The 230,686-nt window shown below is 44.5% G+C and carries 210 protein-coding genes, 10 tRNA genes, 3 rRNA genes, 2 pseudogenes and 1 riboswitch (2 of these 226 only partly in view); of the genes and pseudogenes, 138 read left to right on the forward strand and 87 right to left on the reverse strand.

Annotated elements, in window-relative coordinates; all coding sequences use genetic code 11:
- Together DUN60_RS14220 and DUN60_RS14225 are read left to right on the forward strand one after the other, a co-directional pair.
- Positions 1 to 1,013 (forward strand): annotated as a pseudogene (locus tag DUN60_RS14220) (alpha-amylase) (it extends 1,074 nt beyond the left edge of the window).
- Between the two features lie 255 nt (positions 1,014 to 1,268).
- Positions 1,269 to 2,519, forward strand: a complete 1,251-nt coding sequence (locus DUN60_RS14225; RefSeq protein ID WP_114634136.1) for a valine--pyruvate transaminase — start codon at positions 1,269 to 1,271, stop codon at positions 2,517 to 2,519.
- 219 nt (positions 2,520 to 2,738) lie between these two features.
- Here DUN60_RS14225 and DUN60_RS14230 read toward each other — a convergent pair whose 3' ends face one another.
- The 5 genes from DUN60_RS14230 to dnaA form a co-directional block, all read right to left on the reverse strand.
- The gene (locus DUN60_RS14230) at positions 2,739 to 3,173 is read right to left on the reverse strand and encodes an Hsp20 family protein (protein WP_114634137.1); all 435 of its coding nucleotides are present in this window, start codon (positions 3,171 to 3,173) and stop codon (positions 2,739 to 2,741) included.
- 504 nt (positions 3,174 to 3,677) lie between these two features.
- The gene (gene gyrB / locus DUN60_RS14235; RefSeq protein ID WP_114634138.1) at positions 3,678 to 6,095 is read right to left on the reverse strand and encodes a DNA topoisomerase (ATP-hydrolyzing) subunit B; all 2,418 of its coding nucleotides are present in this window, start codon (positions 6,093 to 6,095) and stop codon (positions 3,678 to 3,680) included.
- A 17-nt stretch (positions 6,096 to 6,112) separates the two neighbouring features.
- Complete coding sequence (gene recF, locus DUN60_RS14240; protein WP_114634139.1) at positions 6,113 to 7,192, reverse strand: DNA replication/repair protein RecF; 1,080 nt, start codon at positions 7,190 to 7,192, stop codon at positions 6,113 to 6,115.
- A gap of 81 nt (positions 7,193 to 7,273) precedes the next feature.
- Positions 7,274 to 8,374 carry a DNA polymerase III subunit beta gene (dnaN, locus tag DUN60_RS14245; RefSeq protein ID WP_017073815.1) on the reverse strand — a complete coding sequence of 367 codons (1,101 nt, stop codon included), beginning with the start codon at positions 8,372 to 8,374 and terminating at the stop codon, positions 7,274 to 7,276.
- An 81-nt stretch (positions 8,375 to 8,455) separates the two neighbouring features.
- Positions 8,456 to 9,877: a chromosomal replication initiator protein DnaA gene (gene dnaA / locus DUN60_RS14250; RefSeq protein ID WP_017081729.1), complete on the reverse strand. Its 1,422-nt coding sequence runs from the start codon at positions 9,875 to 9,877 to the stop codon at positions 8,456 to 8,458.
- A gap of 309 nt (positions 9,878 to 10,186) precedes the next feature.
- Between dnaA and DUN60_RS14255 the strand changes: the two genes are divergently transcribed.
- The 23 genes from DUN60_RS14255 (at position 10,187) to glmU (ending at position 30,403) form a co-directional block, all read left to right on the forward strand.
- Entirely contained in the window at positions 10,187 to 10,936 is a 750-nt protein-coding gene (locus DUN60_RS14255; protein WP_054548324.1) for an amino acid ABC transporter substrate-binding protein, read from the forward strand.
- 129 nt (positions 10,937 to 11,065) lie between these two features.
- Positions 11,066 to 11,737, forward strand: a complete 672-nt coding sequence (locus tag DUN60_RS14260) for an amino acid ABC transporter permease (RefSeq protein ID WP_004735796.1) — start codon at positions 11,066 to 11,068, stop codon at positions 11,735 to 11,737.
- Positions 11,734 to 12,471 carry an amino acid ABC transporter ATP-binding protein gene (locus DUN60_RS14265; protein ID WP_004735798.1) on the forward strand — a complete coding sequence of 246 codons (738 nt, stop codon included), beginning with the start codon at positions 11,734 to 11,736 and terminating at the stop codon, positions 12,469 to 12,471. Before DUN60_RS14260 ends, DUN60_RS14265 begins: the two co-directional genes overlap by 4 nt.
- 206 nt (positions 12,472 to 12,677) lie before the next feature.
- The gene (gene rpmH, locus DUN60_RS14270) at positions 12,678 to 12,812 is read left to right on the forward strand and encodes a 50S ribosomal protein L34 (RefSeq protein ID WP_004735800.1); all 135 of its coding nucleotides are present in this window, start codon (positions 12,678 to 12,680) and stop codon (positions 12,810 to 12,812) included.
- Positions 12,813 to 12,857: 45 nt separating this feature from the next.
- Positions 12,858 to 13,181: a ribonuclease P protein component gene (gene rnpA / locus DUN60_RS14275; protein ID WP_017055478.1), complete on the forward strand. Its 324-nt coding sequence runs from the start codon at positions 12,858 to 12,860 to the stop codon at positions 13,179 to 13,181.
- Positions 13,148 to 13,405 (forward strand): membrane protein insertion efficiency factor YidD, encoded by a 258-nt coding sequence (gene yidD, locus DUN60_RS14280; protein WP_004735802.1) that lies wholly within the window; start codon positions 13,148 to 13,150, stop codon positions 13,403 to 13,405. The genes rnpA and yidD overlap by 34 nt, the downstream gene beginning before the upstream one ends.
- A gap of 2 nt (positions 13,406 to 13,407) precedes the next feature.
- On the forward strand, positions 13,408 to 15,030 hold the full coding sequence (yidC, locus tag DUN60_RS14285) for a membrane protein insertase YidC (protein ID WP_054548323.1): 1,623 nt from the start codon (positions 13,408 to 13,410) through the stop codon (positions 15,028 to 15,030).
- Between the two features lie 130 nt (positions 15,031 to 15,160).
- A complete protein-coding gene (gene mnmE / locus DUN60_RS14290; protein WP_004735804.1) occupies positions 15,161 to 16,522 on the forward strand; it encodes a tRNA uridine-5-carboxymethylaminomethyl(34) synthesis GTPase MnmE in 1,362 nt (453 codons plus the stop codon).
- Positions 16,523 to 16,570: 48 nt separating this feature from the next.
- Positions 16,571 to 17,005 (forward strand): FMN-binding protein MioC, encoded by a 435-nt coding sequence (gene mioC, locus DUN60_RS14295; RefSeq protein WP_114634140.1) that lies wholly within the window; start codon positions 16,571 to 16,573, stop codon positions 17,003 to 17,005.
- 482 nt (positions 17,006 to 17,487) lie between these two features.
- Positions 17,488 to 19,383 (forward strand): tRNA uridine-5-carboxymethylaminomethyl(34) synthesis enzyme MnmG, encoded by a 1,896-nt coding sequence (gene mnmG / locus DUN60_RS14310; protein ID WP_114634143.1) that lies wholly within the window; start codon positions 17,488 to 17,490, stop codon positions 19,381 to 19,383.
- Complete coding sequence (gene rsmG / locus DUN60_RS14315; protein ID WP_017058801.1) at positions 19,383 to 20,015, forward strand: 16S rRNA (guanine(527)-N(7))-methyltransferase RsmG; 633 nt, start codon at positions 19,383 to 19,385, stop codon at positions 20,013 to 20,015. The genes mnmG and rsmG overlap by 1 nt, the downstream gene beginning before the upstream one ends.
- Before the next feature lie 14 nt (positions 20,016 to 20,029).
- Positions 20,030 to 20,803 (forward strand): ParA family protein, encoded by a 774-nt coding sequence (locus DUN60_RS14320; RefSeq protein WP_017077301.1) that lies wholly within the window; start codon positions 20,030 to 20,032, stop codon positions 20,801 to 20,803.
- Between the two features lie 23 nt (positions 20,804 to 20,826).
- Positions 20,827 to 21,708 (forward strand): ParB/RepB/Spo0J family partition protein, encoded by an 882-nt coding sequence (locus DUN60_RS14325; protein ID WP_017081731.1) that lies wholly within the window; start codon positions 20,827 to 20,829, stop codon positions 21,706 to 21,708.
- 191 nt (positions 21,709 to 21,899) lie between these two features.
- Positions 21,900 to 22,289, forward strand: coding sequence for a F0F1 ATP synthase subunit I (locus tag DUN60_RS14330; RefSeq protein ID WP_004735732.1), 390 nt, complete (start codon positions 21,900 to 21,902; stop codon positions 22,287 to 22,289).
- An 8-nt stretch (positions 22,290 to 22,297) separates the two neighbouring features.
- Positions 22,298 to 23,095 (forward strand): F0F1 ATP synthase subunit A, encoded by a 798-nt coding sequence (gene atpB, locus DUN60_RS14335; protein ID WP_004735733.1) that lies wholly within the window; start codon positions 22,298 to 22,300, stop codon positions 23,093 to 23,095.
- A gap of 50 nt (positions 23,096 to 23,145) precedes the next feature.
- Positions 23,146 to 23,403: a F0F1 ATP synthase subunit C gene (gene atpE, locus DUN60_RS14340; RefSeq protein ID WP_004735734.1), complete on the forward strand. Its 258-nt coding sequence runs from the start codon at positions 23,146 to 23,148 to the stop codon at positions 23,401 to 23,403.
- Between the two features lie 58 nt (positions 23,404 to 23,461).
- Complete coding sequence (gene atpF, locus DUN60_RS14345) at positions 23,462 to 23,932, forward strand: F0F1 ATP synthase subunit B (RefSeq protein WP_017077303.1); 471 nt, start codon at positions 23,462 to 23,464, stop codon at positions 23,930 to 23,932.
- Between the two features lie 15 nt (positions 23,933 to 23,947).
- A complete protein-coding gene (atpH, locus tag DUN60_RS14350) occupies positions 23,948 to 24,481 on the forward strand; it encodes a F0F1 ATP synthase subunit delta (RefSeq protein ID WP_004735736.1) in 534 nt (177 codons plus the stop codon).
- Between the two features lie 13 nt (positions 24,482 to 24,494).
- Complete coding sequence (atpA, locus tag DUN60_RS14355) at positions 24,495 to 26,036, forward strand: F0F1 ATP synthase subunit alpha (protein ID WP_004735737.1); 1,542 nt, start codon at positions 24,495 to 24,497, stop codon at positions 26,034 to 26,036.
- 48 nt (positions 26,037 to 26,084) lie between these two features.
- A complete protein-coding gene (atpG, locus tag DUN60_RS14360; protein WP_004735739.1) occupies positions 26,085 to 26,951 on the forward strand; it encodes a F0F1 ATP synthase subunit gamma in 867 nt (288 codons plus the stop codon).
- A 34-nt stretch (positions 26,952 to 26,985) separates the two neighbouring features.
- Positions 26,986 to 28,389, forward strand: a complete 1,404-nt coding sequence (atpD, locus tag DUN60_RS14365; RefSeq protein ID WP_017077305.1) for a F0F1 ATP synthase subunit beta — start codon at positions 26,986 to 26,988, stop codon at positions 28,387 to 28,389.
- Positions 28,390 to 28,407: 18 nt separating this feature from the next.
- A complete protein-coding gene (locus tag DUN60_RS14370) occupies positions 28,408 to 28,830 on the forward strand; it encodes a F0F1 ATP synthase subunit epsilon (RefSeq protein ID WP_004735742.1) in 423 nt (140 codons plus the stop codon).
- A gap of 214 nt (positions 28,831 to 29,044) precedes the next feature.
- Positions 29,045 to 30,403: a bifunctional UDP-N-acetylglucosamine diphosphorylase/glucosamine-1-phosphate N-acetyltransferase GlmU gene (gene glmU / locus DUN60_RS14375; protein ID WP_114634144.1), complete on the forward strand. Its 1,359-nt coding sequence runs from the start codon at positions 29,045 to 29,047 to the stop codon at positions 30,401 to 30,403.
- Positions 30,404 to 30,529: 126 nt separating this feature from the next.
- Here the strand turns inward: glmU and punC are convergent, their stop codons facing one another.
- Positions 30,530 to 31,741 carry a purine nucleoside transporter PunC gene (punC, locus tag DUN60_RS14380; protein WP_114634145.1) on the reverse strand — a complete coding sequence of 404 codons (1,212 nt, stop codon included), beginning with the start codon at positions 31,739 to 31,741 and terminating at the stop codon, positions 30,530 to 30,532.
- Between the two features lie 163 nt (positions 31,742 to 31,904).
- Here punC and punR point away from each other — a divergent pair, with 163 nt between their 5' ends.
- Positions 31,905 to 32,819, forward strand: coding sequence for a DNA-binding transcriptional activator PunR (gene punR / locus DUN60_RS14385; RefSeq protein ID WP_004735746.1), 915 nt, complete (start codon positions 31,905 to 31,907; stop codon positions 32,817 to 32,819).
- Positions 32,820 to 32,916: 97 nt separating this feature from the next.
- On the opposite strand, the gene ilvA is transcribed toward punR, so the two are convergent.
- Genes ilvA through ilvG form a run of 5 tightly spaced genes read right to left on the reverse strand, consistent with a single transcriptional unit; the run spans position 32,917 to position 39,252 of the window.
- Positions 32,917 to 34,461, reverse strand: coding sequence for a threonine ammonia-lyase, biosynthetic (ilvA, locus tag DUN60_RS14390; RefSeq protein WP_114634146.1), 1,545 nt, complete (start codon positions 34,459 to 34,461; stop codon positions 32,917 to 32,919).
- A 2-nt stretch (positions 34,462 to 34,463) separates the two neighbouring features.
- Positions 34,464 to 36,305 (reverse strand): dihydroxy-acid dehydratase, encoded by a 1,842-nt coding sequence (gene ilvD / locus DUN60_RS14395; RefSeq protein ID WP_054548317.1) that lies wholly within the window; start codon positions 36,303 to 36,305, stop codon positions 34,464 to 34,466.
- Between the two features lie 33 nt (positions 36,306 to 36,338).
- On the reverse strand, positions 36,339 to 37,307 hold the full coding sequence (locus tag DUN60_RS14400; protein ID WP_017095708.1) for a branched-chain amino acid transaminase: 969 nt from the start codon (positions 37,305 to 37,307) through the stop codon (positions 36,339 to 36,341).
- A gap of 12 nt (positions 37,308 to 37,319) precedes the next feature.
- On the reverse strand, positions 37,320 to 37,604 hold the full coding sequence (gene ilvM, locus DUN60_RS14405; protein WP_017077311.1) for an acetolactate synthase 2 small subunit: 285 nt from the start codon (positions 37,602 to 37,604) through the stop codon (positions 37,320 to 37,322).
- A 1-nt stretch (position 37,605) separates the two neighbouring features.
- Positions 37,606 to 39,252 carry an acetolactate synthase 2 catalytic subunit gene (ilvG, locus tag DUN60_RS14410; RefSeq protein ID WP_004735752.1) on the reverse strand — a complete coding sequence of 549 codons (1,647 nt, stop codon included), beginning with the start codon at positions 39,250 to 39,252 and terminating at the stop codon, positions 37,606 to 37,608.
- A gap of 472 nt (positions 39,253 to 39,724) precedes the next feature.
- On the opposite strand from ilvG, the gene DUN60_RS14415 reads away from it, so the two are divergent.
- Positions 39,725 to 41,248: a YifB family Mg chelatase-like AAA ATPase gene (locus tag DUN60_RS14415; protein WP_114634147.1), complete on the forward strand. Its 1,524-nt coding sequence runs from the start codon at positions 39,725 to 39,727 to the stop codon at positions 41,246 to 41,248.
- A gap of 127 nt (positions 41,249 to 41,375) precedes the next feature.
- On the opposite strand, the gene DUN60_RS14420 is transcribed toward DUN60_RS14415, so the two are convergent.
- The 6 genes from DUN60_RS14420 to DUN60_RS24570 all read right to left on the reverse strand — a co-directional run bounded on the left by DUN60_RS14420 (position 41,376) and on the right by DUN60_RS24570 (position 46,491).
- Positions 41,376 to 42,329 (reverse strand): DUF2860 domain-containing protein, encoded by a 954-nt coding sequence (locus DUN60_RS14420; protein ID WP_114634148.1) that lies wholly within the window; start codon positions 42,327 to 42,329, stop codon positions 41,376 to 41,378.
- 139 nt (positions 42,330 to 42,468) lie between these two features.
- A complete protein-coding gene (locus DUN60_RS14425) occupies positions 42,469 to 43,068 on the reverse strand; it encodes a thiol:disulfide interchange protein DsbA/DsbL (protein WP_054548312.1) in 600 nt (199 codons plus the stop codon).
- 55 nt (positions 43,069 to 43,123) lie between these two features.
- Entirely contained in the window at positions 43,124 to 44,110 is a 987-nt protein-coding gene (locus DUN60_RS14430) for a serine/threonine protein kinase (protein WP_114634149.1), read from the reverse strand.
- A gap of 74 nt (positions 44,111 to 44,184) precedes the next feature.
- Positions 44,185 to 45,603 carry a cytochrome c oxidase accessory protein CcoG gene (gene ccoG / locus DUN60_RS14435; RefSeq protein WP_114634150.1) on the reverse strand — a complete coding sequence of 473 codons (1,419 nt, stop codon included), beginning with the start codon at positions 45,601 to 45,603 and terminating at the stop codon, positions 44,185 to 44,187.
- A 326-nt stretch (positions 45,604 to 45,929) separates the two neighbouring features.
- Positions 45,930 to 46,193, reverse strand: a complete 264-nt coding sequence (locus DUN60_RS14440) for a YihD family protein (protein ID WP_004735759.1) — start codon at positions 46,191 to 46,193, stop codon at positions 45,930 to 45,932.
- Between the two features lie 130 nt (positions 46,194 to 46,323).
- On the reverse strand, positions 46,324 to 46,491 hold the full coding sequence (locus DUN60_RS24570) for a hypothetical protein (RefSeq protein WP_004735761.1): 168 nt from the start codon (positions 46,489 to 46,491) through the stop codon (positions 46,324 to 46,326).
- Positions 46,492 to 46,774: 283 nt separating this feature from the next.
- Here DUN60_RS24570 and DUN60_RS14445 point away from each other — a divergent pair, with 283 nt between their 5' ends.
- Together DUN60_RS14445 and trhA are read left to right on the forward strand one after the other, a co-directional pair.
- Positions 46,775 to 47,566: a sporulation protein gene (locus tag DUN60_RS14445; RefSeq protein WP_114634151.1), complete on the forward strand. Its 792-nt coding sequence runs from the start codon at positions 46,775 to 46,777 to the stop codon at positions 47,564 to 47,566.
- A 108-nt stretch (positions 47,567 to 47,674) separates the two neighbouring features.
- Entirely contained in the window at positions 47,675 to 48,328 is a 654-nt protein-coding gene (trhA, locus tag DUN60_RS14450) for a PAQR family membrane homeostasis protein TrhA (RefSeq protein WP_004735763.1), read from the forward strand.
- On the opposite strand, the gene DUN60_RS14455 is transcribed toward trhA, so the two are convergent.
- The 6 genes from DUN60_RS14455 to def form a co-directional block, all read right to left on the reverse strand.
- Positions 48,325 to 48,891 (reverse strand): DUF3157 family protein, encoded by a 567-nt coding sequence (locus DUN60_RS14455; RefSeq protein ID WP_054548308.1) that lies wholly within the window; start codon positions 48,889 to 48,891, stop codon positions 48,325 to 48,327. The two genes, trhA and DUN60_RS14455, sit on opposite strands and share 4 nt — an antisense overlap.
- Positions 48,892 to 48,917: 26 nt before the next feature.
- Positions 48,918 to 50,363: a TrkH family potassium uptake protein gene (locus DUN60_RS14460; protein WP_114634152.1), complete on the reverse strand. Its 1,446-nt coding sequence runs from the start codon at positions 50,361 to 50,363 to the stop codon at positions 48,918 to 48,920.
- A gap of 96 nt (positions 50,364 to 50,459) precedes the next feature.
- Complete coding sequence (trkA, locus tag DUN60_RS14465; protein ID WP_004735766.1) at positions 50,460 to 51,836, reverse strand: Trk system potassium transporter TrkA; 1,377 nt, start codon at positions 51,834 to 51,836, stop codon at positions 50,460 to 50,462.
- 110 nt (positions 51,837 to 51,946) lie between these two features.
- Entirely contained in the window at positions 51,947 to 53,227 is a 1,281-nt protein-coding gene (rsmB, locus tag DUN60_RS14470; RefSeq protein WP_017077320.1) for a 16S rRNA (cytosine(967)-C(5))-methyltransferase RsmB, read from the reverse strand.
- 119 nt (positions 53,228 to 53,346) lie between these two features.
- Positions 53,347 to 54,312, reverse strand: coding sequence for a methionyl-tRNA formyltransferase (gene fmt, locus DUN60_RS14475; protein ID WP_102539914.1), 966 nt, complete (start codon positions 54,310 to 54,312; stop codon positions 53,347 to 53,349).
- Between the two features lie 38 nt (positions 54,313 to 54,350).
- Entirely contained in the window at positions 54,351 to 54,863 is a 513-nt protein-coding gene (gene def / locus DUN60_RS14480; RefSeq protein ID WP_004735769.1) for a peptide deformylase, read from the reverse strand.
- A gap of 140 nt (positions 54,864 to 55,003) precedes the next feature.
- Here def and DUN60_RS14485 point away from each other — a divergent pair, with 140 nt between their 5' ends.
- The 4 genes from DUN60_RS14485 to DUN60_RS14500 are packed head-to-tail and all read left to right on the forward strand — an operon-like array spanning position 55,004 to position 58,266.
- Positions 55,004 to 56,095: a LysM peptidoglycan-binding domain-containing protein gene (locus tag DUN60_RS14485; RefSeq protein WP_114634153.1), complete on the forward strand. Its 1,092-nt coding sequence runs from the start codon at positions 55,004 to 55,006 to the stop codon at positions 56,093 to 56,095.
- On the forward strand, positions 56,092 to 57,204 hold the full coding sequence (gene dprA / locus DUN60_RS14490) for a DNA-processing protein DprA (protein ID WP_114634154.1): 1,113 nt from the start codon (positions 56,092 to 56,094) through the stop codon (positions 57,202 to 57,204). The genes DUN60_RS14485 and dprA overlap by 4 nt, the downstream gene beginning before the upstream one ends.
- A 3-nt stretch (positions 57,205 to 57,207) precedes the next feature.
- Positions 57,208 to 57,684, forward strand: a complete 477-nt coding sequence (locus DUN60_RS14495) for a DUF494 family protein (RefSeq protein ID WP_004735774.1) — start codon at positions 57,208 to 57,210, stop codon at positions 57,682 to 57,684.
- A 12-nt stretch (positions 57,685 to 57,696) separates the two neighbouring features.
- Entirely contained in the window at positions 57,697 to 58,266 is a 570-nt protein-coding gene (locus tag DUN60_RS14500) for a DNA topoisomerase family protein (protein ID WP_114634155.1), read from the forward strand.
- Between the two features lie 101 nt (positions 58,267 to 58,367).
- On the opposite strand, the gene DUN60_RS14505 is transcribed toward DUN60_RS14500, so the two are convergent.
- Positions 58,368 to 59,498 (reverse strand): 5-(carboxyamino)imidazole ribonucleotide synthase, encoded by a 1,131-nt coding sequence (locus DUN60_RS14505; RefSeq protein WP_114634156.1) that lies wholly within the window; start codon positions 59,496 to 59,498, stop codon positions 58,368 to 58,370.
- Between the two features lie 5 nt (positions 59,499 to 59,503).
- A complete protein-coding gene (gene purE / locus DUN60_RS14510) occupies positions 59,504 to 59,989 on the reverse strand; it encodes a 5-(carboxyamino)imidazole ribonucleotide mutase (protein WP_004735777.1) in 486 nt (161 codons plus the stop codon).
- 195 nt (positions 59,990 to 60,184) lie between these two features.
- Between purE and tsaC the strand changes: the two genes are divergently transcribed.
- The 4 genes from tsaC (at position 60,185) to DUN60_RS14530 (ending at position 62,872) form a co-directional block, all read left to right on the forward strand.
- Positions 60,185 to 60,742: an L-threonylcarbamoyladenylate synthase type 1 TsaC gene (tsaC, locus tag DUN60_RS14515; RefSeq protein WP_029223376.1), complete on the forward strand. Its 558-nt coding sequence runs from the start codon at positions 60,185 to 60,187 to the stop codon at positions 60,740 to 60,742.
- A 19-nt stretch (positions 60,743 to 60,761) separates the two neighbouring features.
- On the forward strand, positions 60,762 to 61,679 hold the full coding sequence (gene hemF, locus DUN60_RS14520) for an oxygen-dependent coproporphyrinogen oxidase (protein ID WP_050649827.1): 918 nt from the start codon (positions 60,762 to 60,764) through the stop codon (positions 61,677 to 61,679).
- A 75-nt stretch (positions 61,680 to 61,754) separates the two neighbouring features.
- Positions 61,755 to 62,585, forward strand: coding sequence for a shikimate dehydrogenase (aroE, locus tag DUN60_RS14525; protein WP_114634157.1), 831 nt, complete (start codon positions 61,755 to 61,757; stop codon positions 62,583 to 62,585).
- Positions 62,586 to 62,602: 17 nt separating this feature from the next.
- Positions 62,603 to 62,872, forward strand: a complete 270-nt coding sequence (locus DUN60_RS14530; protein ID WP_114634158.1) for a DUF1488 family protein — start codon at positions 62,603 to 62,605, stop codon at positions 62,870 to 62,872.
- On the opposite strand, the gene DUN60_RS14535 is transcribed toward DUN60_RS14530, so the two are convergent.
- Entirely contained in the window at positions 62,869 to 63,414 is a 546-nt protein-coding gene (locus DUN60_RS14535) for a gamma carbonic anhydrase family protein (RefSeq protein WP_114634159.1), read from the reverse strand. The two genes, DUN60_RS14530 and DUN60_RS14535, sit on opposite strands and share 4 nt — an antisense overlap.
- Positions 63,415 to 63,986: 572 nt before the next feature.
- Between DUN60_RS14535 and DUN60_RS14540 the strand changes: the two genes are divergently transcribed.
- The 8 genes from DUN60_RS14540 to DUN60_RS14575 all read left to right on the forward strand — a co-directional run bounded on the left by DUN60_RS14540 (position 63,987) and on the right by DUN60_RS14575 (position 69,654).
- Positions 63,987 to 65,541: ribosomal RNA gene (locus tag DUN60_RS14540) — 16S ribosomal RNA — on the forward strand.
- A gap of 122 nt (positions 65,542 to 65,663) precedes the next feature.
- Positions 65,664 to 65,739, forward strand: a tRNA-Glu gene (locus DUN60_RS14545).
- Between the two features lie 2 nt (positions 65,740 to 65,741).
- A tRNA-Lys gene (locus tag DUN60_RS14550) sits at positions 65,742 to 65,817 on the forward strand.
- Between the two features lie 25 nt (positions 65,818 to 65,842).
- Positions 65,843 to 65,918 (forward strand) — tRNA-Ala (locus tag DUN60_RS14555).
- A gap of 29 nt (positions 65,919 to 65,947) precedes the next feature.
- A tRNA-Val gene (locus DUN60_RS14560) sits at positions 65,948 to 66,023 on the forward strand.
- A 344-nt stretch (positions 66,024 to 66,367) separates the two neighbouring features.
- A 23S ribosomal RNA gene (locus DUN60_RS14565) occupies positions 66,368 to 69,261 on the forward strand.
- A 115-nt stretch (positions 69,262 to 69,376) separates the two neighbouring features.
- A 5S ribosomal RNA gene (gene rrf, locus DUN60_RS14570) occupies positions 69,377 to 69,492 on the forward strand.
- The 16S, 23S and 5S rRNA genes sit together here with 5 tRNA genes alongside, the layout of an rRNA operon.
- Before the next feature lie 71 nt (positions 69,493 to 69,563).
- Positions 69,564 to 69,654: transfer RNA gene (locus DUN60_RS14575), tRNA-Ser, on the forward strand.
- Between the two features lie 125 nt (positions 69,655 to 69,779).
- On the opposite strand, the gene ilvY is transcribed toward DUN60_RS14575, so the two are convergent.
- The gene (ilvY, locus tag DUN60_RS14580) at positions 69,780 to 70,670 is read right to left on the reverse strand and encodes an HTH-type transcriptional activator IlvY (RefSeq protein ID WP_114634160.1); all 891 of its coding nucleotides are present in this window, start codon (positions 70,668 to 70,670) and stop codon (positions 69,780 to 69,782) included.
- A gap of 146 nt (positions 70,671 to 70,816) precedes the next feature.
- Here ilvY and ilvC point away from each other — a divergent pair, with 146 nt between their 5' ends.
- Positions 70,817 to 72,301 carry a ketol-acid reductoisomerase gene (gene ilvC, locus DUN60_RS14585; protein ID WP_102463260.1) on the forward strand — a complete coding sequence of 495 codons (1,485 nt, stop codon included), beginning with the start codon at positions 70,817 to 70,819 and terminating at the stop codon, positions 72,299 to 72,301.
- 282 nt (positions 72,302 to 72,583) lie between these two features.
- Here the strand turns inward: ilvC and ubiK are convergent, their stop codons facing one another.
- The 4 genes from ubiK to DUN60_RS14605 form a co-directional block, all read right to left on the reverse strand.
- Positions 72,584 to 72,835, reverse strand: a complete 252-nt coding sequence (gene ubiK / locus DUN60_RS14590) for a ubiquinone biosynthesis accessory factor UbiK (protein WP_004735787.1) — start codon at positions 72,833 to 72,835, stop codon at positions 72,584 to 72,586.
- A 119-nt stretch (positions 72,836 to 72,954) separates the two neighbouring features.
- Entirely contained in the window at positions 72,955 to 76,077 is a 3,123-nt protein-coding gene (locus DUN60_RS14595) for a multidrug efflux RND transporter permease subunit (RefSeq protein ID WP_054548022.1), read from the reverse strand.
- Positions 76,078 to 76,088: 11 nt separating this feature from the next.
- Positions 76,089 to 77,195, reverse strand: a complete 1,107-nt coding sequence (locus DUN60_RS14600; protein WP_065207387.1) for an efflux RND transporter periplasmic adaptor subunit — start codon at positions 77,193 to 77,195, stop codon at positions 76,089 to 76,091.
- Positions 77,196 to 77,213: 18 nt separating this feature from the next.
- Positions 77,214 to 77,795, reverse strand: a complete 582-nt coding sequence (locus DUN60_RS14605) for a TetR/AcrR family transcriptional regulator (RefSeq protein ID WP_198137852.1) — start codon at positions 77,793 to 77,795, stop codon at positions 77,214 to 77,216.
- 180 nt (positions 77,796 to 77,975) lie between these two features.
- On the opposite strand from DUN60_RS14605, the gene rep reads away from it, so the two are divergent.
- The gene (rep, locus tag DUN60_RS14610) at positions 77,976 to 79,994 is read left to right on the forward strand and encodes a DNA helicase Rep (RefSeq protein ID WP_114634161.1); all 2,019 of its coding nucleotides are present in this window, start codon (positions 77,976 to 77,978) and stop codon (positions 79,992 to 79,994) included.
- A 95-nt stretch (positions 79,995 to 80,089) separates the two neighbouring features.
- Here the strand turns inward: rep and DUN60_RS14615 are convergent, their stop codons facing one another.
- Positions 80,090 to 80,503 (reverse strand): c-type cytochrome, encoded by a 414-nt coding sequence (locus tag DUN60_RS14615; protein WP_054548019.1) that lies wholly within the window; start codon positions 80,501 to 80,503, stop codon positions 80,090 to 80,092.
- A gap of 296 nt (positions 80,504 to 80,799) precedes the next feature.
- Between DUN60_RS14615 and DUN60_RS14620 the strand changes: the two genes are divergently transcribed.
- The 11 genes from DUN60_RS14620 to DUN60_RS14675 all read left to right on the forward strand — a co-directional run bounded on the left by DUN60_RS14620 (position 80,800) and on the right by DUN60_RS14675 (position 90,809).
- Positions 80,800 to 80,876 (forward strand) — tRNA-Arg (locus DUN60_RS14620).
- A 49-nt stretch (positions 80,877 to 80,925) separates the two neighbouring features.
- A tRNA-His gene (locus DUN60_RS14625) sits at positions 80,926 to 81,001 on the forward strand.
- 77 nt (positions 81,002 to 81,078) lie between these two features.
- Positions 81,079 to 81,155 (forward strand) — tRNA-Pro (locus DUN60_RS14630).
- 44 nt (positions 81,156 to 81,199) lie between these two features.
- Positions 81,200 to 81,275, forward strand: a tRNA-His gene (locus DUN60_RS14635).
- A 55-nt stretch (positions 81,276 to 81,330) separates the two neighbouring features.
- Positions 81,331 to 81,407 (forward strand) — tRNA-Pro (locus DUN60_RS14640).
- A 1,343-nt stretch (positions 81,408 to 82,750) separates the two neighbouring features.
- The gene (locus DUN60_RS14645; RefSeq protein WP_004735537.1) at positions 82,751 to 84,478 is read left to right on the forward strand and encodes a dipeptide ABC transporter ATP-binding protein; all 1,728 of its coding nucleotides are present in this window, start codon (positions 82,751 to 82,753) and stop codon (positions 84,476 to 84,478) included.
- A 94-nt stretch (positions 84,479 to 84,572) separates the two neighbouring features.
- The gene (locus DUN60_RS14650) at positions 84,573 to 86,126 is read left to right on the forward strand and encodes an ABC transporter substrate-binding protein (protein WP_054548018.1); all 1,554 of its coding nucleotides are present in this window, start codon (positions 84,573 to 84,575) and stop codon (positions 86,124 to 86,126) included.
- Between the two features lie 180 nt (positions 86,127 to 86,306).
- Entirely contained in the window at positions 86,307 to 87,284 is a 978-nt protein-coding gene (locus DUN60_RS14655; protein ID WP_004735540.1) for an ABC transporter permease, read from the forward strand.
- Between the two features lie 2 nt (positions 87,285 to 87,286).
- Positions 87,287 to 88,225 (forward strand): ABC transporter permease, encoded by a 939-nt coding sequence (locus DUN60_RS14660; RefSeq protein ID WP_004735541.1) that lies wholly within the window; start codon positions 87,287 to 87,289, stop codon positions 88,223 to 88,225.
- Between the two features lie 187 nt (positions 88,226 to 88,412).
- A complete protein-coding gene (locus tag DUN60_RS14665) occupies positions 88,413 to 89,369 on the forward strand; it encodes an SPOR domain-containing protein (protein ID WP_114634162.1) in 957 nt (318 codons plus the stop codon).
- Between the two features lie 198 nt (positions 89,370 to 89,567).
- A complete protein-coding gene (locus DUN60_RS14675; RefSeq protein ID WP_114634163.1) occupies positions 89,568 to 90,809 on the forward strand; it encodes an NADH:ubiquinone reductase (Na(+)-transporting) subunit B in 1,242 nt (413 codons plus the stop codon).
- Between the two features lie 92 nt (positions 90,810 to 90,901).
- Here DUN60_RS14675 and DUN60_RS14680 read toward each other — a convergent pair whose 3' ends face one another.
- From DUN60_RS14680 to DUN60_RS14695, 4 genes are all read right to left on the reverse strand, one after another.
- Complete coding sequence (locus DUN60_RS14680; protein ID WP_017091425.1) at positions 90,902 to 91,153, reverse strand: DUF6482 family protein; 252 nt, start codon at positions 91,151 to 91,153, stop codon at positions 90,902 to 90,904.
- A gap of 142 nt (positions 91,154 to 91,295) precedes the next feature.
- Positions 91,296 to 93,023, reverse strand: coding sequence for a hypothetical protein (locus DUN60_RS14685; protein WP_114634164.1), 1,728 nt, complete (start codon positions 93,021 to 93,023; stop codon positions 91,296 to 91,298).
- Between the two features lie 201 nt (positions 93,024 to 93,224).
- Entirely contained in the window at positions 93,225 to 94,580 is a 1,356-nt protein-coding gene (gorA, locus tag DUN60_RS14690) for a glutathione-disulfide reductase (protein WP_114634165.1), read from the reverse strand.
- A 188-nt stretch (positions 94,581 to 94,768) separates the two neighbouring features.
- Complete coding sequence (locus tag DUN60_RS14695) at positions 94,769 to 95,608, reverse strand: 23S rRNA (adenine(2030)-N(6))-methyltransferase RlmJ (protein ID WP_029224298.1); 840 nt, start codon at positions 95,606 to 95,608, stop codon at positions 94,769 to 94,771.
- A gap of 278 nt (positions 95,609 to 95,886) precedes the next feature.
- Between DUN60_RS14695 and prlC the strand changes: the two genes are divergently transcribed.
- Positions 95,887 to 97,929 (forward strand): oligopeptidase A, encoded by a 2,043-nt coding sequence (gene prlC / locus DUN60_RS14700; protein ID WP_114634166.1) that lies wholly within the window; start codon positions 95,887 to 95,889, stop codon positions 97,927 to 97,929.
- 117 nt (positions 97,930 to 98,046) lie between these two features.
- Here the strand turns inward: prlC and asnC are convergent, their stop codons facing one another.
- On the reverse strand, positions 98,047 to 98,511 hold the full coding sequence (gene asnC, locus DUN60_RS14705) for a transcriptional regulator AsnC (RefSeq protein ID WP_065207378.1): 465 nt from the start codon (positions 98,509 to 98,511) through the stop codon (positions 98,047 to 98,049).
- 125 nt (positions 98,512 to 98,636) lie between these two features.
- Between asnC and DUN60_RS14710 the strand changes: the two genes are divergently transcribed.
- The 3 genes from DUN60_RS14710 (at position 98,637) to DUN60_RS14720 (ending at position 103,368) form a co-directional block, all read left to right on the forward strand.
- Positions 98,637 to 101,759: an EAL domain-containing protein gene (locus DUN60_RS14710; protein WP_114634167.1), complete on the forward strand. Its 3,123-nt coding sequence runs from the start codon at positions 98,637 to 98,639 to the stop codon at positions 101,757 to 101,759.
- Positions 101,760 to 101,871: 112 nt separating this feature from the next.
- Positions 101,872 to 102,651, forward strand: coding sequence for a class I SAM-dependent methyltransferase (locus DUN60_RS14715; protein ID WP_114634168.1), 780 nt, complete (start codon positions 101,872 to 101,874; stop codon positions 102,649 to 102,651).
- Positions 102,652 to 102,792: 141 nt separating this feature from the next.
- Positions 102,793 to 103,368 (forward strand): hypothetical protein, encoded by a 576-nt coding sequence (locus DUN60_RS14720; RefSeq protein WP_054548008.1) that lies wholly within the window; start codon positions 102,793 to 102,795, stop codon positions 103,366 to 103,368.
- A gap of 129 nt (positions 103,369 to 103,497) precedes the next feature.
- Here DUN60_RS14720 and DUN60_RS14725 read toward each other — a convergent pair whose 3' ends face one another.
- Together DUN60_RS14725 and uspA are read right to left on the reverse strand one after the other, a co-directional pair.
- Positions 103,498 to 104,376 carry a carboxylate/amino acid/amine transporter gene (locus DUN60_RS14725; protein ID WP_114634169.1) on the reverse strand — a complete coding sequence of 293 codons (879 nt, stop codon included), beginning with the start codon at positions 104,374 to 104,376 and terminating at the stop codon, positions 103,498 to 103,500.
- Between the two features lie 52 nt (positions 104,377 to 104,428).
- Positions 104,429 to 104,863, reverse strand: coding sequence for a universal stress protein UspA (uspA, locus tag DUN60_RS14730; RefSeq protein ID WP_004735555.1), 435 nt, complete (start codon positions 104,861 to 104,863; stop codon positions 104,429 to 104,431).
- Positions 104,864 to 105,052: 189 nt separating this feature from the next.
- Here uspA and ftnA point away from each other — a divergent pair, with 189 nt between their 5' ends.
- From ftnA to DUN60_RS14745, 3 genes are all read left to right on the forward strand, one after another.
- Entirely contained in the window at positions 105,053 to 105,580 is a 528-nt protein-coding gene (ftnA, locus tag DUN60_RS14735) for a non-heme ferritin (protein ID WP_004735556.1), read from the forward strand.
- A gap of 68 nt (positions 105,581 to 105,648) precedes the next feature.
- Entirely contained in the window at positions 105,649 to 105,972 is a 324-nt protein-coding gene (gene uspB, locus DUN60_RS14740; RefSeq protein ID WP_004735557.1) for a universal stress protein UspB, read from the forward strand.
- Positions 105,973 to 106,222: 250 nt separating this feature from the next.
- On the forward strand, positions 106,223 to 107,416 hold the full coding sequence (locus DUN60_RS14745; RefSeq protein WP_114634170.1) for a BaiN/RdsA family NAD(P)/FAD-dependent oxidoreductase: 1,194 nt from the start codon (positions 106,223 to 106,225) through the stop codon (positions 107,414 to 107,416).
- 184 nt (positions 107,417 to 107,600) lie between these two features.
- On the opposite strand, the gene DUN60_RS14750 is transcribed toward DUN60_RS14745, so the two are convergent.
- Positions 107,601 to 108,494, reverse strand: coding sequence for a DMT family transporter (locus tag DUN60_RS14750; protein ID WP_004735560.1), 894 nt, complete (start codon positions 108,492 to 108,494; stop codon positions 107,601 to 107,603).
- A 138-nt stretch (positions 108,495 to 108,632) separates the two neighbouring features.
- Here DUN60_RS14750 and rmuC point away from each other — a divergent pair, with 138 nt between their 5' ends.
- From rmuC to tatC, 7 genes are all read left to right on the forward strand, one after another.
- Complete coding sequence (gene rmuC / locus DUN60_RS14755; RefSeq protein ID WP_114634324.1) at positions 108,633 to 110,165, forward strand: DNA recombination protein RmuC; 1,533 nt, start codon at positions 108,633 to 108,635, stop codon at positions 110,163 to 110,165.
- A 65-nt stretch (positions 110,166 to 110,230) separates the two neighbouring features.
- A complete protein-coding gene (gene ubiE, locus DUN60_RS14760; protein WP_026012235.1) occupies positions 110,231 to 111,010 on the forward strand; it encodes a bifunctional demethylmenaquinone methyltransferase/2-methoxy-6-polyprenyl-1,4-benzoquinol methylase UbiE in 780 nt (259 codons plus the stop codon).
- Between the two features lie 97 nt (positions 111,011 to 111,107).
- Complete coding sequence (locus DUN60_RS14765; RefSeq protein WP_102332587.1) at positions 111,108 to 111,713, forward strand: ubiquinone biosynthesis accessory factor UbiJ; 606 nt, start codon at positions 111,108 to 111,110, stop codon at positions 111,711 to 111,713.
- A complete protein-coding gene (gene ubiB / locus DUN60_RS14770) occupies positions 111,710 to 113,344 on the forward strand; it encodes a ubiquinone biosynthesis regulatory protein kinase UbiB (protein ID WP_114634171.1) in 1,635 nt (544 codons plus the stop codon). The genes DUN60_RS14765 and ubiB overlap by 4 nt, the downstream gene beginning before the upstream one ends.
- A gap of 54 nt (positions 113,345 to 113,398) precedes the next feature.
- Positions 113,399 to 113,653 carry a Sec-independent protein translocase subunit TatA gene (gene tatA / locus DUN60_RS14775; protein WP_004735565.1) on the forward strand — a complete coding sequence of 85 codons (255 nt, stop codon included), beginning with the start codon at positions 113,399 to 113,401 and terminating at the stop codon, positions 113,651 to 113,653.
- Positions 113,654 to 113,656: 3 nt separating this feature from the next.
- Complete coding sequence (tatB, locus tag DUN60_RS14780) at positions 113,657 to 114,064, forward strand: Sec-independent protein translocase protein TatB (protein WP_004735566.1); 408 nt, start codon at positions 113,657 to 113,659, stop codon at positions 114,062 to 114,064.
- Between the two features lie 148 nt (positions 114,065 to 114,212).
- Complete coding sequence (tatC, locus tag DUN60_RS14785; RefSeq protein WP_004735567.1) at positions 114,213 to 114,968, forward strand: twin-arginine translocase subunit TatC; 756 nt, start codon at positions 114,213 to 114,215, stop codon at positions 114,966 to 114,968.
- A 361-nt stretch (positions 114,969 to 115,329) separates the two neighbouring features.
- Here the strand turns inward: tatC and DUN60_RS14790 are convergent, their stop codons facing one another.
- Entirely contained in the window at positions 115,330 to 116,091 is a 762-nt protein-coding gene (locus DUN60_RS14790) for a TatD family hydrolase (protein WP_065207368.1), read from the reverse strand.
- A 208-nt stretch (positions 116,092 to 116,299) separates the two neighbouring features.
- On the opposite strand from DUN60_RS14790, the gene hemB reads away from it, so the two are divergent.
- From hemB to spfP, 4 genes are all read left to right on the forward strand, one after another.
- On the forward strand, positions 116,300 to 117,343 hold the full coding sequence (hemB, locus tag DUN60_RS14795) for a porphobilinogen synthase (protein ID WP_004735569.1): 1,044 nt from the start codon (positions 116,300 to 116,302) through the stop codon (positions 117,341 to 117,343).
- Positions 117,344 to 117,421: 78 nt separating this feature from the next.
- A complete protein-coding gene (locus DUN60_RS14800) occupies positions 117,422 to 117,856 on the forward strand; it encodes a GNAT family N-acetyltransferase (RefSeq protein WP_114634172.1) in 435 nt (144 codons plus the stop codon).
- 678 nt (positions 117,857 to 118,534) lie between these two features.
- Positions 118,535 to 121,348: a DNA polymerase I gene (gene polA, locus DUN60_RS14805; protein ID WP_065207366.1), complete on the forward strand. Its 2,814-nt coding sequence runs from the start codon at positions 118,535 to 118,537 to the stop codon at positions 121,346 to 121,348.
- A gap of 193 nt (positions 121,349 to 121,541) precedes the next feature.
- On the forward strand, positions 121,542 to 121,589 hold the full coding sequence (gene spfP / locus DUN60_RS25060; protein WP_438356636.1) for a small protein SpfP: 48 nt from the start codon (positions 121,542 to 121,544) through the stop codon (positions 121,587 to 121,589).
- 266 nt (positions 121,590 to 121,855) lie between these two features.
- Here spfP and DUN60_RS14810 read toward each other — a convergent pair.
- Positions 121,856 to 122,460 (reverse strand): annotated as a pseudogene (locus DUN60_RS14810) (GTP-binding protein).
- A 230-nt stretch (positions 122,461 to 122,690) separates the two neighbouring features.
- Positions 122,691 to 123,350: a ribosome biogenesis GTP-binding protein YihA/YsxC gene (gene yihA, locus DUN60_RS14815; RefSeq protein ID WP_054547998.1), complete on the reverse strand. Its 660-nt coding sequence runs from the start codon at positions 123,348 to 123,350 to the stop codon at positions 122,691 to 122,693.
- Positions 123,351 to 123,498: 148 nt separating this feature from the next.
- Here yihA and DUN60_RS14820 point away from each other — a divergent pair, with 148 nt between their 5' ends.
- From DUN60_RS14820 to hemN, 5 genes are all read left to right on the forward strand, one after another.
- The gene (locus DUN60_RS14820; protein ID WP_004735574.1) at positions 123,499 to 124,116 is read left to right on the forward strand and encodes a c-type cytochrome; all 618 of its coding nucleotides are present in this window, start codon (positions 123,499 to 123,501) and stop codon (positions 124,114 to 124,116) included.
- Positions 124,117 to 124,673: 557 nt separating this feature from the next.
- Positions 124,674 to 125,312 (forward strand): class I SAM-dependent methyltransferase, encoded by a 639-nt coding sequence (locus tag DUN60_RS14825; RefSeq protein WP_004735576.1) that lies wholly within the window; start codon positions 124,674 to 124,676, stop codon positions 125,310 to 125,312.
- Positions 125,312 to 125,869, forward strand: a complete 558-nt coding sequence (gene yihI, locus DUN60_RS14830) for a Der GTPase-activating protein YihI (protein ID WP_004735577.1) — start codon at positions 125,312 to 125,314, stop codon at positions 125,867 to 125,869. Before DUN60_RS14825 ends, yihI begins: the two co-directional genes overlap by 1 nt.
- 6 nt (positions 125,870 to 125,875) lie before the next feature.
- On the forward strand, positions 125,876 to 126,364 hold the full coding sequence (locus tag DUN60_RS14835) for a DUF2489 domain-containing protein (RefSeq protein WP_017079341.1): 489 nt from the start codon (positions 125,876 to 125,878) through the stop codon (positions 126,362 to 126,364).
- A gap of 345 nt (positions 126,365 to 126,709) precedes the next feature.
- Entirely contained in the window at positions 126,710 to 128,101 is a 1,392-nt protein-coding gene (hemN, locus tag DUN60_RS14840) for an oxygen-independent coproporphyrinogen III oxidase (RefSeq protein ID WP_017095620.1), read from the forward strand.
- Between the two features lie 86 nt (positions 128,102 to 128,187).
- Here hemN and gepA read toward each other — a convergent pair whose 3' ends face one another.
- The 5 genes from gepA to glnA all read right to left on the reverse strand — a co-directional run bounded on the left by gepA (position 128,188) and on the right by glnA (position 135,836).
- On the reverse strand, positions 128,188 to 130,752 hold the full coding sequence (gene gepA / locus DUN60_RS14845; RefSeq protein ID WP_114634173.1) for a phosphodiesterase GepA: 2,565 nt from the start codon (positions 130,750 to 130,752) through the stop codon (positions 128,188 to 128,190).
- A 107-nt stretch (positions 130,753 to 130,859) separates the two neighbouring features.
- Complete coding sequence (glnG, locus tag DUN60_RS14850; RefSeq protein WP_114634174.1) at positions 130,860 to 132,263, reverse strand: nitrogen regulation protein NR(I); 1,404 nt, start codon at positions 132,261 to 132,263, stop codon at positions 130,860 to 130,862.
- A gap of 122 nt (positions 132,264 to 132,385) precedes the next feature.
- The gene (gene glnL, locus DUN60_RS14855; protein ID WP_017079339.1) at positions 132,386 to 133,462 is read right to left on the reverse strand and encodes a nitrogen regulation protein NR(II); all 1,077 of its coding nucleotides are present in this window, start codon (positions 133,460 to 133,462) and stop codon (positions 132,386 to 132,388) included.
- A gap of 168 nt (positions 133,463 to 133,630) precedes the next feature.
- Positions 133,631 to 134,200 carry a DUF4124 domain-containing protein gene (locus DUN60_RS14860; RefSeq protein WP_114634175.1) on the reverse strand — a complete coding sequence of 190 codons (570 nt, stop codon included), beginning with the start codon at positions 134,198 to 134,200 and terminating at the stop codon, positions 133,631 to 133,633.
- A 226-nt stretch (positions 134,201 to 134,426) separates the two neighbouring features.
- A complete protein-coding gene (gene glnA, locus DUN60_RS14865) occupies positions 134,427 to 135,836 on the reverse strand; it encodes a glutamate--ammonia ligase (RefSeq protein ID WP_004735585.1) in 1,410 nt (469 codons plus the stop codon).
- A 564-nt stretch (positions 135,837 to 136,400) separates the two neighbouring features.
- Between glnA and typA the strand changes: the two genes are divergently transcribed.
- Positions 136,401 to 138,233, forward strand: a complete 1,833-nt coding sequence (gene typA / locus DUN60_RS14875; RefSeq protein ID WP_004735586.1) for a translational GTPase TypA — start codon at positions 136,401 to 136,403, stop codon at positions 138,231 to 138,233.
- Positions 138,234 to 138,424: 191 nt separating this feature from the next.
- On the opposite strand, the gene DUN60_RS14880 is transcribed toward typA, so the two are convergent.
- Positions 138,425 to 138,955: an AAA family ATPase gene (locus DUN60_RS14880; protein ID WP_114634176.1), complete on the reverse strand. Its 531-nt coding sequence runs from the start codon at positions 138,953 to 138,955 to the stop codon at positions 138,425 to 138,427.
- Positions 138,956 to 138,975: 20 nt separating this feature from the next.
- Positions 138,976 to 139,617, reverse strand: coding sequence for a DUF2959 domain-containing protein (locus DUN60_RS14885; RefSeq protein WP_017079335.1), 642 nt, complete (start codon positions 139,615 to 139,617; stop codon positions 138,976 to 138,978).
- Positions 139,618 to 139,659: 42 nt separating this feature from the next.
- On the opposite strand from DUN60_RS14885, the gene DUN60_RS14890 reads away from it, so the two are divergent.
- The 3 genes from DUN60_RS14890 to DUN60_RS14900 are packed head-to-tail and all read left to right on the forward strand — an operon-like array spanning position 139,660 to position 141,959.
- A complete protein-coding gene (locus DUN60_RS14890) occupies positions 139,660 to 140,601 on the forward strand; it encodes a virulence factor BrkB family protein (protein ID WP_054542072.1) in 942 nt (313 codons plus the stop codon).
- On the forward strand, positions 140,573 to 141,007 hold the full coding sequence (gene dtd, locus DUN60_RS14895; RefSeq protein ID WP_004735590.1) for a D-aminoacyl-tRNA deacylase: 435 nt from the start codon (positions 140,573 to 140,575) through the stop codon (positions 141,005 to 141,007). Before DUN60_RS14890 ends, dtd begins: the two co-directional genes overlap by 29 nt.
- A 16-nt stretch (positions 141,008 to 141,023) precedes the next feature.
- Positions 141,024 to 141,959, forward strand: a complete 936-nt coding sequence (locus DUN60_RS14900) for a bifunctional GNAT family N-acetyltransferase/hotdog fold thioesterase (protein ID WP_114634177.1) — start codon at positions 141,024 to 141,026, stop codon at positions 141,957 to 141,959.
- Between the two features lie 45 nt (positions 141,960 to 142,004).
- On the opposite strand, the gene DUN60_RS14905 is transcribed toward DUN60_RS14900, so the two are convergent.
- The 4 genes from DUN60_RS14905 to hslR all read right to left on the reverse strand — a co-directional run bounded on the left by DUN60_RS14905 (position 142,005) and on the right by hslR (position 147,390).
- Positions 142,005 to 143,975, reverse strand: coding sequence for an AsmA family protein (locus tag DUN60_RS14905; protein WP_114634178.1), 1,971 nt, complete (start codon positions 143,973 to 143,975; stop codon positions 142,005 to 142,007).
- 153 nt (positions 143,976 to 144,128) lie between these two features.
- Complete coding sequence (gene pckA, locus DUN60_RS14910) at positions 144,129 to 145,754, reverse strand: phosphoenolpyruvate carboxykinase (ATP) (protein WP_017091441.1); 1,626 nt, start codon at positions 145,752 to 145,754, stop codon at positions 144,129 to 144,131.
- Positions 145,755 to 146,091: 337 nt separating this feature from the next.
- Positions 146,092 to 146,985 (reverse strand): Hsp33 family molecular chaperone HslO, encoded by an 894-nt coding sequence (gene hslO / locus DUN60_RS14915; protein ID WP_108194016.1) that lies wholly within the window; start codon positions 146,983 to 146,985, stop codon positions 146,092 to 146,094.
- A gap of 18 nt (positions 146,986 to 147,003) precedes the next feature.
- On the reverse strand, positions 147,004 to 147,390 hold the full coding sequence (gene hslR / locus DUN60_RS14920; protein ID WP_004735595.1) for a ribosome-associated heat shock protein Hsp15: 387 nt from the start codon (positions 147,388 to 147,390) through the stop codon (positions 147,004 to 147,006).
- Positions 147,391 to 147,706: 316 nt separating this feature from the next.
- Here hslR and gspC point away from each other — a divergent pair, with 316 nt between their 5' ends.
- The 12 genes from gspC to DUN60_RS14980 all read left to right on the forward strand — a co-directional run bounded on the left by gspC (position 147,707) and on the right by DUN60_RS14980 (position 159,257).
- Entirely contained in the window at positions 147,707 to 148,603 is an 897-nt protein-coding gene (gene gspC / locus DUN60_RS14925; RefSeq protein WP_065207360.1) for a type II secretion system protein GspC, read from the forward strand.
- Between the two features lie 41 nt (positions 148,604 to 148,644).
- Positions 148,645 to 150,669: a type II secretion system secretin GspD gene (gene gspD / locus DUN60_RS14930; protein WP_114634179.1), complete on the forward strand. Its 2,025-nt coding sequence runs from the start codon at positions 148,645 to 148,647 to the stop codon at positions 150,667 to 150,669.
- Entirely contained in the window at positions 150,669 to 152,171 is a 1,503-nt protein-coding gene (gene gspE, locus DUN60_RS14935; RefSeq protein ID WP_054547992.1) for a type II secretion system ATPase GspE, read from the forward strand. The genes gspD and gspE overlap by 1 nt, the downstream gene beginning before the upstream one ends.
- Before the next feature lies 1 nt (position 152,172).
- The gene (gene gspF, locus DUN60_RS14940; protein WP_102449565.1) at positions 152,173 to 153,393 is read left to right on the forward strand and encodes a type II secretion system inner membrane protein GspF; all 1,221 of its coding nucleotides are present in this window, start codon (positions 152,173 to 152,175) and stop codon (positions 153,391 to 153,393) included.
- A gap of 88 nt (positions 153,394 to 153,481) precedes the next feature.
- Complete coding sequence (gspG, locus tag DUN60_RS14945; protein WP_009848023.1) at positions 153,482 to 153,925, forward strand: type II secretion system major pseudopilin GspG; 444 nt, start codon at positions 153,482 to 153,484, stop codon at positions 153,923 to 153,925.
- Between the two features lie 99 nt (positions 153,926 to 154,024).
- On the forward strand, positions 154,025 to 154,618 hold the full coding sequence (gspH, locus tag DUN60_RS14950) for a type II secretion system minor pseudopilin GspH (RefSeq protein WP_017079328.1): 594 nt from the start codon (positions 154,025 to 154,027) through the stop codon (positions 154,616 to 154,618).
- A complete protein-coding gene (gene gspI, locus DUN60_RS14955) occupies positions 154,605 to 155,000 on the forward strand; it encodes a type II secretion system minor pseudopilin GspI (protein WP_114634180.1) in 396 nt (131 codons plus the stop codon). The genes gspH and gspI overlap by 14 nt, the downstream gene beginning before the upstream one ends.
- On the forward strand, positions 154,987 to 155,718 hold the full coding sequence (gspJ, locus tag DUN60_RS14960) for a type II secretion system minor pseudopilin GspJ (protein ID WP_114634181.1): 732 nt from the start codon (positions 154,987 to 154,989) through the stop codon (positions 155,716 to 155,718). The genes gspI and gspJ overlap by 14 nt, the downstream gene beginning before the upstream one ends.
- Complete coding sequence (gene gspK / locus DUN60_RS14965; protein ID WP_054547989.1) at positions 155,702 to 156,751, forward strand: type II secretion system minor pseudopilin GspK; 1,050 nt, start codon at positions 155,702 to 155,704, stop codon at positions 156,749 to 156,751. Before gspJ ends, gspK begins: the two co-directional genes overlap by 17 nt.
- The gene (gene gspL / locus DUN60_RS14970) at positions 156,720 to 157,967 is read left to right on the forward strand and encodes a type II secretion system protein GspL (protein WP_114634182.1); all 1,248 of its coding nucleotides are present in this window, start codon (positions 156,720 to 156,722) and stop codon (positions 157,965 to 157,967) included. The genes gspK and gspL overlap by 32 nt, the downstream gene beginning before the upstream one ends.
- Before the next feature lie 20 nt (positions 157,968 to 157,987).
- Positions 157,988 to 158,476 carry a type II secretion system protein M gene (locus tag DUN60_RS14975; RefSeq protein WP_017086954.1) on the forward strand — a complete coding sequence of 163 codons (489 nt, stop codon included), beginning with the start codon at positions 157,988 to 157,990 and terminating at the stop codon, positions 158,474 to 158,476.
- A 1-nt stretch (position 158,477) separates the two neighbouring features.
- A complete protein-coding gene (locus tag DUN60_RS14980) occupies positions 158,478 to 159,257 on the forward strand; it encodes a type II secretion system protein N (protein ID WP_114634183.1) in 780 nt (259 codons plus the stop codon).
- A gap of 149 nt (positions 159,258 to 159,406) precedes the next feature.
- Here DUN60_RS14980 and cysQ read toward each other — a convergent pair whose 3' ends face one another.
- The 4 genes from cysQ to DUN60_RS24980 all read right to left on the reverse strand — a co-directional run bounded on the left by cysQ (position 159,407) and on the right by DUN60_RS24980 (position 162,559).
- Positions 159,407 to 160,234: a 3'(2'),5'-bisphosphate nucleotidase CysQ gene (gene cysQ / locus DUN60_RS14985; protein ID WP_114634184.1), complete on the reverse strand. Its 828-nt coding sequence runs from the start codon at positions 160,232 to 160,234 to the stop codon at positions 159,407 to 159,409.
- A 36-nt stretch (positions 160,235 to 160,270) separates the two neighbouring features.
- Positions 160,271 to 160,822, reverse strand: a complete 552-nt coding sequence (gene nudE / locus DUN60_RS14990; protein ID WP_017094150.1) for an ADP compounds hydrolase NudE — start codon at positions 160,820 to 160,822, stop codon at positions 160,271 to 160,273.
- A gap of 329 nt (positions 160,823 to 161,151) precedes the next feature.
- The gene (nfuA, locus tag DUN60_RS14995; RefSeq protein WP_004735612.1) at positions 161,152 to 161,736 is read right to left on the reverse strand and encodes a Fe-S biogenesis protein NfuA; all 585 of its coding nucleotides are present in this window, start codon (positions 161,734 to 161,736) and stop codon (positions 161,152 to 161,154) included.
- 109 nt (positions 161,737 to 161,845) lie between these two features.
- Positions 161,846 to 162,559, reverse strand: coding sequence for a phosphoribosyltransferase family protein (locus tag DUN60_RS24980; protein WP_167409365.1), 714 nt, complete (start codon positions 162,557 to 162,559; stop codon positions 161,846 to 161,848).
- A gap of 93 nt (positions 162,560 to 162,652) precedes the next feature.
- On the opposite strand from DUN60_RS24980, the gene bioH reads away from it, so the two are divergent.
- Together bioH and DUN60_RS15010 are read left to right on the forward strand one after the other, a co-directional pair.
- Positions 162,653 to 163,429, forward strand: a complete 777-nt coding sequence (bioH, locus tag DUN60_RS15005) for a pimeloyl-ACP methyl ester esterase BioH (protein ID WP_114634185.1) — start codon at positions 162,653 to 162,655, stop codon at positions 163,427 to 163,429.
- 174 nt (positions 163,430 to 163,603) lie between these two features.
- Positions 163,604 to 164,077 (forward strand): hypothetical protein, encoded by a 474-nt coding sequence (locus tag DUN60_RS15010; RefSeq protein ID WP_004735616.1) that lies wholly within the window; start codon positions 163,604 to 163,606, stop codon positions 164,075 to 164,077.
- A 138-nt stretch (positions 164,078 to 164,215) separates the two neighbouring features.
- Here DUN60_RS15010 and DUN60_RS15015 read toward each other — a convergent pair whose 3' ends face one another.
- Positions 164,216 to 166,546 carry a Tex family protein gene (locus DUN60_RS15015; protein WP_114634186.1) on the reverse strand — a complete coding sequence of 777 codons (2,331 nt, stop codon included), beginning with the start codon at positions 166,544 to 166,546 and terminating at the stop codon, positions 164,216 to 164,218.
- 730 nt (positions 166,547 to 167,276) lie between these two features.
- Positions 167,277 to 167,759, reverse strand: a complete 483-nt coding sequence (gene greB / locus DUN60_RS15020) for a transcription elongation factor GreB (RefSeq protein ID WP_114634187.1) — start codon at positions 167,757 to 167,759, stop codon at positions 167,277 to 167,279.
- 178 nt (positions 167,760 to 167,937) lie between these two features.
- Here greB and ompR point away from each other — a divergent pair, with 178 nt between their 5' ends.
- Together ompR and envZ are read left to right on the forward strand one after the other, a co-directional pair.
- Complete coding sequence (gene ompR / locus DUN60_RS15025; RefSeq protein WP_009848007.1) at positions 167,938 to 168,657, forward strand: osmolarity response regulator transcription factor OmpR; 720 nt, start codon at positions 167,938 to 167,940, stop codon at positions 168,655 to 168,657.
- Positions 168,658 to 168,823: 166 nt separating this feature from the next.
- Complete coding sequence (gene envZ / locus DUN60_RS15030; RefSeq protein WP_114634188.1) at positions 168,824 to 170,125, forward strand: two-component system sensor histidine kinase EnvZ; 1,302 nt, start codon at positions 168,824 to 168,826, stop codon at positions 170,123 to 170,125.
- Positions 170,126 to 170,385: 260 nt separating this feature from the next.
- On the opposite strand, the gene recG is transcribed toward envZ, so the two are convergent.
- The 4 genes from recG to gmk form a co-directional block, all read right to left on the reverse strand.
- A complete protein-coding gene (gene recG / locus DUN60_RS15035) occupies positions 170,386 to 172,464 on the reverse strand; it encodes an ATP-dependent DNA helicase RecG (protein WP_114634189.1) in 2,079 nt (692 codons plus the stop codon).
- A 363-nt stretch (positions 172,465 to 172,827) separates the two neighbouring features.
- The gene (gene spoT, locus DUN60_RS15040) at positions 172,828 to 174,954 is read right to left on the reverse strand and encodes a bifunctional GTP diphosphokinase/guanosine-3',5'-bis pyrophosphate 3'-pyrophosphohydrolase (protein ID WP_004735646.1); all 2,127 of its coding nucleotides are present in this window, start codon (positions 174,952 to 174,954) and stop codon (positions 172,828 to 172,830) included.
- A gap of 45 nt (positions 174,955 to 174,999) precedes the next feature.
- Positions 175,000 to 175,272 (reverse strand): DNA-directed RNA polymerase subunit omega, encoded by a 273-nt coding sequence (gene rpoZ / locus DUN60_RS15045; RefSeq protein ID WP_004735648.1) that lies wholly within the window; start codon positions 175,270 to 175,272, stop codon positions 175,000 to 175,002.
- 279 nt (positions 175,273 to 175,551) lie between these two features.
- On the reverse strand, positions 175,552 to 176,175 hold the full coding sequence (gene gmk, locus DUN60_RS15050) for a guanylate kinase (protein ID WP_017109197.1): 624 nt from the start codon (positions 176,173 to 176,175) through the stop codon (positions 175,552 to 175,554).
- 348 nt (positions 176,176 to 176,523) lie between these two features.
- A riboswitch (purine riboswitch) is annotated at positions 176,524 to 176,623 on the forward strand.
- Positions 176,624 to 176,681: 58 nt separating this feature from the next.
- Between gmk and DUN60_RS15055 the strand changes: the two genes are divergently transcribed.
- The gene (locus DUN60_RS15055) at positions 176,682 to 178,052 is read left to right on the forward strand and encodes an NCS2 family permease (protein WP_065207346.1); all 1,371 of its coding nucleotides are present in this window, start codon (positions 176,682 to 176,684) and stop codon (positions 178,050 to 178,052) included.
- Between the two features lie 269 nt (positions 178,053 to 178,321).
- Here the strand turns inward: DUN60_RS15055 and DUN60_RS15060 are convergent, their stop codons facing one another.
- A complete protein-coding gene (locus DUN60_RS15060) occupies positions 178,322 to 178,891 on the reverse strand; it encodes an outer membrane protein (protein WP_114634190.1) in 570 nt (189 codons plus the stop codon).
- 309 nt (positions 178,892 to 179,200) lie between these two features.
- Here DUN60_RS15060 and DUN60_RS15065 point away from each other — a divergent pair, with 309 nt between their 5' ends.
- From DUN60_RS15065 to cspE, 5 genes are all read left to right on the forward strand, one after another.
- Positions 179,201 to 180,025 (forward strand): winged helix-turn-helix domain-containing protein, encoded by an 825-nt coding sequence (locus tag DUN60_RS15065; RefSeq protein ID WP_114634191.1) that lies wholly within the window; start codon positions 179,201 to 179,203, stop codon positions 180,023 to 180,025.
- Positions 180,016 to 180,510 carry a hypothetical protein gene (locus DUN60_RS15070; RefSeq protein ID WP_114634192.1) on the forward strand — a complete coding sequence of 165 codons (495 nt, stop codon included), beginning with the start codon at positions 180,016 to 180,018 and terminating at the stop codon, positions 180,508 to 180,510. The genes DUN60_RS15065 and DUN60_RS15070 overlap by 10 nt, the downstream gene beginning before the upstream one ends.
- 393 nt (positions 180,511 to 180,903) lie before the next feature.
- Positions 180,904 to 181,329 carry a phosphate-starvation-inducible protein PsiE gene (locus DUN60_RS15075; protein ID WP_017079068.1) on the forward strand — a complete coding sequence of 142 codons (426 nt, stop codon included), beginning with the start codon at positions 180,904 to 180,906 and terminating at the stop codon, positions 181,327 to 181,329.
- A gap of 212 nt (positions 181,330 to 181,541) precedes the next feature.
- Entirely contained in the window at positions 181,542 to 182,174 is a 633-nt protein-coding gene (locus DUN60_RS15080) for an alternative oxidase (RefSeq protein ID WP_114634193.1), read from the forward strand.
- Positions 182,175 to 182,644: 470 nt separating this feature from the next.
- The gene (cspE, locus tag DUN60_RS15085) at positions 182,645 to 182,857 is read left to right on the forward strand and encodes a transcription antiterminator/RNA stability regulator CspE (RefSeq protein ID WP_004735656.1); all 213 of its coding nucleotides are present in this window, start codon (positions 182,645 to 182,647) and stop codon (positions 182,855 to 182,857) included.
- A gap of 465 nt (positions 182,858 to 183,322) precedes the next feature.
- Here the strand turns inward: cspE and DUN60_RS15090 are convergent, their stop codons facing one another.
- On the reverse strand, positions 183,323 to 183,988 hold the full coding sequence (locus tag DUN60_RS15090) for a GGDEF domain-containing protein (RefSeq protein ID WP_114634194.1): 666 nt from the start codon (positions 183,986 to 183,988) through the stop codon (positions 183,323 to 183,325).
- Between the two features lie 435 nt (positions 183,989 to 184,423).
- Here DUN60_RS15090 and DUN60_RS15095 point away from each other — a divergent pair, with 435 nt between their 5' ends.
- From DUN60_RS15095 to DUN60_RS25035, 6 genes are all read left to right on the forward strand, one after another.
- Positions 184,424 to 184,753 (forward strand): hypothetical protein, encoded by a 330-nt coding sequence (locus DUN60_RS15095; protein WP_016788402.1) that lies wholly within the window; start codon positions 184,424 to 184,426, stop codon positions 184,751 to 184,753.
- 330 nt (positions 184,754 to 185,083) lie between these two features.
- Positions 185,084 to 186,070 carry a helix-turn-helix transcriptional regulator gene (locus DUN60_RS15100; RefSeq protein ID WP_016788401.1) on the forward strand — a complete coding sequence of 329 codons (987 nt, stop codon included), beginning with the start codon at positions 185,084 to 185,086 and terminating at the stop codon, positions 186,068 to 186,070.
- A complete protein-coding gene (locus DUN60_RS15105) occupies positions 186,051 to 186,443 on the forward strand; it encodes a tellurite resistance TerB family protein (RefSeq protein WP_016788400.1) in 393 nt (130 codons plus the stop codon). The genes DUN60_RS15100 and DUN60_RS15105 overlap by 20 nt, the downstream gene beginning before the upstream one ends.
- Positions 186,444 to 186,445: 2 nt before the next feature.
- The gene (locus DUN60_RS15110; protein WP_048663072.1) at positions 186,446 to 187,510 is read left to right on the forward strand and encodes a hypothetical protein; all 1,065 of its coding nucleotides are present in this window, start codon (positions 186,446 to 186,448) and stop codon (positions 187,508 to 187,510) included.
- Positions 187,511 to 187,575: 65 nt separating this feature from the next.
- Positions 187,576 to 189,282, forward strand: coding sequence for an ATPase (locus DUN60_RS15115; protein ID WP_114634326.1), 1,707 nt, complete (start codon positions 187,576 to 187,578; stop codon positions 189,280 to 189,282).
- Positions 189,279 to 189,557 carry a YkgJ family cysteine cluster protein gene (locus DUN60_RS25035; RefSeq protein WP_080967388.1) on the forward strand — a complete coding sequence of 93 codons (279 nt, stop codon included), beginning with the start codon at positions 189,279 to 189,281 and terminating at the stop codon, positions 189,555 to 189,557. Before DUN60_RS15115 ends, DUN60_RS25035 begins: the two co-directional genes overlap by 4 nt.
- 339 nt (positions 189,558 to 189,896) lie before the next feature.
- Here the strand turns inward: DUN60_RS25035 and DUN60_RS15125 are convergent, their stop codons facing one another.
- On the reverse strand, positions 189,897 to 190,481 hold the full coding sequence (locus tag DUN60_RS15125; protein WP_114634195.1) for a hypothetical protein: 585 nt from the start codon (positions 190,479 to 190,481) through the stop codon (positions 189,897 to 189,899).
- A 76-nt stretch (positions 190,482 to 190,557) separates the two neighbouring features.
- Between DUN60_RS15125 and DUN60_RS15130 the strand changes: the two genes are divergently transcribed.
- Together DUN60_RS15130 and DUN60_RS15135 are read left to right on the forward strand one after the other, a co-directional pair.
- On the forward strand, positions 190,558 to 191,685 hold the full coding sequence (locus tag DUN60_RS15130; protein ID WP_241910914.1) for a hypothetical protein: 1,128 nt from the start codon (positions 190,558 to 190,560) through the stop codon (positions 191,683 to 191,685).
- A 327-nt stretch (positions 191,686 to 192,012) separates the two neighbouring features.
- The gene (locus tag DUN60_RS15135) at positions 192,013 to 192,675 is read left to right on the forward strand and encodes an inovirus Gp2 family protein (protein WP_016788395.1); all 663 of its coding nucleotides are present in this window, start codon (positions 192,013 to 192,015) and stop codon (positions 192,673 to 192,675) included.
- Positions 192,676 to 192,729: 54 nt separating this feature from the next.
- Here DUN60_RS15135 and DUN60_RS15140 read toward each other — a convergent pair whose 3' ends face one another.
- From DUN60_RS15140 to radC (DUN60_RS15160), 5 genes are all read right to left on the reverse strand, one after another.
- Positions 192,730 to 193,230, reverse strand: coding sequence for a lecithin retinol acyltransferase family protein (locus DUN60_RS15140; protein WP_016793314.1), 501 nt, complete (start codon positions 193,228 to 193,230; stop codon positions 192,730 to 192,732).
- A gap of 101 nt (positions 193,231 to 193,331) precedes the next feature.
- On the reverse strand, positions 193,332 to 193,892 hold the full coding sequence (locus DUN60_RS15145; protein ID WP_016793315.1) for a tyrosine-type recombinase/integrase: 561 nt from the start codon (positions 193,890 to 193,892) through the stop codon (positions 193,332 to 193,334).
- 211 nt (positions 193,893 to 194,103) lie between these two features.
- Positions 194,104 to 194,532: a DUF2787 family protein gene (locus DUN60_RS15150; RefSeq protein ID WP_016793316.1), complete on the reverse strand. Its 429-nt coding sequence runs from the start codon at positions 194,530 to 194,532 to the stop codon at positions 194,104 to 194,106.
- Positions 194,533 to 194,558: 26 nt separating this feature from the next.
- The gene (locus DUN60_RS15155; RefSeq protein WP_114634196.1) at positions 194,559 to 194,984 is read right to left on the reverse strand and encodes a DUF2787 family protein; all 426 of its coding nucleotides are present in this window, start codon (positions 194,982 to 194,984) and stop codon (positions 194,559 to 194,561) included.
- A complete protein-coding gene (radC, locus tag DUN60_RS15160) occupies positions 194,981 to 195,457 on the reverse strand; it encodes a RadC family protein (RefSeq protein ID WP_029222026.1) in 477 nt (158 codons plus the stop codon). Before radC (DUN60_RS15160) ends, DUN60_RS15155 begins: the two co-directional genes overlap by 4 nt.
- Before the next feature lie 219 nt (positions 195,458 to 195,676).
- On the opposite strand from radC (DUN60_RS15160), the gene DUN60_RS15165 reads away from it, so the two are divergent.
- The 8 genes from DUN60_RS15165 to DUN60_RS15200 all read left to right on the forward strand — a co-directional run bounded on the left by DUN60_RS15165 (position 195,677) and on the right by DUN60_RS15200 (position 202,238).
- On the forward strand, positions 195,677 to 196,114 hold the full coding sequence (locus tag DUN60_RS15165; protein ID WP_017085975.1) for an RNase H family protein: 438 nt from the start codon (positions 195,677 to 195,679) through the stop codon (positions 196,112 to 196,114).
- 159 nt (positions 196,115 to 196,273) lie between these two features.
- Entirely contained in the window at positions 196,274 to 196,456 is a 183-nt protein-coding gene (locus DUN60_RS15170) for an AlpA family phage regulatory protein (RefSeq protein ID WP_016792872.1), read from the forward strand.
- Between the two features lie 203 nt (positions 196,457 to 196,659).
- The gene (locus DUN60_RS15175; protein ID WP_016792873.1) at positions 196,660 to 197,793 is read left to right on the forward strand and encodes a hypothetical protein; all 1,134 of its coding nucleotides are present in this window, start codon (positions 196,660 to 196,662) and stop codon (positions 197,791 to 197,793) included.
- Positions 197,790 to 198,242, forward strand: coding sequence for a three component ABC system middle component (locus DUN60_RS15180; RefSeq protein ID WP_016792874.1), 453 nt, complete (start codon positions 197,790 to 197,792; stop codon positions 198,240 to 198,242). Before DUN60_RS15175 ends, DUN60_RS15180 begins: the two co-directional genes overlap by 4 nt.
- Positions 198,239 to 200,266 (forward strand): DUF3732 domain-containing protein, encoded by a 2,028-nt coding sequence (locus tag DUN60_RS15185; protein WP_016792875.1) that lies wholly within the window; start codon positions 198,239 to 198,241, stop codon positions 200,264 to 200,266. The genes DUN60_RS15180 and DUN60_RS15185 overlap by 4 nt, the downstream gene beginning before the upstream one ends.
- 74 nt (positions 200,267 to 200,340) lie before the next feature.
- Positions 200,341 to 201,315, forward strand: a complete 975-nt coding sequence (locus DUN60_RS15190) for a hypothetical protein (protein ID WP_114634197.1) — start codon at positions 200,341 to 200,343, stop codon at positions 201,313 to 201,315.
- A 9-nt stretch (positions 201,316 to 201,324) separates the two neighbouring features.
- Entirely contained in the window at positions 201,325 to 201,660 is a 336-nt protein-coding gene (locus tag DUN60_RS15195) for an STAS-like domain-containing protein (RefSeq protein ID WP_016792877.1), read from the forward strand.
- Between the two features lie 5 nt (positions 201,661 to 201,665).
- Positions 201,666 to 202,238 (forward strand): type II toxin-antitoxin system VapC family toxin, encoded by a 573-nt coding sequence (locus DUN60_RS15200; protein ID WP_016792878.1) that lies wholly within the window; start codon positions 201,666 to 201,668, stop codon positions 202,236 to 202,238.
- Positions 202,239 to 202,240: 2 nt separating this feature from the next.
- Here DUN60_RS15200 and DUN60_RS15205 read toward each other — a convergent pair whose 3' ends face one another.
- Both DUN60_RS15205 and DUN60_RS15210 read right to left on the reverse strand, forming a co-directional pair.
- Positions 202,241 to 203,464 carry a tyrosine-type recombinase/integrase gene (locus DUN60_RS15205; RefSeq protein WP_016792879.1) on the reverse strand — a complete coding sequence of 408 codons (1,224 nt, stop codon included), beginning with the start codon at positions 203,462 to 203,464 and terminating at the stop codon, positions 202,241 to 202,243.
- Positions 203,465 to 203,665: 201 nt separating this feature from the next.
- Positions 203,666 to 204,532 (reverse strand): YicC/YloC family endoribonuclease, encoded by an 867-nt coding sequence (locus DUN60_RS15210; RefSeq protein WP_114634198.1) that lies wholly within the window; start codon positions 204,530 to 204,532, stop codon positions 203,666 to 203,668.
- Between the two features lie 283 nt (positions 204,533 to 204,815).
- Between DUN60_RS15210 and rph the strand changes: the two genes are divergently transcribed.
- Together rph and pyrE are read left to right on the forward strand one after the other, a co-directional pair.
- Complete coding sequence (gene rph, locus DUN60_RS15215) at positions 204,816 to 205,532, forward strand: ribonuclease PH (protein WP_004735726.1); 717 nt, start codon at positions 204,816 to 204,818, stop codon at positions 205,530 to 205,532.
- 215 nt (positions 205,533 to 205,747) lie between these two features.
- Positions 205,748 to 206,389: an orotate phosphoribosyltransferase gene (pyrE, locus tag DUN60_RS15220; protein ID WP_004735727.1), complete on the forward strand. Its 642-nt coding sequence runs from the start codon at positions 205,748 to 205,750 to the stop codon at positions 206,387 to 206,389.
- Between the two features lie 166 nt (positions 206,390 to 206,555).
- On the opposite strand, the gene lpxL is transcribed toward pyrE, so the two are convergent.
- The 3 genes from lpxL to coaBC form a co-directional block, all read right to left on the reverse strand.
- Positions 206,556 to 207,536 carry an LpxL/LpxP family Kdo(2)-lipid IV(A) lauroyl/palmitoleoyl acyltransferase gene (gene lpxL, locus DUN60_RS15225; RefSeq protein ID WP_114634199.1) on the reverse strand — a complete coding sequence of 327 codons (981 nt, stop codon included), beginning with the start codon at positions 207,534 to 207,536 and terminating at the stop codon, positions 206,556 to 206,558.
- 39 nt (positions 207,537 to 207,575) lie between these two features.
- Positions 207,576 to 208,166, reverse strand: a complete 591-nt coding sequence (slmA, locus tag DUN60_RS15230) for a nucleoid occlusion factor SlmA (RefSeq protein WP_016768952.1) — start codon at positions 208,164 to 208,166, stop codon at positions 207,576 to 207,578.
- A gap of 139 nt (positions 208,167 to 208,305) precedes the next feature.
- Positions 208,306 to 209,547, reverse strand: coding sequence for a bifunctional phosphopantothenoylcysteine decarboxylase/phosphopantothenate--cysteine ligase CoaBC (gene coaBC, locus DUN60_RS15235; RefSeq protein WP_114634200.1), 1,242 nt, complete (start codon positions 209,545 to 209,547; stop codon positions 208,306 to 208,308).
- 223 nt (positions 209,548 to 209,770) lie between these two features.
- Between coaBC and radC (DUN60_RS15240) the strand changes: the two genes are divergently transcribed.
- The 5 genes from radC (DUN60_RS15240) (at position 209,771) to mutM (ending at position 212,863) form a co-directional block, all read left to right on the forward strand.
- Positions 209,771 to 210,445 carry a RadC family protein gene (radC, locus tag DUN60_RS15240; RefSeq protein ID WP_026012282.1) on the forward strand — a complete coding sequence of 225 codons (675 nt, stop codon included), beginning with the start codon at positions 209,771 to 209,773 and terminating at the stop codon, positions 210,443 to 210,445.
- Between the two features lie 292 nt (positions 210,446 to 210,737).
- Positions 210,738 to 210,974: a 50S ribosomal protein L28 gene (gene rpmB / locus DUN60_RS15245; protein WP_004728407.1), complete on the forward strand. Its 237-nt coding sequence runs from the start codon at positions 210,738 to 210,740 to the stop codon at positions 210,972 to 210,974.
- A gap of 13 nt (positions 210,975 to 210,987) precedes the next feature.
- Positions 210,988 to 211,155, forward strand: a complete 168-nt coding sequence (gene rpmG / locus DUN60_RS15250; protein ID WP_002535344.1) for a 50S ribosomal protein L33 — start codon at positions 210,988 to 210,990, stop codon at positions 211,153 to 211,155.
- 311 nt (positions 211,156 to 211,466) lie between these two features.
- Positions 211,467 to 212,051 (forward strand): hypothetical protein, encoded by a 585-nt coding sequence (locus tag DUN60_RS15255; RefSeq protein ID WP_081280019.1) that lies wholly within the window; start codon positions 211,467 to 211,469, stop codon positions 212,049 to 212,051.
- Positions 212,052 to 212,053: 2 nt separating this feature from the next.
- On the forward strand, positions 212,054 to 212,863 hold the full coding sequence (gene mutM, locus DUN60_RS15260; protein ID WP_114634201.1) for a bifunctional DNA-formamidopyrimidine glycosylase/DNA-(apurinic or apyrimidinic site) lyase: 810 nt from the start codon (positions 212,054 to 212,056) through the stop codon (positions 212,861 to 212,863).
- Positions 212,864 to 212,886: 23 nt separating this feature from the next.
- Here mutM and DUN60_RS15265 read toward each other — a convergent pair whose 3' ends face one another.
- The 5 genes from DUN60_RS15265 to DUN60_RS15285 all read right to left on the reverse strand — a co-directional run bounded on the left by DUN60_RS15265 (position 212,887) and on the right by DUN60_RS15285 (position 216,999).
- Entirely contained in the window at positions 212,887 to 213,816 is a 930-nt protein-coding gene (locus tag DUN60_RS15265; protein ID WP_114634202.1) for a glycosyl transferase family 90, read from the reverse strand.
- Positions 213,813 to 214,295 (reverse strand): pantetheine-phosphate adenylyltransferase, encoded by a 483-nt coding sequence (gene coaD, locus DUN60_RS15270; RefSeq protein ID WP_114634203.1) that lies wholly within the window; start codon positions 214,293 to 214,295, stop codon positions 213,813 to 213,815. Before coaD ends, DUN60_RS15265 begins: the two co-directional genes overlap by 4 nt.
- Complete coding sequence (locus DUN60_RS15275; protein ID WP_114634204.1) at positions 214,288 to 215,088, reverse strand: glycosyltransferase family 2 protein; 801 nt, start codon at positions 215,086 to 215,088, stop codon at positions 214,288 to 214,290. Before DUN60_RS15275 ends, coaD begins: the two co-directional genes overlap by 8 nt.
- Positions 215,078 to 215,854 (reverse strand): glycosyltransferase family 2 protein, encoded by a 777-nt coding sequence (locus DUN60_RS15280; RefSeq protein ID WP_114634205.1) that lies wholly within the window; start codon positions 215,852 to 215,854, stop codon positions 215,078 to 215,080. Before DUN60_RS15280 ends, DUN60_RS15275 begins: the two co-directional genes overlap by 11 nt.
- A gap of 92 nt (positions 215,855 to 215,946) precedes the next feature.
- On the reverse strand, positions 215,947 to 216,999 hold the full coding sequence (locus DUN60_RS15285) for a glycosyltransferase family 9 protein (RefSeq protein ID WP_114634206.1): 1,053 nt from the start codon (positions 216,997 to 216,999) through the stop codon (positions 215,947 to 215,949).
- A gap of 92 nt (positions 217,000 to 217,091) precedes the next feature.
- Here DUN60_RS15285 and DUN60_RS15290 point away from each other — a divergent pair, with 92 nt between their 5' ends.
- From DUN60_RS15290 to DUN60_RS15325, 8 genes are read left to right on the forward strand one after another with little or no spacing between them, the layout of a single operon-like run.
- Positions 217,092 to 217,805: a 3-deoxy-D-manno-octulosonic acid kinase gene (locus tag DUN60_RS15290; protein ID WP_114634207.1), complete on the forward strand. Its 714-nt coding sequence runs from the start codon at positions 217,092 to 217,094 to the stop codon at positions 217,803 to 217,805.
- A gap of 58 nt (positions 217,806 to 217,863) precedes the next feature.
- Positions 217,864 to 219,054 carry a UDP-N-acetylglucosamine 4,6-dehydratase gene (locus tag DUN60_RS15295; protein WP_114634208.1) on the forward strand — a complete coding sequence of 397 codons (1,191 nt, stop codon included), beginning with the start codon at positions 217,864 to 217,866 and terminating at the stop codon, positions 219,052 to 219,054.
- Positions 219,055 to 219,066: 12 nt separating this feature from the next.
- A complete protein-coding gene (locus DUN60_RS15300; protein ID WP_114634209.1) occupies positions 219,067 to 220,218 on the forward strand; it encodes a LegC family aminotransferase in 1,152 nt (383 codons plus the stop codon).
- Entirely contained in the window at positions 220,218 to 221,210 is a 993-nt protein-coding gene (locus tag DUN60_RS15305) for a GNAT family N-acetyltransferase (RefSeq protein ID WP_114634210.1), read from the forward strand. The genes DUN60_RS15300 and DUN60_RS15305 overlap by 1 nt, the downstream gene beginning before the upstream one ends.
- A gap of 8 nt (positions 221,211 to 221,218) precedes the next feature.
- A complete protein-coding gene (gene neuB, locus DUN60_RS15310) occupies positions 221,219 to 222,220 on the forward strand; it encodes an N-acetylneuraminate synthase (protein WP_114634211.1) in 1,002 nt (333 codons plus the stop codon).
- A complete protein-coding gene (neuC, locus tag DUN60_RS15315; RefSeq protein ID WP_102449575.1) occupies positions 222,220 to 223,383 on the forward strand; it encodes a UDP-N-acetylglucosamine 2-epimerase in 1,164 nt (387 codons plus the stop codon). Before neuB ends, neuC begins: the two co-directional genes overlap by 1 nt.
- 27 nt (positions 223,384 to 223,410) lie before the next feature.
- Positions 223,411 to 224,469: a nucleotidyltransferase family protein gene (locus tag DUN60_RS15320; protein WP_102449543.1), complete on the forward strand. Its 1,059-nt coding sequence runs from the start codon at positions 223,411 to 223,413 to the stop codon at positions 224,467 to 224,469.
- 2 nt (positions 224,470 to 224,471) lie between these two features.
- Positions 224,472 to 225,170, forward strand: a complete 699-nt coding sequence (locus DUN60_RS15325; RefSeq protein WP_114634212.1) for an acylneuraminate cytidylyltransferase family protein — start codon at positions 224,472 to 224,474, stop codon at positions 225,168 to 225,170.
- Here DUN60_RS15325 and DUN60_RS15330 read toward each other — a convergent pair.
- The 5 genes in view from DUN60_RS15330 to lpxM are tightly spaced (at most 14 nt apart) and all read right to left on the reverse strand, a layout consistent with a single transcriptional unit that may run on beyond the window.
- Positions 225,157 to 226,143, reverse strand: a complete 987-nt coding sequence (locus DUN60_RS15330) for a glycosyltransferase 52 family protein (protein WP_114634213.1) — start codon at positions 226,141 to 226,143, stop codon at positions 225,157 to 225,159. The two genes, DUN60_RS15325 and DUN60_RS15330, sit on opposite strands and share 14 nt — an antisense overlap.
- A gap of 1 nt (position 226,144) precedes the next feature.
- Positions 226,145 to 227,410 (reverse strand): lipid IV(A) 3-deoxy-D-manno-octulosonic acid transferase, encoded by a 1,266-nt coding sequence (gene waaA / locus DUN60_RS15335; RefSeq protein WP_114634214.1) that lies wholly within the window; start codon positions 227,408 to 227,410, stop codon positions 226,145 to 226,147.
- Positions 227,404 to 228,459, reverse strand: a complete 1,056-nt coding sequence (waaF, locus tag DUN60_RS15340; protein WP_162808223.1) for a lipopolysaccharide heptosyltransferase II — start codon at positions 228,457 to 228,459, stop codon at positions 227,404 to 227,406. Before waaF ends, waaA begins: the two co-directional genes overlap by 7 nt.
- Positions 228,456 to 229,691 carry an O-antigen ligase family protein gene (locus DUN60_RS15345; RefSeq protein WP_114634216.1) on the reverse strand — a complete coding sequence of 412 codons (1,236 nt, stop codon included), beginning with the start codon at positions 229,689 to 229,691 and terminating at the stop codon, positions 228,456 to 228,458. Before DUN60_RS15345 ends, waaF begins: the two co-directional genes overlap by 4 nt.
- Before the next feature lie 14 nt (positions 229,692 to 229,705).
- On the reverse strand, positions 229,706 to 230,686 hold the 3' portion of the coding sequence (gene lpxM / locus DUN60_RS15350) for a lauroyl-Kdo(2)-lipid IV(A) myristoyltransferase (RefSeq protein ID WP_114634217.1). It continues 33 nt past the right edge of the window; the window shows 981 of its 1,014 coding nt (coding positions 34–1,014); its start codon lies off the right edge, out of view; its stop codon occupies positions 229,706 to 229,708.

Here is a 230,686-nt window from a genome sequence, read left to right on the forward strand (position 1 = left end):
GACTGGCAACCAAAGGCAGGTCAAAACTGGCACTACTTCAATAACTTCATATCCTACAGCGACCAAGACGCTTGGGAAAAGTGGTGGGGTAAAGCGTGGTTGCGCAGTGATATCGGCGCTTATGACTCTCCGGGTTACAACAACCTCACCATGTCTCTGGCGCACCTACCCGACTTTAAAACTGAATCAACAGAGACCACTGGGCTGCCTAATTTCTATCGCAACAAGTCCACCAGCGCCACGGATGAACTCCAAACCCCTCGTGAACATCTCATCACTTGGTTGTCTGACTGGGTACGTGAATATGGCGTTGATGGTTTTAGAGTCGATACCGCCAAGCACGTTGAGTTAGATGCGTGGGCAAAGCTTAAAGAGAGCACGAACCAAGCGCTTGCAGAATGGAAGCAAAACAACCCAGACAAAGCGTTGGATGACCTACCATTCTGGATGACGGGTGAAGTATGGGCACACAGCGTGGTGAAATCAGACTATTTCGCTAACGGGTTTGATTCGATCATCAACTTTGAATTCCAGAGTGATATCGCACCCAAAGCACTTAAGTGTCTATCCGATCTCGATGCTGACTACCTTCGCTACGCAGACAAGATCAACAGTGACAGCGAGTTCAACGTGTTGAGTTACCTCTCGTCTCACGACACCTCGTTATTCTGGACACAACACGGCAGTGACTTTGCAAAACAGACCAAAGCTGCAAACGCGTTGATGCTGGCTCCCGGTGCAGTGCAGATCTATTACGGTGATGAGATTGCACGAGATTTTGGCCCAACAGGATCAGACCCGATGCAGGGCACCCGTTCAGACATGCCTTGGGATCAAATCACAGGCGAACGAGCGCAACTGTAGAACACTGGCAAACCCTTGGCCAATTCCGCCAACGCCACCCAGCGGTTGCTCAAGGCAAGCACATCATCCGTAACAGCAAGGGCTACTATGCCTTCGAGCGCCAATACCAAGATGACAAGGTGTTGGTTGTGTACACCGGCTCGAAATAATCGTTCATTGACATAAAATAGTAGAAACTAAAGGGGAAGCTTCGGCTTCTCCTTTTTTGATCACGAAATACTCGTTCAATAAGAAAGCAGACACTCATTAGTTAAACTTTATAGAAGTTTTTTTCGTGTTAGAGCATTTGGCGCTATGCGTCGCAAAAACATTGCGGTATGTTCAAGGAACACACTGATGGTAGACATAAGGTCTGCCTTAATGACACATAACAAGCAATCACAATGAATTAGGTAAAATAAGTAATGCAGTTCTCTAAGTTTGGTGAAAAGTTTAATCGATACTCTGGAATCACTCGTTTAATGGATGATTTGAATGATGGCCTGCGCACTCCTGGCGCAATCATGCTCGGTGGTGGCAACCCAGCCGCTATCCCAGCCATGCTCGATTACTTTAACCAAGCCAGTGCCGACATGCTCGCCAGTGGAGAACTCATCGCCGCCCTCGCCAACTACGATGGTCCGCAAGGCAAAGACAGCTTCATCAAGTCGTTAGCTACAATGCTAAAAGATACTTACAGCTGGGACATCAGTGAGAAGAACATTAGCCTAACTAATGGCAGCCAAAGTGGCTTCTTCTACTTATTCAACTTGTTAGCAGGTCAGCAGCCAGATGGCTCGCACAAGAAAATCTTGCTGCCAATCGCGCCTGAGTACATCGGTTACGGCGATGCTGGCATTGATGACGATATTTTTATCTCTTACCACCCAGAGATCGAGTTGCTTGAAAACAGACAGTTCAAATACCACGTCGATTTTGAACAGCTCAAGGTTGATGATTCAGTTGCCGCTATCTGTGCTTCTCGCCCAACCAACCCAACCGGTAACGTGCTGACTGACGAAGAAGTCCGTAAACTGGATAAACTAGCGCGTGAAAACAACATTCCGCTGCTGATCGATAATGCTTACGGCTTACCGTTTCCAAACATCATCTTTGAAGATGTTGAACCGTTCTGGAATGAAAATACGATTCTGTGCATGAGCCTATCCAAGCTAGGCTTGCCAGGCGTGCGCTGCGGTATCGTGATTGCGAGCGAAGAAGTAACACAAGCACTGACCAACATGAATGGCATTATCAGCCTAGCACCCAATAGTGTTGGTCCTGCGATTGCTAACCACATGATTGAAAAAGGCGATTTACTGCGCTTAAGCAGCGAGGTAATCAAACCTTTCTATAAAGATAAATCTCTACGTGCAGTTGAGCTCTTACAACAAGCGATCGATGACCCTCGCTTCCGTATCCACAAGCCTGAAGGCGCGATTTTCTTATGGCTATGGTTTGATGAGCTGCCGATTACCACCATGGAGCTGTACGACCGCCTCAAAGCTCGTGGCGTATTGATTGTTCCGGGTGAATACTTCTTTATCGGCCAAGAAGACGAATGGGATCATGCCCATCAATGTCTACGCATGAACTACGTGCAAGATGATGAGGCGATGCAGAAAGGCATTTCAATCATTGCTGAAGAAGTGAAAAAGGCTTACTCAGAACAGTAATAAAACCTTTTAGGTTACTGTAGGCCAAATACAATAAAGAGCACCTCATAAGGTGCTCTTTCACTTTTACTTCCCGATAGTTTTTGTCACTTGAATACCCTAAATAATTGGGGGTTCAGCTAGGCGACTAGAAAATTCAACCCGATGAGCATAGGGAACCTATGTGATTAGGGGGAATTTACGACGTCAACAACGCTGTAGCTTCAAGTATGACGGGTATTAGCCTTCGATTAGACCATTACCATTAATAGCAATCTTACGTGGTTGCATCGCTTCTGGGATTTCGCGTTCTAGGTCGATGTGAAGAAGACCATTTTCCATACTTGCACCTACCACTTTTACGTAGTCAGCCAGTTGGAATTTACGTTCGAAATCGCGCTCTGCAATACCTTGATATACGAAGGTTTTCTCTGCTTCAGCTTTACGCTCACCTTTAACAATTAACATGTTCTCTTTTTGAGTAAGATCTAATTGGTCATCTGCAAAACCAGCGACTGCCATAGTAATACGGTAGTTATTCTCGTCTTTTTGCTCGATGTTATACGGAGGGTAACCGCCAGAAGCATTTTTTGATGTGTTCGCTTCCATCATATTGAATAGACGATCGAAGCCGATTGCGTTGCGGTAAAGTGGAGTGAAATCTACAGTTCTCATAATGCTATCCTTTTAGTAAGCAATAGTCTTAGCCGTGAATTTTACTGAGTTCGAACCTGTGTGTGACCCAGTAAACAGCTAAGGGATTCAGTTCGCATTCCTCGGGTTTCACCTCTATTGGCGACAACGCTGGGACATGGCAATGAATCAATTTTTAAATTGTGTGCTGACAAAGTTATCCTCTCTTGAGCGATACTTCGTCAGCGATAATGAAGGTTCTGTTTCTTCTCTTGTAGAGCAAGACAGTCATCCTCTTCACAACTAGATATGTGGATTGAGCAAAATAGTTTCAAGGGATTATTTTCAATTATTTTTCCAATCCAATATTTTTCAGTCACTTAAAAACAAAAAAGACCGCCATTTTTGGCAGTCTTTTTAATAACAAATTTAGTTTTTTGAGACGAAGCTATTTCGTTTTAGTTCAAGGAAGAGGCGCGGAGCATACGAATGTATGTGAGCACCTCTGACACAGAAATTAAGCGAAAAAGCAAAGTATCAAAGGTACTAAACGTCTAGGTTTGCTACTTTCAATGCATTCTCTTCGATGAAGTTACGACGAGGCTCTACTTGGTCGCCCATCAACGTTGTAAACAACAGATCAGCACCAACAGCATCTTCAATCGTTACTTGCATCATACGACGAGTTTCAGGATCCATTGTCGTTTCCCAAAGCTGATCAGGGTTCATCTCACCTAGACCTTTGTATCGTTGTAGGCTCAGACCACGACGAGACTCTTTCACTAACCAGTTCAGAGCTTCAACAAAGCTAGAAACCGCTTGAGTACGCTCACCACGCTTGATGTAAGCGCCTTCTTCAATCAAGCCGTCAAGCGCTTCAGAAAGATCTGCTAGCTTACCAAACTCTTTCGAGTTGATAAGGTCAATGCTCAGTACATGTTCGTGAGTAACACCGTGTGTACGCACTACAATCTTAGGAACGCTTAAACCTAGCTCTTCGTGTTTTTCAACTTCAAGAGAATATTGGCTCGCACCCGCTTCTTTGCCGTTTAGCTGCTCTACAAGCTGCTTACCCCAAGCTTCAACGGCTACTTCATCATGACACTGCTCAGCGGTTAGGCGAGGTACATAAATCAGTTCGTGAATCAATGCGCGTGGGTAACGACGGCTCATACGATCAACCAGCTTAATACCCGCATTGTATTGATGAACAAGCTTCTCTAAGCCTTCACCAGCAAACGCAGGCGCTTCAGGGTTTACGTGCAATTCTGCATTGTCTAAAGCTAAAGATACTTGATACTGGTTCATCGCATCTTCATCTTTGATGTACTGCTCTTGCTTACCCTTCTTCACTTTGTAAAGTGGTGGCTGAGCAATGTAGATGTAACCACGTTCAATCAACTCTGGCATTTGACGGTAGAAGAACGTCAGTAGCAGGGTACGGATGTGAGAACCATCGACATCGGCATCGGTCATGATGATGATGTTGTGGTAACGCAGTTTATCTGGGTTGTATTCGTCACGACCAATACCACAACCAAGTGCTGTGATGAGCGTTGCAACTTCTTGAGAAGAAAGCATTTTATCGAAACGTGCTTTCTCTACGTTAAGGATTTTACCTTTAAGCGGTAGGATTGCTTGGTTCTTACGGTTACGCCCCTGCTTAGCTGATCCGCCAGCAGAGTCTCCTTCCACAATATATAGTTCAGACAGTGCTGGATCTTTTTCCTGACAGTCAGCTAGTTTACCTGGAAGACCCGCTAAATCTAATGCGCCTTTACGACGTGTCATCTCACGAGCTTTACGCGCTGCATCACGAGCACGTGCTGCATCGATAATTTTCGAACAAACGATTTTCGCTTCACCTGGGTTCTCAATTAAGAACTCAGACAGTTTCTCACCCATTGTAGACTCAACCGCAGACTTCACTTCTGAAGAAACCAGTTTGTCTTTAGTTTGGCTTGAGAACTTAGGATCTGGCACTTTCACCGAAACAATCGCCGTCAAACCTTCACGAGCATCATCACCTGATGTTGAAGTCTTCGCTTTCTTCGAGAAGCCTTCTTTGTCCATGAAGCTGTTCAATGTACGTGTTAGTGCACCACGGAAACCCGCTAAGTGAGCACCACCATCACGCTGAGGGATGTTGTTGGTGAAACAATAAATATTTTCTTGGTAACCGTCATTCCATTGCATCGCAACTTCAACGGTAATACCGTCTTCACGCTCATGATCGAAATGGAATATTTTCTGGATAATTGGTGTTTTGTTGGTGTTTAAGTGCTCAACAAACGCTTGGATACCGCCTTCGTATTCGAAGTGATCCATTTTGTCTTCTTCGCGCTTATCAATTAGCTTAATTGATACACCTGAGTTCAAGAATGATAGCTCGCGTAGACGCTTAGCTAAAATATCGTAATGGAACTCGATGTTATTGAAGGTTTCTTCACTCGGCCAGAAACGAATCTCTGTACCTGTTTTGTCCGTGTCACCCACAACCGCTAGTGGCGCTTGAGGCTCACCGTGGCAGTATGTTTGAGTGTGGATTTTGCCACCGCGATGGATAGTAAGAGTAACTTGCTTAGAAAGTGCGTTAACTACTGAAACACCAACACCGTGCAGACCACCAGATACTTTGTACGAGTTATCATCGAACTTACCACCAGCGTGAAGAACCGTCATGATTACTTCTGCTGCTGATACTTTTTCTTCTGGGTGCAATTCAGTTGGAATACCACGGCCGTCATCGCTTACTGACACAGAACTATCTTCATGGATAGTTACGATGATGTCATTACAGTGACCAGCGAGTGCTTCATCAATAGAGTTATCTACCACCTCAAAAACCATGTGGTGCAGACCGGTACCATCATCCGTGTCGCCAATGTACATTCCAGGACGCTTACGTACCGCATCCAGACCCTTCAGTACTTTAATACTCGATGAATCGTAATTATCTGACATAGTTACTCTCTGACTAATTATCCTTGCTCTATTTTGCCATGTTCCACATGAAACATCCTGCTATTTTCGTCATGCATATCTGCAATCTGATCAGCGGTAATAGAGCTTACAAAAACTTGAGCCTTGGTCGCCTTTAAACACTCAGCAAGACGTGCTCGGCGTTGGCTATCTAATTCGGAAGCAAAGTCATCTATCAAGTAGATGCACTGCTTACCTGTCATTTGAGTGAGGTGTTGCCCTTGTGCTACTCGTAGCGCGCACACCATCAACTTCAACTGACCTCGTGACAAGACATCTTCCACTGGAGTGCCGTTCACTTTTATCTTTAGATCCGCTTTGTTTGGCCCACTGAAGGTGTAACCAAGCTGCTGATCCCTTTCAAAATTCTTTTCTAATATCTCGGCGTATGGGGTGTCTTTATCCCAACCTCGATAGTAGTTAATCTTTATCTCAAACTCAGGCAAGAAGGTCGCGCAGATTTCTTCGGCGACTTCTTTAAGCTGTTCAACGTAAGTGGCACGCCACTGGCTGATGCTTTCAGCTAAACGGGCCAATTCTTGATCCCAATAGCTCAGTTCTCGATAGTTCGTCGCCGTTTTCAATAATGCATTACGCTGTTTATTGAGGCGCTTTACCCTGCCCCAAGCATCATAAAAACCCGACTCACTGTGGAAGACTCCCCAATCAATGAATGCGCGGCGATGCTTAGGTCCATCGGTTAGTAAATCAAACCCTTCGGGGTGAATCAACTGCAAAGGTAAGACTTGAGCTAACTGAGCCAATTTTTGCCCAGATTGACCGCTTATTTTAACCTCTGTGGTGCCATCGCGCTGCTTATTAATGCCAATTGGCAGCTCAAATTGATCCGAGGTCAAAAAACGGCCATGGACAAACAGTTCGCTACACTCATTTTGAATGATACGACCGGTTAAGGAGCTTTTGAACGAGCGACCATGTCCGAGCAGATACACCGCTTCAAGGACGCTGGTTTTGCCGCTTCCGTTAGCCCCTATAAGAAAGTTAAAGCCTGATGACGGTTGAATGTCACAGGCTTCAATATTTCTAAACTGCTTTACGATTAAGCGCGATAAAGGCATAACGTCTTCATATTAATCTTCAATCACGGCTCGATAGACAAACGTTGTTGATAAGCAAACATAATGTATAAATAAACACAGTTACAAACGAATCGGCATAACAACGTACATCGCGCTGTCATCTTGTGCATTTTCAATCAACGCACTCGCATTCGCGTCTGACATTGAGATTCGAACCTGTTCACAACGCAGTGTGTTCAATACATCCAATACGTAGCTTACGTTGAAGCCAATCTCTAGCGCGTCACCGTCGAAGGTGACGTCTAGCACTTCTTCCGCTTCTTCTTGTTCTGGGTTGTTCGCCGTAATACGCATCTCGGTATCTACAAGATTAACGCGAACACCACGGAATTTTTCATTCGACAGAATCGCAGCACGAGAAAACGCTGAACGTAACTCATCGCAGCCGGCTTCTAATGTCTTAGTGGTATTTTGTGGCATTACGCGGCGATAATCAGGAAAACGACCATCAACCAGCTTAGAAGTGAAGACATAGTTGTTCACTTCAGCACGCACGTTAGAGTTACCAATCTGCAGCGTTACTGGCTGTTCAGGAGCATCGAGTAGCTTCACCAACTCTTGCACACCTTTACGAGGAACAATGATCTGCTTCTGAGCAAAATCAGCACCCAGTTGCGCTTGAGATACCGCCATACGGTGACCATCAGTTGCAACACTACGTAAGATAGAACCTTCAATCTCAAACAGCATACCGTTGAGGTAGTAACGAACGTCTTGGTTCGCCATTGAGAATTGTGTTTTCTCGATAAGACCGCGTAATTCAGCTTGTGTCACTGACACTTCAACTTCACTGCTCCAATCTTCAATATTTGGAAAATCTGCCGCAGGTAATGTTGCCAATGAGAAACGGCTACGACCAGAACGAACCTGAACACGGTCACCATCCAATACCACAGTGATCACTGAGCTATCTGGCAAACCGCGACAGATATCTAGGAACTTACGTGAAGGTACGGTAATGCTGCCCGCTTCGAAATCACCTTCAAGCGTTACACGGCTGATCAATTCAACTTCTAGATCCGTCGCTGTCATCGACAACACGTTATCTTCTACTTTAATCAGTAGGTTTCCTAGAATTGGAAGCGTTGGCCTGCCACCGAGTGCGCCAGATACTTGTTGTAATGGCTTTATCAGGTGACTACGTTCAATGGTAAATTTCATATCTTGCTCTTACGGTCTAAATGGCACTGCGTAATAGTACGTGGCCAAGATTCTGCTTATTAAGGTTAAGAATACTGTGTATTAAGAAGAAAGGGTACGAATCAAGTTCGAATAATCTTCTTTAATGTCGTGGCTCTCTTCACGCAGCTGAGCAATCTTACGACAAGCGTGCAGCACAGTCGTGTGGTCACGGCCACCGAATGCATCACCAATTTCAGGCAAGCTGTGGTTAGTCAGCTCTTTAGCCAGTGCCATCGCCAATTGGCGCGGACGAGCAACAGAACGAGAACGACGTTTAGATAATAGATCAGCGACTTTGATTTTGTAGTATTCAGCGACTGTCTTTTGAATGTTATCAATGGTGACCAGTTTTTCTTGCAGGGCAAGTAAGTCACGCAGTGCTTCACGCACGAAATCGATCGTGATCGGACGGCCAGTGAAGTTTGCATTCGCAATAACACGGTTCAATGCGCCTTCTAGCTCACGAACGTTAGAGCGTAAACGCTTCGCAATAAAGAACGCCACTTCATCCGCAAGATGAATTTGGTGGTCTTCGGCTTTCTTCATCAAGATCGCCACACGAGTCTCAAGCTCAGGTGGCTCAATCGCAACCGTCAAACCCCAACCGAAGCGGGATTTAAGACGATCCTCTACCCCGTTGATCTCTTTTGGATAACGGTCAGACGTTAGGATGATCTGTTGATTGCCTTCAAGCAACGCATTAAAGGTATGGAAGAACTCTTCTTGAGAGCGCTCTTTGTTAGCAAAAAATTGGATATCATCGATAAGCAATGCATCAACACTACGGTAGTAGCGCTTAAATTCTTCAATCGCATTGTTTTGGAGCGCTTTCACCATGTCTTGAACAAAGCGCTCTGAGTGCATGTAAACCACTTTAGCATTCGGCTTATTATCAACAATGGCGTTACCCACCGCATGCAACAAGTGCGTTTTACCTAAACCAGTACCGCCATACAAAAACAACGGGTTGTAAGCGGTTCCTGGGTTATCAGAAACCTGACGTGCCGCAGCCAAACCCAGTTGGTTCGACTTACCTTCAACAAAGTTATTGAACTTATGTTTTGGGTTCACGTTTGAACGGTGATTAAGGTCAACCGCTACAGGTTCTTCATCACGCCAGATATTGTGTACTGGTTTGCGTGCTTGTAGCTGCGCAGGTGCAGACGACTCAGCAGCTACATCAGCAGCAGTACGTGTACGAGCAGGGGCGATAGCCTCAGACCTTGGAGCAATGACTCGTTTACTTCCAATCTCAAAATGAAGATGCGGGATATCATTACCACAATATTCTTGTAGCAAACGGTTAATGCTATTTAGGTACTTATCGCGCACCCAATCGAGTACAAATCGGTTTGGTGCAAATAGAGTTAGAGTATTACCATTGAGCTCCGCTTGTAACGGACGTACCCACATACTGAATTCTGTAGCTGGTAACTCTTCTTGAAGCTGTTGCAAGCATTGCAACCAAAGCGAAGATGACACGGTGCCCCACTCTATTTAAGTTATATGAAATGACCGCTAATTTTACCTGTTGATAAGTCAGATCACCAGCAATTGATCACAGATCCAGTGAATAAGATCCAAGTTATTCACAATAAATAGTGCAAAACTGGATGGATCCACACATCTTGCCCCTACTTTACTCACACAACGATCCACTTATGCCCGGATCCTTGCTAGTTATCCCCAAATCGAGAATACGATCTGGTTATGGTTAATAACATCTGGTTATTTATTCTATTGAGCATTTTCCCAGTAACATCCAACCCTATAAATATAAGGAGTTACCAAATGAATAACTGGATTAAGGCTGCAATTGCGGCTATCGCACTCTCTGCTGCTACTGTTCAAGCCGCGACTGAAGTTAAAGTCGGCATGTCTGGTCGCTACTTCCCATTTACGTTCGTTAAACAAGACCAACTACAAGGTTTTGAAGTGGATTTATGGGATGAGATCGGTAAACGTAATGACTATAGCGTTGAATACGTAACGGCAAACTTCTCTGGTCTGTTTGGTCTTCTTGAAACGGGTCGAATCGATACCATTTCAAACCAAATTACAATAACGGATGCACGTAAAGCGAAATACCTATTCGCAGACCCTTACGTAGTAGACGGCGCACAAATTACCGTTCGTAAAGGTAATGACAGCATTAAAGGTATCGAAGACCTAGATGGTAAGACGGTTGCGGTAAACCTTGGCTCAAACTTTGAGCAACTGCTGCGCAGCTACGACAAAGAAGGCAAAATCAATGTCAAAACCTACGATACCGGTATTGAACATGATGTCGCTCTTGGTCGTGCCGACGCATTCGTAATGGATCGCCTATCAGCACTAGAGCTTATCAAGAAGACTGGTCTACCATTACAGCTAGCAGGACAACCATTCGAGACAATCGAAAATGCTTGGCCTTTCGTAAACAATGACAACGGTCAAAAACTGCAAGCAGAAGTAAACGAAGCATTAGCAGCAATGCGCGCAGATGGTACGCTAGAAAGTATCTCTCAGAAATGGTTTGGTGCGGACATTACTCAGAAGTAACGACTCACTTTCCCATTTAAGGCCCACTGCTTTACACAGCGGTGGGCTTTTTGCTTTTGTGCACTGATTAAAAAGCCTGATATAACAGTATTTCCAAACAATACTTCCAATAAAAATATGAGATAGATTATGGGATTTGACTTTAATTACATGCTAGGTCTGTTGCCAATACTGCTGAAGTATTTAGGCACCACTATGGAGATGGCAATCTGGGGCTTATTTTTCGCCCTAATTCTATCTTTGATACTGGCGAACATTCGTGTATTCAAAATCCCAGTACTCGACCAGCTTAGCCAGCTGTATATTAGCTTCTTCCGAGGCACACCACTGCTGGTGCAACTGTTTCTTCTATACTATGGCCTACCACAAGTGTTTCCGTGGATGGTTGGACTTGATGCGTTTGGCGCCGCGGTTATCGGCTTAACCTTACACTTTGCTGCTTACATGGCTGAAAGTATTCGTGCCGCGATTATCGGTATCGATCGTAGCCAAATGGAAGCAAGCCTGTCAGTCGGTATGACAACCAGCCAAGCCATGCGTCGAGTGATCTTGCCGCAAGCGACACGTGTGGCACTGCCTTCTTTAATGAACTATTTCATAGACATGATTAAGTCGACTTCCCTTGCTTTCACCTTAGGTGTGGCAGAAATCATGGCTAAAGCTCAGATGGAAGCTTCTTCAAGTTTCCGCTTCTTCGAGGCTTTCTTAGCAGTCGCGCTGATTTACTGGGGCGTGGTGGTTATCCTCACTCGTATTCAAATTTGGGCCGAAGTGAAACTGAATAAGGCGTATGTACGATGATCAAATTACAAAATATCCACAAGCAGTTTGGTGACACCGAAGTATTGAAAGGGATCGACCTCGAAATCAAGCAAGGTGAGATAATTGTCATCATAGGTTCAAGTGGTACGGGTAAGTCTACCCTGCTGCGTTGTGTGAATTTTCTAGAGCAAGCCGATCAAGGTACGATTTCGATTGATGATATCAAGGTTGATACTCAGAAACACACTAAAGCAGAGGTGCTTGCACTGCGCCGTAAGACCGGTTTTGTGTTCCAAAACTATGCACTGTTCGCTCACCAAACGGCAAGGCAGAATATTGCCGAAGGTTTGATTACCGTTCGTGGTTGGAAAAAGCAGCAAGCTCATGAAAAAGCACAACAAATACTCGATGATATTGGCCTAGGAGAAAAAACAGATAGCTATCCAGCAGCGCTCTCTGGTGGCCAGCAGCAGCGTGTTGGTATTGGCCGTGCGATGGCTCTGCAACCAGAGCTTTTATTGTTTGATGAGCCTACTTCAGCGCTCGATCCTGAGTGGGTTGGCGAAGTGCTTAACTTAATGAAAAAACTGGCAAATCAGCATCAAACCATGCTGGTGGTTACCCATGAAATGCAGTTCGCTAGAGAGGTCGCAGACCGAGTGATCTTCATGGCTGATGGTCACATTGTCGAACAGGGATCTCCACAGGATATTTTTGGTAATCCACAGGATCCTAAATTAAAGAAATTCTTAAATAAGGTCGGGATCGAATAAGGATCCTTGTGATTTTAGTTATTCTACGTATAATCCCCCGACCGGAATTTTAGTTAACCCAATCATTGACACTTTTTGTGACAGTGATTACAATTCCGCCTCTTTGTTGAGAGGCGTCGGTTTTCCTTTCTTATATAAAGAAGAGAAAAAATGCCCACGCCGGGTTTAACAAAAACCTAAAACTACTGATCAGTAAGGTAATTACAATGAAACGCACTTTTCAACCTACAGTTCTAAAGCGTAAGCGTACTCACGGTTTCCGTGCTCGCATGGCTACTAAGAACGGTCGCGCAACAATCAATGCACGTCGTGCAAAAGGCCGTAAGCGTCTTTCTAAGTAATCTTTGATTATTTTGAATAAGCTAGCCTTCGGTCGGGAGTTACGCTTGTTAACTCCCGAACATTATCAGAATGTCTTCAAGCAAGCTCATCGAGCAGGCTCCCCTCATTTCACCATCATTGCCCGAAATAACTCTCTTTCAAATCCTCGCCTTGGATTAGCTGTTCCGAAAAAGCAGATTAAAACCGCCGTGGGTCGTAACCGATTCAAGCGTCTTACTCGTGAAAGCTTTCGTAACACTCAACACAAACTTCCTAACAAAGATTTTGTTGTAATCGCTAAGAAGAGCGCGCAAGATTTAAGCAATGAAGAAATGTTCAAGCTACTCGACAAATTATGGCTTCGCCTGTCTCGCCCTTCGCGTGGATAGCGCTAATACCCATCTATTTTTATAGATGGTTTATTAGTCCACTCATCGGCCCACGCTGCCGATTTACTCCAACCTGCTCTTTATATGCGATAGAAGCGTTGAAAGCTCACGGTTTTGTAAAAGGGTGTTGGTTATCAGGCAAACGTCTATTAAAATGCCATCCTTTGAACGAAGGGGGCTTTGACCCCGTTCCACCAGTCCAAAAACAAGACAGAGATAAATAACGATGGATTCTCAACGTAATATCCTGTTAATCGCATTGGCTTTGGTTTCTTTCCTACTGTTCCAACAATGGAACGTAGCTCAGAACCCAGCTCCACAAGCGATTGAGCAGGCACAATCTGGCAGCACCCTACCAGCGCCATCTTATGCAGATGACTTAGACCCAGCTCCGGGCCAACAAGTCGCTTCTGCAAAAACTATCACAGTAACAACTGATGTACTGACTCTGTCAATTGATACGGTTGGTGGTGATGTCGTTCAAGCAAACCTAAATGATTACTCTGCTGAGTTTGATTCTGAAGATACGTTTGTTCTTCTTAAGAACGAACCTGGTCACCAATTTATCGCACAAAGCGGTCTAGTTGGCCCTCAAGGTATCGATTTAAGCAGCACTAACCGCCCTAGCTACTCGGTTTCAGCAGACAGCTTCACGCTTGCTGATGGTCAGGATGAACTACGCATCCCGATGACTTACCAAGCGAACGGCCTTGATTACACGAAAACATTCGTCCTTAAGCGTGGCAGCTACGCAATGGATGTTGAATACGATGTAGTCAACAACTCTGGTACTAACGCGACATTCGGCATGTACGCTCACCTACGTCAAAATGTTATGGATGACGGCGGTAGCTTAACAATGCCAACTTACCGTGGTGGTGCTTACTCTACGGAAGATACGCGTTACAAAAAATACAGCTTCGACGACATGCAAGATCGCAACCTGTCTCTTAACCTAGCAAATGGTCAAGGTTGGGCAGCGATGATTCAGCACTACTTTGCAAGTGCATGGATCCCACGCGACGAAGCAGGCAGCAACCTTTACACTCGTGTAATCGGTAACCTTGGCGACATCGGTGTTCGTATGCCGAACAAAACCATCGCTACTGGCGACGAAGCAAGCTTTAAAGCAACGCTTTGGGTTGGTCCTAAACTTCAAGACCAAATGGCTGCTGTTGCACCGAACCTAGACCTAGTAGTTGACTACGGTTGGTTATGGTTCATTGCTAAACCACTTCATACTCTGCTTTCGTTCATTCAAGGCATCGTTGTGAACTGGGGTCTAGCGATCATCTGTCTAACGTTTATCGTTCGTGGTGCGATGTACCCACTAACGAAAGCTCAGTACACGTCTATGGCGAAAATGCGTATGCTTCAGCCTAAGCTGACAGCAATGCGTGAGCGTATTGGCGACGACCGTCAACGCATGAGCCAAGAAATGATGGAGCTGTACAAGAAAGAGAAAGTAAACCCACTTGGTGGCTGTTTACCTATCATCTTGCAAATGCCGATCTTCATTTCGCTATACTGGGCACTAATGGAATCTGTTGAACTGCGTCACTCACCGTTCTTCGGTTGGATTACTGACCTTTCAGCACAAGACCCATACTACATCTTGCCACTTCTGATGGGTGCTTCAATGTTCCTAATCCAGAAGATGAGCCCGACAACTGTAACGGATCCAATGCAGCAGAAGATCATGACCTTTATGCCGGTTATGTTTACATTCTTCTTCCTGTTCTTCCCTTCAGGTCTGGTTCTTTACTGGCTAGTATCGAACATCGTAACTCTGATTCAGCAAACGCTTATCTACCGCGCGCTGGAAAAGAAAGGCTTACATTCTAAGTAAGTTCGATAATAGAAAGAGATAAAGAAAGGCGACCAAAAGGTCGCCTTTTTGTTTTTAGCTGATTACAATTCAGCTAATTGATTAATCGTGAACGCCCCTTTTTGGCTCTCACATGCTAGCAGGCACAACTATGACTACAGATACGATTGTTGCTCAAGCGACCGCGCCCGGCCGTGGTGGCGTCGGTATTATCCGCGTTTCCGGCCCATTGGCGACTCAGGTTGCCCTAGAAGTAACAGGAAAAACACTCAAGCCTCGCTACGCTGAGTACCTACCGTTTAAATCTGACGATGGCATCGAACTCGACCAAGGCATCGCGCTTTACTTCCCTAACCCGCACTCGTTTACCGGCGAAGACGTATTAGAGTTGCAAGGCCACGGCGGCCCAGTGGTTATGGATATGCTAATCAAACGCATCCTAGCCATTTCAGGCGTACGTGCAGCGCGTCCAGGTGAGTTTTCAGAACGTGCCTTCTTGAACGATAAGATGGATTTAACTCAAGCCGAAGCGATTGCTGACTTAATTGATGCCAGTTCAGAAGAAGCAGCAAAATCGGCGCTTCAATCGCTACAAGGCGAATTCTCTAAACGCATTAATACGCTTGTAGATTCTCTTATTTACTTAAGAATCTACGTTGAAGCAGCGATCGATTTCCCAGAAGAAGAAATTGATTTTCTTGCTGACGGTAAAGTCAGTACTGACTTACAGGCTATCATCGATAACCTCGAAGCTGTACGCCAAGAAGCGAATCAAGGTGCGATCATGCGTGAAGGCATGAAGGTCGTGATTGCAGGTCGCCCAAATGCCGGTAAATCGAGCCTATTGAATGCGCTGTCTGGCAAAGAATCTGCGATTGTGACCGATATTGCCGGCACCACACGTGATGTATTGCGTGAACATATCCATATTGACGGTATGCCACTGCACATTATCGATACCGCAGGCCTGCGTGATGCCTCTGATGAAGTAGAAAAAATCGGTATTGAACGCGCTTGGGAAGAAATTGCTCAGGCAGACCGAGTTTTATTTATGGTTGATGGCACGACAACAGACGCAACAGACCCGAAAGATATCTGGCCAGATTTCGTTGATCGTCTACCAGACAACATCGGAATGACGGTAATTCGTAATAAAGCGGATCAAACCAGTGAAGAGTTAGGCATTTGTCATGTTAACGATCCAACCCTAATTCGCTTATCAGCAAAAACAGGCCAAGGTGTCGACGCTCTGCGTAGCCATCTCAAGGATTGCATGGGCTTTGCTGGTGGTCATGAAGGTGGCTTTATGGCGCGCCGCCGCCACTTGGATGCACTAGAACGCGCATCGGAACACCTTGATATTGGGCAACAGCAGCTTGAAGGCTACATGGCCGGAGAGATATTAGCAGAAGAGCTTCGTATCACCCAACAGCACCTCAATGAGATCACAGGCGAGTTCAGTTCCGATGATCTTTTAGGTCGAATCTTCTCTTCATTCTGTATCGGTAAATAACTATAAAGGCTGGCTTACGCTGGCCTTTTCTTTTGTAAGGACAGCTTAATGATCCACATTATTACAGGCAGCACCTTAGGTGGCGCTGAATACGTTGGCGATCACCTTAACGATCTTCTAGAGGCTCAAGGGCACGAGATAGAACTTCATAATCAGCCTGAATACAATAATATTCCTCAGCAAGGTACTTGGTTAGTGGTGACATCAACACATGGTGCGGGCGATTTTCCTGATAATATCCAACCGTTGATCAACGCATTGACTCAAGAATCTCCAGATTTAAGTGCTATTCGTTATGCTGTTATCGCACTTGGTGATTCAAGTTACGATACCTTCTGTTCTGCGGGAAAATCAGTCCACAGCCAACTGAAAAAACTCGGTGCACAGCCTATTTCAGACTGCTTTACCATCGATGTATTGGAAACTCCGGTACCTGAGGATGCAGCTGAAGAGTGGTTTAACGATCATAGTGACCAGTTCTAGTCCCTCAATTTCCCCCTAAAGCGGCTTATGCCGCTTTTTTTGTCTCTGAATATCGTGACTGTGAATAACTTTTTTGAAAAAAATTCGAAAATTAAAGCAAAAACCTCAATTTTCTCTGTGGATAAGATCATACATATACGGTGATTAACCTATAGTTATCCAAATAACAACTTTCAAGCCAATTCCCCCCTGTGAATAAGTAGCCATTTTGATCCCAGCTAATCCTCATCATGATCAAAGTTAGATCACATGCTTTGATCCAAAAAAGATCCATGATCTTGTTGATCATTTTTGACTTATCCACAGACACCCTCGATCCTAATAATAGATATAATAAAAGATCTCTATAAAGATCTTATCTATATTAATTAAAAACAGCTTTATCGAAAAATCCCAAAAACGTTTTCTCAAGCTATGAAAACAGGTAGAATATCGCTCCTTTTTATCAATCTAGAAAACGTTTGAATACCCGAGGTCGGTTCATGCTTTATCACGAAAAATTTGACGTCATCGTTGTTGGTGGTGGCCATGCAGGAACGGAAGCCGCACTCGCATCTGCACGTACTGGTCAAAGTACGTTACTACTCACTCATAATATCGATACGTTGGGACAAATGTCTTGCAACCCTGCTATTGGCGGGATCGGTAAGGGCCACTTGGTAAAAGAGGTCGATGCAATGGGTGGATTAATGGCGCAAGCTATTGATCATGCAGGTATTCAGTTCAGAACGTTAAACGCATCAAAAGGTCCAGCGGTACGTGCAACTCGTGCACAAGCTGACCGCGCGCTTTACAAAGCCTTTGTTCGAAATGTTCTTGAAAACACACCAAACCTAACTCTGTTTCAACAATCGGTTGATGACTTGATCGTTGAGCAGGATCAAGTGGTGGGTGTTGTTACACAGATGGGCCTTAAGTTCCGCGCTAACGCAGTGGTACTGACGGTCGGTACATTTCTAGGTGGAAAGATCCATATTGGTATGGAAAGTTCTTCAGGCGGTCGCGCTGGTGATCCACCATCGATCGCACTGGCTGACCGTCTTCGTGATCTTCCATTCCGAGTTGATCGCCTGAAAACGGGTACACCTCCTCGTATCGATGCACGTAGCGTTGATTTTTCAGAGTTAGAGGTTCAGCACGGTGATAACCCAACACCTGTATTCTTGTTCATGGGTAGCCGAGCTCAACAGCCTCGCCAAATTCCATGCTACATCACGCATACCAACGAAAATACGCATGACGTTATTCGCGCCAATCTCGATCGCAGCCCAATGTACGCGGGCGTGATTGAAGGTATTGGCCCGCGCTACTGTCCATCGATTGAAGACAAAGTGATGCGTTTTGCTGACAAGAACAGTCACCAGATTTTCATTGAACCTGAAGGTCTGACGACCCATGAGCTATACCCGAATGGTATCTCGACAAGTCTGCCATTTGATGTTCAGGTAAAAATCGTTCACTCAATGAAAGGTTTTGAAAATGCTCATATCGTCCGCCCAGGCTATGCGATCGAGTATGATTTCTTTGATCCTCGCGACCTTAAGCTGACTTACGAAACTAAGTTTATTAAGGGTCTATTCTTTGCCGGTCAAATCAACGGTACCACTGGCTACGAAGAAGCGGCAGCACAAGGCTTGATGGCCGGTCTGAATGCAAGTTTGTTTACACAAGGCAAAGAGGGCTGGAGCCCGCGTCGTGACCAAGCTTACATGGGCGTTCTTATTGATGATCTATCGACGATGGGTACCAAAGAACCTTACCGTATGTTCACGTCTCGTGCGGAATACCGTTTGTTACTTCGTGAAGACAACGCTGATATCCGCTTGACTGAGAAGTCGCGTGAGCTTGGCTTGGTGGATGATGCTCGTTGGGCTCGATTCAACGAGAAAGTAGAAAACATGGAGAAGGAACGTCAACGTCTAAAAGAAACGTGGATTAATCCAAAGTCTGAAGATGTTGATCAACTGAACCAAATTCTAAAAACACCTATGTCTCGTGAAGCAAGCGGTGAAGATCTTCTTCGTCGTCCTGAAATGACTTATTCACAGCTAACGGCATTGGATCGTTTTGGCCCTGCATTGGAAGATCAACAAGCATCCGAGCAAGTTGAGATCCAAGTGAAGTACGATGGTTATATCCAGCGTCAACAAGACGAAATTGAAAAATCACTGCGTCATGAAAATACCAAATTGCCTGCTGATATCGATTACAGCAAGGTGAAAGGACTTTCTAACGAAGTGGTTCTTAAACTAACGACTGCTAAGCCTGACTCAATTGGTATTGCTTCTCGAATTTCAGGTATTACGCCTGCAGCAATCTCAATTCTGTTGGTTTATTTGAAAAAACACGGCCTGCTGAAAAAGGGTGAGGAAGCATAATGAGTGCATTACGCGAAAAACTGGATCACCTGATTGGCCAGACTGAACTTGAAGTATCTGAAAAGCAACGTGGCCAATTGGTTGGCTACGTTGAGTTACTGAACAAGTGGAACAAGGCTTACAACTTAACGTCAGTTCGTGACCCGCAAGAAATGATGGTGAAACATATCTTAGATAGCATCATTGTTAGCACTCACTTACAAGGCAAGCGCTTTATTGATGTAGGTACAGGCCCTGGTCTTCCTGGGATTCCGCTCTCAATCATGAACCCTGACTGCGAGTTTTACTTGCTCGATAGCCTAGGTAAGCGTATTCGTTTTATTAAACAAGTGATTCATGAATTAGGCATCGACAACGTGGTACCGGTTCAAAGTCGTGTTGAAGAGTTTCAACCAGAAGAAAAGTTTGATGCCGTGCTCAGTCGCGCATTTGCGTCAATGACAGACATGGTAGAGTGGTGTCACCATTTACCTAAAGAGCAATCCGGTGTATTTTTGGCTCTTAAGGGACAACATCCTAGAGACGAAATCGACCTGTTACCTGAATGGTGTTCAGTGACAGACATTAAAGCTTTGCAAGTGCCAGAGCTTGATGGAGAGCGTCATCTAGTTACTTTATCGCGTCAGGGATAATCAGCGAGGCCATAGTGGGTAAAATCGTAGCAATTGCCAACCAGAAGGGCGGCGTAGGAAAAACAACAACTTGCATTAATTTGGCAGCATCAATGGCGGCAACAAAACGCAAGATATTGGTTGTTGACCTCGATCCTCAAGGTAATGCCACTATGGCGAGCGGTGTCGACAAGTATCAAGTTGAAGCAACTGCTTACGATTTGCTGGTTGAAGACACCCCATTTGATGAGGTAGTTTGCCGAAGTACATCTGGCAATTATGACCTCATCGCCGCAAACGGTGATGTGACTGCGGCAGAAATCAAGTTAATGGAAGTATTTGCTCGTGAAGTTCGTTTAAAAAACGCACTCGAATCCATTCGCGACAACTATGATTTCATCTTTATTGATTGCCCACCTTCATTAAACCTTCTTACAATCAACGCGATGGCTGCGGCCGATTCCGTATTGGTTCCTATGCAATGTGAATATTTTGCTTTGGAAGGTTTGACTGCGTTGATGGATACCATCAGTAAGCTCGCTGCGGTAGTAAACGAGAATCTGAAGATCGAAGGTCTTCTTCGTACAATGTATGATCCTCGTAACCGCTTATCGAATGAAGTCTCTGATCAACTCAAAAAACACTTCGGTAGCAAAGTTTACCGAACTGTGATCCCTCGAAATGTACGTTTGGCAGAAGCGCCGAGTCATGGCAAGCCAGCAATGTACTACGACAAGTATTCCGCAGGTGCTAAGGCATATCTTGCTCTTGCAGGCGAAATGTTGCGTCGTGAAGAAGTCCCAGTATAGGTCTAACCAAAGGAATTCGCTCAATGTCTAAGCGTGGTTTAGGAAAAGGGTTAGATGCATTGCTTGCAACTAGCTCATTGGCTCGTGAAAAACAACAAGTTGCTTCTCATAGTCAGGCTTTGTCTGCAGAAGGCGAGTTCACAGAGATTGCCATTGGTAGCTTGAAGCCAGGCGTATATCAACCGCGTAAGGATATGGCGCCAGAAGCGCTAGAAGAGCTGGCCGCATCTATTCAATCTCAAGGTATTATTCAACCTATCGTCGTGCGTCCTTTAGCGTATGGTCAATATGAGATTATCGCTGGTGAGCGCCGTTGGAGAGCTGCGCGTCAAGCTGGCTTAAAACAGGTGCCGTGCTTGGTCAAGAAGGTTGAAGACAAAGCTGCGATTGCGATGGCATTGATTGAGAACATTCAGCGTGAAGACTTGAATGTTATCGAAGAAGCACAAGCGCTAGAGCGCTTACAGAACGAATTCGAGCTGACACATCAACAAGTCGCCGAAGTGATCGGTAAATCGAGAGCAACGGTTAGTAACTTATTACGTCTAAATCAGCTAGAAAATGAAGTAAAAGGTTTAGTTTCCAATAAACAACTGGAAATGGGTCATGCTCGAGCATTGCTTGCGCTTGAAGGTGATACCCAGATTGAAGCAGCAAACACTGCGGCAACCAAAAAAATGACCGTGCGTCAAACTGAGCAGCTTGTCAAAAAGTGCTTAAAACCAGACGTTGAACCAGAATCGAAGCCTGAAGACACAGAAGCTATCGAACTTTCACGAAGACTCACGGAAAAATTGCAAGCAAACGTTTCAGTTACTCGTTCTGTTAGCGGTAAGTCAAAAGTGACGATTACTCTTGATGAGCCTCACAAATTAGAGCAACTTATTGCTAAACTAGAGTACTAAATGAGATAATTGATTTAGGTCAATTATGTAATAAACAAGTAATTTCGTACAAAAGTTGTCGGTTTGTATGCAAAAATGTAAAAGATTGCTGCATTGTGATTGCAATCAATTTGGCTGAACGTATAATTTTCGCCAATTTCTCAGCACGCTTATAAGCGAGTGGTAAAGTGGGCTTAAAGAGGAACGAATACATGGTAGCGGCGTTAGCAAGACCAGGACGAGTGCTTGCAAAGCAAATGTTATTGATCGAGCTTAGCGCGGTTATATTAGTGGCGATAGGGTTAGGTTTAGCTGTTAATCCTGATTGGGGTTTTGCTGCATTAATCGGTGGCGGTATTTTTGTCATCGCGAATGTAGTTTTTTGTGTGTGTGCTTTCCTATTTTGTGGAGCTCGTGCAACTAAGTTAGTTGCGGCGTCGTTCTATGCTGGCGAAGTGCTCAAAATCTTAATCACAGTTTTACTATTCTCTATTGTCTACATGTATATGCAGGTGGAATTAATTCCCCTCAAACTGACCTATTTACTGGTTCTAGGTATTAATATCTTTGCGCCAGTGCTTTTCATTAACAATAAAAAATAGGATGAGTTATGGCTGCGCCAACAGCATCCGGATACATTGAACACCATTTACAAAACCTTTCTTTAGCTAAGTTTGGTCTTGTAGAGGAAACAAGTTTCTGGAACGTACATATAGACAGTCTGTTTTTTTCTGTGCTGACAGGGGTGTTATTCCTTTGGGTTTTTCGCTCAGTCGCTAAGAAAGCAACAGTAGGTGTACCTGGTAAGCTTCAGTGTTTTGTTGAAATGGTAGTGGAATTCGTTGGCGACAACGTTAAAGAAACTTTCCATGGCCGCAATCCTCTGGTAGCTCCATTAGCACTGACTATATTCTGCTGGATTATCATAATGAACTTGATGGACTTAGTGCCTATCGATTTCTTACCGTATCCTGCAGAGCATTGGCTAGGTATCCCTTACTTGAAAGTGGTTCCTACAGCTGATGTAAATATAACAATGGCAATGGCTTTAGGTGTTTTTGCTCTGATGATCTACTACAGCATCAAAGTAAAAGGCTTAGGCGGATTTGCTAAAGAATTGGCACTGCATCCATTTAATCACCCAATCATGATTCCATTTAACTTGGTACTTGAGGTAATTTCGCTATTAGCGAAGCCACTATCTCTAGGTATGCGTTTATTTGGTAATATGTTTGCGGGTGAGGTGGTGTTTATTCTTATCGCGGCAATGCTACCGTGGTACTTACAATGGGTAGGTGCACTACCTTGGGCTATCTTCCATATCTTGGTTATTTTGATTCAAGCGTTTGTTTTCATGATGTTGACAATCGTTTACCTATCAATGGCCCATGAAGATAGTGATCACTAAAAAAATTTTTAAGCTTTATTCTAACTATTAATGTTAATCGGAGAACGTAAATGGAAACTGTACTAAGTTTTTCAGCAATCGCTGTTGCTATCATTGTTGGTCTTTGTGCCGTAGGTACTGCAATTGGTTTTGCTATTCTTGGTGGTAAATTCCTAGAAGGCGCTGCGCGTCAACCTGAAATGGCTCCAATGCTACAAGTTAAGATGTTCATCATCGCTGGTCTACTGGATGCTGTTCCAATGATCGGTATCGTAATCGCACTACTATTCACGTTTGCTAACCCATTTGTAAGTCAGCTAGCAGGCTAATTAACTCTTAATAGTTAATTAAATTTTTGTAGTTGATTCTTAACGAGGAGTAGCTGTTGTGAATATGAACGCAACTCTGTTAGGTCAAGCAATTGCTTTTTCGCTGTTTGTTTGGTTCTGCATGAAATATGTATGGCCACCAATCATGCAAGCAATTGAAGAACGTCAGAAGAAAATTGCTGACGGTCTTGTAGCCGCTGAACGCGCTGCTAAAGACTTGAACCTGGCACAAGCCAACGCTTCTGAGCAAATGAAGGAAGCGAAGCGCACTGCAACTGAGGTTATTGATCAGGCAAACAAACGTAAAGCTCAAATTATTGATGAAGCTCGCGAAGAGGCTCAGGCAGAACGCCAGAAGATCCTAACGCAAGCTGAAGCTGAAATTGAAGCTGAACGCACACGTGCCCGTGATGACCTGCGCAAACAAGTCGCAACTCTGGCTATAGCTGGTGCTGAGAAAATCCTTGAGCGTACAATCGATAAAGATGTACACAATGATCTTCTTAACAACATTACTGCAAAACTTTAAAGCAAGGGGCTGTATATGTCTGATTTGACTACAATCGCACGCCCCTATGCTAAAGCAGCGTTTGACTTTGCGGTAGATAAAGGTGAGCTAGACCAATGGGGTCAAATGCTTACTTTTGCTGCCGAAGTGGCACAAAATGATGATGTTCATAATTTATTAAGCAGTTCAATGACTGCTGAAAAGTTAGCTGAAATATTCATTGTAATTTGTGGCGAACAATTTGATGAATTCGGCCAGAACTTAATTAAAGTGATGGCAGAGAATGGTCGTTTAATGGCCTTTCCTGATGTTTGTAAACAGTTCTTATTGCTTAAACAAGAGCACGAGAAAGAAATCGACGTTGATGTTACTTCAGCGGTTGAACTTTCTGAAGAACAGCGCACAAGCATCATCAGCAAATTGGAACTGCGCCTAGCGCGCAAAGTTCAGCTGAATTGCAGTATAGATGAGACTCTACTTAGTGGAGTTATTATTCGAGCCGGAGACCTAGTCATCGATAACTCAGCGCGTAGTCGTTTAGACCGCCTGAGCGATGCATTGCAGTCTTAATGGGGATTGGAGCATGCAACTTAATTCCACTGAAATTAGCGATCTAATTAAACAACGTATTGAATCTTTCGACGTTGTTAGTGAAGCTCGCAATGAAGGTACTATCGTTTCTGTAAGCGATGGCATCCTTAGCATCCACGGCCTAGCGGACGTGATGCAAGGTGAAATGATCGAACTACCGGGTGGCCGTTACGCGCTAGCACTAAACTTGAACCGTGATTCGGTTGGTGCTGTTGTAATGGGCCCGTATGCTGACCTACAGGAAGGCATGAAAGTTACAGGTACTGGTCGTATTCTTGAAGTACCAGTAGGTCCTGAAATGCTTGGTCGTGTTGTAAACACGCTAGGTGAGCCAATTGATGGTAAAGGTCCTATCGAAGCGAAACTAACTTCGCCTGTAGAAATTATCGCACCAGGTGTAATCGACCGTAAATCGGTAGATCAACCTGTTCAAACTGGTTACAAGTCAGTTGACTCAATGATCCCTATCGGTCGTGGTCAACGTGAACTAGTAATCGGTGACCGTCAGACTGGTAAAACAGCAATGGCGATCGATGCGATTATCAACCAGAAAGACTCTGGTATTTTCTCTATCTACGTAGCTATCGGCCAAAAAGCGTCGACTATTGCTAACGTAGTTCGCAAACTAGAAGAGCACGGCGCACTGGCTAACACTGTTGTTGTTGTTGCATCTGCTTCTGAATCTGCTGCGCTGCAATACCTTGCACCGTATGCTGGTTGTGCGATGGGTGAATACTTCCGTGATCGCGGCGAAGATGCACTGATTGTTTATGATGATCTATCTAAGCAAGCGGTAGCTTACCGTCAAATTTCACTACTACTTAAGCGTCCACCTGGCCGTGAAGCGTTCCCTGGTGATGTTTTCTACCTTCACTCTCGTCTACTAGAGCGTGCTGCTCGTGTAAGCGAAGCATACGTAGAAAAATTCACTAACGGTGAAGTGACAGGCAAGACTGGTTCTTTAACTGCTCTTCCTATCATCGAAACGCAAGCTGGTGACGTATCTGCATTCGTACCAACGAACGTAATCTCGATTACTGATGGTCAGATCTTCCTACAAACTGAACTATTCAACGCGGGCGTACGTCCAGCTGTTGACCCTGGTATCTCAGTTTCTCGTGTAGGTGGTTCGGCGCAGACTAAAATCATCAAGAAGCTATCTGGCGGTATCCGTACTGCTCTAGCTCAATACCGTGAACTAGCAGCATTTGCACAGTTCTCATCGGATCTTGATGAAGCGACCAAAAAGCAACTAGACCACGGTCAAAAAGTTACAGAACTGATGAAGCAGAAACAATATGCTCCTATGTCTGTATTTGACCAAGCTCTAGTAATCTTCGCTGCAGAGCGTGGATACCTTCAAGACGTAGAACTGTCAAAAGTTCTAGATTTTGAAGCTGCTTTACTGTCGTTTGCTCGTGGTCAATACGCTGATCTAGCAACACAGATCGACGCAACGGGTGCTTTCAACAAAGAAATCGAAGCTGAGCTGAAGAAGCTTGTTGACGATTTCAAGGCAACCCAGACCTGGTAATTGGTAGGTGGTCTTAGGGCCACCTCATACCATTAACGGAGAGTAACGATGGCCGGCGCAAAAGAGATACGTAATAAAATCGGTAGTGTTAAAAGCACACAGAAGATTACGAAAGCAATGGAAATGGTAGCAGCTTCGAAAATGCGTCGTTCTCAAGACGCAATGGAAGCTACTCGTCCATATGCAGAAACAATGCGTAAAGTGATCGGTCATTTGGCTAATGGTAGCCTCGAGTATAAGCATCCTTATCTTGAGGAACGTGAAGCCAAACGTGTTGGTTACATCATCGTTTCTACAGACCGTGGTCTTTGTGGTGGTTTGAACATTAACTTGTTCAAAAAAGCTATGAACGACATGAAAGATTGGTCTGAGAAAGGTGCTGATGTAGAGCTTGCAATTGTAGGTTCTAAAGCAACAGCATTTTTCAATAACAGCGGCGCGAAAGTAGCAGCTCAAGTTTCTGGTCTGGGTGATCGCCCAAGCCTTGAAGACTTGATTGGCTCTGTAAGCGTTATGCTGAAGAAATATGATGAAGGTGAATTGGATCGCCTGTTCGTAGTGTTTAACAGATTTGAAAACACTATGGTTCAAGAACCAACGATCGATCAATTACTTCCTTTGCCTAAATCAGACAGCGAAGAAATGAAACGCAGTCATTCTTGGGACTACATTTATGAGCCCGAGCCAAAACCACTACTAGATGCACTATTAGTTCGATACGTCGAATCTCAAGTGTATCAAGGTGTGGTCGAGAATCTTGCTTGTGAGCAAGCAGCTCGAATGATTGCAATGAAATCAGCAACAGATAACGCTGGTGACATTATTGATGACTTAGAACTTGTGTATAACAAAGCCCGTCAATCGGCGATTACACAAGAACTTTCTGAGATCGTTTCAGGCGCAGCTGCGGTTTAAGCTTAGGTAAAACTAAATAGTTAGAGGATTAACGATGGCTACAGGTAAGATCGTACAGATCATTGGTGCGGTAGTCGACGTAGAGTTCCCACAGGGCGAAGTACCTCGTGTATACGATGCTCTGAATGTTAATGAAGTGACAGAACGTCTAGTTCTTGAAGTTCAGCAACAACTTGGCGGTGGCGTAGTACGCGCAATCGTAATGGGTAGCTCTGATGGTTTACGTCGTGGTTTGACAGTTGAAAATACTGGCGCTCCAATCTCGGTACCAGTAGGTACTAAGACACTTGGTCGTATCATGAACGTCCTAGGTGACGCAATTGATGAGTGTGGTGAAATCGGTGCTGAAGAGCATTACGCAATTCACCGCGAAGCTCCAAGCTACGAAGAGCAGTCTAACGAGACTTCTCTTCTAGAAACTGGTGTTAAAGTAATCGACTTGATTTGTCCATTCGCTAAGGGTGGTAAAATCGGTCTATTCGGTGGTGCTGGTGTAGGTAAGACCGTTAACATGATGGAACTTATCAACAACATCGCACTTCAACACTCAGGCCTATCTGTATTTGCAGGTGTAGGTGAGCGTACTCGTGAAGGTAACGATTTCTACTTTGAGATGCAGGAAGCAGGTGTTGTAAACATCGAAAACCCTGAAGAATCAAAAGTAGCGATGGTTTACGGTCAGATGAACGAGCCACCAGGTAACCGTCTACGTGTTGCACTGACTGGTCTAACAATGGCTGAGCGTTTCCGTGACGAAGGTCGTGACGTTCTACTGTTTGTTGATAACATCTACCGTTACACACTAGCAGGTACTGAAGTTTCAGCACTTCTAGGTCGTATGCCTTCTGCGGTAGGTTACCAACCTACACTAGCTGAAGAAATGGGTGTTCTACAAGAGCGTATCACGTCAACTAAAGCTGGTTCTATCACGTCTGTACAGGCGGTATATGTACCTGCGGATGACTTGACTGACCCGTCTCCAGCAACAACGTTCGCTCACTTAGATGCAACGGTAGTACTTAACCGTAATATCGCATCTATGGGTCTATACCCAGCGATCGACCCGCTAGATTCTACTTCACGTCAACTGGATCCATTGGTAGTTGGACAAGAGCACTACGACATCGCTCGTGGCGTTCAGTCTACTCTTCAGCGCTATAAAGAGCTGAAAGATATCATTGCTATCCTAGGTATGGACGAGCTATCTGAAGAAGATAAGCAAGTTGTATCTCGTGCTCGTAAGATTGAGAAGTTCCTAACTCAGCCTTACCACGTAGCGGAAGTATTTACAGGTGACCCAGGCGTTTACGTACCTCTTAAAGAGACTCTACGTGGCTTCCAAGGTCTTCTATCTGGTGAATACGATGACATTCCAGAGCAAGCGTTCATGTACTGTGGTGCAATTGACGAAGCTATTGAGAATGCTAAGAAGCTATAAGGCTAACTAGGAGGCGATATGGCAGCAATAACCTTTCACCTAGACGTTGTAAGTGCAGAGAAACAAATTTTCTCAGGCCTTGTTGAGACGTTTCAGGTGACCGGTAGTGAGGGTGAGCTTGGTATTTTCCATGGTCACACTCCACTGCTGACCGCTATCAAGCCTGGTATGGTGCGTATTGTTAAGCAGCACGGCCACGAAGAAATTATTTATGTTTCTGGTGGTATGGTAGAAGTTCAACCTGGTACAGCGACTGTACTGGCTGATACGGCTATCCGTGGTGAAGAACTAGACGCAGCAAAGGCGGAAGAAGCTAAACGCAAGGCTGTGGAGAATATCCAAAATCAGCATGGCGATATAGACTTCGCACAAGCGGCCGGTGAACTGGCTAAAGCCATTGCTCAGTTACGAGTTATCGAACTGACAAAACAGCGTCGTTAATCTTTTATAAGATTACTGACTCTGAGATAAAGGCGACCTAAGGGTCGCCTTTTTGCATTTTTAGGTTATCCCGCCCTGAAATGTGTTTACACATTGAGGACTAATGATGCACCTTTACGTATCAGTACTGGTTAAATAGCTATTACAATTTAATTTGTTAGCTAAAAACGGTTACAATATCGGCTTAATAAAAATAATGTTGGATAGGTTTACAATGAAGTTTAGTGCGGTAATTCTCGCAGCGGGCAAAGGCACTCGCATGTATTCAAACACACCAAAGGTTCTGCACACGCTGGCAGGTAAGCCAATGGTGAAGCATGTTATCGATACATGTAATGGTCTTGGTGCTCAAAACATCAACTTGGTTTACGGTCACGGTGGTGATCAGATGAAGGCTACTTTAGCTGAAGAATCGGTAAACTGGGCACTGCAAGCTGAGCAGTTGGGTACTGGCCACGCTGTGGATCAGGCATCTGCACATTTCGCTGATGATGAAAAAGTACTAGTGCTATACGGTGATGTTCCATTGATTTCACCTCAAACCATTGAAAACCTATTAGACGCTCAACCAAATGGTGGCATCGCGCTACTTACGGTCGTGTTAGACAACCCAATGGGCTACGGTCGCATTATTCGTCGTAATGGTCCTGTTGTCGCTATCGTTGAACAAAAAGACGCAACGGATGAGCAGAAGCTTATCAAAGAGATCAACACTGGCGTTATGGTGGCGACTGGTGGCGATCTGAAACGTTGGTTGTCTGGCTTAAGCAACGATAACGCACAAGGTGAATACTACCTGACTGACGTTATTGCAGCGGCTCACGATGAAGGTCGTGCTGTAGAAGCTGTACACCCAGTAAGCCCAATTGAAGTTGAAGGCGTGAACGACCGCTCTCAACTGGCTCGTTTAGAGCGCGCTTACCAAGCAGAGCAAGCCGACAAACTATTGAAGCAAGGCGTTATGCTACGTGACCCAAGCCGCTTTGATCTACGCGGTGAATTGCAGTGCGGTATGGATGTTGAGATTGATACTAACGTTATCATTGAAGGTAGCGTAAGCATTGGCGACAACGTGGTTATCGGCACCGGTTGTGTATTGAAAGACTGTGAGATCGATGACAACACCATCGTGCGTCCATACAGTGTAATTGAAGGTGCAACGGTCGGTGAAGACTGTACAGTTGGTCCTTTCACTCGTCTACGTCCTGGTGCTGACATGCGTAACAATTCGCATGTAGGTAACTTTGTTGAAGTGAAGAACACTCGTCTTGGTGAGGGTTCGAAAGCGAATCACCTTACTTACCTAGGTGATGCTGAGATCGGTCAACGTGTAAATGTGGGTGCGGGTGCGATTACTTGTAACTACGACGGTGCGAACAAATTTAAGACCATCATTGGCGATGACGTATTCGTTGGCTCAGATAGTCAATTAATTGCTCCAGTTACTATTGGTAATGGCGCTACCGTTGGTGCTGGCTCTACAGTAACTCGTGATGTTTCTGAAAATGAGTTAGTTATCAGCCGTGCTAAAGAACGTAAGATTGCTGATTGGAAACGTCCAACTAAGAAGTAAGTACTAATGTCCAAAAGATATTCTGATACAAGCCAGTCGCAATGCTACTGGCTGCTTTCTAAATAACTTTAGATATAAAAAAAGAGCGAGATTACTCGCTCTTTTTTGTTTTCGTTAAACGAGAAACTAGTCTTGTTTATCGTCAGCAACCACTCGAGAGTTATCCGGTGTTGCGAAGTGTTCAGAAAGCTCTTTATTCGAAACAATATAGCCAACCCACAGTGCACCTAAACAAATTACTACCGCGATACCTGTTGCGCTTAGTGCTTGGCTTGCCATTGTTGCAACCAATGCACTTGCTAGGCCACTAATACTGATTTGCAGGCTGTTTTGTAAGCCAGCCGCTGTCGCAGGGCTCTGTTTCGCGCTTGATAGGGCACGGTTTACTACGATTGGGTAAAGTGCGCCATTCGCTACGGCAATTAGACAGAAAGGTGCTAGTAGAGGCCAGATTGAAGTCAGTTCCCATTGTGATGCAATGAAAATCAGTAATGCAGCAACACTAAACAAACCAATAAGATTTCTTAGTACGACACCATCGCCATACTTCTTCACAGCCTGCTTACCGAAGTAACCACCCGCCATAAATGCAATGGTTTGTGGAATAAAGCTCAAACCGATGTCTTTTGCTTCATAACCTAGCTGAGCCATGATCTCTGGCATGCCGGTTAGGTAAGCGAAGAACGCTGCTGACGCAGAAGCAAACATCAACACATTACCCATGTAAGGCTTTGAATGAAGCAGTGCTTTGATATCGGTTTTGATCGACGTTTGTTTTACTTCTGGCGCTTCTTTTGGTTGAGCCATGGTCGTTGCGATCAACAATGCGCCCATTAGCGTCAGTGTGATAAAGATACTGTGCCAACCAAAGCTATCTGCTAGCAACACACCCAGTTGCGGTGCTAATGCTGGAGATAGCGCTACTAGAGGCATGATAGTCGCAAAAATTTGCTGGCTGCTGCTTTGAGAGTAACGCTTAATAACCATTGCTTGCCAAATTACCGCAGGCGCACACACACCGATCGCTTGAATGAAGCGCAGTGTTAGTAGGTGCCATACCTCGGTACTGAATGCTAAGCCGAATGAAGCTGCAGTAAAGATAACAAGACCAACCGCTAGCGTATTACGGTGACCATACTTGTCACTCGCCAGGCCCCAAAGAATCTGACCCATTGCCATACCACCAAGGAATACGGTTAGAGACAGAGCAATCTGCTCTGGACCAGTTGCAAAATCGACTTCCATTGCCTTAAATGCAGGAAGGTACATATCGGTCGCAATAAAGCCAAGCATGGAAAGAACTGCAAGGTAGACCAATTGAAATTTAGAAATATTCATAAGATGCCATTAAGCTAAAGGTAGTGATGTTTTTATCATCAAAAAAATTGTTAGATATTCAGGAGTAAGAACCCCTGTTTATTTATGCTGACATTCTATTTTTCAGAGCTGATAAAATAAAACGCTAAAATATGTAGTTATCAATCAAAAAATTTGAAGGCTTATGTTCTCTAAATCCTCGTTAGAAATGCTTGATACCGTTGCTCGCTTGGGCAGCTTCACTGCGGCTGCAGAGCAATTGCACAAAGTGCCATCGGCGATCAGCTATGGGGTTAGGCAGGTAGAGCAAGAGCTTGATGTTCTACTTTTCAGACGCTTACCAAGAAAAGTAGAGCTGACGCCTGCTGGGGAGTTGTTTATTGAAGAGGCTCGTCAACTGCTGAGACAGATGGAAGAACTCAGTGCGCAAACTCGCCGAGCTGCGCGTGGTTGGAAGAAAACCTTACGTCTAACCCTTGATAACGTGGTTAAGCTCGACAAGATGAAGCCTATGATTGAAGAGTTTTATCAAACCTTTGAGTTCGCTGAGCTGCAGATCAACATGGAAGTGTTTAATGGTTCTTGGGAAGCCATTGCACAGGGTAGGGCCGATGTCGTCATTGGCGCCACTTCGGCGATTCCGGTTGGCGGTGACTTTGAAGTTAAGGATATGGGGCGGTTAGATTGGGCATTTGTAATGTCACCCAGTCATCCGTGTGTGCGAGAGCAAAACCTTAATGAAGCCTTTGTTAGCCAGTATCCTGCGATCTGCTTGGATGATACCTCTAGCGTACTGCCAAAGCGTCACACTGGCCATTATGCGAGTCAGAGACGTCTTCTATTACCGAACTGGTACAGTGCGATAGAGTGCCTCAAGAATGGTGTTGGGGTGGGTTACATGCCAAGGCATATTGCCGCGCCTATTATCGAACAAGGCTTGCTGGTGGAAAAAATATTACCAGAGCCTAGCCCACAGAGTCACTGTTGTTTGGTGTGGCGAAAAGACGATAACCATAAATTGATCGAATGGATGGTCAAATATCTAGGATCAAGTGAACAGCTTCACCAAGATTGGTTAGATCATCGTAAAGCACTTTAATGATCTATTTGAAATAAGATCGTGTGAGGTTTATCGGAAACGCTCAAATAAAAAGAGCGAGTTAATACTCGCTCTTTTTGGTTCGATAGCTTAACTCTTAAGACAAGAAGAACTTGTAGGAAGGGTTGTCTGTTTCATCTTTGCACTGGTAGCCAAGTTCTTCTAAGTGTGTAGAGAACTGAGCTAAATCGTCATCACCGAGCTCGAAGCCACACAGCACACGACCGTAGTCGGCACCGTGGTTACGATAGTTGAACAGGCTGATATTCCAGTGAGTACCTAAGGTATCAAGGAATTTAATCAATGCACCTGGGTATTCTGGGAACTCAAAGCTGTATAGGCGTTCTTTCAGAGGTTTCGATGGTTTACCGCCAATCATGTAGCGAATGTGCAGTTTTGCCATCTCATCATCTGAGAGATCGACAACCGGGTAGCCGCCTTCACGTAGGTCATTGATGATGTGCTCGAGCTCTTCTTGTCCACCTTGCAGACGTACACCAACGAAGATATTCGCTAGGCTTTCGTCGTTGTGGCGGTAGTTAAACTCAGTCACCGCTCGACCACCAGTAATGTTACAGAACTCTAGGAACGCACCTTGTCGCTCTGGAATCGTCACCGCAAGTAGACCTTCTCGCTTCTCACCCAATTCACAACGTTCAGAGACATAACGCAGACCGTGGAAGTTGGTGTTCGCACCAGACAGTACCGTTGCTAGTTGCTTATTTTGCAGTTGGTTTTGTTCTGCAAACTTCTTCAAGCCAGCCAGAGCAAGCGCTCCTGAAGGCTCAGCAATTGCACGGGTATCTTCAAAGATGTCCTTTACCGCAGAGCAAATTTCATCGCTGGAGACGGTAATATGACCATCAATGTACTGTTGGCAAAGACGGAAGGTTTCTTCACCAATGCGTTTAACCGCAACACCATCAGCAAACATGCTGACCTGATCCAGTACCACTGGTTCACCCGCATCCAGTGCTGCTTTCAAGCAAGCCGAGTCTTCAGGCTCTACCGCAATCACTTTAATCTCTGGCATCAGTTGTTTGATAAGCACTGCAACACCAGCGGCTAAGCCACCACCACCAACCGGTACAAAGATATAATCCATGTGGCCGTTTTGCTGCAGCATCTCCATACCCATCGTACCTTGCCCTGCAATCACGAGTGGGTGATCGAAAGGAGGAACAAAGGTGAAGCCATGTTCAGCCGACAGACGTTCCGCTTCCGCTTTCGCTTCATCGAAATTACTGCCGTGTAAAACCACTTTTCCGCCAAACCCGCGTACCGCATCGACCTTGATATCCGGCGTCGTTTTTGGCATCACGATCGTGGTTTGAATACCCAGCTTAGAGCCAGATAGCGCCATTCCTTGTGCGTGATTCCCTGCGGATGCTGCGATAACACCGGCTGCTTTCTGTTGTTCAGAAAGGCTTGAAACCATGTTGTAAGCACCGCGCAGCTTAAACGAGTGTACCGGCTGACGGTCTTCTCGTTTTAGCTGAACCTGATTACCGATACGAGCGCTTAAGCGTGGCATATCTTGCAGAGGTGTCACGATTGCCGCTTCGTAAACCGGAGCTCTCAGGATCTGGCGCAGATAATCTGCGCCACTTTGTTTTTTGGGGCTGGAGGTGTCATCACTCATAGTTAGCCCTCAAGCTTAGACTTATCACGCACAGCGCCTTTGTCGGCACTGGTCGCCATACTTGCGTAAGCTTTCAGTGCGAAAGACACTTCACGTTGACGGTTTTCTGGTTTCCAGCCTAGAGCATCTTGCTTAACACGACGCGCTTCTAGTTCTGCTTCAGGAACATCAAGCGTGATTGAGCGGCTAGGGATATCGATAGTGATGATATCGCCTGTGTTCACTAGACCAATTACACCACCGCTTGCTGCTTCTGGAGAAGCGTGACCGATAGACAGACCTGATGTACCACCAGAGAAACGACCATCGGTTAGAAGAGCACAAGACTTGCCTAGACCCATCGATTTTAGGTAAGTCGTTGGGTAGAGCATTTCTTGCATACCCGGGCCGCCTTTAGGACCTTCGTAACGAATGACAACCACTTCGCCTGCTTTTACTTTACCCGCTAAGATGCCTTCTACTGCCGTATCTTGGCTTTCGAATACGATTGCAGGACCTTGGAATTTAAGGTTTTCTTCATCAACACCCGCGGTCTTAACGATACAACCATCAACGGCGATGTTACCTGAAAGTACCGCTAGGCCTCCTTCTTGGCTGAATGCGTTCTCTTTGGTACGAATACAACCTTCTTTGCGGTCGTCATCTAGACGATCCCAACGGCAATCTTGTGAGAAGGCTTTGGTGGTACGGATGCCTGCAGGACCTGCACGGAAGAACTTAAGCACGGCTTCGTCTTCTGTTTGCATGATGTCGTATTGAGCGAGCTGCTCTTGCATACTTAAGCCAAGTACGGTGCGAGTTTGATTATTCAGTAGGCCAGCACGATCAAGCTCACCTAGGATAGCCATTACGCCACCAGCACGGTGAACGTCTTCCATGTGGTATTTCGGTGTTGAAGGTGCCACTTTACATAGGTGTGGAACACGGCGAGACATCGCATCGATATCATCCATATCGAAATCAATGTCGCCTTCTTGAGCGGCCGCTAAAAGGTGAAGAACGGTGTTACTAGAACCACCCATTGCGATATCAAGCGCCATCGCATTATCAAAGGCTGCGCGGTTTGCGATGTTGCGTGGCAGTGCTGATTCGTCGTCTTGCTCGTAGTAGCGCTTGGTTAGATCAACGATGCGCTTACCGGCATTGATGAACAGTTCTTCACGGTCTGCGTGCGTCGCTAGCATAGAACCGTTACCAGGCTGAGATAGGCCAAGTGCTTCTGTTAGACAGTTCATGGAGTTAGCTGTGAACATACCTGAACATGAACCACAGGTTGGACATGCAGAACGTTCTACTTGCTCACTTTGCTCATCTGAAATCGTTGGATCGGCACCTTGGATCATTGCATCAACAAGGTCGAGCTTGATTATTTGATCTGAAAGCTTGGTTTTACCTGCTTCCATTGGGCCGCCTGATACAAAGATCACTGGGATGTTAAGGCGCATTGCAGCCATCATCATTCCCGGAGTGATTTTGTCACAGTTAGAGATACACACCATTGCGTCCGCACAGTGTGCGTTGACCATGTATTCTACTGAGTCTGCAATAAGCTCACGTGATGGCAGTGAGTACAGCATGCCGCCGTGGCCCATTGCGATACCATCATCGACTGCGATGGTGTTGAATTCTTTAGCGATACCGCCCGCTTTCTCTATTTCACCCGCAACCAGCTGACCCATATCTTTAAGGTGAACGTGGCCTGGAACAAATTGAGTGAAAGAGTTTACAACCGCGATGATCGGCTTACCGAAGTCATCGTCTTTTACGCCAGTTGCACGCCATAAAGCGCGCGCACCAGCCATGTTGCGTCCGTGGGTTGTCGTTGCTGAACGATAGATTGGCATTGTTTAAATCCTTATAAAATATTTGGCTGTTGCTTACTTATTTGTTTGTGTTTGGCTTGCTGACGCATGGTCTGCTGGATAAACGTAGTCTAACCAGCCCCACTTATCTTCAGTGGTTCCATTGAATAAACCAAAGTAAGCTGCTTGAACTTTTTCAGTGATAGGACCGCGTTTGCCTTCACCTACTGTAATTTTGTCTACACTACGAACCGGAACGATCTCTGCAGCTGTGCCTGTCATGAATACTTCATCGGCAAGGTATAGCGCTTCACGAGCAATGTTCTCTTCACGGATTTCGTAACCCATGTCTTTTGCTAGTGTCATGATTGAATCACGGGTGATGCCCGGTAGAATCGCGCTGGTTGCTGGTGGCGTTGATAACACACCGTTACGAATCACAAAGATGTTCTCGCCAGCACCTTCTGAAAGGTAACCATCGACGCTCAGTGCGATACCTTCATCGTAACCATGACGACGAGCTTCACCACCAACCAGTAATGAAGATAGGTAGTTACCACCAGCTTTCGCAGCGGTAGGGATAGTATTTGGAGCGGCACGATTCCAGCTTGAAATCATCGCATCTACACCATTCTCTAGCGCTTCTTCACCTAGGTAAGAACCCCAAGGGAACGCAGCGATGATCAGATCCATCTCAGTATTTTCTGGCGGACACACACCCAAACCAACATTACCGACAAAGCCCAGTGGACGTATGTACGCAGACTGTAGCTTATTTTGGCGTAGCGTTTCGCGAGTCGCTTCCATAATTTCTTCCTCAGTAAAAGGAATAGGAAAGCGGTAGATTTTTGCTGAGTCTTTTAGGCGTCTTGCATGCTCTGGGTGACGGAAGATTACCGGCCCTTTTGGCGTGTTGTAACAACGAACGCCTTCAAACACAGAAGTACCGTAGTGCATTGCGTGAGTCAGGACGTGAACATTCGCCTCTGCCCAAGGAACCATTTCACCGTTAAACCAAATATAGTCTGCTGTTTTAGCTGTCATGTTTGCGGTTCCTTATGCGTTTATCTTTTGCTGTAAGTTGTTATTTGGCAATTCATTACGACTGATAGAGATAACGTCAACGGAACGTACATCCCACAGCTTTTCGATTTGGTTTACCAAAAAAGAGATCGGACGGTCACTGTCGACAATGATCTCTACACTCGCCACTTTGCTTTCGTGGTTTTGAGTGCCCGCGACTTGCTTAACAATGAAGCCACGGTGACGAATAACACGAAGAACACGCTCTAGTAGTACAGGCTTATCATCGGCTTTGATGTCTAATAGGTATCTTTTCATGTTATGTGTTCTCCAACATCTCACTGTTTGAAGCACCTGGCGGTACTAGTGGCCATACGTTTTCTTCTTCATCGATAAGAACATGAAGTAGGTAAGCGGTTTTGCTTTCTAGCATCTCTTTCAATGCTGGCTCTACTTCTTCTTTACGCGTGATGGTTTTGCCCGGGATATCAAATGCTTTCGCGAGCATGACGAAATCAGGGTTGTCATCCAAGATGGTTTCACTGTGTCGGCCATCAAAGAACAGAGATTGCCATTGGCGAACCATGCCCAAGCGAGAGTTATTCAGAAGCACCATCTTCACTGGGATCTGACGACGCTTTAGCGTGCCAAGCTCTTGGATGTTCATCATGAATGAACCATCACCAGAGATAAGAATCGATTGGTCATCAGGACGGCCAACCGATGCACCCATAGCGGCTGGTAAACCAAAGCCCATAGTGCCTAAACCGGCTGAGGTGATGAAGTTTTGTGGATCGCGAGGCTGAATGTGCTGAGCAGCCCACATCTGATGTTGGCCAACATCCGTCGAAATGATAGAGCTTGCTGGCATCATGTCTGATAGCTGCTTTAGTAGTAGTGGAGCAAAGATCAGATCACCAGGGTGGTCGTAACGCCACTTGAATGAGCTACGAAGGCCTTCTGAGTGGTGAACCCAAGATGAGATGTCTTGGCTCAGTTCTAGTTGAGGCAGGATCTTGTTGATGTCACCACGAATTGGCGCATCAGCAAGGCGCAGTTTACTGAACTCTGCCGCATCGATATCGATATGGATAACTTTTGCGTGAGGAGCAAAAGTATCAAGCTTGCCTGTTACTCGATCATCAAAACGAGCACCGACAACAATCAATAGGTCACTTTCTTGAACCACTAGGTTAGCAGCTTTAGTGCCGTGCATACCAAGCATGCCAAGGTAGTGCGGGTCGTCACGTTCGATAGTGCCTAAGCCTTTCAGTGTGCTTACGGCCGGCATTGGGTTAAGGCGTAAAAACTCGCGAACTGCATCGGTTGCTTTCGCCAGTTGAACGCCACCACCTACGTATAAAACAGGACGAGTCGCTTGAGACAAGAAGTACTGAGCTTGTTCAATAGCATCCGTTGTCACAACAGGAATGGCTGGTGGTGTAAATTCAGGAAGAATTTTTACAGGGGATTCGGCTAGTTGAACATCTTTAGCGATATCGACAATAACCGGACCGGGACGCCCTGCTTTTGCAACGATAAATGCTTCAGCCAATGTTGGCGCAAGATCTTCAATATCGGTAACGAGGTAGCTGTGTTTAGTACATGACAGAGACATACCAATCACATCCATTTCTTGGAATGCATCGGTACCGATGTGGGAGCTAGCAACTTGACCAGTGATAGCGACGAGTGGGATGGAGTCCATAAAAGCATCAGCAAGACCAGTTACTAGGTTAGTCGCGCCTGGGCCTGAGGTTGCCATACAAACAGCCACGTCTTGTGTTGCACGCGCCATACCAATAGCAGCCATTGCAGCACCTTGTTCATGGCGACAAAGGATGTGTTCAACACCGCCGTCATAAAGTGCATCGTAGATTGGCATGATGGCACCACCTGGGTAACCAAATACGGTCTCAATGCCTTGTTGCTTGAGTGCGGATACGACTAGTTCTGCGCCTTTCATCGTAATCCCTCCGTATTACCTTTATTTTGGTCATTGTTTCCGTTGTCTTTGCACATCTTGTGCTCCCATTCTTCCTGTAAATCGGCAAGGCCGAAAATAATAAAAATTATAAAAATCGAATCGCTAAATTAGAAAAAACCCCCGGACTTTTCAGTGCGGGGGTTTTTTCTAATTCGTGGTTACTTTCTTCCCACTCGCCCCCGCGCAGTCTTAATAATGACTACGATAATCAGGTTAATCAGTGCGTAAATGCGAGCGTTAAAAATCATAATATTCGAGTTTTCTCGTTTATTGTCTTCAGTAAAAGTCTACATCTCTAGTGTTATCACACAAATCTGCAGTATGACAAGGAAAATGTCATTCTTTTTTCACATTAAAACACCATTCCACCAAGCTATATAACAACCTTATCGCTTTGGTGAGCAACGAATACCCAGAGCGAATACTTTTAAATCAAAGACAAAGGAAAGTTATGGGACTCGCGATAATTCATAGCCGAGCTAGTGTGGGAGTAGAGGCACCAGAAGTGACGGTTGAAGTGCATATAAGCAACGGTATGCCTGGGTTTACATTGGTGGGGCTACCTGAAACGACGGTCAAGGAATCTAAAGATCGAGTCAGGAGTGCCATCATCAATTCTCGCTTTGAATTTCCATCGAAAAGGATCACGGTCAACCTCGCACCTGCTGATTTACCCAAGGAGGGAGGACGTTTCGATCTGCCAATCGCGCTTGGGATTTTGGTGGCGTCAGATCAACTTCCGACATCAAAAATAGCTCAACATGAATTTATCGGTGAGTTGGCATTGTCAGGAGAATTGCGCTCGGTAAAGGGCGTTCTGCCTGCGACGTTAGCCGCCGATAGTGTCGAACGATGCTTAGTGGTTCCACAGCACAATGGTGATCAGGCGGCCTTAGTCGGCAAAGGGGCCCATAAATCAGCGCAAACCTTGCTAGAGGTTTGTGCAGATATGTGTGGCCAGGCTCAGCTTGGTCTATATCGAACCGAGCATCATCATGTCGATGTGTCTGATAATCGTGACTTACAAGATATTATTGGCCAGCAGCAAGGTAAGCGAGCACTGGAGATCGCCGCAGCGGGCAACCATAACCTACTTTTTCTCGGCCCGCCTGGAACTGGGAAAACCATGTTGGCTTCTCGATTGCGCGATTTGTTGCCTGAAATGAGTGACGACGAGGCGATGGAAACCGCTTCGGTAGCCTCTTTAACGCAACAAGAGATCAATCAATACAACTGGAAACAACGACCTTTCCGTTCCCCACACCATTCGAGTTCGATGGCAGCATTGGTCGGTGGTGGCTCGATACCTCGCCCCGGTGAGATATCTTTGGCGCATAATGGCTTATTGTTTCTTGATGAGATGCCAGAGTTTGAGCGTAAGGTACTTGATTCACTGCGAGAGCCGCTAGAGTCGGGTGAAATCATTATCTCCCGTGTCGCGGGTAAGACGCGTTTTCCGGCGCGCTTTCAATTGGTGGGTGCGCTTAACCCAAGCCCAACAGGATATTACGAGGGCAATCAAGCTCGAGCGAACCCGCAAATTATCCTGCGTTACCTCAACCGCTTATCTGGGCCATTGTTGGATAGATTCGATATGTCATTGGAGATCCCTCTATTGCCCAAAGGGATGTTAGCCGAAGGAGGCGATCGTGGAGAAACCACTCAAGTCGTGAAGCAACGAGTTAAACAAGCGCGTCAGTTGATGTTATCTCGAAACCATAAGTCGAACGCACTGTTAGGTAGTCGAGAAATTGAAAAGTATTGCCCATTGCGACGTGAAGATGCGGAGTTTCTCGAGACCGCACTACATCGATTGGGTTTATCGATCCGTGCCTATCATCGCATTATTAAGGTAGCGCGAACCATTGCAGACCTTGACGGTAATGAGCAGATTGAAAAGAAGCACTTATCAGAGGCACTTGGCTACCGAGCGATGGATCGACTGTTGAAACAACTCACGGCTCAAGCGGTGTAGTCATGCCAATCGTAGTAAATAACGGGTCATTTATTTACTGTGATTGGTATACAAACAAGAAAGCCTGCTTTTTACGCAGGCTTTCGTTGTTATGAACTAATGGCTATGAGCAAGCAGTGATGCCTAACTAGAACTTGTAGTTCAGGCCGACTGAGACGATGTATTGCGATTCATCGTAGAAGGTTATATTCGAGTCGCTGGTGCCATAGCCCGCAAGAGAAACAAACGACCAGTTTTCCCAATCCATAAATCGGTCATATTCATACGCGGCAAACAGGTTGATGTTGTCATCACTGCGTTTCTTATCGTAGATCGGGTTACTTGCATCGTAAGAACGTTGGTTGTAGCCCGCCGTTAGTGCATATTGATGGCGACCCATGCCACCAAATAAACTCACTTCACCACCAAATTGGTCGTAAGACTCAGCGTTGCCGTCGGCATCTCTTGTTTGATAAATGATCGATGGGATAAGCATCATGGTGCGGCTCAATGGAACGCGGTATTGGCCTTTCAGGTAGAAAGTTTCGGCATCACGCTGTAGAGCTTCTTCAACTCGATCATCTTTCACATCTTTAGTCGCGTAGGCCATGTCTAGCGAGAATGCAGAACCTGCGATGCTACTTAATTTCAAACGAAAGGCATTGCCGGTTTCATCGGTTTTGCTTCGAGCAACGTCTTCTGTGTATGGATTCGCCCAAGTTTCACCTGACATAATGGTTGGCAGGAGTGACGCGTCGATGGTCATGCCTGACTCTAGTTGGTATTTATAGCCAACCTCCAGCACTACAGTACCGGTTGCCACATCATCACGAGCGGTACCTGTGTACACCTGGTGATTTAGCTTCTCACCAAAGGTGTAAGCGACACTGCCTAATGGTGCGACAAGAAATGAGCTTTCAGATGAGGCTTTCTGTTTATTTGACGAGAGGGTGCTATCAGCATCGGTATTAAAATTTGAGGAGGAAGAGGTTACCCCGGTATTGATAGAGATTTCACCACTGAAACCTTGTTCGTCTGCAAGTTTGGCAAAGGCTGGCGAAGTAACAACGCTTAATGCGAGAAGTGTGATTTTTATTTTCATTTAAGGGCTCCTTGCCCACCGGTTCTTAGGACGGGTTATTAATACCAGTAAAGCTCTGAGTTTTATGGCTGATTATTTATCAATGATGATTTTTGAACTAGGAAAAAAAAGGAAGCCGAAGCTTCCTTTAATCATTACCTTACTTCTTTAACAAGAAGTTAACCAGCTCGAAGTACTCATCGAGAGAGTTAATACCTTGAGCGTCAATCAGGTAGCGGTTGTTTACTACAACAGCTGGAACGCCTGACAAGCCGCTGTCTTTGAATGCTTTGTCGAAACGACGAACCATCGAATCTACTGCAAAGCCGTTGTATGCCGCATCGAATTTCTTAGCATCAACGCCTTCGTCTAGGAAGATTTGACGCAGTTCTGCTTCATCGCGTGGTGGCTTGTTCATGGTGTGGATGCGGTTAAACATCACTGGCACCATTTTATCTTCAATTTTCAGTGCAATCATGGTCGCGTAAGCTTTGCTCATTGGCAGGCCCATGTTGCCACCCATGAATGAAACATGGTTCTTCTGTAGCTTAGCGTCTTTAGGTAGCTGTTGTTTTAGCTGCTGGATGATTGGCTCAAAGCTATTACAGTGTGGGCAGTAAAAAGAGAAGAACTCTGTCACCATTGGCTTTTTTGATGCTTCTAGATCGAGAACTTTGTAGTGTTCACCTTCGTTAAATTTCGCAGCGTGAGCTGAAAGGCTCAACATGATCAATGAGAAAAATGCGAATAGCTTTTTCATTTATCCAATCTCCATTATGTTTGAATTTTTATCTAGTTGTATGTTGCGATTGCTGTTACCACTGAGGCATTAACGAAAGTGGTGGCTCTTGCAGGGTAGCAATTTGCTCTTTACAAGCAAGTACTTGTTGCTCCCAATATTTCGGATCATTAAACCACGGGAAGGCCAAAGGAAACGCCGGATCGTGCCATCGTTTCGCCAACCATGCCATGTAATGCACCATACGTAGACCGCGCAGAGGTTCGATTAGTTTCAGTTGCGCGGTATTAAAATCGCAAAACTCTTGATAACTCTCTAGCAGAATATCCAGTTGCATCATTTTATCTTGTCGTTCGCCGTTAAGCAGCATCCACAGATCTTGAACAGCAGGACCATTACGCGCGTCATCAAGATCGACGAACATTGGCCCGTCGCGCCACAAGATATTGCCCGGGTGGCAGTCGCCATGGAGACGAATGTTGTCAATGTTACTTGGCCACTGGCTCTCTAGCTCTTTGATCAGAAGGTCGACGTCATTGAAGAACGCGTTCTCTAGGTGCGTTGGGATAAACTGAGAGTTCTCTAGAATCTTACGTGGCTGATAAAGGTATTCATCTAAGCTGATGGTCGGGCGATGCTGAAATGTTCTTCCAGCACTGGCTTTATGAATACGCCCAAGGAAGCGTCCAACGCCTTCCAATTGATCTAGATTGTCGACTTCATATTGCCTGCCACCGACGCTTTCAAACAGTGCAAATAGATAGCCTTGATATTCATGCAAGGTTGCGCCGTTGATTCGCATAGGTGGAGCAATCGGTAACTCTTGTTCGATCAGCTCTAACGCGAAGTCGTGCTCTTCTTGGATCTGTGCAGTGTTCCAACGCTGCGGACGATAAAACTTAACGACGTAGCGTTTACGGTCTTCATCGGTGAATTGATACACCCGGTTTTCGTAGCTGTTGAGAGCGAGAAGCCCGGATTCAGCACGAACTCCAATGCTCTCCAGTGCGTACCACATGAAGTCAGGAGTCAGGTTATCAAAGTTAAAGGCTTGCATCGTCATAGAATAAAAAAGGCTCATTACTGAGCCTTTTTCCATTTATTGGGGTGTTATACCAAGCACTAAGGTGACTGATATCAGAGCTTCTTGATAAAGCGGCTTTCGACTTCCATCGTAAACTCTTCATTATCCGAGAGTATAAACTGAATTGTCGAAACTGGTGAGCTCAGTTTTTCTGGATCGACGCCTAAGCTGATAGGAAGGTTTAAAACCTCACCCGGGTCTACGGTGATCGTTTGTTTACCGTACCAGATAGAATCTGGTAGCCCGCTGACATCAAGCTTGTACTCTTGCTCTTGCTGAGTTTTGTTGATGACTTTCAAGTTGTAAGTATTTTCGACAAGCCCTTGGCTATTGATTCTAAATAGCTGGTTTCTATCTCGTAGAACGCTTAAGCCTGCAGGATCAACACTCGCTATCTGTGCGAAGAACAAACCCAGCATGACGATCAATATAGCGCCATAACCTAGCAGCTTGGGACGCATCACCTTGGTTGTGTGACCATCGAGCCTGTGTTCTGTGGTGTAGTTGATTAGGCTTTTGTCATAACCCATACGTTCCATTGTGTTGTCGCAGGCATCAATACACGCGCCACAGTTAATACATTCGTATTGTAGGCCGTCACGGATATCGATACCCGTTGGGCACACTTGAACACATAAATTACAGTCAATACAGTCGCCTAGACCAAGTTCTTTTGGATCGGCTTTACGAGAGCGAGGGCCGCGGCTTTCACCTCGTTCAGCGTCGTAACCCACGATGAAGGTATCTTTATCGAACATTGCCGATTGGAAACGCGCGTAAGGACACATGTGCAGACAAACAATAGAACGCATCCATCCGGCATTCGCATAAGTACACCCAGCAAAGAACAATACCCAAAACACCGGCCAGAAAGTCGAGTTAAAGGTAAAGAAGCCAACCACCAGCTCCTTGATTGGGATGAAATAACCGACAAAGGTTAAGCCCGTCGCAATCGCAATTGCCCACCACGCGATGTGTTTGATGGTTTTTCTGAGAATTAAATTGCTCGTCAGTTTGCCCGAGTCTTGTTTTCTTCGCTTATTGGCAGCACCTTCCAGCTTCTCTTCGAACCAGATGTACATGAAGGTCCAGACGGTTTGCGGGCATAAATAACCACACCAGACTCGCCCTAAGAAGGTGGTTATGAAGAATAAGCCAAACGCAGCAATCATAAACAGGATGGCGAGTAGGGTCAGATCTTGTGGGTATAACGTGGTGCCAAAGAAGTTGAACTGCTGGCTACCGATATCGAGCAAGATCGCTTGTCGTTCACCAAATGGAATCCATGGGATAAGCGCAAAAAGTAAAAGTAAGAACCAACCGCCGTAACGACGAAGTTGTTGGAATTTACCTTTGCTTTCTCGAACATAGATTCGGTTACTTGGGTTAAATCGATCTCCATTACCTTTATGTGTTTTTGGGTTAAAGGTTTTAGGAGTCACATCTTTGATGTCGATTTTATCCTGACTCATGGACTATCCTTTTTGTGGCTTGTTTGCCCGGTTAAGTCGGGCATGACGACATTACTTGAAAGTATGGTTTAGAGAACCTGTAGAAATGGAGCTTGGTGCATTTGTTGGTATCGCACTCACTCTTATTATTTTAGAAGATTCTTATGGATGGCGATTATAACGACAATCTTGTTCTCATTTCTTTAACGCTATCAACCTTTAACAACAAAAGTCATAACAGTTGTGACGAAAAAATAGCGAACAGAAACAAAAAAGCGACCGAGTGGTCGCTTTTCGAAATTGATTGTTTTATTTATACGGCCATTGAGTTCTAACCAAATAGGCGATTAAAGAAGGCCACGCGCTTTTAGAATGGCCGTTTTGAAATCATCTTCTTGGTCTTTTTTAAGACCTGGGATCATTTCATCTTTTTCGCTGTTACGCATTTTTAGATGGTAGATAAGAACATCGTCAGTCAGCTCTTCTAGCTTGCCTTGGTAGCCTGCTTCGTTTGATAGCTTAATGATGAACTCTAATAGGTTAAGCTCTTGATCTTTCTGCCACTCAGGCTCCATCAGTTCAAGCAGTTCCTCAATGCGGTGACACTTCATACTTTACTTCTCCACAAATTTTATAATGATTTGTGGTTAAGGTATCAAATCGGGTAGGGAATACCAATGTGTAAAGGCATTTCAAGATGGGACCGGGCAAGAAAAAGCGCAGTAAAAACTGCGCTTTTCGTTAAGCGGCTTTAATTACTTTTGTTGCAGTCGGTGCTAATAAAGCAGTCTTCTGAACGAGAGTCATTGTAGGAGCCAATTTCTTAGCCGTTGGAGCAGCAACAAAGCCACTACGACGACGCATCGCACTACGGTTGGTGTGCGAGAACCTGACAGCTGTTGGGCGCATTAATTTACCTAACGGTCAGGCATATCCATTGCCAATCTAATGGCCTGACTTATCATGAGCTTCGCTTCAATTACTTGAAGAGTCACTCGTCTGGCTTTCGCCAATCCGAAAAATAAATCAGGATAATGATATGCATGCATATCAAGGCTTAGATTATCACTATCTAAGTTATCGATCGACGCCTGAGTGATAATTAAACGATATTAGAGCTAAAATAGTGTGAGCAGTATATTTGAGTTTGAACCTCTTTCAGGCTTAAGATGATGCTTTAAAGGAGGTGCATATGTCGTTCTTAAAGAAAACGTTAGCTAGTTTTGGTATTGGATCTGCCAAGGTGGATTCTGTATTGCAACAGGAAGTGCTTTACCCAGGCAAGAAGGCGAGCATTATTGTGCATGTCTATGGTGGCGCTCAGCCACAAGAAATCGACAACATTGATCTCAACTTGTGCTGTCGTTACGTCAAAGAAGTCACCATGAACTCGCAAAGGCAAGAGGGCGGTCATAAACGCCGAATGCATCAGACGTACTCGTTGGCTAAATGGAGCCTGCCGTATGCCTTTGTGATTCAGCCGGGAGAAACCCGTGACTTTGAATGTGAGTTTGATGTACCGCTGAATACACCAGTCACGATTGGTGATTCAAAGGTGTGGCTGGAAACCGGGTTGGACATTGCGATGGCAATTGACCCATCGGATAAAGACACCTTAACGGTTCGTCCTGATGCACTCCTCGATGGCATCTTTAACGAACTTGAAGCTCAAGGGCTACGCATTCGCCAAGTCGAGTGTGAGGCGGTGGAAGGTTTCGAGTTACCGTTTGTGCAAGAGTTCGAATTTGTTCCGACGACTGGCCCTTATCATGGTCGCTGGCGTGAGCTTGAGGTTGTTGCTCATCGTGGTGAGACAGAACTTAAGTTGTGGTTTGAGATAGACCGCAATCGCGATGGCGCAAAAGGCATGTTGGCGAGCTTGCTGGGAATTGGTCAACTACAGCGTCAATTGAGTGTCCCGCTTGATACCTCACCAGAAGACGCCGGTAAGATGGTGGTCGAGTATTTAGAAAGCGCATCTTAGCTGAATCGCACATTTTATAAGTCATTTTGTCATAAAAATTTAAGCTTACACGTGTAAGCTTAATGTGTAATACTGGGTCAATCGAACATTTACTCTAGTAGGATACTCATGTCTGCATCATCAGCCAGCGAATACAGTGACATCGAAGAGCGCGCTAATGCGATAACCCATGGTTTGGGCGTCGTACTTGGCGTAGTGGGCCTGATCCTGTTACTGATTCGTGCGTTTGATTACCAAGCTGACATGCTAACGGTTGCCAGTATGGCGGTGTATGGCAGCAGTATTATTCTGCTCTTTCTTGCTTCCACGTTGTACCACTCGATCACCACTGAGAAAACCAAGCGCTTACTCAAAACGCTCGATCACTGTGCGATTTATTTGCTGATTGCGGGCAGTTACACGCCGTTTCTTTTGGTGGGCTTAAGAACCCCATTAGCGATGGGCTTGATGGCGGTGATCTGGGGAATTGCGCTGGTGGGCATCATCATGAAGATTGCTTTCGTATACCGATTCAAGCGCTTATCGCTGTTCATTTACTTAGCGATGGGTTGGCTATCTTTGATTGTGGTTTATCAATTAGCGATGAACATCGATATAGGTGGTTTGGTGTTACTGGCGGTTGGCGGGGTGATTTACTCGCTGGGTGTGATTTTCTATGTGGCAAAACGCATCCCTTATAACCATGCCATCTGGCACCTGTTTGTGTTGGCGGGCTGCGCTTGCCATTTCTTCGCTATCTACCTGTTTGTGACACCGGTTTAGCGAGCCAGCACTTCAACGATTTCAGCTTTGATTTGATATTCTGGGTATTGATCAACAGCTAGGTTAAGCGACGTACCTTCGGCATCGGTTTTTGGTCGAAGGTAGGTATCTGCCATACGCTTTATCGATTTCCAAACCGCTACTGTTTTCTCTTCTAATAACTCACCACTTGGTGAATATACACCTAACTTCAAAGACACTAAGATGACAGCCTGCGTACCTTGGTTAGTAATAGCCGTAGGGATGATCAGCTCGCCGTCTTCATAGCGACTTGCACCTAGTACAACATCCACTCCTGATTGAGACAGCTGTAAGCTTGGCTTCTTGCTATCAACGATAATCGTCGTACCACGCACATTAGTCGCGATTGGGACAGCTACAACCGGCGCTGCTACAACAGGGACTACGATTTCTGATGTTGTTGCCGTTTGTTTCTGTGCCACGTATTGCCACGTAAAGTCATCTTTTAGAAGTATCTGTTTACCATCTTGCAGAGTCACCATTTGGCCGGCGAATGCAGAGCTGCTAAGCAGTGCGCTTGCGATAAGTAGGTATGATTTCATCTGTGTTTCCTTAAATATTCGCGTAATTAGCGTCGCCAAAAGGCAGGGAAAAATAGAACAATTAGCGTCAGTATCTCAAGTCGGCCCATCAACATACCTAAACTTAATAGCCATTTAGCAGCGTCTGGTAATGGAGCAAAGTTACCCGTTGGACCGATCACGTTACCCATGCCTGGGCCCACGTTGGCAACGGCTGTGATAGCGCCAGATATACTGGTCACAGGATCAAGCCCCATCGCGCTCAAGCCGCCTGCAATTAAGATAATCGTGATAAAGAACATCAAACCAAATGCCACGAGTGAACGCACAATATCGTCATTCACAGGTCGCTGATTGTAGCGTTGAACAAACACGCCCGATGGGTGAATTAGCTTCATCATTTGTTTGTGGAGCATGGTCATCGCGATCTGGAAACGGAATATTTTAATACCGCCAGAGGTTGAACCCGAGCAAGCTCCCGCCATCATTAGGAATGCAAACAAGGTCGTTGGCAGTGCCCCCCACGCGGTGAAGTCTTCTAAGCCAAAACCGGTTGTGGTGACGACTGATACGATGTTGAACATCGAAACACGCATCGCATCCATAACAGTGTAGCCATCTCTAACCACCAACCATGTTGATATTACGGCGCTGGTGACCAAGAACAGGTATGTAAAACCTCTCACTTGCGCGTCTTTGTAGAGGATTGAGAGTTTTCGGCCTCGCAGTGCGCTAACAAACAGTAAGAACGGCAGTCCACCAAGGAACATGAACAGTGTTCCCACCCAGTGAGCACTGTTGGAGAAGTGGTTCATCGATCCATCTGAGGTTGAGTAACCCCCCGTCGACAGTGTTGTGAACGCGTGATTGATCGCGTCAAAGATACCCATGCCTGCAAACAAATAGCTAATGATGCATAAACCAGTCAGAACCAGATAAACCGCTACGATGTTCTTCGCGACGGTTTTTGCTCGTGGGCTGCTTTTATCTGACCAATCGGATGATTCGGTTTGGAACAGGCGCATACCACCAACGTTGAGCATTGGTAGAACTGCTACCGCCATCACGATAAAGCCGATGCCGCCTAACCATTGCAGTATAGAACGCCACAACAGAATGCTTGGTGCCATGCTATCTAAGCCGCTTAATACGGTTGAGCCTGTCGTGGTGATACCTGACATGGTTTCGAAGTAGGCGTCAGTGAAGCTGATGTGGTTAATGAAGACAAATGGCAGGGCGGCAAAGGCGCTGGCAATTGTCCAAACCAAAGAGGTGATAAGGAACATGTCCCGCACCCCAAGTCGGAACTTAGCGGAGCGGCCCAAGCTCAAGCAGATGAACGCCACAATGTGCGTGATCACTACTGATTGACCAAACTCGAGGAAGCCACCGGTGCCAGTAAAAAAGGCAACCAATGTGGGGATGTACATGAAAAGGGCGAGTTTTGATAACACTAACCCTATCACTAATAATATCGGACGAAAGTTGACCATAGCTTAATAGACCATAGCTTTAATTGATTACAGCTTTGTGCCGGAGCGTCCTTCTCACAAAAAGAAAGTTGCGAGAAGAAGCTTACGAGAACAAGGCTATAAGAAGAACGGGCTCGGTTGGAATAGAGACTCAACATCAGGTACGTATTTCTTGTCCACTAGGAACATCACTACGTGGTCATCTTGTTCGATTACGGTTCTATCGTGCGCGATAAGTACTTCTTCTCCGCGAACAATTGCACCAATGGTGGTGCCCGGTGGCAGTTTGATGTCGCCAATCGCTCGGCCAACAACCTTAGAGGTGGTTTCGTCACCGTGAGCAATCGCTTCGATCGCCTCTGCAGCGCCGCGACGTAGAGATGATACGTTTACGATATCAGCACGACGAACGTGAGTAAGCAGAGCAGAAATGGTCGCTTGCTGTGGAGAGATCGCAATATCAATCACGCCACCTTGAACAAGGTCGACATAAGCGCCACGCTGAATCAGCACCATTACCTTCTTGGCACCCATTCGCTTCGCCAGCATCGCTGACATGATGTTGGTTTCATCTTCGTTGGTTAGAGCGATGAACACATCAACTTGATCAATGTTCTCTTCGGTTAGCAGCTCTTGGTCGGCTGCATCGCCACAGAATACGATGGTGTTTTCTAATTCTTCAGATAGCTTCTCGGCGCGAGTGTAGCTGCGCTCGATAAGCTTGATGCTGTAGCTCTGCTCAAGGCGTTTTGCCAAGCTTGCACCAATGTTACCACCGCCAACAATCATGATGCGGCGGTACGGCTTCTCTAGGCGTTGCAGTTCACTCATTACTGAGCGGATATGGTTACTCGCTGCCACAAAGAAAACCTCATCATCGGCTTCAATGATGGTCGTGCCTTGTGGGCGAATTGGGCGACCTTGACGGAAGATAGCCGCAACACGAGTATCGATGTGTGGCATGTGCTCACGCAAAGCAGACAGTGCGTTACCAACCAATGGGCCGCCGTAATAAGCTTTTACTGCTACTAGGCTAACTTTCTGTTCAGCAAAACTCACAACCTGCAGTGCACCTGGGTATTGAATCAGGCGCTCGATGTAGCTGGTGACGAGTTCTTCTGGGGCAATTAAATGATCAACCGGAATCGCCCCTGATTTGAAGAGTGCTTCTTTCTCTTCTAAATACTGTGGAGAGCGGATTCGGGCAATTCGGTTTGGCGTATTAAACAGAGAGAAGGCAACCTGACATGCGGCCATGTTGGTTTCATCCATGTTGGTTACGGCAACCAACATGTCGGCATCTTGCGCGCCCGCTTCACGTAGTGTGTTCGGGTGGCTGGCATAACCGTTTACAACCCTAAGGTCGTATTTGTCCTGAAGTTCACGAAGTCGGTCGGCATTACGGTCGACGATCGTGATGTCATTGTTTTCACCCACTAGGTTTTCAGCAAGGGTACCGCCAACTTGTCCAGCACCTAGAATAATGATCTTCATAGCCTTTCTCTTATTTTTTGCCGTTGTAATTCTAGTGATCTCTTTTCGCTTTGATAATGCACTAGAAAGAAACAGCGGCTAAGAAATAAATTCTTAGCCGCTGTTAGTTGTTATGCCTGTTTTACTAGAACTGCGTAGTAGAAGCCATCCATATCTTCTTCACCAGGTAGTATTTGACGACCCGGTTTTTCGATATCAGACCCAACCAGCGTTGCGTTCTCGGTACGCTCTAAGAATGCTTTCACTTGCAGCACGTTTTCTTGCGGCGTGATAGAACATGTCGCATAAACCATGGTGCCGCCTTCTTTTAGCTGGCGCCACATTGCATCCAAGATCTCGCTTTGCAGCTCTGCTAGTGCATCAATATCAGAGGCACGGCGTAGCCACTTAATGTCAGGGTGACGGCGAATTACACCGGTCGCTGAACACGGAGCATCAAGTAGGATGCGGTCAAACTGACTGCCTGTCCACCACTCTTCAGGGTAGCGAGCATCACCACAGATTACGTCGGCACGTAGTTGTAGGCGTTCAAGGTTATCGTAAACGCGGTCTAGGCGCTTAATATCGCTGTCGATTGCAACCACTTCAGTGTCTTGAGTATGTTCAAGAATGTGTGCAGTTTTACCACCAGGTGCTGCGCAGCAATCTAGGATTAGCTCACCATCTTTTGGTGTTAGGAAATCAACGGAAAGCTGAGCTGCAGCATCTTGCACAGATACCCAGCCTCGGTCGAAACCAGGAAGCAAAGTAACGTCACAAGGTGAGGCTAATTTTATGGCATCAGCGGCTTCAGGGTGCAGTGTGTATTCAATGTTTTCGTTTTTAAGCAGTTCAACATACTCGTCACGAGTGTGGTGTTGGCGATTTACACGCAGCCACATTGGTGCCTTGTTATTGTTTGCTTCAACTAATTGCTCCCACTGATCTGGGTAGCTCTCTTGAAGCATTTTTAGAATCCAGCTTGGATGGCTGTATTTGCCAGCATTGTGGCTAACGGCTTTCTCGTCTAGTTCTTCTTGATCGCGCAGATAGCTGCGAAGTACGGCATTGATCAAACCACTGAGGCTTGGGCCACGCAGTGTTTTGGTTGCTTCAACTGTTTCAGCAACGGCGGCATGCGAAGGAATTCGCATAAAGCCCAACTGATAAATGCCTACTAAGATCAGGTGATGGAAGACGCGCTTTTTACCTTTAAGCGAGTTTTCCATCAGTTCGTTAGCGATTGACTCTAAGCGAGGCAGGTAACGAAGTGCGCCGTAGCAAATCTCTTGCAGTAGAGCATGGTCTCGCGGACGGATCGTTTTTTGAGCCGCAGGGAGAGCGTGTGAAAGAGAGTGGCCTTTATCGACAACTTGGAATAGGACATTTGCAGCAGCAGCGCGAACATTCATGAGGGGTACCGAATATTTATTTGAATACATGAGGACATCTCTGCCCTCGTAAAGGTTTTCTAAACTGTGTTTTTACAAGCTACACATTTTTAAGTGCATATTGAGTAGCTTTAAAGCGGTTAAGAAAGTTGAGTACCAACTTCAAACCAGCTTGCACGTGAGTTCAATATGTCTTGAACTGACATGGCTTTTTTGCCTGGAACTTGCAGTTGCTCCAAAACCAGTACTTTGTCGCCAGTCGCAACATAGATACCCGTTTTATCTGCTTTGATGATTGAGCCAGCTGGCGCAGATGTTGATTCTTGATCAACACGTGTCTGCCAAACTTTAATGCTTTTTTCATCATTAGAGCTGCTATCAGTAATCGCAAAGTGACTCATTGGCCATGGGTTGAAAGCGCGCACACAACGTTCGATGTGTTCTGCACTGTCATTCCAGTCAATCTTCGCTTCTTCTTTGCTCAGCTTCTTCGCGTAGTTAGCAAGTTCGTCGTCTTGCTTCTCAGCAACGGCTTTACCAGAAGCGATGTCAGCTAAACACTCAACAAGCGCATCAGGACCAAGGCCTGCCAACTTCTCGTACATTGACGCGCTGGTGTCTGTTGCTTCGATTGGTAGCGTCGCGATACTTAACATATCACCGGTATCTAGGCCGATATCCATCTGCATGATCGTTACGCCTGTCTCTTTATCGCCCGCCCAGATAGAGCGTTGGATCGGAGCAGCACCACGCCAGCGCGGTAGGATAGAACCATGCACGTTGATACAACCCAAGCGAGGCGTATCTAATACAGCTTGTGGAAGAAGCAAGCCGTAAGCGACAACAACCATGATGTCAGCATTCAAATCTGCTAGCTCTTGCTTAGCTTCATCTGACTTGAAGTTTTCTGGTTGGTAAACCGGAATATTGTTTTCAAGTGCGATGTTTTTTACTGGGCTCGCAGTCAGTTTTTTACCGCGGCCTGCTGGACGATCTGGCTGTGTGTAAACAGCAATAACTTCATGCTCCGAAGACAACAACGCCGCCAAATGACGGGCGGCGAAATCCGGAGTACCTGCGAAGACAATTCTTAAAGATTGACTCAAGGTAGACTTCCTTCTTAATTTAGTAATAGCAGCGGTTATTAACCTTGTTTCTCGTTGAAACGTTTAATCTTCGCTAGCTTATCTTGAATACGTTTGCGCTTTAGTGGCGATAGGTAATCAACAAACAACTTGCCTTCTAGGTGGTCAAGTTCGTGCTGAACACAGATAGCCAGAAGGTCGTCAGCGTCGAATGTGAATTCGTTGCCTTCACGGTCTAATGCTTTAACCGTTACTTCTGCAGCGCGAGGGACTAGAGCTCGAGCGCCTGGTACAGATAGACAGCCTTCTTCGATACCATCTTCGCCACGTTTGTCGGTAATTTCAGGGTTGATCAGAACCATAGGCTCGTCACGTGTTTCTGAAATATCGATAACAACGATGCGCTGGTGGAAATCTACTTGCGTTGCAGCAAGGCCGATACCTTCTTCGTCGTACATGGTTTCAATCATGTCATCAACGAACTTTTGAATCTCTGGGGTAACTTCTTTTACCGGTTTCGCCACGGTACGTAGACGATCATCTGGTAATGTTAATACTTGTAATACAGACATATACACTCGAAATATTGAACTGTGCCGAAACAGCTTAAACCTTGTTGGCTCAATTCTAGACATTTTAGAGGTCAAATGACAGCATCCTGAAGTTAATTCTCTAATCAGATGTCATATATTCAGACCAAGGAACCTAGGTCATGCGTCATTTTTTTTCCACTTTATCTCTTATTTGTGCCTCGATTTCGTTCGTCGCCACAGCAAAAAATAATGAGCAACCTTTAACCGTTAAGCTGGGTGCACCCGAAACGTATGTGGTGGTTAAGGGTGATACCTTATGGGATATATCTACGATGTACCTCGATAGCCCATGGTTGTGGCCAAGGTTATGGCAGGTAAACCCTGAAATAGAAAACCCTCACCTTATTTACCCTGGAGATAAATTATCTTTGGTTTGGATTAATGGCGAGCCTGTATTGAGCCTCAAACCCGTTATCAAGCTTAGCCCTAAGATTCGCATCTCTGAGAAGAAAGCAGTACCTACCGTGAATGAGGGGCTTGTTCTACCGTATCTACAATCTGACCGCTTGGTTGAGCAGCAAGATATTCAATCGGCTCAACGAGTGTTAGGGACGAGTGATGGAAAGAGATTTTTATCGGGTGAAGACCGGTTGTTTATCTCGGGCAACCAACAACATCAAAAGTGGGGTATCTACCGCGCCGTTGAAACCTACCACCGACAACAACCTCAAGCGAGTATGACCTCTTTGCGTTTAGTCGCCACAGCGCGCTTGAAAGAGGTGGATGCTGAGTTCAGTAGTTTGCAAATAGAGACTCAGCTACAAGAGGTACTGCTCAACGACCTCGTGTTACCAGAACTTGGCGTTGATCAGGTGAAGCTCTCAACCACATTTTATCCAGCGCCTAGTGCTGCGGGGCAGTTTGCTAATATCTTGGGTTCATTAGATGGCAGCCAATACAGTGCAAAGAATCAGGTGGTCGTTATCAATAAAGGCTCACAGGACAATCTTCGTCAAGGCTCGATGTTTACGCTTAGTGAAAGCGGAGCGGTGGTTTTTGGTAAGCAGGGTGAATATAGCTATAAAGAGTCAGCGGCGAGCGATAAGGTGCAGTTGCCAAGTACCTCACTCGGTAGCTTGATGGTCATTCGTCCTTATGAGTATTTTAGCTTGGCCTTGATCACTCAGAGCTCAAAACCGGTTAGTAATGATATTCTGGCGGTATCACCTTTGGATCTGGCTTTGAAGGAAGAAGCTAAGGGCACCGAGTGAATGAGCAACAACTGAGTGTTTGGTTAACTCTAAGTTTTGTTCCGCAATTGGGTGGCAAGCGCCTTTCTCGACTGCTGAGTATTGATTCTCCTTTGAATATTGTTGGTTACTCAAGTCAGCAACTGCAAGCGCTTGGTTTGTCTGCCAAGCAAATTGCCTATCTAAGAGAGCAAGCCCCGAGAGAAGTGGAGGCTTGCCTAGAGTGGCAAGCAAGACAACCCAACCATCACATCATTACCCCGAATTGCTCGCATTATCCCAAACTGCTGAATGAGACCGCCTCCGCGCCAAGCGTGCTTTTCGTTAAAGGTCACGTTGAAAAACTGATTGAGCCTCAAATCGCTATGGTCGGCAGTCGCAATGCCAGTCTCGAAGGGTTGCAAACCGCGAAGTCCTTCGCCAAAGAGTTCGTCCAAAACGGTTTGATTGTCACCAGTGGCTTAGCACTCGGTATCGATGGCTATGCTCATGATGGTGCTCTAGATAAAGGAGGGGAAACTTTTGCTGTATTGGGTTCTGGATTGGATTCCATTTATCCTGCGCGACACAGAAATTTAGCCGATAGGATCTGTGAAAATGGTGCGTTGATTTCAGAGTTTCGCCCAAGTGCCAAACCACGACCTGAACATTTCCCTCGCCGTAACCGTATTATAAGTGGGTTATCGCTCGGAACCTTGGTGGTTGAAGCGGCTGAGAAGAGTGGTTCTTTGATTACAGCTCGCTATGCCATGGAGCAAGGCCGAGAGGTGTTTGCGCTTCCTGGCTCTATTCATAACCCAACCAGCCGTGGCGGTAATAGCTTAATCAAAGCTGGAGCATGCTTGGTACAGAGTGCACAAGATGTTCTGATTGAAATAAAGAGTCTGTTAGACTGGTCTATCGATCAGCAACCCAGCTTGTTCGAACCTACGCCCAGTATGGGGGAAAATGAACAATTGCCATTTCCACAGCTGTTAGCTAACGTAGGGTTAGAGGCGACACCCGTTGATATTTTGGCACAGAGAACCCATATACCTGTGCATGAGGTCATGATGCAGCTTTTAGAGCTTGAGCTCTCAGGGCATGTTGTTGCAGTTTCCGGTGGCTATATTCGAAAGGGGAGAGGCTAAGCTATGATGATGGACATACTGATGTACTTGTTTGAAACCTACATCCATAGCGATTCTGAATTGCAGGTGGATCAAGATGAGCTGGAAGATGAGCTTCTTCGAGCAGGGTTTCACCAAGATGATATTTATAAGGCCCTCCATTGGTTAGAAGATCTTGCGGCATTGCAAGATACTGAGAATCAAGCGGCGATTACTATGTGTTCCAATACCTCGATGCGTATTTATACCAGTCGAGAGATTTCACGTATTAATATGGAGTGCCGAGGTTTCTTATTGTTCCTTGAACAGATCAACGTACTCACGACAGAGATTCGTGAAATGGTGATTGATCGTGTGATGGGGCTTGAGACGAGCGAATTTGAATTGGATGATCTGAAATGGATTATCTTAATGGTGCTATTTAATGTGCCGGGTAATGAAAGTGCTTACACGCAAATGGAAGAGCTGTTGTACACCAAAGAGCAAGGTATCTTGCATTAATACAGGCTTGTCATGAGTAGTAAGATTGATAATCAGCTTTTTTCAGCACATGAACATGCATTAGAGCATGAACCATGTCCACATTGTGGTGGAGAGCTTCAGCTTCGCCATGGTAAGCACGGCCCATTTTTAGGCTGTAAGCAGTATCCTAGCTGTGATTACATCAAGCCTCTGCATCAGAACGATGGCCACGTAGTGAAAGAGCTGGGTGTACCGTGTCCTAAATGCCAAAACGAATTGGTATTAAGGCAAGGTCGCTTTGGTATGTTCATTGGTTGTAGCAGCTACCCAACGTGTAATCACATCGAATCTTTGGACCAACCAAAAGAACAACCTGAAGAGCAGCCACTTGTTGCTTGTCCTGAGTGTGGCAGAGGCCATTTGGTTGAGCGTAAATCTCGCTATGGCAAAACCTTCTATGCGTGCGATAACTACCCTAAGTGTAAGTTCGCCGTTAATCAGCCACCTGTTATAGGTCGTTGTGAACAGTGTCAGTTCCCGTTGTTACTTGAGAAGAAAATAGCCAGTGGTACCAAGAAGCAATGCGCTGATCGCAAGTGTCATCACATTCAATCTCAGTAGTAATGCTAATTACAGTAAGTGAATGATCAGAAAAAAACGGCGCCCAATGAGCGCCGTTTCTATATCCAATAAACTTTTTATATCAATAAACCAATGTAGGCTTACTTCATCTGCTCAGCAAACTCATGCACAGCAGGGTAGGCTTGCTTATCAAGAATATCAGCCAATGAGCACAACGCTCTTTGCAGCTCTGCGTTGTAGTCAGCGCTCACGTTAATGTGGCCCATCTTACGACCTGCACGCTTCTCTTTACCATACCAATGAACATGACAACCACCTTGAGCAAGAATTGCTTCAGGTAGGGTATCTTCACCAAGGATGTTGATCATTGCGGTTGGACGAATCAGCTTAGTGCTGCCTAATGGCATCCCACATACGGCACGTAGATGGTTCTCAAACTGACAAGTTTCAGCGCCTTGTTGTGTCCAGTGGCCAGAGTTATGAACACGTGGTGCAATCTCATTCACCAGCAGTGAACCTTGAACATCAAAGAACTCTAGCGCGAGTACGCCAACGTAATCTAAGCGTTCAGCAATGGCAGTGAACATGGTTTTCGCTTGCTCTTGCAGTTCAATGTCATCAATCGCTGTCGATAAGCTCAACACGCCGTCGGTGTGAACATTTTCAGCCAGTGGGTACACTTGGATCTCGCCATTGGCGCCACGAGCACCGACAAGTGATACTTCGCGGTCAAACGGAACGAATTCTTCAGCCACAATAGCTTGGTTGTCGGTCGCGGTAATGCACTCAGCCATTTCTGCCCAAGTCGCATCAACATTATCTAATGTCTTTAAGCGCCATTGACCTTTGCCATCGTAGCCACCAAGTGTGCTCTTCAATACCATTGGTAAGCCAACGTGAGCGATCGCAGCGTCAAAGTCTTCGCGAGAGTTAATCACGTAGTACTTAGCATTTTTCACGCTTGCTTCGTCTAACAGGGCTTTTTCAAGGCGACGGTCACCGCCAGCTTTGATTGCTTCTGTTGTCGGTAAGAACTTACCGCTGCGCTCACACACCTCAAGTACATCATGAGGGATATGCTCGAATTCAGCAGTAATGACGTCCGCACGCTCAATCGCATTGTCTAAGCCGCTGCCTAGAATCGCTTGCGTTAATGGGTGAACAATATTTTTGCTGCCAACATCAAAAGCAGAAATTTCAATATTCAGCGGCGCCCCAGCTAGGGACATCATGCGAGCAAGTTGGCCCGCGCCTAACACAAGAACATGCATGGGAATTAGTCCTCTGCAGGGTTTGGATTAGCCAGAACCGTTTCTGTTTGCTCAGAGCGGAACGCTTCTACTTTTGCCATCACTTCTTCATTGTGAGTACCAATGATTTGGGCTGCTAGGATACCAGCATTGGCAGCGCCAGCTTCACCGATAGCCAAAGTACCTACCGCAATGCCTTTTGGCATCTGTACGATAGAAAGCAGAGAATCCATGCCCTTGAGTGCTTTAGACTGAACAGGAACACCTAAAACAGGTACGCTTGTGAAAGCTGCAGCCATGCCCGGAAGATGCGCTGCACCGCCAGCACCAGCAATAATCACTTTAATACCGCGCTCTTTCGCACTGGTTGCGTAATCTGCAAGCAACTGAGGTGTGCGGTGAGCAGAAACCACTTTTGTTTCGTACGCCACGCCAAACTGATCCAACATTTCTGCAGCTAGCTTCATTGTTGGCCAATCAGATTTAGAACCCATGATAATACCGACAGTCATCTCAAACTCCTTCAGGTACGATTTAATTAGTGATTAGATATTTTGCGCGCATTATACGGGTAAAATTGCTTAAGGAAAACGTTTGCGTCAGTCTAAGTTGTTAATAGATACATTTTATAAACAAATAGCTTTAGTCACAGTGAATGATAATTTGTACACTTAGCGAGTTCGATAACAGAATTAATGAGGCAACCCTTGGATAACTTTCAACATACTTTGCAGGCATTACAACAAGGTGAAGTCATTGCTTACCCGACTGAAGGCGTTTTTGGGGTCGGTTGTGATCCCGATAATCCACAAGCCATTAAGAAATTGCTCGATTTAAAACAGCGGCCGATGGAGAAAGGGTTGATCCTAATTGCAGCGAGTTACGAGCAGTTGCTGCCCTATATTGATGAAAGCCAGTTGACGGAAGCGCAGTTAGCGACCGTAAAAGCAACATGGCCGGGACCTGTGACTTGGATAATGCCAACCAGCAGCAAAGTGACTGACTGGGTCAGCGGCCAATTTGATTCCATCGCGGTACGAGTGACGGATCACCCTTTGGTTCAAAGAATGTGTAATGAATTCGGTAAGCCGTTAACCTCTACCAGTGCCAACTTGACTGGCGAGCCGCCTTGTATGACGACTGAAGAAGTTCAACAGCAACTGGGTCAGCACTTAGTTGCGATTCTAGAAGGTCAAACGGGTGGCCGTGAGAAGCCAAGCGAAATTAGAGATGCAAAAACGTCGAAAATATTAAGACAGGGTTAAACCCTGCAAAGGAAGTAAGATGTCAGCAATTGATAAAGAAGCAGTAAAGCAGTTTTTACTGAGCCTACAAGATTCGATTTGCCAGCAGCTTGAGCAAGCTGATGGTACAGCACTGTTTGAAGAAGATGCATGGCAACGTGAACCTGGCGAGCGCCTTGGTGGCGGTGGTCGAACTCGCGTGATGACCAATGGTGCGGTATTTGAGCAAGGCGGTGTTAACTTTTCTCATGTCGCTGGTAAGGCTATGCCTGCCTCTGCAACCGCTCACCGTCCTGAATTAGCCGGACGTAAGTTTGAAGCGATGGGGGTTTCATTAGTTATCCACCCTAAAAACCCATACATCCCAACCTCACACGCGAACGTACGATTCTTTATTGCCGAAAAGGAAGGGGAAGATCCTATCTGGTGGTTCGGTGGTGGTTTTGATTTAACGCCATTCTATCCTGTCGATGAAGATTGCCAATCTTGGCATCAAACTGCTAAAGACCTGTGTGCACCATTTGGTGATGACGTTTACCAAGAACATAAAGAGTGGTGTGATAAGTACTTCTATCTACCTCACCGTGATGAAACACGTGGTGTTGGCGGTCTGTTCTTTGATGACTTAAACGACTGGGGCTTTGAAAAGAGCTTCGCTTATATGCAGGCGGTCGGTGAAGGTTTTGCAGCCGCATACTTACCAATTGTAGAACGACGCAAACAGACGCCTTATGGTGAGCGCGAGCGTGATTTCCAACTTTATCGTCGTGGTCGCTATGTTGAATTTAACTTAGTGTATGACCGTGGCACCTTATTTGGCCTGCAAAGCGGTGGTCGCACAGAGTCTATATTGATGTCGATGCCGCCGTTGGCTCGTTGGGAATATCGCTATGAACCACAAGCGGGTTCACCAGAAGCTCTGCTTTATAGCGACTACCTAAAGCCTCGAGTTTGGTAGTTCTTCCTTCCTTATAGGGATAGTGATAGGGTCATCTATATAGATGACCTTTTTTTATTTCTGTTAGGTAAGGATATGACACAGCAAGTAGATCGTTATGCCGTTTTCGGTAACCCTATTGGGCAAAGCAAATCGCCATTCATTCACACATTATTTGCTCGCCAAACCAGCCAACAACTTACCTATACAGCACTCCAGCCAGAACAAGGTGAATTCATCACTACTGCTCAAGCTTTTTTTAGTGAAGGTGGTAGAGGGTGTAATGTCACAGCGCCATTTAAAGAAGATGCTTATCAGTTCGCTAATCGCCTGACTGAAAGAGCTGAACTAGCAGGTGCTGTAAATACACTTAAGAAGCTCGACGATGGAGAGATCATTGGTGATAACACCGACGGTGAGGGTTTAGTTCAAGACCTGCTTCAACATCAAGTTATGCTAGAAGGGGCTCGCGTTCTTCTGCTTGGCGCTGGTGGTGCGGCTCGAGGAGTGATTCAACCTCTTCTCGACCAAAAGCCACAACAGTTGGTAGTCGCTAATCGAACCAGTTCAAAGGCTCAACTTCTGGCTGAGATGTTTTCTTCACATGGAAACATCAAAGGAATGGGGTTAAGCGATGTTAATGAAGGGTTTGATGTCATCATTAACTCGACCTCGTCTGGTCTAAGTGGTCAGCTTCCTGAAGTTTCTGAGATTATCTTCAATTCGAATAGTGCTGTTTATGACATGGTTTACGGATCTGGAACCACAGTATTTAATCAATGGGCATTAGATAACGGTGTTCACGCTGCTTATGATGGTTTGGGTATGTTGGTAGGGCAGGCTGCTGAGAGCTTTATGCTGTGGCGTGGTCTTCGCCCAGGAACAAAACAGATTTTAAGAGAATTACGCAAAAACCTAGAGATGTAACAAGGTATTTATAAAAAATGAATCAATCAATTCTATTTCCTGATATCCAAGATTGGGATGAAGAGAATCAATCAATCACCTTCCCAGCACAGCAGTCGGGCGCACTGATTGAGTGTGTTATGTCTATTGAAGAGTTGTCTCGATTGGCAGGCAAAGATATAGAAGAAGGCGATCAAGCTTTAGTTATCTTTTCAGAGTTACGTTTTGATATTGAAGAGCTAGCTGAAGAGTTAATAGAAGAAGAGGAGTATGACTCCTCTAATCGGATTCAGATCAAAGTGCTTTAGACTGGCAACACAGAGTCTAGATAGTCGTTTTTATTCTGAACATAGTTGTCAGCTGACTTCTGTAAAAAGGCACGCTCTTTATCATTTAATGGGCGTGCTTGTTTTACTGGGCTTCCTACATAGAGATAACCGCTTTCAAGTACCTTATTAGGCGGAACCAAGCTACCAGCACCAATCATCACATCTTCTTTAATAACCACGCCATCGAGCACGATAGCTCCCATACCAACAAGTACGCGATCTTCAATGGTGCAGCCATGTAGCATTACTTTATGTCCGATAGTGACATCATTACCTATTAATAGAGGATAACCCTCAGGGTTTTCAACATTCCTATGGGTGACGTGCAAAATGCTGCCGTCTTGTATATTCGTTCTATCTCCAATATGAATGTGGTTCACATCTCCTCGAGCTGCAACCAAAGGCCACACGCTAGAGTCGTTACCAATTTTGATATCACCAACCAGTACCGAACTTGTATCTACATAGACACCTTGTCCAATCTGAGGAGATATTCCTTTATAACTGCGTATTGAACTCATAAGTCCTCCTTTATATAGGTACCTTAAGCCCTTAATTAAGGGGAGTACTAGTGATAATGAGGTGTTTTGAACAAAAAACGCTCGAACAATCAAAAAAGTAAGAAAAACTTCAAAAAGGGCTTGCCAGTGTGATCGAAATCTCTATAATGCGACCTCGTTGAAACGGGAAGGCTTCTTAGGAAACCAAAACGAATCAACAAGCCAAATTAGCCAAGCTAAGCGCTTGAAAAAAGTTTTGAAAATAGTGGTTGACACTAAAACTTAAATCGCTAAAATGGCCGTCCGATTTGAGCGAAGCTCAAAAAGGAAAGCTCTTTAACAATTTAAACCTATCAATCTGTGTGGGCACTCGTTGATGAATATCAAAACGTTATTACTTAGGTAGTAACAGTTACTTCGGTAACAAACTTGATTTCAATGAACTGAGTGACCAATACAAAGTTAAGTTTACTTAATTTTGGCACAGTCAATTCATTACCATTCTGTTGGAATGGTAATAGCTTTAGAATTACATGTTCATGTTTACATGAATATTAGTTTTGAAGTCAGTATTCGTTGAGTCACAAAATCTTAAATTGAAGAGTTTGATCATGGCTCAGATTGAACGCTGGCGGCAGGCCTAACACATGCAAGTCGAGCGGAAACGACACTAACAATCCTTCGGGTGCGTTAATGGGCGTCGAGCGGCGGACGGGTGAGTAATGCCTAGGAAATTGCCTTGATGTGGGGGATAACCATTGGAAACGATGGCTAATACCGCATAATGCCTACGGGCCAAAGAGGGGGACCTTCGGGCCTCTCGCGTCAAGATATGCCTAGGTGGGATTAGCTAGTTGGTGAGGTAATGGCTCACCAAGGCGACGATCCCTAGCTGGTCTGAGAGGATGATCAGCCACACTGGAACTGAGACACGGTCCAGACTCCTACGGGAGGCAGCAGTGGGGAATATTGCACAATGGGCGAAAGCCTGATGCAGCCATGCCGCGTGTATGAAGAAGGCCTTCGGGTTGTAAAGTACTTTCAGTTGTGAGGAAGGGTGTGTAGTTAATAGCTGCATATCTTGACGTTAGCAACAGAAGAAGCACCGGCTAACTCCGTGCCAGCAGCCGCGGTAATACGGAGGGTGCGAGCGTTAATCGGAATTACTGGGCGTAAAGCGCATGCAGGTGGTTCATTAAGTCAGATGTGAAAGCCCGGGGCTCAACCTCGGAACTGCATTTGAAACTGGTGAACTAGAGTGCTGTAGAGGGGGGTAGAATTTCAGGTGTAGCGGTGAAATGCGTAGAGATCTGAAGGAATACCAGTGGCGAAGGCGGCCCCCTGGACAGACACTGACACTCAGATGCGAAAGCGTGGGGAGCAAACAGGATTAGATACCCTGGTAGTCCACGCCGTAAACGATGTCTACTTGGAGGTTGTGGCCTTGAGCCGTGGCTTTCGGAGCTAACGCGTTAAGTAGACCGCCTGGGGAGTACGGTCGCAAGATTAAAACTCAAATGAATTGACGGGGGCCCGCACAAGCGGTGGAGCATGTGGTTTAATTCGATGCAACGCGAAGAACCTTACCTACTCTTGACATCCAGAGAAGCCAGCGGAGACGCAGGTGTGCCTTCGGGAGCTCTGAGACAGGTGCTGCATGGCTGTCGTCAGCTCGTGTTGTGAAATGTTGGGTTAAGTCCCGCAACGAGCGCAACCCTTATCCTTGTTTGCCAGCGAGTAATGTCGGGAACTCCAGGGAGACTGCCGGTGATAAACCGGAGGAAGGTGGGGACGACGTCAAGTCATCATGGCCCTTACGAGTAGGGCTACACACGTGCTACAATGGCGCATACAGAGGGCAGCAAGCTAGCGATAGTGAGCGAATCCCAAAAAGTGCGTCGTAGTCCGGATTGGAGTCTGCAACTCGACTCCATGAAGTCGGAATCGCTAGTAATCGTGAATCAGAATGTCACGGTGAATACGTTCCCGGGCCTTGTACACACCGCCCGTCACACCATGGGAGTGGGCTGCAAAAGAAGTGGGTAGTTTAACCTTTCGGGGAGGACGCTCACCACTTTGTGGTTCATGACTGGGGTGAAGTCGTAACAAGGTAGCCCTAGGGGAACCTGGGGCTGGATCACCTCCTTATACGAAGATACCACGATGAGTGTCCACACAGATTGATTAGGTTTAGAAAAGCAAAGAGAAGAAGAACTCCCAAGGTTCTTCGAAGTTTGTTTCTACTTTTAAAGTGGAGATAAACTAGCAGTGTCCCGTTCGTCTAGAGGCCTAGGACACCGCCCTTTCACGGCGGTAACAGGGGTTCGACTCCCCTACGGGATACCATTGGGTCGTTAGCTCAGTTGGTAGAGCAGTTGACTTTTAATCAATTGGTCGCAGGTTCGAATCCTGCACGACCCACCATTTCCTCCCAAGGAAATAAAAATATGGGGCTATAGCTCAGCTGGGAGAGCGCCTGCCTTGCACGCAGGAGGTCTGCGGTTCGATCCCGCATAGCTCCACCATTCCTTCCATAAGGAATTAAAACTTTTATGGGCGATTAGCTCAGTTGGGAGAGCACCTGCCTTACAAGCAGGGGGTCACTGGTTCGAGCCCGGTATCGCCCACCATCTTTAAGCATTCTCGTAAGAGAGTCTTTAAAAATGGGTTTGAAAGTTTAACACTTAAAACTCTTGCTCTTTAACAATTTGGAAAGCTGACTGATTGATTACTTACGAGTAATTCAATCAAATTTAAAAGTTCTCAATGTTTATCTTTCATTAGATAAACACAACAAACACATTCAAGTGTCTTGTATTCGAATCAAATAAATTTGATTCACAATTGAGTCCGGCAAACAGTCATCAAGAATTAACCCTTCTTGATGACAACCAAAAACCTTGGTTAGTTGCCATACGCTTATTTGTCTTCACTTTTTAAAGTGAAAGCAAATAGAAACCCTTTCGGGTTGTATGGTTAAGTGACTAAGCGTACACGGTGGATGCCTTGGCAGTCAGAGGCGATGAAAGGCGTAATAACTTGCGATAAGCCCAGATTAGGTAGTAATAACCTTTTGAGTCTGGGATTCCTGAATGGGGAAACCCACTTGCATAAGCAAGTATCCTGTTGTGAATACATAGCAACAGGAGGCAAACCGGGGGAACTGAAACATCTAAGTACCCCGAGGAAGAGAAATCAACCGAGATTCCGAAAGTAGCGGCGAGCGAAATTGGATTAGCCCTTAAGCTTTTAATGAGACAGACGAAGGCTCTGGAAAGTGCCGCAGTAAAGGGTGATAGCCCCGTAGTCGACATCTCATAATCAGTGAAAACGAGTAGGGCGGGACACGTGATATCCTGTCTGAATATGGGGGGACCATCCTCCAAGGCTAAATACTACTGACTGACCGATAGTGAACCAGTACCGTGAGGGAAAGGCGAAAAGAACCCCTGTGAGGGGAGTGAAATAGAACCTGAAACCGTGTACGTACAAGCAGTAGGAGCACCTTCGTGGTGTGACTGCGTACCTTTTGTATAATGGGTCAGCGACTTAATTTTAGTAGCAAGGTTAACCGTTTAGGGGAGCCGTAGGGAAACCGAGTCTTAACTGGGCGTACAGTTGCTAGGATTAGACCCGAAACCAGGTGATCTAGCCATGGGCAGGTTGAAGGTTGAGTAACATCAACTGGAGGACCGAACCGACTAATGTTGAAAAATTAGCGGATGACTTGTGGCTAGGGGTGAAAGGCCAATCAAACCTGGAGATAGCTGGTTCTCCCCGAAAGCTATTTAGGTAGCGCCTCGGACGAATACTACTGGGGGTAGAGCACTGTTAAGGCTAGGGGGTCATCCCGACTTACCAACCCTTTGCAAACTCCGAATACCAGTAAGTACTATCCGGGAGACACACGGCGGGTGCTAACGTCCGTCGTGGAGAGGGAAACAACCCAGACCGCCAGCTAAGGTCCCAAAGTATAGCTAAGTGGGAAACGATGTGGGAAGGCTCAGACAGCCAGGATGTTGGCTTAGAAGCAGCCATCATTTAAAGAAAGCGTAATAGCTCACTGGTCGAGTCGGCCTGCGCGGAAGATGTAACGGGGCTAAGCTATACACCGAAGCTGCGGCTACGTACCTTAGGGTATGTGGGGTAGGGGAGCGTTCTGTAAGCCGTTGAAGGTGGTCTGTAAGGGCTGCTGGAGGTATCAGAAGTGCGAATGCTGACATGAGTAACGATAAAGGGAGTGAAAAACTCCCTCGCCGGAAGACCAAGGGTTCCTGTCCAACGTTAATCGGGGCAGGGTAAGTCGACTCCTAAGGCGAGGCCGAAAGGCGTAGTCGATGGGAAACGGGTTAATATTCCCGTACTTCTTACAATTGCGATGGGGGGACGGAGAAGGCTAGGTGGGCCTGGCGACGGTTGTCCAGGTTCAAGTATGTAGGCGGAAAGTTTAGGTAAATCCGGACTTTCATTAACGCTGAGATACGATGTCGAGCTACTACGGTAGTGAAGTCATTGATGCCATGCTTCCAGGAAAAGCCTCTAAGCTTCAGATTGTAAGGAATCGTACCCCAAACCGACACAGGTGGTCGGGTAGAGAATACCAAGGCGCTTGAGAGAACTCGGGTGAAGGAACTAGGCAAAATGGTACCGTAACTTCGGGAGAAGGTACGCTCTTATCAGTGAAGTCCCTTGCGGATGGAGCAGACGAGAGTCGCAGATACCAGGTGGCTGCAACTGTTTATTAAAAACACAGCACTGTGCAAAATCGTAAGATGACGTATACGGTGTGACGCCTGCCCGGTGCCGGAAGGTTAATTGATGGGGTTAGACTTCGGTCGAAGCTCTTGATCGAAGCCCCGGTAAACGGCGGCCGTAACTATAACGGTCCTAAGGTAGCGAAATTCCTTGTCGGGTAAGTTCCGACCTGCACGAATGGCGTAATGATGGCCACGCTGTCTCCACCCGAGACTCAGTGAAATTGAAATCGCTGTGAAGATGCAGTGTACCCGCGGCTAGACGGAAAGACCCCGTGAACCTTTACTACAGCTTGGCACTGAACATTGAACCTACATGTGTAGGATAGGTGGGAGACTATGAAATTGCGTCGCTAGATGTGATGGAGTCGTCCTTGAAATACCACCCTTGTAGTTTTGATGTTCTAACGTTGGTCCCTGAATCGGGATTACGGACAGTGCCTGGTGGGTAGTTTGACTGGGGCGGTCTCCTCCCAAAGAGTAACGGAGGAGCACGAAGGTGGGCTAAACACGGTTGGACATCGTGTGGTTAGTGCAATGGCATAAGCCCGCTTGACTGCGAGAATGACAATTCGAGCAGGTGCGAAAGCAGGTCATAGTGATCCGGTGGTTCTGAATGGAAGGGCCATCGCTCAACGGATAAAAGGTACTCCGGGGATAACAGGCTGATACCGCCCAAGAGTTCATATCGACGGCGGTGTTTGGCACCTCGATGTCGGCTCATCACATCCTGGGGCTGAAGTCGGTCCCAAGGGTATGGCTGTTCGCCATTTAAAGTGGTACGCGAGCTGGGTTTAGAACGTCGTGAGACAGTTCGGTCCCTATCTGCCGTGGGCGTTGGAAAATTGAAAGGGGCTGCTCCTAGTACGAGAGGACCGGAGTGGACGAACCTCTGGTGTTCGGGTTGTCATGCCAATGGCATTGCCCGGTAGCTAAGTTCGGAATCGATAACCGCTGAAAGCATCTAAGCGGGAAGCGAGCCTTGAGATGAGTTTTCCCTGGCACTATAAGTGTCCTAAAGGGTTGTCGTAGACTACGACGTTGATAGGCAGGGTGTGTAAGTGCTGCGAGGCATTGAGCTAACCTGTACTAATTGCCCGTGAGGCTTAACCATACAACACCCAAGGGGTTTTGTGGACTCAGAAGTACCAGACCTTGAATGCGTTTGAAGAGAAATACTTTTATAGCTCTATTAAATAGAGAAACAGCTTTCCGAATTTTAAAATTTGCTTGGCGACCATAGCATTGTGGACCCACCTGATTCCATGCCGAACTCAGAAGTGAAACACAATAGCGCCGATGGTAGTGTGGGGTTTCCCCATGTGAGAGTAGGACATCGCCAGGCTTTAAATATCGTTACCTGTGTATGCATGTAACAACATCTACAGTGTACTAATCTGTTGATGACAATTTGTTGGAGGGATGGCTGAGTGGTCGAAAGCACCGGTCTTGAAAACCGGCAACCGTTAATAGCGGTTCTAGGGTTCAAATCCCTATCCCTCCACCACCATTGAAAAGCCCGCTGAGAAATCAGCGGGCTTTTTTCATATTTGTCGTTTAGAAAAACAAAAAAGAGCACTAACGTGCTCTTTATCTGTGACTCCACACCGGCTTGTTATCACTTATAGATAACTAGTCTTGGAGGTATTTACCTTCAGCGACCTGCCAAAATGCTCTAATTAACGGATTTTCTAGCTGCGATCGCTTACAGCACACTCCCAATTCAAACGGATTGATGGGCTCTATTTTTAAGCGGTCGACTTTATCTCTCACAGGGCTGTTGTTGATTACAACGTCTGGCGCGATACCAACCCCACAACCAAGAGCAACCATACTTACGATCGCTTCATGACCTGATACCTGAGCGTAAATGTTGGGCTTTATCTTCATCTTTTTGAACCACGCGTTCGCACGTTCTCGTGCAGTACCTGCTTCTGGGATGATAAAAGGTACTTCATTCCAGTTTGGTTTATCTGATTGCAGCTGCTGGCTAAAACTACTCACACCGGATGGGATGATGACTGACAGTGGTATATCGCTGATGGTTTCGAACTCTAATCTTGAGGGAAGAATGTCTGGCTTCGCTGAGATAGCGATATCTGCTTCATCATTTAAAATTTTGTCGATAGATTGAGCCGGATCGCCTGTAGAGAGCTTAAATTCAATGTACGGATGAATAGCTCTGAATTCTGTTATGAGCTCAGGTAGGTGGCTGTAACTAGCCGTTACCGAGCAAAATATGCGAATTTCACCTTTAAGTTCTTGCTCACCACCTTTCAGGTGAAGATTGTATTGCTGCCACTCTCCAACGATGCTTAATGCTACTGGCAATAGGTGCTTTCCTGCTGGAGTGAGATCAACACTGCGGTTATCTCTGATAAGCAATTCTTGCCCCGTTTCTTCTTCAAGCTTTTGTACCTGACGACTAAGTGCTGAAGGACTGACGTGCATAGCAGCAGCGGTTTTGCTGAAACTTTTGCTATCACATAAATGTATAAATAATTGTAGAGATTTTATGTTCATGTTTTGCGATCGTTTCCATGTTGCATTTATTGCAATAACTAATTGTGAATATATCACTTTCAGCAACGGAGTGTCTGTTTTAGTATGAAGTCATTCGATAGAGAGATATCGACCTTACGGACTTATTTTTAAAGGAGTGCCCTAGAATGGCTAACTATTTCAATACATTAAACCTTCGTGAACAACTTGACCAATTGGGTCGTTGCCGCTTCATGGATCGTGAAGAATTCACGACAGAAGCTGAATATCTTGAAGGTAAGAAAATCGTAATTGTTGGTTGTGGTGCTCAAGGCCTAAACCAAGGTCTGAACATGCGTGATTCTGGCTTAGACGTATCTTACGCTCTACGCCAAGCGGCAATTGATGAAAAGCGTCAATCATTCAAAAACGCTGATGAAAACGGCTTTGTTGTGGGTAGTTACGAAACGCTAATCCCTCAAGCAGATCTAGTTATCAACCTTACTCCAGACAAGCAACATACAAACGTTGTTGAAACAGTAATGCCTCTAATGAAGCAAGGCGCTGCTCTTGGTTATTCTCATGGCTTTAACGTTGTTGAAGAAGGCATGCAATTACGTTCTGACCTTACGGTTGTTATGGTTGCGCCTAAGTGTCCTGGTTCTGAAGTACGTGAAGAGTACAAGCGTGGCTTCGGTGTACCAACACTGATCGCTGTTCACCCAGAAAATGACCCTAAAGGCGAAGGTTGGGATATCGCTAAAGCTTGGGCTGCTGGTACTGGCGGTCACCGTGCAGGTTGCCTAGAGTCTTCTTTCGTAGCTGAAGTTAAATCTGACCTTATGGGTGAGCAAACTATTCTTTGTGGCATGCTTCAAGCGGGTTCTATCGTATCTTACGAGAAGATGATTGCTGACGGTATTGAACCAGGTTATGCAGGTAAACTTCTACAATATGGTTGGGAAACGATCACTGAAGCACTTAAGTTCGGTGGCGTAACTCATATGATGGACCGTCTATCTAACCCAGCTAAAGTTAAAGCGTTTGAGCTTTCTGAAGAGCTAAAAGATCTAATGCGTCCGCTTTACAACAAGCACATGGATGACATCATCTCTGGCCACTTCTCTAGCACTATGATGGCTGACTGGGCGAACGATGACGTGAACCTACTAGGCTGGCGTGAAGAGACAGGTGCAACTGCATTCGAAAACTACCCAACTTCTGACGTAGAAATCTCAGAGCAAGAGTACTTCGATAACGGTATCCTAATGGTTGCTATGGTTCGTGCTGGTGTTGAGCTAGCATTCGAAGCTATGACAGCATCTGGCATCATCGATGAGTCTGCTTACTACGAGTCTCTACATGAGCTTCCACTAATCGCAAACACAGTTGCTCGTAAGCGTCTTTACGAAATGAACGTTGTAATCTCTGATACAGCTGAGTACGGTAACTACCTATTCGCTAACGTAGCAACACCGTTACTACGTGAGAAGTTCATGCCTTCAGTAGCAACTGACGTAATCGGCCGCGGTCTAGGTGAAACATCTAACCAAGTTGATAACGCTAAGCTAATTGAAGTAAACGAAGCTATCCGTAACCACCCTGTAGAGTACATTGGTGAAGAGCTACGTAGCTACATGAGCGACATGAAGCGTATCGCTGTAGGCGGTTAATTAGTCGCTTAGATACTGATAAATTTGCAGAAAAAGCGAAGCAGTATCACTAACTCCTTACAGGTTGGAGTTATAAATAAGCAACACAACATCTAATAAAAAGGCTTGGTCGCCGTTGACCAAGCCTTTTTGCTTTTAGTAACAAAGTCTTAAAAATCAATCAAATGAACATTTGAACATTGTTTGATCAGTCTTCGTCGACTTTTAGTTCTTGATTGATCTTCAGAAATACAAAAGGGTTGGTGCTTTCACACCAACCCTTTCAGTTTTCTTGCTTTACGCTTACTTGTCGGCAATCTTTGCTTCTAAGTCCGTTAGCTTTTGTTCCATTTCAGTCAGCTTTTGGCGAGTGCGCAGTAGTACTTGTGTTTGAACATCAAATTCTTCACGGCTTACAACGTCTAGCTTGTTCAGTTGGCCTTGGATAACCTGACGAACTTTTTGATCTACGTCTGAACCAAGCTCTTTTACTGGTTGAGGCATAGAATCGTGGATCTGCTTAGCAATCTGCTCTAGTTTTTTTGGATCAAACATATCAATTAAAACTCCTGAATATTTATCACTATTCTATTTAATCACACTTGAGATGTCGCCTATGGCGTACAAAAAAAGGCCACCGAAGTAGCCTTTTTATTGTTATTACGACTTAGTGATTACTTATTATCAGCTAATTCTCTGTGCGCTGCTTTTGCTTCATCGACGCGAGCTAGCTTTTCTAGGTCTTTGTCTTCAACAAATACAGGCAGAGGTTTGTGTTTTTCAGCCAAGTAGCTGTAAATCACTGGCAGTACAAATAGCGTGAAGATAGTACCAATCGCTAGACCTGCAACGATTACGATACCAATACTGAAACGTTGAGCCGCACCCGCACCACTTGCGTACATTAGTGGGATTAGACCCGCGATCATCGCAGCCGTTGTCATCAGGATTGGACGAAGACGAACCTTCGCCGCTTCCATTACCGCTTCAATACGAGTCTTGTGATTGTGTAGCTGTTCTTCTTTCGCTACCTCACAGATCAAGATACCGTGCTTGGTAATCAGGCCGACCAAGGTGATCAAACCAACTTGCGAGTAGATGTTCATCGTTGCCGCACCCCAAGCCAGAGCTATTAGGGCACCACAAATCGCTAGTGGTACAGATACCATGATAACCAGTGGATCTTTTAGAGATTCAAACTGAATCGCCAATACCAAGAAGATGATAGCCAACGCTAAACCAAAGGTCGCGTAAAGTGCGCTACCTTCTGTTACGTATTGGCGCGCTTCACCCATGTAGTCATGGTTGTAGCCACTTGGAAGCTTATTTGCTGCCGTGTCTTCAAACCACGCAATTGCATCACCCATTGCAGCGCCTGGAGCCGGTACCGCACCAATTGTAGCCGAGTTCAATTGGTTGAAGTGAGGAAGAGAGCGAGGCTCTGCCACAACATCAATCGTAATCAAACTGCCTAGAGGAACGGCGTTACCATCAGCGGCACGTACGTAGTAGTTGTTCATTGACTCTGGGTTCAAACGGAATTTACGTTCAACTTGAGGAATAACCTCGTAAGAACGGCCATTCAAGTCGATACGGTTTACGTAGCCATCTGACATCATGGTACCGAGTGTGATACCGATATCTTGCATGGTCACGCCGTATGCGCCCGCTTTATCCTTGTCAATGTTGATCTTCATGGTTGCCGAGTCGTAGTTCAGGTCGAGATCTGAATACACGAACAGTGGATTTGAAGAGACATCAGCCAGAATGTCTGTGGTGATTTGGAACAAGCTTTCAAAACTGTTTGGCGTTGTAATAACAAACTGAATTGGAAGACCTGAACCGGCACCTGGTAGTTCTGGCATTTGGAATGCAGTTACCGCCATTCCTGGAACGTCTTTCACCAAATTACCAACGCGGTTTGCTACTTCAGACTGGCTTGCTTCACGCTCACTCCATGGAACCATAGATGCGATACCAAAAGCTTGGTTTGCATTAGGCACACCTGTAAATACTTGCGCGTAAGCTACTTCTGGCTGATCAGACAGAATCTTGTTTACGTCGTTCATGGTGTTTTGCATGAAGTCTAAGTTCGCATTCGACGGTGCTGTACCCATCAACATGATTACACCTTTATCTTCTGAAGGTGCTAACTCACTAGGGATGAACTTGAACAACAACGGCAAACTTGCAAATACGATGATAGCAAAACCAATAAATACTGGACGATGTTGCATTACCGCACCAAGCATACGCTCGTAACGGTTAGTCATGCCATCCAGCACGCTGTGAACTTTCTGCTCAAACTTGCTCGGCTCAGCGTGAGCTTTTAGCATTTTTGAACACATCATTGGCGATAGCGTTAGTGCCACGATACCCGAAACAAAAACTGAACCAGCTAGGGTTAACGCAAACTCTTTAAATAGCGAGCCTGTGATACCACCCATCATCGCGATTGGAGCGTATACCGCACCTAGCGTTAATGTCATTGCAATAACAGGGATCGCAATTTCACGAGTACCGATAATTGCTGCTCGGAAAGGGGATTCCCCGAGCTTGATATGCCGGTCGACGTTCTCTAGTACTACGATTGCATCATCTACTACCAGGCCGATGGCGAGTACCATTGCCAGTAGTGTCATCAGGTTCCAAGAGAAGCCCATTGCCTGCATCACCATTGCCACACCAATCAAAGACAGTGGAATAGTCACGATAGGGATCAGTACCGCTCGGAATGAACCTAAGAACAAGGTAATTACGATCAATACGATTAATGCTGCTTCAAGGATGGTCTTAATAACCTCTTGAATTGATTCGTTAATCGCAATGGTTGAATCGTACATTACATTCATAGAGATGTTGCTTGGTAGGTTCTTCTCTAGTTGAGGAAGAAGCTCAAGTACATCTGCAGCGATGTTGATTGGGTTAGCACTTGGTGCCGCGTTAATAGCTGCAACAACCGCTTCTTGACCATTAGCACTTGCGCGGTAAATGTCGTGGCTTTTCTCTAGCGAAACCTTAGCGATGTCGGATAGGCGAATGATCTCACCTTCACCGCTCTTCACTACTAGGTTTTCTAATTCTTCAGTGTTTGATACCTGAGTATCTGCACTGCCGTTGTAAAGCACGAACTCACCGGTCGCTTGACCTGTCGCTGATTGGTAGTTGTTAGCGTTCAGTACCGTCATCACATCAGATGCAGTTAGGCTAACCGCCGCCATTTTTGATGGGTCTAGCCATACGCGCAGTGCGTATTTCATACCACCATATAGGTCAACTTTGGATACACCATTTACCGTAAATAGCTGCGGGTTGATTACACGCTCTAGATAATCAGTAATTTGGCTCGACACCAACTCGTCACTGGTAAAGCCAATGTAGAGTACCGCTGTCGTTGAACCCGTAGACATAGTTACGGTTGGATCTTCGGCTTCTTTAGGAAGCTGAGACCGTACCGAGTTTGTCTTGGCCAGTATGTCTGACAACGCCGCATTCGGGTCGGTGTTCAGCTTCATGTTTACGGTAATCGTAGAACTACCAAGTACAGAAGAAGAAGTCATATAGTCGATATTATCCGCTTGAGCCACAGCCTGTTCGAGGGGCTGGGTGATAAAGCCTTGGATAAGATCGGCACTTGCACCGTAGTAACTCGTGGTTACGGTTACGACGGTATTCGTCATTTCAGGGTATTCACGCACCTGCATTTTGAAGATTGCTTGTAAGCCAAGCAGAGCAATCAAAAAGCTGATGGATACCGCTAGAACTGGACGTTTAATAAAAACATCAGTAAAGCGCATTGTGCCTCCAGTTACAGCTTAGGTGTTTCAGATGGTGGAGTGATTGCATCACTTTCAACAACCTTAACTTTGGCACCGTTACTTAGACGTACTTGGCCAGAAGTTACAACTGTATCACCGGCTTTAACGCCTTCAAGGATGTGTGCGATCTCAGCTGTACGCTCACCTACTTTTACAACATGTTGAGCAACACGTTGAACGCCGTCTTCTTCCGTAAGGATGTAAACATTGTCACCATATAAAGTGAAAGTAATCGCTGTTTGAGGCAAGGTTACTTGGTTCTCTAGCTTAGGCAGAATGATGTTAGCGCGAGCGAACATGCCGCTACGAAGTTGGCCATCATTGTTTGGAATATCCGCTTGAACTTGAATAAGACCACTTTGGATACTTACCGCTGGTTCAATGGCACTGATAGAGCCTTCAAACGGTTTCTCCGGGTAAGCATCAACAAAGATGTCGATAGCCTGACCAACATTGATACGAGAGATATCTGTTTGAGATACAGTAAAGCGTAGGCGCATCACGCTGGTATCTTCTAAACGAACGATATCTGTACCTGATTGCAGGTATTGACCTAGGTACACGTTACGAATACCCACCTTGCCATCGAAAGGAGCACGAATTTCACGGCGTTCGATAGATGCTTTTAGGCTTTCAATATCAGCAGATAGAGAGTAGTAGTTTGCTTCTGCTTCATCGTATGCTTCTTTTGAAATAGAACCTTTCTTATACAGGCCTTGGTAGCGTTTGTATTTTGCTTTTGCCGCAGGCAGGCGAGCTTCAGAACTCTTTAGATTTGCCTTTTCTACGCCAGAATCAAGGCGAACAAGAAGTTGGTCATTTTTAACATCAGTACCAGAACCAAAGGAGATTTGGTCAATAACACCGCTGGTTTCATTTGCTAGCGTGACACCTTGGTTAGGTTCGATGAAGCCGATAGCTTCAATTACTGGAACCCAGTCGATCGGCTGAACTTCAGTAACCGTTACTGGAAACTCTGGTTCAGGGCGGTTGGCCATATACTCAGCAATTTTTTGTTGTTTGAACATGTTGAACCCAATAACGCTGCCGAAAAGAAGTACAGCGATGAGTAACATGAAGAAAGTCCACTTTTTCATTATGGTCAAAACTCCGATCTAGTGTTTAATTATTGCATCCCAACTGGCTTCTATTGCAGATTCTAGTTCTGCCTCGTCGAGTTGGTAAAATCCTAAAGAATGCTTTCGCGCTAGAGATACGCTAGCCGCTAAGCTCAAGCCGCTTAATACTTCATTATCAAGTGGTTTAAACAGTCCTTGCTCTTTACCCTCATTAAATAGCAGCTCAACTTGGGCAAACATTTTACGTTCTAGTTCCCTGAAGTTTAGGCTATTTGTGATGGGCAGTGAGTCATATTGAACCCGATTTTTTATCGCGGCTAAGTTCGTTCCCGCTAAGTTCCATATGTTCAACCACATAGTACGGTAGCGTTGCTTAATTGGATCCGAATCATCAACCCCTTCTTGAACAGCATCTGCTACTCGTTGAGTCACGAGCACTCGAACATCATCTATCAAGTGGTCTTTATCATCGAAGTAGCGGTAGATAGTGCCTGCAGCAACTCCCGCCTCTTTGGCTAATTTTTGCATTGAAAGGCCTTGAAAGCCGACCTCCGCAATGAGCTTTTCAGCGGCAGAAAGTATTTGTTGGCGTTTATCCTGAGGTGCATGAGTTGTCATTATTCCATCACCAGTGAATGAACGTTCATTCATTATAGCCCAAGAACCATACACATGTGCAACAAAGTTTTACACAAGTAGCGTAAAAATCTTGTATAAGAGAACGTAGCATTCGTGGTGTTGCAGCATTATTATAGGCGCGCAATTGAATTCGCCCCTCTAGACCAAATTGAGAATCAAATGAGACTGAACCCAAGACAAGATGAAGCCGTGAAGTATGTTTCTGGCCCCTGCTTAGTATTAGCGGGCGCTGGATCGGGTAAAACACGTGTTATCACCAACAAGATTGCTTACTTGGTTCAAGAGTGTGGCTACAAGGCTCGTAATATTGCAGCGGTAACCTTTACCAATAAAGCGGCACGCGAGATGAAAGAGCGTGTGGGTCAAACTCTGGGTAAAGGTGAATCTAAAGGTCTGATCGTTTCAACGTTCCATACCATGGGTTTAACTATCATTCGCCGAGAATACAAAGCGCTGGGTCTGAAAGCAGGATTCTCGTTATTTGATGATCAAGACCAGTTAGCTCTACTTAAAGAATTAACCGAAACACAGATCGATGGTGATAAGGATCTGCTGCGTTCTTTGATGAGTACCATCTCAAATTGGAAGAACGACATGCTGACGCCAGATCAGGCGAAAGCAAGAGCTCAAGGTGAACAAGAGCAGTTGTTTGCATTCTGTTTTGAGATGTATCAGAAACAGATGAAGGCCTATAACGCGCTCGATTTTGATGATCTGATTGCGATGCCGGTATTGTTACTGAAAACCAATCAAGAAGTGCGTGACCGCTGGCAGTCTCGCATTCGCTATTTACTGGTCGATGAGTACCAAGATACCAACACCAGTCAATATGAGTTGGTTCGTTTACTAGTAGGAGAGCGTGGTCGCTTAACGGTAGTAGGTGACGATGACCAATCTATCTATTCATGGCGTGGTGCAAAGCCGCAAAACTTGGTGTTGCTGGGTGAGGACTATCCGAATCTTCGCTTGATCAAACTCGAGCAAAACTATCGCTCAACCAGTCGAATATTACGTGCGGCGAACATCTTGATCGCCAACAACCCACACGTTTATGAAAAGTCACTGTTCTCAGAGATCCCGGACGGTGAAAAGCTCAAGGTACTGAATGCTAAGAATGAAGAGCATGAAGCAGAGCGTATTACCGGCGAGATAATCGCCCACAAGTTTCTGAATCGCACAGAATATAAAGATTACGCAGTACTTTACCGAGGTAATCATCAATCGCGCTTGATTGAAAAAGCCTTGATGCAGAACCGTGTGCCTTACAAGATCTCTGGTGGTACCTCTTTCTTTGCTAGAGCTGAGATTAAAGACATCATGGCTTACCTACGTGTGTTGGTGAACCCTGATGATGACAACGCCTTCCTGCGTATTGTGAATACGCCGCGTCGTGAGATCGGCCCTGTTACGCTGGAAAAATTAGGCAGCTACGCCAACATGCGCGGTAAAAGTCTGTTTGAAGCCAGCTTCGAAATGGGTTTAGAGCAAACGCTGACGGGCCGTGGTTTAGAAAACCTACGTCGCTTCGGTGATTGGATTGTTCGAATTTCAGATAATGCTGAACGTGGTAATACAGTTGAGGCGGTTCGCTCTTTGGTTCGTGACATCAATTACGAAGATTGGCTCTACGAAACCTCTCCAAGCCCGAAGGCCGCAGAGATGCGAATGAAGAACGTCTCTGATCTCTATAGTTGGATTGTGGCCGACCTCGAAGGTGATAATTATGATAAAGAAGAGAAGACGCTACGAGAGGTTGTTCAACGTTTAACTTTGCGCGACATGATGGAGCGTGGGGAAGATAATGACGATGCAGACCAAGTTCAACTAATGACATTGCACGCTTCGAAAGGCCTAGAGTTTCCGTATGTATTCTTGATGGGGGCTGAAGAGGGCATCTTGCCACACCAAACCAGTGTTGATGAAGGTAATGTAGAAGAAGAGCGTCGTCTTATGTACGTAGGGATTACGCGAGCGCAAAAAGAGCTGACCTTTACTAAGTGTCGTGAACGTCGTCAGTACGGTGAATTGATTAAGCCAACACAAAGCCGCTTCCTTGACGAGTTGCCGCATGATGATGTTGAGTGGGAAAGCGTTAAGAAACCACAATCCGCTGAAGAAAGAATGGAAAAAGGACAGGCACACATTGCTAATATTCGTGCGATGTTCAACAAAAAGTAGCGTCTGGTTCTGAAAGCATTAAATAGAGACAAATAAAAAGGTGACCATAGGGTCACCTTTTTTGAATCTGGCACTTTTAATTACAGATCGGTAAATTACAGACCAGCAATCATGTGCTCGATAGCATCTTTGATTTCGTCGTCTGAACAGTCCATACATGAACCTTTCGCTGGCATTGCATTAAAGCCGTTGATTGCGTGGTTAGCTAGGATATCGCGACCTTGAGCTATACGAGGTCCCCAATCACCAGCATCACCTGTTTTAGGGGCGCCACTTACGCCAGATGCGTGACAAGCGATACAAAAGGTACCGTAAACTGTTGCGCCATCACGAGGGCCTGTTGGTTCTGCGGCTACTGGTTCGCTGCCGACTAGGTAAACTTGACCAACTGGTTTGATGCGTTCAGCAATTGCATCTTGCTCTGCTTCGCTAAGGCCTGAAGCCATTGCGCCAGTTGAAAAGGTTAAAACTGCGATGACAACGCTTAAAATTCGACGAGACATATCCATTAAACTCACTTTACATTCCCAAGGTAAGTACGTGCTTACCAATTTATAGTGTTGGAGGGTGTTTTGGCTTCACCAGCAAAGAGCAACTGTTAAACCAATGTAAATAATGGGTGATTATATCCCGATAAGTTGTTGCAATAAACAACAACTTATAAGCTGTGGCGGGTTGTAGTACTCAAATAAGGGGTTTATCACATATTAACTGTCGAAAAAGAGACCAAACAGAAAAAAAAGTTAAAAAAGTACTAGACGGCATTGGGTGATATACGTATTATTCCACTCCGCCGACAGGGCATGCGCCTGTAGCTCAGCTGGATAGAGCGTTGGCCTCCGGAGCCAAAGGCCGAAGGTTCGAATCCTTTCAGGCGCGCCATCCGGTCTCTTACTTCGGTAAGTGAGAAATTGGCAAAAAAGAAATAATGGTGGCTATAGCTCAGTTGGTAGAGCCCTGGATTGTGATTCCGGTGGTCGCGAGTTCGAATCTCGTTAGCCACCCCATTCTTTCTTTACAAAATATCGGTAGCTTCGGCTTCCAGTGTTGATTCATTATTCCCAAGAGTCGATACAAAATTAGTCGGTGAATAGCGCAGCTTGGTAGCGCATCTGGTTTGGGACCAGAGGGTCGGGGGTTCGAATCCCTCTTCACCGACCACTATTTCAATAATCGCTTTTAAGCGGTTATATAAAAAATTAGTGGTGGCTATAGCTCAGTTGGTAGAGCCCTGGATTGTGATTCCGGTGGTCGCGAGTTCGAATCTCGTTAGCCACCCCATTAATTTTGGTAGCTTCTTTGAAGTTCCCTGTTTGAGAAATCAAACGAAACGTCTCGGTGAATAGCGCAGCTTGGTAGCGCATCTGGTTTGGGACCAGAGGGTCGGGGGTTCGAATCCCTCTTCACCGACCACCTTAAGAAGCCTCGTCAGAAATGACGGGGCTTTTTTACGCCTGGAATTTAGATAATTTGAGACCAGAGGGTCGTGGGCTGGATCGCCAGTCCGATCAAACCCCTCTTCACCGACCACCTTAAGAAAGCTCATCAGAATTGATGAGCTTTCTTTCTATCTGGAGAAAAGATAATGGTGTATTCGGGGGCTGGAAGCCCAGTCGCATCAAATCCTTCTTCACCGATCACCTTTAAGAAAGCTCATCAGAAATGATGAGCTTTTTTTTCATCTGTAGATCACTAGATTGGAACCCAAGTGGGGTTCGCCTGATGTTCAAAGAATGTCTCTTCACCTATCACTTAAGAAGCCTCAACTAGCCGTCCGCGTCAGAAATGACGGGGCTTTTTTACATCAGGAATTTTAGATAGTTGGGGCCAGAAGATCGTGGGCTGGATCGCCAGCTCGGCGGTTCGTCAGGCCACAGGAAGCGCTTCCGTGCCGAATCTCTCTTTATTTACCACAATAGAGGTTTCAGTCGAAAGGTTGAGGTTTTTGACATCTGTCGTTGAAGTTATTTTTGATTTTGAATACTGATACCCTAAATATTTCAACGTCTTGTTTGATATAGCCTTCGCAAGATCCATCGTTTTATATAAAGCGATCTCTTACCTTTTTTCTAGATTATCGCGCCTTTCTAGAGATGTCGGCTTTATTAAATGGGCTGATCGATATCTAATTTTATATAAAATTCACCGCCAATCATTCGACAAATTAATAGGTTTAGTCTAAAGATTTCTATGAAAAGTGAAATTTGACGCTGAATATGTTCTCTAAGGCCTGTATTTGACAGTTTTCTTTACATCAAGTCGCTCAAAATCGTCTCCATTTTAGTAAGTCTCTCGTTTCACTGGTTGGTATTCGCTGAAATGATGTTAGGGGTAATATATATGGTTAATATGCTTCTATCTGGTTGTTTTGTTTGCTTAAATGACAAAAATTAGCGTTTGTTTCTATAGTGTTAATTGTTTTTTGGAATAATTATTTGTTTTTAGTGACTGGTAGTGAGATCTGCTTTTAACCATAGGTTTAACTCTACAAGTAAGTGGTAGTAAGGGATTTGTGAGTATTTATTATCGACAATAGAATGTTGATTTTTATTACTATATGCTCTCTGGGTGAATAGTTATGTGGTGCTTTTGCTTGTTAAGCGTTTAATGTCGACTTTTTATCCTATTTTTGTTGCTTTTCTGTGAATTATTTGCCAAATTGTCAACCGTATAAAATATCAGAACAATATTCTGGTAAGAATGGATTCAATTTTGCAGACAGGGCAGAGAGCTGCCAAAGCAGTAGAGGTCTGGTAATGTCACTTTTAGAAGTAAAAAATCTTCGTATCGAATACCCATCTCGTCATGGAGTTCACGCAGCAGTAAAATCGCTTTCGTTCAACATTGAACGTGGTGAGATTGTTGGCGTTGTAGGGGAGTCTGGTGCCGGTAAATCAACAGTAGGCAATGCTGTGATCGATCTACTGAGCCCTCCTGGTCGCATTGCTAGCGGCGAGGTATTTTTGGATGGCGAAAAAGTCTCTGGCTTATCTCCTGAACAGATGCGTTCTGTTCGCGGCTCAAAGATTGGTTTTATCTTCCAAGACCCAATGACTTCTCTTAACCCTCTATTCACAGTAGAGCAGCAGTTAAAAGAAACGATTCATGCCAACATGAAGGTTTCGGATCAAGAAGCTTACCAACGCTCATTAGACTTGATGAACCAAGTTGGTATTCCGCAACCAGAAAACCGTTTAAAGCAGTACCCACACCAATTCTCTGGCGGTATGCGTCAGCGTGTTGTTATCGCGATCGCATTGGCAGGTGAACCTGACTTAATCATCGCAGATGAACCAACAACCGCACTGGATGTGTCTATCCAAGACCAGATTTTGGGTTTAATTCGCGACCTATGTATTAAGAAGAACGTAGGTTGTATGTTGGTCACGCACGACATGGGTGTCGTATCTAACGTTACCGATCGCGTAGCGGTTATGTATCGTGGTGATTTAGTTGAGTTTGGCCCGACGGCGAAAGTCCTTGGTACTCCTGAACACCCTTACACGCACAGTCTTATCTCAGCGGTTCCGCGTTCAGATCGTAAACTCGATCGTTTCCCTCTTGTGAGCTACATCGAAGAAGCGCACGAGATGGAACCACTTGATGTGAAAAACCACTGGTTAGGTCAAAGCCAAGATCACCGTGATTACACTGGCCCGTTGTTGAATGTTGAAAACGTCAACTTACGCTTTACCACCAAGGATTCTTTCTTTGAGAGTCGTCGTGAGTACGTTCAGGCGTCAAACAATGTGAGCTTTGAAGTACACGAAGGTGAAACTTTTGGTCTTGTGGGTGAATCTGGTTCGGGTAAATCAACGATTGCTCGTGTGATTGCTGGCTTGTACGCACCCAACTCAGGCAAAGTGACCTTTGAAGGTATTGACCTTACTGGGCTTAAGTCTGAGAAAGAGCGTCGCCCAATGCGTCGCCAAATGCAGATGGTGTTCCAAAACCCATACACATCAATGAATCCTCGAATGAAGATCTTCGACATCATTGCTGAACCTATCCGATTCCATAAGCTTACGCGCAACGAGAATGAAACTCGTCAGATCGTTCACGACCTGCTAGAGCACGTTGGTTTAGGCAAGATGGCTGGAGTTAAATACCCACACGAATTCTCAGGTGGCCAACGTCAGCGTATTTCTATCGCTCGCGCCTTGGCAACTCGCCCACGTCTTCTGATTTGTGATGAACCTACGTCGGCGCTGGATGTGTCGGTACAGGCTCAGATTCTTAATCTATTAAAAGACTTACAAGACGAGCTCAACCTAACCATGCTGTTCATCAGTCACGATTTACCGGTTATTCGTCAAATGTGTGATCGTGTTGGTGTGATGCAAATGGGAGAGCTATTGGAAGTAGCGCCAACAGAGCAGTTGTTCCAATCGCCTCAGCATGAATACAGCAAACACCTAATTTCTTTAATGCCTGAATTTACGGGTTTAAGAGAAGAAAAAGCAGTGGCAAAAGCCGCGATATAAAAATCAGCAGGCTGGAGTTTGGCTTGCTAAAAACAATAAACAGACGCAAATACAACAACTAGGGATCTGGATTCCCGCATGAAGGAGTTATGCAATGAAAACCATGAAAAGCAAATTAGCAGTAGCTTTAATGGCAGCTGGCCTAAGCTTTAGTGCAGCAGCAGCAGATATTACCGTTGGCTACGCAGCTGACCCGGTATCACTTGACCCGCACGAGCAGCTGTCTGGTGGCACACTGCAAATGTCTCACATGGTGTTTGACCCTCTAGTACGTTTCACTCAAGAGATGGATTTTGAAGGCCGCCTAGCATCTAGCTGGGAGCGTGTTGATGATACGACTTTCCGTTTTAACCTACGTAAAGGTGTGAAATTCCACTCTGGTAACGAACTGACTGCTGATGATGTTGTGTGGACTTTTGAACGTCTACAAGCTTCTCCAGACTTTAAGTCTATCTTCACGCCATACGAAAAAATGGTAAAAGTGGATGACTACACAGTTGAGCTAGTATCAAAAGCGGCTTACCCACTAGTACTACAAACAGCAACTTACATCTTCCCAATGGACAGCAAGTTTTACTCTGGTCAAACAGCGGAAGGTAATGATAAATCTGAGCTAGTTAAGCACGGTAACTCGTTCGCTTCGACTAACGTTTCAGGTACTGGCCCATTCATCGTAACTCAACGTGAGCAAGGCGTTAAAGTAACGTTCGAGCGTTTCAACGATTACTGGGACACAGAAACTGAAGGTAACGTAGACAAGCTAACACTTGTGCCAATCAAAGAAGATGCAACGCGTGTAGCAGCACTTCTTTCTGGTGACGTGGATATGATTCACCCAGTAGCACCAAATGATCACAAGCGTGTTAAAAACGCTAAGAACATCGATCTAGTAACGCTACCTGGTACTCGTATCATTACGTTCCAAATGAACCAAAACAGCAACGAAGCACTGAAAGATGTGCGCGTTCGTCAAGCAATCGTTCATGCGATTAACAATGAAGGTATTGTTAAGAAAATCATGAAAGGTTTCGCGACAGCTGCTGGTCAGCAAAGCCCAACAGGCTACGCGGGTCACAACGAAGATCTAGTTCCTCGTTACGATCTGAAAAAAGCGAAAGAGCTGATGAAAGAAGCGGGCTACGAAGATGGCTTTACACTAACTATGGCAGCGCCTAACAACCGTTACGTGAACGATGCGAAAGTAGCGCAAGCGTCTGCGGCAATGCTGTCTAAGATTGGTATCAAAGTTGATCTTAAGACGATGCCTAAAGCACAGTACTGGCCTGAGTTTGACCTATGTTCAGCAGACATGATGATGATCGGCTGGCACTCAGATACAGAAGATTCAGCTAACTTCAACGAGTTCCTAACGATGACTCGTAACGAAGAGACTGGCCGTGGTCAATACAACTGTTCTGGTTACTCAAACCCAGAAATGGATGCGATTGTAGAAGCTTCTAACACTGAAACTGACCCTGTTAAGCGTTCTAAGATGCTGAAAGGCGTTGAAGCAACACTTTACAATGACGCAGTATTCGTACCTCTACACTGGCAAAGTGAAGCGTGGGGCGCGAAATCTAACGTAGGTGCAGCAGACGTAGTAAACCCAATGGTTATGCCTTACTTCGGCGACCTAGTTGTAAAATAATCTAGCTTGCTAGAATCGAGAGCCTGAAGCTTTCAGGCTCTCAATATTATTAAGATATAGATTTAAGTTTCGGTATTTGGTCTTCCTTCAGTCTGGCTAAATACCTTTTTTAAGACTGAATTTTTTGTTGTCTAGTCGCGGATTTCGATTAGACAGTCATGGATAGATAAGGGGCAAGGAATGGTTACGTTTCTGGTCAAGCGCCTGTTTCAGGCACTGATAGTGATGTTTGTGATCAGTTTGGTGGCGTTTGCCATTCAGGATAACCTGGGCGACCCGTTACGTGAGTTAGTCGGTCAATCTGTTTCAGAGGCGGAGCGTCAAGCGCTACGCGATGAACTCGGCTTAAATGATCCCTTCGTTACAAAATATACTCGCTTTATAGGCGCAGCCCTACAAGGTGATCTTGGTACTTCATATTTCTTTAAACGCCCTGCTGTGGACGTAATTTTAGACAAATTGGTCGCGACGCTTGAACTTGTGTTCGGTGCTTCTCTGATTATTGTTTGTCTGTCGATTCCATTAGGCGTTTATTCTGCAATACACCCAAAAAGTTTCTTCACTAAATTGGTCATGGCGGGTAGTAGTATCGGCATCTCGGTACCTGTTTTCTTAACTGCAATCATGCTGATGTATGTGTTCTCTATTGAGCTAGGTTGGCTACCGTCATTTGGACGTGGTGATACGGCAAACTGGTTTGGTTGGGAGTCTGGCTTCTTAACGCTCGATGGCCTTGCACACTTGGTACTGCCGAGTATTGCTCTAGCATCTATCATGCTGCCTCTGTTTATTCGTCTAGTTCGTTCTGAAATGCTAGAAGTTCTAAGTTCTGAATACATTAAGTTTGGTAAAGCGAAAGGCCTAGCGCTAAACAAAATCTATTATCAACACGCATTGAAAAACACCATGCTACCGGTTCTTACTGTTGGTGGTGTTCAGATTGGTACTATGGTGGCATACACCATTCTTACTGAAACGGTTTTCCAGTGGCCTGGCACAGGTTTCTTATTTTTAGAAGCGATCAACCGTGTAGATACACCGCTGATTACCGCATACGTTATTTTTGTTGGTCTTATTTTCGTAGTGACTAACACGATTGTTGATTTGCTTTACGGTGTTATCAACCCAACCGTTAACATCACAGGGAAAGGAGCATAATCATGGAACAGACATCGACAGTGCCGTCTCGCTGGGAACGTTTTAAGCAATCAGACATTGTGTATTACTTCTTACGCGACAAAGTGGCAATGGTGAGTTTCGCCATTTTCTCAATCTTCTTAGTGATGGCACTAGCAGCACCTATTCTAGCGCCAACAGACCCGTACGACGTGACATCGATTGATATCATGGATTCAGAGCTGCCACCATCATGGATGGAAGACGGCGAAGAACGTTTCTTGCTCGGAACGGATGAGCAAGGCCGTGATATTTTATCTACCATGCTTTACGGTTCGCGCTTATCACTGACCATTGGTTTCTTAGCGGTAGGCCTACAACTGACGCTTGGTATCATCATTGGCTTATCTGCGGGTTATTTCGGTGGCCGTATTGATAGCTTCTTGATGCGTTTCGCTGATGTTCAGCTTTCGTTCTCAACCATGATGGTTGCGATCATTGTCTCGGCCATCTTTAAGGCTAGCTTTGGCAGTGACTTCTATGCGCAATATGCCGTTGTTATGCTGGTGGTGATCATCGGTATTGCTGAATGGCCGCAGTATGCTCGTACAATTCGTGCATCGGTATTGGCAGAGAAGAAGAAAGAGTATGTAGAAGCGGCACGTGTGATGGGCTTTAGAGCGCCTCGCATCATGTTCCGTCATATTCTGCCTAACTGTTTATCTCCAATTTTGGTTATCTCTACGGTACAGGTGGCAAATGCCATCATGTCAGAAGCGGCACTTTCTTTCCTAGGTTTAGGTCTTCCGGTAGACCAACCGTCACTGGGTGCTCTGATCAGTACAGGTTTTAACTACATTTTCTCAGGAGCATGGTGGATCACAGCATTCCCAGGTGTGCTTTTGGTAACATTGGTTCTAGTTATTAACCTATTAGGCGATTGGTTACGTGACGTGTTTAACCCTAAAATTTATAAAGGGTGATAGCTCTGATTGATTTTTAGATAAAAAAGTCACTAAATTAAGAGCCGTAAGCAATTACGGCTCTTTTTTTGCTTAATGGATCTGGAACTTAGTACCATTGATAGTGTCAATAATACTTAAAATGGAATTCATGTTTTATCGACATTGATTCGGTAATAATTAACCCGTAAGGGTTTAAGTGGTGGTTATGAAATTGACAATGAATGCTGTATGTCGTGCTGTGACGAGAAATTATCGTATGGGGCTTATCGCTGCATCTCTTTTGGTATCGAGCCAAGTGAATGCAGAGTCGGTTCTATGTGATGCCACTCAAGCAAGCACCAACCAATTACCACAGCTAGAGCAGTCATGTCCGATCGGTAAGGGTGTGTGGGGAAGCAAGGCGCCTAAACGTCATTCAGATAACGAGCTGTTTTGGGTTCAATGTGGCCTGCTGAACAAGCCTCTGTCACTGAGCCGAGCAAAGCCTTTGTATGAAAAAATCTCGACCAACGTTTGGATGAAGCCTGAAGGCGGAGACTATCGTTGCTTAATCGGGCCTTATTCTACCTTCTCTGATGCGAGAAAAGACTTAGCTCAGGTGCGTAAGGTGTCTGGCTATAACGAAGCTTTTATTCGAATGGTCGATAAGTCGAAAACCTCATCACAGCCTATCGTTGCAAAACCGGCAGAGCCAAAAATGGTTAAGCCTAAGGCTCCTGTAAAACCAAAACCTGCTCCGAAACCTGTGGCAGCTAAGCAAGCGGCAGCGGTAACGAGTGCTGCAGCTATTCAGGCGCTACCAAGCGGTAACGCGAATTCAGATAACGATTTGGAAATCGAAATTCGTGTGACAGCCAATGTTGCGGGTAGCCAATATGCGATTCCTTACCTTCTAGACCATCAACAACAGTTCTATATGGAGCAAGGTAAGCCTTGGAGCCGCCTAGATTTCGATAGCGCTGAATTGGTGTGTAGTCAGGTCAACATGAAGCTGATGAGTGAAAAGCAGTGGCAGAGCATCTTGAGCTCAAAGGTTATGGAAAAACAGAACTGGCCAATGCATTTACCTTATTGGGGCGCAGATAAGAAAGGTCTGTTTACCAATGGTAACGTAAATCAATTGAAAGGCTCTTCACTGCTTAATGTGATGTGTGTGAAGTAGCGAAGACCCGTTGTAATACCAAATAAGCCTCAGCCATTGCTGGGGCTTTGTTGTTTATACACCTTCCTTTTTCAACATCGGTTCGACTTCTGGACACTCTTTCTTTATACGAATTTGACTAAAAATCGCTAGAAACTGTTCAAATAGAGCAATTGATGCGTAGAAAACCATAACTCAAGCAATAAGGTGATTGAGATTATGAGTTTAAAAAAACGATTAGAAGACGTGGCTCCACGCTTTGAAGCTGGAGGGAAGTACGAAAAGCTTTACCCTGTGTATGAGGCTTTTGCGACCATATTTTATACGCCCGGCAACGTAAACCAAGGCTTGACCCATGTTCGAGACAGCATCGATCTCAAGCGTATTATGATTCTGGTGTGGCTAGCGACCTTTCCCGCGATGTTTTGGGGGATGTATAACGTCGGACACCAAAGCTTCCTCGCATTAACGTCCAGTTATCAACTTAACGAACTTACCTCTGTTATTGAAAGCAGCTGGCGCTTGTCATGGGCATTTGGTGATGCACAGTCATTGATAGCAAGTGGCTGGGCAAGTCAGATGTTGCTTGGTGCACTCTATTTTCTACCTGTTTATGCCACAGTGTTTGTTGTGGGTGGCTTCTGGGAGGTCTTGTTTGCAGTCGTTCGCAAGCACGAAGTTAATGAAGGCTTCTTTGTCAGCTCGGTGCTGTTTGCACTAATCCTCCCGCCAACCATTCCGCTCTGGCAAGCCGCATTAGGTATCACTTTTGGTATCGTTGTCGCCAAAGAGCTGTTCGGTGGTACAGGACGAAACTTCCTTAACCCTGCACTCGCAGGCCGCGCGTTTCTCTATTTCGCTTATCCAGCCAACATGTCGGGTGGACTTGTGTGGGTTGCCGCTGACGGCTATTCAGGCGCGACACCACTGAGTCAATGGTATGAGGGTGGTAGTACTTCGCTTATCAATAATATGACTGGCGAGACGATAACCTGGATGGATGCGTTTATCGGTAATATACCGGGCTCGATGGGTGAGGTTTCTTCATTGCTTATCATGTTGACGGGTCTGATTCTGATTGTCATGAAAATTGCCTCTTGGCGCATTGTCGCCGGTGTGATTATTGGCCTCGTCGTGACTTCAAGTTTGATGAACTGGGTTGGCTCTGATACCAACTCGATGTTCTCGATGCCGTTCTACTGGCACTTTGTGTTGGGCGGTGTTGCTTTTGGTACTTTCTTCATGGCGACCGACCCAGTTTCTGCCGCTTTTACCAATCAGAGTAAGTGGGCTTACGGGATTCTTATCGGTGTAATGACGGTTGGTATTCGCGTGCTCAACCCTGCTTATCCAGAAGGCATCATGTTGGCCATCCTGTTCGCCAACCTCTTCGCACCATTGTTCGACTTTATTGTGAAAGAGCAAAACATCAAACGCAGGCAGAAGCGGACATTGCGTTGATTTAAGTGAATAAGAGGGAAAGTTACTCCCATAAGAAAGGCTTACATTGATGTAAGCCTTTCAATTTTTATCGCGATTGATTTGAAGTTGATTTAACTCCACTTCAAATCAATCTCGAACGGTTGGGTGTGGCCACAATGCTCACCACACATTTCGTCGTAGGCACTGTTGTGAACCAACATTGCCGACGCCACGCCTTGGTCGCTAAAGTGGTCGCGTGCTTGGTTAACACTCAAAAACTTCATTGGGTGCTGGTGGTCGTCTTTGATTAACTGTTTTTGCTCGCCGATGATTTGGTAAGCCAAGTAAATCCCGCCTTCAAATGATTCAATTAGTAGATTCATCACAAACTCCATTGCTGTTCTAGATAGGTTTTGGTTTTTGTATCTACGTTGATGGTTGTTTAAAGGTTCATGTGCGCTAGAAATGAAAAAACCAGAAGCACAGCTTCTGGTTTATTAATAAGTAATCAAATTAACTCAAAGGTTAGTTGATTTTCTGCATGATGCTAACACGACCATTGGTGTTACCTGTTTTATCCATCTTTCGACGGATAAGCAGACCTTCATCCCAGTTGGTACCCGCAGGTTGGTATTCCCACTTAACGAAGTATTCATCGTTTGAGTTACAAGACGAGCCTGCAACGTAATTGTCTTGGTCGCAGAAACGAACTACTGTGTTCAGCTCTGTTAGTGTCGCTTTTGAAGCACGGTCTGTTTGACCAAACCACCAGTAATCGATAGCGCCTAACTCCGCGTAGGTTGCGTCAAACTGCCCCATATCTTCTGGCGAAGACTGGCCTCCGTTGTCGTTGCCACATTCAAAACCTGATGTAGTTACTTTTGTTGCGCCAAATACCATGGTACTTACGGCAACTTCGCCATTGTCACAGAACTCTTTTGTTTGCCATGTACCAGTGAAATCCACGTAACGTTCAGAATCTTTCGCTGGAACTTCGTAGTAGTACGCAACACGCTCTGTTACGCGAGATGGGTTATTGCTAGCGTCGCTACCCAGAGTTTCTTTCTTAACGATCTCAGAATAAATGCCTGTTACAGGATCGAAAGAACCAGAAGTAGTATCACGAATCCAGTTTGATGTGTTGCTGTCTTCATCTTTGTCATCCCAGACATTGTTTGCTATGTAGTGATTCAAGTCTGATGCTTTTTGTGCATCAAATGGCTTCCATCCTTCGATGTCTGCGGTTGTGAACTCTTCGTCAGCGGTTGTTGATTGTGCTAAGTCTCGCAGTTTGTAGGCAAAAGCATCATCGAGAACATATGCAGTATCAGGTGTAAGATCGCCATTCTCATGGTCTATTTGGTTATCACCATCAATATCACAACCCTTCCTTTCTGGATCTTCTTCTTCGATCCATTGGTTTGTCGCATCAGAAACACATGTTAGGTACTGTTCAGCAAAGCTTTCTGATAACGAATAGTCGTTAGATCCCGTAAGCATCGTTACTGAGTCCGCAGAATTCACTTTGAATGTCATTTCGGTCATACCGCGAGTACGCTCGAACATTTCTTCTTCCATTAGCTTATCAGCATGGACGTAGGTGAATTGGCCTGAGTTCTGGGTTACATCAATGTAACGAACGAATTTACCAGCAGTGATAAATGGGTTTGCAGAGTCATCACCGCGTTCCATTGAGCCAAACGCAGACTGCATATGCGTTAGAGCGTCGCTTTCTGAAGTGATATTTGCAGCTTCTACGCCCATCGCATCTAGGAAAGCAATCACGCTAGCACGGTCATCAAGACTTAGGTCTTTCATCTTCGTCAGAGTTGCAGCATCAGGTTCACGTAGCTCATCTGGGAGAGTTAACACTTCGTCTGAAGTGTCACCAAACTGGTTATCCATAGACTGAAGTAAAATTGCTAGGTTAAGTGCGCGAGCGTATTTACCTGCCGCTTCAAATGGAGTCAGTACATCACGGTTTGATGCGGCGCCTACTTTTAAGCCGTTTTCACCACCAATGAAGAAGGTCACTGTGTCGTTAGTTTTAGCGGTAAATTCGCCTTCGCTATTTGTAACACCGTTTAAGCCAGAACTGGTGTTGTAGTAGATACCTTCAACAGCTGCATCGATAAATTTGTTGGTTGTTGTTGATGGTTTTGTCGGTGTTGTGACACCTGAATTAGAACTGTCGCTACCACAACCTGTTAAAGCCACTGCAATCGCCGCTGCGAGAATACTCACTTTTTTCATTACTCGTACATCCTTTATGTAATAGAGCTATTTGTTATTTTTATGCGTGTAATTTTATAGCGCGCGATTGTAGTATGATATTACTTCCAAGTTAAGTGTGTAAAATGCTGTTCGGTTAATAAACATTCAAACCATACGGTAAAAAAACAAAAAGCCGACATCTGTCGGCTTTTTCATAATATTTCTTTGACTTACAAAGGTTTAACGCATCGTTACGAACTCTTCGCTGCCCGTTGGGTGAATCGCCACAACAGAGTCGAAGTCTGCTTTGGTTGCGCCCATCTTCATTGCAACGCCGAAGCCTTGAAGCATTTCATCAACAGTGAAGCCGATGCCGTGCAGGCCGACTACTGTCTCTTCTTCACCAGCACATACAAGCTTCATCTTACAAGGTTGACGGTACTTGGTTACTGCTGTGTACATTGCAGTGAAGCCAGATGTGTAAACCTTGATGTTGTCTTTGCCGTACTTCTCTTCAGCTTCTTGAGTCGTTAGACCGATCGTGCCGATAGGTGGGTGGCTGAATACAACAGTAGGCACTAGCTCGTAGTCCATCTTAGCGTTCGTTTTGCCGTTGAATAGGCGCTCAGAAAGCTGACGACCAGCTTTAACCGCGACAGGTGTTAGTTCGATGCCGCCTTCCATGATGTCGCCAACACAGTAGATGCCAGGAACATTTGTCGTTTGGAACTCATCTACCTTGATGTAGCCGCGGTCGTTGGTTGCAACACCCGTTGATGCTAGGTTGATAGCGTCAGTCGCTGGGTGACGGCCGATAGCCCAAATTAGGTGGTCAACGTTTTGAGTGTTGCCGTTCTCTAGGTGCAGAGTCAGAGTACCGTCCGCTTCTTTTACAACTTCTTTAGGTACAGAATGCGTGTGAAGTGTTGGGCCTTCCGCTTCCATTACTTCAACCAATGTTTCGATGATCATTGGGTCAAAGCTACGAAGTGGTGACTCTTTACGACAGAACAGGTGGGTTTCTGTGCCAAGTGCACTTAATACGCCTGCGATTTCTACCGCGATGTAGCCTGCACCGATTACAGCAACACGCTTTGGTTGCTCCATCAGGTCGAAGAAGCCGTTTGAGTCGATACCGTGCTCTGCGCCAGGGATGTTTGGAATAGTTGGACGACCACCCACTGCGATCAGAATGTGATCAGCTGTGTAATGCTCACCGTTAACTTCAACAGTCTTCTCATCGACAAACTTAGCAAAGCCTTTGATTACGTTTATTTTGTTGTTACCCAAAACGCGATCGTAAGATTCGTGGATACGTCCAATGTACGCTTGGCGGTTTTCAACCAGCTTGCCCCAGTTGAAGCCTTTTACTTCAACGTCGAAGCCGTAGTCTTCTGAATATAGGTTGATCGCTTCAGCAACCTGAGCACCGTGCCACATCACTTTTTTAGGAACACAACCAACGTTTACACAAGTACCACCAAGGTCTTGAGCTTCGATAAGTGCAACTTTTGCACCGTGCATTGCTGCGCGGTTAGCTGATGCGATGCCGCCTGAACCGCCACCGATACAGATGTAATCAAAATGAGTCGCCATTACTTTCTCCATTTATTGAAGGCTGTAGTCACAGTGAGAACACTGGATACCTACGTCCTATAGATTCTTAAATTGTCTAATTATTATATTGAGGGCAGATTGGTTGAACTCAATCTCCCTGTTTAAAATTTATTCGTGTATGTCACAGTCTATTGAAGATTCTTCAAACTATGCCATCGAGTTTGAGATTACTCGGGTACGATCCACTCTACTTTGAAGTGACCGGTCGCTGGCGCAATTGCTTCCTTCAAGAATGGAAGAATTTCATTCATTTGGCTTTCTAGCTTCCAAGGCGGGTTGATCACAATCATGCCTGATGCTGTCATGCCACGCTCGTTGGTGTCTGGTGATACGCCAAGTTCGATTTGTAGAATTTTGTTGATGCCTAAGCCTTCAAGGCCTTCGATCATGTCTTCGATATCACAACGGTTTACCACTGGGTACCAAATTGCGTAGATACCGGTTGCCCAGCGCTTATGGCTTTGAGCAATCGCAGTCACAACATCACGATACTCTTTTGCCAGCTCGTAAGGCGGATCGATCAGTACCAAACCACGACGCTCTTTTGGTGGCAGGCTGCCTTTTAAGCGTTGGAAGCCATCTTCTTTATAGATAGACACCTGACGATCGCGGTGGAACTCTTGCTCAAGCAAAGGGTGGTCTGCAGGGTGAAGTTCGGTTAATACCATGCGGTCTTGATCACGCAGGTGTGCACGTGCAACACGTGGTGAACCTGGATAGAAACGCAGTTTTTCGCCATTGTTGAGTGCAGAGATAGACTCAAGGTAGCTTTGAATGTCTTCAGGAAGTTCTGTTTGTGCCCAGACGCGTGCAATACCTTGTTTGTATTCGCCCGTTTTTTCAGACCATTCATGCGTTAAGTCGTAACGACCTACACCAGAGTGAGTGTCATGATAAACAAAAGGCTTATCCTTTTGTTTCAAAGAATTAAGAATAAGGCTCTGTACGATATGCTTTACTACGTCGGCATGGTTGCCTGCGTGGAAGCTGTGGCGATAACTTAACAAATTAAACTCTCGTAACACTCTCGTTTTAGAGTGTGGTTAGTGTAGGTAGGGTTAATCTGACCATTATAACCCTCAATGAGCTATAAATTCTCGAACAATTCAGAAGCAGTCGCTAGCTATATGCAGTTAGTTATTGGTTCTACTATTGAAATTTGCCTTCATGGCCACTATTTAATAACTATTCGCAGGTGATTTTTTAGGGCGCTCCTGAGCCTGATGACTGTAAGACGACCTCATTATAGAAAGACGAAAGTCTCCAAAGCCAAAGGAATGTTTATATGTCTAATCCGCTATTAACCTTCACGGACTTACCTCCGTTTTCACAAATCAAGCCTGAGCACGTTAAGCCTGCGGTTGAGCAAGTGATTGAAGAGTGTCGCAACAAGATAGAACAAGTACTTGAAGGTAATACTTCACCAAGCTGGGACAACCTCGTTGCTCCGATTGATGAAGTGGATGATCGTCTAGGCCGCATTTGGTCACCAGTAAGCCATATGAATTCTGTGATGAACAGCGATGAGCTGCGTGACGCTTATGAGAGCTGCCTGCCGGTACTTTCTGAATACGGTACTTGGGTTGGCCAACACAAAGGTTTGTTCGAAGCGTACAAAGCGATCAAGGCGAGTGAGGCATTCTCAGCACTCGACCAAGCTCAACAAAAAACCATTACCGACGCGCTACGTGATTTTGAATTATCAGGCATTGGCTTACCAGCTGACGAGCAGCACCGCTACGGCGAAATCAGCAAGCGTCAGTCTGAGTTAGGCTCTCAATTCTCAAACAACGTGCTTGATGCAACCATGGGTTGGAGCAAGCAGGTGACAGACGTGGCTGAACTGGCCGGTATGCCTGAATCAGCACTGGCGGCAGCACAAGCCGCGGCAGAAGCTAAAGAGCAGGAAGGTTACCTACTGACTCTAGATATCCCATCATACCTACCGGTGATGACCTACTGTGATAACCAAGAACTACGTAAAGAGCTGTACGAAGCTTACGTAACGCGTGCTTCAGATCGCGGTCCAAATGCTGGCAAGTGGGACAACACTGAGATCATCACAGAGCAACTTAAGCTGCGCCACGAGATCGCACGCATGCTTGGCTTTAGCACTTACAGCGAAAAATCTTTGTCGACTAAGATGGCAGAAACGCCAGACCAAGTACTTGGTTTCCTTAACGACCTAGCAGTAAAAGCCAAACCGCAAGGTGAGCGCGAAGTAGAAGAGCTACGTCAGTTTGCTGAGAAAGAGTTTGGTGTCTCTGAGCTAAACCTGTGGGACATCGCTTACTACAGCGAGAAACAAAAACAGAACTTGTTCGAGATCTCTGATGAAGAGCTTCGTCCATACTTCCCTGAGTCGAACGCAGTTTCTGGTTTGTTCGAAGTACTAAACCGTGTGTTTGGTATGTCGGTGACTGAGCGTGAAGGTGTGGATACATGGCATGATTCAGTGCGTTTCTTCGACATCTTTGATGCGACAGGAACATTGCGCGGTAGCTTCTACCTGGACCTATACGCACGTGAACACAAACGTGGTGGCGCTTGGATGGATGACTGTCGCGGTCGTCGCATTACTCAATCTGGTGAACTACAAACACCTGTTGCTTACCTAACGTGTAACTTCAACAAGCCAGTTGGTGATAAGCCTGCACTGTTTACCCATGATGAAGTCGTGACTTTGTTTCACGAATTTGGTCACGGTATCCACCATATGCTAACGCAAGTTGAAGCGGGCGCTGTGGCTGGTATCAATGGTGTGCCTTGGGATGCCGTTGAGCTACCAAGTCAGTTCCTAGAAAACTGGTGTTGGGAAGAAGAGGCGCTGTCGTTTATCTCTGGCCATTTTGAAACGGGTGAAGCATTACCAAAAGAGATGCTAGAGAAGATGCTAGCGGCGAAGAACTTCCAGTCAGCGATGTTTATCCTGCGTCAGCTAGAGCTTGGTTTGTTCGATTTCACGCTACACACAGAATATGACCCAGAAGTGGGTGCTCGCGTACTAGAAACGCTAGCGAATGTTAAGTCTAAGGTATCGGTACTGCCAAGCTTAGATTGGAACCGATTCTCACACAGCTTTGGTCACATCTTTGCTGGTGGTTACAGCGCAGGTTACTACAGCTACCTATGGGCAGAAGTGCTATCGGCAGATGCGTTCTCAGCATTTGAAGAAGAGGGTATCTTCAACACTGAAACCGGTAACCGCTTCCTGAACAACATCCTTGAGATGGGTGGCAGTGAAGAGCCGATGGAGCTGTTCAAACGCTTCCGTGGTCGTGAGCCTCAAATCGATGCGATGCTTCGTCACGCGGGCATTCAAGCTTAGATTTTCGTTTATATAGCTTAGATTCGAGACGACATAAACTAGATAAATTAAGGGCTGAACATTGCGTTCAGCCTTTTCTTTTTGGGTCACCCAAACATAATCTAGTGCGTATATAGATTATGGATTCACATTGCGATTGATTGGGTTTTGCAGCGAGATAAGAGTCTCAGTCGATTGAACCTCGTCGATCGCCTGCAATTTATCAATCAGCACGAACTGCAATTCTTCTATCGATTTACACATCAACTTGACGAAAATATTGTAGGCGCCGGTGGTGTAGTAGGCCTCAACCACCTCATCTAAAGCATTGAGTTTGGCAATGGCTGAATGGTAATCGCGGGCCGCATTGAGGTTGATGCCAATAAAGCAACACACGTCGTAACCTAACTTTTTAGTGTTTACCACCACTTCTGTACGCTCAATAATGTCAGCCGCTCTCATTTTTTCTATTCGAACGTGAATTGTCGCAGGGCTAACATCGAACTGCTTGGCCATTTCAGCATAAGGTGTGCGCGCGTCTTCCATTAAAGTTTTTAGAATGGCACGGTCTAGGTCATCCAGGCGAGCGGTGGTAGTGGACATGCAGAATCCTTAGATTGAATGAAATCAGACTAGCTAGAGTACACATCATAGCCAAGGGTGATAATATTAGCAGCAACTATAGTGTTAGGGTGAATTCAGTGCGATTTTCGTTGTTATTAATTTTGATGTGTTGGAGTTTTTTCGCTTCAGCACAAACAAAAGATGTGTTGGTTATTCACTCTTACCATCAAGGTTTTTTTTGGACAGACAGTTTCCAAAAAGGGTTGGCAGAAGAGCTGGATCGAACCCGCTTGTCTTATCGAGTCGTATATCTCGATAGTAAACGCACACAAAATTCTGAATATTTGGAGCGCGTGTATCAACTCTATAGAACTAAATTGATGCACGAAGACTTTGCAGCCGTTGTCGTGAGTGATAACAACGCTTTAAACCTAATGAAGCGATTGGCTCCGCAATTAAAGGGTACGCCAGTGATTTTTGGGGGAATTAACAACTTTTCACCAGACATGATTGAAGGATTGAATGCGACAGGCGTAACCGAAGACACCGATATGGCGAGCAACATCGAACTGATTAAGCGCCTTCAAACGTCGGTAAAAAGAATTCATGTGGTAACCGATCACTCGGTCACTGGCGAGGCTGTTCGTAACCAGATTGATACCTTCCTTGAAAACAACCCTGAGATGTCAGGTGTTGTGAAGCATTACACACCAGACACTTACCAAGAATTGATTGCATTCACTCAAAAGGCAAAGCCGGGTAATTGCCTGTTGTTCTGGGTTTATTTTCGAGATATTAACGGCCGTGTGACTAGCAATGAAGACTGGCGTGAATTAAACAAAAAAAGCCAAATACCTATCTATATGGTTAACGATTTAGGCTTGGGGCATGGCGCTATTGGCGGTGTGATTCAAGGAGGGATGATTCAAGGTCGAGAGGCTGGAAGCATACTTTTAGAAGTACTTGATAACCCATCAGCGCCATTGCGCACCGTGGTTCCCGGTGCTGCTGAAATTAAACTCGACTATCAACAAATCTCTCGCTGGAACCTAGGCGCAGAAAATGAAGCATCAGTGACTTTCTTAAACAAACCCAAGCCATTTTGGGTTCGTTATCTCGATGAAATTCGTACGATCGGCTTGCTTTTCTTAAGCATGTTATGTGTGATCGTCACCTTGATGTACTACCTTAATCGCCTTCAAAAAAGTGAACGTACAAGCCGTCAGAGCCAACTACTTCTTGAGTCGATATTCGATCAAAGCCTGCAATTTATGGGAATTATTGATAAGGGCGGAGTGTTAGTGTCGAGCAACAGCAAGTTGCATGAACTTTTGTATAACCAAGGCTATAAATTGGGAACATCTCTTCAACATCACCAACACTGGGAAGACTCGGCTAGGCAGGTGTTGAAGGAGTATTTCATCTCTCGAGAGGAACATCAGGTTTTACGATTTGAAGCGGAAGTGTGGTGTCGTGATCGTGGTGCGATGGTGTTAGATATCTCTTTAAAGCCTATGCCGGGCAGTGAAGAGGATGATGTTCAGTTCTTATTTGAAGCTCGTGATGTTACCTCGGGTAAGCTCGCGGAGAATAAGTTGTTCCAGCGTGAAGCCAATCTCAAGCTGTATTACGACAAACAACCCGTGATGATGATTACGCTTGATGGCAATAATCGCATTCAACAAGTGAACCAGTTTGCTGAGCAGTTACTAGGCTACCCGCTAGAACAGCTACTGGGTCATCGTCCTAGAGAGTTCTATGTCGATGAAAACTCAATGATCCCGCGTCATATCTTATTGCAACCACAACATAAGATTCGTGGCGTATGGCGTCGTGATATTGAATATCGCCATGCTAATGGCAGCACCATCTGGATTCGTGAAAATATTCGCCCGCTGGTTGAGTCTGATCAGCTGTTGATTGTTGGAGAAGACATTACCGAAACTCGTGAGTTGTCTGAAAAGCTAGAATATCAAGCTCGTTATGACTTGCTGACGGACACGTTTAACCGTAACCACTTTGAGCAAGAGCTGCAAAAGGCGCTCAAAGAGGTTGAGAGCCACATGCGAACTCACGCGATGTTGTTCTTGGATTTAGACCAACTTAAGGTCTTGAACGATACGGCGGGGCATGAAGCGGGAGATGCCGCAATCATGTTTAGTGCTAAGCTGCTGGAAGAGGTTCTGCCATACAATGCCGTGTTAGCGCGAATGGGTGGTGACGAATTTGCAGTATTAATGAAAGACTGTACTGAGCGAGATGCGGTGAATGTGTGTCGCAGTATTATCTCGACGATGAGCGAGAACCCATTCTTGTGGGGTGATATTCGCCTTAATCTTACCAGCTCTATTGGTATCCGATTAATTGACCATACTGCGGCCTCACCACAGATGGTACATGCTCAGGCCGATGCTGCTTGTCATGCTGCTAAAGAGGAAGGGCGTAACCGTTACAACCTTTACCATCAAGATGATGAAGACCTGCGTCGTCGTCACCTAGAGATGGAATGCGTGAATCTAGTGCATGAGGCTTTGGCTAACGATCGCTTAGAGTTGTTTGCTCAGCGCATTCTTGGTTTAGACAAAGACAGCGAGAAAATGCACTTTGAAATCTTGGTTCGCATCAAGAATATCCACGGTGAATACATCTCTCCGGGGATTTTCATGCCAGCCTCAGAGCGCTATAACATAGCGCACTTGATTGACCGCCGAGTCGTGAGCCAAACGCTCGCTTGGTTGGAACATCGACCAAAGGTGATAGATGAACTTGGAATGTGCTCTATCAATTTGTCTGGTCACTCGATGGGTAATCGAGAGTTTGTAGAGTTCTTGATTGAAAGCTTGGCTAACTCGTCAGTGCCTTGCCATAAGATTTGTTTAGAGATCACCGAAACGGCTGCGATGAGTAACATGAAGCAGGCGATCAAGTTCTTTACTCGAATCAAAGAGCTTGGCTGTATGATTGCACTGGATGACTTTGGCTCTGGATTATCGTCGTTTGGCTACCTGAAGAAACTGCCGGTCGACATTGTGAAGATCGATGGCTTGTTTGTGCGTGATATTGATGTCAACGAGATGGACCATGTGATGGTTCGCTCGATCAATGATCTCGCCAAGCAGATGGGCAAGCACACCGTGGCTGAGTTCGTTGAAAATACCCAGATCATCGATAAGCTGATCGAACTGGGTGTGAACTACGCGCAGGGCTACATCATAGGCCGACCTAAGCCACTCGCGGAGCTCGTTGAAGAGTTAAGACAAGAACGAGAGACAGAGCCATTGGTTTAGGTAAGCCGACTTTAGCCGGGAATACTTTTCACCGCTAATATGTATTGTTGAGGCAATCAGGTAAACTGGTTGCCTCTTTTGTTTTGAATACTACTGTCTGTTGGAGACGACCTTGCAACTACAACTGATTTGCGAAGATGCTACCCAAATCGATCATCTAAATGACTTAGCGACCCGTTGGAATTTATCTCATGATGAAAACAGCGATTTTGCTTTGGTACTGACTTGCGAGCGACTTGAGCTACGTAAAGTCGATGAGCCTAAGCTTGGCGCTATTTTTGTTGATTTAGTGGGAGGCGCAGTCGGTCACAGACGTAAGTTTGGCGGTGGTAAAGGTCAGGCGATTGCTAAAGCGGCAGGTTTAAACAAAGGTGCAACGCCAACTATCCTCGATGGTACCGCTGGTCTAGGACGTGATGCGTTTGTGTTGGCGTCGTTGGGCTGTAAAGTACAGATGGTCGAGCGTCACCCTGTTGTGGCAGCACTGCTCGATGATGGCTTGCAGCGAGCTCAGCAAGACCCTGACATCGGTGGTTGGGTAACTGAACGTATGAAGTTGATTCATGCTTCTAGCCATGATGCCCTAAATAAGCTGAGTAACGATCCTGACTTTGAACAGCCAGATGTGGTGTATCTCGACCCGATGTACCCGCACCCAGAGAACAAAAAGAAATCGGCTTTGGTTAAGAAAGAGATGCGTGTATTCCAATCTTTGGTTGGCGCCGATCTGGATGCCGATGGCTTATTTGAGCCTGCGATGAAGCTCGCATCAAAGCGTGTTGTGGTCAAAAGACCGGATTACGCAGCATGGTTAGACGAGCAAAAACCGAGCATGGCAATCGAAACTAAAAAGAACCGTTTTGATGTCTATGTGAAAGCATCAATGACCTAGTTAAGACATCAATAACTTAGAGACGCGCTAAGAAAGTTTCCCGTCATAAATACGATAAATTGCCATTAAACACTTGCGATAGTCGCGTTACGGATGTATATCTAACTAAGAATCATTATTATTCTTAGCTGGAGTTGTAGCATGGCTAAACGCTTTTGTAAGTTAAACCGTCGAGATATCACCGAACACTTGGGAGAAATCCACAGTTTGGTGACTGAACCAAAGTTCGTGTGCCGCTCTTGTGCGCGCTCATCGTCGGATCAAGCGAATCTATGCAAACCAACAGCCATCCCACCGATTGATTGTCAGAATAAACCCGCTGAAGAAAAAGTCGCGTGTGGTCTACTTGCCGAAACATTGCCAACTCCAGAAGTCTCTCTTATCGAAGTCATGGACAGTGCTGAGCCAGTTGTACAAATCTTTGACCCTGCGGTTGTAGCAACAGCGGATAAAGTCGCGTTGAAGAAAGCCAAGCTGAAAAAATTGATGGCGAAGGCGAGCGGCGATGAGAAAGCTGAACTCAAACAAGCGAAGAAAGCGGCCAAGAAACAAGAGAAGTACAACAAAAAGCTAGCGAAGATGATTAAGAAACAGCAAAAGCTGTTTAAGAAAAGCCAAAAACTGGAAAGTGACCTTGAACGCATCAACCTACAACTTGATGACGTTGCCTTCACTGAAAGCAAGACTCAGGTGGTGAGCCACAATCACATCCACTGAAGTTAATTCGAAGAGCTTATTGCTACACAGATGATTTAAAAAGAGCGACCTACGGTCGCTCTTTTGCTTTCTGGATATTCTTTTTAATAATAATCTTGTTAGCTAAATACAGCTTGTTAGCTTAACGCGCTAGGCATTGCTAGCATCTCTCGCAACACGCTTCTTCACCCACGTCTCATTGACGAACAAAGAGAACAAGATAACGGCACCACCAATAGACAATCGAACCAAATCGACATCTCTGTTCCAAATCAGGATGTTCACCACAAGGCCAGCTGGAACTAAGACATTGTTCATCACAGCCAGTGCGCCAGCATTGACCATGCACGCGCCTTTGTTCCACATAAAGTAACCCAGCCCCGAAGCAATCAAGCCAAGGTAGATCAGGATTCCCCATTGAAGAGAGGTGGTTGGCAGCTTCTCTGGATTGCCCAGTAGCATGAAAGCAACGGAAGCGACGCATAACGCCCCTAAGTAGAAGTAACCAAATACGGTTCGCTGAGGTAATTCAGTCGATTCCTTTTCCATCACTACCTTGTAACTCACCTGACCGATAGCAAAGCATAGGTTCGCGCCTTGCACGACGAGGAAGCCAACTAAAAAGTTCTCATTGATGCCTGCAAATTTAATGAATACCGCGCCCAATACCGCAATTGCCGCAGTTACTAAGTACCACGGAGAGAATTGCCCTTTGAGAAAGTCATAAATAAGCGTGACGTAAATTGGGGTAAAGACGGTAAACAAAAGGACTTCAGGAACGGATAGCAGCAAGAAAGACTGATAGTAGAAGCAGTACATTAAGCCAAGCTGGATGCCACCAATGGCCATCAATTTGGCGATCAGCTTACGCGAGACGCCACGGAACTTAAGGAAAGGAAGAAACACGATACCTGCAAGGGCAACACGCATCAGTACAGAGAACCAAGCATCAACCTGACCAGCAAGGTAGACGCCGATCAGGCTAAAGGAGAAGGCCCATAGGAGGGTAACACCAGCTAAATAGCTCATAGTAAAACTTCGTTAATAAGATATGAGCTGTATGTTACCTAACCTTAATTCATTAGTCTTCTGAATCTCTTAGAGGCACGACCAGCATATCAACCGGAGAGGCGTTGATCAGTTGTCGTGTTGAAGAAAGTAGCTTGCTCCAGAAATCTTGATGGTGACCACAAACCACCAAATCAACATTGAACTCGTTGATGGTGTCACACAGCTCATGACTCAAATCGCCACTGCCCACTAAGGTATGGGTGATTGGGTATTGAGCATGCTCAGCAAAATTTTGCAGCTGAACTCGAGATGCTTCCATCGCGTTATGTTGGGTTTCTGCCATGTTGATATCAATCAGGCCTGTATACAGCTCTGCGTAGTTAATATCGATATGGATAAAAGAGACTTTGGCTTCCAATGGCTTAGCCAATGCTACCGCTTTATCCACAATTAATTTGCTGTCTTCTGATAAATCGACCGCGACCAAAATATGTTTGTAACTCATATCGCTACCTCCTTTATTCATTGTCTGATTTAAGATTAGCACTATGCGATGGCTTTTTTTGCTGAAGTGATCTCATATCCACTGTCTTGCGTAGTGACGGCTCGAAATATTGGTTAACTAATGGCCTGCGAGATATTCATTAAATAGTGATATAGTAGAGAAAATTGAGGATGTAATTAGGAGTCTTAAATGCTGTCAAAAACTATGGTTGAGCAACTGAATGATCAAATTAACCTAGAATTTTTCTCATCCAATCTATACTTACAAATGAGTGCTTGGTGTGAAGACAAAGGATTTGAAGGTGCAGCAGAGTTTCTGCGTGTTCATGCGGTAGAAGAAATGGAACATATGCAGCGTCTTTTCACTTACGTAAGTGAAACAGGTGCAATGCCAATTCTTGGTGCGATTGAAGCGCCAAAACATGAATTTGATAGCCTTGGTGCAGTGTTCCGTGAAACTTACGAACATGAGCAAATGATTACTCAAAAGATCAACAAACTGGCTCACGTTGCTTTCAGCACACAAGATTACTCAACCTTTAACTTCCTGCAATGGTACGTTGCAGAGCAACACGAAGAAGAGAAGTTGTTTAAAGGTGTATTGGATAAGCTAGAGCTTGTTGGTGAAGACGGTAAAGCACTGTTCTTTATTGATAAAGACCTAGCGCAATTGGCAAAAGATGGTTCATCTTCAATTATGGAAGCTCCTGCCGTTTAGGTAGTACGGGAAAGACACTGATTATCTTTTTCTTTTGAGTTTTCTTATGAAGATGTAGGGAGGAAAGGATGATCAGCGGCGACACTATTCTATTTGCACTAATGGTTGTGACTTGCGTGAACTGGGCGAGATATTTTACTGCGCTAAGAACACTCATTTATATAATGCGAGAAGCACATCCTCTACTTTATCAACAAGTAGACGGAGGTGGATTCTTCACAACTCATGGCAATATGACCAAACAGGTTCGCTTGTTTAGTTACATCAAAAGCAAAGAGTATCACCATCATCACGACGAAGTGTTTATGTCGAAGTGTGATCGCGTAAGACAGTTGTTTATACTTTCTTCCGCTCTGTTGGGTGTAACATTGCTGTCTTCTTTCATCGTCTAAGTTATTTAGTACGCGTGAAGTAGAGTTTAGGTTTTGGTGTAAAGCTTCGGTTGTTGGTTCGCTAAGCCAAGTAGTGGTTTTGCTGCTGTCTGCAAATTGTACAATTGAACATCAATTGCAAAGTTTAAAATTGCCGCTAGAATAGCGAGCAATTAGTAAGGATGTGCTGTTTATGCACATCCTTTTTTATTGATGGCATTTCGAGAACAGGGCGTACTCGAGGTGCAAAAGTGAAGAAAGCAGAACCCCAATGAGTGAAAAGTTTGATGTAATCGTAATTGGTGCGGGCGCCGCGGGCTTAATGTGTGCTGCGGAAGCGGGTAAACGTGGCCGACGAGTGCTGGTGGTTGATCATGCAAAGAAACCAGGCAGAAAAATTTTAATCTCAGGTGGCGGCCGTTGTAACTTCACTAACTATGATGTTTCAGCCAACAACTTCCTATGTAACAACCCTCACTTCGTGAAGTCAGCCTTATCTCAATATACCAACTGGGATTTTATCTCGATGGTGAGCAAGTACGGTATTGAGTTCGAAGAGCGAGACCACGGCCAATTGTTCTGTGTGAATGACCACACTGCAAAAGACATCGTGAGCATGTTGCTTGAAGAGTGTAAGCAGGCGAAAGTTGAGCAGCGCTACCGTTGTGATGTTCACTCCATCGAAAAAACAGACGCTGGCTTCAAGATGCACCTTAATACCGACGAAGTTGAGTGTGACTCACTTGTCGTGGCGACGGGCGGTTTATCGATGCCGAAACTAGGCGCGACGCCATTTGGCTATAAGATTGCCGAGCAGTTTGGTTTGTCTGTGATGCCGACTACAGCAGGTTTGGTGCCATTTACTCTGCATAAAGAAGACAAAGAAGCCTTTGCTGAGCTTTCAGGAATCGCGATTCCTGCCGAGATCACCGCGCAAGACGGTACCTTATTCAAAGAAGCGTTGCTGTTTACTCATCGCGGCTTATCTGGCCCTTCGGTATTGCAAATTTCTTCTTTCTGGAAAGCGGGTCAATCGGTTTCGATTAATCTAGTACCAGAAGTGGACGTTGCTGAACTACTTGAAAACTCTCGTGAGAAACACCCAAATCAGAGCCTGAAAAACACCTTGGCGAAAGCATTACCAAAGCGTTTTGTGGAAGTGTTGATTGATCGTAAAGAACTGGAAGACAAGCCGCTCAAGCAGTTCAATGAAAAACAGCTGAATGACATTGTAGAGCATTTAGAGAACTGGAAAATTGCGCCAAACGGCACCGAAGGCTACCGAACAGCGGAAGTGACCCTAGGCGGTGTAGACACCAATCACCTATCTTCAAAAACCATGGAATGTAAGAGTGTGTCTGGTCTCTACTTCGTTGGTGAAGTTATGGACGTAACTGGTTGGTTAGGTGGCTACAACTTCCAATGGTGCTGGAGCTCAGGCTTTGCCGCAGGCCAGTGGGTTTAAGCTTTGAGCTTATCCATTAGATTTTAAATGACATAAAAATGGCGAGTCATATGACTCGCCATTTTTGTATCTATAAGCGGTAATCTAGCTCTAGATTCGAATTTATCGATAGCTTTTCGTGCTCAATCGAATCTTTTGGCTCATTTACTCATTTACTCATCTACTCATCTACTCATCTACTCAGTCACGCAGGTTTGTTTTTTGAAAATTTGACCTGTTGAATCACCAAGCCGGCAATGATCAGTACCAAGCCAAACAGTGTCGCTGGGTGAATCTCTTCACCAATGATGGTTGAAAGTAGCATTAGCGAAATAAACGGTGAGGCAAAAATCAGATTGCTGATACGCGCTGTGTTGTTGGTCAGCTTCAGTGCTGATAGCCATAAGACAAAGGTAATGCCCATCTCAAACAGGCCTACGTAAGTCACAGCCATCCAACCTTTTGCTGTGATTTGGCTAAAGCTTTCGCCTTCGTAAAGGGTTAAACCAATTGCGAATGGCAGTGCCACTAAGAAACCAAGCAATACGCCAATCACAGGGTCAGCCTTGTTTTTGGTGTTTAGAATCCAGTATCCCGCCCAAAGCAAGGTTGAAAGTAGCGCCAGAGCCACACCGAGTGGGCTATCGAACTGCATTCCTAGCACATCGCCTTTGGTGGCAATGACCACCACACCCGCATAACTGAAGGTACAAGCAATCCAATCTTGCTTACGAATCTTTTGCCCCAGAAAAACCGCCGCCATCAAGGTTAGCGTAATTGCCCAACTGTAGTTGATGGCCTGCGCTTGAGATGCTGGCAATAGGTCGTATGCTTTGAATAGAATCAGGTAGTAGGCCAGTGGATTGACCAAGCCGAGCAGTAGGTAATACCAAGGGTTTGAAAGAAACGTAGTACTCAGCTGAGAAAGCTTGCCTTGAAAGGCGCAGATGGCGATCAGTGCCATTGATGACACTATGCTGGCAATGGTCAGCATTTGAATCGGCGAAAACTCAGCAAGGGTCAGCTTAAAAGCAGTAGCAACTGTTGACCACAGTAATACCGCGGAAAGGCCAAAGCCCAAGGCACGACGTTCGTTCATAGCAACTCATTCTAATTTGATGGGACAGAATACGGAGCGCCTAGTCTATCTGTCGAAATTTAATACGGCAAACTGGACATTTATCCAGTATCAAAATACCATTTAATGAGTTACTTCCAATTAGGCTCAATCATTATCATGCAATGGATTATCGAACATCAAGCACCGCTTATTGCTGCAATTTCTGGCGCGCTCGTCAGTGGCGGTGTGGTGGGTTGGTGGATCAAACAGAAGTTCTCTTTTCAACAGCGACTTCTTGAACAGCAGCTAGAGTCCGACCGTTTGCTGCATGAGTCTCAACAATCCCAGCTCAAATCCTCGCTCGCAGAGGCACAACAAGAGCTCAATGAGTTGGATGATGACCGAGACAAAGCGGCATTCGAGCTCAAGCAGGCGCACGGCAAGGTGATGGCCGCAATGGAAAAGCTGCGCTATTTTGAAGCCGTGAAACAAGAGCGCCAGCAGTACGCCGATGATATCAATGTTCTTAAGGAGCATAAGTCTGAGTTAGAGGCTGAACTTCGAGAACAAGAAGCAAGACACGATCAAGAAAACCTCGCCAACAATGAAAAGCTGCAACTGCTAGAACAAGCAGAATATCGACTTAAGCAGCAGTTTGAACTGTTAGCGAATCAACTTTTTGAGAGCAAAACCGCTAAGGTCGATCAACAAAACAAGCAAAGCTTAGAGGGTTTGTTGTCGCCGCTGAAAGAGCAATTAGAGGGCTTCAAGAAGCAAGTAAATGACAGCTTTAGCCAAGAAGCCAAAGAGCGTCATACCTTGGTGCATGAGCTTAAAAACCTGCAGCGTCTTAATGAGAGCATGACTCGTGAAGCTGTGAATCTGACTCAAGCTCTAAAGGGTGATAACAAGCAGCAAGGTAATTGGGGAGAGGTGGTACTTGCGCGAGTGCTCGCTGAATCAGGGCTGCGAGAAGGCCATGAATACCAAACTCAAGTGAACCTGCAAAACGATGCAGGCAAGCGTTACCAACCGGATGTGATTGTGCATTTGCCACAAGACAAGCAAGTGGTGGTGGATTCAAAAATGGCCTTGGTGGCGTTTGAGCGTTACTTCAATGCTGAGACCGATCAACAACGCGACGCAGCACTGCGTGATCATTTGGCTTCATTGCGAGCGCATATTAAAGGCTTGAGCCAAAAGGATTATCATCAGCTTAAAGGCATTCAGAGCTTGGATTATGTGTTGATGTTTATTCCGGTAGAGCCTGCGTTTCAGGTGGCGATTCAAGCCGACCCTAGCTTGGTCAAAGATGCGATGGAGCAAAACATTATCTTGGTCAGTCCTACGACCCTGCTGGTGGCACTGCGCACCATTGATAACCTGTGGCGTAATGACAGACAGAACCAGAACGCGCAAGTTATCGCTGAACGCGCGAGCAAGCTTTACGACAAATTACGCCTGTTCGTTGATGATATGGAAGGTCTCGGCAGTTCATTAGATAGAGCCAACCAAAGCTACCAAGGAGCAATGAATAAGCTAGTGACTGGGCGTGGCAATGTGATTCGTCAGGCTGAAAGCTTCAAACACCTTGGTGTTGAAGTGAAAAAGTCGATCTCGATTGGGATAGCTGAAATGGCGCAAAATGAGGCTTTTTCAGAAAATGTCTCTTTAGTAGAAAGACAACCTACTGAGGATAAAGTAAACTAATCGGCCGCAGTGCCTCTAAATAGAGAGTGTGCTGTCGATGAGAACTTACCATGGTAGATAACAGCATTATGGACACAAGCGTGCAGACAAATTCAGCAGTAGAGTCAGAAACCACACACTTTGGTTTCGAAACAGTCGCAAAAGACGAAAAAGTCGCGAAAGTAGCAGAGGTATTTCACTCTGTAGCCGCTAAATACGACATCATGAATGATCTAATGTCGGGTGGTGTTCACCGCTTGTGGAAGCGATTCACGATTGATTGCAGTGGCGTTCGCCCGGGTCAACGTATCCTAGATCTTGGTGGTGGTACTGGCGACCTGACTGCGAAATTCTCGCGTATCGTGGGTGAAAAAGGCCACGTGGTTCTTGCTGATATCAACAACTCAATGCTGAATGTTGGCCGCGATAAACTGCGTGATAGCGGTATTGTTGGCAACGTACATTACGTTCAAGCCAATGCTGAAGAGCTGCCTTTCCCAGATAACTACTTCGATTGCATTACCATCAGCTTCTGTCTGCGTAATGTTACCGACAAAGACCAAGCGCTGCGTTCAATGTACCGTGTGCTGAAGCCGGGCGGTCGTCTGTTGGTTCTTGAGTTTTCTAAGCCAGTACTTGAGCCTCTTTCAAAGGTTTACGATGCCTACTCTTTCCACCTGTTGCCAAAAATGGGTGAGCTGATTGCCAACGACGCAGACAGCTATCGTTACCTAGCAGAATCTATCCGCATGCACCCGAACCAAGAAACCTTGGAAGGCATGATGCAAGAAGCGGGTTTTGAAAATACGAAATACTTCAACCTAACGGGCGGCATTGTTGCGCTGCACCGTGGTTACAAGTTCTAGTCGAACTTGGTAGCAGGCTCGTAGGGCGTGCTAAAAATAAGAATAAAGACAGAACGGATAGGTTAAGGCTTATCCGTTTTCAAAGGTAAGGACAGTCATGCCATTTGATCCATTGGTAACCGCGGTTATTGAAACCTCTTTAAATACTTTCGTGAACGATGATCCAGCCTTGGTTCGTCGTTTGTCTCGTTTAAAGGGGCAGATCATTCAAGTTAATTTGAAAGAGTTGAATAAAACACTCACTTTCGTTTTCAGCCAACAGATCGATGTGTTGTCGGAATACGAAGGGCAGCCTGATTGCTACCTATCTTTGAACCTATCGGTACTGCCTGAACTGCGTGAGCAATCGAACATCACCAAGCTGATCAAGCAAGATAAGCTGATCTTAGAGGGTGATATTCAACTGGCTCAGAAATTTGCTCAGCTGATGACAGACTGCAAGCCGGACTTAGAAGAGTGGCTATCGCGCGTAACGGGCGATGTGGTTGCGCATACCGTGGTACAAGGCGTTAAAAACGTCGGTGGTTTTGTGGCGAAGCAAGCAACTAAGCATCAAAACCATGTTGCTCAGATTCTGACAGAAGAGTGGAAGATTGCACCGGCTCCGTTAGAAGTAGTGCATTTTTGCGATCAGGTTGATGACGTAAAAAGCTCGGTAGCTCGCCTTGAAGCTAAGTTGAACGCTCTGTTGGAGAAAGCATGACCCCAACAGAACTGAAACGTCTTTATCATATTATCAAGGTACAGTTAGAGTACGGCCTTGATGAATTGATGCCTGAGCACCATTTGACTAAAGCCCCATTGTTAGCGAGAAAGTCTCTGTTTTGGCTCAAGAACAAGCATCAAGATAAAGAATTGGGTCAGCGCTTGCGTCTCGCTTTGCAAGAGTTAGGGCCTGTGTGGATCAAGTTTGGTCAAATGATGTCAACGCGTCGTGACCTATTTCCTCCTCATATCGCTGATCAATTGGCTTTATTGCAAGACCAAGTGGCGCCATTTGATGGTCAACTGGCCAAGCAAGACATGGAAAAGGCACTGGGTGGCAGTCTAGATAACTGGTTTACCGACTTTGATATCGAGCCATTGGCTTCTGCTTCTATTGCTCAGGTGCATACTGCAAAGCTAAAAGAGAGCGGCCGCGAGATTGTTCTGAAGGTAATTCGACCTGATATTCGCCCGGTGATTGATGCAGATCTAAAACTGATGCACCGAATGGCGCGTATAGTCGCTAAGTCTCTTCCTGAAGCACGTCGTTTGAAACCTGTTGAAGTCGTTCATGAGTACGAAAAAACGCTAATCGATGAACTGGACCTGCGCCGTGAGGCGGCAAATGCCATTCAGCTACGACGTAATTTTGAAGGCAGCGAAGAGCTGTATGTGCCAGAGGTTATCCCTGATTTAAGCAGTGAAACCTTGATGGTGTCAGAGCGAATCTATGGTATTCAAGTTTCAGATATTGAAACCTTGAACGCCAACGGCACCAACATGAAATTGCTGGCTGAACGTGGTGTGACGGTATTCTTCACCCAGGTGTTCCGCGACAGCTTTTTCCATGCAGACATGCACCCAGGCAACGTATTCGTTAACCCAGAAAATCCAGATAACCCGCAGTGGATTGGTTTGGATTGTGGCATTGTCGGCACGCTTAACAGCGAAGATAAGCGTTATTTAGCCGAAAACCTGCTAGCTTTCTTTAATCGAGATTACCGAAAAGTCGCAGAGCTTCACGTGGATTCTGGTTGGGTTCCACACGATACCAACGTCAACGATTTCGAATTCGCGATTCGGATGGTGTGTGAGCCGATTTTTGCAAAACCGCTTGGCGAGATCTCATTTGGCCATGTGTTGCTAAACTTATTTAATACAGCAAGACGTTTCAACATGGAGGTTCAACCTCAGTTGGTGCTTCTACAGAAGACCTTGTTGTATGTCGAAGGCCTAGGCCGTCAGCTGTATCCGCAACTTGATTTGTGGGCAACGGCGAAGCCTTTCCTTGAAACCTGGATGATGAATCAGGTGGGGCCGCAAGCTGTGATTAACGCAGTAAAAGAGCGTGCGCCATTCTGGGCAGAGAAACTGCCAGAGCTGCCAGAGTTACTTTATGACAGCTTGCGCCAAGGTAAAGCGATGAACCACAGAATGGATCAGCTTTATCAAGGCTATAGAGAGAGTAAGCGTCAGCAAGCAACTGGAAAGTTTTTGTTTGGCGTTGGAGCAACTTTAGTCGTATGCTCCGCAATATTAGTTTCAAGCCCTTATGAGCAGCTATCTATGGGCTGTGGCATCGCAGGTGTCACATTTTGGCTGCTAAGTTGGCGAGCTTACCGTCGTTAGACAGTAGACTCCCTTAATATTTTTTATGTGTAGACAGACCCGAGGACAATGACAATGGGTGGTATCAGTATTTGGCAACTTCTAATCATTGCTGTGATTGTAATTTTACTTTTCGGAACGAAGAAACTGCGCGGCATGGGCGGTGACTTAGGTTCAGCGGTGAAAGGCTTCAAAAAAGCAATGAGCGATGAAGACAAGCCTGCAGATAAGAAAGACGCAGACTTTGAACCAAAGAACATTGAACAGCAGAAGAAAGAAGCTAGCGCTGAAACGACTGCTGAAACAAAGAAAGACAAAGAGCAGGCGTAAATCGTGTTTGATATCGGTTTTTGGGAACTGGTATTAATATCTGTCGTTGGGTTAGTCGTTTTAGGACCTGAGCGTTTGCCTGTGGCGATTCGCAGTATTTCCAAGTTTGTTGGACAAGCGAAAAGCATGGCAAATAGTGTGAAAGATGAACTTTCTCATGAGCTTAAGGTGCAAGAGCTGCAAGAAAACCTACGCAAGGCGGAAAAAATGGGTATGGAAGATTTATCTCCAGACCTAAAAGCATCAGTTGATGAACTTAAGCAGGCCGCTGCTCAAGTTCAACGCCCGTATGCTAAGCCTGAGTCTGATAAGCCGAGTGAGACTGAACCTAGTGTCACGGAAACTGTGGAATCTGAAACCATTCAGGTTAACAGTGAAGCTTCAGCACCGTCAGATAAGAAAGCCGAATAGTCTCGCAAGGAGGAGTCGCCAGATACTTGAGTCGCTAGATGTTTAAGTCGATAGCTATTTAAGTAGATATCTATTCAAGTGGATACCAATTCAACTGGATAGATAGGTGCGCGGCTCCTTTTCGATCTTCCTGTTTAAGAGGTTTGACATGTCTTCGACTGAGCAGACACAGCCTTTAATTAGCCATCTTCTAGAACTGCGTAATCGCCTATTGCGCGCGATTGTTGCGGTTCTGGTGGTGTTTGTTGGGCTAATTTATTTCGCTAATGATATTTATGAGTTCGTCTCTGCACCTTTGGTAGATCGCTTACCTGAAGGCGCGACGATGATCGCAACAGATGTAGCGTCACCATTTTTCACACCCTTAAAACTGACCTTGATCGCGTCTATATTCCTCGCGGTTCCGTTTATTTTGTATCAGGTGTGGGCTTTTGTCGCTCCGGGCTTATACAAGCATGAGAAGCGCTTGATCATGCCGTTATTGGCTTCAAGCTCATTGCTGTTTTACTGTGGTGTGGCGTTCGCTTACTTCATTGTATTCCCGTTGGTATTTGGCTTTTTTACCGCTATATCATTAGGGGGAGTAGAGTTCGCAACCGACATATCGAGTTATCTTGATTTTGTACTCGCGCTGTTCTTTGCCTTTGGTATCGCTTTTGAAGTGCCAGTCGCCATTATCTTGCTATGTTGGACGGGTGCAACGACACCTAAAGAACTGGCAGAGAAGCGTCCTTACATTGTTGTCGGTGCGTTTATTGTCGGCATGATGCTAACGCCGCCTGATATGATTTCGCAGACACTGTTGGCGATTCCAATGTGTATTCTGTTTGAGATTGGCCTGTTCTTCGCGCGTTTCTATGTGCGTAAACCAGATGCGGATGAAGAGGAAGAAGCGGAGTCTTAATTCGCAGATGCCATGTTTGCAGATGCTATGTTCGCAGATGCTAAAGCAGTAGTCATCACGGATGAGCATGATCGTTAGAGTTCTTCAGTAAAAATCACATAATAAAAAAGCGGCCCTAGGCCGCTTTTTTATTATGTCTGTTTATCGAATCTTTAACTGATAACCACAGTTTTGGCATATATAGAGCTCTTTGATGCCCCAAATTTTATGCCATAGAGTTCGATGTTGACGTTGTAAGTGTTGTGAATGGTCACACATAATCAACTACCTCCATATGCAGGCGGTTGATAGTATACATATCACCTTGTTTTCTCAAATAAATTGAGGGTAAATCCGTAATATTTACTTATTAATAGATTCATCATAGATTGAATAATGATTTAGCATTGATGGTGGTTATGTTTTCGACTTCTTCAAGGGTAATTCCGCGTAATTCAGCGACGCGTTTTGCCACCAGTTCGGTGTACGCGGGCTCGTTGCGTTTACCGCGATTCGGTGTTGGTGCCAAGTATGGGCAATCTGTCTCTAGGATGACGTAATTCATATCAAGATGTGGGATTACCTTATCCATCCCCGAGTTCTTAAAGGTCGATACGCCGCCTAAACCTAAATGAAAGCCTAGCTCGTTGATCGCTTGAGCTTCCTCTAAGCTACTGCCAAAACAGTGGAATACGCCGCGTAAGCTGCCATCTTGCTCTTTACGAAGTAGAGCAAGTGTCTCTTCAATGGAATCACGAGTGTGGATCACCACAGGTAGATCGAGCTCTTTTGCCCACTGCAGCTGAGTCACAAACGCCATCTCTTGTTCTGCTTTAAAGGTTTTATCCCAGTACAGGTCGATACCTATCTCACCCACGGCGATAAAGTCATGCTTATCGAACCAAGCTCGAATGGTTTTCAGGGTCTGTTCGATATTTGCATCCACATAACAAGGATGTAAGCCCATCATTGAACGACATACCTCCGGAAACTGAGCTTCCGTCGCGAGCATTGGCTCGATAGATTCTAAATCGATGTTAGGCAGTAGAATCGTATCAATGCCTTGAGCAAGCGCGCGTTGCACGACTTGTTCGCGGTCTTCATCGAATTCGCTCGCGTAAATATGGGCGTGGGTGTCGATCATTATTGTGTCCTGAAAGCAGTCTTTTCTGAGTTGTCATGAGTATACGGCAGTGTGAGGAGAAGGTCATTTTTTGCCATTTATCCCTGTTTTTGAGTGGGTTTTATATTTTACTGTTAGCGTCCTGAGCCATCAGTGATATGCTTTTGCCTGTATTTTGCACTTTTCATATCTAAGCATTTCGGTGCTTAGACTAGGCAAGGAGAATCTAGTGTCTGTTTCAATTCAAGGTCAATTCCCAGGTCGTCGTATGCGCCGTATGCGTAAGCACGACTTTAGCCGTCGCCTAATGGCAGAAAATCAATTGTCTGTGGATGATCTCATCTACCCAATGTTTATTCTTATGGGTAAAGAGCGTCGTGAACCTGTCGAGTCAATGCCAGGTGTTGAACGCCTGTCTATCGATCTTATGCTTGAGGAAGCGGATTACCTGTCAAAATTGGGTGTTCCTGCAATTGCTCTGTTTCCGGTAGTGAACCAAGATGCTAAAAGTTTATGCGCGGCTGAAGCTCATAACTCTGAAGGTTTGGTACAACGAGCAGTACGCTTACTCAAAGAGCACGTGCCAAATATGGGTGTGATTACTGACGTAGCACTGGATCCGTTCACTACTCACGGTCAAGACGGCATCATCGATGAAGATGGTTACGTGATGAATGACGAGACGACGGAAGTCTTAATCAAGCAGGCTCTGTCTCATGCTGAAGCGGGTGCAGATGTGGTTGCACCGTCGGATATGATGGATGGCCGTATTGGTAAAATCCGTGAAGCGTTAGAAGAAGCTGGCTACATTCATACCCAAATCATGGCGTACTCTGCAAAATATGCATCGTGCTACTACGGCCCATTCCGTGATGCAGTTGGCAGTGCTTCGAACCTGAAAGGCGGTAACAAGAAGAACTACCAGATGGATCCAGCCAACAGCGATGAAGCGATTCATGAAGTCGCGATGGATCTTAATGAAGGTGCGGATATGGTGATGGTGAAACCAGGCATGCCTTACCTAGACATCGTGCGCCGTGTTAAGCATGAATTGCAAGCTCCAACGTTTGCTTACCAAGTATCTGGTGAGTACGCGATGCACAAAGCGGCGATTCAAAACGGCTGGCTGAAAGAGCGTGAAACCGTCATGGAATCACTGTTGTGCTTTAAGCGTGCTGGCGCTGATGGCATCCTGACGTACTTCGCTAAAGATGTTGCAGAGTGGCTTGCTGAAGATAACGCACAAGCTGCTGAGCACCTGCAAGGTAAGTAAGTACGATCAAGCAAACTATATGATCACTAAAGGGTTGGCCGTTGTGCCAGCCCTTTTGTTTTATGAGGATGAAACAAGATGTCTGTCATTGTGCGCGAAGGCTCATTAGAAGAGGTTGTTTCTGTTGTTGAACAGATTACCGAGTTTGCCCAAAAAGAGAGTGTAGCGTCTTTATCGGAGCGATTAGCGGGTAAAACAAGCTTGATCCTCGTTGCTGAAGAGACGGGTGTGTTACTGGGTTTTAAGATCGGTTATGAATTGGATGAAAACACGTTTTACAGCTGGTTTGGGGGCGTGTTACCGATCGCAAGGAATAAAGGTGTTGCACAGGCGCAATTAGATACTCAAGAACAGTGGGTGAAGCAACAGGGCTACCAACAGCTAAAAGTGAAATCTCGTAACCAGTTTCCTGCGATGCTGCGTCTGTTATTGAGAAACGGTTACCTAATCGAAAAATTAGAAGAAAAAGAAGACATTAATGCCCATAGAATTCATTTTTTGAAGCAAATTTGAGCACTGTGGTGAACGGTTTATAAATTAAATGAGATTTATTATCATTTAAGTGTTGACTATTAAATGAGAATCATTATTATTAACTTCGTCTTAGGGAATGAGGAAATGTTCACAAGGATGTTAAGTACTCAAGTATCTACTTGGTTACCCAACAGAATTCTCGCGAACTTGTACTAAGTTCTTTTTGACACGACATTGCTCACATTGCTTCCAGTGTAATTTATAGCTTTTAGGTAAAGCTGTGGTATTCAATTTGAATGGCTTTACCGGTTTTTGCTAGGCGACATCTTCGGGTGTCGCTTTTTTTATACCTCCATTTCAACAAGATGCATATTTAGTGGCACGTTTTTTTATGAATAAAACGCCATCAGCATTCTTTTCCACAATGCAAGATCGAGAAAAGATCGTTGATCATATGTTCGATCTGTAATTTTATCGTTTATTTTCAGTGGTTTATTTGCGTTTTTTTGGTGGTTTACCTTAGTTCTCAACAGGGTGGGTAAATAATATAAACAGAGTTATCCACAGAACGCTTGTGTCTAAGAACAAAAAATAACAACAAATCGATTATTACGAACACAACCGAGTGAACGGATACAGATCGACAACGTAGAATCCAACCAACAGACGTGGCATTCTTAACAGATAATTTCTGTACTTACTGGATTCACAAACATTATGGCTCGTATTCCTGATAATCCATTGATTCTGATCGATGGCTCTTCTTACCTATATCGCGCGTTCCATGCTTACCCTGGCACCATGAGCAATGGTGATATCCCAACGAATGCTGTTTATGGTGTGGTTAACATGCTACGCAGCATGATGCGTCAATTTGCTTCTGATCGTATTGCGGTTATTTTTGATGCGAAAGGGAAAACGTTCCGTGATGATATGTACCCAGAGTACAAAGCAAACCGCCCACCGATGCCTGACGATCTTCGTTGCCAGATAGAACCATTGCACAACGTGATTCGTGCGATGGGTTTGCCACTTATCTCTATTCCTGGCGTTGAAGCAGATGACGTGATTGGTACGTTGGCTTCTCAAGCTTCTGCGATGGGTATGCCTGTGCTTATCAGTACCGGTGATAAAGATATGGCGCAGTTGGTCGATGACAACGTTACCCTAATCAACACCATGACCAACGTGGTAATGGATCGTGAAGGTGTTATTGAGAAGTTTGGTATTCCGCCTGAGCTTATTATCGATTATCTCGCGTTGATGGGCGATAAAGTGGATAACATTCCGGGCATTCCAGGTGTTGGCGATAAGACTGCGACGGCATTGCTGCAAGGTATCGGTAGTATCGAAAAGTTGTATCAAAATCTTGATGATATTGCGGCGCTTGGTTTCCGTGGTTCGAAAACCATGGCTAAGAAGCTGGCTGATAATAAAGACAATGCTGATATGTCTTACCAGCTTGCGACAATTAAGTTAGATGTTGAACTTGAAGAGACACCAGAGTCACTCGTCAAAGCACAGCCAAATATCGACGAGCTGATCAAACTATACGGCCAACTGGTTTTCAAATCTTGGTTGAACGAGCTGCTTGAAGGTGGCAGTGGTGTGGTTGAGGCGGATGAAAGATCTGCAGCAACGGGAGCTGGTTCAGTACGCAGCAGCGCTTCTGCAACAACGTCTACTGTAGAGATGAATACGTCTGCCGTGACGATTGATCGCAGTAACTACGAAACGATTCTAGATGAAGCGTCATTCAATGTTTGGCTAGAAAAGCTTAAAGCCGCTGAATTGTTTGCTTTCGACACTGAAACAGACAGCTTAGATTACATGGTTGCGAACCTCGTTGGCTTGTCATTCGCAACCGAAGAAGGCGTTGCCGCTTACGTACCTGTTGCCCATGACTACTTAGACGCACCGCAGCAGCTGGATCGTGATTGGGTACTTGAACAGCTTAAGCCGATTCTTGAAGATGATGCTCAAGCAAAAGTGGGTCAAAACCTAAAGTACGATATGAGTGTGCTAGCGCGCTACGGTATCGAGATGAAAGGCATCAAACACGACACTATGCTGGCGTCTTACGTTTTCAATAGCGTAGGTGGCAAGCACGATATGGACAGCCTAGCGCTACGCTTCCTACAGCATAGCTGCATCTCATTTGAGCAAATCGCAGGTAAAGGTAAGAAACAACTTACTTTCAACCAGATTGAGCTGGGTGAAGCGTCTCCATACGCTGCAGAAGATGCTGACGTGACACTACGTCTGCATAACCGCCTGATGGAAAACATCGAGCAAGATGAAAAGCTTAAAACCATCTATGAAGAAATCGAAGTACCACTGATTCCTGTGATGTCTCGCATTGAGCGTACTGGCGTATTCATCGATGACATGCTCTTAGGGGCTCAATCACAAGAGATTGCGGTTCGTCTGGATGAGTTAGAGCAGAAAGCTTACGAGATTGCAGAGCAAGAGTTCAACATGAACTCGCCAAAACAGCTGCAAGCGATCCTGTTTGAAAAAATGGGTCTACCGGTTATCAAGAAAACGCCATCAGGTGCGCCTTCAACTAACGAAGAAGTGTTGCAAGAGCTGGCCCTTGATTACCCGTTGCCTAAGCTGATCATTGAGTATCGTGGCCTTGCGAAACTGAAGTCTACTTACACAGATAAACTGCCGAAGATGATCAACGCTGAAACGGGTCGCGTTCATACTTCTTACCACCAAGCGGTAACGGCAACCGGTCGTTTGTCTTCGACTGATCCAAACCTACAAAATATCCCAATTCGTAATGAAGAAGGTCGTCGTATTCGCCAAGCATTCGTTGCACAACATGGTTGGAAGATCCTAGCGGTCGATTACTCTCAAATTGAATTGCGTATCATGGCGCACCTATCGGCTGATAAAGCGCTGTTGGAAGCGTTCCAACAAGGCAAAGATATTCACGCGGCAACGGCTGCTGAGATTATCGGCGTGGCTATTGATCAAGTTACCACTGAACAGCGTCGTCGTGCTAAAGCCGTTAACTTCGGCCTTATTTACGGCATGAGTGCCTTTGGCTTGGCTAAGCAACTGGGTATTCCTCGTGGTGAAGCACAGCACTACATGGACACTTACTTTGAACGCTACCCTGGTGTAATGCAGTATATGGAAGACACGCGCAGCGCTGCTTCAGAGCAAGGCTTCGTTGAAACCATTTACGGTCGTCGTTTGCACCTGCCTGAAATCCAATCTCGTAATGGCATGCGTCGTAAAGCAGCTGAACGTGCGGCGATCAATGCACCGATGCAAGGTACGGCAGCAGACATCATTAAGAAAGCGATGCTGTTAGTGGATGAATGGATTCAAGCGGAAGGCGATGGTCGTGTGAAGCTATTGATGCAAGTACACGATGAATTGGTATTTGAAGTTCAAGAGTCAGCTTTAGCCGAAATTGAAAGTAAAGTACAAGAATTGATGGAGTCAGCCGCTGATCTAGAAGTACCGTTAGTCGCGGAAGCAGGCCACGGTGACAACTGGGATCAAGCCCACTAATCAGTTTTTGACCTTATTGAGTGAATTAGTATGAGCCAGTGCACAAACACTGGCTTTTTTTTGTCTCGAATAAAGTTGAACCGTAAGAAGAATTTAGGTGTTTTAATAAAACATTCATGAAAAAAAACTACAAAAATTGTTTTCATTTCTGAGCAATTGTTGTACATTAAATCTTGTAGGGTACAGAGGTAAGATGTTCTATCTTTCAGACCTTTTGTTTCACGTTATTGGATTAGGCTGATTCAGCCGCCCCAGTCAGTATTTGACTGGGGCGTTTTTTCTTGTGCGAAAGAAAAATATTTCTAACCTACTATTGCTCCCGTAAACCTGCCCTTTTTAGTGTCTTTTCTTACGCTTTCTCAAGCACAGTGATAAACACCTGATTTTCCTTAGATCTGGAATTCGATCAGCATTTGGTAATTTAAATCCGTCTCCAATTTGATTGTTTTATCATTTAAAATAACTTTTATTTTACAAGTTACTCATAATATATTGATCAATTACGTCTTACTTATCAGTATATTGAGTGGGTGAATGCTCATGTAATCCATGATTTCTTGTTGTTTCTCAGTACTGTATTTCAGCGCTTCGGCGGTGATTTGGATGGATTGCGCCATAGAAGAGATATTGTGGGTCGCTTTCACCAAGGTTTGCTGCATGGGTTTTAGGATGAGTAGATAGATAGCAGTCAAAGCGATAACAATGACAGCGATAACGGCTGCTAACGCAATGATGATCTTGGTCTGAATATCATCCAATAGCATTTGACTGGTCTTTTTAAAGGCGAGTCGAGATTGGTCTAAGGCTTGTGGGAGTTGATTGAGTGATGTCTTGGTAGAGCTCGCAAGCTTGTTGATGCTTTCAACGGTTTGATTCAGGGCTTTTTGTTGGTCTTCACTAAGGTTGGGGTTGTTGACGATAGCTTGCAACGATTGTGATATTACCTCGAGAGATTCACTTGCCTCCTGAGCGTACTTCTCCATGCCGTCGAGATCTAAGGTCATATCAACATTGACCAGAGCGGCCTCGGTCTTGGGCTGTTCCGATTCAGATGTTACACCGGAAAATGAGATCAATATAAGCGCGATGGTCGCCAAGGGTTTTTTCCACATGAGCATTCCTTTCTCATTGTTCTGTTTATTTAGATGTGTCTTTTAGTATGGTTCACTTCTCTCGTTTCTAACTGATTAATCTTGTCTTTAATTCTCAAGATTTAGGTTTAACTCACTAATTTGTGGGCAAAAAAATACCCCACCTATATAAGGCGGGGTATTGATAAGACTAAATCACTTGCTGTAAGTGCTTTAACCTCTAATTATAGACAAAGCTATAGATAGAAGAACTACTCTGCGTCGTTGTGCTCTTCGTCAGCCAGTTCATCAAGAATCTGGTCAGCAAAAGCTGGGGCAAACCACTCATCCATCTTGGCTCGCAGTTGATCAACGCCGATGCCCTTCATTGAAGAGAAGACATCAACCGCTACATCACCACCGAAAGATTTCGCATCATTACGGATTTTCAGTAGTTGCGCTTTACGAGCGCCACTTTTCAGTTTGTCTGCTTTTGTTAACAAAACTTGTACTGGGATGCGGCTATCGATAGCCCAGTAGATCATTTGTTGGTCAAGGTCTTTCATTGGGTGACGGATATCCATCAATACCACTAAACCTTTCAAGCTTTCGCGTCGCTGTAGGTATTCACCTAGCGATTTCTGCCATTTTTTCTTCAGCTCAAGAGGGACTTGAGCAAAGCCATATCCAGGTAAATCGACGATATGACAACCGTCCGTTACCTTAAATAGGTTAATTAGCTGAGTTCGACCGGGTGTTTTACTGGTTTTCGCCAAGCCTTTTTGGTTTGTAACGCGATTTAGCGCGCTAGATTTACCAGCATTGGAGCGTCCTGCAAACGCAATTTCGATCCCTTCGTCTTCTGGTAAATGACGAATATCAGGTGCACTGGTAATGAAATGCGTGTTTTGATAATGAATTTTTACGCTCACTGTTAACTCCATCTCGACTTTGTGTAGTCGATTGATTACTTTTTTGTGAATTTGTGTAAAATAACCGTGCTCGGCATAAGGTCGCCTATTGTACCATGAGTGGCAACATAGAGTGGTACTGGAAGCTTGATAATTATAATGGAATGTCATGAAGAAATTAGCGCTAATTTTGAGTCTTTTAGCCAGCTGCTCAGTATGGGCTCAAGGTAGTATTGAAGCTGGTAAAGCCAAATCACAAACATGTGTTGCCTGCCACGGTGCTGACGGCAACAGTCTGATCACGCAGTACCCTAAACTGGCTGGTCAACATGAGAAGTACCTAGAGAAGCAGTTAAAAGAGCTTAAGCTCGGTATGACCAGTGGTGGTAAGCAAGGTCGTAATGAACCTGTAATGGGTGCAATGGCGATGTCTTTATCTGAAGAAGATATGGCTGACCTAGCGGCGTACTACGCATCGCTACCTATCTCTAGTAACTCTACTCCTGAGAATGTAGTAGATGAAGGTAAGGTTCTTTACACCGCGGGTAACGCAGAACGCGGCGTAACGGCGTGTATTGCTTGTCACGGTCCACGTGGTAACGGTACCGAACTTTCTGGTTTCCCTAAGATTTCAGGCCAGCACGCAGATTACATCAAGGCTCAACTTGAGAAATTCCGCGATGGTAGCCGTAATAACGACATGAATGCGATGATGCGTGATGTAGCTAAAAAGTTAACAGACGCAGATATTGATACCTTATCGAAGTACGTTGGTGGTTTACACTAATATGTCGGTTTCTTGCTCTTAGCCAGAGTAAAGAAATGTACGTTCGAGCGAGATTGAAGAGACGCCCCGATCAGTAATGGTCGGGGTGTTTTCTTTTGTATTGGTTTTATTAATATGTTTTGCGCTGATGTCTGATTTATCAATGTGTGATCGATTTGTGTACAAAAGTGTGAGCTTGAACTCTTGTAGTCTTTTTGTAACCGGGTAAAGTAACGGCCATCAGCTAGGAGCTGACTTAGATACGGATGGTCATCTAGTCTAACGGTATAGACAGAAATGGATCAGGCTAGGACAGCCCAGCAACAAGGTGTTAGAAAAGGATAGCCAAAACTCATCAGGACGATGAACAACAAACAAATTTGGCATGGAAAGCACCAATAACAAATGGAGATTTGTGTACCAAGTTGAGTATGCAAATTTTGGCCGATATAGGCAGATTTAGAGAGCGATAGGTTTTCCTATCGCTTTTTTTATTGATTTGATGAAAAAACACCCAATACCTCTCCACTATAAACTCAGTTTCTGGTATGTTTCGCATCCCTGTTTAAGGATGTGCTATGTATACTTGTCCCTTATGCCATCACCAAGGCGTGAATCACTATTTTGAAGACAAACGCAGAGCCTATCTGCAATGTCAGCAATGTGAACTGGTATTTGTTAAACCTGAACAAAGGTTAGAAGCAAAAGAAGAGAAAGCACACTATGATCTCCATGAGAACGATCCTAGTGATGCAGGCTATCGCCGTTTTCTATCTCGCATCGCGGATCCACTAACAGACAAAATTTCATCTAACTCACACGGGTTGGATTTTGGTTGTGGCCCAGGCCCTACGCTATCTATTATGTTAGAAGAAGCCGGACACACCATGGAGTTGTACGATATCTATTACCACCCAGAAGCTTCTGTGTTGGAAAAAACGTATGACTTTATGACTGCCACTGAGGTGATAGAGCATCTTTATCACCCAGACAAAGTGTGGCAGCAATGGTTGAATTTAGTTAAACCCAAGGGCTGGATTGGTCTTATGACTAAACTAGTAATAGACGTAGACGCGTTTGCTGGTTGGCACTACAAGAATGACCCGACACATGTCGTCTTCTTTAGTCGTCAAACATTCCAGTTTTTGGCAGAGCGGGATAAGCTCGAACTAGAATTTTTTGGAAATGATGTAATTTTACTGAGGAAAGTGCAGTAATGGGTCGTAGTAAGAAATCAAGAAAACCGGGAGCACTTGGCGCTCCGGAACCTATGGTTACTCGTAACCGTAGTGAATCTGATGTTGAAGGTCGTGAACGTAAGCGTGTTAAAAAGCGTAAAGGCCTTAAGTCAGGCAGCCGTCACTCAGATGGTAGCGAAGCAAAACAGCGTAAAGCTGCACTAGCTCGCGACCCTCGTTTAGGCAGCAAGAAAAAAATCCCGCTGATTGTTGAACCAGCGAAGAAGTCGACCAAACAAGAGCGCAAGCTATCTAACGAACAAGAGTTAGAGATGCTTGAGAATGATGCTCAACTGAACACATTGCTAGATCGTATCGAAAATGGTGAAAACCTAGGTGCTGGTCTGCAGAAGTTTGTTGATGAGAAGCTTGATCGTATCGAACACCTAATGGGCCGCTTAGGTCTGCTAGAGCCAGAAGACGATGAAGAAGAGATCTTCGAAGAAGCACCGGTTGCATCTAAGAAGAAAGCAAGCTCTGACGAAGACTTGCTATCTCAATTCGAAGATTTCGACTTAGACAGCTTTAAAGGTTAATAGCCAATGAACGTAACCTTATTAGCAATTGCTGGTGGAATTATCATTCTCGGCTTGGGCTCTTACGCAGGTTACCTTCTACTTCAAGTGAAGAAGCAGACGGAGTTGCAAAAGCAGCATCAAGCACTTGCCATTGAAAAACGTAACGCGACGATTTACGAAAACGTAAATACTTTGTGCTTAGCGGGTATTCAAGGCCAGTGTGACTTACCTGAGATCAGTATCCGAGTGTGTATCATTATGGATAACGTTCAGGGTGATGAGCGTGTCGATTTTGATTCTGAGTATCCCGCTCTTTCTGAGCTGTACCATATCGTAAAAGATATGGCTCGCGGAGATGGAAGGCAGGAACTGACGAAGAAAGAGCGCATGCAGCAGAATCTCACACGCCATAAGGCGGAGACTCGCTTGAATGATGCGGTCATTGAAGATTTGAAAAGGTTGCAGGAGAAGGTTAAGCCTCTCAACAACCAAATCAACATTCAGATGATCTAGTCACTAAGACTTTTAAATATAGAGGCTTGTTTAACATTTAGTTTTTAGACGCGCTGCTTTTAATACCTATGCATTTAAGACTTTTTTTCCTAAATGCATCTTGTTTTTAAGTCGCCTTGTCTTTAATAGACGATGTTAAATGAGCCTTCTTACCTTTTGCGTCTCGTTAATCCCGACGCTTTGTTAGTGATCAAGCTAGCAGTTCTGAGTTTTTGTCTGAAAAATTGATTTTGTCTTGGAACGACCTTACTGGTCGTGTGGCAAAATAACCCGTCTATATTTTAATGTATGTAAAATGATTTGAGAGACCTTAGGTTCTCGCGGATCTAAATTGGAATTACCGCTATGTCGAGCAAGCCAGTAACAACGAATCAGCAAATCGTTTGGGATCAAGAGATCTTAAACAAGTACAACTATTCGGGACCTCGTTACACTTCATATCCAACAGCGTTGGAGTTTCATGAAGCGTTTACCGTCGCTGATTACGACATGGCGTGTACTCAGTACCCTGAGCGTCCACTCTCTCTTTACGTGCATATCCCGTTCTGTCATAAGCTTTGTTACTACTGTGGTTGTAATAAAGTCATTACTCGTCACTCGCATAAAGCGGATGAGTACTTAGATGTGATTGAACATGAAATCCGCCAGCGCGCCTCTTTGTTGAATGGCCGTCAAGTGACGCAATTGCACTTCGGTGGTGGTACGCCAACGTTCTTGACCAAAACACAAATTACTCGCTTGATGATGATTCTGCGTGAGGAATTTAACTTCACAGCTGACGCTGAAATCAGTATTGAAGTTGACCCACGTGAGATTGAGCTAGACGTACTTGACCACCTGCGTAACGAAGGTTTCAACCGCCTGAGCATTGGTGTGCAAGACTTCAATAAAGAAGTGCAGAAACTGGTTAACCGTGAGCAAGACGAAGAGTTCATCATTGCGATGGTTAAACGTGCGAAAGAGCTAGGCTTCCGTTCAACCAACCTTGATTTGATCTACGGCCTACCAAAGCAGACTCAAGCTTTGTTCGCGGAAACATTGAAGCAAGTGTTAGAAATGAAACCGGGTCGTTTATCGGTATTTAACTACGCACACATGCCGCAACTGTTTGCTGCGCAGCGTAAGATTAAAGATGAAGACTTACCTGAACCAAAAGAGAAAATGGCAATCCTCCAAGATACCATTGAGACTTTAACGGGCGCGGGCTACCAGTTCATTGGTATGGATCACTTTGCTCTGCCTGAAGACGAGCTAGCAGTAGCACAGCGTGAAGGTATTCTGCATCGTAACTTCCAAGGCTACACGACCCAAGGTGAAGCTGACCTAATTGGCTTCGGTGTTTCTGCAATCTCTATGGTCGGTGATGCTTACGCTCAAAACCAGAAAGAGCTGAAGAAGTATTACGCTCAGGTGAATGACCTTCGCCACGCGCTTTGGAAAGGTGTTGCTCTAGACAGTGACGACCTTCTACGTCGTGAAGTGATCAAACAGCTTATCTGTAATTTTAAGCTTGATAAAACCATGATCGAATCTGAGTTCTCGGTTAACTTTAATCGTTACTTCAAAGAAGATTTAGGGCTACTGCAAACCTTCATCAACGATGAGTTGGTTGAAGTCGACGACAAAGAAATCCGCGTGACTTTACGTGGCCGTTTGTTGATTCGTAATATCTGTATGTGTTTCGATAAATACCTACGTGCTAAGGCTCGCCAACAGCAGTTCTCTCGTGTGATTTAATCGCTCGATTGAGAACAGAAATATAAAAAATGCCAGCATTATGCTGGCATTTTTGTGTCTATCTGTAAGTCAATTCTCTATCTACTTTACATCATGCTTTCTTTTCTGCTTTGTTTTACGTTGCAGAGGTCGGTTGGCCATTGCTCAAAAGGAACCGGGCGACTGTATAAGAACCCCTGTGCCTGCGGGCATTTCAGCTGTTTGAGTAGATCCGCTTGTTGCTGAGTTTCTACACCTTCTGCGACTATGCTTACCTTGAAGCCCTTGGTGATATTGACGATGGCTGCAACGATAGAGCTATCTAGGTTCTCTTTTTCGAGCTTGCTGACGAAGCTGCGATCGATCTTTAAGCAATCAAATGGCAGTTTGTGTAAATAAGCCAGTGACGAATAGCCGGTACCAAAGTCATCAATTGCAATCGAGATGCCTAATGCTTTTAGCGTCAGCATGTTATCGATGATGGCAGGGTCATTGTCGACGATGCGTGACTCAGTGATCTCTAGTGTCAGGTTGCTTGCTGGTAGCTTGGTGTCACGTAGCGTGCCTTTAACTTGTTCAACAAAGCCACTTTCACTCAGTTGATCGACCGAAAGGTTAACGTGAATAGAGAAGTCCCTGCTCCATTTTCCTGACTCAATCGCGATGGCAGTATCTCGACACGACTTATGTAGAATTTGCTTGCCGATATCGTAAATCAGCCCGCTCTCTTCAGCGAGAGGAATGAATTCAAGTGGTGAGACTATTCCTTCATCGGCTATCCAGCGTGCTAAAGCTTCAGCCCCAATGGTCGATCCGGATTCTAGATCAATAATAGGTTGATAGAAGGGTTCGAACTGTTGAAGTTCAATCGCTCGGTTCATCCGCGCTAGCATCTTAGTACGATGTCTTGATGCTTTACCCATCTCAGGGCTGTAAATGCTGACACTGGCTTTGTCTTGTTTTGCGTTGCTCAAAGCAATGCTACTACTACGCAGCAATAGCGCAATGTCGTGGACGTTAGATACACCGACGACTCCCATCGATACCTTAATGGCGACACTTTCTGATTCCATTGAAAATGGGGAAGCAAAGGTTTGAAGCAAGCGATTAGTCAGTAGTTGAGCTTCCTTGCTTTGGATGACGTTCGGGGCGTAAATGGCGAATTCATCACCGCCAGTGCGAGCTAATAGGTAATCGGATGGCAATGTACCTCTTAAACGAGCGGCCGCAATGATAAGCAATTGGTCACCATTGTAATGACCAAGGCTGTCATTGATGTCTCGGAAGCGATCAATACCCACTAAATAAAGTGTGCCTTTTTCGTTTGCAGGGTTTTTCTTGGCAGCGTCGATAAAGCCTTCTCGACTATATAATTTGGTTAGTGAGTCATAGGTAAGCTGAGACTGTAATGCTTGAAAGGAAGCCTTTAAGTTGTTGGCCATTTCATTGAATGACTCCACCAACATGCTGGTTTCATAGATATGCCCTGTCTTTGGCATGCTCGTGCCCCAATCACCTTTAGCAAGACGCTTTGCCGCATCCGCTGTTGAGGTGATGGGTTGGGTAACGCGATTAAACGCAATTAACCCAGCAATGACACCAATGCAACTCAGCGCTAGCCCGAGCAACCAACTGTTTCTTTGGTTTTCAGGTAATTCACCGAGTAGGTTGCTTTCAGGGATCGACATACCAATAAACCAAGTGATGCCGTGCTCATCTTCATAAGGGGTGATCTGGTTGAAGTATCGTTCGTTGTCTAGGCGAAAGCTAAAGCGCTGCACGCCCAAATTATCGATTAGGTGAAATTGGTCTACGTAGCTAGCACTTTCACGTATTACCGGGTTAGCACTCTCTGATGCCAGTAAGCGTTGGCCCTTATTGGTTTTCCCTGTTCCCCAAGAGACCACGCTACCTCCGCCCGAGTGAGCGACCAAGCGTTGCTGCTTATCAATGATATAAACAGAGGCATCCGTTTTATCTTTGAGTTCTTTGAGAAACGCATTAAAGGTATTGATCTTAATGTCGCTAACGACGACGGCTTTGAATTCGTTGTCATCATAGATAGGGGCGAGGGCAGATAAGGTGATCTCTTGTCGTTCATCTGCATTGGCATAAATTGGCGACCATACAGCCTTTTTTTGCGTAGCAACGGGTGTGTACCAAGGACGGACTCTCGGGTCGTAACCTGAAATCACCGATCGAATGTCTTCGCTGATCTTGCTGCCACGGTAAATGACCAGCTGATCGTTAGTACGGTCGTCTTGTACCATCAAGGTATAGCCGTTGTTAGCTTCTTTACGAAAACCGACATAGTTACCATCTTCAGAACCAAAGCCGATCACATCGAGTTGAGGTATAGCTGTGAAATGGTCTGAAAACGTATAAAGAATGTAGTCTTGGACCTTGCTAAGGTTGCCCGCTTGATAAAGATGGTGGTAGCCGATGTTATGGCTGAGCGAGAGGTTGGCGTGAAATGGTTTTTCTAAAAAATTGGACAGGCTTTGATGAACATGGTCAGTAAGTGATGTTAGTTGGCGTGCACTAACATCACTCACCATCTCTTTGTAGCTTTGCTTTTGAGTGAAAACCATTACGCTCATAGTGAACAGAAAAATCATCACGAATGGCAGAACCACCGCGGTTCTCAATGTAATTTGTGTTTTCAAAGACATCTTTAGCTACAACTTTAGTGAATGGCATACCTTAATTGTACCGACACTATTCAAACCAAGCGACCCTTTTTTGGTTAAAAAGTCGCTGTATCGAAAGTCATATCTGGTCAGTACAGTTCTTTGAGTTTACGGGTTAGGGTGTTTCTTCCCCAACCTAAAACCTTGGCTGCATCCTGTTTATGACCATTGGTATGGTTGAGTGCAGCCTCTAGCAGTATACGTTCAAACTCTGGCAGAGCATAAGTTAGTAGCTCTTTTTCTCCGGAATCAAGCGCACACTTTGCCCAATTAGCGAGCAGTTGTTGCCAGTTATCTCCAGTCTCTGAGGTCGTCACCACTTTTTCTTCCAACAGTTCTGGAGGCAAGTCTGAAGGGAGTATTTCACTGCCGCTTGCCATGACTGTGAGCCAACGACAGATGTTCTCAAGCTGACGTACGTTACCCGGCCAATTTAGCTGATTGAGCTTCATGATGGTCTCTGAGTGCAGTGTCTTCACTTCTACACCAAGCTCTTCAGCGGCTGATGCTAGGAAGTGGTGAGTCAGTTTTTCAATGTCCTGTTTACGTTCGCGCAGTGCCGGAATATGGATTCGGATAACGTTCAGTCGATGGAAAAGGTCTTCACGGAAACCACCGTCATGCACCAAGCGCTCAAGATCTTGGTGGGTTGCTGCAACGATACGAACATCAACCTTAACCGCAGAATGCCCACCGACACGATAAAATTGACCATCAGAAAGCACGCGCAGTAGCCGAGTCTGAATATCGAGTGGCATATCGCCTATTTCATCAAGAAACAGAGTGCCGCCGTTGGCTTGTTCGAATCGTCCTTGGCGAACACTGTTAGCGCCAGTAAAGGCGCCTTTCTCGTGGCCAAACAGCTCTGATTCGATCAAGTCTTTAGGGATTGCCGCCATGTTTAATGCAATGAATGGCTTTTTAGCTCTTGGGCTGTGACGATGCAGAGCGTGCGCAACTAATTCTTTACCAGTACCAGATTCACCATTAATAAGAACCGAAATGGATGAACGAGACAAACGGCCAATAGCTCGGAAAACTTCCTGCATTGCCGGTGCTTCACCGATGATTTCTGGTGCGTTGGTCTCTTCGGCTACTTCGCTGGCTTGTTCTCGCTTTTGCTCTTGGCTGTGTGCGATGGCTCGCTCTACTAGAGTCAGTGTCTCATCAATATCAAACGGCTTAGGTAGATACTCAAAAGCCCCTTTTTGATAAGCATTCACCGCTGCATCGAGGTCTGAGTGCGCGGTCATAATGATCACTGGCAGGTCGGGAGAGCGCTGGTGAACTTGGTGTAACAGCTCAATCCCGTCAATGCCAGGCATGCGAATGTCGGACACCAAAACGTCTGGTGTTTCGCGTTCAAGAGCAAGCAATACGCTCTCAGCATCAGCAAATGTTTCACACTTTATATCCGCAGATGACAGCGTCTTTTCTACGACCCAGCGTATAGAACTGTCGTCATCGACGACCCAAACGTATCCCTTACTCATAATTCAATTCCTTTGCAGCCAATTCTATTGTGATAATCATTGTTGTTTTTATGATGTCTTTAATTTTTGTGTTACCGAGTTAAGCCTTTCATCTCGCTGTCCAATCGCGAGGTTCTGTTGACCTAAATGGGTAGGTAAATCGTGAATGTGGTGTTACCCGGCCAGCTCTCAACATCAATTTTTCCATTGTGCTGATCGATCAGGTTTTGAGAAATCGATAGTCCCAGCCCTGTGCCACCCTCTCGTCCGCTGACCATTGGGTAAAACAGCGTGTCTTTTAAATCATCGGGGATGCCAGGGCCGTTATCGCTGATCTCAATGCGCGCTGCGAGTTTGTGTCGCTGCCCATGAATATTGGCTTGATGCACCGTTCTGGTGCGAATGGTGATTTTCCCTGATTCTTGCGCCTTTAAAATCTGCGCCGCGTTACTCACGATATTGAGCATCGCTTGTTCAACTTGTGCTGAATCCATCAGAATGTCCGGTAAGCTCGGGTCGTAATCTCGTTCGATGGCGAGCGTTGAACCCGACTCGAGTTCTACGAGCTGCCTGACTTTCTCAAGTATCTGGTGTAGGTTCTCTTCTGACTTGGTCCCCGGTTTTTGAGGGCCAAGCAGGCGATCGACTAACGCTCTTAGGCGGTCGGCTTGCTCAATAATGATCTGCGTATATTCATTAAGAGACTGATCAGGAAGCATTTTACCAAGTAACTGCGCCGCACCTCTTAAGCCACCGAGTGGGTTCTTAATCTCATGTGCTAACCCGCGCACCAACAGCTTAGCTGCTTGTTGTTGTGCGTGTTGGTTGAGCTCTTGGCTGAGGCGTCTTTGCTGGTCTATCTTGCGCATCTCAACCAATAACAGCGTCTCTCGTTGCCAAGAGATTGGGCTAACCGTGACTTCAAGCATCAGTGGGCGGTTATCAACAACGAAGGTAACGTCACTGTCGGTAATGCTCTGGCCACTTTGTAGCGGTTGCGTCAGAAGCGCCAAATCCAGTGAGGCGTGTTGGATGAGTTGGCTCAATGGGTGATCGACGATGCGTCGCGCGCTTTGTGAAAAGAGTTGTTCAGCCGCAGGGTTGGCGTATCGGACATACAGTTGCTCATCGAGCATCAATGTTGAGGTCACCATATTGTCGAGAATGGCGCTGGAAAGATGATGTGTATCTATGCTGTCGCTTTTGGCTGATCGATTCACTATTTCGTCCTTGAACTGGTGTTTTTCTCACTGCACCAAATTGGTGCGTAGCTAAGTTCAAGTATGGCGCATATCAACCAGAAGCTAAAGATAATTCATTAGAGTCGCTGAAAGCTGCTTCGATTAGGTGAAAAGTAGAGGTAATTCAGTCTCTTTTAACACATTGGCCTACTTGAGCGTCGCTCGATGTAAATACACGGTGACTGGACTAGTAGATGCAATAAGCTTGCCGCTTCTATGTGCTTGAATTGCAATGGTGTGAGTACCTCGATCGATACCTTTCAGTTCCCAATTCGGTTGGGTTTGTGGGGCGCCATAGCGACGACCATCGAGCATCAATTGCAACTGTTCTCCAATACCAAGCTTGCGGCTAAGTTCTATTTGAATAGGGATTAAGCCGCGGTTGCTACGGATGGTTTGGTCATGAACGGGAGTCAGCATGATGAGGGCTAGTTGAGCTGGCGCCTCACGTTTCGTGCTTTCTGTTTTTTCCTGAGCCTGAGCTGGCATTGCCGTTTTATTTGTAGATGAAGCAGCAGCGTCAACGGGAGTCGAGGCTTCAAATTTAGGTGCGGGTGCTGACGCTTGCACATCCGGTAGGCGAAGAGATTTGGCATCTTTAGCGCTAGGGTTATCACTAAAGTGGAGAACACCATCCTCATCCACCCAGGTATACACCGTTTGAGCAGAGCACGAGATCGCGACTGTTAACCCGATCAGGAACAGTATATTTTTCATATCTTTAGCCTCTTTTCACCGCTAGGTGATTTCACGTTTGGCGTTGGTTTTGTTATTGATTTTATTGTATTTATAGCAGCAGCCTCTGAGGGCTTTTGTCTAAGGTATGGTACGAGGAAGCAGGGGGAGGGAGTATATAAAAAAGGCCCGCCTGCGAGGCGAGCCTAATATTTAGTCAGCGATTCTTACAAGGTTGCAGTAAGAAATGGCTTATCTCTACAGGAGATTAAACTGAGTAGTACAGTTCAAACTCAAGTGGGTGTGTTGCCATGTTCACGCGTTGTACGTCGTCAGATTTCAGTGTGATGTAAGAATCAATGAAATCGTCAGAGAATACGCCGCCAGCTGTTAGGAACTCACGATCGTCGTCTAGCGCTTTAAGTGCTACTTCTAGAGATTCAGCAACGGTTGGGATTTCAGCCGCTTCTTCTGCTGGAAGGTCGTATAGATCTTTATCCATAGCTTCGCCTGGGTGGATCTTGTTCTTGATACCGTCAAGGCCAGCCATCAGCATTGCTGAGTAACATAGGTATGGGTTCGCTGCTGGGTCACCAAAACGTAGCTCGATACGACGTGCTTTCGGGCTTGGTACTACTGGGATACGGATAGACGCAGAACGGTTACGTGCTGAATAAGCAAGCATTACCGGAGCTTCAAAACCAGGTACAAGACGCTTGTACGAGTTCGTTGATGGGTTAGCAAATGCGTTTATTGCACGAGCGTGTTTGATTACACCACCGATGTAGTAAAGCGCCATTTCAGATAGGCCGCCGTACTTATCACCAGCAAACAGGTTAACGCCGTCTTTTGCTAGAGATTGGTGAACGTGCATACCAGAACCGTTGTCACCAACTAGTGGCTTAGGCATGAATGTCGCTGTTTTACCAAATGCGTGAGCAACGTTGTGCACAACGTACTTGTAGATTTGAGTCTCATCCGCTTTTGTTGTTAGCGTGTTGAAGCGAGTTGCGATTTCGTTTTGACCCGCAGTTGCTACTTCGTGGTGGTGAGCTTCAACTACTAGGCCCATCTCTTCCATTACTAGACACATTGCTGAACGGATGTCTTGAGATGAATCTACAGGAGCTACTGGGAAGTAACCGCCTTTAACGCCAGGACGGTGACCTTTGTTACCGCCTTCGATGTCAGAACCTGTGTTCCAAGCTGCTTCTACATCATCAATCTTGAAGAAAGAACCAGACATGTCGTTTGAGAACTTAACGTCATCGAATAGGAAGAATTCTGGCTCTGGACCAACTAGAACTGTGTCTGCGATACCCGTAGAACGTAGGTATTCTTCAGAACGCTTAGCGATAGAGCGTGGGTCACGGTCGTAGCCTTGCATTGTTGCAGGCTCAAGGATGTCACAACGGATGTTTAGCGTTGCATCTTCTGTGAATGGGTCCAGTACAGCTGAAGCTGCGTCTGGCATCATTACCATGTCAGATTCGTTAATGCCTTTCCAACCAGCTACTGAAGAGCCGTCAAACATTTTACCTTCTTCGAAGAAGTCTGCATCAACTTGGTGAGAAGGAATAGAGATGTGCTGCTCTTTACCTTTTGTATCAGTAAAACGTAAGTCGATAAATTTAACTTCGTTCTCTTGGATCAGGGATAGTACATTTTCTACTGACATCTTGGATAACCTCCAGTGTTATTAATTCGGTATTAGCTCGATTCGGTTGAAACTAGCATTGATTAATGTCTATAAGTGCATTAATCGATGCTGATTTATCTATAGCCAAAAACGTGCCAAAAAAATTATTCCATTAATTTCAATGATTTACTTGTTTACTTGTTTCGTTAATTCTGGTTTTTGCACCAAAATGATCTCCTGATGCACCTTATTGGTGCAATTGTTTATCTGTGCACCAATATGAAACATAAGCGAGCACCATTCAGCAATGAATTGCCTAAGTTGTCAATCCACTTTTGTTATTTTGCCGGAGATTTGGCTGCCCATCTTGCGGCGGATGCTTTTTTAGAATCCTACGAATTAGACTGTTAGATACTGTATTGAATCAAAGTTAAGCGGATATGAATCGCTAATAAAGAAAAAAGCCTTGGTTGAGATCACATATTTCTGGGTTTTTGTCTAAAATCTGGTATATTATTGACCGTTTTTTAAATCAAGCTAGCGGTTATTATCCAAACTTTTGAGATAATTGACGGCTACCTTTTATGAGTGAATCGAGAATCCATGTCTACTCCACAGATTGATAAGTTAAGAAATATCGCGATCATCGCGCACGTTGACCACGGTAAAACGACTTTGGTTGATAAACTACTACAACAGTCAGGCACTCTTGAGTCTCGTGGTGAAGCTGAAGAGCGTGTCATGGATTCGAATGACATCGAAAAAGAGCGTGGCATTACAATCCTTGCTAAGAACACAGCAATTGACTGGAATGACTACCGTATCAACATCGTAGATACCCCTGGACACGCGGACTTCGGTGGTGAAGTTGAACGTATCATGTCTATGGTTGATTCAGTTCTTCTGATCGTTGATGCAGTTGATGGCCCAATGCCTCAAACTCGTTTCGTAACGCAAAAAGCTTTCGCACACGGCCTTAAGCCAATCGTTGTTATCAACAAGATTGACCGTCCTGGTGCTCGTCCTGATTGGGTTATGGACCAAGTATTTGACTTGTTCGACAACCTAGGGGCGACTGATGAGCAACTAGACTTTACTGTTGTTTACGCTTCAGCTCTAAACGGTTGGGCAACAATGGAAGAAGGCGAAGTTGGCACAGACATGGAACCATTGTTCCAAGCTGTTGTTGATACAGTAGAAGCACCTGCAGTTGACCTTGAAGGTCCACTACAAATGCAAATTTCGCAACTTGATTACAGCTCTTACGTAGGTGTTATCGGTGTTGCTCGTGTTACTCGTGGTTCTGTTAAGCCAAACCAACAAGTAACTATCGTTAATGCTGAAGGCAAAAAACGTAACGGTAAAGTAGGTACTGTACTTGGTTACCTAGGTCTTGAGCGTCACGAAGTAGAACAAGCTAACGCTGGCGACATCATTGCAATCACAGGTCTTGGTGAACTGAAAATTTCAGACACTATCTGTGACGTAAACAATGTTGAAGCAATGGAACCACTGTCTGTTGATGAACCAACAGTAACAATGACTTTCCAAGTAAACACTTCTCCGTTCGCGGGTAAAGAAGGTAAGTTTGTAACTTCACGTAACATCCTTGAGCGTCTTGAAAAAGAATTGGTTCATAACGTTGCACTACGTGTTGAAGAAACTGAAAGTCCAGACCGTTTCCGCGTATCAGGCCGTGGTGAGCTTCACCTTTCTATCCTGATCGAAAACATGCGTCGTGAAGGTTTCGAGCTAGCAGTATCTCGTCCAGAAGTAATCATCAAAGAAGAAGATGGTCAGAAAATGGAACCGTTCGAAACGGTTACTATCGATGTAGTTGAAGAGCACCAAGGTGCGATCATGGAAAGCATCGGTCTACGTAAGGGTGAGCTAACAGATATGGCACCAGATGGTAAAGGCCGTGTTCGCATGGACTTCATGATGCCTTCTCGTGGTCTTATCGGTTTCCAAACTGAATTCCTTACAATGACGTCTGGTTCTGGTCTTATTTACCACTCGTTCGATCACTACGGTCCTTACAAAGGCGGTATCATTGGTCAGCGTAACAACGGTGTTCTAATTTCGAACGCAACGGGTAAAGCACTGACTTACGCATTGTTCTTCCTTCAAGCTCGTGGTCGTCTATTCACAGAGCACGCTGATGAAGTTTATGAAGGTCAAGTAATCGGTATTCACAACCGTTCAAACGACCTGACAGTAAACTGTCTGAAAGGTAAGCAACTAACGAACGTTCGTGCATCTGGTACTGATGAAGCACAAGTTCTTTCTCCACCGATCAAGCACACTCTAGAGCAAGCTCTTGAGTTTATCGATGAAGATGAACTAGTAGAAGTAACGCCACTAAACGTACGTATCCGTAAGAAACTTCTTACTGAAAACGACCGTAAGCGTGCAGCACGTCCAGCTAAGGCTTAATTGCCAGCTGACTAGCTTCTAGCTATCAAGCAATACGTTTTAGAATAAGTAAGAAAGCCCCGAGTAGCCTAGCTACACGGGGCTTTTGTTTTATGTGGTGTTGGAGTAGATACGGGTAAACGAGATGAGAGATACAAAGAGCGTTCAAGTCTTCGTCATCCTCAAGAGGGAGGAACGACTGAGTTGGGGATCTAGCTTTTGATACCTAGTTGACTTTGAACAAATAGAGCCCGCTCTTCGACTGACATAAATGGCACCTCGACCACCTCATACCCAAGCTCTTGATAGACTCTGACCAACGCGTGGTGAATCTCTAATGCCTCTTCAAGCGGATAAGGCCTAACATCATCTTGTACGTAAATAGATGCCTCAGGGCGACAGAACAAGGCTTGTGAGTGGTAGCCTTGGCTAGCTTCTCGGTAGATTTTGTCAATCTCAAGGTTCGCCTGAGTTAAGTAACCGCAGATATCTGGAATGGCGCGATCGAGAAACGCAACTGGATGCTGGTTGGCCTGTTCCTTTTGCTCATTCATGACAGTGAGACACAGGCGAGCAAAGCCCGGTAGGTCTAACCAAGGTAAGATACCGTTCTCAAGTTGGCTCTGCTGTTCAATTAACTGTCGAGAAGATTCCGCGAAGGTTGGGTAACCCATGTCACCCAAGGCATTGATCAGTGTTGTCTTCCCGGCTCCGGGGCCGCCAGTAATAATGATAGGTTGCATCGTGTTCTTTATCTGTAGCGCTACTTCTGGTTCAGTTGAGCTAGGAACTTATCCGATTCTGCTATTGCAGCATTCATCTGTTCTATCGCGTAGGCGATGTCTTTTTCTAAGCTCATAAATTCGCCCTGCAACGAACCGACAGCACTCGCATTGAGGTTGTGTTTGAGATAAAGCGTATTGTCGCGAAGGGTGTTGAGTACCGGGTCCATTTTCTTCTCAGCGCGTTTCATTGCTGAAAGCATGGTCTTGTAAGACGATTGGGTTTCTCGCAGTTTTTGTTCACTCGAACGGCGCAGTGAAGCACTGGTGTAGAGGTCTAACTCGCTCTGCCACTCTGCAAACAGCGCATCTGACACGTCTTCAATCGCAGCAATGCGATCACTGACATTTTGTGCGGCTTTCTCGCTGTCTTGGTATTTATCGTTGATTTGGTTGTACATGTCTTCAAGGTCGCCGCCACTGAAGTTCGTCAGGCTACTCAAGGCTTCAAGTGCGCTAGTAAACTCTTCCTGAGCATCCTGCTGCGACTCTTTAGCGTCTTCCACTCTATCGACCATAATGTCACGCTTGTGGTAACCCACTTGCTCCATGGCGGAGTAATAAGCGGACTGGCATCCAGTAAGAGTAAAAATAGAGAGGACTATAACTATTAAATAAGGCATCCTAGTTTCCTATAGTTAAATAAAGGAATATTAATTAGGACTATGAACGAGTTACCAGGGAGTTACAAGTTGAAGATAAAAAACGCAGTCACAGGAAGCATCCAGTTTTCCCGCTATCTTTTGGCGCGAATGACGCACGATAGGGTCAATGTGAATGCGGGTTACTTGGCGTACATTACTTTGCTCTCGATCGTACCGATGTTGACGGTTTTGCTCTCTATCTTATCCTCGTTTTCAGTCTTTGCTGATGTTGGCCTAGTGATTCAAAACTTCGTTATTACCAACTTTGTTCCAGCATCTGGGGATGCGGTGCATGGTGCTCTACTAGAGTTCGTTGCCAATACCGGCAAGATGACGGCGGTGGGCAGTGTGTTCTTATTCATTGCGGCATTGATGCTGATCTCCAACATCGATAAGAATCTTAACTACATCTGGCGAGTAACAGAAAAGCGTCGGGCCGTGTTGTCCTTTTCAATGTATTGGATGGTGCTAACGCTTGGACCTATTTTGATTGGGGCGAGCATTGCTGCAACGTCGTATGTGACATCATTGAACTTGTTACAAAACGAAGTCGTGTCGAGTGCCTTTAATACCGTGATTCGCAAGCTCCCTTTGATTACCTCATTCTTTGCGTTTTTCGGTCTGTACCTGTTGGTTCCCAACAAAAAGATACACTTTTCTCATGCGGCAGCGGGCTCTCTGGTTGCGGCTCTGTTGTTCGAACTCAGTAAGAAAGGCTTTGCGGCTTACATTACTCAATTCCCCTCTTACCAGTTGATTTATGGCGCATTAGCGGCGATTCCCATTCTTTTTGTCTGGGTGTATTTGTGCTGGTTGATTGTGTTGGTGGGTGCCGAGGTGACGGCCGCGTTGGGCGAGCAGGAACAGTGGAGTGACTCGCAAGAAATGGTACACTCGTCGGATAAAGACAAAATCACAGAGCAAGGAAACAACAGTGATAGCACTGATCCAGAGAGTAAGTGAAGCTGCCGTCCGTGTTGATGGCGAAGTAGTGGGTGAGATTGAGCAAGGCTTATTGGTTCTGTTAGGCGTAGAAAAAGGTGATGACGAAGCCAAAGCCAAACGTTTGATGGAACGAGTGACCACTTATCGTGTCTTTGGAGATGAAGACGATAAAATGAATCTCAATGTAAAGCAGGTAGAAGGTAAGGTATTAGTGGTTTCTCAATTCACTCTGCCAGCTGATACTAAGAAAGGCACACGAGCAGGATTTTCTCGCGGTGCTCACCCAGAAGATGCAGAGCGTCTTTACAACTATTTCTCTGACCAGTGTGAATCAGTGTTACCAACGGAACGTGGCCGATTTGCAGCCGACATGAAAGTGTCTTTGGTTAATGATGGCCCAGTAACATTCTGGCTGCAGGTTTAGGCTTAAAGGAATAAGCATGTTTAAACTCATAACACCGACCACCGAAAATCAACTGAACAAGTATTACCATTTTCGCTGGCAGATGCTCCGTGAACCTTGGCGAATGCCGGTAGGTTCAGAGCGCGATGAATACGATGCCATGAGTCACCATCGCATGATTGTCGATGGTCGAGGTCGCCCGATGGCGATTGGTCGTCTCTATATCACCCCAGATCTAGAGGGGCAGATTCGCTATATGGCGGTGAAGAAATCTCGCCAGAGTAAAGGCATGGGCTCACTTATCTTGGTTGCGCTAGAGTCACTGGCACGTCAAGAAGGGGCGAAGCGTTTGGTGTGTAATGCACGCGAAGATGCGATCTCATTCTATGAGAAGAATGAGTTTGAACGTCGTGGTGAAATTAACGATCAACGCGGCCCTGTGCGTCACCAACAGATGGTGAAACCTCTTGACCCAATGGCTGATGTACTGCGCAAACCAGAATGGTGTAATGAGCTTCAGCAGCGTTGGGAAAATCAGATCCCGATCAGTGACAAAATGGGCATCAAGATTAACCAATACACGGGTTATCAGTTTGAGTGTAGCGCTCAGTTGAATCCCAACCTTAACCCTCATAACACCATGTTTGCTGGCTCAGCTTTTACCTTGGCGACTCTAACGGGTTGGGGAATGACTTGGCTACTGATGAAAGAACGTGGGCTGACCGGTGATATCGTACTGGCAGACAGTAATATTCGTTATCGTCACCCAGTCGAGCAAAACCCAGTCGCGTCTACGTCATTGGATGGGATCAGTGGCGATTTAGATCGCCTCGCGTCTGGCAGAAAAGCTCGCATCATCATTCATGTGACCATTAACAGTGGCGATGTGGAAGCGGTTGAGTTTACGGGAACCTATATGCTGATCCCTGACTACAAAAAGCGATTATCAACAGATTCCAACGTAAGCGGATAGCTGACACTGGCTAACAGATACAGATACAGATACAGATAGAAGGCGCTACTCCTGTGGAGTGGCGCTTTTTTGTTGGCAGTCGTTACTCTCGGAATACTCTGCTTGGGTGAGCTTTCCTGATATTTGGTGGCATTGATCCGATAAGGAAATAGAGAGAGTGTGTTGCTCGATCTTAAGCAAATCGAGCTCTCCAGAGACCTCACCGTTGAGCGTTTGAACTCTTTGTGTACCTTGCTCTGCTGCGGATGCACCAATAATGTGCATTGGTTCAAGAGTGAAGCGACCACGGTCAAAATTCGCATTAAGCTCTGGGATTTCATACACGTTATCAGTCGAGGCTTCAGAAAGCTTATCGTTAAAGGTCATCACACCTTGGCGAACACTGCCAGTGAGTTGCCCTGTGGTTGAATAACCGAACATCAAGGAATCGCCATACAAGCCTGCGGCTTGAAGTTCAAATTCACCATAGCCGGTTGCATCGAGCGGTAATTCGAGTTGCTGCAGCATGGGTGCTATGGGTAACCCGTCGGCAGAGATATCTAAGCTCCATGGCTTACTGATTTGGTTGAAGTCGAGTGTCGCGTTGGCTTCAATATAGCCGTGTTTTAGTGGCATAAACAGGCGTGTCAGCGTCCATTTCCCATGTTCGCTATTCATTTCAACCACGGGTTGAACACTGACAATATTTTGATAGCTTGCATCGTTGGCGCTAACCATCAACTTGCCTTGCCACAGTCCTAACTTTCTCTGTTGCAGCAGCTGAACCTGATGTCCTTCTACATGCAGCCCTGAGACCTGCCAGTAGGGTTTGGTTGCGAGTTGGATAAGTTGGCTACGCTCTATATTAAGTCGGTCAATAGAGGCTTGCTGAAGCTGTGTCAGCCAAGGCAATAGGCGAGCGGATGGTAGAACTTTATTTTTGCTTTCCGTAATCCACTTTATGCCTTGCAGGTCGAGCTGCGCTAATTGAATGCTGTTAGGGGTTACTTCGCCATTAAGTTGAATACTGCCTTGTAAGAATTGAGTATAGAAATCTTCAATCAGAATCTGGTTCGGATCTAAATTGAGCTTGATACTTGGCTCTATGAACATGTCATCATCAATGGTCACTCCCTCTGCTTGCAGAGAGAAAATGGCCTTCTGTTGCTTCCACAGCTCAAAAGGCAATTGGATATTTTCTAGTGACGCATCAAAAGCGGTTAAGTGGCCATCTTGCCATTCCACGTCGCTGCGCAGAATATCTAAGCTATTGATGTGATTGATCTGAATACCTGCTATATCCCACTCTTTGCTTAGTAGGCTTTGGGTCTGTTTCTGATTGAGTCGTAAGCCATCGACGGTCACATTCACCAACGACCAATCTTGCTGATACTGCTCTGCTTGTCCTGAAATCTTGGCTCCGCGCCAGTCGAATGAAGCGCCATACAGAGTGCTATCACTGGGTTTTAGGTCTAGATCAATCAGAAGGTTATCGAATGCTTCACCTTGCCAGTAAAGTTGCGTGGCGGTGAGTTGAGTTTTTCCATAAGGCAGCAATGCGTTGTTGTCATCCCACGTTGGATCGGAGATCTGGAGGTCGATGCCTCGCGCATTAAAGTCTGGGGTCGAAAAGTCGAGATTATTGATGGCTAGCTGATGGAGCTTGATGTTTGGTTGGGTGAATAACGGCGTGAATGTCTCTAGATCGCTTACCTCCAACTGTAGGCCACTGATCAAGACGGAGTCCAAGACCAGTTTAGCTTCTGTAATCGAGCTGGGACTGAACCAAAGATCGATCTTGTCGATATAGAGAGGTTTTTGTTTATCAGGTTGGCTTTGGGTAATGCCCATCAAGGTGATGTGATAAGGCGCCTGATACTCAACGTCTTCAATGAGTACAGGTTGTTCAAGCGTATGCTTGATAAAAAAGTTAGCAACATCCGATCGGTATTGAGTTTGTAGGCTTAATAACAACGCTGCGATAGTCGCAACGATGATGGCCACCACAATGCCAATCACCATGAATACCTTTTTCATTCCCTGAAAGCCTTAAATTTCAATAGTCTCAAAACAGAGTGGAACAAAAAGGGGCAAGCAGCAACAAAAAAGCCCCTCAAAAGAGGGGCTTGCTACAAAAATATCACTTTAAATTGGGCGTTCGCTTTTGGCTTGGCCCGAGCAGATGTTGGGTTAGTCTAGTTGAGGACCTGCCGCAACCAGTGACTTACCTTCAGCATTGTCTGTGTACTTATCAAAGTTGTTGATGAAGCGCTCTGCTAGATCTTTCGCTTTGCTTTCCCATTGTAGTGGGTCAGTGTAAGTATCACGTGGGTCAAGAATCGCTGGGTCAACATCGTGCAACGCTAGCGGTACTTCTAGGTTAAACATAGGGATAACCTTAGTTTCAGCTTGGTCGATTGAGCCATCTAGGATAGCGTCGATGATGCCACGAGTATCTTGGATTGAGATACGTTTACCTGTGCCATTCCAACCTGTGTTCACTAGGTAAGCTTCAGCGCCAGCTGCTTCCATACGCTTCACAAGCACTTCAGCGTACTGAGTTGGGTGAAGAGTTAAGAATGCTGCACCAAATGCCGCAGAGAACGTTGGTGTTGGTTCAGTAATACCGCGCTCTGTACCTGCTAGCTTAGCTGTGAAGCCAGATAGGAAGTGGTACTTAGTTTGCTCCGGAGTCAGCTTAGATACTGGTGGTAGCACACCAAACGCATCCGCTGTTAGGAAGATAACTTTTTGAGCGTGACCTGCTTTTGATACTGGCTTAACAATGTTGTCGATGTGGTGAATCGGGTAAGAAACACGAGTGTTTTCTGTTTTTGAACCGTCATCGAAATCGATAGAACCATCACCACGAACCGTTACGTTTTCTAGCAGTGCATCGCGACGGATTGCATTGTAGATTTCTGGTTCTGCTTCTTTAGATAGACGAATAGTCTTCGCGTAACAACCACCTTCGAAGTTGAAGATACCATCGTCATCCCAACCGTGCTCATCATCACCGATTAGCTCACGCTTAGGATCGGTTGATAGGGTTGTTTTACCTGTACCAGACAGGCCGAAGAAGATGGCTACATCGCCTTTCTCGCCAACGTTTGCACTACAGTGCATTGAAGCAATGCCTTGCAGAGGAAGCAGGTAGTTCATCATTGCGAACATGCCTTTCTTCATCTCACCGCCGTACCAAGTACCACCGATGATTTGAACGCGCTCTGTTAGGTTGAAAGCAACGAAGTTTTCAGAGTTTAGACCCTGCTTTTCCCAGTTAGGGTTAGTTGTTTTAGCACCGTTCATTACCACGAAATCAGGTTCGAACGTTGCTAGCTCTTCGTCAGTTGGACGAATGAACATATTCTTAACGAAGTGCGCTTGCCACGCTACTTCAGTGATAATACGCACACTTAAACGCGTATCTGGGTTAGCACCACAATAACCGTCGATGACAAACAGGCGCTTGCCAGATAGCTGAGTTGTCACAAGCTCTTTCAGCTCACTCCAAACTTCAGTTGTAATCGGTTTGTTGTCATTTTTGCCTTGATCTGACCACCACATGGTATCGCGCGTAGTGTCATCTTTAACAATGTACTTATCTTTTGGTGAGCGGCCAGTAAAGATACCAGTGTCAACCGCAACAGAGCCTAGTTCCGTTACTACGCCTTTTTCGTAGCCTTCCAAACCTGGCAGTGTCTCTTCAACGAATAACTGCTCGTAGCTAGGATTACGAAGAACTTCAGTAACGCCAGTCAGTCCGTGCTTAGTTAGATCAATTTGTGCAGCCTTAGTATGTTCCATAACGGTCATAGGTGCTCCTTGTAGGATATTTTGTAGGGATTTTGTATTAATTTTTTATTGTTATCTGCTCACCATGCTAGCAACGAGACTCTGGGGAAACAGGGATACAGCTCAAAAAGTATCCATATTAATCTTGGGGTTTTAAGCGTCTCGTCACATATTGGCCTAACTAGTCTATCCTGTACGCAAACCTTTGCGCTAGGGGTGAGAACATTATTAATTGATTAAAATTAAGCGGTGATTTTATTACGAGATGTTACGGAGTTTGCGCTATTTTGATCACAAAAAAGGCCAGCTTAGTGCTGACCTTTTTGGGGTAAATTACGTGTTTTTGGTACGCTGTAAATTAATGAACCGTATTGTCGCCTTTATCTGCTGCTTCTGCGTACAGTGCATCAACGTCGCCCTTATCGAACGAGTAGTTTGTGCCACAGTAATCACAGTGAAGAGCAACACTACCTTCCGTACTCAGGATGTCGTAGATCTCCTCTTGAGCAACGGTAATGATAGCGGCACCACTGCGTTCACGAGAACAACCACAGAAGAACTCGACAGGTTGAGGGGTAAATACCTGAACCTTCTCTTGGTTATATAGGCGGTATAACAAATCATTTGCTTCTAGAGAGAATAGCTCTTCGTTTTTAACCGTGTCAGTTAACTGCTCTAGGTGCTCGAAGTCATCTGGCGTACCAGTGCCGTCAGGCATAACCTGCAGAAGCATACCAGCAGCGTGTGCTTTGCCTTCATGCTCCCCCGTGCGTAGCCATAGACGAGTCTTAAGCTGTTCTGAGTTAGCAAAGTAACCTTCAAGAACGTCAGCAAGTGTTTCGCCTTCAAGACCAACGATACCTTGGTAACGCTCACCTTTTTTAGGATCGATAGTGATCACTAGGTGGCCTTTACCTATAAGGTCGTGCAGGCCAGCGTCGTCAGCAATATCACCGTCAAAGCGCGCAACACCACGAATCTTCTGATCGTTATCGCCATTAATAACAGCTAGAGTTACTGGGCCATCACCTTGCAGTTGCATCGTGATAGAGCCTTCAAACTTTAGGGTCGCCGTTAGCAGCGTCGTTGAAACCAGTAGCTCACCCAACAGCTTTTGTACTGGCGCTGGGTATTCCTTGCTAGAAATAATCTGTTGGTACGCTTCGTCCATCTGTACCAATTCACCACGTACTGATAGGTCTTCAAATAGGTAGCGATTTAAAACATTACTTGTAGACATTGGGTCTGCCATTTGGCTATTCCTTCTAGCTTATTGAGTCTTGAACTTGATGATGTCACGACGTTGCTTTTTATCTGGACGACGTTCTGGTGCTGGGCTATGAGCATTTAGCTTGCGTTGTTGTGCAAACTCTTCTCTTTTTGCCAAGCTTTCGGTGGTTTCTTCATAGAGGGTTTGAGCGACTGGCGCTCCGCCGCGGTGTGCGGATATTTTCTCTATGGTGACCGTCTTTTCTTCATTCCCTTGGCGCAGGGTAATCACTGCCCCAAGTTCTACGATTTTGCTGGGTTTGCTGCGCTGACCATTATAGTGGACTTTACCACCATCGACCATGTTGCGAGCAATTGAACGAGTTTTATAAAAGCGTGCTGCCCACAACCATTTATCGAGTCTGACAGCTTCATTAGTCGTTTTCATATAGGACAGTGCCTTTTCAGTTAGAAATGATGCGGTTTAACTGTTATTCACAGCATGCAACTTATGTTGTTTGATGACGCTTATCACACTTAGTAGAAGCTTATGTGGAGGCGATTGGCTTTTTTTTCAAGGAAGATTACAAAATAGCTCAGGTAATGCCGATTTATAGATTTGCTATGATATAGTTCAGGATCTTATGCTTTTAATAAGCAGGAACAGAATTTATGAACAAAAAAGCTGATAGTTTAGTAGGTTACAGCTTTATTCGTTATAGAAAGGGTTAGGGAACGTGAACTTTTTAGAGCTCAAACTTCGCATGGATAACTCTCCGGTGCTGAGCCGATTTTTAGAGAATGGATTTTTACTCCAGCAGAAACTGAGCCTTGTTCTTTGTTGTGTGTTGATCGCAGCTTCCGCATGGATTTTAGGACAGCTCGCATGGTTTATTGAACCTGCTGAGCAAACCATCGCGCCATGGGCAGCAACGGCTTCCTCGTCTTCAACGCCTCAATCGACTCTTGATATCTCTTCTTTGCAGCAGAGCAACATGTTTGGTGCTTATAACCCAACCACGCCTGCTGTGGTTGAGCAGCAAGTTATCCAAGATGCGCCAAAGACGCGACTGAACCTCGTTTTAGTGGGTGCAGTAGCCAGTTCTAATCCAAAACTGAGCTTGGCGGTGATTGCCAATCGCGGCACACAAGCGACCTACGGAATTAACGAAGAGATTGAAGGCACTAGAGCTAAGCTCAAGGCCGTATTGGTCGATCGTGTGATCATCGATAACTCTGGGCGAGACGAAACCCTGATGCTTGAAGGTATTGAGTACAAGCGTTTGTCTGTATCAGCGCCTGCGCCACCCCGTACCTCTTCTTCTGTGCGTGGCAACAACCCAGCTTCTGCAGAAGAGAAGCTAGATGAAATTAAAGCGAAGATAATGAAAGATCCGCAACAAATCTTCCAATATGTTCGACTGTCTCAGGTGAAACGCGACGATAAAGTGATTGGTTATCGTGTGAGCCCTGGCAAAGATTCAGAACTTTTTAACTCTGTTGGGCTCCAAAACGGAGATATTGCCACTCAGTTAAATGGACAAGACCTGACCGACCCTGCTGCTATGGGCAACATATTCCGTTCTATCTCAGAGCTGACAGAGCTAAACCTCGTCGTCGAGAGAGATGGTCAACAACATGAAGTGTTTATTGAATTTTAAAACTTTGCGTCTAACGAAGGACGAAAGTGTAGGAGAAGTACGTGAAGCATTGGTTTAAGAAAAGTGCATGGTTATTGGCAGGAAGCTTAATCTGCACACCCGCAGCCATCGCGAGTGATTTTAGTGCCAGCTTTAAAGGCACTGATATTCAAGAGTTTATTAATATTGTTGGTCGTAACCTAGAGAAGACGATCATCGTTGACCCTTCGGTGCGCGGAAAAATCGATGTACGCAGCTACGACGTACTCAATGAAGAGCAATATTACAGCTTCTTCCTAAACGTATTGGAAGTGTATGGCTACGCGGTTGTCGAAATGGACTCAGGTGTTCTTAAGATCATCAAAGCCAAGGATTCGAAAACATCAGCAATTCCAGTCGTTGGAGACAGTGACACGATCAAAGGCGACAACGTGGTGACACGTGTTGTGACGGTTCGTAATGTTTCAGTACGTGAACTTTCTCCTCTGCTTCGTCAACTAAACGACAATGCAGGCGCGGGTAACGTTGTGCATTACGACCCAGCCAACATCATCCTTATTACGGGCCGAGCGGCGGTAGTAAACCGTTTAGCTGAAATCATCAAGCGCGTTGACCAAGCGGGTGATAAAGAGATTGAAGTCGTTGAGCTAAAGAATGCTTCTGCGGCAGAAATGGTACGTATCGTTGATGCGTTAAGCAAAACCACAGATGCTAAAAACACACCTGCCTTCCTACAACCTAAATTAGTTGCTGATGAGCGTACCAATGCGATTCTTATCTCAGGTGACCCTAAGGTACGTAGCCGTTTAAGAAGGCTGATTGAACAGCTTGATGTTGAAATGGCAACCAAGGGCAACAACCAAGTTATTTACCTTAAGTACGCAAAAGCAGAAGATTTAGTTGATGTGCTGAAAGGCGTGTCGGACAACCTGCAATCAGAAAAGCAATCTTCAACCAAAGGCAGCTCATCGCAACGCAACCAAGTGATGATCTCCGCTCACAGCGATACCAACTCTTTGGTCATTACCGCACAGCCGGACATCATGAACGCGCTGCAAGATGTGATCGCTCAACTCGATATTCGTCGTGCTCAAGTATTGATTGAAGCCCTAATTGTCGAGATGGCAGAAGGTGACGGCGTTAACCTTGGTGTGCAATGGGGTAACCTTGAAACGGGTGCCATGATTCAGTACAGCAACACTGGTGCTTCTATTGGTGGTGTGATGGTTGGCCTAGAAGAAGCAAAAGATTCAACAACAACCAAAGCTGTTTATGATGAAAATAATAACTTCTTACGTAATGAAACCACTACAGAAGAAGGTGATTATTCTACATTGGCTTCTGCTCTTTCTGGCGTGAACGGTGCAGCAATGAGTGTGGTGATGGGTGACTGGACCGCTTTGATCAGTGCAGTAGCGACCGATTCAAATTCAAATATCCTATCTTCTCCAAGTATCACCGTGATGGATAACGGCGAAGCGTCATTCATTGTGGGTGAAGAGGTGCCTGTTTTAACTGGCTCGACCGCAGGTTCAAGCAACGACAACCCATTCCAAACGGTTGAACGTAAAGAAGTGGGTATCAAGCTGAAAGTGGTGCCACAAATCAATGAAGGTGACTCGGTTCAGCTGCAAATAGAACAAGAAGTATCGAACGTATTAGGCGCCAATGGTGCGGTTGATGTGCGTTTTGCTAAGCGACAGCTAAATACATCAGTGATTGTTCAAGACGGTCAAATGCTGGTGCTTGGTGGTCTGATTGACGAGCGAGCACTGGAAAGTGAATCTAAGGTCCCATTCTTAGGTGATATTCCTGTACTTGGGCACCTGTTCAAATCAACCAGTACTCAGGTTGAGAAAAAGAACCTAATGGTCTTCATCAAACCAACCATTATTCGTGATGGTATGACAGCTGATGGTATCACGCAGCGTAAATACAACTTCATCCGTGCTGAGCAGCTGTATAAGGCTGAGCAAGGGCTGAAATTAATGGCAGATGATAACATCCCGGTATTGCCTAAATTTGGTGCCGACATGAATCACCCGGCTGAAATTCAAGCCTTCATCGATCAAATGGAACAAGAATAATGGCTGAATTGGTAGGGGCGGCACGTACTTATCAGCGCTTGCCGTTTAGCTTTGCGAATCGCTATAAGATGGTGTTGGAGTATCAACATCCAGAGCGCGCCCCGATACTTTATTATGTTGAGCCACTGAAATCGGCGGCGATCATTGAAGTGAGTCGTGTTGTGAAAAATGGTTTCACGCCACAAGCGATTACTCTCGATGAGTTTGATAAAAAACTGACCGATGCTTATCAGCGTGACTCGTCAGAAGCTCGTCAGCTCATGGAAGACATTGGTGCTGATAGTGATGATTTCTTCTCACTAGCGGAAGAACTGCCTCAAGACGAAGACTTACTTGAATCAGAAGATGATGCACCAATCATCAAGTTAATCAATGCGATGCTGGGTGAGGCGATCAAAGAGGGTGCTTCGGATATACACATAGAAACCTTTGAGAAGTCGTTGTCGATTCGTTTCCGTGTTGATGGCGTGCTGCGTGATGTTTTAGCGCCAAGCCGTAAACTGGCTCCGTTATTGGTTTCGCGTGTCAAGGTTATGGCTAAATTGGACATTGCGGAAAAACGCGTGCCACAAGATGGTCGTATTTCTCTGCGTATTGGTGGCCGAGCGGTTGATGTTCGTGTTTCAACCATGCCTTCTTCGCACGGTGAGCGTGTGGTAATGCGTCTGTTGGACAAAAACGCCACTCGTCTAGACTTGCACAGTTTAGGTATGACAGCAGAAAACCATGAAAACTTCCGTAAGCTGATTCAGCGCCCACACGGAATTATCTTGGTGACCGGCCCGACAGGTTCAGGTAAATCGACGACCTTGTACGCTGGTCTGCAAGAACTCAACAGTAATGAACGAAACATTTTAACCGTTGAAGACCCAATCGAATTCGATATTGATGGCATTGGTCAAACACAAGTGAACCCTAAGGTTGATATGACCTTTGCGCGAGGCTTACGTGCCATTCTTCGTCAAGATCCTGATGTGGTTATGATTGGTGAGATACGTGATTTGGAGACCGCTGAGATCGCTGTTCAAGCTTCTTTAACGGGTCACTTAGTTATGTCGACCCTTCACACCAATACAGCAATCGGTGCGATCACGCGTCTACGTGATATGGGCATTGAACCTTTCTTAATCTCTTCTTCGCTGCTGGGTGTTTTGGCTCAGCGCTTGGTTCGTACTTTATGTAACGAATGTAAAGAACCTTATGAAGCCGATAAAGAGCAGAAGAAACTGTTTGGGTTGAAGAAGAAAGAAAGCCTGACGCTTTACCATGCCAAAGGTTGTGAAGAGTGTGGCCATAAGGGATACAGAGGCCGTACCGGTATTCATGAGCTGCTGATGATTGATGATTCAGTACAAGAGTTGATTCACAGTGAAGCGGGTGAACAGGCGATTGAAAAAGCAATTCGTGGCACAACACCAAGTATTCGAGATGATGGCTTGAGCAAAGTTCTGAAAGGGGTAACGTCCCTAGAAGAAGTGATGCGTGTGACCAAGGAAGTCTAGTATGGCGGCATTTGAATACAAAGCATTGGATGCCAAAGGCAAAAGTAAAAAAGGCTCTATTGAAGCAGATAATGCTCGTCAGGCTCGCCAAAGAATAAAAGAACTTGGCTTGATGCCGGTTGAGATGACCGAGGCTAAAGCAAAAACAACGAAAGGTGCTCAGCCGTCGACCAGCTTTAAACGCGGCATTAGTACGCCTGATTTGGCTTTGATTACTCGTCAGATATCAACGCTCGTTCAGTCTGGTATGCCGTTGGAAGAGTGCTTGAAAGCCGTTGCCGAACAGTCTGAGAAACCTCGTATTCGCACCATGCTACTCGCGGTGAGGTCTAAGGTGACTGAAGGTTATTCGTTAGCAGACAGCTTGTCTGATTATCCCCATATCTTCGATGAGCTATTCAGAGCCATGGTTGCTGCTGGTGAGAAATCAGGGCACTTGGATGCGGTATTGGAGCGCTTAGCGGACTACGCCGAAAATCGTCAAAAGATGCGCTCTAAGTTGCTGCAAGCGATGATCTACCCAATCGTGCTGGTGGTGTTTGCAGTGACGATTGTGTCGTTCCTACTGGCAACGGTAGTGCCTAAGATCGTAGAGCCTATTATCCAAATGGGACAAGAGCTTCCTCAGTCGACACAATTTTTATTAGCATCGAGTGAATTTATCCAAAATTGGGGCATCCAATTACTGGTGTTGACCATTGGTGTGATTGTGTTGGTTAAGACTGCGCTGAAAAAGCCGGGCGTTCGCATGAGCTGGGATCGCAAATTATTGAGCATCCCGTTGATCGGCAAGATAGCGAAAGGGATCAACACCTCTCGCTTTGCACGAACACTTTCTATCTGTACCTCTAGTGCGATTCCTATCCTTGAAGGGATGAAGGTCGCGGTAGATGTGATGTCGAATCATCACGTGAAACAGCAAGTACTGCAGGCATCAGACAGCGTTAGAGAAGGGGCAAGCCTGCGTAAAGCGCTTGATCAAACCAAACTCTTTCCCCCGATGATGCTGCATATGATCGCCAGTGGTGAGCAGAGTGGCCAGTTGGAGCAGATGCTGACAAGAGCGGCTGATAACCAAGACCAAAGTTTTGAGTCGACCGTAAACATCGCCTTAGGCATTTTTACCCCAGCCCTTATCGCTTTGATGGCAGGCTTAGTGCTGTTCATTGTGATGGCGACGCTGATGCCGATGCTTGAAATGAATAATTTGATGAGCGGTTAATCAGTCGCTCATAGGACGTTAGTTTTTGGATTATCGAGACGAAGGACATCATTACCTTCAACTCGCTGTCTGTAATTTGGAGAAAATAATGAAAAATAAAATGAAGAAACAGTCAGGCTTTACCCTATTAGAAGTCATGGTTGTTGTCGTTATCCTTGGTGTTTTAGCAAGTTTTGTTGTGCCTAACCTGTTGGGCAACAAAGAGAAGGCGGATCAACAAAAAGCCATCACTGATATCGTGGCGCTAGAGAACGCGCTCGACATGTACAAACTGGATAACAGCGTTTATCCGACAACGGATCAAGGCCTTGATGGATTAGTTTCTAAGCCAAGCAGCCCAGAGCCTCGTAACTACCGTGACGGCGGTTACATCAAGCGTCTGCCTAACGACCCATGGGGTAACGAGTACCAATACCTAAGTCCTGGCGATAACGGCACAATTGATATCTTCACTCTTGGCGCTGATGGTCAAGAAGGTGGTGAAGGTATTGCTGCGGATATCGGCAACTGGAACATGCAGGACTTCCAATAAGCTTCGGCTTGTTGTCGGTTGATACGTTCCTGTTGTTTGATTCGTTATTGTCGCTTGATACGTTATTGATGGTAGTACGCAAAAAATGGAGTCTATAAGGTGAAAACTAAGCAAACACAGCCAGGTTTCACCTTGATTGAGATTCTTTTGGTGTTGGTATTACTGTCAGTATCGGCGGTCGCGGTGATCTCGACCATCCCTACCAATAGCAAAGATGTTGCTAAAAAATACGCTCAAAGCTTTTATCAGCGAATTCAGCTACTCAATGAAGAGGCTATTTTGAGTGGCTTAGATTTTGGTGTTCGTGTTGATGAAAAAAAATCGACTTACGTTCTGATGACTTTGAAGTCTGATGGCTGGCAAGAAACTGAGTTCGAAAAGATCCCTTCTTCAACTGAATTACCGGAAGAACTGGCACTGTCGCTGACATTAGGTGGTGGCGCGTGGGAAGACGATGATCGTCTTTTTAATCCGGGAAGCTTATTTGATGAAGACATGTTTGCGGATCTGGAAGAGGAAAAGAAGCCCAAGCCACCACAGGTCTACATCTTGTCGAGTGCTGAAATGACGCCATTTGTATTGTCGTTTTACCCTAACACGGGTGACACAATACAAGATGGTTGGCGCATTCGAGTGTTGGATAATGGTGAGATTCGATTACTTGAGCCGGGAGAAGAAGATGAAGAAGAATAACCGTTCTCCTTATCGTTCTCGCTGTATGCTTCTTGGTTCTCGAGGAATGACTCTGCTTGAAGTATTAGTTGCGCTGGCTATTTTTGCGACGGCGGCGATCAGTGTGATTCGTGCTGTTACTCAGCACATCAATACACTCAGTTATCTCGAAGAAAAGACCTTCGCGGCGATGGTCGTTGATAATCAGATGGCCTTAGTCATGCTGCATCCTGATAAGCTAAAAAAAGCGCAGGGCACGCAAGAGTTGGCAGGAAGAGAGTGGTTCTGGAAGGTAACTCCAATCGATACCAGCGGAGACTCGTTAAAGGCATTTGATGTGAGCGCGGCAACCAGTAAAAAATCTTCTCCAGTAGTGACGGTGCGCAGCTATGTTGTTAAATAAGAGCATGTCGGCAAATAAGCGTACGCCGCGTAAACAAGGTCTATCTTCCAAAGGGAGAGGCTTTACCTTAATTGAAGTCTTGGTCTCGATCGCTATCTTTGCCACGTTAAGTATGGCGGCTTATCAGGTGGTTAATCAGGTGCAGCGAAGTAACGAGATCTCGATTGAGCGCAGTGCTCGTTTGAACCAACTGCAACGCAGTTTAGTCATTTTAGATAATGATTTTCGCCAGATGGCGGTGCGACAATTTCGTACCAATGGTGAAGAAGCATCATCTAAGCTGATCTTAATGAAAGAGTATTTACTGGATTCCGACAGTGTTGGCATCATGTTTACTCGCCTAGGTTGGCACAACCCGCAGCAGCAGTTTCCTCGCGGAGAAGTAACGAAAGTTGGCTACCGCATCAAAGAAGAAACACTTGAGCGTGTATGGTGGCGTTACCCCGATACGCCTGCAGGCCAAGAAGGTGTGATTACCCCTCTGCTTGATGATGTTGAAAGCTTTGAAATCGAGTTTTATGACGGAAGCCGCTGGGGGAAAGAGTGGCAAACCGATAAGTCCCTGCCGAAAGCGGTAAGGCTCAAGCTAACCTTGAAAGATTATGGTGAGATAGAGCGTGTTTATCTCACTCCAGGTGGCACCCTAGATCAGGCCGATGGTTCTTCAAGTAATGACTCTTCAGGTAGTAGTGAGGGGAATAATGACTCGTCGAACTAACAAGCGTATAGCAACAAGGTCAGCCTTGGGACGCAAACAGCGTGGTGTCGCGCTGATCATTATTTTGATGCTATTGGCGATCATGGCCACCATTGCTGGCAGCATGTCTGAACGTTTATTTACCCAATTTAAGCGTGTTGGTAATCAATTGAATTACCAACAGGCCTACTGGTATAGCATTGGTGTGGAAGCGCTTGTGCAAGACGGTATTAGGCAAAGTTACAAAGACAGTGATACCGTGAACCTAAGCCAACCATGGGCGTTAGAAGAGCAGGTATACCCATTGGATTATGGCCAAGTTAAGGGCCGCATTGTTGATGCTCAGGCATGTTTTAATCTTAATGCCTTAGCCGGAGTGGCGACCACTTCAAGTAACCAGGTTCCTTATTTAATCACGGTTTGGCAAACCTTATTGGAAAACCAAGACGTTGAGCCTTATCAGGCTGAGGTTATCGCAAATTCAACGTGGGAATTTGTTGATGCGGATACACGAACCACCTCTTCGTCTGGCGTAGAAGACAGCACCTATGAAGCGATGAAGCCCTCTTATTTAGCGGCGAATGGCTTAATGGCCGATGAATCGGAGCTACGAGCGGTTTATCAGGTCACTGGTGAAGTGATGAATAAGGTTCGCCCATTTGTTTGTGCTCTGCCAACCGATGATTTCCGTTTGAACGTGAATACACTCACGGAAAAGCAAGCGCCTTTATTGGAAGCGATGTTTGCGCCAGGCTTAAGTGAATCGGATGCCAAACAGCTGATAGATAAACGCCCATTTGATGGTTGGGATACGGTAGATGCATTTATGGCTGAACCTGCCATTGTTGGTGTAAGTGCCGAAGTTAGCAAAAAAGCGAAAGCATATTTAACTGTAGATAGCGCCTATTTTGAGCTAGATGCAGAGGTATTAGTTGAGCAGTCACGTGTACGTATACGGACGCTTTTCTATAGTAGTAATCGAGAAACAGTGACGGTAGTACGCCGTCGTTTTGGAGGAATCAGTGAGCGAGTTTCTGACCGTTCGACTGAGTAGCGAACCACAAAGCCCTGTGCAGTGGTTAGTTTGGTCGACAAGCCAACAAGAAGTGATAGCAAGCGGTGAACTGTCTAGCTGGGAACAGCTTGACGAGTTAACGCCTTACGCTGAAAAGCGCAGCTGTATCGCTTTATTGCCGGGAAGTGAATGCTTAATTAAGCGTGTTGAGATCCCGAAAGGTGCTGCTCGCCAGTTTGATTCTATGCTGCCGTTCTTATTAGAAGACGAAGTCGCACAAGATATCGAAGACTTACACCTGACCATTTTGGATAAAGATGCCACTCACGCTACCGTGTGTGGTGTGGATCGTGAATGGTTAAAACAAGCTTTAAACCTGTTTCGCGAAGCCAATATAATCTTCCGTAAGGTGCTACCAGATACACTCGCCGTGCCTTTTGAAGAACAAGGCATCAGTGCATTACAGATCGACCAACATTGGTTATTGCGCCAAGGTCACTCTCAACGTCAAGGTAACTATCAAGCCGTATCAATCAGCGAAGCATGGCTACCGATGTTCTTGCAAAGTGATTGGATTGGCGCCAATGAGGAAGAGCAAGCGACGACTATCTTCAGCTATACCGCGATGCCGAGCGACGACGTTCAACAGCAAAGCGGTCTCGAGTGGCAAGCAAAGCCTGCTGAATTGGTGATGTCTTTATTGAGTCAGCAAGCGATCACAAGCGGCGTAAATTTACTGACTGGCACCTTTAAAACCAAATCTTCATTCAGTAAATATTGGCGTGTTTGGCAGAAAGTGGCGATTGCTGCTTGTTTGCTGGTGGCCGTGATTGTGACTCAACAAGTGTTGAAGGTTCAGCAGTATGAAGCGCAAGCCGAAGCTTACAGAGCCGAAAGTGAACGTATTTTTAGAGCGGTGCTACCTGGCAAACAACGCATTCCGACAATAAGCTACCTTAAGCGTCAGATGAATGATGAAGCTAAGAAATACGGTGGCTCAGGCGAGGGGGACTCCTTACTCGGTTGGCTAGCATTGTTGCCTGAAACCTTAGGACAAGTGAAGTCGATCGAAGTTGAAAGCATTCGTTATGATGGTAACCGTTCTGAGGTTCGACTTCAGGCGAAAAGCTCTGACTTCCAACACTTTGAGACCGCAAGGGTGAAACTCGAAGAGAAGTTTGTCGTTGAGCAAGGGCCATTGAACCGTAATGGCGATGCCGTATTTGGCAGCTTTACTCTTAAACCCCATCAATAACCTGCGTAAGGAGATCAGTGATGAGAAATATGATTGAACCACTCCAAGCGTGGTGGACTTCAATAAGTCAAAGAGAGCAGCGATTAGTTGTTGGTTGCTCAGTTTTATTGGTGTTGGGTGTCGTTTATTGGGGGTTATTACAGCCACTCAGTCAGCGAGCTGAACTGGCACAAAGTCGTATTCAAAGTGAGAAGCAGCTTCTGGCTTGGGTAACGGACAAAGCGAATCAAGTGGTTGAGCTACGAGGCAGTGGTGGCATCAGTGCCAGCCAGCCTTTAAACCAATCTGTGCCTGCTTCTATGCGCCGTTTTAATATCGAGCTGATACGCGTGCAACCACGTGGTGAGATGCTGCAAGTATGGATTAAGCCTGTGCCATTTAATAAGTTCGTTGACTGGCTGACATACCTGAAAGAAAAGCAGGGTGTTGAGGTTGAGTTTATGGATATTGATCGCTCTGATAGCCCTGGGGTTATTGAGATCAACCGACTACAGTTTAAACGAGGTTAATGTGAAACGCGGTTTATCTTTCAAATATGGCCTGTTATTCAGCGTCATTTTTATCGTTTTTTTCTCGGTAAGCTTGTTGCTGCATTTGCCTGCCGCTTTTGCTCTCAAGCATGCGCCCGTTGTGCGTGGTTTAAGCATCGAAGGCGTTGAGGGCACCGTTTGGCAAGGTCGCGCTAACAATATTGCGTGGCAGCGTGTCAATTACGGCTCAGTGCAGTGGGACTTCCAGTTCTCTAAACTATTCCAAGCCAAAGCCGAGCTTGCGGTTCGCTTTGGTCGTAACAGCGATATGAACTTATCCGGTAAAGGTCGTGTTGGATATAGCATGAGCGGTGCTTACGCGGAAAATTTAGTCGCATCCATGCCAGCAAGAAACGTGATGAAATATGCACCGGCTATCCCAGTACCTGTTTCTATTGCAGGACAAGTTGAACTGACGATCAAACATGCGGTTCATGTTCAGCCTTGGTGCCAATCGGGCGAAGGTACGCTTGCTTGGTCTGGTGCAGCAGTCGACTCTCCTGTGGGCTCGTTAGACCTTGGTCCTGTGATTGCGGACATAACCTGTGAAGACAACACAATTGCAGCCAAAGGCATTCAGAAGAGCGAGCAAGTGGACAGTGAGTTCTCGGCGAGCGTAACGCCAAATCAACGCTACACATCAGCGGCGTGGTTTAAACCGGGTGCTGAGTTCCCTCCCGCGATGCAGAGCCAGCTTAAGTGGTTGGGCAATCCTGATAGCCAGGGTAAATACCAATTTACTTATCAAGGCCGCTTTTAGCCCGGTATCTACTTCTGAGCTAGTATCTGTTGGTTAGTACATTTGGCGATCAAATCGCAAGATATAAAAATGGGCACCTCACTGAGGTGCCCATTTTGTTTGTTCTGAGAATCTAGAGGATATCTGACGGTTAAAGAGAGCAAACTCGCCTAATCTTTACTCTGAAGTATCTCTGACCAAGGTAAGTCTGCATCACCAAGAACAATGAAATTCGGGTTTTCTAGTGTCTCACGTTCGTTATAAGAAAGCGGCTCGAGTTGAGTGCTTAGGATTCGTCCTCCCGCTTCTTCAACAATACATTGCGTTGCTGCGGTATCCCACTCTCCGGTTGGTCCAATACGTAGATAACAGTCCACAGCACCTTCTGCGACTAAACATGCTTTAAGCGCTGCTGAACCTAGAGGAACCAAGTCGTAGTTCCAATCAGAGCTCATACGGTTAGTGATGCGATTGATGTCTTGGCGACGGCTGATTGCCATCGCGATCGACTGGTTTGGTAGCTCGTGACGATGCGTTTTGATTTTTACACTGTCATTGAGGTCTGGGATCTTCCAAGCGCCTTTGCCACTGTAAGCGTAATAGCTCACACCTGAAACAGGCGCGTACACGACGCCCATTACCGGCTTGTTATGCTCAATTAAGGCGATGATTGTTGCAAAGTCGCCACTTCTTGCGATGAACTCTTGCGTGCCATCGAGTGGGTCAACCAACCAGTAGCGATCCCATTGAGAGCGTTGCTCTAGGCTGATGTCGGCGTCTTCTTCGGATAATACGGGAATATCAGGCGTCAATTCACTGAGTTTTTTTAATATCAGCTTATGTGCTGCAAGATCGGCACTGGTTACTGGAGTGTCATCACTCTTAGTGAACTCTTCGTAATCCTTTTTCTCGTAAATCTCTAAGATGAGTTGGCCTGCAGAGCGAGCAATCTCAATGATAGAGGGTAGGAGGTGAGACAAATCTTTTGTTATTGGCATAAATATTCTCTTACTCTTCGAGCGAGCCTGAATGTTCTAATTATTGTTTAATACACGAAGGGCTAATAGTAGGGCTGTAATACTGCGAGCCTCACAGAAGTCGAGATGCGTTAACAGTTCTTCGGCTTGAGCAAGTGGCCAGCGCACAATGTCTAGTGGCTCTGGCTCATCACCTTCTAGTTTTTCTGGGTAGAGTTCTTCTGCGATAAACAGCGTCATTTTGCTAGAGAAATAAGAGGGTGCAAGGATTACTTCTTTTAGAGGAGTAAGCTTGTTGGCACCAAAGCCAATTTCTTCTTTTAGTTCACGAACGGCGGCTTGATTGGGCTGCTCACCTGGATCAATTAGCCCTTTTGGGAAGCCGAGTTCATAGCGCTCTGTGCCTGCTGCGTATTCACGCACTAACAGAATATCGCCTTGTTCAGTAATCGGAACCATCATTACTGCGTTGCGACCGCTGGGCTTCATGCGTTCGTAAGTGCGCTCTTCACCGTTTGAAAAGCGTAAATCGAGAGACTCGATAGAGAATAGTTTTGATTGAGCGACAGTTTGTTGAGCCAAAATTTCTGGCTTGGTCCTTTTTGTCATTGCGCTCGCTCCTTAGCTCATTGGAATTCTTTCTTATAAAGTCATTCTAATATAGGGGAAATAGAGTTGAGTTCCTAGATCCGAGTTTTCATATCCTGGAATTATTGGATCAGGAACCGATTGCGATCACTTGAATACCTTACTGCAAATGGTAACGCGCCCGTCATTATTGGCATTGAACGAGAAATAGACGGTTCGGAAGTGCTCTGCTGTTTTAAACATAAAAAAAGGTTGATGCTTGCGCATCAACCTTTTGATTGAATCTTTAACTTTCTACTGGCTAAGACTGCATGAGTGCTTAGTCGTAGGAGCTCTTAGTTGTAAAGTGCTTAGTAGTAAGAGTGCTCACCGCGATCGTGCTCAGTTGCATCACGAACGGCCGTCAATTCACCTTCGAATTGTTGAAGAAGTTCTTTCTCGATGCCTTCTTTAAGCGTTACGTCAACCATAGAACAACCGTTACAACCGCCGCCGAATGCAACGATAGCTGCGCCTTCTTCAGTGATCTCTACTAGGCTAACGTGACCGCCGTGGCCAGCAAGCTGTGGGTTCACTTGTGTTTGGATTGCATACTCAACACGCTCTATAAGAGTTGCGTCGTCTGATACTTTACGCATTTTAGCGTTTGGCGCTTTTAGCGTGAGTTGAGAGCCCATTTTGTCAGTTACGAAGTCAATCTCAGCTTCGTCTAGGAATGGTAGGCTTAGCTCATCAACGTATGCCGAGAAAGCGTCGAAAGAAAGCTTAGTGTCAGACGCTTCGATAGCATCTGTTGGGCAGTAAGAAACACCACACTCAGCGTTTTGTGTGCCTGGGTTTACCACGAACACACGAATGTTTGTACCTTCAGGCTGCTGTGACAGCAGATTGGCAAAGTGAGTTTGAGCTGTTTCTGTAATAGTAATATTTGACACGACGAATACCTGAGTAAATTTGTAGGTTATTAGCGCCATTCTACTCCTGTCAGATTTGTAATTCAGCCCTTTTTTGTTGGATTGCTGTACAAGTAGCGATTCACAGCAATTATCCAGAGGGCTCAGGAGTGCGGCAGATGCAGTAAATATCAATCCTTTTAACGCCCACTTCAAGTAGTAATTGGCATAATTGATACACTGTACTGCCTGTGGTTACAACATCATCAATTATCGCGATGTGAGGGTAATCAATCGCTGAGAAATTCGTATTATGCAGCGTGAAAGCATCTTTGAGATTGCTCTGTCTTGCTGATTTGGTTAATCCTTGTTGTGAAGGTGTTGAGTGAGAACGTCGAAATAAAACCGTATTTTTAACGTTCAGTTCCTGAGCTGTGTAATGTGCCAATAACTGGCTCTGATTAAAGCCTCGATGAATGTATCGAGTCCAATGTAAAGGAACACTGGTAATCAACGTTGCTGGGTGTTGAATTCGTGACGCTAGCAGTTTCGACAGATCACGAGCAAACCAAAACTTATCGGCGTACTTCATCTGTTGGATATAACGTGCCGTTGGGAAGGTGTAGTCCCCAACGCAATAGAGACGATGCCAAGGTGGAGGTTGAGATAAGCATTGACCACACTGTTCGACGATCGTCAGTGTTTTCAAGCCACATCGTTGGCAACGAGGAACTGACTCAAAGAGATTAAGACAAGAATCACACCATCGAGGGTGAGCATCGCTGTGCGACTTATCTAGCTTGCATAAGTGGCATTGAGGTGTGACCAGACGTGGTGTGTGTTTTTGTAGCCAATCGGATAACATAGCTTGTGATGCTTTTGGGTTATGGTGTTCCTTTTGCTCACCATACTGAAAAATGCAGGTTATTGCTGATGGAAAAAGTAGGGAATATTGAGAATGAGTGACGCGTTATATTGGCATGTTTCAGGGCAAGGAACTGATTTAGTTCTGGTTCACGGCTGGGGTATGAATGGTGCGGTATGGCAGCAAACCGTTGATGCGTTAGAAGCTAACTTTCGAGTGCATGTCGTCGATCTTCCTGGGTATGGACACAGCGCGCACTGCCACGCTCAAGATCTTGAAGAGATTGCTCAGCAACTATTGGTCGACGCGCCCAAGCAAGCGATTTGGGTGGGTTGGTCACTCGGTGGTTTGGTCGCGACGCACATGGCTCTCCATCACTCAGATTACGTAAGCAAATTGGTGACTGTCGCTAGCTCCCCTAAATTCGCAGCCGCAAAAGAACCCGTATTATGGCGAGGCATTCAGCCAAACGTATTAACCGCATTCACTGAGCAGCTAGTTGAAGACTATCAGACCACCATCGAACGTTTTATGGCATTGCAAGCTATGGGCAGTCCTTCAGCAAGGCAAGATGTAAAACAGCTCAAGCAAGCGGTGCTGTCTCGTCCGCTACCGAATCCAGATTCTTTGTTAGCGGGTTTGAAAATGCTGTCAGACGTTGACCTCCGTGAACAATTACCGCAGATCTCTGTGCCTATGCTGCGCTTATACGGTCGATTAGATGGGCTTGTGCCAATCAAGGTTGCAAAAGACTTGGGCAAAGCCTTACCTCATACCGAACAATACATCTTCACTCAGTCTTCACATGCGCCCTTTATGACTGAAGCAGATGCCTTTTGCAGTGAACTGGTCAGCTTCGCGAGAAAATAATCGCTAAATTTATCGCTGGCTTGGTCGATATATAACCTAACCAACGTGTTGAATGATACTCAGACCTCACTCTCTCCTGAGCTGATTGCGGTAAGTTGGGCTATGCCTGTTGTGCTGACTCACAGTACAACAGCGTTATAGCAATAACGATGGGCGATTCTTGAGGAGTTCGCGATGATTGTGTCACCTGCAACTGCAGTGAGTGTGCCACTGATCGCCCCATCCGTTAATGTGCAAACAGAGCAAGTTGCGCGTGATAATAGAGTTCGAGAACCTGTCGCTCCCGCCGTAGCATTGGCGAAAACCAATGCAGAGCGAAAGGTAAAACCGGACGATAAGCGAAGGCAGCAGTCGGCTTGGGATCCTTCAGACCATCCTGGTTATGAAATGGAGAACGAGTCAGAGGCCAATTCGATTAGCCAAGAAGAGCCACAAGATCCTTTTGATAGGTTGTTCAGCTTATTGGCACTGAGAACATACAGTGCTGATCAAGGAAAGGGCTATACCATGCGTTTCCGCCTGCCAAAGCATGTTTTAGATGCGGCGATTCAAGAGGGACAGATGGAGAAGCGACGTAAGGTCATAAAATATCATTATGGTCATGCTGTTGCGCCTCATGCTCCATCAGGAATGCTGGTCGTGTTATAAATCGAAAACTTATGACCCAACCAAACTTCGATGTCTTTTTTGAACACATAATAAAAAAACCTGCATACCCTAAGGGATGCAGGTTTTCTGTTTTTACAGGCTATTTATTTCACGACACGCAGTCGTTTCATTGACCTATTATTTCTTCGCTTTAGCAAAGGCAGCGGCAAAAGCACCACCCATCGCCGGGTTTTGTTGCGGTTCTTCACGGCGGCGTTGTCCACCTTGCGAATTTTGATTTGGGCGGTTTTGCGTGCGAGGTGCACTTGAACGTTGTGCGCGGTTGTCTTGGCCGGGTTCATCTTTCATACGCATGCTTAGCGCAATACGTTTGCGTTGAACATCGACTTCCATCACCTTCACTTTGACGATTTCCCCCGTTTTCACGACTTCATGAGGATCAGAGACAAAACGATCGGTTAGCGCTGATATATGCACTAAACCGTCTTGGTGGACACCAATGTCAACGAAGGCGCCAAAGTTGGCTACGTTTGAAACTACACCTTCTAAGATCATGCCGGGTTCTAGGTCAGACATGCTATTTACGCCATCGGCGAAGGTTGCTGTCTTGAATTCAGGACGAGGATCTCGACCCGGCTTATCCAGCTCTTTGATGATGTCGGTTACCGTAGGTACACCGAAGTTCTCATTGGTGTAATCAACCGCATGTAAACCACGTAAGAAGTCTGTATTACCCACCAGAGACTTGATGTCTTTCTGGTTTTTCTCGGCGATGGTTTTCACCAATGGGTAAGCTTCTGGGTGAACTGAAGATGCGTCTAATGGATTCTTACCATCCATGATTCTCAGGAAACCCGCACACTGTTCAAAGGCTTTTGGCCCTAAACGAGCGACTTTTTTGAGTGTTGTACGCGCTTCGAAGCGACCGTTTTCATCACGGAAGTCCACGATGTTCTGAGCGATGGTGGTAGAAAGGCCGGCTACACGAGTTAACAGTGCAGCAGAAGCAGTATTCACATCAACACCAACCGCGTTTACACAGTCTTCGACAATCGCATCTAGGCGCTTAGCGAGCATAGTTTGGCTCACGTCGTGTTGGTATTGGCCCACACCGATCGATTTAGGGTCAATCTTCACCAGCTCTGCCAATGGATCTTGCAGACGACGAGCAATAGACACCGCACCACGAATCGATACATCCATGTTAGGGAATTCTTTTGCTGCTAACTCAGAAGCCGAATAAACCGATGCGCCAGCCTCACTCACTATGATTTTTTGCGCTGTAAGGTTGCCACGCTTAATCACATCAGCAACAAAGCTGTCTGTTTCGCGTGAAGCCGTGCCGTTACCAATCGCAATCAAATCAACATTGTATTGACGAACCATTTGCTCAACAATATGAGCTGACTTTTCGTATTGCTTTTGCGGTGGGTGAGGGTAAATAGTCTCTGTTGCCAGAACCTTACCGGTTGAATCCACCACGGCGATTTTCGAACCAGTACGTAAACCCGGATCCAAGCCCAAGGTTGCGCGAGGGCCAGCAGGTGCCGCCATCAACAAATCTTTAAGGTTGGTTGCGAACACTTCAATCGCTTCGATCTCACCGCGTTCTTTCATCGCGCCCATCAACTCGGTTTCCATGTGCATAGAAACCTTGATACGCCACGCCCAGCTAATCACTTGCTTACGCCATGCATCTGCAGGTGCGCTGCTCAGGGTAATACCGTAGTGATCAGAGATGATGTTCTCGCAGTAAGAACCACGTACACCTTCTTCTTGCTCAGGGTCTGCATTCATTGCCAGCGTTAGGAAGCCTTCATTTCGGCCTCGCAACATCGCAAGCGCACGGTGTGAAGGTACTTTGTTGAGTGTTTCGTTGTGTTCGAAGTAATCTTTGAATTTCTCGCCTGCTTGCTCTTTGCCTGCCACGACACGTGAAACGAGTTCTGAGTTGCGCGTGAGGTGTTGGCGAATCTTTTCAAGTAGGTTTGCGTCTTCAGCAATGCGCTCCATGATGATCGCTCGTGCACCATCCAGTGCCGCTTTGGTATCAGCAATGCCTTTATCGCTGCTGATGAAGTTAGCGGCTTCGGTTTCAGGATCGTGCTGTGGTTCATTCCAAAGTGTATCGGCAAGTGGCTCTAAGCCTGCTTCGATTGCGATCTGACCTTTGGTACGACGCTTTGGTTTGTATGGCAGGTATAGATCTTCTAGGCGCGTCTTGCTGTCGGCTTGAGTGATATCACGTTCCAGTTCTGGCGTGAGTTTGCCTTGGTCTTGAATCGACTTAAGAATCGTTTGGCGGCGATCGTCAAGTTCGCGAAGGTATGAAAGGCGACTATCAAGGTTACGTAGTTGGGTATCGTCTAAGCCACCCGTGACTTCTTTACGGTAGCGGGCAATAAAGGGAACGGTGTTACCGTCGTCAATTAGGTTTACTGCGGCGGTGACTTGCTCTGAACGAACATTCAGTTCTTCAGCAATCAGTCGACAGATAGCTTGGCTCATCCGATGAATCTCTTATTTAATATCATGACAAATACATGGGGGTGAGCGTACGCTTTTTCTAGCTTTGGCTGTGTAATTATCGTGTCAGAAGTCGAATTTCCGTTTGTGATATCCGCTTTGTGCGAGATCTCTCACACGTGATGTAAGCCTAAGTCGCCTTAAACCTGTCAATATGTCTTAATTTAATTTTAAGTTGTTGATTTTTAATTACATGATTTTTTGGGGCGTATTTCTCACCTGAAATGTTTTTTGGGACTATCTAGGAAACTCGCCCAAATACCGTAATATTTAACTTGTCGACAGGGAGTTGGCAGGAACAGGAAAAAGCCTAATGGACTAGGTATCTTCAGGATGAAGATTTGATTACTTAGGATGAGTGGTCAGCAAGGAAGTAATAATCTCTGGATGAGATTCGCCAGTCAGGATGACAGGCTAGAATGGACACCGCTAGGATGGCGATGAACAAAAAGGAAATTGGTTAAAGGATTTAGCCACTATCAAGGACAGATGCAGGGAGCACCTTATCTCGAAGAGATAAACAGTAGCCGGATTGCTGCGATAGAGACTTAACCCCGCCAGGCGCAAGCCTAGCGGGGTTTTCTTTTATCTGGAGTTTGGGTTTGTCTGCTCGACCTGTGATGGCCGGTTAATCACGCTAAGCCATAAGCCATAAGCCATAAGCCATAAGCCATAAGCCAAGGCATAAGGCATAAGGCATAAGGCATAAACTTTACGCGTCGTCTGCGTAGCGAATCGAGTTAATGAACCACTCTTTATCGCCTTCTGGTGTGGTTACCGTAAACTCATCATCCACTTCTTTCTTGAGCAGAGCTCTAGCCATTGGCGAGTCGATAGAGATATAACCTTTCGCATCACCGTAGATCTCTTCAGGGCCGACAATACGAAACTTCTTAATTTCCCCATCATCATTCTCAATTTCCACCCAAGCACCGAAAAATACCTTACCTTCTTGTTGCGGTGAGTAATCAACGATAGTCACATCAGGTAGGAATTTTCTTAAGAAACGGACTCGGCGATCAATCTGACGAAGCAAACGCTTATTGAAGGTGTAATCTGCGTTTTCTGATCGATCTCCAAGGCTTGCAGCCCAAGTGACTATTTTGGTTATTTCTGGACGCTTCTCGTGCCATAAGTGGTCATGTTCTGCTTTGAGCTTGTTATAACCTTCGCGGGTGATAAGTTTGGTTTTCATAAATCTGACTTAATGAAATGATGATCTAAGATAGAATATATAGAAAGGCAACATACGTTAACAATTATTTAGGCGACTTTTTCTCCAATAATGTTACATTTTTAATGTCTTATACCAATATACAATTTACCAAGAATGCTTAACCTTAGGTTTAAGCTTTAATAGGTGGAACCATTACATGCAAGAAAACTACAAAATTTTAGTGGTCGATGACGATGCTCGTTTACGTGCACTGTTAGAACGCTATCTGTCAGAGCAAGGCTTTCAAGTGCGTAGCGTGGCAAACAGTGAGCAGATGGACCGCCTGTTAACCCGTGAAAATTTTCACTTGATGGTATTGGATTTAATGTTGCCGGGCGAAGACGGCCTATCGATCTGTCGCCGCCTAAGAAACGCAAACAACTCGCTACCAATCCTGATGCTGACCGCAAAGGGTGATGAAGTGGATCGCATTGTGGGTTTGGAAGTGGGTGCTGATGATTACCTGCCAAAACCATTTAACCCACGTGAACTGCTTGCTCGTATCAAAGCGGTAATGCGTCGCCAAGTAATTGAAGCACCGGGCGCGCCAAGCACAGAAGAGTCTGTGGTTGAGTTTGGTGAGTTCCGCTTGAACCTAGGTACACGTGAAATGTTCCGCGGTGAAGAGCCAATGCCTCTTACCTCAGGTGAATTTGCGGTTCTTAAGTCGCTAGTGACTAACGCTCGTGAGCCAATGTCTCGCGATAAGCTGATGAACATGGCACGTGGCCGTGAGTATTCAGCGATGGAACGTTCTATCGATGTTCAGATTTCACGTCTGCGTCGTCTAGTTGAAGAAGATCCAAGTAAACCTCGTTATATCCAAACGGTGTGGGGCTTGGGTTACGTATTCGTTCCAGATGGCAAAGCAGTCTAAGCCGGTTTTGTAAGCTCTATATCAGCTTCATCGGTTCTGTGAATCAGAATTCTATATTTACGGGTCATCTCATTAATATGCGATGGCCCGTTTTGTATTCAGCACAATGGTTTACAGCTATAGTTCCCATTATATCCCTTTATCATCCCCTCAATTTAGGTCTTCTATGCGCATACGTAGCTCCTTTACTCAGTCGATAGTACTCTTCTTAACCCTGTTGGTCGCTAGCCAAATCTTTTCTTATTACGCGGTGTTTAACTATGCATTGATGCCGAGTTTGCAGCAGTTTAATAAGATCTTGGCTCATGAGTTAAACCTTGTGTTGGACCAAGGCACTGACATGGATATCGAGATTGATGCGCCACTACGTCAACGTGTGCTTGAGCAGTTAGGAGTGACGGTTCACGCCAAGGACAGCGAAGCCGCGGGTGAGTATTACCATGCGGTAGCAATCGACCTGATGAGTGAGGAGATGACCAAAGAGTTGGGCTCTGAAACCGAAGTACGGCTGATTCTAGGCAAAGAGAGCTACGTGTTGTGGATGGACATCGCACAGCTGCCTAACTCCTTGATTCGTATTCCTCTGTCTGAGCTACAAGAAGAAGACTTTGCGCCTCTTTTCCGTAACAGCCTGATCATGGCGATGTTGATTGTCGCGGGTGGCTGGCTGTTCATTCGCTTGCAAAACCGGCCTTTGATAGCGCTAGAGAAAGCCGCCCAAGGTGTGGGGCGTGGTGATATTCCACCACCGCTACCAGTACAAGGTGCGCAAGAGATCCGCTCGGTAACTCGAGCCTTTAATCAGATGTCGAAAGGTATCCAAGAACTCGAAGAAGACCGCGCTTTGTTGATGGCAGGTATCAGTCATGATTTACGTACTCCGTTAACGCGTATTCGCTTAGCGACCGAGATGATGTCGCCAGAAGATAGCTATTTAGCGGAAGGGATCATCAGTGATACCGAAGAGTGTAATGAGATCATCAGCCAGTTTATGGATTACCTAAAGCCCGTTGATCGAGATTCATTCCAAGAGGTATTTGTCGATGATATTGCCCGAGAAGTTTCTAGCTCTGAAGGTGGCTACGAGGTACAAATTGAAACCGATATACCAGATTCGATGAAGCCTGCACTAGGGAACCCGATCGCGATGAAGCGTGCCGTGAGTAACTTGGTGGTGAATGCGCTGCGCTATGGCAATGGTTGGGTCAAGGTATCGACTGGCATGACGGCCGATAATAAACTGGCTTGGGTGACCGTTGAAGATAATGGCCCGGGGATCCCGCAAGACCAAGTCGGTAAGTTGTTTGAACCGTTCACGCGTGGTGACACCGCTCGTGGCAGTGAAGGGACAGGTTTAGGCTTAGCGATTGTGAAACGTATTGTCAGCCAGCACCAAGGTGCCGTGGTGGTTAATAACCGCAGTGAAGGTGGCTTAAAAGCGCAGATCAGTTTTCCTGTGAAGCCTTAAATATCATCAGTATGTATTATGGCGACGGGGTCGGTTCGGGGAACTGTTAAGAGATCCCCGACTCGGTCATTCTTCCCTCTCGGGGATGACGAATTGCTAACCATGGACTTTGATGATGAAAGTTTACTTTGATCGTCATTCCCTATCGTGAGGAACGAGCGAATAGGGAATCTCGCTCTTACTTGATGAAAGTAACGCACACTAAAAAGGCTTCCTTAAGGGAAGCCTTTCTACGTTCTGGGCGATGGTAACTTGGCTAATTAAGCTTTAGAGTAAACATCGCGTTCACCCAACCAACGGTTGATGATCGCCTTGGCATTGTCTGGGTAGCTATCGTGAATATGACGAGCAATACGTTGCACTTCTGGGATTAAACGTTGGTCACGAATTAGATCAGCGATCTTAAAGTCGGCCAAGCCAGTTTGTTTGGTACCGAGCAATTCACCGGGGCCACGGATTTCTAAGTCGCGCTGTGCAATCACAAAGCCATCGTTACTTTCACGAAGCACACCTAAGCGCTTCTGAGCGGTTTTAGACAGTGGCGAGTGATACAGCAGTACACAATGGCTTGCGACTGAACCACGGCCAACACGGCCACGCAGTTGGTGCAGTTGTGCTAGGCCAAGGCGCTCTGGGTTCTCGATGATCATTAAGCTCGAGTTCGGTACATCCACACCTACTTCGATGACGGTTGTAGCGACCAACAGGTGCAGCTTGTTCTCTTTGAAGTCTCGCATCACCGCTTGTTTCTCGGCGGGTTTCATTCGACCGTGCACTAAACCAATTTTTACGTCAGGCAGTTTGCGTTGCAGCTCTTCGGCGGTATCAGCTGCAGCTTGAGCTTCCAGTACTTCCGATTCATCAATCAACGTACACACCCAGTAGGCTTGTTTGCCTTCATTGAGACACGCATTTTTCACGCGCTCAACAATGTCATCGCGCTTGGTATCAGGAATCGCCACGGTTTGAATTGGTGTTCGCCCTGGTGGCAGTTCATCAATAATAGAAGTTTCAAGGTCGGCATAGGCCGTCATTGCTAACGTTCGTGGGATTGGGGTGGCGGTCATGACTAACTGATGGGGGTAGTAGCCTTGCTTTGCGCCTTTCTCACGTAGCTCTAATCGCTGGTGGACGCCAAATCGGTGCTGTTCATCAATGATCACGAGACCAAGGTTTTTGAACTCGACATGCTCTTGGAATAGGGCATGAGTACCGACCACCATCTGCGCTTCACCACTGGCAATACGTTTTAGTTCAGTTTCACGAGCCTTACCTTTGAGTTTACCTGCCAGCCAACCGACTGGAATGCCCATCGCCTCAAACCAATTGGCAAAGTTAATCGCGTGCTGTTCTGCCAATAGCTCGGTTGGTGCCATCAGTGCCACTTGCTGACCATGTTCGAGTGCGCGAACGGCTGCCAGTGCGGCGACTAAGGTTTTACCTGAACCTACATCACCCTGTACTAAACGCATCATAGGGTGTGGCTTTTCAAGGTCGGCTTCGATCTCTTTAGTCACCCTTACTTGAGCATTGGTTGGTGAAAACGGAAGTTGAGCTAACAACTTATCTTTGAGGGTGTTTACCTGAGGGAAAGGCATCGCTTTGTCTTGCTGTCCTTTGCTACGAACAGACAGCATCGATAAGTTCTGAGCCAGTAGCTCTTCCATAATCAGGCGTAGCTGCGCAGGGTGTTTACCTTCATCAAACAACTCTAGGTCAATGCCTGGAGGTGGCCTGTGAATGGTATGCAGTGCTTGCGCGAGGGTAATTTGGTGATCGTATAAACCTGATGGTAGCAGCTCATTCACCGCGGCTTTATCGATCAGTTCTAATGCTTGGTCGGTGAGGTTACGCAGCGTGACTTGTCTTAGCCCCTCCGTGGTTGGATACACTGGAGTCAGATTGGCTTCAACATCTGGCTGTTGCCTAGGCGCAAAGAATTTGTAGTCGGGATGGACAATCTCCAGCCCCATGTTACCGCGCTTGATCTCACCGTAGGCATGCACTTGTTTGCCTTCGACAAAGTTATTCTTCATTCCTGCAGTAAAGTTGAAAAAGCGTAGGGTAATGGTGCCGTTACCATCGCTGATCTTTACCGCCAACATCTTACGTTTACCGAAAATGGTATCGACATGCATGACCTTGCCTTGCACTGCTGCCCATAAACCTGCATGCAGTTTTACGATGGGATAGATACGCGTTCGATCTTCATAGCGCAAAGGCAGGTGAAACAGCAGGTCTTGTACATTGTTAAGCCCAACCTTCTCTAGTTTCTCTGCGACTTTAGCGCCGACTCCAGATAAAGAGTTGAGAGGGATAGCAGATAAAAGCTGTGACATAACAAGGCTCATAAACGTAAGAGAGATAATCTATTCAAGCATTTTACTGGATTTTTGTACAGGGTAAAGCTTAGAAGCAGATGAGGGATGAGAGTGCACGAGATTCGAAGGGAATAAGAGCAGATGCGGGATACGGGTAAACGAGATGCGAAGAGATTAAGAGCAGATTCGAGATGCGAGTAAACGAGATACGAAGAGATAAGAGCAGATTCGAGACTTGGGTAAGCGAGCTAAGAAAAGAACAGGGCGGTACAAAAAATTAAAGCAGACTCGAAATACGAAGAGTTGAGGTGGTGAAAAGCTTTTGCTCTTCGCATCTCGAGACTCGTATCTCTCATCTGCTTTATTTATCTGCTGTTAGATCTAGTTCTTACGACGTTTTACTTTCAGCGCGTGTGGCATCACACGTAGCTTTTTCATAATACTTGCAAGATGAACACGATCTTTGGTCGTCAGCAAGATAGTCACTGTGTACAGGCGTCCATCACGTTCTTCGGTTGAAATACCGTGAATGTTTGAGCCCGTTTTCGAGATAACGTTCGTTAACTCTGCCAGTGCACCTTGGTGGTTTTGGATGTCGATCTGAAGTTCAGCTGTGAACTCTTGATCGTAATCGTCAGACCATTCCACCGCCATGTATTTGTCTGGTTCTTTTTGGTAGCCACGGACGTTTGGACACGTTTCGCGGTGAACCACAAGGCCACGACCTGGAGATACATGAGCAATGATGTGATCGCCTGGGATCGGGTGACAACAATTTGCAAAAGTCAGTAGTAGACCTTCAGCTCCGCGGATAGCTAGTTTCTTCCTAGGCGCATCGCTGTTGTTTTTCACTTCAGTCAGTTCGTCAGCATCACCCAGTAGGCGACGAGCAATGACGATACTCATCAGCTCGCCAAGACCAATCGATGCTAGCAAGTCTTCAACGCTTTCTAGACGTAAGTCAGACAATACATGCTCAAGGTTCTCTTGGCCAATATCGGCAATAGAGTGTTCACCAAGTGCGTGATTCAGTAGACGACGGCCTAGGGTAATCGACTCTTCACGGCGCATTGTCTTCAGAACCTGACGGATCTTAGTACGAGCACGAGAGGTCACCACGTAGTTGAGCCATGCTGCATTCGGACGTGCGCCCGGAGCACTGATGATCTCAATGGTTTGACCGTTCTTCAGCGATTTGCTGAGTGGGTAAGGGTTCATGTCGACACGAGCCCCTACACACATGTTGCCGACATCGGTATGTACCGCGTAAGCAAAATCGACCGCTGTTGCACCCGCAGGAAGTTCGACGATGCGACCTTTCGGCGTGAACACGAAGATCTCATCTGGGAACAGATCAGATTTAACGTTTTCAATGAATTCGAATGAGTTACCTGCGCTTTGTTGAAGCTCAAGTAAGCTCTGCATCCAACGCTGTGCTTTAACCTGTGCGGTTGTCCCATTACTACTGCGTGAGCCACTGCCTTTATAAGACCAGTGTGCCGCGACACCTTTGTCGGCCATTTGCTCCATATCTTCGGTACGGATCTGAACCTCTACAGGTACCCCGTGAGGGCCGATCATTGACGTATGAAGAGATTGGTAGCCGTTGGCTTTTGGTACCGCAATGTAATCTTTCATGCGGCCCGGACGTGGCTTGTACAAGCTGTGAGCCTGGCCAAGTGCGCGATAACAAGTATCTGGGGTATCAACCACTACGCGGAAAGCGTAGATGTCCATAATGGTGTGAAAGCGCTGCTCTTTGGTTTTCATCTTGTTATAGATGGAGAACAAGTTCTTTTCACGACCTACGACGCGAGCAGACAAACCGACTTCTTCAAGACGGCCTTCAATTTCGCTATGGATACGTTGGATCATTTCCTTACGGTTACCACGCGCAGCTTTCACTACATTTCTGAGTACGCGATAACGGTTAGGGTAGAGGGCTTCGAAGCCCAACTCTTCTAGTTCGGTCTTGATGTTATGAATACCAAGACGGTGAGCTAGCGGAGAATAGATCTCTAAAGTTTCACGAGCAATACGACGCTTTTTGTCAGGACGAAGTGCCCCAAGCGTACGCATGTTGTGAGTACGGTCAGCTAATTTGATCAAGATAACGCGGATGTCTTGCACCATGGCGAGAACCATCTTACGGAAGTTCTCTGCTTGCGCTTCTTTGCGATCACGAAATTTAAGCTTATCCAGCTTAGATACACCATCAACCAGTTCAGCAACGGTATTGCCGAATTGAGCTTCTAGCTCCTCTTTTGTAACTTCAGTATCTTCAATTACATCGTGGAGTAGGGCGGCTTGCAGGGTTTCTATATCCAGACGCATTTCTGCCAGGATTCTTGAAACAGCAACAGGATGGATTATGTATGGTTCACCCGTTGAACGGGTTTGCCCTTCATGGGCATTTCTCGCTACCACATAAGATTGACGCAGAGCCTCAATTTGAGGCTCTGTTAGGTATTCTTGGGCAACGTCTTTGAGGCTATCGAATAGATACAAATTAAAGGCCCGGAAGGTTAATTAGTTCGAATGACGTTGATTCTATCAGCGAGTGTGAGCGATGCTGCTTACTGCTGCAAGTTCAGCCGCTTCTTGCTCTTGTTGCTCTTGACGCTCACGAGCATCTAGTACGTCTTTAGTGATAAGACCTTCTTCGATTTCGCGAAGAGCGATAACCGTCGGCTTATCGTTTTCTTCAGGCACTAGTGAATCTTTGCCGCCAGTTTGCATTTGACGTGCGCGGCGAGCCGAAATAAGAACTAGGTCGAAACGGTTGCCAACTTTTTCAACAGCGTCTTGAACAGTTACGCGTGCCATGAGGACTCCAAATAGTAATTAACTAATAAATTTTATATGACGAGAAAGTATACAAGTTTAACTAGAGACTTTCTAGCTCACCGTATACTTATCTCAATGGAAAATCCAGTTATACCAATCACAGTAAATAAGTGCTCAGAGATAGCGCCGGAAAAAAGTTTGAGAACAAGGCAGAACTTTTCGATAAGTAGTGACCCTACAATCAAAAATTATAACGACGTTATCAGGCTTTTTAGCAAGCTAGAATGACCAGTTGTTTACTACGATTGGTATCAGAGATTATTCCGCTAGTAGTGCTGTAAGCATGCCGCTGTATTTAGCTGCTTGCTTATCTTCTTTTAAGCGTTCCGCACGAATGATTGCTCTGAAGTCCATTAAGGCTGCATCAAAGTCATCATTCACGATCACATAATCGTATTCTGCATAGTGAGAAATCTCTGATTTTGCTTCGCTCATGCGTTTCGCAATAACTTCGTCGCTATCTTGACCGCGAACATTTAAACGACGCTCTAGCTCACCATTTGATGGTGGAAGAATGAAGACACTCTTCGCTTGAGGCATTTGTTCACGGATCTGACGAGCACCTTGCCAGTCGATATCTAGGAATACATCGATACCGCGGTTTAGGTTTTCTTCAATCCAAACACGTGACGTACCGTAGTAGTTGCCGAATACTTCAGCATACTCTAGGAACTCACTCTTCTTGATGAGATCTTCAAAGTGATGTTTCTCTACAAAGTGGTAGTGAACACCATTTTCTTCACCAGGGCGCATACCGCGAGTGGTGTGTGAAACAGATACCTTCATTGCGTAGGTTGGATTGGTTTCCAGCATTGCTGAGATCAAGCTCGATTTACCTGCGCCACTAGGTGCAGATACGATGTAAAGAGTACCTATGCCCATCTGTATATTTCCACTGTTGGTTGGATTGAGTGAGGGCGATAAACCGACACTATAAAAGATAGCACTGACCCTAATTTTTGTTCCGGTGGTGCATCTACTAATTGTTTCGGTGGTTACATCTATAAAGAGGTAACGAGTGAAACTAATCGAGACAACTGGTGAAAATTAGGTCAGAAAAATGGAGGCGAAGAGTAGCATATTTAGATGATTGAGAACAACTGGCTTGATCGTTATTTATCAGCGAATGATCTTTTCAAGGATCTTTGTATAACTGCAATGACTCGTCATCTTCACTTTTTTATGTGATCTGGACAAAATTTGTTGAAGTTTTAATCTCAATCCTTACAATCCGCGCAAACGATTAAATGCTGTATATATCTAGTGATATGGACTAGATGTTTCTACTACCGAGCCTACCTTGGTGACTACAGTTTTTAGTGTAGAGACCCCTCTATTCTCACAGCATTTGAATCTCAAATTTTTTAATTTATTACATAGGTTTTGTTGTGAATACCGACTCCACCCTGAAAGCCCAGAAAACATCTGGTTCGCTTGACACCATGTTCAAACTCTCAGAGAGAAAGACCACGATCAGCACTGAGCTATACGCAGGTTTTATTACCTTTCTAGCGATGAGTTATATCTTGGCGGTTAACCCAGCAATTTTGGGTGGTATCCCGGGGATGGACAAAGGGGCTGTATTTACGGCTACCGCTCTTTCTGCTGCTATCGCAACGCTTATCATGGGCATTTGGGGTAACTACCCAGTGATGCTGGCGCCAGGTATGAGCATGAACGGCTTCTTCAAAGGCTTACTGTTAAGTGGTTCAGTCGCTGTACTTTGGAATGAAGCGCTATTTGGCATCTTCCTATCGGGTATCCTTTATCTCGCTTTCTCATTGACCAATATTCGTAAGTCGATGATTGAATCGATTCCTGAAGATTTGAAGTTGGCGATTACCGTATCTCTCGGCTTATTCATTGCTTTCTTAGGACTTAAGAATGCAGGCATCATCGTGTCTAACCCGTTTGTACTGGTTGGCTTAGGTGACATCTCAGACCCACAAGTGGTTATCGCTTATGTGAGCATCTTCATCGCTCTGGGCTGTATGGTTCGTGACATTAAGCTGGCAACGTTTATCTCGTTTGTTTCAGCGATTGCATTGACGATTTTGGCTGATGTGTTCTTAGGTACATCAAACGCACCAATCCCAGATCAATTCGTTTCTATGCCACCAAGTATGGCGGGCAGCTTCGGTGCGATCTTTGATTTCTCAGCTTTCACCCCTGAGAAAATGTTCGACCTATTGTTCATCGTCCTTATCTTCCTGATTGTCGATTTCTTCGATGGCTTAAGCACGATTGTTGGTGTTGGTCGTGATGCGGGTATCATCGACAAAGATGGCAAGGTACCAAATGCGAAATCGGCTTTAGTTGCTGATGCGGGCGGAACAGTGATTGGTTCGATTCTTGGTACCACATCGATCACTGCTTTCTCTGAATCGGGTATTGCCTCTTCTCAAGGTGCGAAAACAGGTTTAGCGGCAGTCATGGTGGCTGGCTTATTCCTAGTGTCTCTATTCCTATACCCAATCTTCTCTATCTTCTCAGCGGCAATGGTCGCGCCTGCGATGGTAGTGGTAGGCATCTACATGGTGGGTCGCCTTGGTCAGATTAACTGGGAAAAGAAAGAGTCACGCATTGCGGCTTTCTTCACCATCATGTTTACAGTGCTAAGCTTCTCACCAGCAAACGGCATGGCGATGGGCTTCATCAGCTACGCATTTACTATGGTTGTGGCAGGTAAGCGCAAAGAAGTACACCCACTTATCTACGGCCTGTGTGTGGTGTTCTTAACTTACCTGATTCTTCTATAAGGTTAATTCGCCACTACCAATTAGCCACTAAAAAGTCGCTAAGTAAAAGACAAACAGATGGCTCTGCAGTGAATGTGGGGCCATTTTTGTATCTGTTGTATCTGTTGTATCTGTTGTATCTGTTGTATCTGTTGTATCTGTTGTATCTTAAATTTATGCTCGTTCTTGCTGAACGTTGAGTTCAACTTACCGCCATTCTGCTGATGTTCATCTAAAAAGGGCGACGGTGGTCGCCTCTTTACGTTTACTAGCCAACGAAGTGTTCGTTATTAGAATTTGTACGTTGCGCCAGCGTAGAAGCTACCAAGTTGGACGGTCACATCATTGTATAACCAGTGGCCAGTATCAACGCTGAAGGTATCAACTTCGTAAGCCACACGGAAGTTTAGGTTCTCAAGGCTTGCTGGTGTGTATTCTACACCTGCGCCCAGACGCAATGCTGTTTCATCTTTGCTACCATAGTCATCAATATCAAATGAAAGCTGCGTTAGACCTATGGTACCAAATGGACGCCAACCGCTATCAAAGGTATAGCCAAGGTTTGCAGCAATAGATATGCCTGCTGTCTCGATAGCATAACCTGACAAGCCTGGTGCTGTTATATTACTGTATTTGGTGAATTGTGTTTCAACGCCAACAATGCGGTTAAATTGATAGCCACCAATCAACTTAACCGTTGAGTATTTTGTTTCTAGTGTAGAAAACGCGGCATCGTCATCGTAAGTTGTGGTACCAAAACCACCACCTAGGTAAAAGCCAGATACGTCTTTCTCAACTGCTTGCTCTTGGGCACTGGCAAAGGCAGAAAATGCTGCCAGAAGGATCACTGCTTTTTTCATTAAATTCATCTCATCGGGGATAAAAAGTGGTGTGCATTATGTGTTCAATGGCAATATAAAACTAAAGATGGAATTCATATAAACTTCATGAGTTGTCGGTTTATTGATGATTTTCCTTTTATATGTTTTTATCTTTATTGCATAATTCATTGATATAGTTGATGTTGTATTTTTTCTGTAGGAACTTTTGCTTTAGGTAGATGGATTGTACTCAATGCTTACGCAGTTGACTTGGTAATGGTAGGATCCAGTTCTTCACGCGTGTGTTTTTTTGGTTACGTGAGCCCTAATTTCGGTAATAGTGAGTGTATGCATAGAGTCTGTTTTTCCAATTTGATTCTCGATCCAACGACTCTAACTTTATCGAATGCCGATGGTGAATGTATTCAATTACGCCCGCTTCCATATGCAGTGTTGAGCTTGTTACTTGAAAACCAGGGTGCTCACGTTACTCGTGAACGACTATTTGAAACGTGTTGGGGGGGCGCATTAGTCACTGACCAAGCGATAACTAATGTCATTTCAGGTTTAAGGAAAAACTTCGAGCAGTTGGGCGCGCGCGATGTCACCTTGAAAACAGTCAGCAAAATTGGCTACGTTCTGAACATTCACAGTGGCAAAGAGCCGATTAAGAAAATAGGAAACCGAGCAATTCGGGTTAGCCAAGAGCAAGAAATCGTTTTAGAAGAGGTGAGCCTTAAGCCTGCCCCTACCTTGAAAATGAACATGTATTCTTGGCATGGGTTTGTAACGGTATTGCTGCTAGCCTGTTTGGTGTTCGTTTTTTTTACTAAGCCTTTTATCCGAAAGCCACAGTTTCTCCAGCCTAGTGAGTATCAACATTTTCAGATTGGCGTGACCGATTTTTATCTTTATGACAGTGCTTATTTAATAAGTGACGGTCGACTGCTCGCATATGAATTAGCGACTCAATCGTTTCCAACCTGTCATGCGGATATGTATCTGCGAATCGCAGAGTCTGCTTATGACGACGACGTTTATATGATTAAAACTTTTGCTTTTGCGAAACACGGCAGTAAGAACGCAAGCTACGTGAATCATTCGGTGAGTATTGATGATTTATCAGAGACGGTGGTGAAAGCAATTAGGAGGGCTCGATCAATATGCGGATAAAATCGGTCGTCGTTTTCAATATTGCGCTTGCTACCTGTGTCATCGGTGTGGCGTTGTATCAGTGGAAGTTTGAGCAACAACAGTTAGCGGGTAGTCGTTGGGCATGTGTTCAGCTTGATGAGGGGTTTGTTTCGCAAGGGTATCGTCACTATCAAGAGATCGCTGATCGCTCTATTTTAGAGTTTACCTCAAATGACAGTTTGCTGATTTTTCAGAAAGGTTATGTTCAGACACTTGTAGGAGAAACCAAGCCCTACGAAGTCTATTATGAAGCAAACTACATTGCTGAGAATGGTCTCCTATCGGTTGCCTATCAACATATCGACTGGAATCTAAAGCCAACTGGCAATGAGATCTTTGTTCGTGATATGGACGCTCTGATAAGAGCTAAAATTGAACTGATGTATAAAGTGAAAGGTGACCAGTTGTTTTTGTTCAGTAAAGGGCATGCAGAAGAGAGGAATCATATCTGCTATTCCAAATGACGATTTTGAACCATAGTAACTCCGATATCAGCGTGTACTATTATGACACTTTCAAACCTAGGCACTTAATTTAATTGAGTTTATTTTTATTGGTTTTGGTTTGTATAAAGAAGTGCATCCACTTATCTACGGCCTGTGTGTGGTGTTCTTAACTTACCTGATTCTGCTTTAAGGCTAATTAGCCACTAAAAAGCCGCTAAGTAAAAGACAAGCATATGGCTCTGCAGTAAATGTGGGGCCATTGTTTTATCTGTTGTTTCTTACCTTTGCTTCTTCCTGGTGGTTACCGATGAATTGATGGCGTTATCCCCAAGTCGATGCTTTGACAGTACGCGACTTATATTGATGCATGCTATTGTAGAGACTGGATTAATTATTTTTTGAAGAGTGACTATGCCTTCTAACTTGCCTAAATCTTTTAGTAAGCCGTTTTTAAAAGTATTCCACATTATGGAAGCGGTATTGCTGGTGGCGATCACACTGGCGACCTTGTTTGCGATGGTCGAAGAGTTCATGCATGTCTTCGCTGAACGCCGAGTGCAATTGACCGACATTCTGCTGATGTTTATCTATTTAGAAGTGTTGGCGATGGTTCAGCAGTTTGTGATGAACGGTAAGATCCCAGTGCGATACCCCATCTACATCGCGATGATGGCAATTGCTCGTTATATCACTTTAGGCATGAAAGAACTCGATGCGGTATTGATCGTTTGGTTATCTTTAGCGGCATTTATCTTGGCCGCAGCAACACTCTTGATTCGTGTTGGGCATCATTATTGGCCATATGTCGATCTAAGAACCAAGCAGCCGGATGAGTAAATCAATCAGGTTATAAGCTAATAAGAGCCCAGCCATGTTGCTGGGTTTTTTATTGCCCTCGACGTGTCTAAAGGACATAAAGATGTCTTTTTAATTACGGTAATTGTGCTGTCAATAAGACTCTAATTGTTGTTTTTACCTTGATGTACAAGGGTTTGTGTCTTGGCATGAATGTTGATTAGTAAGTAATAGACTCATATAAGGAACACGCTATGCATTTTGAAAGCACTCATTATAAACCTGAAATCTTCTCCGAAAAGGTTGCACTTCTTGTTACTCGACTTCTCAAAAAGACACTTAACTTGTTTTATGGAAAACACTTAGCCAAACGAGCCATGCTGTTAGAAACCATAGCGGCGGTGCCGGGCATGGTGGCGGGAGTGTTCAACCACCTCAAAGCTCTGCGCCGCATGAAAGACGATGGTGGTTGGATCAAAGAGCTACTGGACGAAGCGGATAATGAACGGATGCATTTGATGATTTTCCTTACCGTTACCAACCCGTCCATTATAGAGCGCATTTTAGTGATGCTATTACAGTTCATCTTTCTACTCATCTATGGATTGATTTACTTAGTCTCATCTAAAACGGCACATAGGATTGTTGGGTATTTTGAAGAGGAAGCTTGTAATAGTTACTCCGAATATATCTCGAAAATTCAAGATGGCACGTTGCCCAATCATCCTGCGCCTGAAATTGCGATTAAATATTATCGCTTACCCGAGAATGCTACGTTTTTGGATGTGCTTTTCTGCATAAGGGAAGATGAAGCTAAACATAGAGATAAGAATCACGACATTGCCGATCTCTATAAAACCCAAGACTTACCCGATCATCAGTGCTAATCATCAAAAAGACATAATGATGACAAATAAAGCTCAACAACCAGAAAATAAGGTCGTCTTAATTACTGGTTCAAACCTGGGATGGGGTTGAGCTTTTCTATGCATACTAGAAATACGGACTTACCTGAGGGGGAGTGCTTAGAGAGTCGTACTATGAGTAAATTTCTTAAGATCAAAGCGTTATAAATGAGCTTAATGGCGTAGTAGGGCTGTAATTTAAGCCAACCGAACAAAAAAACATCAATTATTTTCAAATAAAGCTTTACAACCCGACCCAGATCACCAAGAATGGCCTCGCTCTGTTTTCAGAGTTATTAAATGAAACATCAGTTGTAAAGTAAAACCCTTAGTATTGCTTCATTGTTATTCTCAGTGTTTCCCTTGGCTTCATAGATACATTAAATAATTCAAGCTTTCAGCGCATCGCACTTTTGGCGATTAATTTTTTATTTTTATATAAGGGACACATCATGTCTAACAAAACAAACGGCGTAGTAAAATGGTTTAACGAAGAGAAAGGTTTCGGTTTCCTAACTCAAGACAACGGCGGCGCTGACGTATTCGTTCACTTCCGTGCTATCGCATCTGAAGGTTTCAAGACTCTTAAAGAAGGCCAACAAGTGTCTTTCGAAGTAGAGCAAGGCCAAAAAGGTCTTCAAGCTGCAAACGTTGTAGCTCTATAAGATTTTAAGTCGGCGCAGGTTGCATTAGCAACTTGCGTCACTTTCTCCCTTAAATCTTTCCCCTCTAGTTCCACCTGTAATACCCCCTCAAAATATTCTAAAATCCTTTGCTACATCCGCTTCTCTGTTCTATCTATAGCTGTGTCTATCTTTATCTCTTGCTCCAAACAAATCTCCTGCGTAACAACCTGCTCACTTACTCATCCTGATTGGCATTATTGTATCCATAAAAAAAGCCCCTAAAACTAGGAGCTTATCTTGATCTAATCAACACTGTTAGTTAATCAACACTGATTCAGCTAATGGCTTATTCACAGCGTGTTACTGACAAACTGTTATTCAATATTCTGGATCTGAATGTTGATTTGTTTATTAAAATCTACTTATATCAATTCCTTAGTTTTGAAATTTTGGTTTTTATATTTTATAACCACCATTTTAACCCCCGCTTGGTGTTGTTTGTGCTTATAATTTTTGAGCGGGTCGTTTTTTACTATGTTTGTTTTTATACATATCTTTATCTGCTCTCTCTATTAGTTGCTTTACATCTAAATGTTCAGTTTCGCTTGTTTTGTGGTGCACGTAAGAGCCAAATGAAACAGAAAGGTAGAAATGCTCTCCATCAATACGTATCGGCTCCTGAAGCTTAGTTTTTGTTTGTAAGTAGTTGCACCAACTTGTGGTCTTTTTTTGATCGTAGTTTGGGAGAATTGCGATGAACTCATCTCCTCCAAACCTAGCTATTGTTTGATTTGGTAGTTGCATTTTTTTCAAGATCTTACCTAATTTCTCAATCATCCTATCGCCGATAACATGCCCTGCAGAGTCGTTAATTTTTTTCAATTGATCTAAGTCGATAAAGACCAGTGAGAAGGTTTCAATACCATTATTTTTTATTAGAGACTCTATGTGTGTAATACCTTGATCACGAGAAGATAAACCAGTCAATAAATCAATACTTAAACGCTTCTCTAAAAGTGAAACTCTATTTGTAAGCCGTTGGTTTTCAAGCTCTAAGGTTGAAACTTTGTTTAATATGTTTTTAAGCGCTTCATCACTATAGAGGGGCGTACTTTTTTCATCGATAAATGAAATGCTACGGGCATGAATATGGCTTTTACTTTTTGACATATCGTTACCTTCAATACCTTGATTGATATTAGGTTACTTTTTTGTGCGGCAACTTGTGTCGTAGTGGACTATCAAATGAAGCTATTGTTAAGACCACCTTTTCAGCGACATAAGTTGTCGCATTCAATCGTAGACTGTGTGATTAGTAGTGGAGTTTTGTTTCTAATTTTATTAGTTTGTATTGAACTCATTTTATATGAGCTCTCGAAACATAAGCAAAATGAATAATTTTTATTAGTCACTTCGTAGTGCTCTAAGAGAGCGTAACCTCTTAATAAAAAAGACCTTTAAAGAGTCGAACCATTAAGGCTGTTCTGTTGTGAGTATGGTGGGCTCTGAAGCATAGTTTTTAGAGGCTGTATGTTTTAGTCGTATTGATAGGTTGTTTTACTACAAAATAAACAACGTCGAGTTAACAGTTGGTAAGGAGTAATTATGGGATTTTTCGATTCATTGGTTAGTGCAGGAAAATCGGCAGTTAAAGCAGCAGGTGATGCCGCTTTGACTCAAACATTGGAGCAGTGGGAAAAAGTAAACCGAGCACCAAGTGAGCGAGTCAGGGACTACTATGATAGAAATAATCAGCAAGAAAGAAACTCTCCTTTAAAAAGGGCTCTGGCCATTGCTGCATTACAAGACCGTAATCTGTTTTTAAAAGATCAAGAAGCGAAGAGATCTCTTCTTCGCTTTAGAGAAAAAATAACTTTGGAAAATAGTGAGAAAGCAAAAAGCTTAATTAGAGCTATCGATAATTTAGAAAGATAATATTATTAATTTTCTCTATACCCCTCATGGCTAAAGGTTATGAGGGTGTGACAATGTTCTCTACGCAGTCCCATTAGATGTTTCATCTAACTCTTCTCTAGCGCCCTAGTTTTGTAGCTGATATCCGCTAATTCACGTCATAGATATACCGCACTAAGTAACGTTATTTTTTGAACTATTTTGGGGTGATCTTTGTACGACATAACTCGTCGCTAAACCCAAATATAATTTGTGTGCATTGAGTCACATGAATGATTAGTTGCACATGTATAGTATCAGCGTTCTCATTTGTGGAACACATATCACAGTTGGTTTGAATCACGGAATTATTTGGCTTTGTCTAAAAGAAAAAGTACACAAGACTCATTGGTTCTTGTGCTCGAGATACTTAAACGAATACCTAAACACAGAAAGATAACCGCTCTGGAAATACGAGAGCAGTTAGAAGCTATAGGTATTTCGAGAGATATAAGAACAATACAACGCAACTTAGAGATGTTGAGTGAACACTTTGCCATAGATAGGGATACTCGTTCTAAGCCTTATGGATATAGTTTTGAAAGAAGTAGTCACACCTTAGGAGCTAGCTCGCTCAATGCACATGAATCTTTACTCTTGGCTCTAGCAGAGAAGCACTTAAAGTTATTGCTACCAAAAGATGTAATGCAATCACTAAGACCTCACTTTACAGAAGCTAAGTACAACCTCGAGTTCGACCCTAAAAATCATAAAGATCGGGTGTGGAAAGACAAAATTAAAGTAGTGACAGAGTCTCAACCTCTTCTAGCGCCAAAAATTGATAACAAAGTTTTAGAAAGTATAAGTAAAGCATTGTATGAAGATCGTTTATTGACCGTAACCTATCATAATGCTAATAAGCAAGTTAGGACATCTACAGTTATGCCGTTAGGCCTTGCACAGCAAGGGGTTCGACTATATCTAGTGTGTCGGTTTGAAGGGTTCAATAATGAAAGAAGCTTAGCCGTTCATCGTATAAATGATGCGATAGTCTCGTCATTTAACTTCAAGAGACCGGAGAGCTTTTCATTGGCTAAATACGATTCTGACGGAAGGTTTGGTTTTGGCGAAGGTGAGTCGTGTCAAGTTCAGTTTGATATAGATAAACAAGCTGGATACCACCTTGTGGAGACACCGTTATCGGAAGATCAAGCCATAGAAGAGTTGGAAAGTACCTATAGAGTGTCAGCCACAGTCATTGATTCATTCTTACTTGATAAGTGGCTTAAGAGCTTTGGAACTGACGTTTGTAATATTTATAAAAAGAAAGGAAATAGCAATGTTTATTCAGCATCTTAATGATGAACAACAAGCTGCATTATATCACTTCTCCAAGGAGTTAATTGCAGCAGATGGATACGTTGATGAACGAGAAACGCTACTATTGGACGGAATCATTGCTCAATGCAATAACAGTGCAGATTTAGAACAAAAATTTGATATTAAGCAGATTCCTGAAATTTTTTCAGAAAAGGCGCAGAAAATGGCGTTTCTCATTGAATTAGTTGGTGTTGCTTACGCGGATCAGGTGATTGAAGAAAATGAAGACAATTTGATAAAAAATGTAGCGGAAGCTCTAAGCGTGGAGCTGTCACTCATCGATGAGTTAAAGGATTGGGTTCAACGCCAGATGGCTCTTGTGTTCGAAGCAGAAAAATTTTTGGAGAAATAGACATGCCATTACCATTTATTTTAGCAGGCGCAGCTGTTGCTGCAGCGAGTTATGGAGCTAAAAAAGGCTATGACGGGTACCAAGATAAATCTGAAGCAAGTGATATTATCGAGTCTGCAAAGAGAAAGTACGATGAAGAGAGAACGATCTTTGACGAACAGAACGACCAGACAAATAAAAGTTTAACCAGTCTCGGCGAGTTCCAATTACAAGTTGGTAATGATTTTAAAGAGTTCAGAACTATTGCAGAAAAGCTTTTAGTTAAATTGAACCAATCCAACTCTAAAGACCTAGAAATTGACTTCCCTCAGCATAAGCTTGATGAGATAGATGGTCTCGCGTTATCTACAACAGCTTACATGAGTAAGGTTGCTGGTGCTGGTGCTGCTGGTGCTGCCGCTGCATATGCTGTATATGGTGGCGTTATGGCTATGGCTGCCGCTTCAACAGGAACACCGATTGCCGCTCTATCTGGCGCAGCTGCATACAATGCAACTATGGCCGCTATTGGAGGAGGTTCCCTTGCTGCTGGTGGCTTCGGTATGGCTGGAGGTGCGATGGTTCTTGGTGGTGTTGTTGCAGCTCCTATTATGGCGATTGCTGGGTGGGCTTTTGCCTCTCATGCGGAAGAAGCATTGAGCGATGCAAGAGAAACTCGAGCAGAAGTTAACGAAGCTGTAGGCAAGATGGTACAGGGGCGCAAACAATTAGCCAAAACTAAGCTATATGTCGATAGGATTTACGCAGAAATAGATCGTCTGTATTCAATATTTAGAGAATACTTTGATAGCCTAAAAGCTTTTGAACAATTGATCTCGAACAAAACGGATATTTCCAAATTTGAAGATGAAGTAATTCTTCTAATTAAAAATGGCTACCAAATTGCAGCAATCCTCACTGATATCATTACAACACCGTTGTTTAAACCTAAAAAAGATGCACAGGGTAATGTGGTGTTAAATGATGAAAACATCGTTGAAATCGAAACCGATAGCGATGGAATGCAAGTGATCAATGAGTTTGGAATAAAAGCTACGCTTGCAAAGTCGAGTAACACTCAAAAATAAGTATTGTTCTCGCGGGGATATAAATTGAAGGGAGGCTCTCTCCCTTTTCAATGGAGCAGTATGGTATGTCAGAAAACAATTCACAGCACTTCGCACTAGTCGATGAGCTAAATAAGACGGTTACTAAAAGTTTGGTGACGACATTTGGTTTGGATTTTTTACTGTTTGAAGACAAAAAAGGTGGTGATGTTGCAACCATTCACAATGTTCGCCAGAACCAAAAAGGTGACACTGAAATCTATGTCTCAAAGAGTGTTCAAGCAGAGTATGCGAATAAAGGGGATTACAAACCAGTTAAACATCATGCTGACGGAAGTGTCGTAACTGATAGAAAGAACAAACCCAAAAGAGAAGCTCGCTACCACTCTCATCAGAATTATAAGGCGAAGGGAAAAGAAGACAAAAAGCTGCAACATGATGGTAATTTGTCAGACGAATATCGTAACCAGCTTATGTCTCAGGATGAAAAACGCCAACTAGACCACATCATTTCATCGCATGAAGTCCATAATGATGCGGGAAGAGTGCTTGCAGGGCTAGACGGCGTAGAACTTGCCAATCAGAACTCAAACTTTCAATCGACACATTATTACATCAACAATCTCAAGTCAGATCATTCTATGGATGATTTCTTAGGAACCGTTGTACCAAGGACAATTGAGAACAAGCGTAACAATATTGAAAGAGATAAACTGCGTTTGGCTTCTATGCCCTCGGAAACTAAACAACAAAAGCATGAAAAACGTAAACTAGCAGATAAAATCACCAAGCAAAGTGAACAGGTTGCTGTTCTTGAAAGTCTTGATGAAGATAAAATGCGTGAGGCGGATAAGAGAGCAAGACAACAATACGACAAGCAGATCAATTTCACTTACTATACCAGCAGTAAGTTTTTTAAGAGTACTGCGATGGCGTCTAGTAAAGCTGGTTTCGCTATGGGGGTTAGACAGGCTTTAGGGCTTGTTTTTGCCGAAGTTTGGTTTGAAATAAAAGATGCAATCCCTCAGCTATTTAAAGATAAAGAAGAAAATTTCACACTTGATAAGTTTCTAAATAAGCTAAAGGCTACCGCCGGAAAAATTTGGGGAAGGGTCAAAGATCGATTTAAAGATATTCTAGATGAGTTTAAAAACGGGGCTTTAGCGGGGGCCTTATCTAGCTTAAGTTCGACCTTAATGAATATCTTTTTTACTACCGAAAAGTTGATCGGGAAACTCCTCCGTGAAACTTGGTCAAGTCTAGTTTCGGCTGCTAAGGTCTTGTTCTTTAATCCGGAGAGCCTTAGCCCTGGATCTTTGGTACGAGAAGTTACACGCATTCTGTCTACTGGTGTTGCGGTTGCAATGGGAGTGATGCTTAACCAGCAATTAGCCTCGCTAATGACATTCCCTCTCGGTATTGAATTAGCCTCATTTGTGAGCGCGGTGGCTACAGGCATAATGACCATAGGTATCACATACTTTTTAGATCACAGTAAATTAATGCGAAAAGTGTGGGATTATCTAGATCAGTTTAAGTCAGTAGAAAAGAGAACATTGGAATACTTTCAGACAATAAATGCTGAACTTGATCGATACTTGATTGAGCTTTCCAAAGTCGAGTTTAATCTTTCACCTGATGAGTTGGCTGGACTTGTCGATAACCTTGAATCTGTGAGTTGTGAATACGAAAGAAGCATGATGTTGTCGAAAGAGATAAGTAGACGGGAGATAGAGCTACCATTTGAGGATAACAACCTTGATAGTACTCGAGCTTGGTTGATGAGCTTATGAATCAAGTTAACCTTAACCCTTTCCCTTGCTATTCATGTGGTAAGTGTTGTGCGAATGTTGATTTATCTGCAGAGACCAAGAGCTTGGACAGAGGTGACGGCATTTGCCGTCACCTCAATGTGGAAAATAAACAATGTCGTATCTATGATACGAGACCGGATATTTGTCGAGTGGAATTGCAGTATAGAAGGCATTATGCCTCTACTTATACTTGGCAGGCGTTTGTTGATATAAATCTATCAATTTGTCGGAGCCTACCCGATAAGTTGGCATAAAGTGTTCTACAGGATACATTGAGAGCCTGCCTCAATCACTTAAGCTGCTCATACTTCTCATCAATGAGCTCTTTGATTACATCGCTAATATTCGAGTCGTCCTGTTCTACCAGCTTTTGATGAGCGCTTTTACTTTCTTAACTGACAACTTCGCCATAACCTACCTCTAATAGTGCATGATCTTGGTAGATATTGTTTTACCCACCACATTAATCACCAGTTATAGTGTCTACAGTATATAAGGTAAATTGACCGTAGATTATATTCTTAAGAGCAAGGTTTCTTACGAGGTAACGCTTGACGAATATATACAATGGTTACGGGTTTGGTTACTTGCAACTATTCAGACTTTAATGAGCTAACTAGTTGTTCGAGCGCTTTTGTTAGCATTAGATTTCTTTGCTCTAGCGACTCCGTTTTATCACGCATTTCTCGTAACTGAATCTCTTGCTTTCGGTTGCTCTCCTGCAATATAGGGAAGTCTTTGAGCTGGTTATGTAATAAGTCATTGGCATTTTCTAGCCTTCGAATCTCTCTTTTAAATGCCGTTCCATCGATAATTGATTCTACAGATTGACCTAGATTATTTAATCGCTCTTGCTTTTTAATAGTCTTAAGAACTTTATGGGTACTGTCATCAACATAGACAGTATGTACACTATTATCTCCTTTTGTTCTGCGACTGTATTGCGCCCAAGACTTCTTCATCATCGACAGTTTCTCTTGCCTTAAAGCCTGATCTTCAATCCTGAAAAATTCAGCTTGTTCTAAAATACCGTCTTCCTGAGAGTAGGTATTTATATCTTCTACGGAAGGGAGCTTTTTAGGTATCCCTTTTTTGACAAAATACTGAGCTAGCCATTGGACCATTTTCTTGTTCTTAAAATTAGCCCACTCCCTAAAACTATCGACTTCTTTACTCATTATATTTTCTCGGTTTTGTTTTTGCTACATGTAGTTTTACATGTAACTTTAGTGCGGTCAAAGTGAATGTGATATCATGTTTTATAATGGGTATTATATTTATAAGGTATTGATTTATATGTGTGTTATTTTTCAACCTTGGAAAGGGCTGAAACCTCAAGATAAAGTTGTTTATTTTCACTGGCTTCTTTACATAGGTAAAGGTCGTGGAAAGTCTTTATCTATTGCAGAGATAGCAGTGGCACTACAAATAAAAGAGTCAACCATCCGTGGCTCTGTGGCCCGTTTATGCTCAAGTCGAAAGTGTAATAATGTAAATTCTAACGATGGTCGCATATCCTATACACCGTTTTTCCCGTCCTCTTTAGATGTCTTCCCATCTCTGGGAGAAGGTAAGTTAGCCAGCATAAGGGATATCCTTGGCGTAAAAAAAAACTTGTCAAATGAACGAGCGGAGACATTATCGAAGCGACTACTTAAAGCTATCTTGGTTTCCTTGAGTGATGATTTAGGCGTTATTGAAAGCATTAGCTTTTCTTATCTTTCCTTTATCACAGGAATGACGGTGCAGAGGTTACGTCGTTACAAAAATGAGTTGGTAGATGATGGGTTTATTTTGAAATTTGTGACTGGTGGTAATGCTCCTACTCTGTACAAAAAAGTTAGCTCGATTTGTATCATTGACCCAAAAATATTTGGCGGTAGTAGAATCGAATTAAAGGAATTTAGAGTTGAGAAGCTGCTTAGTTGTGAGCCTAATCAACAGGTAAAAAGCGGACTTCAGCAAGGTAAAAAGGAACTTAGTTTTTTAGTTGATGAGATCAATCGACATAAACTCGCGGGTAGGCTACACCACTTTTTTGATGAGCTTGTTTCGCAAAGTATTCGAGATAAGCTAATACCTGAGTACCAGTCTCGTTGTCGAAAGATCATTTCTATGACGAACTTGGAGTCGATTAATAACTCTCTTCGTAATAGATGGACTAGGGATATAAGTCTTTTCTCTGATTTTTTCTTGAGTATCGTTCGTCAACAGATTGCAAAGGATGAGTCAAAAGGGCCTTTCGATATCTACTTTATTAGAACGGAAACCTCTTGTTACTTACTGTCTAACATCGGTGGAACATACTCAGGTGAGATAAAAGAGATTGATGATTCTGTTGTGTTTAAGCCTGATTCTAGTGAAAAACCTTGGGTGATTTAATACAGTAATTTTAGGTATGTTGATCTGTTTTTTAGACACAAAGATATCGTTTATATGATCTCGAATATTGGGCTAAACCTGACTGGAAATAGTAGTACTTTGTGTAATAACTTGAGAGTGAATTTCATGCTATGTGCGATGCAAGAAGTCTTGTTGGAGCTGGTTTTATACCGAGTAAAAAGCCAATTTTAAGTGACGGTATGGTTAGTATATGTAGGCAAAAGAGTCATCTAGAAGAACCATACCTACCTCAAGTAGGTTAGGAAGTAAGGTAAAAAAATATATGAGTAGAGATACCTGTAGATGAACAACACAGGAATCAATCTCATGAAGAAATCTACCTACCAAGGATTACCAACATTAGGCTCATCCTATGGGCTTAACAACGATTACCTAGAAGTTATCCGTGTACCAATGGATAATGCAATGGATGAGTACCCGCGGGTTTTTGCTGTTAGGTTCGACCTTCGTCAACCCCAAGGTGCTTTGCTTGACTGTCTTAGCCGTGATGAAATCTTGGGTAACGAAGCTTCAGGTATTTATCGTACAGATTTAGCTACTCGATTTGTTCAGTCGTTCAAGGCCAAACTTAAGGCGCATGAACGAAGATGTCACCGCAAAGGAACAAGAGTTTATCCCTGTACTGTTAGGTTCGCGTGGGTTAGGGAGCGCGATAAATCGGCACACGACCACTATCACTTTGTCTTATTCCTGAATGAAGACCGTTTTGGTAGGTTGGGCAATACTACAAGATCAGGCTCTCTAGCATGGACTATCACCAGTGCTTGGGCTAGTGCATTGAATTGTGATGTTAGTACTATCCGCCGTCTTGTGCACTTCCCTGACAATGCCAGTTATCTCCTTGATCCAAAGAGTAAGGATTTTATTAAAGTATTTAAAGACTTGTTTCGTAGGCTTAGCTATTTTGCTAAGTATGACACGAAGCATTATGACGAAGGTCATCGATGTATAGGTCGAAGTATTCGTTAGGTTCGAACCTAGGTCTTTATCTAGAAAGCAAAAAATAAAGGGGAGTGAATCCCCTTATCCTTTGTGACGATGTCTTAAATCCCATACACGCCACTGACTCGCTTTAATGTGCGCATGAGCGTCACGTTTAAGCTGAGTTAATGTAAACGTGTTTGAGAATATGTCACCACTTAGACAGTGGCTACAGAACTGATGGCAGTTTTCATTTAACAGGGAGTAGTCTGTTTGTACACCAAGCATAGCTCCTGCTATTTGAGCAGTAGACTCATTGCCAACGGCTCTACCTTGGGTATTGCAGCTTACGTAAATCGAAAGGGCTGTGGTATCCGCCAGAAACTGACGAATTGATGCAGCTTCGATAAGGCCTTTGCCATTACGATGAATGATACGTCCATTTCCCATGTAGACACCTGAATGCTCAGCATATCCAAACGCGAGATCGCAATACACAATGCTCCCCCTAATTGGGCTGTTGGTTTTCCAGAATAAATTTTGAATTAAACTTTTCGATAAGTTGCCGACTAGAAAGCTGCCTATTGCGTTATATGGATTCATGTTATTTGATCTCCAATGTGGTGATGACGAAACTCAAAAAGGCTCTGAGCTTAATGTTTATAAGGGATTAGCGGTCCCGCCCCCTGAGTAAATGATTAGGTTTAAAGTTCAAGAGAAACGAAGTCCTTATCAACCTCATCTTGAGTAATACCGATATAGCGAAGCGTCACGCCTTCTGAAGTATGGCGAAGCATTTTCATGACACGGCCTATATCTTTTGTGGATTGGTAAAGAAAGTAGCCTCGCGTCTTTCTCATCGAATGAGTACCTAAAGCGATATTCAGCTCTTGGCCTACTTGCTGAAATGCCATGGACACAGCGCGTCGCGAGATTGGCTGGGGTGGTTTGTTTTTCAGCTGTTGGCATCGGTGGGATTGAAACAAATAGATGTGGTCGGGATGTTGCTCTCTCAATCTAGCAATGTACTGCTGTGCTTTGGTATTGAGCTGAATGTTGGCGAACTTGCCAGTTTTACTTTCACGAATAATGACTCGGTCGCCATGAATGTCTTCAAAGCGAATCGACAACAAATCAGAAATTCTCAGTGCTAGGTTTAATCCGATATGCCATACATCGGCCATTTGTGGATGACAACGAATACTCAATAGGTGACCAACCATACGTATAGTGCCATCGTCTTTGACTGCTTGGACCTCAGCCATAATCTGCTTCCTTTTTTGTCTGTAGAAGGGTGTTTTGGGAAGCACAGAGCAGGCGATATTAAAGAGTCCTTATACATCAAGGGATTGATGCTTCCCGTTTTAACAATATGGGAAGCAGCCTCGTTTTGGCTCTGTGCTGGTGGTTGTGTTGAATGCTTGTGATATGGAGTTGAGCAAGACGGTCAGTGGATATGATTGTTACGAGTGATGATTAACTGTACTCAACCTGAATTTGGTCGTAGGCGTTCATTTCTACATAAGCTAGAAAGTTACACTCCCACATTTCATACAGCTCGGTTGTTTCTTGGAGGTACATACCAAGCCATCCGCTGAAACGAGCGAAAGCGACGCTGTTAGCAAAATCAAAAGCCAAGTCAGGAACGAGTTCTGGTGTACTGGCTCCCACATAAACAAGGTCAGTGATTTCAATAAGCGCGATATGGCTATCTTTGACATCCACCGTAATAGAGACAGGGTGAAAGCCGCCTTCTTTTGGGTGGTAATTGGTATCTTGAAAACAGATGGTCATTTTTCCTCGGTAATTAACACCATCAATAGAGCGTTTGATTAGGTCTTTCAATTGATGTGAAGGCTTAGCTCGCTTGCACGCGAACATAGCCAGATTGGCTGCTTGATTCATAGGAACCTCTTTGAAATAGGTTAGGATTAACGAACGGATGTGATGTTGATTGAGATAGCTGGTTGCGTGATGAGAGTGTGAGTGATGGCTTTAAGCCAGCTAGCAAGTAAGGTTTGAACTTCTGGCCGTTGTAAGTTGCACTGCTTAATCTCTGGGTGGTAGAACCAACACCCTACGAAGTTGAAATACAGCGATAACTCTTTTTGTGGCTTACCAGTAACCATCACATCAAAGGTGGCAATAAAGCGAAGTTGCCAAGGTGTTTTGCTTGATGTTCGCTCTAATTGAATTTCGATTGGTTGAAAGCGACTATTTATATCTTTAGAGCGTATGTTTAACGCTACCCGCTCGACTGTGTTTGGGATGATGTTGTCAGACATAAGTGCTTCAAGAAAACAATGCATGGGACTAACGAGTTCATCATTTACCCCTGAAATAACAAACTTATTCATACCCACCCCTTTTCTGCAAATGACACACAATCCTCACCCACAACGATGTGGTCCAACACTCGGATATCCACCAGCTTGAGAGCATCCACTAAACGCTGTGTAATGCGTCTATCTGCTTGAGAGGGCTCAGCAATACCTGAAGGATGGTTATGAGCAAAAACGACGGCAGCAGCGTTATGGTTTAGTGCTGCTTTGAGTACCTCGCGTGGGTAAATAGAGGCAGCATCGATAGTGCCAAAGAACAACTCTTCAAAACTGATCAATTGATGTTGATTATCAAGAAACATCACGGCGAACACTTCGCGGTCATGAGCCCCTAACTTGAGCTTTAAATATTCCTTAACATTGGTTGGGTTAGTGAACGTGCCTTCTCGCTTGTATTTCGCAGCCAGTGCTTCGGCTGCACGCTCTAGCAGTTCATTTAACTCTGAAGTTTTGAATGGGTAATCGTGTTGGTTGTTGGCGTTACGCATAAGAGCTCCTGGGTTATCTGTTTGGTTATGCGTACTGATGAAATATATCTGAGAGCATTTTGAATCGGGGTGTGAAGAGGGAGTATTTCCAGAGACAGGTAAAAAATAACTCTCTTGCCGTTGTTATGTAGCAATCGCAATAAAGCGACGAATGAACAATCAACACAATCAGCTGGTGCAAAGGATGTATCGGCTTTTTAGTCTCTGGAGAGTATAAAAATGAAAAAAGAAATTTATGTAGAAGCAGCCACCGCAGAGAAGCGAAGAGGACGACTCTCTGCTGGGGTAGGGCTGGTTGTATTCGATGACTATGAAAGAATAGCGGATGAAGACTGGCTGCTCCTTGATAGCATCACAGACCGTAATTACGCAGACTTATCAGCACTTGCTTTTGGGCTAGAGCGTGCTTGTGATGGCGATATTATTTATTTAAGCAGTGACTATTGCGTTGATGGTTTTAATGAATGGCTTGATGGTTGGAAACGTCGAAATTGGCGTAAATCAAATAAAAAACCGATAGCTCATCAAGACCTTTGGGAGCTAGTGGATAAACGAAGTGCAGATAAACAAGTTGAGGTGAGGAAAGCAGCTGCTTGCTCCGCAGGAAGAGATGCCGCTTATAGATACGCTGTCGCAGTGGCGAATGGTCAGTTGTAATAATGAATCACTTGTTGGCATAGCCAGCAAGTGATTCCTGTTTTTGTGCAACCCTAATATGTCTGTTTAGCCATCTCCTGACAGTAGGTTAGATAGGTAAAAGTAAAAAATAACGCAGAGGCCTTTGTTATGAGTTGAACTACATAACAAGGTTTCAAAATGAAATTTCTTAAATTACAACAAGTCATGGATAAAACAACACTCTGTCGAAGCAGCATCTACAACTTGATTAAGGCTGGTGAATTTCCTAAGAATGTAACCGTGATGGGTAAGCGAAAGGCTTGGCTGGAAAGTGAGGTAGAAGATTGGATGGTGAGTAAAATCGGGATCTCAGAACTTTAAATTTACTATAAAGCCAACGCTAAAGAAGTTATATTAATCATTGACATTTAAGGGCTTTAAATGTCAATGATGAGGCATCAAGAGGTGCCAATGCTATAGAAAGATACCTACCATGACATATCACAGTAAAAGATTTAGTGAGGGGGTCTCTAGTCAGCAATAGTTTAAAACCAGCCTTTAAAGGCCGGTTCTAAGGAGAGATAGTGAGTAGTGGCCAAACAAAAAATGCAGCTCTAACAACCGCATTAGCATTTCATTATCAAGTGCTAATTGGGTTGCATAAGTGTTTTTTACTTGAAGATGGTCAGTCGATTTGGTTCGAAAAGGATGGCGATGTTAGTTTTATTTCGCCTGATACTTTGGCATCAGTACAAACCGAAGTAAAAGATTATGCGGTGCCACTGACGGATCATCATGAAAATCTTTGGAAAACGCTTAAAAATTGGCTCGCTTCAGATTTTGAACACATCCAGTATGGTGCTTTAGTTCTTCATACTACCCAAGCGTTTGGTGCAACAACTCGCTTAAGGGACTGGAACACACAAAGTGCTGCAGGGCGCTTGGACATACTAAAAACGATTTTTTCAGAACGTACGGAAGAACAGCTTAAGGCTGAGAAGCCTTCAGCGATTATCAAACTACAGCAAGCTGTAATGGATGCTGATGAGCTACTTCTTGAAAGTGTACTTGCTAAAGTCACGTTATTTACACTAGCAGACAATGGAGAAGTGCTGGAAAAACAAGTGCTTTCAAAGCCTGTGGGTATTCCTAAGAATAATTTGAAAAGTTATCTTCATGGGCTTATTGGCTTTGTATATGCGCAAGCAACACAGCAATCTTGGAGTATCAAGCATCAAGATTTTTCTGCAAAGTGCGAAGAGCTCACTGCGCTTCTTTGCAAAAAGGAGTTCACTTTTCCTGCCTTTACGGGGCATGAGGCATCTGAACTAGAAATGGAAGTCTACCAAGATAGGCCGTTCGTGCAAAAAATTACTGAAATTGAGCATCACGAAATGATACCTGATGCCATCGGTAATTGGCTTGAATTACAAAACTCTCTGCTTGAGCAATTAGATGAGTATCCATTATATAAAGATAAAACAGTGGCTTATCAGAACCAATTGATTAAAAAATATAAACTTGCTCATTCAAGTGCGCAACTTGAAGCAACAGATGCAACTGCAATTAAAAGTTCGAAACTGCTGTATAACAAAACCATAGGTGAGCAGCCTTTAAATATGGGTAATGATATACCACCGATTGAATACAAAAATGGCTTGATACATGACGCAATGGATGACGAAGAACGTGGCTTAGAATGGAGAGTGGAGTCATGAGTAGTATTGTCGACGCCTTATACGAATTAAAGTACAACCCGTTTGAGTATGGTGAGTTTCTGGCCTCATTTTATACGGCTATGGATGAATCGGAGGATAGTTTACTACTCGCCCCTTTGGTTATCCCACTATGCAGCCACCCTCTTTTTAGTCGAAAGCTATTCAATTCTAACAAAAAGAGCACTATTTGGTCGGTTTTTGATGACCGGAGCAAGCTCTATGATCTGCAAGAACGCATTGATGGATTTCAAACTTTGACTGAACAATGTATTCAGTACTGTTTAATCAATGATTGGTTATCTGTAAACGAACAACGTTTGTCTCTTTGTGCATGTGATGGTGCTAATTCAACCTTTACAAGTCAAAAAAATGCGCAGAAGTTAGGGCGATTACTTAGTGGACATTCAGTAGTCGAGATTTATGCATTTTTAGGAGTAAAGCCACGATGAAGACATTAATTCATGAGATTGGTGTTATTGATAAGCTGGGAAATAAGCATCCAGTTAGTTTTAAGAAGGGGCTCAATGTTGTCACTGGTAAGTCATCGACGGGTAAAAGTGCTTTAATTGAAATATTTGACTATTGCTTTGGTAGTGGTGAAAACACTATACCCAAAGGTGTCATTACCACAAATGCAGCTATTTATTATGTTGCGCTTGCTGTCAATGAACAAGATATGGTGATTGCTCGTGATCCTGATATCGCGACTAAAGCCTTTTTTCGTCGTGTTGAGTCGTTTAACTCTGCCGATATTGTCCGTGATTATTTCAATAGCAACTATTTCCGTCCATTAAGTGAATTTAAGAAACATCTAAGAGGTTTTTTCTTGGATATAGATGATGTGGATGAGTCTTTGGCTGCCAGAGCAAATCGACGCAATAATGCTAAGGCTGCGACTCCATCCATACGTAGCTTTTCATCATTTATGCTCCAGCACCAAAATCTTGTAGCTAATAAACATGCGTTATTCTACCGATTTGATGAAAAAGAAAAACGAGATCAAGCAATTGAGCATACCAAGATATTTTTAGGCTTAGTCGATCAAAAATTCTTTCACTTAAAGCAAGAGAAAGAACGATTAAGTATGGATATCAGACGTTTGGAGCGCCAGAAAGAGACTAACAAGCGTACGTCAGAAAAGTATAAACTAAATGTTGGTCCGGTTTTAAACCAGTTGTATGCGCTGATGGGGTTTAAGGAGGAACCATTATCATTAGAAAGGTTATTACGCCACCCTCAAGATGGAAAAGATCAACTTGATAGCATTATCGTACCCGAAAAAATTAACCATAATTCAGACGCTATCACACTGCGGTACAACCAGCTTAAACTAGATCGTAACAAAAAAACTGCTGAACTCAGGAAACTACAGCGTCAAACTGCTTCAATTAATAAGCACATTCAAGAAGAAGAGCTTTTCGTCGGTAACGTAAAACAATTTAGCTCACCTGGACATGTACACATATCTTCTTCAGTTTGTCCATTTTGTCACACCGAAAAAGACAATTTGCGAGAAAGTGCAGAGAAACTCCAGAAAGCTATTCTTAAAGTATCAGGAAACCTTGCTCAAGCCCGTCCAATGAAAGCAAAGTTTGAATCGTCTTTAGTTGATGTGAAGCGTAAGACAGAGGCTGTTAGCCGAGCACTTACTGAGTTAAATCAGCAAGTAATGGAAATTGAGAAAACAGAAAAGCAGTTAGTAGAGCAAAAGAGTCTGTATGAAAGTATTTTGATGCAGAAGGCTAAACTATTTGCACTGATCGATACATTAAATATGGCCGATGATGCAGAGCTTGAAAAGCAAGTTAAAGATCTTAGCAAGCAGATAAAAGACATCACAAGAGACCTTAAAAAATATGATGTGCAAAAAGGGTTAGAAAAGGCATCAGCTGACGTAAACACATATATGGCTGATATTGGTAGCTATTTCGAATTTGAAGCTAGCTACAAGCCTATCAATCTCCACTTTTCATTCGAAACATTCGACCTGTATCACCTAACCCCTACAAATGAAAAAATTCACTTAAGATCAATGGGGAGCGGCGCAAACTGGTTGTACTGTCATGTGACTTTATTTTTAGCCTTACATAAATATTTTTCGCTGCAGGGGAATAGTTGCGCTATCCCTTCAATTCTGTTTTTCGACCAACCTACTCAAGTTTATTTTCCGAACTTTAATCGTGATAATGCTGATACTTTCGAAGAGCAAAAGAATCTAGAGTCTGAGCAGCGAACAAAAAAAGAAAGGCATGTAGATGAAGATATCAAAGCTGTTGAGAACTTGTTTAGCCAGTTTTCAAATTATTGTAGTGAACTAGAGTTGGATAACGGGTTTAGTCCTCAAATCATAGTGACAGATCATGCTGATAGTTTAACACTATCTAATGGGGTACCTTTTGAGGATCTAGTTAACGGAAACCGGTGGCGCTCCCGAGGGCTTATTGAACCTGTTCACGATACGGGGGAAGAATGAGATTCAAATATTTAATCGTTTTAAACCTTAGAGTTCAGCTCTATAGGGATATCAAGGAATATTGTTGAAAGCTTATGAATAAGATTAAAGTTGCCGTCCCTAATATTAAATATGATGACAATGGTTTTAGCCAAATTCTCAAAATCATGGAGACTATAACGTCTGACCCTAAGAGAAATTTTGACTTTGATTTTAGTAAATGCTCTCGGTTAGATCATCATGGGGTAGTCATGTTGGGAGGACTAGCAAGGTACGTCAACTTTCAAAATACAAAACTAGCCAGGTCTTTAATTTCTATTTTTGATGGTCAATCATTCGCAACTGCCGGTGTAATGTTTGATGTCAACTCTATGAGTGACTTAATCAGAAGCCGACTTATATCTAATAATTTTCTTAGTCACTTTTCTCAGGAGAATTTCGAAGGCTATGCAGGGGGAGATTATATAGGTTATCGGGAGCACACGACTCATTTGGATGAAGATAATATCGCAGAACATTTAAATGAACAGTGGCTATCTGATGATAAAGTTAAACTTAGTGATATGCTAAAAAATGAAATTGTCAGTAGAATATTTGAAATTTTCATGAATGCGTATGGACATGGGGCTGCGATCCAAGATTTAAAACAGCTAGGTGTCTATAGTTGCGGACAGTATGATCGAAAGGAAAAAACGCTTAGCCTTAGTGTTTTGGATTTTGGTCCTGGAATTGTACAGAATGTTAGGCGGTTCAATGGTGACATTGAGAGTGATATTGATGCTATGCAATGGGCGTTAGTTAAAGGAAACTCTACAGGTACTGATAGTGTGAAGCAAGGTATGCCAAGAGGCTTAGGTTTCGATCTATTGAGCGAGTTTGTTAGAATTAATGAGGGAGAGATGAGGATTTATAGCAATAAGGTTTATGCTAAAATCTCAAAAGGGAACGCTTTTGATATAGGTGTTTCTCAGCATAACTTTCCCGGCACATTAGTAAGTATTAAAATCAATTGTGATAATAAGCATTACCGCTTTAAATCTGAAGATGTTTCTCAGGTTAAATTTTTTTAGGAGTTGCCAATGTTAAACGTTAAAGTCTTTGATTTGGTTGGTAAAAATGCAATATCAATGCAAAGCGGAACAAAATTGAATAACGCTATTTCCTCGGCGTTGATAGAAGGCCAAATCGTAGAGATTGATTTTTCAGGTGTGTCTTTATTTGCATCACCATTTTTCAATGCATCAGTAGGTGTTCTACTAAAGGACATGACTATTGAGCAGTTAATGGAGAGAATGAAGATAGTAAATTGTAATGATATAGGACTAAGTTTACTCAACACTGTTATCCAAAATGCAATCCATTATTACAGTGGAGAAAGCAAAGTGACTGATACATTGAACAAGCATGAAGAGTGATAGGTATGACTAGAATTGTTAACATAAAAAATAGAGTCGATCTACATCATTCAGACAAATTTTTCATTGATACAAATGTATGGTTCTGGCTCACATATGCTGCTTCTAATGAGATACAAACTCAAAATGCACCAGCTAGATACCAACTAGAAATATATCCTGAATTTATTGAAAAAATACTAGATGAAGGTGCAAGTATTTATCATAGTCCTTTAGCTTTATCGGAGTTGGCTAATATCATAGAGAGAACGGAATACGATATATTTCAATCAAAACAAACTGAAGACATTTCTCGTAAAAGTTTTAGGAAAAAAACAGATCATAGAAAGAGAGTGATGGAAGAAGTATCCAATGCTTGGCAGCAAATCACCCAAATGTCATCTCCTCTCGACATTACACTAAATTCGGCCTTATCACAAAACGCTCTTATAACTTTAAATCAGCACTGTCTGGATGCTTACGATGCTTTTTATATCGAGTCGATGTCTAGTTATGAAATAGTAAATATTTTGACTGATGACAGTGATTTTGATGGGCTAGACATATCCCTATACACTGCAAATAATCGTTTGATTTAGAGTCAGTTATTTAAGAAAGACATAAAGTGTCTTGCTAAACGAGTTAAAGCCTCTCTCCGCTCTTCCAAATAATCATACTGGTCATAAATACCTTCAACACCCTTTAACTTGTGATTCAAGCATCTCTCGGCCACATGGCCGGGAGTGCCTTGTTTTGCCAATAGAGTACGACAAGTGCGGCGTAGGTCATGCACGGTGAAGTGCGTCATATCCCCCATCAAATTGGGTGGCTGCTTCTTCTTGCCAGCCTCATGACCAAATAGCTTGGTAATGGCTCGGTTAAGCGTGTCGGGGCCCATGTGAGGGCTCTTGCTGGCTCTTCTACTCGGAAACACGTAATCAGAGCCAAATCCCCTTATCTTCAACTCATCGAGCCACTCCAACACTTCTGGTGCTAATGGAATAGTAAAACCCACATTGGTTTTACTACGCTCCTTTGGTAAGTGCCATAAACCATTCTCTAGCTCAAACTCTTCCCATTTAGCTTCACACAATTCAGATTTACGCACACCTAAACAAATCAATAATGCACAAGCTAGATAGTTATCGCGGCTAAAGTTGGTGCTGTTCTTTCTAGCGATACTAAAGAACTGCTTTAGTTCATCTTCAGTCAAGAAGCGATCTTTACTTTGCTCTATGCCGCCAGCGTCTCTCACAGTAAATGCAGAGGCTGGATTGCCTTGCAGAAGGTCAAGCTTCATTCCGTGATTAAATAACTGTTTACAGTGACCTAGAGCATCATTGGCTATAGTCGGGCGACCAGAGTCATTAATCGCAGTGATTGTTGTGCGAATATCACGTGCGGTAATCTTATCGAGAGGGATGTCACCTATGTGTGGTGCTATATCTTTAGTGTAAACACGTTTGGGGATATTAGGGTGTTTAAGGCGCTTAACTAAGGTGGGGTACCAATCTTCGAATAAGTCATTAACGGTTTTAATGCTTTCCTGTTCGGCACGTTTGCGTTGTATGAGGGGATCAAAGCCTTCTCTCACTTGTTTCATTTTAGTGGCGGCTTCGAGGCGAGCGTTAGATAAGGAAAGGTCATTGACCTTACCAAGCGTCATTTCACGGCGCTTTTTATTAGAGGTAAAGCGTAGCATCCAGCTTGCAGTACCTGACGCTGGAACCACTAGGTATAAGCCTTCACCATCAGCATGGCGTTGTGTTCTCTCGCCACCAGCCTTAATGAGCGCTTCTACTTTCTTTACGGACAACTTAGCCATAACTCACCTCTAATCGTACCTGATCTTGGTGAATACTTTTTTACCCACCACCTATCTTGATGGTAAGTCTATCATACCCACCACATTAACCACCAGTTGGTGGTGGTTAATAGTGTATTAAAGAATACAGTGGTGGAAAGTGTTTTTATCTAAGTTGTTGTATTTTAATGATGTAAATGCAGTTAAATACAAGTGTAACTATTATTCAATGTTCTGGATCTGCTCACGCATCTGTTCGATAAGAACCTTAAGCTCTACGCCTGATGCTGTGATGTCTGTGCTGATAGACTTAGACGCTAGCGTGTTTGACTCACGGTTGAACTCTTGCATCATGAAGTCAAGCTTACGGCCACAAGCACCACCCTTCTTCAATACGACATTTGCTTCTTTCACGTGAGAGTCTAAACGGTCTAGCTCTTCTGCTACGTCTGACTTCTGCGCAAGTAGGATAAGTTCTTGCTCAACACGAGAACCTTCAAGTTCAATTTTAGCATCTTCAAATTTAGTAAGAAGGCGCTCACGTTGCCATTCTAGGATCTCAGGCATGCGTGTACGAACTTTAACCACTTCTTCAGTGATCGCATCTAAGCGCTGTACGATTAGCGCCTTCATGTTCTCGCCTTCACGAGCACGAGCATCAATGAACTCTGCGATGGCATCGTTGAATGCTTCCAGTAGATCTTTGTTGATGGCATCCATGTCTTGCTCTGGCGTTTCCATCACGCCAGGCCAGTTCATGACTTGGAATGGATTCAAACGGCTGTCTTCACCTGTCATGGTCATTACTTGGTTCGCAGCATTGATTACTTGCTGAGCCAAACCTTCGTTAATGCTTAGCTCGCCTTTCGCTGCTGGGTTTGCTTCAAAACGTAGGTTACATTCAACCTTGCCGCGAGCTAGACGCTTACGGAAACGCTCACGCAAGATCGGCTCTAAACCACGGAACTGTTCAGGCATACGGAAGTAAGTTTCAAGGTAGCGTTGGTTTACACTACGGATTTCCCATACTGCTGTACCCCAATCGCCTTTTACTTCTTTGCGTGCGTACGCAGTCATACTATAAATCATCGAATTTTCCTGTCTTTTATCATTCTGAAAATAACGCGCACGCATAGTATCACGATACGGGGTGCACCCGAAGCTTGTCTCTTTTCCGCGATAAATAGCCTTTCACGGTAAGTACCTTTGAGTCGTAAGTCTCCTTAAGTCGTAAGTCGCTTTGAATGGTAAATAGATTTGAAAGATAAACTGCTATATAATCTTGCCCCAATCAAAACTGTCTCACCCCTTTCTTAGGTGATGCACTCTTTCGATAGTAAATCACTTCAGACTGTTAATAAGGTAGATACCAATGCGTCCAAATGACCGCGCTGTAGATCAAATTCGTCCAATTAAAATTACTCGTAACTACACAGCTTATGCTGAAGGTTCTGTATTAGTTGAGTTCGGCAACACTAAAGTTCTATGTAATGCGACGGTAGAAGAAAACGTGCCGCGTTGGTTAAAAGGCCAAGGAAAGGGTTGGGTAACCGCTGAATACGGTATGCTTCCACGAGCAACACACACTCGTAACCGTCGTGAAGCGGCGAGCGGTAAGCAAGGTGGTCGTACGATGGAAATCCAACGTCTGATCGCGCGTAGCCTACGTGCTGTTGTTGACCTGAAAGTAATGGGTGAAATCATGATCACTGTCGATTGTGATGTTATCCAAGCAGACGGCGGTACTCGTACTGCTTCTATCTCAGGTGCAAGCGTTGCAATGGCTGATGCTATCAACAGCCTACTAGCAAGCGGCAAACTGAAAAAGAACCCAATGAAAGGCCACGTAGCGGCAGTTTCAGTGGGCATCGTTGGTGCACAAGCACTGTGTGACCTTGAGTACGTTGAAGACTCAGCAGCTGATACCGACATGAACGTTGTAATGACGGAAGACGGTAAGATGATTGAGATTCAAGGCACCGCAGAAGGCGAACCGTTCAGCCACGAAGAGCTGATGCAGCTTTTAGCCCTGGCGAATAAGGGCATTACCGATATCGTCGAAGCGCAGAAAGCTGCGTTGGCCGACTAGTTTTTAGATAGCTCCCACATCGGGGGCTATTTTTTTATCTTCGTCGTATTCGCGCCCTCCGCGTTGTTAACTGCGCTTGCTCACCCGAATCACTTACTACTCGTAAGCTCACGAGGTTCGCAAGCTTGTTGCCTAGCGGAAAGCACGACTACTTAGAAGATACTAAGAAGAGTTTAAGTTAATTAAGTTTTATTGAATAAACGTAGAGGAAAAACATGAAAGCATATCAACGTGAATTTATTGAATTTGCACTAGAGAAAGAAGTACTTAAGTTTGGTGAGTTTACTTTAAAGTCTGGCCGTAAGAGCCCTTACTTCTTCAATGCTGGATTGTTTAATACAGGTCGTGACCTAGCACGCTTAGGTCGCTTCTACGCAGCAGCATTGGCAGATTCAGGTATTGAGTTCGACGTACTATTTGGCCCTGCGTACAAAGGTATCCCAATTGCAACGACAACAGCGGTTGCACTTGCTGATCACCACGATGTGGACACGCCTTACTGTTTCAACCGTAAAGAAGCGAAGAACCACGGTGAAGGTGGCAACCTAGTGGGTAGCGAACTTGAAGGTCGTATCATGCTAGTGGATGACGTGATCACTGCAGGTACTGCGATCCGTGAGTCGATGGAAATCATCCAAGCAAACGGCGCTGACTTAGCGGGTGTTCTGGTTGCTATTGACCGTCAAGAGAAAGGCAAAGGCGAGCTGTCTGCGATTCAAGAAGTTGAACGTGACTTCGGTTGTGCGATTATCTCAATCGTTAGCCTGACTGATCTGGTGACTTTCCTTGAAGAGAAAGGCACAGACGCAGCACATCTTGAGTCAGTAAAAGCGTACCGCGCTCAATATGGTATTTAGTTCGTAAACTGAAGAAGTTGAACCTGATGGTTTAGCGCTCTAGGTTAAGAATCGAAAAAGCAAAAAGGCCCGAGAGATAACTCTTTCGGGCCTTTTACTTTTCTATGAGGTGAGCTGCTTTCTTATCTGAAGATAGGCGCCGGCTACTCTATTTATAACGGCTACTCTATTTGTAACGAATGCCGCGCTCAACTTCTGGGTCTTCCATTGTTTTGAAGCGCTTGTGTAGCCACATCCATTGTTCTGGTGCTCGTAAGATAATTTTCTCAAGATAGCGGTTTAGATAAGCGGCTGCGGCTTTTTCATCTTTGCGTGGATAGTCATCTTCGATTGACTCATCCGCCATGATTTCATACTTACCATCGGCATTCCTAAACCCTGAACCCGGAACAAGAGCGCATCGGCTAGTGTAAGCCAGAATACTGGTGCCTGTTGTGGTACACGCATCTTCTACAGCGAAGAAAGGCACAAACACAGACTTGTTGCGGCCGTAGTCATGATCCGGCAGGTAGAAAAGGATCTCACCCTGACGCAGGATTCGAATCATACGCTTCACGTCTTTACGGTGGATAAGGCGGTTGCCGTTCTGAGTACGACCACGGTATTGAATGAATTCATAAGCTGGGTTGTTGTGCGGGCGATAAACCCCTAAACCAGAAATACCAAGAACGGCCATTGCTCGCGCAGTGATCTCTAAGTTCAAGGCATGCACACAGCATAGAAGAACACCTTTACCGTTGGCTTTGTGCGTACGCAGTGCTTGAGTGTCTTTATCGACAAGGATTCGCTTGAAACGCCACGTTGGCCAGAACCATGTAATGCCGGTTTCGATCAGCGCCATACCAGTATTCTTAAAGTTCTCACTGACCATGGCAGCGACTTCATCTGCAGGCTTGTCTGGGAAGGCGAGTTCCAAGTTACGTGTTGCGACCGCTACGCGCTTTTTACCATAGCGAGCCCCAAGAGAGCCCAATGAACGACCTAGCAGTAATAATATACGGTAAGGGAGAACATTAACGATAAGCGCCAATAGCCCAAAACCGAACCACACTCCCCAGTATTTAGGGTGGAGCAGTGCCAGAGTAAAAGGTGGCTTAGTAATAACGTGTTGTGCCGTGCTGTTTGTCGGAGAAGTTTTCGTCGTCATAACCATCACTTAAGATTTGATTGCTACTGAATTTGATTGCTACTTAATCTGAGCGCTCAGCAGTGCCCAATAAGCATCAAAGTTTTCTGTCGGTTGATATTTGAAATCAGAGCGAACAAATCGATTCAGACTGCCTTCAACCTGACCGAGCAGTTGAGCCGCTAAGATCTTCTCATCAACAGGGAACGATTTCCCTTCACGAAGCTTCCTTTCACGTAAGATCTGGCGAAGTTGAGTCTCAATACGCTCAAAAAGCTGATTGATGCGTTCACGCAGGCGCTCATTCTCAAACATTAGGGCATGGCCCGACAAAATACGAGTCAAACCAGGGTTGCGCTCAGAAAAGACTAAGATAAGTTGCATCACGAGGCGGATACGCTCAAGAGTGTCTTTTTCTTCATCGAGAATACGGTTGATTCGAGACATCAACGCTTCTTCAATGAACTCGATCAGGCCTTCAAACATGCGAGCTTTGCTTGGGAAGTGGCGGTAGAGCGCAGCTTCAGATACGCCGACTTGCTTGGCCAACTTTACCGTTGTGATACGAGAAGCACCTTCGGTCGATTCCAACATTTGTGCGAGAGCTTGTAGGATTTCTTCACGACGGTTTGATTTTCGAGTACCAGCCATCTATTTACTTCCTTTCCTAAAGATGAGGATTGAGTGAAGCAGGATTATAAACACCATTCAATTCTGTTTCCTAGTTTTGTGAGCCCTAGGTCAACAGAATCGAGAGGTGTCAGCAGATTGTCAGAGCAAATTTGTGCGTTTATGCACCAATAAGCTGTTGGATCTGATCGAGGATCTGGAAACCAAGTGTGTCTTTGCTATCCAGTGGCAGAGATTTATCACCGTCTTTCCAATAAAGGTGCAATTCATTACTGCTGCTATTGAAGCCTTGGCCTTCGACAGAGACATCGTTAGCACAAATCATATCGAGGTTCTTTCTTTCCAGTTTGCCGCGCGCGTACTTCTCAACATCTTGAGTTTCTGCAGCGAAGCCGACAGTAAATGGACGGCCTTCTGTCATTGAGGCAACAGAAGCGACAATGTCTGGGTTCTTAACCATTTGAATGGTCATGTCGTCTTTACCATCGACCTTTTTAAGCTTTTGGTCTGCAATGGACAGTGGACGATAGTCGGCTACTGCAGCGCAGCTAATGAATATATCGTGTTGAGCTGCATTGGTACTCACAGCATCAAACATCTGTTGTGCGCTGTCGACATCAATACGATTAACCTGGTTTGGCGTCGCTAATGAGACAGGGCCACTGATTAGAGTCACTGTTGCGCCTTGTTTCGCGGCCGCTTCAGCCAGTGCATAGCCCATCTTGCCTGAGCTGTGGTTAGTAATGTAACGCACCGGGTCGATGGCTTCACGAGTTGGACCCGCAGTAATCAACACCGAACGGCCAGCAAGCGGCTTAGGTTGGAAGAAGTCTTCGCAACGGTGCACGAGCTGCATTGGTTCTAGCATGCGACCCATGCCGACATCACCACACGCTTGTTCGCCTGCGGCAGGGCCCCAGATTTCACAGCCTCGACGTTTTAGCGTCGCGATGTTCTCTTGAGTTGCTGGGTGGCTGTACATCTGTTGGTTCATTGCCGGAGATACCGCAACTGGCGCATCGGTTGCTAAAAGCAGCGTGGTCAGCAGGTCGTTGCCCATACCCGCCGTCATGCGCGCAATAAGATCTGCGGTTGCTGGCGCTAATAACACGAGGTCAGCCCATTTCGCGAGCTCAATGTGCCCCATGGAAGCCTCAGCAGCAGGATCAAGCAAACTATCAGACACTGGCCTTCCAGAGACGGCTTGCATGGTGAGAGGAGTGATGAACTCCTTGGCTGCATTCGTCATGACGACTTGTACCTGCGCACCACGTTCAATTAAGCGTCGAGTCAGTTCGGCACATTTATACGCAGCGATACCACCACTAATGCCAAGGAGGATTTTTTTTCCAGCTAGGCCTTGTTGGTCAGCGTTACTCAGTTGATTAACCAATGTTTGCATGATTCTGTTCCTTAATTTCTCTGGGACTTACGATATCAGAACAAAGGATTAGTGCCTAGAAGCAGAATTCGAACAGACTTGATGCTCATCAAGTTGGTGTTATCAAACCTATCAATTACACGGTTTTGCTAGCGACTCGTTTCCTTTTCTCTTTATCAAAGGATCTCTGGTGACAAGCTCATTAAGCTGACGGGTCGTATTAATGACCCTAAATAGCCTTTATATGCCTATAAGTAAGATGCCTGTTGAGTCGATGCCAAGAGAAAAACTACTGAGTCGAGGGCCAGACTCTTTAAGTGATGCGGAGTTGTTAGCGATATTTCTTCGAACCGGCACACAAGGGATGAACGTTTTAGAGTTATCTGACAAGTTGATCAAAGATTTTGGTTCGCTGCGCCAACTTTTTTCTGCAACCGAGACTGAGTTTTGTGCTCATAAAGGGATGGGGCAGGCGAAATATGTCCAGTTGCAGGCCGTTTTAGAGATGACGCAACGTTATTTGGCCGAAACTTTATCTCGAGGGGACGCATTAACCAGTCCAAGTCATACCAAGTTGTATCTTTCGAGTATATTGCGTGATCGCCAGCGAGAAGCCTTCTATATCTTGTTCTTAGATAATCAAAACAGGGTAATAAAGGATGAAGTGATGTTTGAAGGAACCATCGATGCAGCATCAGTTTACCCTAGAGAAGTAGTGAAACGGGCACTTCATCATAATGCAGCAGCATTAATCCTAGCGCACAACCATCCTTCTGGTGTTGCGGAGCCAAGCCAAGCAGATAGGCGAATTACACGCAGATTAACCGACGCATTGGCGCTGGTGGACATCCGAATTCTCGACCATTTTGTGGTTGGAGATGGCGAAGTTATCTCTTTTGCAGAGCGCGGATGGATTTGAATCACATTTTAGGTTGTTAGTTGCGTTAAATCTGCTATCATTCCGCCCACATTTTAGAACCTTAAATCAGCTCTGATTACTCAAATAGCTGCCCTGTTCAAAAAAAGATCACGAAATCCTTAAAAAGGATCTGTTCGGGTCTTGAGCAATGCATGTCAAGTTAGTATAATACGCGACCTTTGATAGCCTTGAATGGATTTTCCATTATGGTTTTTACCTCTATTTTCAGAATTGATAGAGAGGTTCGGCCACCAAGGTTGATATCGAGCTGAAACGATTTGGAGAGACATTCATGTCCCGAGTATGTCAAGTAACTGGTAAGCGTCCAGTAACGGGTAATAACCGTTCACACGCACGCAATGCTACCAAGCGTCGTTTTCTGCCGAACCTACAAACTCACCGTTTCTGGGTAGAGAGCGAAAAACGTTTTGTTAAACTACGTCTAACTGCTAAAGGCATGCGTATTATTGATAAGAAAGGCATCGATGCTGTTCTTGTTGATATCCGTGCACGTGGCGAAAACGTTTAAGAGGAATTAAGCAATGGCTAAAGGCATTCGTGAGAAAATCCGTCTAGTATCTTCTGCTGGAACTGGTCACTTCTACACAACTGACAAGAACAAGCGTAACATGCCAGGCAAATTTGAGATCAAAAAGTTTGATCCAGTAGTTCGCCAGCACGTTATGTACAAAGAAGCTAAAATCAAGTAATTGATAGCCCCTTTGTCTCTTCTTTTATAGAAGAATAAATTAAAAACCCAGCTTATAGCTGGGTTTTTTTATGCCCAAAATTTAGGAAGCCCCAGTATTTTGAGAAACCTGAGGTTTTTTGAGAAGCTTAAGCTTTTTCGAGAAGACTCAGTGTTTTTGAGAGGCGTAAGTTTCATTGGCTCAATTTGGCACCTACCGCACAGACGTTACACTTGCCGATGGGCTTATGTGATAGAAAACAGCGCAACATAGAAAGTATCGCCTTTTTCACGATATACTGAACACTCAATAGGTTAGATGAGCAGAATCAGATGAGATATCGTGGACGCCGATGGAACAACATACTCATGTTCAGTGTGATTGCTTTTATTGGGGTGTTAAACCTTCCAACATTGATCAAAGCTTATTTGATCGAGCCCGAACCTGAAGTTACGGTCAGCAGCTTTTATCCTTCTCTTTTAAATCCAGCAGCTGAGCTTCAAGCTTTGCACTTTGCTAATTGGTCCGTTGTGCTAGAAGACGATCATTGGGTTTATCAATTTAAAGATACAACACTTCCTCAAACTACCAATGCGCAAGAGTTGTCGCAGCGATGGCAGGAACTTGTGGGCACCGAAGTCGATTCTCAAACCTATACCGACCTCTCACCACAACTGAATACCCCGCACACCATCGAGGTGTGGTATCAAGATCAAGAAGAACCACAACGCATTACCTATTATCAACTTCCTCAGTTCTGGCTGCTAAAAAACTGGAATGATCAGTGGTTGGCGGTGTCTATTGAAGAGAGCTACTTGTTTCCAAGCTTTAGCTCAGAAGATTCATTTAAATCAGACCATATCTTTAAAGCAGACAAGCTATCTATATCAGACAAACTACCTAAATCGGACGACTAACTATGCCTGAATTACCCGAAGTTGAAGTAAGCCGCATGGGGATCTCGCCTCATTTAGTCGGTGAGAAGATAAATACTCTGACTTTTCGTACACCGAAACTACGTTGGGATATCCCTCAAGAACTTAAGCAACTAGAAGGACAGGTGATTCGCTCTATTTCACGTCGAGCTAAGTACCTATTGATAGAAACCGATACCGGAACAGCCATTGTTCACCTTGGGATGTCTGGTTCACTGCGCGTGTTAGACGCAGATTTCCCGCCAGCAAAACACGATCACGTGGATCTTAAGTTAACCAATGGCAAGATATTGCGTTACAACGATCCGCGTCGCTTTGGTGCGTGGTTATGGTCGGCGCCTGATGAGATACATACTGTACTACTTGGCTCTGGTCCTGAGCCGCTAACTGACGACTTCAACGCAGACTACATCGCTGAAAAAGCTGCAAAGCGAAAAGTGGCCGTCAAACAGTTCATTATGGACAACAAAGTAGTGGTAGGCGTGGGAAACATCTACGCCAACGAAGCATTATTTTCTTCAAGAATTCATCCACTTCGTCCTGCTAACAAGATAACTCAAGCCGAGTGGATCTTGTTAACTCAAGAGATTAAAGAGGTACTTGCCACTGCTATCAAACAAGGTGGCACCACTTTAAAAGATTTCGCGCAAGCAGATGGCAAGCCGGGGTATTTCGCCCAAGAGCTACAAGTCTATGGGAAAGCCGGTGAAAAGTGCCCTAACTGTGAAGCTCTAATCCAAGAGTTAAAAATAGGGCAGAGGAATACGTTCTTTTGTGAAGAGTGCCAGAGCTAAGAATTTTGGTGGCCCTGCAATTTTTAGAGCGATTGTCCTGATTTTTCAAAGTACTTCTGAGCAACAAGTAAGGATATGAGTCGCTCTTGCTTTGTATCTTTAAATTGTTCGACCCATTTGTTTGCGTTTCGGATTATGGCCTCTGCTTCTTCTGGATGGTCAATGAAGTACCCAACTTTGTCAGGAAGATCTGAATAGTCGTTTTTTAGTTCTACGTAGTGATGCCCAGCAAGGAGTTGACCTTCCATAAACCAAGTTTCATATTTTGGCTTAGACATTAATACTAGCGAGTTTGACGACATCGACCATTTTAGGTTAGTAGCTACATCGTTTCCTTCTATCGCCAAAAGAAACTTGTATTGAAGTTGTTCTTCAATAGACATAAAACCTTTTTCCCAAGGTTGGCCTTCATGGGGGCGAGTTTGGCCTAAATTACACATTGGGTGATTGTAAAATTGTTTGATCACTACTTGTCTGTGAGGCTGAAAACCGACGCCTCTCCATGCCACCATATCCTTTTTATCTCTAAAGCTTAATTTGTCATCAACAAATTGGAAGTGACGAATTGCATTCAATTTCAAAACAACACAGTTCTGATTTTTACCTGTAATTGGTCGGCTTTTTAAAAAGCTTGGCTGTTCGGGTATGTGCCTAATATCACCGTTTAAAACCGAAAATCGATTTTCAGGGTCAAAACCTTTAATTACTTTAAATAAATCGAAGTAGTAAGTATTTCCCCCCGTTTTCTTGAAGTTTTTTACAGTTTGTACTTCGTTATTTAGTTCAAAGGGTTGAGTAAGTTTGTTGTAATAGTCAACGCGACTCATTACTTCCTCACGCCTTTTCTGTTCAATATCGGTGAGCAATTTTTTAGCTCTATAACGAAAAACAGCTGGAGGGAGGATTGATATCAGCCCATGAGTTACATAGTACTTAAACTTTGTCAGGCTCATTTCGTAACCTTGTCGATTATAGCTGTGTTGACTGTATTCGGGACAAAGCCACTGATGTCTCCACCATGAATGGCGACTTCTCGAACTATAGTTGATGACAGAAAGGCATATTCTTCAGATGGTGTTAAAAATACACTTTCAATGCCTGGCAATAGCTTCCTATACATACTGGTTAAACCAAATTCATATTCAAAATCTACTGTTGTTCTTAAGCCTCTAATCAAGATATTTGCATCTTGATCTTTAGCAAAGTCCACCAATAAACCGCTAAAGCCGGCAACAGAAGTATTGTTTATATGCGACGTTGCCTGTTCTATTAACTCTACTCGCTCAGGCAAACTGAACATGGTTTTTTTTGAAGGACTAGCAGCCACACCAATTAGCACTTCATCGAACATTTTTGCAGCACGCTCAATGATGTCTAAGTGACCGTTAGTGATAGGGTCGAATGTTCCAGGGTAGATAACCTTTTTAGTCACAGCCTTTCTCACTTATAAATTGGTTGATTCCATTTTGACAGAAAGTAAGTTTTTGATTGACTGTATTATCAAGAATAGCATCGTTTTCGGGCAGAGAACCTCGCGAGTTTTCTGGGTGGTAAAGGTGATAACCAATCCCAGCAAATTTCAAATATAGTCTATTAGTACCCTTATTGAGCATGCGGTGTACAAATTCACTGTCTTCTCTTCCCCAACCAACAAAATCTTGATTAAAACCATTTACATCAATGACATCTGATTTCCAGAAAGCCATGTTACATCCGCGAGTTGCTTTATCACTGTTCCGGATATAGGAAAATATTCTCGCAAGAAAAGGGTTTGATATGCAGTTTTTACGATTACGAATATCTTCGGAAAATAGTGTTGGCATTGATTTTGTTCGCATCAGTCTTTCGCTGATTTCTTCACCGAGTAGAGCTCTACCGCCTTGGACAAATTGTTGCTTTTTAGCCGCTTGAACATGTGACTCAATAAATGTTGGGGAAAGAAGAATATCGCCGTCGATCATGATTATATAATCGCCGCAAGCTTTTGCTATTGCTCTATTTCGACTCATGGACAAACGGAAGCCATTATCTTCGTGCCACGAATGAATAAGAGGTACCGGGAAAGAACCTTGATATTGTTTAACTAACTCTGCGGTGTCTTTTTTTGAACCATCATCGGCAATTATGACTTCATCTGGTAGTGTGCTTTGTATGGTGACACTATCAAGAACGGCACTTAATGCTTCCTTCCAGTTGTAAGTTGTTATAATTAAACTACATTTCATTTTTTTTCTGCTCTGATCGTAGATACAAATCGATGTATTTGATAAAAGTTGAATGAGTTGCTAACCAAGCAAGAATAAACCCATGTTTCCCGTCGAGAAAGCCTCGCTTAATGATATACATTTTTACGAAACAACCTAACGCATGGATTAAAGCTGTAGATAGGCCTGCTTTTTTCTTTCCTTCACGTTCGTCTGTCCAAGCTTTCAAGTAACCAGTCGTTTTATTGATATAGTGATGCAGGTTGTCATAAGTGAAGTGGAGTAATCGACCATTGAGTTTTTGAACTGTAATGTCGTTATCAAGAATCACTTTCTCGTGCACGAGTGCACTATTGTATTTGCCATCCTTTATATTATAGAGCCTAACTACCCAGTCAGGTGACCAACCGGAATGGTGAATTACTTTACCAAATGCATCGCTTAGTCGATTTATTTTGTAGGCAGTCTTTGGTAGGGCTTTTTCTATAACATCTATGATTTCTTTTTTTAGCTCTGGAGTGACCCGTTCATCTGCATCTAACCAAAGTACAAAGTCAGAGGACACATGTTGCTGAGCTAATTGACGCTGTCGACCAAACCCTTTCCAGTCTTCATTTACAAAGAACTTGTCAGTATATTCAAGAGCTATACCTTTAGTATCGTCCGTGCTTCCTGAGTCCAGAATGATAATTTCATCAACCCAGCCGTGAACCGTCTCTAAGCAATCTCGAAGGTGCTTGGTTTCATTTTTTACAATAAGTGCAACTGCAAGGGTTGGTTTCGCCACTGTAATTACCTAAATTTAGTTAAATATCGAATTATACAGAAATATGGACCACACCATATTTAGCCATGGGAATTATGGTTCGCTTGCTTCAATTACAAACGAAGATCTTTAGCCACTGATTCAAACATATCAATGACTTTTTTACTGGGTATCTTCTGCATTGCAAGAGGATCTTTTACACGAGTTCGCCAATCCAATTGATCTGACGGTTTATTATGCTCAGCTTGGATTGCTTCTTCATACGCTGAAACAACATACTGTTGATAGTTGTATGGGCCAGTTCTATCAGGGTTATGGTGTGCATATAAACCGATAACTGGGGTGCTCATAGCATTAGCCATATGAGTCGGTCCAGTATCTGGTGCTATTACCATTGTAGCGTTGTCAATGAGAGCTAACATTTCAAGTATGCTGCTTTTGCCAACGAGGTTTAGACAAGGTGCGCCTAATTTTTTTTGAATATCTTGAGCTAATTCGACTTCAATTTTAGCAGGGCTTCCTGCTAACGTGACATGCCACCCTGATTGCCGTGCATGGATAATGACATCAACGTAACCTTGCACTGTCCAATTCTTATAACCTTTGCTCGCAGCAGGAACAATAACTAGTTTTTTGTTTGATCTGGAGAGTTGTTCTTGTGCCCATAATTTGTCTGCTTTGCTGTAGCTTAACGCCCAAGTTGGTCGTGCTTTTGGCACACCTAAAGTGTGAGTAAAAGCCATTAAACCATCGAGAACGTGCATTGTGGTCGGGGAGGGAACCTTTATATTGGTGAATAAAGTCTGAAAGTCTTGGCTACGTAAAGCATCAAATCCTAATTTATATTTGGCGTTGATGCCTAGGGTCGCAACGCTAGCTCTTAGGGCGTATTGCATGTGCAAGAGAGCATCAAACTGTCGACCCTTCAAAGATTTCCAGAGCTGAATATAGCCTTTTATTCCTGCTTTTTTATCGAATACTATGACTTCTACGTTGTCTATAGATTGAAGGAGTTGAGATTCAAGTTTGCCTGTTATCCAAGTTATCTTTGTTTCGGGCCAGTATCGCTGAATCGACTGAATAGCTGCAATGGTGTTACATACATCGCCAATAGCAGAAAGGCGCAAGACACAAAGGGATTTTGGAGCGGACTTGAACAAAGACATATAGCAAACTCTATCGATATGATTAATAAGAATTATGCAGTTGAGACCTAGGAATGTAAAATAAAACGATCTATTAAGACAGGTATCCTTGTATGCAAACACTTAGACTCGACAATCAGATAATTTGGTTTGATCAAACAGTGATTGATGAAAAGCAAGTGCAGTTTGCGTTTGATGCTGACTATTGGCGAGAGAAAAGTTGCATTGTTGGCAGTGCATTAGGGCGAGGAACAACTTGGTTTGTTCAATTAGATTCGGTACAAGCCGCATTACGCCACTACCGACGCGGTGGATTGTTTAGTAAACTAATTGAAGATAGTTATTGGTTTAATGGGGAAGAAAACACTAGAAGTTTCCAAGAGTTGACGCTTCTTAATTACCTTCGGGAGTCTAATGTCCACGTACCACGGCCAATTGCTGCACGTGTTGTAAAAAGCGGATTTACTTATAGAGCGGATTTGTTAAGTGAAAAAGTGGCAGATGCTCGAGATCTTGTTGCTATCCTTAAAGAGAAACCATTAACTAAAACTATGTATCAGAAAATCGGTAACGAGATTCGTAAAATGCATGCCGCACAAGTAAATCATACTGACTTGAATATCCATAATATTCTGATTGACGGTGCTGATAAGGTATGGATTATAGATTTTGATAAGTGCTATCAACAACAAGGCGATACTTGGAAGCAAGGTAACTGGTCAAGATTAAAAAGATCTTTTGAAAAAGAGCGTTTGAAAAACGACATTTTTTGGACCAGTACCGAGTTTAGTCAGATGACTAACGACAAGGTCAATGTAGATGATTAGTTACGCTTTTGCTTGTGTGCCGACTTAGATTATAAATTATTAGAGTATAGATATTAATATGAATGCCATTCTCCCCCTTATCGGTCGTACCGAATCCCTTTTTCCTAAAGATATCTCTAGTAATGAATCTGAGTTATCACGAATCGTTTCTGAATCTCGCTTCCTTGTGCTTGGCGGTGCAGGTTCAATTGGCCAATCTGTAACCAAAGAAATTTTCAAACGTAACCCGAAGAAGCTGCATGTTGTTGATATTAGCGAAAACAACATGGTGGAGCTGGTTCGAGATATCCGTAGCTCATTTGGCTACATCGATGGTGATTTCCAAACATTTGCCTTAGATATTGGTTCTCTAGAGTATGACGCGTTTATCAAAGCAGATGGCAAGTTTGATTATGTGTTGAACCTATCAGCACTTAAGCATGTTAGAAGCGAGAAAGATCCTTATACATTGATGCGAATGATCGATGTAAACGTATTTAATACAGATAAAACCATTCAACAATCTATTGATGCTGGCGCTAAGAAGTATTTCTGTGTATCAACAGACAAAGCAGCGAACCCAGTCAATATGATGGGCGCATCAAAGCGTATTATGGAGATGTTCCTAATGCGTAAAAGCGAGCAGATGGCTATCTCAACAGCGCGCTTTGCCAATGTTGCATTTTCGGATGGTTCATTGTTGCATGGTTTCAACCAGCGTATTCAAAAGCGCCAACCTATCGTAGCTCCAAATGATATCAAGCGTTACTTCGTAACTCCTCAAGAGTCAGGTGAGCTATGTCTAATGTCGTGTATCTTTGGTGAAAATCGTGACATTTTCTTTCCTAAGTTGAGTGAAGCACTTCATCTCATTTCGTTTGCTGATATTGCCGTGAAATATTTAGAGCAACTTGGCTATGAGCCTCACTTGTGTGAAACAGAAGAAGAAGCTCGACAATTGGCTCATACACTTCCTGAACAAGGAAAGTGGCCATGTTTGTTCACTGCGAGTGATACAACGGGTGAGAAAGACTTTGAAGAGTTTTTTACGGATAAAGAAAAGTTGGACATGTCTCGATTTGCAAATCTTGGAATCATTAAAAACGACCCACTTTATGACCAAGAATTACTAACCTTATTCGAAGGCAGCATTTTAGCGATGAAAGGCGAGCGAGCTTGGACCAAGGAGCAAATTGTAAAACTCTTCTTTACCATGATCCCTGATTTCGGGCACAAAGAAACGGGTAAATACCTCGATAGTAAGATGTAAGCGGAGTAAGTAATGAAAGCGACATCTATTGTTGAATTTGTTAGAGATACTTATAAAACTAATGAATTCATTCCGTTGCACGCACCAACGTTTAATGGCAACGAAAAAGCCTATGTTATGGAAACGATTGAAAGTACTTTTGTTTCTAGCGTGGGCAAATTTGTTGATGACTTTGAGCGAAAGATTGAAGCATATACAGGTGCAGTTAAAGCGGTAGCGACAGTCAATGGTACTGCAGCACTACATGCGGCCTTGTACATGGCTGATGTTCAACGAGGAGACCTTGTTATTACACAAGCTCTGACTTTCGTTGCAACTTGTAACGCTCTTTATCATATGGGTGCCGAGCCTATTTTTGTGGATGTTTCGCCAGTAAGCTTGGGTCTATGCCCCAAAGCCGTGGATGCATTCTTAAGTGAGCATGCTGAAGTAACCAAGACGGGGTGTATTCACAAGAATACAGGCAAACGAATTAAAGCGGTTGTCCCTATGCATACCTTTGGTCACCCTGTAGAGCTCGATGAGCTGGTCGCAGTTTGCCTGAAATGGAATCTTGTTCTAGTGGAAGATGCAGCAGAAAGCCTAGGTTCTTTCTACAAAGGTAAGCACACCGGTACTATTGGTGATGTTAGTGCAGTCAGCTTCAATGGCAACAAAATCATTACCACTGGTGGTGGCGGTATGGTTCTATGTAAAACTCAAGAATTAGGAGCACGAACCAAGCATGTCACTACGACAGCGAAAGTGCCTCATCCTTATGAATTTTTCCATGATGAGCCAGGTTTTAACTACCGCATGCCAAATCTGAATGCTGCGCTTGGTTGTGCGCAAATAGAAGTGATTGAGCACTACCTTATTCAAAAACGCAGTCTTGCTAATCAATATATAAGTCTATTTGAAGGGACTGACATTAAGTTTGTTGTCGAACCCAAGTACGCTAAATCCAACTATTGGTTGAATGCCATTATTTGTCCTGATGTTGAACTTCGTGAACATATACTGCAGGAGACGAATGCTGCCGGTGTCATGACTCGCCCAATCTGGAAGTTAATGCATCGTTTACCAATGTTTGAAAATGCCATGTGTGGTGATCTAACTCAATCTGAGTTTATTGAAGCGCATTTGGTTAATTTACCTAGTACTCCAATTCTTAGAGCTGAATGATGACGAATATTACCATTACAGATTTGCCGTCAGACATATACTACCAGCGAGAATACTCTGCGCTATATGAAGGCGATGGTGAACATTTTGAATTTCAGTATGATGAGGATAGCTCTTATGTTCGGTTTAGTGCTTTAAAACGTCCAATCCGAAGTGTTGCTGGGCAAGATATCGCTGAAGAGTTGTATGACTTAGAAACACCTTACGGTTACGGAGGTCCAATTTCTAACTCTTCAGATACGTTATTTTTACAGCGTGCATTTAGTGCCTACAGAGAGCATTGCAAAGCTCAGAACATTGTGTGCGAGTTCATCCGTTTTCACCCTTTTAATACTGTCGGTGAAATGCCGTCGTTATTTGACATGCATTATCCTGAGCGCCAAGTCGTTATTGTTGACCTTGAAAAGAACACAGAAGAGCGCCGAAAATCATACTCAAAAACAACAAGAAACATCGTTAAGAGAGCTGAGAAAAACTTATCTGTCGATACAACATCAGTACAACTCTCTGATTTTATGGAGATGTACTACGAAACAATGAAGAAAAACTCAGCCAGTGACTTTTTTTACTTCCAAGAAAACTACTTCAATGATTTGAATGCTTTAGATGGTGTGTCTTTACTCGCCACAAAGAAAGAAAGTACATATGCTTCAGTGGGCTTTTTCATGTGCGGTAAAGAACTCGCGCACTACCACTTGTCTGCTAATAATCAGGATATCGCCAAGGAAAATGGCAATTATTTGCTACTTGATGCCGCTTTTGAGCATGCTAAAAGCCAAGGTTGTCGTTACATGATGCTAGGTGGAGGTCGAACATCTTCTCCTGACGACAGTTTGTTCAAGTTTAAGTCGAAATTCTCATCTTTAACGATGCCATTTTATATTGCAGGGTTGGATTTTTTGCCCGAAAAACGCCAGATGTTGAATCAAATATGGATTGACCAAAGTAAAGATTCTACTACTCCGAAACTATTCCAGTTATACCGAGCTTAGAGGTAACTATGACAAACAAGACTTTTATTATCGCAGAAGCCGGTGTTAACCATAATGGCGATATTCAATTGGCAAAACGGTTGATTGACGTAGCAGCTGAAGCTGGAGTTGATGCTGTTAAATTTCAAACTTGGAAAACCGAGCTGCTCGTTACAGAAGATGCAAAAATGGCAGAGTATCAAATTGAGAATACTCAAGTCGAGGAATCTCAATTTCAAATGCTAAAGCGCCTTGAGCTTAGCTATGATGATTTCTTTGAGCTAAAAGACTACTGTGATAATAAAGCAATTACATTCATGTCGACTCCAGATGAAGAGCAAAGCGCAACCTTTTTAGATGGCTTGCAAGATGTTTTCAAAATTGGTTCTGGAGAGTTAACAAACATTCCTTTTCTTCGCCATATTGCACAATTTAAAAAGCCAGTCATTCTTTCTACTGGAATGAGCTATCTAGCAGAAGTAGAGCAAGCCCTAAGTGTTTTAGTTGAAGGAGGGTTATTGCTATCTGAAATTACAGTTTTACATGCGACTACCGATTACCCGACGGCACCCGAAGATGTAAACTTGAAAGCGATGAAGACATTAGAACAGGCTTTTCCAGGTATCCAAGTCGGTTATTCAGATCATACGTTGGGAATTGAAGTACCTGTGGCTGCAGTTGCGCTAGGCGCATCTATCATTGAAAAGCACTTTACGCTTGATCAGAACATGTCCGGCCCGGATCATAAAGCAAGCCTTAGTCCTGAACAGCTAACAGCTATGGTTCGAGCGATACGAAATGTTGATGTCGCTTTGGGGCATGGTTTTAAGATACCTACTGTGATCGAGAAAGAAAATCGAAAGATAGTAAGGAAGAGCATTGTAGCCGCTGTTGATATTATGGAAGGAACAGCAATTACTGAAGACATGCTCTCTATCATGAGGCCAGGTGGCGGTTTAGCGCCTAGCCGTTGGAATGAAGTGATTGGTACTCCAGCTCGCAAGTCATATAAAGTTGGAGAACTTATATGATAAAAAAGATTTGTGTGGTCACGGGAACTCGAGCTGAATACGGAGCGCTAAGATGTTTACTCCGTAGAATTCAGTTAGATTCTGATTTAGAGCTCCAGCTAATATCGACTGGAAGCCATTTGTCGCATGAATTTGGTTATACCCAGAATCAAATTGAAGCGGATGGTTTTGAAGTATCAAAAAAGATTGAGATATTACTGTCTTCAGATTCCCCTGTTGGTGTTAGTAAGGCTATGGGGTTAGCTCAAATTAGCTTCGCAGAAGCATTTGATGAACTCAAACCTGATATTTTGATTATTGTTGGTGATCGTTATGAATTACTTCCGATAGCGTCTGCAGCTAATATTGCACGGATACCCATAGCTCATGTCAGTGGAGGTGAGTTAACCGAAGGTGCGATTGACGATCAAATTCGTCATGCTTTGACTAAGCTCTCAAATGTTCACTTCACTGCAATGGAAGAATATTCAAATCGCGTTGTTCAAATGGGAGAGCAACCTAGTACAGTTTTCACTGTAGGAGAGATCGGTTTAGATAACCTCCTAAGTATGAACTTGTTAGGGAGAGACGAGTTTGAAGATTCTATTGACTGTCAGTTGAAGAAGAAAAACTTACTTTTTACTTACCATCCAGTAACTTCAAACTCAATTGAAGAGACTCTGGCTGACTTTGAAGAGATATTGTCAGCACTCGATTGCCAAGAAGATACACTTATTATATTTACGAAATCGAATGCAGATGTAGGCGGAAGAGCGATAAATCAATTAATTGATGAATACTGCGCTCAGAATACAGATAAAGCCATCGTTTTTTCTTCTCTTGGACAGCTTCGTTATTTATCGGCCTTACAATTTGTTGATGCGGTGATTGGGAACTCTTCGAGTGGAATTTGGGAAGTTCCTTCTTTTAAAACAGCGACGATTAATATCGGTGATAGGCAGAAAGGTCGTGTCATTGCTGATAGCACGATTAATATTGATGCGAGTACCGATGAGCTCTTACTTGCCTTAGACAAAGTATACTCGGATGATTTTATTCGATTATTGCCTAATGTTATTAACCCATATGGTGATGGAAATAGCTCTGGTAAGGTCATCGAGATTATCAAATCGTTAGATTTGAAAGGGCTGACTCGAAAATCGTTTTATGATACAGATAAATAACGAGTAAAAATAACTCTAGGTAATTATATGAGCCATAGTTGGAAAAAAATTCTAATTCAGCCATCAACAACGTTGATCGAAGCTCTGAAAGTGATCAATACAGAAGCATTAAGAATTGCCGTTGTGGTTGACGAAGATAAGAAGCTACTAGGTGTGCTGACCGATGGCGATATACGAAGAGGGCTGCTTGAAAATCTTCCTTTAACAACGGAAGTAGTTGAGGTGATGAATAAACAGCCCATCGTCGCAAAGTTGGGAACGCCTTGCGATGATCTGATTGCGGTAATGGAGTCTAAAGAGATTTTATCCATACCGTTAGTTGATGATAACGGAGTCGTTGTTGGTTTAGAGACACTTCAACATGCACTTAGCCACCCCGAGCTAGCTAACCCTGTCTTTATCATGGCTGGGGGGTTTGGAACTCGTCTGCGCCCTTTAACTGATACTTGCCCTAAACCAATGCTCAAAATTGGTGATAAGCCTATTTTGGAAACAGTTATACGAAGTTTTATTAAGGCTGGTTTTGTGAACTTCTATATATCAACACACTATATGCCAGAACAAATCCAAGATCACTTTGGTAATGGCGATGAGTATGGAGTCTCTATTCGATATGTTCATGAGGAGCAGCCTTTAGGTACAGGGGGAGCTTTAGGGTTGTTGCCAGATGACCTTCCTAAAGAGTTGCCAATTATTATGATTAATGGGGATGTGTTAACCAAAGTAGACTTTAATCGTTTACTAGAGTTTCATTTAGAAAATGATGCAGACGCAACTATGTGTGTTCGAGAGTATGACTATCAAATCCCTTATGGTGTAATTAATGGAGAAGGTAATAAAATCACAAGTATGGTTGAAAAGCCCGTTCAACGATTCTTTGTTAATGCTGGTATTTACGTGGTATCTCCTCGAATTATAAACTCTGTCCCAAAAAACTATAATATTGATATGCCGACTCTGTTAGAGCAGCATATGAAAGAAAGAGAAAAAGTCCTAATGTTTCCTATTCATGAGTATTGGTTAGACATAGGACGTATGGATGACTTCAACAGAGCGCAGGCTGATATTCATGCATTGGGAATGTAGTTATGTTAAATGATAAGAAGATAATGGCATTTATTCCCGCTAGAGGTGGGAGTAAACGTTTACCTAGAAAAAATGTTCTTCCTTTAGCAGGTAAACCGCTAATTAATTGGAGTATAGAGGCAGGAAAAAAGAGTCAATATATAGATCGTGTATTTGTCAGTACTGATGATAAAGAGATTGCGGATGTTGCTTGTCAATTGGATGCTGAATTGCCTGAGCTGAGGCCTGCTGAACTAGCCTCTGATACTGCAAAAACAGAAGATGTTTTGCTTTATAGTTTAGAAAAATTTGCACCTGACGTTGATGTTGTGGTCTTACTTCAACCGACATCTCCTCTACGAACAGCTGAACATATTGATGAAGCTCTAGAGCTATTCATGGAACAGGAAGCATTTTCAGTTGTATCTGTTACGCCTTGTGAACATCCCCCTCTTTGGTCTAATACACTGCCTAAAGATAATTCTATGGGTGACTTTATTAGACCTGAGGCTCTATCAAGATCTCAAGACATAAGTCAATATTATCGACTCAATGGAGCTATTTACATCTTTAATGTGAAAAAGCTCCGTGAATACAATGAAATACGTTATACATCAGAGACCTATGCTTACGTGATGGATAGTGATGTTTCATTTGATATCGATACTGAAATCGATTTTGACTTGGCTCAGTTTTTTATGGAAAGGTCTATTTTGCGATAAATTCCTTTATGTTGTTGCTTAACATCTGTTCCTTTAATTCCAATTCAAAAGCCTTATCAGGATAGTGACTCGAGATTGAATATATTGGCATTTTGGGGTAGAGAAGTCGACATGAGAACATCACGGTTGAGAATGTCCCGATAAGTGATGATAGATTTATTTTTTTGTCGATAAGCTCTATTTCTAAAGGGTACTCACTACAATGGTACTTTACTTTCCCCGATTTAATTAGCGCATCACGGACTGATTGTTTTTCTGTTCGATGAGGAAAGTAAAGGATCTCTCTTTGTGCATCATGTGAAACCTTTAATATCTCTGCTAAATATTCATCGATAGTTTTTTGGTTTTTGTCACCAATGGCACCTTGACCAATAAAGCCTATTGGAGCCTTTTCATCATACAGTGCGGGGTGCCCATATTTACTCTTTAGGCTTTCCAGAGAATTTTTATGTATGGTGAACTTACCGGGTTTTAAATCAAACATAGTAAATATTTCTAGATTGTCAGATTGAGCTAAGCGACCTACCGGCTTGCTACCATTACAACGAACGACAAAATCTTGAATTAGACGAGGTCGATAAAATTCACTCTCTGTGAGAATGAAATTTTTGTACTCAAGAAGTGTTAATGTACCGTCATCAAAATAGATTTCTTTGTCGATGGGAAGGTTCCGAATAAGTAACTTCGTCCACCAAGCGTTATACTCAGCATAAAAAAAGTGAGACAGCCTTTTTGTATTAAGGATCTTTTTAACTTCTTTAATTACTTTAGGAAATACAAAGCTTCTGTTTCCTCGCTCGATTTCAATGACATGATCCCAATCTTTTAGGTTTACGATTTTTCGTTGTTGAGTTAGCCCGTGAGTGCCATTTTGATTCATGAGAACTAGAATGTTATTTTTGCAGCGCAAGTGTTCTCGAGCTTCAACAGCACAGATGTACTGTAATGGAGATGTCACTAAGAAAAGGTTCATACTAATACTCATTAACTAATGTGGTTGTTTTATCTAAAGAACCGCTATTTTCGGTCATAAACTTAAGAAGCTTTCTTGATTGCTTGTAGCGTTCCTCATGCTCTAAGAGCAATCTAGATATATCACTTCCCAAGCTCTGAGGGGTTGATACTTGGATTGCTCCAATATCAATTAGGCTTTCAACAATAAATGAAAAGTTATAGTAGCTTGGTCCTGTGATAGTAGGGATACCTAAAGCTGCTGGCTCCAGAACATTATGTCCTCCGACTTCATTTCCTATTAAACTGCCACCCATGAAGCACACGTCGCTAGCGCCTAGAAAAGTTAGCATTTCACCTATTGTATCCCCGAGGAATACTTGGACACTTTCTTCAATCGGTATTTTTGATGTACGCCTAGTGGTTTTAAATCCTTCATTAGCACATAGATAAAATACATCATTAAATCTTTCAGGATGTCGGGGAACTAATACAAGTAATGCGTTAGGAATATGCTCTAAAATATGTTTGTGCGCATTCAAGGCTAGAACATCTTCGCCTTTGTGTGTGCTTGCTGCAATCCAAATAGGACGTTCGCATCCGAGGCGTTGACGTAGTTTAGTGCCTAGTCGTTTGGATTGAGGTGATATTTCAATATCAAATTTGATCGAGCCAGTGATTTTTAACTTATCTTGAGGTACACCTAAAGACTGGAAGTGTTCAGCATCAGTTTTATGTTGGCATAGTACTTGAGTCAAACATGGCTCGATGATGTTAAAAATTGGTTTGAATTTGGCGTAATTGTCACGAGATTTTTGGGATAACCTAGCATTTACAATGGTAACAGGGATACCAAACTTGTTTACTTCATAAAGTGTATTTGGCCAAAGTTCAGTCTCTATTATCAACATCTTACAAGGCTGAGTTGCTTTTAAAAAAGATCGAACAGCAAAGGCAAAATCTATCGGCATGTAGCGATGTTCGACCAAAGAACCAAGCTTTGAAATTTGTTCCGCGCCGGTACTTGTTGTTGTTGTAACTAAAATAGGTTGTGTCGGATTTTCATTTTTCAATGCTTTAATTAATGGGGTAGCGGCGATGCACTCACCTACTGATACTGCGTGAATCCAGATCGGGCGATCATTTGATTTTAGTTTCTGGATTATCCCAAAATGTTCTTTCCAACGATTTCCAAATTTTGGCTTGTTTGGCTTGCTTCTATAGAGCCCAAATAATAGTACAGGGGAAACTAAAGTGAGAAATAGAGTGTAAAGCGTGCGAATTAACATGAACTAACCGTAATCGCTTCAAGTCTTTGAATACTAGAGAGTACTTGTGCTGGTGATAGCTCACTCAAGCACTTGAGATGGTTAAATTGACACTCACGCTTAAAACAAGGTCGACAGGCAATATCGGTATGTACGATTTCAACTTTCTTTGCTAAAGGTGGCGTGTATTTGGGTGATGTGGACCCATAAACTGCTACGACTTTACAACCAACCGCGGCAGCAACATGCATTAAGCCAGAATCATTCGCGACTACAGTTTGACATGCTCCAAGTAAGTCAACGGCTTCAATCAGACTCGTCTGACCCGCTAATACATGTATATTGTGGCGTAGACCTTCAGGTACCAATGCCTTAATATTATTACAAGTTTCGAAATCTTTCTGTGAACCAAACAGCCAGACTTGTTTGTTTAGTTTACTCATTGCAGTTGCAACTTCTGCGTAGTGCGTTTCAGGCCATTTTTTTGCAGGGCCAAATTCTGCCCCAGGGCAAAGGCCGATGATACCGCCATCTAGATCTAGGTTGAACTTTCTAATGGTTGCGAGTTGCTCTTTCTTGTCAATGGTTAAAGCTGGTCGAGGTAAATGTTTAAGTCCACCAAGTGAGCTAGAATCAAGCATATTTTCTTTAGGGTGTGCTAATGCGACATAGCGTTCGACCATATATTGAAACGACTTTTTATTTGGTCGAAGGTCGTTCAATAGTCCATAGCGCATTTCCCCCTTCCATCCCGTTCGTTTTGGGATATTAGCAAACCAAGGGATGAGCGCCGACTTTGCTGAATTGGGACAAATGAAAGCTTGGTCGTATTGAGTTGCTCGTAGTGTCTTACCCAAAGCACGACGACCAAGGAAATTGAACTCTCCATGGCCGATAGGCATATCAATTGCTTGGTTAATTTCTGGCATACGCTCCAAAATGGGTTTACACCAATTTGGAGCGATAACATCTATAATCGCGTCTGGATATTGTTGCTTCAGTGTTGTGTATAGAGATTGAGACATCACCATGTCACCAACCCAAGAGGGCCCTATTATCAGGATTTTCATGATGTTATGGTCTCTGGTTTGATATTGTTTGAATAGGCGGCCCCAAAAAATATTGCAGTGCCTATTGTGTAATAAAGAATACCTGAATGGTGTGCGAGGTAATGTTGAGTCAAGCTAAAACCAATCACTGATGTTATGTGGACAATGCCCGCGACTGCAAAAAAGTATTGGTTATCTCTAGAGCCTGATTTTTGAACTTTTTTCCATAATAGATAGAGCGGAATGCCAAAGAAGGCAAGCATAGCGAATAATCCAATCAATCCTTTTGTTTGAAGCTCTTCAAAAAACTGGTTGTGAGCTCGTTTATAATTTAAAACACTTTTGTCAACTAAGCCTTTTTCTACCTGCTCTTTTTTTGCTTGTTTTACGCCTTCAAAACCTTGACCGAATATGGGCTTGTCTAAAGCTGAATAAGTCGCTGATTTCCACATCTCTAAACGAAAGCCTGAAGATGTTTGAGAATCGTTGTTTTGATATTCATGAATGTCTGAAATCATAGAGCTGATTCTGGGCTCAATAGTAGGGTAAGAGAAAATCACTACAGCAACTATTGAAAATACAGATATCGCTTTAGAGCGAAAAGAAAAGTAGTTTCTATAATAATAGAATAAACAAGCAATGATTAAAGGAAGCAACAACCAAGCTCCACGGGCTCCCGCAAGTAGAGTTGCAGATAATCCAAGGATTGTGCTTATCATTGATACTAAAACCAACGCACGATCTTGAGTATGCTTCGCATAAATTAGAGATACAATGGACAACAAAGCTAGAGAAGAGGCTATCCCACCTGCTTGAATTACCATGTATCCATTGTCAATAAATGCTCGGCCCCCTGAGCTTATAAAATCATAAATCGCAAGGACTCCTGCAATACTCGCACCTAAGCATATGGAGTGAAAAATTATTTTTATTGAAGGGGGAGTAGTCGAAATAAATAGCATTATAATGGCTGCAAATATGACACGGGTAGGCATATCTAATTGGCCTAAATCACCACCATAAATTATTAACGATAATGCAGTGACCACAAAATAACCAAGCAGGGCACAAATCGCTGCTTTAATCTCAGGGTTGCTTTTATGGCGAATAGTCCATGGTAAAGAAAACAAAGCAACCAATAGAAGAGGGGTCGCCGCAAGCTTATAACTAGAACCCGTTAATAGTAAACACGAAAAAAATACCCCAGAAACAAGTGAACTGGCGTTAAAGCGAATATTGGAGGATATTGTCATTTCTGGTCTTGTTCTTATTTTTTATGGTTAGTGTAATTGTATGAATCGACTGTCCAGTCACTGTCATAGCGAGGTTTAAACAAGTTATAGAAGTTCGTTCCATCTTGCTGTGTATAGAGAAGCTGGAGAATCCACATGTATTGTTCTGGCTTTGGCTCAATAAACGTCTCAATAGCTTGATTCATAGCTCGAGCATCTGCCTGATCTTCACTCTGAAGTTCAAGGACGGGTAGTACTTCTAAGGTGTACTTTCCTGTTTCAGGGTCGATGGATGCGAAAAGCGGAACTATCTTAGCTCTAGATAACTTAGCCAATTTACTTAGCCCTGGTAGGGTAGCTTTCGTTGTATCAAAAAAGCTAACGAACTCACTAAGCTCAGCTCCATGGTCTTGATCTGGAAGGTAATACCCCAAATAGCCATCTTTTATTGATTTGATAAATGGCTTTATTCCACCAGAGCGTTCATACACACGACCGCCATATTGAACTCTTTGACGATGCATAAGCCAATCAGACACAGGGTTCTTTTGCTTCTTTGCCATTGCAGAGACAGGGAGGCCCATCGACGCAAGCATTACTGCTGGAATATCAATAGCCCATGAGTGTGGGACTAATAATATGACATTTTCACCGTTATCAGTGTGCTTGGTTAGGTTTTCTTTCCCAACGAATTCACATTGCTCTTGTAACCAATATTTTGATTTTAAAGTCAGTAAGCTAAAGCGAAGTACAAAAACACTAGCCGTGTATAGCGTCTTATAAATTAATTGCTCACGCTCTTGAAAACTAAGATTCGGAAAGCACAGTTCAAAGTTCACCCGGGCTCTATGAGCTGGGCCTTTTTTCGATTTAGATAGCTTTAAAGCAATAATGCGCGCTAACCATTGATGAAAGCGTAATGGAAGTAGGGCTACTGGGAGTGCCAATATAACGGCTAACCAAGTTCCCCATAGCTTAGGAGCGAGGAATGCCCATCGAAAGCTAGGGTTGTAAGC

The organism is Vibrio splendidus, assembly GCF_003345295.1.
GTDB classification, from domain to species: Bacteria; Pseudomonadota; Gammaproteobacteria; order Enterobacterales; family Vibrionaceae; genus Vibrio; species Vibrio splendidus_K.

Coding starts and splice junctions, on each gene's coding strand:
- DUN60_RS14645 (WP_004735537.1), top strand. CDS start 82,751: ATGTCACTTTTAGAAGTAAAAAATCTTCGTATCGAATACCCATCTCGT.
- tatA (WP_004735565.1), top strand. CDS start 113,399: ATGGGTGGTATCAGTATTTGGCAACTTCTAATCATTGCTGTGATTGTA.
- gspK (WP_054547989.1), top strand. CDS start 155,702: ATGACTCGTCGAACTAACAAGCGTATAGCAACAAGGTCAGCCTTGGGA.
- DUN60_RS15060 (WP_114634190.1), bottom strand. CDS start 178,891: ATGAAAAAAGCAGTGATCCTTCTGGCAGCATTTTCTGCCTTTGCCAGT.
- DUN60_RS15015 (WP_114634186.1), bottom strand. CDS start 166,546: ATGAGCCAAGCTATCTGTCGACTGATTGCTGAAGAACTGAATGTTCGT.
- DUN60_RS14460 (WP_114634152.1), bottom strand. CDS start 50,363: ATGGTCAACTTTCGTCCGATATTATTAGTGATAGGGTTAGTGTTATCA.
- DUN60_RS14400 (WP_017095708.1), bottom strand. CDS start 37,307: ATGACAGCTAAAACAGCAGACTATATTTGGTTTAACGGTGAAATGGTT.
- DUN60_RS15105 (WP_016788400.1), top strand. CDS start 186,051: ATGTTTATTCAGCATCTTAATGATGAACAACAAGCTGCATTATATCAC.
- hemF (WP_050649827.1), top strand. CDS start 60,762: ATGTCAGCAATTGATAAAGAAGCAGTAAAGCAGTTTTTACTGAGCCTA.
- asnC (WP_065207378.1), bottom strand. CDS start 98,511: ATGTCCACTACCACCGCTCGCCTGGATGACCTAGACCGTGCCATTCTA.
- DUN60_RS15320 (WP_102449543.1), top strand. CDS start 223,411: ATGAGCCATAGTTGGAAAAAAATTCTAATTCAGCCATCAACAACGTTG.
- mutM (WP_114634201.1), top strand. CDS start 212,054: ATGCCTGAATTACCCGAAGTTGAAGTAAGCCGCATGGGGATCTCGCCT.
- atpE (WP_004735734.1), top strand. CDS start 23,146: ATGGAAACTGTACTAAGTTTTTCAGCAATCGCTGTTGCTATCATTGTT.
- DUN60_RS14650 (WP_054548018.1), top strand. CDS start 84,573: ATGAAAACCATGAAAAGCAAATTAGCAGTAGCTTTAATGGCAGCTGGC.
- DUN60_RS14325 (WP_017081731.1), top strand. CDS start 20,827: ATGTCTAAGCGTGGTTTAGGAAAAGGGTTAGATGCATTGCTTGCAACT.
- ompR (WP_009848007.1), top strand. CDS start 167,938: ATGCAAGAAAACTACAAAATTTTAGTGGTCGATGACGATGCTCGTTTA.
- DUN60_RS15285 (WP_114634206.1), bottom strand. CDS start 216,999: ATGTCTTTGTTCAAGTCCGCTCCAAAATCCCTTTGTGTCTTGCGCCTT.
- yidC (WP_054548323.1), top strand. CDS start 13,408: ATGGATTCTCAACGTAATATCCTGTTAATCGCATTGGCTTTGGTTTCT.
- DUN60_RS14485 (WP_114634153.1), top strand. CDS start 55,004: ATGCGTCATTTTTTTTCCACTTTATCTCTTATTTGTGCCTCGATTTCG.
- DUN60_RS14660 (WP_004735541.1), top strand. CDS start 87,287: ATGGAACAGACATCGACAGTGCCGTCTCGCTGGGAACGTTTTAAGCAA.
- DUN60_RS14230 (WP_114634137.1), bottom strand. CDS start 3,173: ATGAGAACTGTAGATTTCACTCCACTTTACCGCAACGCAATCGGCTTC.
- atpB (WP_004735733.1), top strand. CDS start 22,298: ATGGCTGCGCCAACAGCATCCGGATACATTGAACACCATTTACAAAAC.
- rep (WP_114634161.1), top strand. CDS start 77,976: ATGAGACTGAACCCAAGACAAGATGAAGCCGTGAAGTATGTTTCTGGC.
- DUN60_RS15090 (WP_114634194.1), bottom strand. CDS start 183,988: ATGTCAAAAAGTAAAAGCCATATTCATGCCCGTAGCATTTCATTTATC.
- ubiK (WP_004735787.1), bottom strand. CDS start 72,835: ATGTTTGATCCAAAAAAACTAGAGCAGATTGCTAAGCAGATCCACGAT.
- hslR (WP_004735595.1), bottom strand. CDS start 147,390: ATGAAAACGACTAATGAAGCTGTCAGACTCGATAAATGGTTGTGGGCA.
- DUN60_RS15155 (WP_114634196.1), bottom strand. CDS start 194,984: ATGAATAAGTTTGTTATTTCAGGGGTAAATGATGAACTCGTTAGTCCC.
- trkA (WP_004735766.1), bottom strand. CDS start 51,836: ATGAAGATCATTATTCTAGGTGCTGGACAAGTTGGCGGTACCCTTGCT.
- DUN60_RS14860 (WP_114634175.1), bottom strand. CDS start 134,200: ATGAAAAATATACTGTTCCTGATCGGGTTAACAGTCGCGATCTCGTGC.
- DUN60_RS15095 (WP_016788402.1), top strand. CDS start 184,424: ATGGGATTTTTCGATTCATTGGTTAGTGCAGGAAAATCGGCAGTTAAA.
- DUN60_RS15125 (WP_114634195.1), bottom strand. CDS start 190,481: ATGAGTAAAGAAGTCGATAGTTTTAGGGAGTGGGCTAATTTTAAGAAC.
- gspJ (WP_114634181.1), top strand. CDS start 154,987: ATGTTGTTAAATAAGAGCATGTCGGCAAATAAGCGTACGCCGCGTAAA.
- DUN60_RS15195 (WP_016792877.1), top strand. CDS start 201,325: ATGTTAAACGTTAAAGTCTTTGATTTGGTTGGTAAAAATGCAATATCA.
- DUN60_RS14535 (WP_114634159.1), bottom strand. CDS start 63,414: ATGAGTTCAATACGCAGTTATAAAGGAATATCTCCTCAGATTGGACAA.
- DUN60_RS14655 (WP_004735540.1), top strand. CDS start 86,307: ATGGTTACGTTTCTGGTCAAGCGCCTGTTTCAGGCACTGATAGTGATG.
- DUN60_RS15300 (WP_114634209.1), top strand. CDS start 219,067: ATGAAAGCGACATCTATTGTTGAATTTGTTAGAGATACTTATAAAACT.
- DUN60_RS15115 (WP_114634326.1), top strand. CDS start 187,576: ATGTCAGAAAACAATTCACAGCACTTCGCACTAGTCGATGAGCTAAAT.
- DUN60_RS14615 (WP_054548019.1), bottom strand. CDS start 80,503: ATGGATATGTCTCGTCGAATTTTAAGCGTTGTCATCGCAGTTTTAACC.
- DUN60_RS15135 (WP_016788395.1), top strand. CDS start 192,013: ATGAAGAAATCTACCTACCAAGGATTACCAACATTAGGCTCATCCTAT.
- rpmB (WP_004728407.1), top strand. CDS start 210,738: ATGTCCCGAGTATGTCAAGTAACTGGTAAGCGTCCAGTAACGGGTAAT.
- ilvD (WP_054548317.1), bottom strand. CDS start 36,305: ATGCCAATCTATCGTTCAGCAACGACAACCCACGGACGCAACATGGCT.
- waaA (WP_114634214.1), bottom strand. CDS start 227,410: ATGTTAATTCGCACGCTTTACACTCTATTTCTCACTTTAGTTTCCCCT.
- DUN60_RS15130 (WP_241910914.1), top strand. CDS start 190,558: ATGTTTTATAATGGGTATTATATTTATAAGGTATTGATTTATATGTGT.
- trhA (WP_004735763.1), top strand. CDS start 47,675: ATGTCTGCATCATCAGCCAGCGAATACAGTGACATCGAAGAGCGCGCT.
- glnA (WP_004735585.1), bottom strand. CDS start 135,836: ATGTCAGTAGAAAATGTACTATCCCTGATCCAAGAGAACGAAGTTAAA.
- ilvA (WP_114634146.1), bottom strand. CDS start 34,461: ATGAGTGATGACACCTCCAGCCCCAAAAAACAAAGTGGCGCAGATTAT.
- DUN60_RS15075 (WP_017079068.1), top strand. CDS start 180,904: ATGCCTTCTAACTTGCCTAAATCTTTTAGTAAGCCGTTTTTAAAAGTA.
- ilvG (WP_004735752.1), bottom strand. CDS start 39,252: ATGAAAGGCGCAGAACTAGTCGTATCCGCACTCAAGCAACAAGGCATT.
- glnG (WP_114634174.1), bottom strand. CDS start 132,263: ATGAGTAAGGGATACGTTTGGGTCGTCGATGACGACAGTTCTATACGC.
- atpA (WP_004735737.1), top strand. CDS start 24,495: ATGCAACTTAATTCCACTGAAATTAGCGATCTAATTAAACAACGTATT.
- rpoZ (WP_004735648.1), bottom strand. CDS start 175,272: ATGGCACGCGTAACTGTTCAAGACGCTGTTGAAAAAGTTGGCAACCGT.
- DUN60_RS14530 (WP_114634158.1), top strand. CDS start 62,603: ATGAATCAATCAATTCTATTTCCTGATATCCAAGATTGGGATGAAGAG.
- atpD (WP_017077305.1), top strand. CDS start 26,986: ATGGCTACAGGTAAGATCGTACAGATCATTGGTGCGGTAGTCGACGTA.
- DUN60_RS14905 (WP_114634178.1), bottom strand. CDS start 143,975: ATGAAAAAGGTATTCATGGTGATTGGCATTGTGGTGGCCATCATCGTT.
- gspI (WP_114634180.1), top strand. CDS start 154,605: ATGAAGAAGAATAACCGTTCTCCTTATCGTTCTCGCTGTATGCTTCTT.
- DUN60_RS15165 (WP_017085975.1), top strand. CDS start 195,677: ATGAAAAAAGAAATTTATGTAGAAGCAGCCACCGCAGAGAAGCGAAGA.
- DUN60_RS15290 (WP_114634207.1), top strand. CDS start 217,092: ATGCAAACACTTAGACTCGACAATCAGATAATTTGGTTTGATCAAACA.
- pckA (WP_017091441.1), bottom strand. CDS start 145,754: ATGACCGTTATGGAACATACTAAGGCTGCACAAATTGATCTAACTAAG.
- DUN60_RS15265 (WP_114634202.1), bottom strand. CDS start 213,816: ATGAGCCTGACAAAGTTTAAGTACTATGTAACTCATGGGCTGATATCA.
- DUN60_RS14720 (WP_054548008.1), top strand. CDS start 102,793: ATGGCTAAACGCTTTTGTAAGTTAAACCGTCGAGATATCACCGAACAC.
- DUN60_RS14710 (WP_114634167.1), top strand. CDS start 98,637: ATGTGTTGGAGTTTTTTCGCTTCAGCACAAACAAAAGATGTGTTGGTT.
- nudE (WP_017094150.1), bottom strand. CDS start 160,822: ATGACAAAAAGGACCAAGCCAGAAATTTTGGCTCAACAAACTGTCGCT.
- glmU (WP_114634144.1), top strand. CDS start 29,045: ATGAAGTTTAGTGCGGTAATTCTCGCAGCGGGCAAAGGCACTCGCATG.
- gspC (WP_065207360.1), top strand. CDS start 147,707: ATGGATAACTCTCCGGTGCTGAGCCGATTTTTAGAGAATGGATTTTTA.
- yidD (WP_004735802.1), top strand. CDS start 13,148: ATGGCTTCGCCTGTCTCGCCCTTCGCGTGGATAGCGCTAATACCCATC.
- DUN60_RS14675 (WP_114634163.1), top strand. CDS start 89,568: ATGAGTTTAAAAAAACGATTAGAAGACGTGGCTCCACGCTTTGAAGCT.
- DUN60_RS14725 (WP_114634169.1), bottom strand. CDS start 104,376: ATGAGCTATTTAGCTGGTGTTACCCTCCTATGGGCCTTCTCCTTTAGC.
- DUN60_RS14495 (WP_004735774.1), top strand. CDS start 57,208: ATGATGATGGACATACTGATGTACTTGTTTGAAACCTACATCCATAGC.
- lpxL (WP_114634199.1), bottom strand. CDS start 207,536: ATGACGACGAAAACTTCTCCGACAAACAGCACGGCACAACACGTTATT.
- coaBC (WP_114634200.1), bottom strand. CDS start 209,547: ATGCAAACATTGGTTAATCAACTGAGTAACGCTGACCAACAAGGCCTA.
- DUN60_RS15200 (WP_016792878.1), top strand. CDS start 201,666: ATGACTAGAATTGTTAACATAAAAAATAGAGTCGATCTACATCATTCA.
- DUN60_RS15185 (WP_016792875.1), top strand. CDS start 198,239: ATGAAGACATTAATTCATGAGATTGGTGTTATTGATAAGCTGGGAAAT.
- DUN60_RS15295 (WP_114634208.1), top strand. CDS start 217,864: ATGAATGCCATTCTCCCCCTTATCGGTCGTACCGAATCCCTTTTTCCT.
- DUN60_RS14800 (WP_114634172.1), top strand. CDS start 117,422: ATGTCTGTCATTGTGCGCGAAGGCTCATTAGAAGAGGTTGTTTCTGTT.
- cysQ (WP_114634184.1), bottom strand. CDS start 160,234: ATGCCAATAACAAAAGATTTGTCTCACCTCCTACCCTCTATCATTGAG.
- ilvY (WP_114634160.1), bottom strand. CDS start 70,670: ATGAACATAAAATCTCTACAATTATTTATACATTTATGTGATAGCAAA.
- DUN60_RS14825 (WP_004735576.1), top strand. CDS start 124,674: ATGTATACTTGTCCCTTATGCCATCACCAAGGCGTGAATCACTATTTT.
- radC (WP_026012282.1), top strand. CDS start 209,771: ATGCCTATAAGTAAGATGCCTGTTGAGTCGATGCCAAGAGAAAAACTA.
- DUN60_RS24980 (WP_167409365.1), bottom strand. CDS start 162,559: ATGTTATCCGATTGGCTACAAAAACACACACCACGTCTGGTCACACCT.
- DUN60_RS15205 (WP_016792879.1), bottom strand. CDS start 203,464: ATGGCTAAGTTGTCCGTAAAGAAAGTAGAAGCGCTCATTAAGGCTGGT.
- DUN60_RS15080 (WP_114634193.1), top strand. CDS start 181,542: ATGCATTTTGAAAGCACTCATTATAAACCTGAAATCTTCTCCGAAAAG.
- dnaN (WP_017073815.1), bottom strand. CDS start 8,374: ATGAAATTTACCATTGAACGTAGTCACCTGATAAAGCCATTACAACAA.
- gspE (WP_054547992.1), top strand. CDS start 150,669: ATGGCTGAATTGGTAGGGGCGGCACGTACTTATCAGCGCTTGCCGTTT.
- waaF (WP_162808223.1), bottom strand. CDS start 228,459: ATGAAAATCCTGATAATAGGGCCCTCTTGGGTTGGTGACATGGTGATG.
- DUN60_RS15150 (WP_016793316.1), bottom strand. CDS start 194,532: ATGAATCAAGCAGCCAATCTGGCTATGTTCGCGTGCAAGCGAGCTAAG.
- atpH (WP_004735736.1), top strand. CDS start 23,948: ATGTCTGATTTGACTACAATCGCACGCCCCTATGCTAAAGCAGCGTTT.
- punC (WP_114634145.1), bottom strand. CDS start 31,741: ATGAATATTTCTAAATTTCAATTGGTCTACCTTGCAGTTCTTTCCATG.
- DUN60_RS15110 (WP_048663072.1), top strand. CDS start 186,446: ATGCCATTACCATTTATTTTAGCAGGCGCAGCTGTTGCTGCAGCGAGT.
- gorA (WP_114634165.1), bottom strand. CDS start 94,580: ATGGCGACTCATTTTGATTACATCTGTATCGGTGGCGGTTCAGGCGGC.
- DUN60_RS15065 (WP_114634191.1), top strand. CDS start 179,201: ATGCATAGAGTCTGTTTTTCCAATTTGATTCTCGATCCAACGACTCTA.
- DUN60_RS14890 (WP_054542072.1), top strand. CDS start 139,660: ATGAACGAGTTACCAGGGAGTTACAAGTTGAAGATAAAAAACGCAGTC.
- DUN60_RS14790 (WP_065207368.1), bottom strand. CDS start 116,091: ATGATCGACACCCACGCCCATATTTACGCGAGCGAATTCGATGAAGAC.
- DUN60_RS15190 (WP_114634197.1), top strand. CDS start 200,341: ATGAATAAGATTAAAGTTGCCGTCCCTAATATTAAATATGATGACAAT.
- DUN60_RS14505 (WP_114634156.1), bottom strand. CDS start 59,498: ATGCATGTTCTTGTGTTAGGCGCGGGCCAACTTGCTCGCATGATGTCC.
- DUN60_RS14425 (WP_054548312.1), bottom strand. CDS start 43,068: ATGAAAAAGCTATTCGCATTTTTCTCATTGATCATGTTGAGCCTTTCA.
- DUN60_RS14685 (WP_114634164.1), bottom strand. CDS start 93,023: ATGAAAAAAGTGAGTATTCTCGCAGCGGCGATTGCAGTGGCTTTAACA.
- DUN60_RS14885 (WP_017079335.1), bottom strand. CDS start 139,617: ATGCCTTATTTAATAGTTATAGTCCTCTCTATTTTTACTCTTACTGGA.
- DUN60_RS15345 (WP_114634216.1), bottom strand. CDS start 229,691: ATGACAATATCCTCCAATATTCGCTTTAACGCCAGTTCACTTGTTTCT.
- DUN60_RS15325 (WP_114634212.1), top strand. CDS start 224,472: ATGTTAAATGATAAGAAGATAATGGCATTTATTCCCGCTAGAGGTGGG.
- punR (WP_004735746.1), top strand. CDS start 31,905: ATGTTCTCTAAATCCTCGTTAGAAATGCTTGATACCGTTGCTCGCTTG.
- yihI (WP_004735577.1), top strand. CDS start 125,312: ATGGGTCGTAGTAAGAAATCAAGAAAACCGGGAGCACTTGGCGCTCCG.
- envZ (WP_114634188.1), top strand. CDS start 168,824: ATGCGCATACGTAGCTCCTTTACTCAGTCGATAGTACTCTTCTTAACC.
- cspE (WP_004735656.1), top strand. CDS start 182,645: ATGTCTAACAAAACAAACGGCGTAGTAAAATGGTTTAACGAAGAGAAA.
- prlC (WP_114634166.1), top strand. CDS start 95,887: ATGTCTAATCCGCTATTAACCTTCACGGACTTACCTCCGTTTTCACAA.
- DUN60_RS14430 (WP_114634149.1), bottom strand. CDS start 44,110: ATGACGATGCAAGCCTTTAACTTTGATAACCTGACTCCTGACTTCATG.
- rph (WP_004735726.1), top strand. CDS start 204,816: ATGCGTCCAAATGACCGCGCTGTAGATCAAATTCGTCCAATTAAAATT.
- DUN60_RS15305 (WP_114634210.1), top strand. CDS start 220,218: ATGACGAATATTACCATTACAGATTTGCCGTCAGACATATACTACCAG.
- neuB (WP_114634211.1), top strand. CDS start 221,219: ATGACAAACAAGACTTTTATTATCGCAGAAGCCGGTGTTAACCATAAT.
- rpmH (WP_004735800.1), top strand. CDS start 12,678: ATGAAACGCACTTTTCAACCTACAGTTCTAAAGCGTAAGCGTACTCAC.
- DUN60_RS14765 (WP_102332587.1), top strand. CDS start 111,108: ATGCCATTTGATCCATTGGTAACCGCGGTTATTGAAACCTCTTTAAAT.
- DUN60_RS14820 (WP_004735574.1), top strand. CDS start 123,499: ATGAAGAAATTAGCGCTAATTTTGAGTCTTTTAGCCAGCTGCTCAGTA.
- DUN60_RS14330 (WP_004735732.1), top strand. CDS start 21,900: ATGGTAGCGGCGTTAGCAAGACCAGGACGAGTGCTTGCAAAGCAAATG.
- bioH (WP_114634185.1), top strand. CDS start 162,653: ATGAGTGACGCGTTATATTGGCATGTTTCAGGGCAAGGAACTGATTTA.
- ilvC (WP_102463260.1), top strand. CDS start 70,817: ATGGCTAACTATTTCAATACATTAAACCTTCGTGAACAACTTGACCAA.
- DUN60_RS14225 (WP_114634136.1), top strand. CDS start 1,269: ATGCAGTTCTCTAAGTTTGGTGAAAAGTTTAATCGATACTCTGGAATC.
- atpG (WP_004735739.1), top strand. CDS start 26,085: ATGGCCGGCGCAAAAGAGATACGTAATAAAATCGGTAGTGTTAAAAGC.
- recG (WP_114634189.1), bottom strand. CDS start 172,464: ATGTCACAGCTTTTATCTGCTATCCCTCTCAACTCTTTATCTGGAGTC.
- purE (WP_004735777.1), bottom strand. CDS start 59,989: ATGACTGTCGGTATTATCATGGGTTCTAAATCTGATTGGCCAACAATG.
- DUN60_RS14975 (WP_017086954.1), top strand. CDS start 157,988: ATGAGAAATATGATTGAACCACTCCAAGCGTGGTGGACTTCAATAAGT.
- mnmE (WP_004735804.1), top strand. CDS start 15,161: ATGACTACAGATACGATTGTTGCTCAAGCGACCGCGCCCGGCCGTGGT.
- rpmG (WP_002535344.1), top strand. CDS start 210,988: ATGGCTAAAGGCATTCGTGAGAAAATCCGTCTAGTATCTTCTGCTGGA.
- DUN60_RS15070 (WP_114634192.1), top strand. CDS start 180,016: ATGCGGATAAAATCGGTCGTCGTTTTCAATATTGCGCTTGCTACCTGT.
- greB (WP_114634187.1), bottom strand. CDS start 167,759: ATGAAAACCAAACTTATCACCCGCGAAGGTTATAACAAGCTCAAAGCA.
- DUN60_RS14500 (WP_114634155.1), top strand. CDS start 57,697: ATGAGTAGTAAGATTGATAATCAGCTTTTTTCAGCACATGAACATGCA.
- DUN60_RS15275 (WP_114634204.1), bottom strand. CDS start 215,088: ATGAAATGTAGTTTAATTATAACAACTTACAACTGGAAGGAAGCATTA.
- ccoG (WP_114634150.1), bottom strand. CDS start 45,603: ATGAGTCAGGATAAAATCGACATCAAAGATGTGACTCCTAAAACCTTT.
- pyrE (WP_004735727.1), top strand. CDS start 205,748: ATGAAAGCATATCAACGTGAATTTATTGAATTTGCACTAGAGAAAGAA.
- DUN60_RS14750 (WP_004735560.1), bottom strand. CDS start 108,494: ATGAACGAACGTCGTGCCTTGGGCTTTGGCCTTTCCGCGGTATTACTG.
- hemN (WP_017095620.1), top strand. CDS start 126,710: ATGTCGAGCAAGCCAGTAACAACGAATCAGCAAATCGTTTGGGATCAA.
- DUN60_RS14595 (WP_054548022.1), bottom strand. CDS start 76,077: ATGCGCTTTACTGATGTTTTTATTAAACGTCCAGTTCTAGCGGTATCC.
- DUN60_RS15140 (WP_016793314.1), bottom strand. CDS start 193,230: ATGAATCCATATAACGCAATAGGCAGCTTTCTAGTCGGCAACTTATCG.
- DUN60_RS15255 (WP_081280019.1), top strand. CDS start 211,467: ATGAGATATCGTGGACGCCGATGGAACAACATACTCATGTTCAGTGTG.
- rsmB (WP_017077320.1), bottom strand. CDS start 53,227: ATGAATGTTCGCGCTGCTGCTGCAAATGTCCTATTCCAAGTTGTCGAT.
- DUN60_RS15180 (WP_016792874.1), top strand. CDS start 197,790: ATGAGTAGTATTGTCGACGCCTTATACGAATTAAAGTACAACCCGTTT.
- DUN60_RS14415 (WP_114634147.1), top strand. CDS start 39,725: ATGGGACTCGCGATAATTCATAGCCGAGCTAGTGTGGGAGTAGAGGCA.
- tatC (WP_004735567.1), top strand. CDS start 114,213: ATGTCTTCGACTGAGCAGACACAGCCTTTAATTAGCCATCTTCTAGAA.
- DUN60_RS15330 (WP_114634213.1), bottom strand. CDS start 226,143: ATGAACCTTTTCTTAGTGACATCTCCATTACAGTACATCTGTGCTGTT.
- DUN60_RS15170 (WP_016792872.1), top strand. CDS start 196,274: ATGAAATTTCTTAAATTACAACAAGTCATGGATAAAACAACACTCTGT.
- uspA (WP_004735555.1), bottom strand. CDS start 104,863: ATGAGTTACAAACATATTTTGGTCGCGGTCGATTTATCAGAAGACAGC.
- DUN60_RS14835 (WP_017079341.1), top strand. CDS start 125,876: ATGAACGTAACCTTATTAGCAATTGCTGGTGGAATTATCATTCTCGGC.
- DUN60_RS14445 (WP_114634151.1), top strand. CDS start 46,775: ATGTCGTTCTTAAAGAAAACGTTAGCTAGTTTTGGTATTGGATCTGCC.
- DUN60_RS24570 (WP_004735761.1), bottom strand. CDS start 46,491: ATGCGCCCAACAGCTGTCAGGTTCTCGCACACCAACCGTAGTGCGATG.
- DUN60_RS14455 (WP_054548308.1), bottom strand. CDS start 48,891: ATGAAATCATACCTACTTATCGCAAGCGCACTGCTTAGCAGCTCTGCA.
- radC (WP_029222026.1), bottom strand. CDS start 195,457: ATGCGTAACGCCAACAACCAACACGATTACCCATTCAAAACTTCAGAG.
- gspF (WP_102449565.1), top strand. CDS start 152,173: ATGGCGGCATTTGAATACAAAGCATTGGATGCCAAAGGCAAAAGTAAA.
- polA (WP_065207366.1), top strand. CDS start 118,535: ATGGCTCGTATTCCTGATAATCCATTGATTCTGATCGATGGCTCTTCT.
- DUN60_RS14260 (WP_004735796.1), top strand. CDS start 11,066: ATGGGATTTGACTTTAATTACATGCTAGGTCTGTTGCCAATACTGCTG.
- rmuC (WP_114634324.1), top strand. CDS start 108,633: ATGCAATGGATTATCGAACATCAAGCACCGCTTATTGCTGCAATTTCT.
- DUN60_RS14680 (WP_017091425.1), bottom strand. CDS start 91,153: ATGAATCTACTAATTGAATCATTTGAAGGCGGGATTTACTTGGCTTAC.
- ilvM (WP_017077311.1), bottom strand. CDS start 37,604: ATGAAAAGATACCTATTAGACATCAAAGCCGATGATAAGCCTGTACTA.
- DUN60_RS14420 (WP_114634148.1), bottom strand. CDS start 42,329: ATGAAAATAAAAATCACACTTCTCGCATTAAGCGTTGTTACTTCGCCA.
- DUN60_RS14605 (WP_198137852.1), bottom strand. CDS start 77,795: ATGACAACTCATGCACCTCAGGATAAACGCCAACAAATACTTTCTGCC.
- ftnA (WP_004735556.1), top strand. CDS start 105,053: ATGCTGTCAAAAACTATGGTTGAGCAACTGAATGATCAAATTAACCTA.
- DUN60_RS14440 (WP_004735759.1), bottom strand. CDS start 46,193: ATGAAGTGTCACCGCATTGAGGAACTGCTTGAACTGATGGAGCCTGAG.
- DUN60_RS14880 (WP_114634176.1), bottom strand. CDS start 138,955: ATGCAACCTATCATTATTACTGGCGGCCCCGGAGCCGGGAAGACAACA.
- DUN60_RS15010 (WP_004735616.1), top strand. CDS start 163,604: ATGATTGTGTCACCTGCAACTGCAGTGAGTGTGCCACTGATCGCCCCA.
- DUN60_RS14745 (WP_114634170.1), top strand. CDS start 106,223: ATGAGTGAAAAGTTTGATGTAATCGTAATTGGTGCGGGCGCCGCGGGC.
- DUN60_RS25035 (WP_080967388.1), top strand. CDS start 189,279: ATGAATCAAGTTAACCTTAACCCTTTCCCTTGCTATTCATGTGGTAAG.
- rsmG (WP_017058801.1), top strand. CDS start 19,383: ATGAGTGCATTACGCGAAAAACTGGATCACCTGATTGGCCAGACTGAA.
- gspG (WP_009848023.1), top strand. CDS start 153,482: ATGAAAAATAAAATGAAGAAACAGTCAGGCTTTACCCTATTAGAAGTC.
- DUN60_RS15210 (WP_114634198.1), bottom strand. CDS start 204,532: ATGATTTATAGTATGACTGCGTACGCACGCAAAGAAGTAAAAGGCGAT.
- DUN60_RS14600 (WP_065207387.1), bottom strand. CDS start 77,195: ATGAAAAAGTGGACTTTCTTCATGTTACTCATCGCTGTACTTCTTTTC.
- aroE (WP_114634157.1), top strand. CDS start 61,755: ATGACACAGCAAGTAGATCGTTATGCCGTTTTCGGTAACCCTATTGGG.
- gepA (WP_114634173.1), bottom strand. CDS start 130,752: ATGTCTTTGAAAACACAAATTACATTGAGAACCGCGGTGGTTCTGCCA.
- gyrB (WP_114634138.1), bottom strand. CDS start 6,095: ATGTCAGATAATTACGATTCATCGAGTATTAAAGTACTGAAGGGTCTG.
- ubiB (WP_114634171.1), top strand. CDS start 111,710: ATGACCCCAACAGAACTGAAACGTCTTTATCATATTATCAAGGTACAG.
- mnmG (WP_114634143.1), top strand. CDS start 17,488: ATGCTTTATCACGAAAAATTTGACGTCATCGTTGTTGGTGGTGGCCAT.
- mioC (WP_114634140.1), top strand. CDS start 16,571: ATGATCCACATTATTACAGGCAGCACCTTAGGTGGCGCTGAATACGTT.
- DUN60_RS14265 (WP_004735798.1), top strand. CDS start 11,734: ATGATCAAATTACAAAATATCCACAAGCAGTTTGGTGACACCGAAGTA.
- slmA (WP_016768952.1), bottom strand. CDS start 208,166: ATGGCTGGTACTCGAAAATCAAACCGTCGTGAAGAAATCCTACAAGCT.
- DUN60_RS14900 (WP_114634177.1), top strand. CDS start 141,024: ATGTTTAAACTCATAACACCGACCACCGAAAATCAACTGAACAAGTAT.
- gmk (WP_017109197.1), bottom strand. CDS start 176,175: ATGGGCATAGGTACTCTTTACATCGTATCTGCACCTAGTGGCGCAGGT.
- hslO (WP_108194016.1), bottom strand. CDS start 146,985: ATGGCAGACCCAATGTCTACAAGTAATGTTTTAAATCGCTACCTATTT.
- uspB (WP_004735557.1), top strand. CDS start 105,649: ATGATCAGCGGCGACACTATTCTATTTGCACTAATGGTTGTGACTTGC.
- DUN60_RS14255 (WP_054548324.1), top strand. CDS start 10,187: ATGAATAACTGGATTAAGGCTGCAATTGCGGCTATCGCACTCTCTGCT.
- typA (WP_004735586.1), top strand. CDS start 136,401: ATGTCTACTCCACAGATTGATAAGTTAAGAAATATCGCGATCATCGCG.
- DUN60_RS14370 (WP_004735742.1), top strand. CDS start 28,408: ATGGCAGCAATAACCTTTCACCTAGACGTTGTAAGTGCAGAGAAACAA.
- def (WP_004735769.1), bottom strand. CDS start 54,863: ATGTCTGTATTACAAGTATTAACATTACCAGATGATCGTCTACGTACC.
- recF (WP_114634139.1), bottom strand. CDS start 7,192: ATGCCTTTATCGCGCTTAATCGTAAAGCAGTTTAGAAATATTGAAGCC.
- DUN60_RS14665 (WP_114634162.1), top strand. CDS start 88,413: ATGAAATTGACAATGAATGCTGTATGTCGTGCTGTGACGAGAAATTAT.
- DUN60_RS15145 (WP_016793315.1), bottom strand. CDS start 193,892: ATGGCTGAGGTCCAAGCAGTCAAAGACGATGGCACTATACGTATGGTT.